The 179745-nt window shown below is 69.3% G+C and carries 139 protein-coding genes, 3 tRNA genes, 14 pseudogenes and 2 CRISPR repeat arrays (1 of these 158 only partly in view); of the genes and pseudogenes, 65 read left to right on the forward strand and 91 right to left on the reverse strand.

The window, feature by feature from the left end:
• Both ACIBK3_RS04520 and ACIBK3_RS04525 read right to left on the reverse strand, forming a co-directional pair.
• A protein-coding gene (locus ACIBK3_RS04520) for a beta-glucosidase (protein ID WP_399361772.1) crosses the window boundary here: on the reverse strand, positions 1-233 show its 5' portion. It extends 2221 nt beyond the left edge of the window; 233 of the gene's 2454 nt are visible here — the first part of the coding sequence; the start codon lies at positions 231-233; its stop codon lies off the left edge, out of view.
• 31 nt (positions 234-264) lie between these two features.
• Positions 265-414, reverse strand: coding sequence for a hypothetical protein (locus ACIBK3_RS04525; protein WP_399361774.1), 150 nt, complete (start codon positions 412-414; stop codon positions 265-267).
• 179 nt (positions 415-593) lie between these two features.
• On the opposite strand from ACIBK3_RS04525, the pseudogene ACIBK3_RS04530 reads away from it, so the two are divergent.
• Together ACIBK3_RS04530 and ACIBK3_RS04535 are read left to right on the forward strand one after the other, a co-directional pair.
• A pseudogene (locus tag ACIBK3_RS04530) lies at positions 594-728 on the forward strand (LysR family transcriptional regulator); the annotation flags it as partial.
• A 13-nt stretch (positions 729-741) separates the two neighbouring features.
• Positions 742-1113: pseudogene (locus tag ACIBK3_RS04535) on the forward strand (cation:dicarboxylate symporter family transporter); the annotation flags it as partial.
• A gap of 371 nt (positions 1114-1484) precedes the next feature.
• On the opposite strand, the gene ACIBK3_RS04540 reads toward ACIBK3_RS04535, so the two are convergent.
• Positions 1485-4187: an ABC transporter substrate-binding protein gene (locus tag ACIBK3_RS04540; protein WP_399361776.1), complete on the reverse strand. Its 2703-nt coding sequence runs from the start codon at positions 4185-4187 to the stop codon at positions 1485-1487.
• Positions 4188-4459: 272 nt separating this feature from the next.
• Between ACIBK3_RS04540 and ACIBK3_RS04545 the strand changes: the two genes are divergently transcribed.
• The 7 genes from ACIBK3_RS04545 to ACIBK3_RS04575 all read left to right on the forward strand — a co-directional run bounded on the left by ACIBK3_RS04545 (position 4460) and on the right by ACIBK3_RS04575 (position 11330).
• A complete protein-coding gene (locus ACIBK3_RS04545; protein ID WP_399361778.1) occupies positions 4460-5170 on the forward strand; it encodes a hypothetical protein in 711 nt (236 codons plus the stop codon).
• A 684-nt stretch (positions 5171-5854) separates the two neighbouring features.
• Positions 5855-6760: an NADP-dependent oxidoreductase gene (locus ACIBK3_RS04550; RefSeq protein WP_399361780.1), complete on the forward strand. Its 906-nt coding sequence runs from the start codon at positions 5855-5857 to the stop codon at positions 6758-6760.
• A gap of 63 nt (positions 6761-6823) precedes the next feature.
• Entirely contained in the window at positions 6824-7885 is a 1062-nt protein-coding gene (locus ACIBK3_RS04555; protein WP_399361782.1) for an alkene reductase, read from the forward strand.
• An 11-nt stretch (positions 7886-7896) separates the two neighbouring features.
• On the forward strand, positions 7897-8385 hold the full coding sequence (locus tag ACIBK3_RS04560) for a MarR family winged helix-turn-helix transcriptional regulator (protein WP_399361784.1): 489 nt from the start codon (positions 7897-7899) through the stop codon (positions 8383-8385).
• Between the two features lie 482 nt (positions 8386-8867).
• Positions 8868-10013, forward strand: coding sequence for an amidohydrolase family protein (locus tag ACIBK3_RS04565; RefSeq protein ID WP_399361786.1), 1146 nt, complete (start codon positions 8868-8870; stop codon positions 10011-10013).
• A gap of 29 nt (positions 10014-10042) precedes the next feature.
• Positions 10043-10750 (forward strand): LacI family DNA-binding transcriptional regulator, encoded by a 708-nt coding sequence (locus tag ACIBK3_RS04570; RefSeq protein ID WP_399361788.1) that lies wholly within the window; start codon positions 10043-10045, stop codon positions 10748-10750.
• Positions 10751-10799: 49 nt separating this feature from the next.
• Positions 10800-11330, forward strand: coding sequence for a DUF6584 family protein (locus ACIBK3_RS04575; RefSeq protein WP_399361789.1), 531 nt, complete (start codon positions 10800-10802; stop codon positions 11328-11330).
• Positions 11331-11476: 146 nt separating this feature from the next.
• Here the strand turns inward: ACIBK3_RS04575 and ACIBK3_RS04580 are convergent, their stop codons facing one another.
• Positions 11477-12271, reverse strand: coding sequence for a hypothetical protein (locus ACIBK3_RS04580; protein WP_399361791.1), 795 nt, complete (start codon positions 12269-12271; stop codon positions 11477-11479).
• A 286-nt stretch (positions 12272-12557) separates the two neighbouring features.
• Positions 12558-13307: an SDR family NAD(P)-dependent oxidoreductase gene (locus ACIBK3_RS04585; RefSeq protein WP_399361792.1), complete on the reverse strand. Its 750-nt coding sequence runs from the start codon at positions 13305-13307 to the stop codon at positions 12558-12560.
• Between the two features lie 128 nt (positions 13308-13435).
• Between ACIBK3_RS04585 and ACIBK3_RS04590 the strand changes: the two genes are divergently transcribed.
• On the forward strand, positions 13436-13870 hold the full coding sequence (locus ACIBK3_RS04590; protein ID WP_399361794.1) for an Rrf2 family transcriptional regulator: 435 nt from the start codon (positions 13436-13438) through the stop codon (positions 13868-13870).
• Between the two features lie 387 nt (positions 13871-14257).
• On the opposite strand, the gene dctA is transcribed toward ACIBK3_RS04590, so the two are convergent.
• Together dctA and ACIBK3_RS04600 are read right to left on the reverse strand one after the other, a co-directional pair.
• Complete coding sequence (gene dctA / locus ACIBK3_RS04595) at positions 14258-15697, reverse strand: C4-dicarboxylate transporter DctA (protein ID WP_399361796.1); 1440 nt, start codon at positions 15695-15697, stop codon at positions 14258-14260.
• Positions 15694-16812, reverse strand: coding sequence for a PrpF domain-containing protein (locus ACIBK3_RS04600; RefSeq protein WP_399361798.1), 1119 nt, complete (start codon positions 16810-16812; stop codon positions 15694-15696). Before ACIBK3_RS04600 ends, dctA begins: the two co-directional genes overlap by 4 nt.
• A 132-nt stretch (positions 16813-16944) precedes the next feature.
• On the opposite strand from ACIBK3_RS04600, the gene ACIBK3_RS04605 reads away from it, so the two are divergent.
• The gene (locus ACIBK3_RS04605) at positions 16945-17853 is read left to right on the forward strand and encodes a LysR family transcriptional regulator (RefSeq protein WP_399362123.1); all 909 of its coding nucleotides are present in this window, start codon (positions 16945-16947) and stop codon (positions 17851-17853) included.
• A gap of 254 nt (positions 17854-18107) precedes the next feature.
• Here ACIBK3_RS04605 and ACIBK3_RS04610 read toward each other — a convergent pair whose 3' ends face one another.
• The 4 genes from ACIBK3_RS04610 to ACIBK3_RS04625 form a co-directional block, all read right to left on the reverse strand.
• Entirely contained in the window at positions 18108-21059 is a 2952-nt protein-coding gene (locus tag ACIBK3_RS04610; protein WP_399361800.1) for an aminotransferase, read from the reverse strand.
• A gap of 174 nt (positions 21060-21233) precedes the next feature.
• The gene (locus ACIBK3_RS04615) at positions 21234-21674 is read right to left on the reverse strand and encodes an Lrp/AsnC family transcriptional regulator (protein WP_399361802.1); all 441 of its coding nucleotides are present in this window, start codon (positions 21672-21674) and stop codon (positions 21234-21236) included.
• A gap of 308 nt (positions 21675-21982) precedes the next feature.
• Entirely contained in the window at positions 21983-22753 is a 771-nt protein-coding gene (locus tag ACIBK3_RS04620; protein WP_399361804.1) for an SDR family NAD(P)-dependent oxidoreductase, read from the reverse strand.
• 414 nt (positions 22754-23167) lie between these two features.
• Positions 23168-24256, reverse strand: coding sequence for an amidohydrolase family protein (locus ACIBK3_RS04625; protein ID WP_399361806.1), 1089 nt, complete (start codon positions 24254-24256; stop codon positions 23168-23170).
• Positions 24257-24494: 238 nt separating this feature from the next.
• Between ACIBK3_RS04625 and ACIBK3_RS04630 the strand changes: the two genes are divergently transcribed.
• Positions 24495-25967 (forward strand): carotenoid oxygenase family protein, encoded by a 1473-nt coding sequence (locus ACIBK3_RS04630; protein WP_399361808.1) that lies wholly within the window; start codon positions 24495-24497, stop codon positions 25965-25967.
• A gap of 5 nt (positions 25968-25972) precedes the next feature.
• Positions 25973-27571, forward strand: coding sequence for an alpha/beta hydrolase domain-containing protein (locus ACIBK3_RS04635; RefSeq protein WP_399361810.1), 1599 nt, complete (start codon positions 25973-25975; stop codon positions 27569-27571).
• Between the two features lie 26 nt (positions 27572-27597).
• Here ACIBK3_RS04635 and ACIBK3_RS04640 read toward each other — a convergent pair whose 3' ends face one another.
• The 3 genes from ACIBK3_RS04640 to ACIBK3_RS04650 all read right to left on the reverse strand — a co-directional run bounded on the left by ACIBK3_RS04640 (position 27598) and on the right by ACIBK3_RS04650 (position 30680).
• Positions 27598-28446: an IclR family transcriptional regulator gene (locus ACIBK3_RS04640; RefSeq protein WP_399361812.1), complete on the reverse strand. Its 849-nt coding sequence runs from the start codon at positions 28444-28446 to the stop codon at positions 27598-27600.
• A 52-nt stretch (positions 28447-28498) separates the two neighbouring features.
• Positions 28499-29113 carry a nuclear transport factor 2 family protein gene (locus ACIBK3_RS04645; RefSeq protein WP_399361814.1) on the reverse strand — a complete coding sequence of 205 codons (615 nt, stop codon included), beginning with the start codon at positions 29111-29113 and terminating at the stop codon, positions 28499-28501.
• A 76-nt stretch (positions 29114-29189) separates the two neighbouring features.
• Positions 29190-30680, reverse strand: coding sequence for an aldehyde dehydrogenase family protein (locus ACIBK3_RS04650; protein WP_399361816.1), 1491 nt, complete (start codon positions 30678-30680; stop codon positions 29190-29192).
• 210 nt (positions 30681-30890) lie between these two features.
• On the opposite strand from ACIBK3_RS04650, the gene ACIBK3_RS04655 reads away from it, so the two are divergent.
• The 7 genes from ACIBK3_RS04655 to ACIBK3_RS04685 all read left to right on the forward strand — a co-directional run bounded on the left by ACIBK3_RS04655 (position 30891) and on the right by ACIBK3_RS04685 (position 39421).
• Positions 30891-32351: a benzaldehyde dehydrogenase gene (locus ACIBK3_RS04655; RefSeq protein ID WP_399361818.1), complete on the forward strand. Its 1461-nt coding sequence runs from the start codon at positions 30891-30893 to the stop codon at positions 32349-32351.
• A gap of 153 nt (positions 32352-32504) precedes the next feature.
• On the forward strand, positions 32505-33986 hold the full coding sequence (locus tag ACIBK3_RS04660) for an amidase family protein (protein ID WP_399361820.1): 1482 nt from the start codon (positions 32505-32507) through the stop codon (positions 33984-33986).
• A 40-nt stretch (positions 33987-34026) separates the two neighbouring features.
• Positions 34027-35697 (forward strand): amidohydrolase, encoded by a 1671-nt coding sequence (locus ACIBK3_RS04665; RefSeq protein WP_399361822.1) that lies wholly within the window; start codon positions 34027-34029, stop codon positions 35695-35697.
• A gap of 133 nt (positions 35698-35830) precedes the next feature.
• The gene (locus ACIBK3_RS04670; RefSeq protein WP_399361824.1) at positions 35831-36829 is read left to right on the forward strand and encodes an ABC transporter permease; all 999 of its coding nucleotides are present in this window, start codon (positions 35831-35833) and stop codon (positions 36827-36829) included.
• The gene (locus ACIBK3_RS04675; RefSeq protein ID WP_399361826.1) at positions 36826-37683 is read left to right on the forward strand and encodes an ABC transporter permease; all 858 of its coding nucleotides are present in this window, start codon (positions 36826-36828) and stop codon (positions 37681-37683) included. Before ACIBK3_RS04670 ends, ACIBK3_RS04675 begins: the two co-directional genes overlap by 4 nt.
• The gene (locus tag ACIBK3_RS04680; RefSeq protein WP_399361827.1) at positions 37680-38534 is read left to right on the forward strand and encodes an ABC transporter ATP-binding protein; all 855 of its coding nucleotides are present in this window, start codon (positions 37680-37682) and stop codon (positions 38532-38534) included. The genes ACIBK3_RS04675 and ACIBK3_RS04680 overlap by 4 nt, the downstream gene beginning before the upstream one ends.
• Positions 38531-39421 (forward strand): ABC transporter ATP-binding protein, encoded by an 891-nt coding sequence (locus ACIBK3_RS04685; RefSeq protein WP_399361829.1) that lies wholly within the window; start codon positions 38531-38533, stop codon positions 39419-39421. Before ACIBK3_RS04680 ends, ACIBK3_RS04685 begins: the two co-directional genes overlap by 4 nt.
• A gap of 52 nt (positions 39422-39473) precedes the next feature.
• Here ACIBK3_RS04685 and ACIBK3_RS04690 read toward each other — a convergent pair whose 3' ends face one another.
• A complete protein-coding gene (locus ACIBK3_RS04690) occupies positions 39474-39674 on the reverse strand; it encodes a hypothetical protein (protein ID WP_399361831.1) in 201 nt (66 codons plus the stop codon).
• Between the two features lie 32 nt (positions 39675-39706).
• On the opposite strand from ACIBK3_RS04690, the gene ACIBK3_RS04695 reads away from it, so the two are divergent.
• The 3 genes from ACIBK3_RS04695 (at position 39707) to ACIBK3_RS04705 (ending at position 43170) form a co-directional block, all read left to right on the forward strand.
• On the forward strand, positions 39707-41386 hold the full coding sequence (locus tag ACIBK3_RS04695) for an ABC transporter substrate-binding protein (protein ID WP_399361833.1): 1680 nt from the start codon (positions 39707-39709) through the stop codon (positions 41384-41386).
• Between the two features lie 297 nt (positions 41387-41683).
• On the forward strand, positions 41684-42433 hold the full coding sequence (locus ACIBK3_RS04700) for a FadR/GntR family transcriptional regulator (protein ID WP_399361834.1): 750 nt from the start codon (positions 41684-41686) through the stop codon (positions 42431-42433).
• Positions 42418-43170: a cache domain-containing protein gene (locus ACIBK3_RS04705; RefSeq protein ID WP_399361836.1), complete on the forward strand. Its 753-nt coding sequence runs from the start codon at positions 42418-42420 to the stop codon at positions 43168-43170. The genes ACIBK3_RS04700 and ACIBK3_RS04705 overlap by 16 nt, the downstream gene beginning before the upstream one ends.
• A gap of 134 nt (positions 43171-43304) precedes the next feature.
• Here ACIBK3_RS04705 and ACIBK3_RS04710 read toward each other — a convergent pair whose 3' ends face one another.
• From ACIBK3_RS04710 to ACIBK3_RS04725, 4 genes are all read right to left on the reverse strand, one after another.
• Positions 43305-44120, reverse strand: coding sequence for an ABC transporter permease (locus tag ACIBK3_RS04710; RefSeq protein WP_399361838.1), 816 nt, complete (start codon positions 44118-44120; stop codon positions 43305-43307).
• A 16-nt stretch (positions 44121-44136) separates the two neighbouring features.
• Positions 44137-45045 (reverse strand): ABC transporter permease, encoded by a 909-nt coding sequence (locus ACIBK3_RS04715; RefSeq protein WP_399361840.1) that lies wholly within the window; start codon positions 45043-45045, stop codon positions 44137-44139.
• Between the two features lie 8 nt (positions 45046-45053).
• The gene (locus tag ACIBK3_RS04720; RefSeq protein WP_399361842.1) at positions 45054-46250 is read right to left on the reverse strand and encodes an ABC transporter substrate-binding protein; all 1197 of its coding nucleotides are present in this window, start codon (positions 46248-46250) and stop codon (positions 45054-45056) included.
• A 61-nt stretch (positions 46251-46311) separates the two neighbouring features.
• Positions 46312-47361 (reverse strand): ABC transporter ATP-binding protein, encoded by a 1050-nt coding sequence (locus ACIBK3_RS04725; RefSeq protein WP_399361844.1) that lies wholly within the window; start codon positions 47359-47361, stop codon positions 46312-46314.
• 422 nt (positions 47362-47783) lie between these two features.
• Here ACIBK3_RS04725 and ACIBK3_RS04730 point away from each other — a divergent pair.
• Positions 47784-47986 (forward strand): annotated as a pseudogene (locus tag ACIBK3_RS04730) (carbohydrate kinase family protein); the annotation flags it as partial.
• A gap of 86 nt (positions 47987-48072) precedes the next feature.
• Here the strand turns inward: ACIBK3_RS04730 and ACIBK3_RS04735 are convergent.
• The 3 genes from ACIBK3_RS04735 to ACIBK3_RS04745 all read right to left on the reverse strand — a co-directional run bounded on the left by ACIBK3_RS04735 (position 48073) and on the right by ACIBK3_RS04745 (position 55791).
• The gene (locus ACIBK3_RS04735) at positions 48073-51288 is read right to left on the reverse strand and encodes a LamG-like jellyroll fold domain-containing protein (RefSeq protein ID WP_399361845.1); all 3216 of its coding nucleotides are present in this window, start codon (positions 51286-51288) and stop codon (positions 48073-48075) included.
• 306 nt (positions 51289-51594) lie between these two features.
• Complete coding sequence (locus tag ACIBK3_RS04740; RefSeq protein ID WP_399361847.1) at positions 51595-53862, reverse strand: family 43 glycosylhydrolase; 2268 nt, start codon at positions 53860-53862, stop codon at positions 51595-51597.
• Positions 53863-54207: 345 nt separating this feature from the next.
• A complete protein-coding gene (locus ACIBK3_RS04745; RefSeq protein ID WP_399361849.1) occupies positions 54208-55791 on the reverse strand; it encodes a sigma-70 family RNA polymerase sigma factor in 1584 nt (527 codons plus the stop codon).
• Positions 55792-56214: 423 nt separating this feature from the next.
• Here ACIBK3_RS04745 and ACIBK3_RS04750 point away from each other — a divergent pair, with 423 nt between their 5' ends.
• Positions 56215-57648 (forward strand): glycoside hydrolase family 43 protein, encoded by a 1434-nt coding sequence (locus tag ACIBK3_RS04750; protein ID WP_399361851.1) that lies wholly within the window; start codon positions 56215-56217, stop codon positions 57646-57648.
• Between the two features lie 311 nt (positions 57649-57959).
• Here the strand turns inward: ACIBK3_RS04750 and uidA are convergent, their stop codons facing one another.
• The 4 genes from uidA to ACIBK3_RS04770 all read right to left on the reverse strand — a co-directional run bounded on the left by uidA (position 57960) and on the right by ACIBK3_RS04770 (position 63028).
• Positions 57960-59753, reverse strand: coding sequence for a beta-glucuronidase (gene uidA / locus ACIBK3_RS04755; RefSeq protein ID WP_399361852.1), 1794 nt, complete (start codon positions 59751-59753; stop codon positions 57960-57962).
• 155 nt (positions 59754-59908) lie between these two features.
• Entirely contained in the window at positions 59909-60784 is an 876-nt protein-coding gene (locus ACIBK3_RS04760; RefSeq protein ID WP_399361854.1) for a carbohydrate ABC transporter permease, read from the reverse strand.
• 1 nt (position 60785) lies between these two features.
• Complete coding sequence (locus ACIBK3_RS04765; protein WP_399361856.1) at positions 60786-61739, reverse strand: carbohydrate ABC transporter permease; 954 nt, start codon at positions 61737-61739, stop codon at positions 60786-60788.
• Positions 61736-63028, reverse strand: a complete 1293-nt coding sequence (locus ACIBK3_RS04770) for a sugar ABC transporter substrate-binding protein (protein ID WP_399361858.1) — start codon at positions 63026-63028, stop codon at positions 61736-61738. The genes ACIBK3_RS04765 and ACIBK3_RS04770 overlap by 4 nt, the downstream gene beginning before the upstream one ends.
• A 175-nt stretch (positions 63029-63203) precedes the next feature.
• Between ACIBK3_RS04770 and ACIBK3_RS04775 the strand changes: the two genes are divergently transcribed.
• The 4 genes and pseudogenes from ACIBK3_RS04775 to ACIBK3_RS04790 form a co-directional block, all read left to right on the forward strand.
• A complete protein-coding gene (locus ACIBK3_RS04775) occupies positions 63204-63836 on the forward strand; it encodes a TetR/AcrR family transcriptional regulator (RefSeq protein ID WP_399361860.1) in 633 nt (210 codons plus the stop codon).
• Between the two features lie 269 nt (positions 63837-64105).
• A complete protein-coding gene (locus tag ACIBK3_RS04780; RefSeq protein WP_399361862.1) occupies positions 64106-64300 on the forward strand; it encodes an alpha/beta fold hydrolase in 195 nt (64 codons plus the stop codon).
• Between the two features lie 180 nt (positions 64301-64480).
• On the forward strand, positions 64481-65806 hold the full coding sequence (locus ACIBK3_RS04785; protein WP_399362125.1) for an MFS transporter: 1326 nt from the start codon (positions 64481-64483) through the stop codon (positions 65804-65806).
• A gap of 162 nt (positions 65807-65968) precedes the next feature.
• Positions 65969-66225, forward strand: a pseudogene (locus tag ACIBK3_RS04790) (SDR family NAD(P)-dependent oxidoreductase); the annotation flags it as partial.
• Positions 66226-66492: 267 nt separating this feature from the next.
• Here ACIBK3_RS04790 and ACIBK3_RS04795 read toward each other — a convergent pair.
• Complete coding sequence (locus ACIBK3_RS04795) at positions 66493-67923, reverse strand: non-reducing end alpha-L-arabinofuranosidase family hydrolase (protein ID WP_399361864.1); 1431 nt, start codon at positions 67921-67923, stop codon at positions 66493-66495.
• Between the two features lie 1478 nt (positions 67924-69401).
• Between ACIBK3_RS04795 and ACIBK3_RS04800 the strand changes: the two are divergent.
• Both ACIBK3_RS04800 and ACIBK3_RS04805 read left to right on the forward strand, forming a co-directional pair.
• Positions 69402-69845: pseudogene (locus ACIBK3_RS04800) on the forward strand (DsbA family protein); the annotation flags it as partial.
• 326 nt (positions 69846-70171) lie between these two features.
• Entirely contained in the window at positions 70172-70483 is a 312-nt protein-coding gene (locus ACIBK3_RS04805; protein ID WP_399361866.1) for an ArsR/SmtB family transcription factor, read from the forward strand.
• Positions 70484-70606: 123 nt separating this feature from the next.
• Here the strand turns inward: ACIBK3_RS04805 and ACIBK3_RS04810 are convergent, their stop codons facing one another.
• The gene (locus ACIBK3_RS04810) at positions 70607-71182 is read right to left on the reverse strand and encodes a histidine phosphatase family protein (RefSeq protein WP_399361868.1); all 576 of its coding nucleotides are present in this window, start codon (positions 71180-71182) and stop codon (positions 70607-70609) included.
• Positions 71183-71421: 239 nt separating this feature from the next.
• Between ACIBK3_RS04810 and ACIBK3_RS04815 the strand changes: the two genes are divergently transcribed.
• Both ACIBK3_RS04815 and ACIBK3_RS04820 read left to right on the forward strand, forming a co-directional pair.
• On the forward strand, positions 71422-71640 hold the full coding sequence (locus ACIBK3_RS04815) for a CbtB-domain containing protein (RefSeq protein WP_053753999.1): 219 nt from the start codon (positions 71422-71424) through the stop codon (positions 71638-71640).
• Positions 71641-71653: 13 nt separating this feature from the next.
• A complete protein-coding gene (locus ACIBK3_RS04820; protein WP_399361870.1) occupies positions 71654-72400 on the forward strand; it encodes a CbtA family protein in 747 nt (248 codons plus the stop codon).
• A 307-nt stretch (positions 72401-72707) separates the two neighbouring features.
• Here ACIBK3_RS04820 and ACIBK3_RS04825 read toward each other — a convergent pair whose 3' ends face one another.
• The 9 genes from ACIBK3_RS04825 to ACIBK3_RS04865 form a co-directional block, all read right to left on the reverse strand.
• The gene (locus tag ACIBK3_RS04825; RefSeq protein ID WP_399361871.1) at positions 72708-72995 is read right to left on the reverse strand and encodes a hypothetical protein; all 288 of its coding nucleotides are present in this window, start codon (positions 72993-72995) and stop codon (positions 72708-72710) included.
• Positions 72996-73038: 43 nt separating this feature from the next.
• The gene (locus ACIBK3_RS04830; RefSeq protein ID WP_399361873.1) at positions 73039-76611 is read right to left on the reverse strand and encodes a GH32 C-terminal domain-containing protein; all 3573 of its coding nucleotides are present in this window, start codon (positions 76609-76611) and stop codon (positions 73039-73041) included.
• Positions 76612-76708: 97 nt separating this feature from the next.
• Positions 76709-78253 (reverse strand): glycoside hydrolase family 32 protein, encoded by a 1545-nt coding sequence (locus tag ACIBK3_RS04835; RefSeq protein WP_399361875.1) that lies wholly within the window; start codon positions 78251-78253, stop codon positions 76709-76711.
• On the reverse strand, positions 78250-79341 hold the full coding sequence (locus tag ACIBK3_RS04840) for an ATP-binding cassette domain-containing protein (protein WP_399361877.1): 1092 nt from the start codon (positions 79339-79341) through the stop codon (positions 78250-78252). Before ACIBK3_RS04840 ends, ACIBK3_RS04835 begins: the two co-directional genes overlap by 4 nt.
• Positions 79338-80291, reverse strand: a complete 954-nt coding sequence (locus tag ACIBK3_RS04845) for an ABC transporter ATP-binding protein (RefSeq protein WP_399361879.1) — start codon at positions 80289-80291, stop codon at positions 79338-79340. Before ACIBK3_RS04845 ends, ACIBK3_RS04840 begins: the two co-directional genes overlap by 4 nt.
• A 3-nt stretch (positions 80292-80294) precedes the next feature.
• Complete coding sequence (locus ACIBK3_RS04850; protein WP_399361881.1) at positions 80295-81215, reverse strand: ABC transporter permease; 921 nt, start codon at positions 81213-81215, stop codon at positions 80295-80297.
• Between the two features lie 14 nt (positions 81216-81229).
• Positions 81230-82207 (reverse strand): ABC transporter permease, encoded by a 978-nt coding sequence (locus ACIBK3_RS04855; RefSeq protein ID WP_399361883.1) that lies wholly within the window; start codon positions 82205-82207, stop codon positions 81230-81232.
• 96 nt (positions 82208-82303) lie between these two features.
• Positions 82304-83986: an ABC transporter substrate-binding protein gene (locus tag ACIBK3_RS04860; RefSeq protein ID WP_399361885.1), complete on the reverse strand. Its 1683-nt coding sequence runs from the start codon at positions 83984-83986 to the stop codon at positions 82304-82306.
• Positions 83987-84061: 75 nt separating this feature from the next.
• Entirely contained in the window at positions 84062-85084 is a 1023-nt protein-coding gene (locus tag ACIBK3_RS04865) for a LacI family DNA-binding transcriptional regulator (RefSeq protein ID WP_399361887.1), read from the reverse strand.
• A 409-nt stretch (positions 85085-85493) separates the two neighbouring features.
• On the opposite strand from ACIBK3_RS04865, the pseudogene ACIBK3_RS04870 reads away from it, so the two are divergent.
• Positions 85494-86135, forward strand: a pseudogene (locus ACIBK3_RS04870) (PfkB family carbohydrate kinase); the annotation flags it as partial.
• Between the two features lie 273 nt (positions 86136-86408).
• Here ACIBK3_RS04870 and ACIBK3_RS04875 read toward each other — a convergent pair.
• The 9 genes from ACIBK3_RS04875 to ACIBK3_RS04915 all read right to left on the reverse strand — a co-directional run bounded on the left by ACIBK3_RS04875 (position 86409) and on the right by ACIBK3_RS04915 (position 99384).
• Complete coding sequence (locus ACIBK3_RS04875; protein ID WP_201049311.1) at positions 86409-86747, reverse strand: XRE family transcriptional regulator; 339 nt, start codon at positions 86745-86747, stop codon at positions 86409-86411.
• A complete protein-coding gene (locus ACIBK3_RS04880; protein ID WP_399361889.1) occupies positions 86744-87124 on the reverse strand; it encodes a type II toxin-antitoxin system RelE/ParE family toxin in 381 nt (126 codons plus the stop codon). Before ACIBK3_RS04880 ends, ACIBK3_RS04875 begins: the two co-directional genes overlap by 4 nt.
• A gap of 651 nt (positions 87125-87775) precedes the next feature.
• On the reverse strand, positions 87776-87937 hold the full coding sequence (locus ACIBK3_RS04885) for a hypothetical protein (protein WP_399361891.1): 162 nt from the start codon (positions 87935-87937) through the stop codon (positions 87776-87778).
• Between the two features lie 169 nt (positions 87938-88106).
• A complete protein-coding gene (locus tag ACIBK3_RS04890; RefSeq protein WP_399361893.1) occupies positions 88107-91055 on the reverse strand; it encodes a glycosyl hydrolase family 65 protein in 2949 nt (982 codons plus the stop codon).
• A gap of 129 nt (positions 91056-91184) precedes the next feature.
• Positions 91185-93446, reverse strand: a complete 2262-nt coding sequence (locus tag ACIBK3_RS04895) for a glycoside hydrolase family 30 beta sandwich domain-containing protein (RefSeq protein WP_399361895.1) — start codon at positions 93444-93446, stop codon at positions 91185-91187.
• Between the two features lie 87 nt (positions 93447-93533).
• The gene (locus ACIBK3_RS04900) at positions 93534-94421 is read right to left on the reverse strand and encodes a carbohydrate ABC transporter permease (RefSeq protein ID WP_399361897.1); all 888 of its coding nucleotides are present in this window, start codon (positions 94419-94421) and stop codon (positions 93534-93536) included.
• 5 nt (positions 94422-94426) lie between these two features.
• Positions 94427-95416 (reverse strand): carbohydrate ABC transporter permease, encoded by a 990-nt coding sequence (locus ACIBK3_RS04905; RefSeq protein WP_399361899.1) that lies wholly within the window; start codon positions 95414-95416, stop codon positions 94427-94429.
• A 27-nt stretch (positions 95417-95443) separates the two neighbouring features.
• A complete protein-coding gene (locus ACIBK3_RS04910; RefSeq protein WP_399361901.1) occupies positions 95444-96739 on the reverse strand; it encodes an extracellular solute-binding protein in 1296 nt (431 codons plus the stop codon).
• A gap of 71 nt (positions 96740-96810) precedes the next feature.
• On the reverse strand, positions 96811-99384 hold the full coding sequence (locus ACIBK3_RS04915) for a beta-glucosidase (RefSeq protein WP_399361903.1): 2574 nt from the start codon (positions 99382-99384) through the stop codon (positions 96811-96813).
• Positions 99385-99540: 156 nt separating this feature from the next.
• Between ACIBK3_RS04915 and ACIBK3_RS04920 the strand changes: the two genes are divergently transcribed.
• Complete coding sequence (locus tag ACIBK3_RS04920; RefSeq protein ID WP_399361905.1) at positions 99541-100176, forward strand: TetR family transcriptional regulator; 636 nt, start codon at positions 99541-99543, stop codon at positions 100174-100176.
• 269 nt (positions 100177-100445) lie between these two features.
• Here the strand turns inward: ACIBK3_RS04920 and ACIBK3_RS04925 are convergent, their stop codons facing one another.
• Complete coding sequence (locus ACIBK3_RS04925) at positions 100446-100721, reverse strand: hypothetical protein (RefSeq protein WP_399361907.1); 276 nt, start codon at positions 100719-100721, stop codon at positions 100446-100448.
• A 1176-nt stretch (positions 100722-101897) separates the two neighbouring features.
• Between ACIBK3_RS04925 and ACIBK3_RS04930 the strand changes: the two genes are divergently transcribed.
• Together ACIBK3_RS04930 and ACIBK3_RS04935 are read left to right on the forward strand one after the other, a co-directional pair.
• A complete protein-coding gene (locus ACIBK3_RS04930; protein ID WP_020115394.1) occupies positions 101898-102113 on the forward strand; it encodes a type II toxin-antitoxin system VapB family antitoxin in 216 nt (71 codons plus the stop codon).
• A complete protein-coding gene (locus ACIBK3_RS04935; protein WP_399361909.1) occupies positions 102110-102523 on the forward strand; it encodes a PIN domain nuclease in 414 nt (137 codons plus the stop codon). The genes ACIBK3_RS04930 and ACIBK3_RS04935 overlap by 4 nt, the downstream gene beginning before the upstream one ends.
• Before the next feature lie 103 nt (positions 102524-102626).
• Here the strand turns inward: ACIBK3_RS04935 and ACIBK3_RS04940 are convergent, their stop codons facing one another.
• The 3 genes from ACIBK3_RS04940 to ACIBK3_RS04950 all read right to left on the reverse strand — a co-directional run bounded on the left by ACIBK3_RS04940 (position 102627) and on the right by ACIBK3_RS04950 (position 104800).
• Positions 102627-103940 carry a replication-associated recombination protein A gene (locus tag ACIBK3_RS04940; RefSeq protein ID WP_399361911.1) on the reverse strand — a complete coding sequence of 438 codons (1314 nt, stop codon included), beginning with the start codon at positions 103938-103940 and terminating at the stop codon, positions 102627-102629.
• Positions 103941-104039: 99 nt separating this feature from the next.
• Complete coding sequence (locus ACIBK3_RS04945) at positions 104040-104408, reverse strand: MmcQ/YjbR family DNA-binding protein (RefSeq protein WP_399361913.1); 369 nt, start codon at positions 104406-104408, stop codon at positions 104040-104042.
• The gene (locus ACIBK3_RS04950; protein WP_399361914.1) at positions 104405-104800 is read right to left on the reverse strand and encodes an MmcQ/YjbR family DNA-binding protein; all 396 of its coding nucleotides are present in this window, start codon (positions 104798-104800) and stop codon (positions 104405-104407) included. Before ACIBK3_RS04950 ends, ACIBK3_RS04945 begins: the two co-directional genes overlap by 4 nt.
• Positions 104801-104927: 127 nt before the next feature.
• Here ACIBK3_RS04950 and ACIBK3_RS04955 point away from each other — a divergent pair, with 127 nt between their 5' ends.
• Positions 104928-105863 (forward strand): helix-turn-helix domain-containing protein, encoded by a 936-nt coding sequence (locus ACIBK3_RS04955; RefSeq protein WP_399361916.1) that lies wholly within the window; start codon positions 104928-104930, stop codon positions 105861-105863.
• 109 nt (positions 105864-105972) lie between these two features.
• On the opposite strand, the gene ACIBK3_RS04960 is transcribed toward ACIBK3_RS04955, so the two are convergent.
• From ACIBK3_RS04960 to ACIBK3_RS04995, 8 genes are all read right to left on the reverse strand, one after another.
• Complete coding sequence (locus ACIBK3_RS04960) at positions 105973-106401, reverse strand: VOC family protein (protein WP_399361918.1); 429 nt, start codon at positions 106399-106401, stop codon at positions 105973-105975.
• A gap of 147 nt (positions 106402-106548) precedes the next feature.
• A complete protein-coding gene (locus tag ACIBK3_RS04965) occupies positions 106549-107004 on the reverse strand; it encodes a YybH family protein (RefSeq protein ID WP_399361920.1) in 456 nt (151 codons plus the stop codon).
• Between the two features lie 43 nt (positions 107005-107047).
• Positions 107048-108070: an alcohol dehydrogenase catalytic domain-containing protein gene (locus ACIBK3_RS04970; protein WP_399361922.1), complete on the reverse strand. Its 1023-nt coding sequence runs from the start codon at positions 108068-108070 to the stop codon at positions 107048-107050.
• A 129-nt stretch (positions 108071-108199) separates the two neighbouring features.
• Positions 108200-109636 (reverse strand): carboxylesterase family protein, encoded by a 1437-nt coding sequence (locus tag ACIBK3_RS04975; RefSeq protein ID WP_399361924.1) that lies wholly within the window; start codon positions 109634-109636, stop codon positions 108200-108202.
• Positions 109637-109688: 52 nt separating this feature from the next.
• Entirely contained in the window at positions 109689-110123 is a 435-nt protein-coding gene (locus ACIBK3_RS04980) for a hypothetical protein (RefSeq protein ID WP_399361925.1), read from the reverse strand.
• A 41-nt stretch (positions 110124-110164) separates the two neighbouring features.
• Positions 110165-110497: a hypothetical protein gene (locus ACIBK3_RS04985; RefSeq protein ID WP_399361927.1), complete on the reverse strand. Its 333-nt coding sequence runs from the start codon at positions 110495-110497 to the stop codon at positions 110165-110167.
• A gap of 810 nt (positions 110498-111307) precedes the next feature.
• Positions 111308-112120 (reverse strand): LLM class flavin-dependent oxidoreductase, encoded by an 813-nt coding sequence (locus tag ACIBK3_RS04990; protein ID WP_399361929.1) that lies wholly within the window; start codon positions 112118-112120, stop codon positions 111308-111310.
• Positions 112117-112998, reverse strand: coding sequence for a polysaccharide deacetylase family protein (locus tag ACIBK3_RS04995; protein WP_399361931.1), 882 nt, complete (start codon positions 112996-112998; stop codon positions 112117-112119). The genes ACIBK3_RS04990 and ACIBK3_RS04995 overlap by 4 nt, the downstream gene beginning before the upstream one ends.
• Before the next feature lie 86 nt (positions 112999-113084).
• On the opposite strand from ACIBK3_RS04995, the gene ACIBK3_RS05000 reads away from it, so the two are divergent.
• From ACIBK3_RS05000 to ACIBK3_RS05015, 4 genes and pseudogenes are all read left to right on the forward strand, one after another.
• A complete protein-coding gene (locus ACIBK3_RS05000; protein ID WP_399361933.1) occupies positions 113085-114023 on the forward strand; it encodes a LysR family transcriptional regulator in 939 nt (312 codons plus the stop codon).
• 37 nt (positions 114024-114060) lie between these two features.
• A pseudogene (locus ACIBK3_RS05005) lies at positions 114061-114282 on the forward strand (transcriptional regulator); the annotation flags it as partial.
• 1551 nt (positions 114283-115833) lie between these two features.
• Positions 115834-116625 carry a hypothetical protein gene (locus ACIBK3_RS05010; RefSeq protein WP_399361935.1) on the forward strand — a complete coding sequence of 264 codons (792 nt, stop codon included), beginning with the start codon at positions 115834-115836 and terminating at the stop codon, positions 116623-116625.
• A gap of 46 nt (positions 116626-116671) precedes the next feature.
• Positions 116672-117475: an ABC transporter permease gene (locus ACIBK3_RS05015; protein ID WP_399361937.1), complete on the forward strand. Its 804-nt coding sequence runs from the start codon at positions 116672-116674 to the stop codon at positions 117473-117475.
• Between the two features lie 143 nt (positions 117476-117618).
• On the opposite strand, the gene ACIBK3_RS05020 is transcribed toward ACIBK3_RS05015, so the two are convergent.
• Positions 117619-118671 carry a sodium-dependent transporter gene (locus tag ACIBK3_RS05020; RefSeq protein WP_399361939.1) on the reverse strand — a complete coding sequence of 351 codons (1053 nt, stop codon included), beginning with the start codon at positions 118669-118671 and terminating at the stop codon, positions 117619-117621.
• Positions 118672-118841: 170 nt separating this feature from the next.
• On the opposite strand from ACIBK3_RS05020, the gene ACIBK3_RS05025 reads away from it, so the two are divergent.
• Both ACIBK3_RS05025 and ACIBK3_RS05030 read left to right on the forward strand, forming a co-directional pair.
• A complete protein-coding gene (locus ACIBK3_RS05025) occupies positions 118842-119681 on the forward strand; it encodes a hypothetical protein (protein WP_399361941.1) in 840 nt (279 codons plus the stop codon).
• A 155-nt stretch (positions 119682-119836) separates the two neighbouring features.
• Positions 119837-120727, forward strand: a complete 891-nt coding sequence (locus tag ACIBK3_RS05030; RefSeq protein WP_399361943.1) for a hypothetical protein — start codon at positions 119837-119839, stop codon at positions 120725-120727.
• 315 nt (positions 120728-121042) lie between these two features.
• On the opposite strand, the gene ACIBK3_RS05035 is transcribed toward ACIBK3_RS05030, so the two are convergent.
• From ACIBK3_RS05035 to ACIBK3_RS05055, 5 genes are read right to left on the reverse strand one after another with little or no spacing between them, the layout of a single operon-like run.
• Positions 121043-122419 carry a sensor histidine kinase gene (locus tag ACIBK3_RS05035; RefSeq protein ID WP_399361945.1) on the reverse strand — a complete coding sequence of 459 codons (1377 nt, stop codon included), beginning with the start codon at positions 122417-122419 and terminating at the stop codon, positions 121043-121045.
• A complete protein-coding gene (locus ACIBK3_RS05040) occupies positions 122416-123078 on the reverse strand; it encodes a response regulator transcription factor (RefSeq protein WP_399361947.1) in 663 nt (220 codons plus the stop codon). Before ACIBK3_RS05040 ends, ACIBK3_RS05035 begins: the two co-directional genes overlap by 4 nt.
• Positions 123032-123763, reverse strand: a complete 732-nt coding sequence (locus ACIBK3_RS05045; RefSeq protein ID WP_399361949.1) for a phosphatase PAP2 family protein — start codon at positions 123761-123763, stop codon at positions 123032-123034. Before ACIBK3_RS05045 ends, ACIBK3_RS05040 begins: the two co-directional genes overlap by 47 nt.
• On the reverse strand, positions 123760-124365 hold the full coding sequence (locus tag ACIBK3_RS05050; RefSeq protein ID WP_399361951.1) for a phosphatase PAP2 family protein: 606 nt from the start codon (positions 124363-124365) through the stop codon (positions 123760-123762). The genes ACIBK3_RS05045 and ACIBK3_RS05050 overlap by 4 nt, the downstream gene beginning before the upstream one ends.
• Complete coding sequence (locus tag ACIBK3_RS05055) at positions 124362-125030, reverse strand: DedA family protein (RefSeq protein ID WP_399361953.1); 669 nt, start codon at positions 125028-125030, stop codon at positions 124362-124364. The genes ACIBK3_RS05050 and ACIBK3_RS05055 overlap by 4 nt, the downstream gene beginning before the upstream one ends.
• A 117-nt stretch (positions 125031-125147) precedes the next feature.
• Between ACIBK3_RS05055 and ACIBK3_RS05060 the strand changes: the two genes are divergently transcribed.
• Positions 125148-125519, forward strand: coding sequence for a BlaI/MecI/CopY family transcriptional regulator (locus ACIBK3_RS05060; RefSeq protein WP_399361955.1), 372 nt, complete (start codon positions 125148-125150; stop codon positions 125517-125519).
• On the forward strand, positions 125516-126442 hold the full coding sequence (locus ACIBK3_RS05065) for a M56 family metallopeptidase (protein ID WP_399361957.1): 927 nt from the start codon (positions 125516-125518) through the stop codon (positions 126440-126442). The genes ACIBK3_RS05060 and ACIBK3_RS05065 overlap by 4 nt, the downstream gene beginning before the upstream one ends.
• 108 nt (positions 126443-126550) lie before the next feature.
• Here the strand turns inward: ACIBK3_RS05065 and ACIBK3_RS05070 are convergent.
• Positions 126551-126673 (reverse strand): annotated as a pseudogene (locus ACIBK3_RS05070) (BlaI/MecI/CopY family transcriptional regulator); the annotation flags it as partial.
• Between the two features lie 297 nt (positions 126674-126970).
• Here ACIBK3_RS05070 and ACIBK3_RS05075 point away from each other — a divergent pair.
• Positions 126971-127547, forward strand: a pseudogene (locus ACIBK3_RS05075) (ATP-binding cassette domain-containing protein); the annotation flags it as partial.
• A pseudogene (locus ACIBK3_RS05080) lies at positions 127546-127905 on the forward strand (response regulator transcription factor); the annotation flags it as partial. The pseudogenes ACIBK3_RS05075 and ACIBK3_RS05080, both read left to right, overlap by 2 nt.
• 3159 nt (positions 127906-131064) lie before the next feature.
• Positions 131065-131582: direct repeats of the CRISPR family, unit length 26 nt; unit sequence CGGTTCACCTCCGCTCGCGCGGAGAG.
• A 339-nt stretch (positions 131583-131921) separates the two neighbouring features.
• Here the strand turns inward: ACIBK3_RS05080 and cas6e are convergent.
• The 9 genes and pseudogenes from cas6e to ACIBK3_RS05125 all read right to left on the reverse strand — a co-directional run bounded on the left by cas6e (position 131922) and on the right by ACIBK3_RS05125 (position 142259).
• Positions 131922-132596 (reverse strand): type I-E CRISPR-associated protein Cas6/Cse3/CasE, encoded by a 675-nt coding sequence (cas6e, locus tag ACIBK3_RS05085; protein WP_399361959.1) that lies wholly within the window; start codon positions 132594-132596, stop codon positions 131922-131924.
• Between the two features lie 130 nt (positions 132597-132726).
• Positions 132727-133467, reverse strand: coding sequence for a type I-E CRISPR-associated protein Cas5/CasD (gene cas5e / locus ACIBK3_RS05090; RefSeq protein WP_399361961.1), 741 nt, complete (start codon positions 133465-133467; stop codon positions 132727-132729).
• 7 nt (positions 133468-133474) lie between these two features.
• Positions 133475-134641 carry a type I-E CRISPR-associated protein Cas7/Cse4/CasC gene (gene cas7e, locus ACIBK3_RS05095; RefSeq protein WP_399361963.1) on the reverse strand — a complete coding sequence of 389 codons (1167 nt, stop codon included), beginning with the start codon at positions 134639-134641 and terminating at the stop codon, positions 133475-133477.
• A 13-nt stretch (positions 134642-134654) separates the two neighbouring features.
• On the reverse strand, positions 134655-135293 hold the full coding sequence (gene casB / locus ACIBK3_RS05100) for a type I-E CRISPR-associated protein Cse2/CasB (RefSeq protein WP_399361964.1): 639 nt from the start codon (positions 135291-135293) through the stop codon (positions 134655-134657).
• Positions 135290-136945 (reverse strand): type I-E CRISPR-associated protein Cse1/CasA, encoded by a 1656-nt coding sequence (gene casA / locus ACIBK3_RS05105; protein WP_388318246.1) that lies wholly within the window; start codon positions 136943-136945, stop codon positions 135290-135292. The genes casB and casA overlap by 4 nt, the downstream gene beginning before the upstream one ends.
• Positions 136946-137031: 86 nt before the next feature.
• Positions 137032-137460 (reverse strand): hypothetical protein, encoded by a 429-nt coding sequence (locus ACIBK3_RS05110; RefSeq protein ID WP_399361966.1) that lies wholly within the window; start codon positions 137458-137460, stop codon positions 137032-137034.
• Complete coding sequence (gene cas3 / locus ACIBK3_RS05115; protein WP_399361968.1) at positions 137444-139906, reverse strand: CRISPR-associated helicase Cas3'; 2463 nt, start codon at positions 139904-139906, stop codon at positions 137444-137446. The genes ACIBK3_RS05110 and cas3 overlap by 17 nt, the downstream gene beginning before the upstream one ends.
• A 42-nt stretch (positions 139907-139948) precedes the next feature.
• A pseudogene (locus tag ACIBK3_RS05120) lies at positions 139949-141183 on the reverse strand (IS701 family transposase).
• Positions 141184-141326: 143 nt separating this feature from the next.
• The gene (locus ACIBK3_RS05125; RefSeq protein ID WP_399361970.1) at positions 141327-142259 is read right to left on the reverse strand and encodes an aminoglycoside phosphotransferase family protein; all 933 of its coding nucleotides are present in this window, start codon (positions 142257-142259) and stop codon (positions 141327-141329) included.
• Between the two features lie 197 nt (positions 142260-142456).
• Positions 142457-142788: a CRISPR direct-repeat array (repeat unit 29 nt; unit sequence GTCCTCTCCGCGCGAGCGGAGGTGAACCG).
• A gap of 127 nt (positions 142789-142915) precedes the next feature.
• Between ACIBK3_RS05125 and ACIBK3_RS05130 the strand changes: the two genes are divergently transcribed.
• Complete coding sequence (locus ACIBK3_RS05130) at positions 142916-143443, forward strand: tyrosine-type recombinase/integrase (protein ID WP_399361972.1); 528 nt, start codon at positions 142916-142918, stop codon at positions 143441-143443.
• A gap of 188 nt (positions 143444-143631) precedes the next feature.
• Here ACIBK3_RS05130 and ACIBK3_RS05135 read toward each other — a convergent pair whose 3' ends face one another.
• The 3 genes and pseudogenes from ACIBK3_RS05135 to ACIBK3_RS05145 form a co-directional block, all read right to left on the reverse strand.
• The gene (locus tag ACIBK3_RS05135) at positions 143632-144477 is read right to left on the reverse strand and encodes a hypothetical protein (protein WP_399361974.1); all 846 of its coding nucleotides are present in this window, start codon (positions 144475-144477) and stop codon (positions 143632-143634) included.
• Positions 144470-147808 carry a hypothetical protein gene (locus ACIBK3_RS05140; protein WP_399361976.1) on the reverse strand — a complete coding sequence of 1113 codons (3339 nt, stop codon included), beginning with the start codon at positions 147806-147808 and terminating at the stop codon, positions 144470-144472. Before ACIBK3_RS05140 ends, ACIBK3_RS05135 begins: the two co-directional genes overlap by 8 nt.
• A 156-nt stretch (positions 147809-147964) precedes the next feature.
• A pseudogene (locus ACIBK3_RS05145) lies at positions 147965-148060 on the reverse strand (alpha/beta hydrolase); the annotation flags it as partial.
• A 46-nt stretch (positions 148061-148106) separates the two neighbouring features.
• Between ACIBK3_RS05145 and ACIBK3_RS05150 the strand changes: the two are divergent.
• Positions 148107-148889, forward strand: a complete 783-nt coding sequence (locus ACIBK3_RS05150; RefSeq protein ID WP_399361978.1) for a phosphotransferase enzyme family protein — start codon at positions 148107-148109, stop codon at positions 148887-148889.
• 1042 nt (positions 148890-149931) lie between these two features.
• Here the strand turns inward: ACIBK3_RS05150 and ACIBK3_RS05155 are convergent.
• Positions 149932-150627 carry a TetR/AcrR family transcriptional regulator gene (locus ACIBK3_RS05155; protein ID WP_399361980.1) on the reverse strand — a complete coding sequence of 232 codons (696 nt, stop codon included), beginning with the start codon at positions 150625-150627 and terminating at the stop codon, positions 149932-149934.
• Between the two features lie 143 nt (positions 150628-150770).
• Between ACIBK3_RS05155 and ACIBK3_RS05160 the strand changes: the two genes are divergently transcribed.
• On the forward strand, positions 150771-151472 hold the full coding sequence (locus ACIBK3_RS05160) for an SDR family NAD(P)-dependent oxidoreductase (RefSeq protein ID WP_399361982.1): 702 nt from the start codon (positions 150771-150773) through the stop codon (positions 151470-151472).
• A 160-nt stretch (positions 151473-151632) separates the two neighbouring features.
• A pseudogene (locus ACIBK3_RS05165) lies at positions 151633-151839 on the forward strand (hypothetical protein); the annotation flags it as partial.
• Here ACIBK3_RS05165 and ACIBK3_RS05170 read toward each other — a convergent pair.
• Positions 151817-152410 (reverse strand): TetR/AcrR family transcriptional regulator, encoded by a 594-nt coding sequence (locus ACIBK3_RS05170; RefSeq protein ID WP_399361984.1) that lies wholly within the window; start codon positions 152408-152410, stop codon positions 151817-151819. The pseudogene ACIBK3_RS05165 and the gene ACIBK3_RS05170 sit on opposite strands and share 23 nt — an antisense overlap.
• A gap of 139 nt (positions 152411-152549) precedes the next feature.
• Here ACIBK3_RS05170 and ACIBK3_RS05175 point away from each other — a divergent pair, with 139 nt between their 5' ends.
• The 3 genes from ACIBK3_RS05175 (at position 152550) to ACIBK3_RS05185 (ending at position 154826) form a co-directional block, all read left to right on the forward strand.
• On the forward strand, positions 152550-153314 hold the full coding sequence (locus tag ACIBK3_RS05175; RefSeq protein WP_399361986.1) for a 3-oxoacyl-ACP reductase family protein: 765 nt from the start codon (positions 152550-152552) through the stop codon (positions 153312-153314).
• 98 nt (positions 153315-153412) lie between these two features.
• Positions 153413-154363 carry an alpha/beta fold hydrolase gene (locus ACIBK3_RS05180; protein WP_399361988.1) on the forward strand — a complete coding sequence of 317 codons (951 nt, stop codon included), beginning with the start codon at positions 153413-153415 and terminating at the stop codon, positions 154361-154363.
• A gap of 43 nt (positions 154364-154406) precedes the next feature.
• The gene (locus tag ACIBK3_RS05185; RefSeq protein WP_399361990.1) at positions 154407-154826 is read left to right on the forward strand and encodes an ester cyclase; all 420 of its coding nucleotides are present in this window, start codon (positions 154407-154409) and stop codon (positions 154824-154826) included.
• A gap of 864 nt (positions 154827-155690) precedes the next feature.
• Here the strand turns inward: ACIBK3_RS05185 and ACIBK3_RS05190 are convergent.
• From ACIBK3_RS05190 to ACIBK3_RS05200, 3 genes are all read right to left on the reverse strand, one after another.
• Positions 155691-155764 (reverse strand) — tRNA-Ile (locus ACIBK3_RS05190).
• 177 nt (positions 155765-155941) lie between these two features.
• Positions 155942-156014 (reverse strand) — tRNA-Asn (locus ACIBK3_RS05195).
• A gap of 5 nt (positions 156015-156019) precedes the next feature.
• Positions 156020-156092, reverse strand: a tRNA-Asn gene (locus ACIBK3_RS05200).
• A 158-nt stretch (positions 156093-156250) separates the two neighbouring features.
• On the opposite strand from ACIBK3_RS05200, the gene ACIBK3_RS05205 reads away from it, so the two are divergent.
• From ACIBK3_RS05205 to ACIBK3_RS05220, 4 genes are all read left to right on the forward strand, one after another.
• Positions 156251-156556 carry a hypothetical protein gene (locus tag ACIBK3_RS05205; RefSeq protein ID WP_030936809.1) on the forward strand — a complete coding sequence of 102 codons (306 nt, stop codon included), beginning with the start codon at positions 156251-156253 and terminating at the stop codon, positions 156554-156556.
• Between the two features lie 72 nt (positions 156557-156628).
• On the forward strand, positions 156629-158080 hold the full coding sequence (locus ACIBK3_RS05210; protein ID WP_399361992.1) for an FGGY-family carbohydrate kinase: 1452 nt from the start codon (positions 156629-156631) through the stop codon (positions 158078-158080).
• 394 nt (positions 158081-158474) lie between these two features.
• Positions 158475-160208 (forward strand): ABC transporter ATP-binding protein, encoded by a 1734-nt coding sequence (locus tag ACIBK3_RS05215; protein ID WP_399361994.1) that lies wholly within the window; start codon positions 158475-158477, stop codon positions 160206-160208.
• Entirely contained in the window at positions 160208-162136 is a 1929-nt protein-coding gene (locus tag ACIBK3_RS05220) for an ABC transporter ATP-binding protein (RefSeq protein WP_399361996.1), read from the forward strand. The genes ACIBK3_RS05215 and ACIBK3_RS05220 overlap by 1 nt, the downstream gene beginning before the upstream one ends.
• Positions 162137-162356: 220 nt before the next feature.
• Here ACIBK3_RS05220 and ACIBK3_RS05225 read toward each other — a convergent pair.
• The 5 genes and pseudogenes from ACIBK3_RS05225 to ACIBK3_RS05245 all read right to left on the reverse strand — a co-directional run bounded on the left by ACIBK3_RS05225 (position 162357) and on the right by ACIBK3_RS05245 (position 169595).
• A pseudogene (locus tag ACIBK3_RS05225) lies at positions 162357-163691 on the reverse strand (RNA polymerase sigma factor).
• Between the two features lie 101 nt (positions 163692-163792).
• The gene (gene dnaG / locus ACIBK3_RS05230; protein ID WP_399361998.1) at positions 163793-165697 is read right to left on the reverse strand and encodes a DNA primase; all 1905 of its coding nucleotides are present in this window, start codon (positions 165695-165697) and stop codon (positions 163793-163795) included.
• A 47-nt stretch (positions 165698-165744) separates the two neighbouring features.
• Positions 165745-167010, reverse strand: coding sequence for an NAD(P)/FAD-dependent oxidoreductase (locus tag ACIBK3_RS05235; protein WP_399362000.1), 1266 nt, complete (start codon positions 167008-167010; stop codon positions 165745-165747).
• Positions 167011-167146: 136 nt separating this feature from the next.
• Complete coding sequence (locus tag ACIBK3_RS05240; protein ID WP_399362001.1) at positions 167147-168442, reverse strand: deoxyguanosinetriphosphate triphosphohydrolase; 1296 nt, start codon at positions 168440-168442, stop codon at positions 167147-167149.
• 346 nt (positions 168443-168788) lie between these two features.
• Positions 168789-169595, reverse strand: coding sequence for a sirohydrochlorin chelatase (locus ACIBK3_RS05245; RefSeq protein WP_399362127.1), 807 nt, complete (start codon positions 169593-169595; stop codon positions 168789-168791).
• 339 nt (positions 169596-169934) lie between these two features.
• Here ACIBK3_RS05245 and ACIBK3_RS05250 point away from each other — a divergent pair, with 339 nt between their 5' ends.
• Together ACIBK3_RS05250 and ACIBK3_RS05255 are read left to right on the forward strand one after the other, a co-directional pair.
• Positions 169935-170621, forward strand: coding sequence for a vancomycin high temperature exclusion protein (locus ACIBK3_RS05250; protein WP_399362003.1), 687 nt, complete (start codon positions 169935-169937; stop codon positions 170619-170621).
• Positions 170622-170728: 107 nt separating this feature from the next.
• Positions 170729-173050, forward strand: coding sequence for a molybdopterin oxidoreductase family protein (locus ACIBK3_RS05255; RefSeq protein ID WP_399362005.1), 2322 nt, complete (start codon positions 170729-170731; stop codon positions 173048-173050).
• Between the two features lie 35 nt (positions 173051-173085).
• Here the strand turns inward: ACIBK3_RS05255 and ACIBK3_RS05260 are convergent, their stop codons facing one another.
• Positions 173086-173535, reverse strand: a complete 450-nt coding sequence (locus ACIBK3_RS05260) for a gamma-glutamylcyclotransferase family protein (RefSeq protein WP_399362007.1) — start codon at positions 173533-173535, stop codon at positions 173086-173088.
• 138 nt (positions 173536-173673) lie between these two features.
• On the opposite strand from ACIBK3_RS05260, the gene ACIBK3_RS05265 reads away from it, so the two are divergent.
• Positions 173674-175332 carry a M4 family metallopeptidase gene (locus ACIBK3_RS05265; protein WP_399362009.1) on the forward strand — a complete coding sequence of 553 codons (1659 nt, stop codon included), beginning with the start codon at positions 173674-173676 and terminating at the stop codon, positions 175330-175332.
• Between the two features lie 181 nt (positions 175333-175513).
• On the opposite strand, the gene ACIBK3_RS05270 is transcribed toward ACIBK3_RS05265, so the two are convergent.
• Positions 175514-175948: a VOC family protein gene (locus ACIBK3_RS05270; RefSeq protein ID WP_399362011.1), complete on the reverse strand. Its 435-nt coding sequence runs from the start codon at positions 175946-175948 to the stop codon at positions 175514-175516.
• Between the two features lie 243 nt (positions 175949-176191).
• On the opposite strand from ACIBK3_RS05270, the gene ACIBK3_RS05275 reads away from it, so the two are divergent.
• Positions 176192-176707, forward strand: a complete 516-nt coding sequence (locus ACIBK3_RS05275; protein WP_399362013.1) for a hypothetical protein — start codon at positions 176192-176194, stop codon at positions 176705-176707.
• A gap of 176 nt (positions 176708-176883) precedes the next feature.
• Positions 176884-177591: a class F sortase gene (locus ACIBK3_RS05280; RefSeq protein ID WP_399362015.1), complete on the forward strand. Its 708-nt coding sequence runs from the start codon at positions 176884-176886 to the stop codon at positions 177589-177591.
• On the opposite strand, the gene ACIBK3_RS05285 is transcribed toward ACIBK3_RS05280, so the two are convergent.
• Positions 177529-177918: a winged helix-turn-helix transcriptional regulator gene (locus tag ACIBK3_RS05285; protein ID WP_399362129.1), complete on the reverse strand. Its 390-nt coding sequence runs from the start codon at positions 177916-177918 to the stop codon at positions 177529-177531. The genes ACIBK3_RS05280 and ACIBK3_RS05285 overlap by 63 nt on opposite strands.
• Positions 177919-178037: 119 nt before the next feature.
• On the opposite strand from ACIBK3_RS05285, the gene ACIBK3_RS05290 reads away from it, so the two are divergent.
• Complete coding sequence (locus tag ACIBK3_RS05290; protein ID WP_399362017.1) at positions 178038-178982, forward strand: NAD(P)-dependent oxidoreductase; 945 nt, start codon at positions 178038-178040, stop codon at positions 178980-178982.
• Here ACIBK3_RS05290 and ACIBK3_RS05295 read toward each other — a convergent pair.
• The gene (locus ACIBK3_RS05295) at positions 178950-179579 is read right to left on the reverse strand and encodes a YdcF family protein (protein ID WP_399362019.1); all 630 of its coding nucleotides are present in this window, start codon (positions 179577-179579) and stop codon (positions 178950-178952) included. The two genes, ACIBK3_RS05290 and ACIBK3_RS05295, sit on opposite strands and share 33 nt — an antisense overlap.
• Positions 179580-179745: the final 166 nt, after the last annotated feature.

Here is a 179745-nt window from a genome sequence, read left to right on the forward strand (position 1 = left end):
GGATCGGTGCCTCCATGGACGAAGGACAACTTCTCGTCCAGCGACATCCTCGCGATGAGGGCGGCGACGCGGGGAGACACGCTGCCGGTGCCCCGGGCGTCGCCCGCGCCCGAGGCGCCGGGGGCCACGGCCGTGCCTGCGGCAAGGAGCATCGCGCTCGCTCCCGCGATCAGCCCGGTGCGGCGCAACCGGCCTTTCCTGCGACGCCGTAACGATGTCCGAGTGAACTCCATGCGGGCTCCTCTTCAACGAATACTCGACGATTCACATGTACTCGCCCAGATCGTCCGCGAAGCCGCCGATGAGCGCCGCCGGCACCGGAAACAGGATCAGAGCGACCAGTGCCGAGACCCGTTTGGTCATGGTGACCAGCAGGAGTACGGCGATCGTGGCGAAGCCCAGGGCTGCCGGCAAGGTGGCGCTCGCTTTCTCGGGGACGGCCCTCGGCGGCGGTGGGCGGGGCTGGGCGGGGGCAAAGCCGAGGTGTTACGCGAGAGTTTCGGAGCACCACCGGATCGGTGTCCAGCATCAAACCGAGATCTGTCCATGCGATGAACGCATCAATCAACGCAGGCGCCCTGCACTCGTCGGCCATGGAGGCCACCACCCTGCGACAACTGACGGCATACGCGGCCGTCGCCCGGGCCGCGAGCTTCACCGCGGCCGCTGCGGAGATGCACGTCTCCCAGTCCTCGCTCAGCCGCGCCGTCGCGGACCTGGAACGGCTGCTCGGCGTCCAACACCAAGGGCGCCGCCGGAGTCACCGGCTCCGGCTTCATCGCCCTGGCCGCCACCCTCAGCGCCGTTCCGCACGTCCCCGTCGCCGCACTGGCCCTCATCTTCGGCATCGACCGCTTCATGTCCGAGGCCCGGGCACTGACCAGCGTGGTCGGCAACGGCGTCGCCACCCTGGCGGTGGCCAAGTGGGAAGGGGAACTGGACGAGGACCGCGCCAGGGCCGTCCTCCGCGGCGAGATCCCGTACACCTCCGCCCCCGAGGCCGATCACACCCCCGAGCCGCACGCCGATCCCGCACCGGGTGAGAAGGCCGGGGCCGCCGACGTCAAGGAAGCGGCCGGAACGGACCGTGCTCCCGTGCCGGCTGACGGCTGACGTATCCACACAGCCGGTCCGGAGCTCGGGCTCCGGACCGGCTCTTCTCGTGACCAGGAACACAGCGCTCATTCCTCCAGGTCAACGGCGGTGCAGAGCGGGGACGTCGAGCGCCGCGACCCCGGATGCCGTCCGTACGGCACCAACCGGCGGCCTTCTGGAAGACGCCGGGGGGCCGCCCGGCCTCCCCTGCCGAGGCCGCGCCTCGACCCCGGCAAGCAGACCGCTGGACGCACACGGCCACCACATCAACGCTTCTACCGCCCGCCTTCGCACACCAGCCGACGTCGCGACGTTCCCCGCTCCCGACTCCACCCGGACCAAGGTCAAGAAGACAAGTCGAAGATCTGCACGCCGCCAGGCCTCCCGCGTCAACGCTTCCGCGTCGTGCCGGTCTCGGGCTCCGGACACCAAGTGCCCTGACGGAGGCTGCCCCAACGTCCGCAGAAAGCCACCTGCTTGGGCCGCTTGGTCCCTTCCACGCGCTGGATGGAGATGAGCTTGTCGAGCGGGATCTGCTGGTCCACGACACCGCCGAAGTCGATGCGGCCGCTCTCCCCGTCGAGAGCGGCATCGCCGTGGATGCGGCTGAGAGCCTGCCATACGGCGGATGCGGTGATCGGCATGCGGGGTGCTGTGTCCTGGAGGCGGCCGACGGCCTTGAGGTAGAGGTTCACCGCGTCGAACGCGAGCGCCGCATGACCGTCGAGGGAGGTGTTCTCGACCTGCTCGCACTCTTCGGGGAAGAGCTTCTTCATGGTGCCGTAGAGGTCGCTGGGACCGTTGCAGGAGGCGGAGCCGAGGGTGAAGTCCAGGAACTCGTAAGGGATCCGCGGGTAGTTCCCGCGCCGGGACGGGTCGGCGCCGAGGCGCGCCACGTCGTCCCCGCCGAGGAAGACGGGCGGGCTGGAACCGCAGGTGTCGTTGGCCGCGTTCAGGATCGTCTCGAAGTCCTCGGACCGGCCGGCGAAGAAGACCAGCCCTTTGTAGTGACAGGCCTGCTCGCCGACGCTCCGCGCGCCGGGCTGGCCCGAGGCTGTCACGTCGGACGAAGGCGAGGGCGTGTAGGGCTGCTCCTCGACGGCGAAGTCCGCACCGGAGAAGGACGCGACAGCGTCGTCCCGCAGGTTCCTGCTGTACTCGTCGGTCGGATCCGCGGAGTACACGACCCGCACCCTGCGCGCCTTCAGCCCGCCCTCGTGCGCGAGGCTCCCGGCGTACGCGGCGGCGACCTCGGCCTCGCGCCGGTTCTGCGGTGAGACCTGGTAGTAGAGGGGCGAGTGGTCGTCGAGGGAGTCGGCCGAGAGGGTGGTGGCGACCATCGGGAGCCCGACACGGGTGAGTTCGCCGATCGTCGTGATCGTGGCCTTGCGGCTCTGGTCCAGGCCGGTGATGCCGACGATGGTCGGATCGGTGCGCATCATCCGCTCTATGATCCGCGCGACCACGTCCCCGTAGCGCATGCCGGAACCCGCGGCGGCCGGGAAGATCCGCAGCACGGGATCGTTCTCCCCGCGCCGGTCGAGCTGCCGCCGCTGTGCGCTGGCCGCGCCCTGCAACTGCTCGCGCGCGTACGACTGAGCACCGGACGCCTCTCCGTTGGGGCTGAGGAGGGCCGACAGGTGGACAAGGGTCACGAGCGGCCGGCCGGGGACCTCCCGGTGGATGCGCTCGGCCTCGGTGTTCTGCTCCGCGATGGTGGCGAGCGTCTTCTTCACCGACCCGTCGTCGGAACCGAAGGCGTACCCGTGCGGGGCGACCCCGACGCACTCCCCCGTGGACTCCCGCACCAGGGTGTCGGCGTCCTGGTGGGAGCGGCTCAGCCCGCAGTGCTGCTCCTGCCAGTCCCGCTCGCCGGCGATGGCGTAGCCGATTCCGGCGGCGACCAGGAGGAGGGCGGTGAGGGCGGCGCCGACGATCGGCAGGGGGCCCGTGCCGCGCGGCGGGCGCGGCACGGAGATCCGGGCCGCCGCGGAGTTGCGCACCCGCTGCCGGGCCAGGCCGTAGTGGCTTTCCGGCAGCGGCGCGGACACTTTGACCGGCAGGTACCAGAAGTCGACGGTTCGGCTGCGTCCCTGTGTCCGCAGCGACTCGCACCACGTCTCGTACGGGCCGAGCTCGTCGTCGAGCTCCACCACGTCTGCGTGGTCGTGGTCGTTCTCGCCGCAGCTCGTCACGATCAGCAGCGGATCGAACGCCCCGGTCTCGTTGCGCACCTGAGCGACCGTACGCACCAGTGCCCGTCCGTCGTTGGACTCGCTCACCCCCTTCAGGTACGCCACGCAGTAGGCCGTACGCCGGTAGGCGCGGCGCCGCCAGGGACGGCGCCGGTAGGCCACGCGCAGGTCCTCCAGAAAGGCGTTGATCATCAGCTTGGTGATCTGCACCGGGTCTTCGCGCCCCCAGCGGGGCTGGGTGAGCCGTAGCGCGAACCCGTCGAAGGTCCCCGGGTCGCCGGGCGCCATGTACGGCTGCCGCAGCAGCCACCGGTACTCGCTGCCCAGCACCCGCCATGCCCGGAACCACACCAGCGGCAGCACGTGCAGCCCGAGGAGGTACGCCCACCACGGCACGCTTCCCTGCAACGCCACCTCGGTGCTGGGGCTGCGGGCGAACCCGAGCAGCGGCCGGCGCTGGATCTCGCGGTCCCGCAGTCGGCGCAACATGTCCTGGGCGTGCTGGGAGTTCGGTTCCTCCGCCGTGTAGGTCATCTCCAGCAGCCAGTTGACGAGGCCGAACCGCCGGAAGCGTACGCGCTGGTCCCGCCCGTTGCGCGCGGAGGAGTACTCGGCCGCGAGCCTGACGAGCATCCGCCGGCACAGCTCGGACCGCTGCCAGGGCGGCGGGAGGTGGTCGGGGGCGGACTCGTCACTGCCCCGTTCGTCGCGGACCTCCCGCCGCATGGTGTCCACGTCGACGAACTCGTGCGGCACGCGCCGGGGTTCCGCCGCGCCGAGCGCCCGTGCGATCTGTTCGGCGAGCCCCTCCTGGTCGTCACCGATCAGACTGAGCACGGGCAGGCCGTCCCGCCCGGGTACCTCGGCCGGTAACTCGCCTCGTCCGGGACGGCGCACGAGTCTGTTGATAAGCATGAACAGCCGGTCTGCGGACGCGAAGACAGGTTCCACGGCTCCCCCGTGCGCCTGGTGTTCCAGCAAGTGACCCATCACGCTAGACGACCGGGGCGCACCCCCCACAGGTGCGTTACCAAGCCTTAACCTGTGCTTTCACCTGCTGCTGTGTCCGGATCTCGGGCGAAAGCAGGAAGTGTCGTCGAAGCCGGTGGAACCTGGAGCCGATACGCCCGGGTGATCACCGAAGGTGAGCCCCCCGCTACCTTCCTCACATGGAACGGGCCATCATTCTGGGCAGCCTCGCCGCGAGAAGAACTGAAACCGCCCCGCAGCGACTCATCGGACTTGCCGCCGAACTCGACATACCGGCCGCCGACCTTCTCGTTGTCGCAGGCCACCCCGTACCGGCGGAACTACTTCCCCCGGACCGCGACGCCAGGGTCATGGGGCGGTTCGCATACTGCGTCAGCTACTGCGACCACCTGCAGCTCGCCGCGCTGGAGGCTTTCGTCCGCTCGTTGCCTCGCGTCGCCACTCCAGAACCCTCCGTGCAGCCGGCGTGGCCGGGCCGCCGTCCCGCCGAGACCAGGTTCGCCGCGGTGCTCGGCGCGCTGATCCGCAATCGCGGCTTCGGCATCCGCGAACTGCCGTTCATGGGACTGTCCCTCAGCACCCTGCACGGGATGGTGTGGCGCTGGGACGCGAGTCCGCACCGCCGGCAGCAGCTGTCTGCCGTGGCAGGTCCGCTGGGCTGGACCCTCCCCGATCTCTTCGCGGTCGCCGATGAGCCGTATGCGGAGGAGCTCCGCCCGATGCTGCACTGCCACCACCTGGGGCGGGTTTTCGCGGCGACCGTCCCCTTGACCACCGCTCAGCTGATCGAGGCCGCGAAGGAAGCGGACCGACTCAGCGGGCGTGAGGACCACGGCGCATGGCAGCCCGTCTCGCAGGGCTTTGCCGAGGAGTGCCCGGACCTCCCCTGACAGCAAGGACTGCCTTGGTGCCCTCAGGCATGGTCGGACGCGTTCGCACGTTGTCCGCGCCAGGCTGCGGTAGCCCGTGGCGATCGACGTCCGCCAAGCTCGCCCTGATCACTCAGCGCGAGCCCCCATGTGGACTCGGCCGCGAAAACGAGCCCCCATGTGGACTCGGTCGCGAACAGGCGACACGGAACATGCGGGCTTACCGGTCCCGAGGGCCTGCCTCCAAACGGCCGTCGGAGTGGGCGGTTCTCACTCCGGGCGAGCAATGGGCGAGCTGACGATCTTGGCGGATGCGCAGCGCCCCGGTCTCAGTGCTGGAGGTCGCCCGGGCGGCCGACCGCGAGCCGCCCCGGGCCCGAACCAGGCGGCCGACCGCGAGCCGCCCCGGGCCGGAACCAGGCGGCCGACCGCGAGCCGACCCGGGCCCCCCAGAAGGAGCCGCGCACCGCCAGGGTCTGACCGGCCCGCTCGTCCAGCTCCCGGCAGAGGCGGCCGTTGGCCGCGGAAGGCGTGCTCAGGCGAGGCGCCTCCCGCTTCGTCCGCCGCCCCGAGGGGGCCGGTGCGCGACCGCGACCGATCCTGCGCGGCCCGAGCGGAGGCAAATACTTGGCTAGCCACATGTTTGCTGTTACGTTGATTATGTGTCCAGCCACCTAAATGGGTGGCGACACGAGAGGAGTCGTCATGAAAGCCATCCTGTTCGACCGTTTCGGAGGCGCGGAAGTGCTGCGCGAGGCGGACGTCGAGGTCCCGCAGCCCGGCCCCGGGCAGATCCGCGTCCGCGTCAAGACGGCCGGCCTGAACGCGCTGGACGGCAAGATCCGTTCCGGGGCAATGGAGGCCGCGTTCCCCACGCAGCTCCCTGCCGTCCCTGGTGCCGAGCTCGCCGGCGTGGTGGACGCCCTGGGTGAGGGCGTGCCCGACGTACAGGTGGGCGATGAGGTGCTGGGCTGGTCGGACACCGGCTCGTACGCCCAGTACGCTCTGGCCACCACAGTGGCCCCCAAGCCCGCCGGCCTCGACTGGCAGCACGCGGTCGCGCTGCCGGTGGCGGGCGAGACGGCCGAGCGGGTCCTGGACCTGCTGGGCGTCGCCGCCGGGGAGACCGTACTGATGCACGGCGCGGCCGGAGCGGTCGGCACCCTGGCGGTCCAGCTCGCCACGGCCCGCGGAGCGCGTGTCATCGCCACCGCCGGCCCCGCCAACCAGGACTACCTCACCTCGCTCGGCGCCACCGCGACCCTCTACGGCGAGGGCCTGGTCGAGCGGGTCCGAGCACTCGCCCCCGACGGCGTGGACGCGGTGTTCGACCTGGCCGGGAAGGGAGCCCTGGAGGACTCCATCGCCCTGCGGGGCGGCACCGAGCGCATCGTCACCATCGCCGACTTCCGCGCGCACCAACTCGGCATCACCTTCTCCAGCGGTGGCCAGGAACGCTCGGCCGCCCGCCTGGCCGCGCTGGCGCAGGACGCCGCGACCGGCAAGGTCGTCACCACCGTCACCGCCTACCCGCTCGCCCAGGCCGCCACGGCCCAGCAGGTCAGCGATGCCGGGCATGTCCGGGGCAAGCTCGTCCTCACCCTCGACTGATCACGCCCGCTTTCCCTCTTGTTCCGATCATCACCTGGCCATCACCGAACCGAAGGACCACTCGTGCTGAACGCCCTGTGGACACCGACCACCGTCGGCGACATCTCCCTCCCGCACCGCCTGGTCATGGCCCCCATGACCCGGGACCGCTCCACACCCGAAGGCGTACCGACCGAGCTGAACGCCGAGTACTACGCCCAGCGTGCCTCGCACGCGCTCATCATCACCGAGGGGACCCAGCCCTCCGCCGACGGTCAGGGCTACCTCCTCACCCCCGGCATCCACAATGACGATCAGATCGCCGGGTGGCGCAAGGTCACCGACGCCGTGCACGCGGCCGACGGCCGGATCGTCATCCAGCTGATGCACACCGGACGCATCTCCCACCCCGACAACACCCCTCACGGCCGCCAGCCGGTCGCCCCTTCGGCGATCCGGCCGCAGGGCGCGATGTTCACCGCGTCCGGGCCCCAGGAGATGCCGACGCCCCGTGCGCTGTCGACGCAGGAGGTCGTGGCGACCGTCGACGACTTCCGCCGCGCCGCGGCGGCCGCCGTCGCGGCAGGCGCCGACGGCGTGGAGATCCACGGCGCCAACGGCTACCTCGTGCACCAGTTCCTCGCCGACAACACCAACCAGCGCACCGACCAGTACGGCGGCTCCATCGACAACCGCATCCGCTTCGCCGTCGAGGTCGTCGCTGCCGTCGCCGACGAGATCGGCGCCGACCGCACCGGCCTGCGCATCTCCCCCGGCAACCCCTACAACGACATCGCCGAGTCCGACACCGCCGAGCTGTATCCGGCGCTCCTGCGCGCCCTCAGACCGCTCGGCCTCGCCTACCTCCACGTGATGCACGCGGGCGACGACGCGCTGCTGGCCACCCTGCGCGCACTGTGGCCGACCACACTGATCCTCAACCGGGCCGGCACCGACCTGCCCACCCGCGCGAAGGACGTCGACAACGGCACGGCCGACCTCGTCTCCGTCGGCGCCCTCGCGCTGGCCAACCCGGACCTGGTCGAGCGGCTACGCTCTGATGCGCCGCTGAACACCCCCGACCCGGCGACCTTCTACGGCGGCGGAGTGGCCGGCTACACCGACTACCCCACCCACACCGTCTGAGGAACCGAACCATGGCCGTCCCGACACCACGCACTCCCACGACGGCCAGCGAGGGGCCGATGAGCTACGCGATCTTCCAGCTCGCCCGCGCTCACCGAGCCCGCGCCGCCGCCATGCTCCGCGAGATGGACCTGCATCCCGGACAGGAACTGCTGCTGATGCAACTCCTCGACCGGGACGGCCAGACCCAGTCCGAGCTGCTCGAAAGCGTCGGCCTGGACCACTCCACCGTCTCCAAGTCCCTGCGCCGCATGCAGGACGCCGGCCTGCTCGTGCGCGAGCCGGCCGCACATGACCGGCGTGTCATGGTGGTCCACCTCACGGACAAGGGCCGTGCCATGCGCGAGCCCCTGGCAGCCATGTGGCGGGCCTTGGAGGAAACCTCCGCGCTGAACCTGTCGGCGCAACAGGCAGAGTCCTTCGTCCGCACCGCCTACGCCATCGCCGACGCGATCAACGGCCGCGCCCTTCCCCGGGAAGAGCGGGAAGAGTCCGAGTAACTCCCCCGCCTCGCACCCCGGTTCCGGCCTGGGGTGCGGATCGGTTCCGGCGTTCCTGGGAACGGGACAGTGCGGCAGCGCACGTGGCTCACGAGACCCGTGCCGAACGGCGCCCGGCTCCCGACTGTCGCAAGCAGCCCGGTGAGCCGAGCCGGCTGATGTGGCGGACCCCGCCCGCCCAACCCCGTACGTCCGAGAGGACGGGGGTGAGCGGGGCCCCAGCGTCCGGGACAAGCGCGAGCTGTCACCGTGCAGGCGGGAAGGAACTCATTCGGGAGATCAGGGCAACACGCCACGGGGCCGGCGACCCCTTCCCTGTCGCCAGTCGGCCGACCGCACATCGAGGACGGACGCATCACCCGCGTCCGGTTCACCGTCGGCCTCCGCAAGCTCCCGCAGGCCGACGGTGAACGCGCGGCATGACCAGGGGTTGTGCAAAACGTTTTGGGTCCTTGACGTCCGGTTCGGACGGAAGGATCAGCATGATGCGCCGACTGATCGTGACGTCCTGCTCGGTGCTTCTGGTGCCCGAGCAGGGCTCCTGCCGAGTGGGGACCGACCAGGACATCCTGGTCGAGGACGGTGTGATCGCCTGGCTGGGCCCGGCGGGCTCAGGGCCGGAGGCAGCCGGGGCGGAGGTCGTGGACGGCACGGGACTGATCGCCGTACCCGGGCTGGTGAACGCCCACACGCACGGACCGATGACGCTGATGCGCGGCGCCGCCGAGGACGTGAGTGTCGATGCCTGGTTCAACGAGCGGGTGTGGCCCATGGAGGTCAACCTCACCCCCGCCGACATCGGCCTCGGCGCGGAGCTGGCCTGTGCGGAGATGCTGCTCAGTGGGGTGACCACGTTCGCCGACCACTACTTCCACGCCGAGCGGATCGCCGATGTCGTCGTGCGCACCGGAATCCGGGCCGACATCGCGCCGACCTACTTCAGCAGTCAGGGCCGCGCGGCCCTTGAGGAGAGCGCCGGGACCGCCGCCGCCCTGCACGGCACGGGCGACGGGCGGGTCACCGCGTCGCTGGGCCCGCACGCGCCGTACACCGTCGCGGACGCGGATCTCGTCCGGGTCGCGGAGCTGGCCCGGGACCTGGGCCTGCGGATCCACATCCACGCCGCCGAGCACCTGGAGCAGACCGAGTCGAGCCTGGCGAGGCGTGGCATCACGCCCATCACGGTGCTGGAGCGGACCGGTGTGCTGGACGCGGGCGCGCTGATCGCGCACGGGTGCGGCATCGTCCCGGACGACCTGCCGACGCTGGCGGCGCACCGGGACCGTACGGGCGTGGCCTGCTGCCCGAAGGTATATCTGAAGCACGCCCTGCATCCGCTCACGCCGGTGCGGAGCCTGCTGGACGCCGGGGTCGCCGTCGGGGCCGGGACGGACGGGGCGGCCGGGCACAACACACTGGACGTGTGGGAGGCGATGCGGCTGGTCGCGCTGACCCAGAAGCAGGCCGAGCGGGACGCCACCTGGATGACGGTCTCCGACACGGTCCGGCTGGCCACGCGCGGCGGGGCCCGGGCGCTCGGGCTCGGGGAACGGATCGGCGCGCCTGCTGACCGTGGACCTGCCGGGGCTGCTGGCCGAGATCGAGGCGCGCGTGCCCGCCCTCCTTGACACCTCGCACGGCAGGGCGGTGCAGCACTATGACCCGTGAGCAGGACGAGGACGGGGGGCGCCGCCGATTGCGGCGACCCGCGTCGATCAAGGACGTGGCCGCCGCCGCCCGGGTGAGCCCGACCACGGTGTCGCATGTGCTGAGCGGCAACCGGCCGGTCGCGGAGGAGACGGCCGACCGGGTCCGCGCGGTCGTGAGCCGGCTCGGCTACGTACCGGCCTCGACGGCCCGCAATCTCCAGGCCGGTTCGACCAACGTCATAGGGCTGCTGGTGCCCGACATCACCAACCAGTTCTTCGCCGAACTCGCCAAGGGGGTCGAGGACGCCGCTCACGACCTGGGCTACGGGGTCATCCTGTGCAACACCGAGTTCGACCCCGACCGTGAGGACCGCTATCTGGAACTGCTGCGCGGCCGGTTCATCGACGGCATGGTGTACGCCTCGGGATCGCCGCCCTCCCATGGCCGGCTCGCGTCGCTGCTCGGGCGGTTCCCCATCGCCCTGGCCGACGAGGTCGTCCCCGGTCTGCTGGAGCAGACCATCCTGGTCACCGCCGACCACCGCGCGGGAGGCCGGCTGATCGGGCAGCACCTGAGGGAGCTGGGCCACCGCCGGGTGCTGGCGATCAGCGGCCCGGTGGACCTGGTCAGCAGTCTGGAACGGATCGCCGGTTTCCGGGAGGCGTTCGGTGACGCGGGGGTCACCGAAGTCCCCCCATCGGCATGTGAGTACTGAGCGACAAACCAGGTCGACGTGGACCCGTGCGGTAACCAATCATGTGTTCATGCCTCTGAGGGAGACCCTTGCCCGAGTCGATGCTGACCTGGCAGCCGGCCGGGTTCCCGTCGCGCGCCAGCGTTTGCGCGGTCTCGTCTCGTCCTTTCCATACGACCTGACGCTCCGTCGGCGTCTGGCCGAGGTGTACCGGCGCTACGGCGACTCCGCCGAGGCCGGACGCTGGATGTACCTCGAAGAGGACCGCAATGCCGACGAGACCGTCGCCTTCGAGGCGCGGTACGGGTCTCCCGGGTGGCGCATGAAGGCCCTCGCCTGGAGCGGCCCCGAGGCGTTGGCTGCCACCTCCTTCGCGGAGGGGCAGCTGGTCGCGGTGCGGACCGCCTGCGCCGAGGAGCTGGGGCACCCCGTCGACTGGGACGACCCCGCCTCCTACCGGGACGCCCTTGAGGAGAAGTACGAGGAAGCGCCCTCCGAGCCGTGGACGCTCGGCGGTGTGCTGGCGGGCGTCGGCTTCCTGGTTGGGGTTCTCGCGTTCCTCGCGATCTGGGTGAATGGAGTCGTTGCCCTCTTTGACTGACCCAGTCGCCGGGGCCGGTCAGGAGGGCCGCCCAAGTGCTCGCGCGCAAGCCCCGCAGACGGTCGAGAAGTGTGTCGCCGCGCATCGCGACTACCTGCGCGCGGTCAACCCGCAGACGGACAACGGTAACCAAGCAGCCGCAGGGATCAGCCGCGGTCGAGCCGCGGCAGCGACGCACAGAGGTGCTCGGGCAATTCCGGCAGGACTTTGTGGATCCCGGCGCACCCCGCGTCGCCGTTCGTGGCGACCGGCCGCCAGCCCGAGGACTCGGCCCGGTAGAACCAGCGCTGGGAGACAGCAGAGGAGGAGCATCCGTCGCCGGCGTCACCGCACGCCGCCGGCCCCATCCGGGTCGACAGGTCCAGCGTCAGCCATGTGCCGTCGCAGCCGCGTTCCTCCCAGCTCGTGTGCTTGGGGATGTCCGTGTCGTTGACCGCCTGCCGGTACGAGGACGAGGTGCAACGCGGCGGCGTGGGGTCGCAGCCGTTCTCACCGCACTGCCGCAGGGCGGGTGGTGTGGCACCGACGGGGGTGTACACGTCCATGCTGTTCACCATGACCCTGCGGGAGCCCAGTGGCTCGCCCAGCTTCACCGTCGCTTTGACCCGCCGCGTGCCGGTGCAGCCGGAGTCCTGGTCCCAGGAACGGGTCTCGTACGTGACCTTCACGTATACCGTGCCGTGCTCGGCGGTCTCGAGCTCACCGCGCAGGCTGCGCACGCAGTCGCGTGCCCCGTCGGGCACTTCGGAATCGACCACCAGAGACCGGCCGCCGTCGGCGGTACGGACGCCGTCGATGCGAATCGGAGCGGCGAGCGTCCAGGCGGAGGCCGTGGCCGCGCCGGTCGCCCTCTCATCGGTCTCGGCGATCTTGGAACCGCAGCCGGTGATGACCACCAGGGCCGCGCCGAGCACGGCCGCCCATATCCCCCGCCGCCACATGCCATGCCCCCATCCGCCGAAGAACCGCAGCCTAGCCTGCGCCCGGGCGTCCTCGCCGTCCTCCTCCCGGACCGCCTGCAGGGCAGATCCAGGCCGAGCAAGGTCTGCTCGGCGACTGGCGGAGTTTGCCCAGGCCCTATGTTCGGGGAGTCCTTGCGGGAGATCAGCGCCTGGATGCAGCGGCGTCGCAGCTCACCGCGAAGAGTCGTACGCGTTGTCGCGGGTCGTTGGCGGTGCGCGCCCCGAAGGCGCGATGTCCTTCGGGGCGTGCGGCAGGGGTTCGGGTTCAGGCGTTGTAGCCGCCGTGGGCGTCCAGCACCGCGCCCGTGACGTACGACGCGGCGGGGCTCGCCAGGAAGGCGATCGCCGCGGCGATTTCGTCGGGGTGCCCCATGCGTTGCAGCGACAGCGAGCTGACCAGGACCTTGAGGGTCTCGGGGTCCGGCGGCTGCATGCCGCCCTCCATCAGTCCGGCTTCCACGACGTTGGCCGTGATGTTCCGGGGCCCGAGGTCGCGTGCGACGCCCATGGTGTACCTCTCGATCCCGGACTTGGTCGCCGCGTAGTCGGCGAGGCCGGGGGCGCCGACCCGGGAGCCCAGTCCCGAGCTCACCGTGATGATGCGGCCACCCGTGCGCAGCACTCGGGAGGCGGCCCGGATGACGGCGATCACGCCGAGGTAGTTGGTGGCGTGCATCCGGTCCAGTGCGGCGGTGTCGGCGTCCGGGTCGTCCACCATGCCGGCCGCGGGAATCGCCGCGTTGTTGACGAGGATGTCCAGGCCGCCGAAGTGCGCGACCACGTCGTCGATCAGCGCCGGCGCCCGGCTCGTGTCCGCCTGGTCGGACTGGAAGGCGACGGCCTTGGCTCCCTTGCCGTGCACCTCGTCGACGACCGCCTGCGCCTTTTTCTCGGAGCTGACGTAAGTGAAGGCGACGTCGGCGCCCTGCTCGGCCAGCAGTCGTACGGTCGCGGCTCCCAGTCCGCGCGACCCCCCGGTGACCAGGGCGACCTTGCCCGTGAGTGGCTTGCTCATTCTTCTCACCTCGTTGATTGACCCTTCCTGGCAGTCGCAACGCTAATTGTTACGACAGGCTGTTGCAACCTTTGCTGTTACGACTGAGCTGTCGTAACATGAAGCGTTGCGGCCGGGAGGAGGTGTCCATGAGTGCCAACAGCAGGCTGACCATCGCCGCCCACGCGCTGGCCTGGATCGGGCTCTACCAGCGCCAGGGCCATGAGGTCGCCACCTCCGAGCAGATCGCGGCCAGCGCGAACACCAACCCCGTGGTGATCAGACGGCTGCTCGGCGAGCTGCGCAGGGCCGGGCTCGTGGAGTCCCGGCGGGGCGTGGGCGCGGGCTGGTCGCTGGCACGCGAGCTGGAGTCGATGACCCTGCTCGACGTGTACGAGGCAGTGGAACCCGGCCCGCTGTTCGCGATGCACCGCACCACCCCGGACCAGGAATGCGTGGTGGGTTACGGCATCCAGCCGGCGATGCAGGGCATTTACGAGGGCATCGAGGAGACCCTGAGACGCGAGCTGGCCCGCGTCACGCTCGAGAACGTACTCCGGGACGTACTCGCGGCACCTCGCTAGTGCCGTGGCAGGCAACGTTTGCCCGTGAAGGAGCGGCGTCCGGTGCGTGGTCTGGGGCCCCGGCCGAAGGCTGGGGAAGTGCCGGCCGGAAGCCCTCGTACTGGACGTACTTGGGCTTTCGGCCGGTGCGGCGAGTGGGGGCACCTCCCACGCCCTCAAGGCAGTGGGGGAGCGTGCCGGGCGTCGCGACGGGGCGCACGTTGCCTGCCACGGCACCAGTTGTGGACCTGGGCTCCCTCCTGCCGGGCGGACTGTGCGGCCCAGAGGCCGGCGTTTCCGCCGCCGACCAGGATGACGTCCCAGGGTGCTGCCATGAGTCGGGGTGCTCCTGATCACGAGAAGAGGCCGGTCCGGAGGCCAGGCTCCGGACCGGCGGTGAGGGGTGTGTCAGCCGCCGGCGGGCACCGGCTCACGGTCCGCCCCGGTCGCAGCCTTCGGGGCGGCCTCCTCGACCGCCTCGGTTGCGTCGGGCGTCGGTTCTGCCTGCGGCTCGGGGGTGTGATCGGTCTCGGGAGCGCAGGTGTACGGGATCTCGCCACGCAGGACGGCCTTGGCACGGTCCTCGTCGAGTTGCCCCTCCCACTTGGCCACCGCCAGGGTGGCGACGCCGTTGCCCACGACGCTGGTCAGAGCACGGGCCTCGGACATGAAGCGGTCGATGCCGAAGATGAGGGCCAGTGCGGCGACGGGGACGTGCGGAACGGCGCTGAGAGTGGCGGCCAGGGCGATGAAGCCGGAGCCGGTGACGCCGGCGGCACCCTTGGAGGTGAGCAGCATGACGGCGAGCATCGACAGTTGCTGGGTGAGACTGAGGTCGATACCGAGGGCCTGGGCGAGGAAGACCGAGCCCATGGTCAGGTAGATCGCCGTGCCGTCGAGGTTGAAGGAGTATCCGGCGGGCAGCGTGATGCCCACGACCGGCTTCGAGGCTCCCGCGTGCTGCAGTTTGGCCATCATGCGCGGCAGCACCGGCTCGGAGGACGAGGTGCCCAGGACGATCAGCAGCTCTTCCTTGATGTAGCGGAGGAAGGGAAGCAGACGCAGGCCGTTGATGCGCATGACCGTGCCGAGGACGACCAGGACGAAGAACAGGGCGGTGAGCCAGAAGGAGCCGACCAGCAGGAAGAGGTGACGCAGGGTGTCCAGACCGTAGTTGCCGATGGTGAAGGCCATGGAGCCGAAGGCGCCGACCGGGGCCAGCCGCATGATCCAGCGGATGAGCGTGAACAGGACCTTGGACAGCTTCTCGACGCCCTGGGTGATCCCCGCACCCGCCTCTCCGGCGGCGTTCAGGCCGAAGCCGAACAGCACGGAGACCAGAAGCACCGGCAGGATCTCGTGGCCGGTCAGCGCGCCGGGCAGGGTATCCGGAATGTTGGAGAGGACGAACGCGGAGACGCTCTCGTGGCTCTGGGTCGCCTCCGGCGGCAGGCCCTCGGCGGAGAGGGTGGAGGGATCGACGTGCAGTCCGCTGCCGGGCTTGACGATGTTGACGACGACCAGGCCGATCACCATGGCGACGGTCGTCAGCACCTCGAAGTAGATCAGCGCCTTGAGGCTGACCCGGCCGACGGCGCGCGCGTTGCCCATGGAGGCGATGCCGTGGACGACGGTACAGAAGATGACGGGTGCGATCATCATGCGTACGAGCGCGATGAACCCGTCGCCCAGGGGTTTCAGGTCGGCTCCGAACGACGGCCACAGCCAGCCGACGGCGGCCCCGGCCAGGACGCCGACCAGGCACTGGACGTAGAGCAGGGACAGCAGCCTGCGCAAGCGGCTCGGGGGAGCGTTGACGGTACCCGGGGCGGCGTCGTTGCGGCTCATGCGGGGCGTCCTTCCAGGACGGGAACGAGGAGTTCGGCTCGGGCGATGCGGCGGGCGGCGCGGTGCAGCAGCACCGTGGGGGACGCGCCCTCCGTTGCGGGGACGGCTCGGGCGGTGATGACACCGGCCGGGGTGCCCAGGCGCAGCGTGCCGTCGGCGGTCTGCCGGGCGACGCGGTGGGCGAGGGTGCCGTGGATGGCGGCTGCGGTGGCCAGGGCGACGGCCGAGGTGAGACCGATCGCCGGGTGGGGTGCGTGCATGGACACCATGCGGACGGCCAGGTCGTACTCGTCCTGTTGGACGAGGGTGCCATCGGTGGTGCGGTAGGCGACAGGGCGGGCGACCACGCCGACCTTCGGGACGGCGTGGCTGACGGGATCGGTCTCCTCGGCCAGTCCCATGGCCAGGGCGGCCTGCCGGCGCAGCACGGTGAGGGCGGGCACCGCCGTGGCGAAGTCGGCGAGGGACTCGGTGCCGTCGAGTCCGAACGCCTTGGCCTCGAACAGCGCCGCCGGGGCGCCGGCGTCGACCAGGGACGCCTCGACGGTGCCGGTGGGCCCGGTCAGCGTGTCCAGGGCGTGGCCGGTCGGCAGGACCCGGCCGGTCGACGTACCCGCGGGGTCCTCGAAGCCGAGGAGCACCGGCACGCCGAGCGCGGCGGTGCCCGGCACCCGGGCCGTCCCCGCATCGGGGGCGGCCCGCCCCGGGGTGGGGATGGTGCCGCTGAGCCGGGCTCCGGTGTTGACGTTGAGCATCCGCACCGTTGTCGAGTCCGACGTGACCGACACCAGGCCGTTGTGGACGGCGTACAGGGCGACGGCGGTGGCGCAGTTGCCGCAGTTGCTGGCCCACTCCACCTTCTCGTCGCCGATGCCGACCTGCGCGAAGGCGTATTCGACGTCGACGTCCGGCTTCGTCGAGGTCCGGACGATCGCCGCCTTGGAGGTGGTGGAGGAGGCACCGCCGACGCCGTCGATCTGGCGGGGGTCGGCGGCGTTGTAAGCGGCGAGCAGCAAGGTGTCGGCGTCCACGCCGGTCGCCACCACGTCGTGGTGGTCGAAGATCCAGCACTTGCTGGTTCCTCCGCGGATCATCTCGCCCTGCAGACGCAACACAGCGGTCTCCTCGTGGAAACCCCGACGGCACTTCCGTGCGGGATGCGATCCACAGTGGGCGCCGACAGCGTGAAGTACAATCTCGGAAATCTGCATGGGTATTAAGTTGAAGTGAATGCTGGAGGTGGCGAGATGCTCGACGTCCGGCGCATCCTGCTCTTCACCGAGGTCGCCCGCCGAGGCTCGGTCACGGCGACCGCACGAGCCCTCAACTACACTCCGTCAGCGGTGTCGCAGCAGGTCAGCCGCCTGGAGGCGGAGGCCGGGCAGCCGCTCCTGGAGCGTCATGCGCGGGGCGTCACGCTCACCGACGCGGGGCGCGCGCTGGCCGAACGGGGAGAGCGGATCGAGCGCGAACTGATGGCCGCGGAGAACGAACTCGCCGACTTCGCGGGATTGCGAGCGGGCACGCTCCGTGTCGGAACCTTCCCCACCGTCGGTGCCTCCCTCCTACCCCGGGCCGTGATCGCCTTCCGGGAGACGCACCCCGACGTGCGGCTGACGGTGCGCAGCGCCCGTATCGCAGGACTGTGGGCATTGCTGGAGAACCGCGAGATCGAGATGTCCCTGATGTGGGATTACGACTGGAACCGCATCGACCGCGAGGACATCGTCGTCACCTCGCTCGTCGACGACCCTCCGGCACTCCTCGTCGGCAAGGACCACCCCCTCGCCAGCCGCTCTTCGGCCGCTCTCGCCGACTTCGCCGACGACGCCTGGATCACCCGTGCCGACCACCACCCGGTGGCCGAGGCCCTCGCCCGCAGCTGCCGCGCGGCCGGTTTCGAGCCGCAGATCGCCTACGAGGCCCACGACTACCAGGAGGCCCAGGCCATGGTCGCCGCCGGCATCGGTGTCGCCCTCGCCCCCACCCTGGCCCTGGAGGGCATCCGAGGAGGCGTCAGCGTCCTGCCGCTGCTACCGCCCGCCCCGGTGCGCCGCATCCTCCTGGTACGCATGAGCGACCATGCCCTGACTCCGGCCGCCGAGGCGTTCGCGGGCTTCCTGCGTGACAGCGCGGCGGCTGCCGGGGTTCGATGAAACGTGAGGTAGGCCGACGCCGGTCAGACGAGAAGAACCAGGCGGTTCACGCCTTCCTGGATCGCAGTCCGTCCTCGCCGTACCTCACCACTTTCCTTGGCGCGAGATCTGCGGGCCTCACCGGAGCACAGGGTGTGCCACAGCGTGGCACCCGATAGCACGCGAGGGCTACCTCCAACGCACGGGGGCTCCGTTCCCCGGATGAGGGGAACGGAGCCATCGGTGACCGGGCATGCCGCGCCGGGGACCGTGTGTCACCATCCGTGAGTGAGTACGTCGTCGAGGGCGTCGACGAAGACGTCGGCGCTCGTCGTGGTCAGGCACAGCGGCGGCTTGATCTTCAGGACGCACATCCGGTCCGAAGTCGGCTGCATCAGCACGCCCAGCTCTCGTAGCCGTTCGCAGATGGCGGCTGTCTCCTCGGTCGCCGGCTCCCGTGTCTCGTGGTCTCTGACGAACTCGACGCCCAGATACAGGCCACTGCCGTGGACGGCGCCGATCAGCGGGTGCTTGTCGGCGAGTCGCAGCAGCCGGGTACGCAGGTGTGCGCCGACCGTGCGGGCGTTGTCCTGGAGACGTTCGTCGCGGAGCACGTCGAGCACGGTCAGCCCGACCACCGAACTGACCGGGCTGCCGCCGGCCGATGAGAAGAAGTAGCCCTGCGAACGGTAAGCGTCGGCGATCTCGCGTCGGGTGATCACCGCCCCCAAGGGGTGACCGTTGCCCATCGCCTTGGCGACAGCGACGATGTCCGGTTCGACGCCCTGCTGCTCGAAGCCCCAGAAGTGGGAGCCCAGCCGACCGTAGCCGACCTGCACCTCGTCGGCGATGCAGAGACCGCCCGCTTCCCGGGTGGCGGCGTAGACCTGCTCGAGGTAGCCGTCGGGCAGAGCCATTCCGCCGGCGTTGCCGTAGTAGGGCTCGCACACGAACGCCGCCGGCGGGCGTCCGGATCTGACCAGGTCGGCGATCACGGCCGCGGCCTCGGGACCGTAGAGGTGCGCCTCAGGGCCGCGGTGCGGGCCGCGGTAGCTGTTCGGTGTGGGGACTGTGTGCACCCACGCGGGGCGGGTGGCCAAGGCGTTCGGGTTGTCGGCCGTCGAGGTGGAGATGGCGTCACTGGCGTAGGTCCAGCCGTGGTACGCCTCCTCCACCGCGACGACATCGCGCCTCCCGGTAGCGGCCCAGGCCAGCCGCAGTGCCAGATCCACGGCCTCGGAACCGCTGTTGACGAGGAAGACGGTGTCGAGTCCGTCCGGCAGGAGCGCGCTCAGCCGCTCCGACAGCTCCACCACCGAGGCGTAGTGGAAACGGGAGTTGGTGTTGAGCCGCTGCCACTGCCGGTGCACTGCTTCAACCAGTCGCGGGTGACCGTGGCCCAGGACGGTCACGTTGTTGAGCATGTCCAGGTAGCCGCGGCCACGGGTGTCCACCAGGTGGTGCCGCCAGCCTCGCTCGATCTGCGGAGGGGTTTCGAAGTAGTGCTCCTGCACGGTGGCGAAAGACCTCACTCGACGCTCCAGCAGGACGCTCTCCGGCTCCATGGGCGTGTCCGCCACGGGGCGGTCCGCCCGGGGGAGGATCAGGCCGGTGGGATCAGGGCACATCGTCAGCCAGCCCGCGTCCAGCCCTGGCGGAGTGAAACGTGGCGCGATTCCCGTGCCCAGCCGGGACAGTTGCACATCCAACCGATACCAGCTGCCCTGTGCGGCGACGGTGCCCAACTGCTGACCGGACACGGCCTCTCCCCCGTCGATGACCGCGACATCCGGGTCGATGCCGTCGAGCACCAGGTGCAGCCCCCCGGCGGTCAGGGTCACCGCGTGCTCGGCGTGCCGGGTGACCGTGCCGGCCCAGGGCGCATGGACCGCCAGCGGGCTGGTGAGGTGCACCTCCACGCCCAGCGCGAGCGTGGCGCTCTGGTCTGTGTTGTCGACCCGTGTGCGGGTGAGACGGCACTCTCCGTGCCGGGTCAGCACTGCCGTGCCGCCCGAGGCGAGTGCCCGTGCGACCACAGCGGACTCCGCGTCGGGTTCGAGCCAGCCGCCGCCGTGCAGCGCGTCGCTGGTGACGGACAGGTCGAGCAGCGTTGCTTCGGAGGGAAGTTCGGGGAGAAGAGGGTGGCTCGAGGTCGGCGGATCGCTGTGCGGGGCGGGTTCGCCGATCACCTGCCGGAAGTGGGCCGCCATCACCTCGGCCGGTACCGAGGCACCGGCCTCGAACATGGCCCACTCCCGGTCAAGGGCCGCCGTGGCGTAGCCGTTGCCGGGGTCCTGCAGTGCGACGTGCTGCCCGCATACCACCAGCACGCAGCCGCGCAGCACGACAAGGGGCCACAGCACGTCCAGCTCGTCTCCGCCGAGCGGCCGTACGGCGTGGAAAGCGCGGACCGCGGGCAGTACCGAAGCCGGTGTGGCTCCGTGATGATGCAGGACGGAAGTGCAGGCGACCGCCAGCTCGGCCACGGCCCAGCTGTGTGTGAGATCTCCGAAGTCGATCAGCCCGACCGGTATGGGGCGGCCGTCCGGGTCCGTCCGGCACACCACGTTGTTGTCGGCCACATCGCCGTGAATGACCTGTACGGGAAGCCGCGCGGCGCGCCGCTCCACCAGTTGTTGTGCCGCGCGGGCGGCTCGCAGCACACGCTCGGCCCTTCGCTGGTCGACCATGTGCGGGGCCAGGGCCTCGACGACTTCGAGGGCGTTGCGCAGGTCCCACAGCATCGGCCTGTCCGGAGTCGGTATGTCGAGGCCTTCCAGGGCCGCGGTGATGCGTCCGGCCAGCTCTCCCAGCCGCGCCACCACCCGCGGAGCCAGATAGCGGCTGTCCATGATGGGTTCACCGGGAACATAGTCGAGCAATTGGCAGTCGTAGTCCCGGCCGTCCACGGAGACGGTCTGGATGTGCTCCCCGTCGACTCCGACCCGGGCCCGCGGTAGCCGCAGCTCCGGCAGCGCCCGGGCGAGGTGCTCGGTGGCCTCGGACTGCGCCCTCAGTACCGCGCGGTCGATGACCGGGTTGAAGACCTTGAAGACGTACCCGTGCTCGTCCGGACCGGTGCGCACCCGGAAGTTGCGGTCGTGGTTGCTGCCCAGATCCTCGAGTGTTCCCTCGATGCCGAATCGCTCCGTGAGGAGGGCTGCGGCCCGCTCCTGCTCGATGGCGACCATCGGCGCCACCAGCCACTCGGCAGGGGAGATGCCCATCGAATTCTCCGTTCATCAGTTGGTTGACCCGCGACAGCCCGGCACCGCGGTACTCCTGTCCGTCGGCGAGACCGCGGCGGTCGGTCTCCTGGTGACCATCGGAGTTTCGGCGGCCCGGTACGGTTCGGCGGCGACGTCAAAGGCTGCGCCGCATGGCCGCAGTTGGGGCGCTGCTCAGCCGACGTTCCAGAAGAACCGGTGCGTGTGAATCCCGAAGTAGGGGAAGCTCTCCACCTTTGTCACGCCCTCGATGGGACGCACGACGTCGTTGACGAAGTCCAGCAGGTCACGCGGATGGCGACAGACGGCCTCAGCGAACAAGTCGAAGGTGCCGGCGGTCAGGACGGCGTAGACGACCTCGTCGTGGCGTGAGAGTTCGTCGGCCACCGCTCGCGGATCGCCGTCGACGCGGAGCCCGAGCAGGGCCATGGCCTGCCCGCCCATCGCCATCGGGTCGGTGACGCCGACGACCTGCACCGCCTTGGTGTCGATCAGCCGCTGCAGCCGTTGCCGGGCGGCCGACGCCGACAGGCCGACTTTCGGGCCGAGATCGGCGTAGGGGATGCGACCGTCGCTCTGCAGTTCGCGCAGGATGGCCCGATCGATGTCGTCCATGAGGACACCTCCTAGGTGCGCGAGCAGCTAAGCATGCAATCGATTCACGCGCAATATGTCCAGTACACCGTCGATTCCTCTGCCGGGGAAATCGAATCAGTCGTTCGGATCTCGGAAGCCACGTGGCACCGGACATGGAACCTGCCTCGCCGGCAGCCCTTCCGAAGCCCCGGCCAGGAGGCGCTGTCAAGGCCCAGTGACCGACTGGCCACTCACGCTCGGCGCACGACCTGGCGGCTCCGGGCGGGATCGTCATGTCCCGACAAAGGCCGCGCGATGGCCGGGCGGCAGGTGCCGTGACACGAGACTCACGGTCGCGGCCACGTCTCTGGAAGACCGTGCCCGCCATCGGCCACGAGAGCCGATCCGGTGACGAACGACGCCGATTCGTGCGCCAGAAACATGACGCAAGCCGCGATCTCGTCCGGTGTGGCACTGCGTCCGATCGGGCCCGCCGCGGCGGCCGCTGCCTCGAACTCCAGCTGGGAGCCTGTCGCGACATAGCCGGGGGCCACGACGTTCACGGTGACGCCGTACGACACCACCTCAAGGGCGAGCGCCCGGGACAACCCCAGCAGTCCTGCCTTCGCGGCCGTGTACGTGGCCTGCCCCGGCATCGCGCTGACCGCGCCGGTGGTGGAGCCGACCGAAACGATACGGCCGTACCGGGCAGCCCGCATGATCGGCACCACGGCCCTGCACATCAGGAATGCGGTGGTCAGGTTGCGGGACAGCGCCGTTTCCCAGTCGGCCAGAGACAGATCGGCGACGTCGTCGCCTGCGTCCCAGCCCGATGCCACGGACGTCATGCCGGCGTTGTTCACCAGCACGTCGACGCGGCCCCAGCGGTCCATCGCGGCCTGCACCAGGGCGTCCGAGGCCCCGTCGATGGTGAGGTCGGCGATCACACCGACGGCGGCGGGCCCCAGCTCCGCCGCTCGCTGGTGCACCCGCTCGGACGTCGCGCCCAACACGACGCGCGCACCCTCCGCGACCAGCCCCCTGGCGACCGCGGCACCGATTCCGTCAGGGGCACCGGCCCCGGTCACGATGACCACTCGATCTGCGAAACGTGCCATGAAAGACAGCCTTTACGGATGAGGCCACTGCGCAGTTGCCAGTGGAAGCTTGGCGGACGGTCCAGCTCGTCTTCGGTGGCGAGCGCGCGACAGTCGGGGATCTTGGCACCGCTCGCTGCGCTTCGTCCAGGACGGGGCAGTAGACCTCACGGCCGGCCAGCACCACGCCGACGGCTGCGCACCCACGCCGAACGCCTCGTGCAGACACAACCCGCCGGTCGCCCCTCTCCCCAGGCCGACACCCTGACAGCAACAGCCTTCGCGCCCAGCCGCATCGGCCGAGATCGACGTCCTGGTCCAACGCATCCAACCAACAGCACGGCCCCCCTCCTCGGCCGCACCCTCGGCCGCACCCTCGGCCGCACCCTCACCCGCCTCGGCGACGGCAGCACGTGACGAGCCGGTCGGGGCTCATCACGAACGACGCAGATCCGGCCGCAGCCCGAACACGCTACGCGCGGCCGTCTCGAACAGGGTCTGCTTCTCGTGGTCCGCGATGGGCAGGCGCTCGTGCACCTCGACCTCGGAAAGTGCGGCCTGGAAGGGGTAGTCCATGGCGTAGAGGACCCGGTCGGCTCCGACCACCTGGCGGGCGAACATGATCGCCGGTTCCCAGGCCATGCCGCTCGTGGTCAGCCAGATGTTGGTCTTCAGGTAGTGACTCGGCGGCTGCTTCAGAGACGGACGCCAGGGGTAACGTCCGGTCTTATCCTGAATGTGGTGGAAGTGGTCGACCCGGAACGCCCAGAACGGAAGCGCCTCGCCGAGATGGCCCACCACCAGGCGGAGGCCAGGATGGCGGTCGAACACCCCGGAGAAGATGATGCGGATCAGGTGCATGCCGGTCTCGACTCCGAAGCCGAAGATCGCCCCGTCGAGTCCGGAGTCCAGCAGCGGCCCGATCAGCCCGTCGCTCGGCGTGTTGGGGTGCAGATACACCGGCACGTCGAGTTCCGCGGCGGTCGCCCAGAACTCCTCGAACTTCGGCGCGTCCAGGTACTCGCCCCGCGTGTGCGAGTTGACGATCACGCCGTTCAGCCCGAGCTCCTGGACTGCTCGGCGGAGCTCTCCGACCGAGAACTCGACATCCTGCAGGGCGACGGCGGCGAGACCGCTGAAGTGTGCCGGGTGCTGTCGGCATGCCTGCGCGATGTACTCGTTGGTCATGGCGGCGAGTTCCCGCGCCAACGGAAGCTCGAACAGTTCCACGCCCGGGGTGGCGAGCGAGAGCACCTGGTGATCGATCCCCAGGTCCGCCATGTCGGAGAGCCGGCGATCCCCGAGGTCGGTGATGCGCGAGCGGAAGAGATCGGTGTGTGCCGTCCGGTTGAGCAGGTAGTAGCTCCACAGGCTGCGGAAACCGGCGTCGCCTCCCTGGGTGTCGAGCAGCCGACGGTACTCGTCGATCACCGCTTGGGGCGCGTACGCCTCCTCCGTCGCGATCCGCAGACAGCGGCCGTCGTCCGAGGGCTGTGAGGGTGCCGAGGGCGAGGAACTGGACACGTCTCTCCTGTCGGTGATGGTCCGATGTGCCGTCATGCCAGGCGGTCTCCGGCTCGTGAGGCGGCCGGTGACGAACGCCGCGCCTGTTTCGGCGCTGCCGCGTATCCAGCCACAGGCCGCGATTCCCGCAGCCACGGCTCGCGCGGCTTTCTGGCCTGCGGAACGGCGGCGGGAGACCGGCGGGGGCCCTCCGCGGTGTGCCTAGGGTGCGGTCGCAGTCACCCGAAGGACGGAGACGATGAAATTCCCCGACGTGCCCACGTTCCGTGGCTTCCAGGCCCCCGGGCGGTTCGAAGCCGACATCCGCGACCTGGAGGTGGTGCAGGGCGAGGTTCCTGCCGACCTCTACGGCGCCTACTACCGCGTCGGGCCCGACCCGCAGTTCCCCCCGTTGCTCGGTGACGACATCTTCCTCAACGGCGACGGCATGATCAGCATGTTCCGCTTCGAGGACGGCCGGGTGGACTTCACGTGCCGGTGGGTTCGCACGCCGAAGTTCCTGGCCGAGCGCGAGGCGGGGCGCGCGCTGTTCGGGGCGTACCGGAATCCCTATACGGACGATCCGAGTGTCCGCGGACTCAGCCGCGGTACGGCGAACACCAACCTCCTCTGGCACGCGGGCCGCATGCTGGCGTTGAAGGAGGACAGCCACCCCGTCGAGATCGACCCGCTGACCCTTCGGACCATCGGTCCCTGGGACTACGACGGCGCGTTGACGAGCGCCACGGCGACGGCGCACCCGAAGGTCGACGCCGACACCGGCACCCTGGTCTTCTTCGGCTACGCGGCCAAGGGGGAGACGACCCCGGACATCGCGTACTACGAGGCCGACGCGGACGGAACGATCGTCTTCGAGCGGTGGCTGACCGCGCCCTACGCCAGCATGGTCCACGACTTCGCGGTCACCGAGAACCACGTGGTGTTCCCCGTCGTGCCGCTCGTCAGTGACCTCCAGCGACTCAAGGACGGCCTCCCTCACTTCGCGTGGGACCCGTCGAATCCGGTCTGCCTGGGGGTGCTGCCGCGCCGGGATCCCGCCGCGGACGTGCGGTGGTTCGTGGGGGATCCGCGTTTCGCCTCGCACACCATGAACGCCTTCGAGGAGGACGGCCGCATCCACATCGACATGTCGGTCGGCGACAGCGTCGTCTTCCCGTTCTTCCCCGAGATCAACGGAGCCCCGTTCGACCCCGAGGCCGCGACGCCGTACATCTCCCGGTGGACGCTCGACCTGCGGCGCGCGACCGACGACTTCACCCAGACACGGCTGTCGGACGTGCCGGGAGAGTTCCCCCGCATCAACGAGAGACGCGCGATCCGTTCGTACCGGTACGGCTACATGAGCATGCAGAGCGGTGTTCCGGACCCCACCATGCCGTCGAGCGCCAGCGGCATGCGGTTCGATCTGATCGGCAGGGTGGACCTCGCCACCGGGACGACGACCACCCACTACGTGGGCGACACGTCCGCCACCCAGGAACCGCTGTTCGTCCCGCGCCGGGGTGCCACATCTGAGGGCGAGGGATACATCATGGCCGTGATCAGCCGGTACGCGGAGATGCGCTCGGACCTGCTGATCCTGGACGCCGAGAATGTGGACGGCGAGCCTCTCGCCACCGTCCGGCTGCCCCTGCGGCTGCGGAACGGCCTGCACGGCACCTGGCTGCACAGCGAGGACATCGCCGGCCACCACACCGGCCGGGAGGAGTGACACCCATGTCACTGAGCACGCTGCGGGCGGTCGCGCTGGACGGGGCCCGCGACGCCGCCTACCTGTCCCCGGCGCGCTGGCCCGCTGAACCGCACGACCGGCTCGGCGACCACGGATACGACGTGTTCGAGTACGCGGTCTCCGGCGTGGCCCGCCTGTACACCGACGGAGCGGCCCGGCCTCCGGCGACGACCGGCACGGTCTCCTGCACGACGCGGGTGCTGGTGGTCCGGCCGGTGACCGACGAGGCCTTCAGCGGTCGCGTGCACGTCGAGCTGCTCAATCCGTCGACCGGCTACGACTTCCCGATGTACTGGCCGGACCTGGCCGGCCACCTGATCCGACGCGGCGACGCATACGTCGGCATGACGTGCAAGAACGTCACGGTGGAGGCGCTGCGCCGTATGGCACCCGAGCGGTACGGCGATCTCTCGTTCCCGCACGACGGGGCCGTGTGGGACCTGCTCGGCTCCCTCGCGGCGACGCTGCGGTCACCGCACGGCGGTGGCGTACTGCCCGGCCTGCGCGAGCCGGCCCGGATCCTGGCGACCGGCTGGTCGCAGTCCGGATCCTTCCTGCGGACCTACCTGTCCGAGGGGCTGCACGAGCAGCACTGCGGCGAGACGGGCCGCACCGTCGTGGACGCCTTCCTCATCGGGGTCTCCAGCGGCGGCTTCGGGCCGATGGGCTACGTCAACGTGGACCGGCACGGCGAGATGGCCTTCGACGCCGATCTGCGGCCGGTCGGAGGGCGCCTCGTACAGCTGCCGATGGACGACGCCCGCAGGACCGTACGCGGTTCTCGTGTACCGGTCATGGAGCTGATGAGCGAGGACGAAACGCTCCATCACCTGTGGCATCAGCGCCCCGACAGTGACGTCCCCGGCGACCTCTACCGCTGCTACCAGCTGCCGGGGCGCGGTCACGAGTCCGGACTGCTCGACGACTCGGTCCGTTCCTCCGATCATGCACAGGCTCGCTCGCACGGGCACCAAGGCGCCGAACCGTCCGGTGGCGCCGACCCGTCCGGTGGTGCCGACCCGTCCGGTGGTGCCGACCCGTCCGGTGGCGCCGACCCGTCCGGTGGCGCCGAACCGTCCGGTGGCAGCGACGCGCCCGGTGGCGTCGAGGTACCCGAGGGCATCGAGACGGCGCCTCCGCTCCGTCATCAAGCCTCCCGTTACCTTCTCGCGGCCGCCGTGGAGAACCTGCTGCGCTGGGCGGACGGTGTGGCGGCGCCCCGGATCGATCCGATCGCCGTCATGGCCCGGCCCGGCAGTCGACTCGATGCCGACGGCCTCGACTACGGCGGAACGTACGTTCTGAGCGACGCGGACGGGCATGCCCTGGGCGGCATGCGCCATCTGGAGGTCGACCTGCCCGTCGCCCGGTCCTTGCGCGCGCCCGACGGGCCGATGACCATCGGGACCTGGCACCGCGAGCCCTTCGAACCCGCGGAACTGACACGGCGCTATACCAGCCCGCAACGGCTGCGGCAGCTGGCGAGCGAGCGGGCGTGGCGGCTGGCCGACCGGGGCTGTTACCTGCCTGAGGACGTAGCCGACGCGGTCGAGGATTTCTGCCGCTGCGCCGGGCCCTTCTGACAGCTGCCGAAAAGAGGACGCCGAGCTCAGCACTGCGGGTCGGACGGGTCTCCCTGCCGGGACCCGCCGCCCCACTGGGCGAGCTCAAGACAGATTTTGTGGACGGCTGCCTGCAGGGCCTCCACGACGTGGTGCTCCTGTCTGTTGGGGAACCGTGTGTCGGACCAGGCGACCGACAGGGCCATGGGCCTCGTGCCCGGCGGCAGATGCAGCGCGACGCCGATGGCGGTGACGTTCTCGTGGGCTTCCCGGCTGCGGGCGTATCCCCGTGATCGGACGTCCGCCAGCTCGGCCTGGAGCTGGGCCAGCGTCCGGACCCGTGCGTAGCGGGTGACGGGCAGACCGTCCGGGAAGAGCGACTCGATCTGGGCACGGCTCAGCTTCGCGAGCATGGCCTTGCCGCCGGCGAGGGTGTGCGCGGGCAACAGCCAGCCCACCCGTGAGACCGCGATCCGGGTCTCGTCGCGCCACTCGACCCCCGTCACGAAACGTGCGCCGTTCCCTTCCAGCGCCAGCAGATGAGCGGTGCCCCGCAGTTCGTCCCTGATGCGCTGCAGGTGGGGCAGCGCGACGGACTCGACGTCGGGCACTCGCTCGGCGGTCTCGGTCAGCGACACCAGGGCGGGCCCCCGCACGTACACCCGTCGCTCGCCCTGCTCCACGAAGCGGTGGTGCAGCAGCATCTGCAGCAACCGGTGGGCGGTCGAGGGGGCCACGCACAGGAGGTCGGCCGCCTCCGACACGGTCAGCTGGGGGCGCGCGATGAACGCGGTGAGCAGAGTGAGCGCGCGCCCCACCGACGCTATGTGGTAGGCGGGCAGTTCACCGCCGTCCGGCTCTGGCTGCCCCCCGACACCAGCTTGCTGGGCGGTCATGGTCACCTCCGCGCTGCTCGCGCCGCTGTCCAAGGCTACGTCGCCCCTGGTCTCATGCTTCACCCTTGTCACGCCGGATGAGGCCGGCGCCGGTCCGGTGCGGCTGCGTCCCACTCGCGGCGATACGTTCCTGCATCTCGTCGTGGTCCGGGTCCGCGTCCGGCAGCACGACACGGAACCACATGTCCTTGAACTTCCACTGGCCGTCCACCCGCTCGTAGTGGCACTTGTACCTGCCCTCCAGCCAGGGGCCCCACACACGCATCAGACCGCCCGTGGTGCGGAACTCGCAGATGTGACGGTGCCAGGTCCACTCGCCGTACGCCCGGTCCGCCCCCGCGGCGAGCTCGATGACCGGTGACGACAGGACGTACCCGTCCGCGCTCTTCACCAGGCTGTGCAGCTCGTCGAAGACCTCCTCGACCAGCTGCTTCTTTCCCTCGGTGCGCCCGTGCCACCGGATGTCCGTGACTGCGTCCTCGGTGAAGAAGTCGGCCATGCCCTCCCAGTCGCGGTCCGCGAGTTTGCGGATGTAGCGCCGGTGCAGGTTCTTGATCTCCTCGATGTCCTCCAGCCGCTGGATCCGGCTCTCCAGGAGGGCGTTCCGGCGGGTCAGGGCCTCCAGGGCGGCGCTGTCGGGCTGCTGGTGCGGGTCGGTGTGGGACATGTGTCTCTCCTGGTCTCCGGGTGGTCAGGTTCGCCGATGGGTGACGGCCGGGCGCGGTCCCGGTCCGGTACGGGCCTCACTGAATCAGAGGCCCGGGAAAGGCCGACGTGTCGGGCCGGTGACTCAGTGCCTGAAGCTCACTGCACTCGTCGATCGCCCACATCCCATGGTTGCGGCCCAGGCCACTGCGCTTCATCCCGCCGAAGGGCATCGTCATGTCCGAGCTGCCGACGCGGTGGGAGTTCACGAACACCGAACCCGCGGCGATACGGCGGCCCACGGCCAGGGCGTGCTCGGCGTCCTCGCTCCACACGGACGCCGCGAGGCCGTACTCGGTGTCGTTGGCCATCCGCACCGCGTCCTCGACGTCGTCGAACGCGACGACCGGCACGGTCGGCCCGAACTGCTCGCGGGAGACGAGGGGCGAGTCGTGGGGGACGCCGGTGACGACGCTCGGGAGCATGAAGTAGCCGTTGTCCCAGTCGGCGTCGTCCAGGGGGCGCCCGAGTACGTCGACCCGGGCGCCGGCCCTGCGGGTGGACTCCAGGAGAGCCGTCACCGACGTGAACTGCCGCTCGTTGTTCAGCGGCCCGATCGTGCTGGCCGGGTCGAGGCCGTCGCCGACGACGATCTCGTCGACAGCCTGCCGGAACTTGTCGACGAACTCGTCGTACACACCGCGCTGGACGTACAGCCGTTTGATGTTGAAGCAGACCTGGCCCGTGCAGGTGTACACCGAGCGGCGGATCTCCCGTATCAGCCGGTCGTCGAGTCCGGCGGTGTCGAGGACGATCGCGGGGTCGTTGCCGCCGAGTTCGAGGCTCACGCTCGTGATGTTCTCGGCGGCGCCGCGCAGTACGGCCCGACCGGTCTCGGTGCCGCCGGTGAACAGGACCTTGCGCACTCCGGGGTGGGAGACCAGGGCGGCTCCGGCCTCGCTGCCCAGGCCGGGCACCACGTTCACGACACCGGCCGGGAGCGCCGAGGCGAGCATCGCCAGAGTCTCCGTCAGCGCGAGCGGGGCGAACTCGGACGGCTTGACGATCACCGGATTGCCGGCCGCCAGGGCCGGCGCCAGCGCCATCATGCACAGGTAGACGGGGTAGTTCCAGGGCACGATCACCACCGTGGGCCCCATGGGCAGGCGCCGGATCACCGTGGTGCCGCGTTCGTCCCGTACGACGGTCTCCTCGTCCGCGGCCGGTGCGATGTCGGCGTAGTAGCGCAGCAGCCTGGGTGCCCCGCCGACGTCGAGTTGCGATTCCCAGAGCACCTTGCCCTGCTCGCGGGTGAGCAGCTCGGCCCGGGACGCCGTGTTCTGCTCCAGCGCGTCGGCGGCGGCGTGCAGGAGCCGTCCGCGCTCGGCGCCGCTCGAGGAGCCCCAGGTGGCCGCTGCGGCCACGGCGTTGTGGACGACCTCGTTCACGATCCGCGGGCCGGCCAGCGCGTACGTCCCGACGATCTCGCCGGTCCGCGCCGGGTTCACGACCGGGGCGGTCTCGGCCTCGTACGTCCGGCCGGCGCTGACGACCTGAGCCGTCCATGTCGTATCTGCCGCACTGCGCACCGCTGCCTCCGAAGGGATCGGTGTTGGGGACCGGCGTCAGTCAACGGTGGTGAGGCGGTGCCCGGTGCCGGGCGAGGCACGGATTTCTGCCGGGCAGAACTTACCGGGCACGCCCACCGGAACCGCCCGGCCACCGGCACAGGATGCCTTCCGTACGACTGGCCCGGTCCAACCGCTCCCCAGGGGCGGTATCCCCCACGAGGAGCATGCATGGCATCACTACTCAAGGACGGCGAGTGGTCCACGCGCATCCGACTGGACACCTGGTGCGAGGGCCGGGGAGGCAAGGCCGCCGTCATCGAGCCCGCCACGGGAGAGAGTCTCGGCACCGTGGGACTCGCCGCACCGGAGGACGTGCACCGTGGCGCCGGCATCGCTGCGGCGGCGCAGCGGGACTGGGCGGCGACGCCGCCCGAAGAGCGGGCCGCACTCCTGCGCCGGGCCGGAGACCTGTGGACCGTACACGCCGCCGAGGTGGCCGAGTGGCTGGTCCGCGAAGCCGGCTCGGTACGTCTCAAGGCCGACCTCGAGGTGCATACGGCAGCGCAGGAGTGCTACGAGGCGGCGGCACTGCCCACGCATCCCGCAGGGGAGGTGCTGGCGTCCGCGTCCGGCCGGTGGAGCCTCGCCCGTCGTCGGCCGGCGGGCGTCGTGTCCGTGATCTCCCCCTTCAACTTCCCCCTCGTCCTCTCGATCCGCTCGGTCGCACCCGCCCTCGCCCTGGGCAACGCGGTGCTCCTCAAGCCGGATCCCCGGACCGCCGTCTGCGGCGGTGTGGTCCTGGCGCGGATCTTCGAGGAGGCGGGCCTCCCGGCGGGTGTGCTCCAGGTCCTGCCGGGCGGCGTGGATGTCGGTGAGGCGGCGGTGACCGCCGCGCCGGTACGTGTGGTCTCCTTCACCGGATCCACCGCTGCCGGGCGGCGCGTGGGGGCGCTGGGCGCCCAGCACCTCAAGAGGACCCATCTCGAACTGGGTGGGAACAACGCGCTCATCGTGCTCCCGGGTGCGGACGTGGAGCGCGCGGCCTCGGCGGGAGCGTTCGGCTCGTTCCTGCACCAGGGACAGATCTGCATGACCACGGGGCGGCACCTCGTCCACGAGTCGTTGTACGAGCAGTACCTCGCGCTGCTCGCCGACAAGGCGTCGCGGCTGCCGGTGGGAGATCCCCACACGGCCGAGGTGGCCCTCGGCCCCCTCATCGACGCGGCACAGCGTGCCCACGTGCACGCGGTGGTGCAGGACAGCGTCTGCGCCGGGGCCGAGCTGCTCACCGGCGGCCAGTACGAGGACCTGTTCTACCGCCCGACCGTGCTGGCGGACGTCCAGGACGGCCACCGTGCCTGGTCGGAGGAGATCTTCGGTCCGGTGGCCCCGGTGCGTTCCTTCTCCGACATCGACGAGGCCGTCACCGCCGCCGCCGCGACGGAGTACGGACTGTCGCTGGGGATCCTCGGCGAGACCGGGGCGGCGATGCGGGTGGCGGACGCCGTACCCAGCGGAATCGTCCACATCAACGAGCAGACGGTCGCGGACGAGGCCCATGTGCCCTTCGGAGGCGTCGCGGCCTCGGGAACCGGTGCCCGGTTCGGTGGTGCGGCCGCCAACATCGAGGCGTTCACGGAGACACAGTGGCTCACCGCCCGGGCCGACATCGCTCCCTATCCGTTCTGAGACATCCACTGATACGTCCGTCTGATACATCCACTCTGATACCTCCACTCTGAGATATCCGTCGCAGGCGCGTCCGTTTCTGCGGCATACCGTTCCCAGACATCCGACACGGGGGCACCCCCGAAGACCATCAGCAGGCAGGCGACGCCATCCATGGACACAGGACCGATCGAGTTCGCGACCGCGACACAGACCCTTGCAGGCCTGCGACGCGGTGAGTTCTCCAGCGTCGAACTGGTCCGGGCGTATCTGGACCGGATCGCGGCCCATCCCTGGGTCAACGCGATCGTGACCCTCGACGCGGACCGGGCACTGGCCGAAGCCCGCCTGGCCGACGAGATGCGCCGCGCGGGCGGCCCGACGGGCCCTCTGCACGGTTTGCCGATCACCGTCAAGCACGACCAGAAGGTCCGGGGCGTCCCCTCGACCTACGGATCCGAGAGCCTGCGGGACTTCATACCCGAGGATGACGCCGAGGCGGTCGCCCGGTTGCGAAGCGCGGGCGCCATCGTCTTCGGCCGCTCGAACCTGCCCGAGTTCGCCGCCGACGGGCAGGCCTACAACGCGCTGCACGGCACCACCCGTAACCCCTGGGACCGCGAGCGCACCTCCGGCGGCTCGTCGGGCGGCTCGGCGGCGGCGGTGGCGGCCGGGATGACCGCGCTCGACCTCGGCAGCGACATGGGCGGCTCCATCCGCATCCCGGCCGCCTGGTGCGGCGTTCACGGCCTGAAGCCCACCTGGGGCGTCGTGCCGACGCAAGGAGGTGTTCCGCATCCGGACGACGCCGAAGGGGCGGACCTGACCGTGCCGGACGTCGCCGTGTGCGGTCCGCTGGCCCGGGGCGCCGATGATCTGGACCTCGCCCTGACCGTGCTCACCACGCCCCGGGACGATCGCGGCGGTCTCAGACCGTACCTGCCGAACGCGCCGTTCACGGCACACCGGGAACTGCGCGTGCTCGCCTGGTTCGACGACCCCGTGACAGCAGTCGACCCGGCGACACTCGAGGTACTGCACACGGCCTGTCGCGCTCTCGAGGGCGACGGCGCCCATGTCAGGTACGGCGTACTGCCGCCGGGCGGCCTCGATCAACTCGGGGAGCTTTTCGAACTGCTCTTCATGGCGGACGTCGGTGGCGGCACCGGCGACGCGGGCTTCGAGGAGCTGCGCCGCGGAATACGGCAGCTGCGCACGGAGTCGCCCATGGCCGGGCTGCACCACCGCGCGCTGGGCCTCACACACCGGGAATGGCTGTCCCTGCACCGACAGCGCCTGATGCTGCTTCAGGGATGGCAGGAGCTGTTCGACGAGTACGACGTCGTCGTCACCCCCACGGTCATGACGACCGCTCTCCCGCACGACCACAGCGAGCCGGTCTGGGCCAGGCACTTCGAGCTGAACGGCGAACACCATCCGTGGCGCCCGGCACTGACGCGCTGGTGCGGCGCGGTGGGAGTGCTCGGCCTTCCGGCCGTCTCGACGCCCATCGGGCTCGACCGGCACGGGCTGCCGGTCGGCATGCAGGTCGTCGCCGCCGGGTGCCACGACCGCAGCGCCATCGCCGCGGCCCGCCTGATCTCCGAGAGCGTCGGCGGCTTCACCGTGCCGCCGCTCGGCGGGACACCCGCATGAACGCAACGCCAGGCACCCGCTGCCGGCCCGAGGAGAGCCCATGAGCATCGCCTTCGTCAACGGTCGCCGCTACGTCACCGGAGTCGGCACCCGGCCCGGTGGGGTGGCCGTGCGGAACGGGCGCATCGTCGCCGTCGGGCCCGACAGCGACGTCGTCGACGCGGCGGGCCCGGCCGCCGAGATCGTGGACGCCGGCGGCGGCCTCATCAGCCCGGCCTTCGGCGACGCGCATCTGCACCCGATCGTGGGGGGAATGGAGCTCGGGCAGTGCCACCTGGACCACTGCACGTCCGCCGAGGAGTGCCTGGAGGCCATCGCGGCCTATGCCGCGGACCATCCGGACGAGGCCTGGATCCTCGGCGGCGGGTGGTCCATGGGGCACTTCCCCGGGGGCACCCCCCACAAGAGTCTCCTCGACCGCCTCGTGCCCGACCGCCCCGTGTTCCTGCGCAACCGTGACCACCACGGCGCCTGGGCCAACTCCCGCGCGCTCGAAATCGCCGGCATCGACGCGAACACGGCCGATCCGCGGGACGGCCGTATCGAGAGGGACCCGGACGGCAGCCCCGCGGGCACGCTGCACGAAGGCGCGGCACACCTGGTGACGAAGGTGGCGCCACCGCCCACACGCCACGGCCTGCGCCAGGGCCTGCTGCGCGGCCAGGAGCACTGCCTGGCACAGGGGATCACACAATGGCAGGACGCCCTCCTGCGCGTGATGGGCCCCGGCCTCGACGCGATGGACGTCTACGTGGACGCGCTGGCCGACGGCGGGTTGAAGGCGCGGGTCACCGGTGCCCTGTGGTGGGACCGCGACCGCGGCCCCGACCAGATCGCCGACCTCGTGGCCCGCCGGGAACGTGCGCGGGGCCACGACGACCGGGGCGATGACGACCGAGGCCAGGACGACCTCTTCCGGGCCGACGCGGTCAAGATCATGCTTGACGGGGTCGCGGAGAACTTCACCGCCTCGCTGAGCCGGCCGTACCGGGATCGCTGCGGGCATGAGACCGGCAACCGCGGACTCAGCTTCATCGACCGTGGCGTGCTGGGGGACGTCGTCGCGACCGTGGACGCCCACGGCTTCCAGGCGCACTTCCACGCGATCGGGGACCAGGCGGTGACGGACGCCCTGGACGCGGTGGCCCACGCTCGGCGGGTCAACGGCAGCTCGGGCATCCGCCACCACGTGGCCCATCTGCAGATCGTGCGGCCCGAGGACGTGCCGCGTTTCGCCCGGCTCGGGGCGGTCGCCAACATCCAGCCACTCTGGGCCCGTTACGACCCGCAGATGACGGAGCTGACCATCCCGTTCCTGGACCCGGCCCTCGTGGACCGCCAGTACCCGTTCCTGGACCTGCACCGCGCCGGCGCCGTGCTGGCGGGCGGCAGCGACTGGCCGGTCAGCAGCGCCAGTCCCCTGGAAGGCATGCACGTCGCCGTCAACCGCACGGCCGAGCACGCGCCGTCCGACACCGAGCCGTTCATCCCACGGCAGCGCCTCCCCCTGGTCGTGGCGTGGGACGCCTACACCCACGGGGTCGCCCACCTCAACAGCCGCGAGCGGCAGACCGGCCGGCTCGAGCCGGGGTACCTGGCCGACCTGGTGCTCCTCGACCGTGATCCGTTCCTGGGACCACGGCACGAGATCGCGGAGACGGTGGTCGTCAGCACCTGGCTCGGCGGCCGGTGTGTGTACCGGCGTGAGTGACGCCCGGGGGTGCCGCCGGTGCGCGGCGACGCCGCTTTCCACGCCGCAGAATCCGAGGCCTTCGCATCGGTCCGATGTCTGAAAAACGCCTATGGTGCAGCAACCGCTCACGGGTCGACTCAGAGGAGGAGTCTTGGCGATCGTCGAACACAGCCTGCCGCGCTCCGCCGGCAGGCAGTGGACCGGGGTGCTCGTGACAGTGGCGAGCCGCCTCGCCCAGATGGCGCTCACGCTTCTCGCGGCGAGTTTCCTGATCTTCACAGCGCTGCAGCTCGCACCGGGCAACCCGGTCGAGATCATGCTCGGCAGCAAAGCCGGAGACCCGGAGGCGGTCCGGCGCCTGAACGCGCAGTACCACTTCGACCAGCCGCTCCTCGTCCAGTACGGGCACTGGCTCACCGGACTCCTACACGGGAACCTCGGCACCTCGTTCGTCTTCCGGGAGAACGTCTCGTCGCTGATCGCCGCACGGATCCCCACCACCGCCCTGCTGGTGGTCTACGGAGGTCTCCTGGTCCTCGTCATCGGATTCGCGCTGGGGCTTGTCTCGGCCCGCGCGGGCCGAACGGCCGACACCGGCATCTCCGTCCTGCTGTCCGCGGCCCTGGCCGCACCGACCTACGTGATCGCGATCGTCCTCATCACGTTCTTCTCGCTCTACCTCAACTGGTTCCCCGTCTTCGGCAGCGGGGACGGCCTGCTCGGACGCCTTCACCACCTGACCCTGCCCGCCGTCACGCTCGCCCTGTCGAGCAGCGCCGCGATCGCCCGGGTGACCCGGGCCGCCGTCAAGGACGAGGAACGCCGGGACCACGTGACCACCGCCCTCGCGCGAGGACTGGACCCGCGAACCGTTCTGCGCCGGCACGTCATACGCAACGCGCTGCTGCCGATCACGACGATCGCCGGCATCGTCACCGCCGGCCTCATCGGCGGGACGGTGATCGTCGAGAACGCCTTCGGCCTTGACGGGGTGGGCTCGCTACTCGTCCAGGCCATCACCCGGAAGGACTACGCCGTCGTGCAGAGCACGAGCATCCTGGTCATCACCGCGTTCCTCCTGGTGAACGCCTTCGTCGATCTCCTGTACGGCGTCATCGACCCGCGCACGCGCAAGGGCGGAACCCCGTGAGCGCGCTCGTGCCGGCCCGGTCCCGGCTCCTGCGCGGCTCGGGCGGCGGCGCGACGACGGCGATCCGGTGCTTCGGCGCGTTCGCCGTGCTGCTGGTTCTTCTCGCCGTGTGCGCGCCACTGATCGCCCCCCAGGATCCGAACACGGGAGACGTCCTCTCGGTCCTGCAGCCCTCGTCGTCGGAGCACTGGCTCGGCACCGACGCATCCGGCCGCGACCTGTTCTCGCGTCTGGTGTTCGGCTCACGGACCGCGCTGCTCGGCCCGCTCGTGGTCGTCCTGGTCGCCACGTCCGCGGGAACGGCTCTCGGCATCCTCGCCGCCTGGAACCGGGGATGGGCCGATTCCCTGATCGGCCGCCTCTTCGACCTGGTGTTCTCCTTCCCTTCGATGCTGCTGGCCCTGCTGTTCGTCACGGTCATGTCCCCGGGTCTGTTCTCGGCCGCGCTCGCGGTCTCCATCGCCTTCGTCCCGGCCATTGGACGGCTGGTCCGCTCCACCGCGCTGCGTGAGGTGAACGAGCCGTACGTACAAGCCCTGTACACCCAGGGATTCGGGACGGTCAGACTGTGTGTCCGTCATGTCCTGCCCAATCTGTGGCCGGTGATCGTCGCGCAGGTGACCATGTCCTTCGGCTACGCGATGGTCGAGTTGGCGGGCATATCGTTCCTCGGTCTCGGTGTGCAGGACCCCACCGCCGACTGGGGCGAGATGATCAACACGGGGCAGGGCAGCATCGTCCGCGGCTTCCCCCAGGAATCCCTCTACGCCGGGATCGTCCTCGTCCTGGCCGTCGTGTGCTTCCTCAGCCTCGGTGACCTCCTGTCCGAACGAATCAACGGAGGCCGCCGATGACTCCGCTGCTCGAAGTGGACGACCTCCGCCTGACCGTCGGCGGCCGGGGTGCACAGGAACAGGAAATCCTGCATGGCGTCTCGTTCGCCGTGGGCGCCGGGGAAGCAGTCGGAATCGTCGGTGAGTCGGGCTCGGGCAAGACCCTGACGATCCGGGCGGTCGCCGCACTGCACCCTCCGGGCGCGAAGATCGACGGCGACATACGGTTCGACGGACAGTCCGTCCCCGCGATGACGCCTCGCGAGCTGATGCGACTGCGCCGCGACCACGTCGGCATGGTGTTCCAGGATCCGCACGCGGCGGTCAACCCGGTCCACCGCATCGGCGACTTCCTCACCGAGACCTACCGGAAGGACAGCCGCAAGCAACGGCGGGACGCGACCGCCCGCGCCCTGGAACTGCTCCACCAGGTGCGCATCAAGGATCCGGCGCGAATCCTCGGCTGTTTCCCGCACGAACTCTCCGGCGGCATGCTGCAGCGCGTGATGATCGCGGCGGCTCTCCTGCGCGATCCGCGCCTGCTGCTCGCGGACGAGCCCACGACAGCACTCGACGTCACGACGCAGGCCGAGGTCGTCGCCCTGATCACCGATCTGCGGCGCGAACGCGACGCGGCGCTCGTCTTCATCACTCACGACATCGAGCTCGTCGGGGCCCTCTGCGACCGCATCCTGGTGATGTACAAGGGCCGGATCGTCGAGGAGCTGACGCCGGCGCAACTGCACGGCGGCAAGATCTCACACCCGTACACCGAAGCGTTGCTCGCCTGCCGCCCGGACATCACGCGCCGCCGCCACCGGCTGCCGGCGGTCCCGGCCGGCGCGTTCGAGGAAGGCTGGGCTGCCCAGTGATCGGTCAGGAATCGCAGGGATCACAGGAACCAGTCGCCGACCCGGGGAACGCGACCACTCCCGTCGTACGGGTCCGGGACCTCCGCAAGACCTTCCAGCCCCGTGGTCTCCTGAACGCCGGGCAGCCGGTCGTCGCGGTGGACGGGGTCTCGTTCGCCCTGGTGGCCGGTTCGACGCTCGCCGTCGTCGGTGAGTCGGGGTCCGGCAAGACCACCCTGGCCAGGATGATCATGGGGCTCGAGACACCGACGAGCGGTTCCGTCGAGTTCTTCGGCAGGACGCAGCCGCAGCGGATGCGGACACGCGACCGGCGAGCCCACGCCCGGGTGATCCAGATGGTCTTCCAGAATCCCTACCGCTCTCTCGATCCCCGTCAGAGCGTGGGCGCCGCCGTCGACGAGGTCCTGCGCCTCCACTTCGGCCTCAGCCACCAGGACGCCAGAGCCCGGACGGCCGAGCTGTTCGAGCTGGTGCGGCTGGCCCCCGCCCTGCTCGACGCCCTGCCCCGCGAACTGTCGGGCGGCCAGCGACAGCGCGTGTGCATCGCCCGCGCGCTCGCCACGAACCCGCGCGCGATCGTCCTGGACGAGGCCGTCGCCGCGCTGGACGTGCTCGTCCAGGCGCAGGTCCTCAACCTGCTGGCGGACGTCCAGGAGCAGACGAACGTCAGCTACCTGTTCGTCACCCACGACCTGGCGGTCGTGCGGCAGGTCGCCGACGACGTGCTGGTCATGAGGTCCGGCCGCGTGGTGGAGCACGGGCGTGCCGAGGAGGTCCTGGACCACCCGGAGCACCCCTACACCCGTCTCCTGCGCGACTCCGTCCCCCGGCCGGGCTGGAAACCGGTCCGACGTCCCACGGATGACAGCCCGCCGATCCCGGCCTGACGCCGCCGGACCGTCCGCCACCGCGCCCCTCACCGTCGTCCGACGTCCTCTCTCACACCGTCCGCTCCCGTACCGGTTGCCCGGTGATGCCCCCCACCGCGCCGACCACCCGCAGCACACGCTGCGCCCTGCTCTTCGGACGCATCTTCCACACCGCAGAATCGTCCCCCTTGCCGCCTATGACCATGAACGCGGGGTGGCTGAATATGACGCCTCGGCGACCGCGTCCGGGCCGGAAGCCACGCGCCACCATCGTCGGCCCGATCTCCTCGAAAGGGATCTTTCATGTCGCTACCGTTCCGTCCATCACGCCGCGACCGCCACCGCACGCCGTCCGACGCACAGCGGCGGCGGACCGTCCAGGTGGCGACTGTGGCGGCCGCCCTGGCCCTCGTCACCGCCTGCGGTGGCGGGACCGCCTCCCCGGAGAAGGCCGCCGGCAGCCGGGGCTGGACCACCACCACCCCCCGGGCGGCCGGAAACCTCGACACCGTGAACTGGAACCTCATCCTGGAGCCCACGACGCTGGACCCCCAGCAGGCGGGCAACTACGGGGTCAACGAGGTGCTGTCCAACATGTGCGAGAGCCTGCAGACGCTGAACCCCGACTTCTCGATCAGTGACGGCCTCGCGTCGCTGAAGGTCGAGAACGGCGGGAAGCGGCTGGTGTACTCCATCGACGCCAAGGCACGCTTCTGGGACGGACAACCGGTCACCGGCGCAGACGCGGCCTTCAGCCTGACCCGGGCCTGGCACCCGCCGTCCCAGCAGGCGCCCGTCTACAGCCAGTACTTCGCCGCCGTCACCGGCATCAAGGCGACCGGGCCCCGTGGGGTCGCCGTCGACCTGAAGCACCCCGATCTCCTCTTCCAGAAGATGATGGCGACCTTCGCCGGCTCCGTGGTCGAGGCGCGGTACTCCAAGGCTCATCCCGACTACGGGAAGCCGAGCGTTCCGCCGATGTGCTCCGGGCCGTACACGTTCAAGTCCTGGCAGACGGGGTCCAAACTGACGCTCGAGCGCAACGAGAACTACTGGCGCGGCCTCACGGCCAAGACCCGTCAGGTGGTGTTCAGCTTCCTGCAGGGCGACAGCTCGCAGACCCGGGCGCTCACCGGCGGTGCGATCCAGGGCATGTACCAGCCGCCGGCCTCCGCCCTTGGCCGGCTCGGCGATCACGGCAAGGTGTACTACGGCAAGTCCCTGCTCTCGTTCTACCTCGTCCCCACCACGAAGGCCGGCCCGCTGCGGGACCCGCGTATCCGGCAGGCCCTGTTCCTGGCGCTGAACAGGAGCGCGGTCGCCCGCACCGCCTTCGGCGGCGGCGCGGTCGCCTCCCGCGGCATGCTTCCCGCCGACGCGTACGGGCCGGTCAAGGCGACGAAGAGCGACGGCACCGGAGGAAGCGCGGACGAGATCGCGCAGGCCAAGAAGCTCGTGAAGGAAGCCGGATCCCCCAAGGGGAAGATCGTCCTCGCGGGAGCTCCCGCCATCAGCGACTCCCTCACCCAGACCCTGCAGGCCATCGCTGAGGCGGCGCGGAAGATCGGCCTCGACGCGACCTACAAGCCCGTGACCGTCGGGCAGTTCTACGACCTCTTCTCCGGCCCGCAGGGCTGGCGCAGCACCGGCGCCGACGCCTTCGGCTCGCAGTGGAACCTTCCCGTCGCCGACCCACAGGCACAGTTCTCGGTGTGGGCGAGCCCCGAGGACCCCTCGAACTACTCGCAGTTCGCGGACGGCGGGGCGAGCAAGCTGATCCAGCAGGCGGGCGCGGAAGGGAACGTGGGCAAGCGCGATGAGCTTCTCACCCAAGCCGACAAGCGGCTGTTCGACCGGCTGCCGTGGATTCCCGTGGTGGACGTGGCCAATGTCCTGTACTTGGACGACAGCGTGACGGGCCCGCCGGCTTCCTTCGTGAACTGGTACTACCCCTGGGCGCAGCAGCTGGGGGCAACCAAATGACGCAGGTGCGACGCGATGCCCCTCCTCGCCGGGCGCCTGACAGGCTGCGGGCGACCTGGACCAGGTACTCCACGACGCCGCCCGGCGCGACAGTCCGCTGACCGCCGCCCCGGGTGGCACAACGGGGGCCTCCCGCAGGGCTCAGGGGAACGTGGGCGCGGGTTGGCGTAGAAATGTGAATCCATAGGTCATAGCAATGCTCGGCGATCTGTGAAACCGTTCTGTGATGAGATGAGCCCCCGAACGAGCCCCCAGATGAGCCCCCGCGGCACCGATCGGAAGGACGACGGAACAGCCGTGAACCGACTCTCCAGTGCTGCCCGCCGTGCGATCTTCGCTCCGCTTGACACGGAAGCGAGGGTCGAGGCCGTCGTCAGGCGCCTGGGCGACGCGATCGCCTTGGGGCTGCTGACGGACGGCGAGCAGCTGCCCGGTGAGAGCGACCTCGCCGAGCGGCTCGGCGTCTCCACCGTGAGTCTGCGCGAGGCATTGATGGCCCTGCGGCAGCAGGGCCTCGTCACCACAAGGCGTGGCCGGGGCGGCGGGACCTTCGTCCGCGCGTCTGTCGACGATCTGCACGACCGCCTGCGGCAGCGGCTGCAAGCCCACACCACGGAGGAGCTGCGCGACCTCAGTGACCACTATGCCGCCGTCGCCGGAGGCACCGCCCGGCTCGCCGCCGAGCGCGCGGACAAGCACGACCTGGAAGCCCCCAACCGTTCCCTGCGGGAATTCGCCGACGCCGTCGACTCCGCCGCGCGAGGCCGCATCGACGGCCGCTTCCATGTGGAGATCGCCGCCGCCGCCCAGTCCTCCCGGCTGACCCGCGAGGAGATCCGTTTCCAGACCGAAATCGGCCCACTACTGTGTCTGCCATTCAGCCAAGCGACATTCCACCGGACCGCCGACGCGCAGCACCGGGCCCTTTTCGACGCCATCAGGGCCGGTGACGGACTACAGGCTCGTACGCTGGCCGAGGAGCACGTTCGCGACGCGGTGCGGCACCTCATAGAACTGCGACTGGACGAGACATGGCAAGCACACTGAGCACCGACGGCGACACCGTCGCCGAGGCGGTCGTCCGGGTCAGCGGCCTGCTGGAGCGTGTCTTCACCACCGTCCAGCAGACCTGCGAACAGACCGCCACCCTGCTGGCGCACATCAATCGGCGGGGACGGCGCCCCACCTCGGCCGACCTGGCCCGGCTCCAGCCGCTGCTGCGCGAACAGCTCGTCCGCGAGGCCAAGCTGATCTCCGGCACCGGCTTCATCGCCGAACCAGGCCTGCTCGGCGACGTGCCCGCCTGGCTGGAATGGTGGCAGACGAGGGCCGATGGCGAGGTCCAGCCCATGCTGCTGGAGCTGGACCCGGACACCTCCGCGTTCTCGGACTACACCGCCTGGGACTGGTTCGCCCTGCCCCGGACCACCGGGCAGCGCGCCGTGTCCGGGCCGTACGTCGACTATCTGTGCTCCGACGAGTACAGCCTCACCCTTGCGGCACCGGTGGTCGTGGACGGCGCGTTCGCGGGTGTGGCCGCCGCCGACGTGTACCTGCGCCACTTCGAGGCCGCTGTCGGCCCCGCGCTGCGCCGCATCGAGGGCCCCGCGTTCCTGGTCAATCCGCGCGGCCGGGTCACCGCGTCCAATACCGCGACTCAGCTTGCGGGCTCCCTGGTCAGGGACCTCGACACGGCTGCCGCGCGGGGCGAGGTGGTACTGCACCCGTGCGGGGCGATCCCCCTGGTGCTCGTAACGGCGGCGCGAGCGTCACGCGCCCGGTGACGTCACGACATGCCTGATGCGGGTGCGGTCCTCGAAGTCGTACGCGGACGGATCCTTGCCATGGCCGGATCCTTGCCATGGCCGGACTTCTTGAAGCCGCCGTGCGGCATCTCCGCGGTTCCTCGCCCATTGCTTCAGATCCTGCCGCCGGAGGCCGCGTCGGACGACAGCCGCTGGGCCAGGTAGACGGGGATGACGGACAGCAGCACCAGCACGGCGGCGACGACGTTGACCACCGGCGCCTGCTGCGGCCGGGCCATGTTGGAGAAGATCCAGACCGGGAGGGTCTGGACGCCGGGCCCGGCGGTGAACGTGGTGACCACGATCTCGTCGAAGGAGAGTGCGAAGGCGAGTAGCCCGCCCGCCACCAGAGCGGAGCGCACCAAGGGGAAGGTGATGTCGCGGAACGTCTGGAAGGTGTCCGCGCCCAGGTCGGCGGCGGCTTCCTCGTACGAGCCGGACATCCGGCGCAGCCGCGCGACGACGTTGTTGAAGACCACGACGACGCAGAAGGTGGCATGGCCGACGATGACGGTGAAGAGGCCGAGGCCCACGCCGAGCGGTTCGAGGACCGCACGGAAGGCGGTGTTGAGGGCCACGCCGGTGACGATGCCGGGCAGCGCGATCGGCAGCACCACCAGGAAGGAGATGCTGTCCCGGCCGAAGAACCTGTAACGCTGTACGGCGAACGCGATCAGCGTGCCCAGCACCAGCGCGATCGCCGTGGCGCCGAGGCCGGCCTTGACCGAAGTCCACAGGGCGTCCCGTGCGCCGGAACTGTGCCAGGCGTTGCCCCACCAGCGCAGGGTGAAGCCGGAAGGCGGCCAGCCGAACGTCTTGTCGATGTTGAATGAGTTGGCCAGGACCAGCAGCAGCGGTAGGTAGATGATCGCGAAGCCGATGGCCGCGGTCGCACGCAGGGCCGTGCGTGCGAGACGGGAGAGTTGCATGCTTTCCTCAGGGTCCTCACAGCGCGGCCAGTGCGCCGCTGCGGCGCACTGCGAGCAGGTAGAGCACGATGACGACCACGGGTACGGTGCCGAGCGCGGCGGCCAGGGGCAGGTCGAGCGTGATGTTGGAGTAGACCAGGTTGCCGATGAGCTGGGTCTTGCCGCCGACGATCTGCACGGCGATGTAGTCGCCGAGGCTGAGCGAGAAGGTGAAGACGGACCCCGCGGCGATCGACGGGAACACCATCGGTACCACTACCGACAGGAAGGTCCGCCAGGTGCGGGCACCCAGGTCCGCGGAGGCGTCCAGGAGGTTGGCGGGAAGCTGTTCCAGCCCGGCATGGATCGGCAGGATCATGTAGGGCAGCCAGAGGTAGGACAGCACCATGATGACCGCGGGCAGCCCGTATCCCGGCCCGTCGGCGCCCAAGGGCCCGAGCGCCCAGTCCAGCAGCCCGCCCTCGGACAGGATGATCCGCCAGGCGTACGCCTTGACCAGGTAGCTCGCCCACAGCGGGGTGAGCACGGCGACCACCAGCAGGGGGCGGTACCTGGGCTTGGCGACCCGGGCGGTGTAGAAGGCGACGGGGAAGGCGATCAGAACGTCGATGACGGTGACAGCGAGGGCGACGCCGATGCTGCGCAGCGCCACGTCGCGGTAGACGTCGGTGGTGAAGAGCGCCTTGAAGTTGTCCGGCGTCCAGGTCTTGACCACATCCGAGGTGAACGGGTCGGTGGTCCAGAAGGCGGACATGAACAGGGCTGCCAGCGATCCCAGGTAGGCGACGACGAGCCAGGTCATCGGCGCGGCCAGCAGCAGGGACAGCCGCAGGCGCGGGTGGCGGTGCAGGGTCCCGGCGAGCCGTCGGCCCGGACCCGGTTCGATGCCGTGGTCCGGAGCGGCCGCGGGCGCGGTGTCGGTCATGGGATCTTTCAGCCCTTGATCTGGGTCCAGGCCTGGACCCACTTGGCGTAGGGCACGCACTTGACGTCTGTGCGGCCGTCGAGGCACTGCTGGATCGGGGTGGTCCAGAAGTGGACCTGCTTCCAGTACGTCTCGTCGGCGGCGTGGTACGTGGTGCAGAAGCTCTTGTCCGATGTCAGGGCGCAGGACTTGGAGTTGGCGGGAGCTTCGCCGAACCACTCGGCGACCTCGGCGTTGACCTTCGGGGAGACGATCCAGTTCATCCACTGGTAGGCGCAGTTGGGGTGCTTGGCCTTGGCGGAGATCATCCAGGTGTCGGACCAGCCGGTCGCGCCCTCGCTCGGCAGGATGGCCTTGACCTTCGCCTTCTCCCCCTGGGCAAGGTTGGCGATGACCTGCCAGGTGGTGCCGACCACCGAGTCGCCGCTCTTGAAGGCGGAGATCTCCTTGAGGTAGTCGCTCCAGTACTCGCTGACGTTGGCGTTCTGCTCCTTCAGCAGGGCCACGGCCGCGTCGAACTGCTTCTGGTCGAGCGCGTACGGGTTCTTGATCCCCAGCGAGGGCTTGGTCTTGCTCAGGTACAGGGCGGCGTCGGCGATGTAGATGGCCGAGTCGTACGCGGTGACGTGGCCCTTGTACGCGGAGGACTTGTCGAACACGGCGGACCAGGAGGTGGGGGCCGGGGACACCTTGTCGGTGCGGTACATCAGCAGGTTGGCGCCCCGGCCGTGCGGGATGCCGTAGGCGACCGGTCCCACGGAGTTCCACTTCTGCATCTTCAGGCTGGCGAAGACGTTCTTGTAGTTGGGAACGAGTCCGGTGTTGACGGGAGCGGCGTCACCGGAGGCGATCAGGCGCAGCGAGGCGTCGCCGGAGGCGGAGACGGCGTCGTACTGGCCGGTCTTCATCAGGCTGACCATCTCGTCGGAGGTTCCGGCCGTCTTGGTGTTGACCTTGCAGCCGGTCTGCTTCTCGAAGGGGTGGACCCAGTCGACGGACTTGTCGTTGGATCCGTCCTCGGCATAGCCGGCCCAGGCGATCAGGTTGACCTCGCCCTCGCCCTTGCCGAGCGTCTTCTGGGCATTCAGTCGGGGCGGCGTGAAGGTGCCGTCGCTGTTGGTGGACGTCGAGGAGCCGCCGCAGGCAGTGGCCAGGGCAAGGGCACCGAGGGCGGCGGTACAGCCGAGGGTACGTGTCAGTCGCACGATGTCTCCGTGGTGGGCGCGGGAACGAGGGAAGGCGTACGGAAGTGCCGGGACCGGTAGTTCACTGCGGGTCGGCAACGCGGAAGTTGTGACGCTCCTGCCACTGCAGGCGGACCCGGGTGCCTCGGTAGGCGGCGACCTCGTCGGACGAGGTCTCCTTGTTCTGCTGCAGGGCGGTGAGCCGGCCACCGACGTCGAGGTCGACGATGAAACGGGTCGCGTCGCCGAGATAGACAACCTCGGCGACCGAGCCGACGGCACTGGTGTGCCCGTCCTCGGCCGCGCCCAGGGCGTCCGGGCTGTGCAGGAGGTGGATCTTCTCGGGGCGGACGCTGTAGGTGCCGACCGCGCCGACCACCTTCTGCGCCGCCTCGCCGGTCAGCAGGTTCGACGTGCCGACAAAGCCCGCGACGAAGGCTGTGGCGGGGCGTTCGTACACCTCGGCCGGGGTGCCGACCTGCTCGATCCGGCCCTGGTTGAACACCGCGATCCGGTCGCTCATGGTCAGCGCCTCGTCCTGGTCGTGGGTGACGAAGACGAAGGTGATGCCGACTTCCCGCTGCAACGCCTTGAGCTCGACCTGCATCTCCTCGCGGAGTTTGAGGTCCAGGGCACCCAGCGGCTCGTCGAGCAGCAGCACCTTGGGGCGGTTGACCAGCGCGCGGGCGAGCGCGACGCGCTGCCGCTGGCCGCCTGACAGCTGGGACGGGCGGCGCTTGCCGAAGCCTTCGAGGCGTACGTTCGCCAGGGCCTCACGGGCGCGTTCCAGGCGTTGCGCCTTGGGTACCTTGCGAATTTTGAGCCCGTACGCGACGTTCTGTTCCAGCGTCATGTGCGGGAACAGGGCGTAGTCCTGGAAAACGGTGTTGACGTCCCGCTCGAACGGCGCGAGGCGGGTGACGTCCCTGCCCGCCAGCTCGACGGTTCCGCTGGTGCTGGGCTCGAATCCGGCGATCATACGCAGGACGGTGGTCTTGCCGGAGCCCGAGGGACCCAGCATGGAGAAGAACTCTCCGTCGCGGATCTCCAGATCCACCCCGGAGACCGCTTCCACCTGGCCGAAAGACTTGCTCAAGCTCTGCAGCCGGATGGCCGTTCCTTCCCCGGGCATGGGCGGAACCTTTCTGGTTTTACGGGCGCTGGGAGGTATCCAGGAAACATATGAACTTATATTTCAACGGTCAAGGCCTGGTCGTGGTAAAGACTTCACCAACGACAAGAACCCCGGGAAAGCCTGCCGGTGGAGGCCGAGCTTCCGGTGATCACGCTGGCAATCCTCTTCAGCCTGTCCATTCCTGCCCAGCCGGATGCAACGAGAAGTGAGAACACACCCGCGACGCTACGAGCGGCCGATCGACCGCGTTGCGCTACGGCCACAGCGGCGCACGCACCAGATGGAAGAAGCGGCGCCGCACGGAGATTGCCGAGCTTCGGAAAGGAACAGGCGCGCGGCGAGAACCTGGCCCTGCGGCGTGAGGTGGACCGGCGCCAGACGATCAGGCTCGTACGTCTCGCTGCTGAACTTCCATCGGGGAGGGGTGCGACATCTGGCACGCCGCCGGCGCGCGCCTCGTCGTCATCACCTTCGGCGGGCGCGGCGCCCCGCCTCCCCCGACGGCCTCCGCGTCACCGTCCCAGCCCCGGCCGTGGACGTTGTGGACACCGTCGGCGCCGGGGACTCCTTCACCGCGGGCCTGCTCCACCGCCTCGCCGCCCTCGGACACCTTGGCGGGCGCAGCCAGGACTGCGGCCGCGATCGGCGGGGACGGCTCGTCCCGCCGCGAGCCGGTGCCCGCGGCGGGACGAGTGGGACCTCAGCGGATCAGCCGAGGGCGAGGACGGTGACGGAGTAGGCCGGCACCGAGCGGGCGAACGTCGAGCTGACGCCGCTGATGGACGTGGTGCTCGGGGTGATCTTGTTGGGGTTGGAGATGGTGTTGGTGTCGGTCGCGCTCCCGGAGGACAGGGTGGTGGCGGTGCCGGCGGACGGCAGGGCGCCGGCACCGGAGAGGTTGATGTTGACGGTCTGGGCCGTGGAGGACGGGTTGACCAGCGTGATGTAGATCTTGCCGGTGGTGGAGTCCTGGGTCACCACGGTGTTGACGGTGCTGGTGCCCGCGAAGGAGGCGGGCAGCACCCGGTCGCCCTGGTTGTCGGCCAGCATCTGCTGCACGTAGTAGGACGGCGAGGCGTAACTGGTCAGCGCGTTGAAGCCGATGAGGTTGGTGTTCCACTGGACGCTGTTGACGTTGGCCAGCAGTGGCGCGTAGGCCTCCATGGTGACCTGGTCGGAGTTGCGGAGCATGCCCGCCAGCCAGGAGGCGTCACCGAGGGCGGCGTTCATGTTCGGGGTGGGCTTGCCTTCCTGTGTGGCCCACTCGCCGACGAACGTCTTGGTCGTGGTGGACCGGGTGGCGTTGTCGTAGAAGCCCGAGTGGTCGTTGAACCAGGCGGCCGACTTGTAGTAGTGGTCGTCCTGGATGTCCGGGGTGCGGGCGGTGACCTTCATCGTGGAGATGAACTTCATCGACGGGTACTTGGCCTTGATGGCGTCGTAGAACTGGGCGAAGCGCCCGTTGTCGCCGTCGTAGCTGCCGGACTTGTCGAACCAGTCCTCGTTGCCGATCTCGACGTAGTGGATGGTGAACGGGTCGGGGTGGCCGTCGGCGGCACGGCGGGCGCCCCAGGTGGTGCTGGTGGAGCCGGTGGCGTACTCGATCTCGTCCAGGGCTTCCTGGACGTAGGGGCCGAGCTGGTCGAGGGGCACGTGGGTGCCGTCGAGGTTGTAGCCCGCGTACACGGCCAGGAGGGGCTCGGAGCCCATGTCCTCGGCCCATTCGAGGTATTCGAGCAGGCCGAGACCGTCGGTGGACCAGTAGCCCCAGGCGTCGTCCTGGTGGCCGGGGCGCTGTTCGACCGGGCCGACGGTGTTCTTCCAGGCGAAGCGGGTGGGGACGGTGTTGCCTTCGAGGTAGTTGCCGCCGGGCTCTCGGAGGAACGCGGGCTTCAGACCCGTGATCTTCTGCATGAGGTCGGTGCGCAGTCCGTTGGGACGGTTGTTGTAGGTGGGCGGGAAGAGGGAGACCTGGTCCAGCCAGACGGTGGAGCCGGAGCCGCTGGTGGCCGAGACCACGAACCGGTTGGCCGCCGAGGTGGGGGCGGTGCTGGAGGCGGTGAGGCCGACGGTGAACTTCCGCCAGGAGGTGGTCAGTCCGGTGATGGTGCCCGAGGCGTAGACGGTGCCGCCGGTGGACTCCACGTCGACGGTGAGCGGGCCGGTGAAGGTGCCGTCGCTCTTGGCGTACAGGGAGGCGGTGTAGGTCTGCCCCGGCTTGACCGGGATGCCCCAGAAGCCGCTGTTGGCCACCCCGGCCCGCGCGCTGCTGGAGGCGGTGTTGACGGACACCTTCAGCGACCGGGTGAGGGCGCTGTTGAGCGGGTTGGTGGTGTCCAGGGCGATGGTGGAGTCGCCGATGGCGGACCAGGCGGTGGGGGTGGTGGAGCTGGCCATCATCGAGCGGTTCTGGATCAGCTCGGCGTACAGGCCGCCCTCGCCCGAGTGGTTGATGTCCTCGGTCATCACGCCGAAGAAGTCCGACGGGACGCTGTGCGCGGGGTTGGCAACGTCCACGTTCAGCTGCCCGCCGCTCAGGCCGGCGACCGCGGCGACCTCCGGGCCGGTCAGAGCGTGGTCGAACATCTGCACGTCGTCAACGGCGCCGTTGAGGAAGTCGACCGCGGCGCCGTTCCACCTGCCGCGGCCGATGGCGGTGTTGCCGGTGGCCTTCCAGGGGGTGGTGTAGGACACGGTGCTCTGCAGCTGTCCGTTGACGTACAGCCGGAGCTGCTTGGCCGCCACGTCGTCCACACCGGTCAGCTGGTACCAGGTACCGGTGGACGGGACGGAGCCGGCGTCGGCGCGCACCTCCGTGGCCGTGGTGCTGTCCGAACCACGGCGGGTGAAGGCGAACTTGTGCGTCGTGCCGCTCAGTTGCAGGTAGAAGCCGCTGATGCTGCTGCCGTCGATGCTCAGGGCGGTCTGGTAGCCCGTGGTGGTGTTGAGCTTGACCCACGCGGAGGCCGAGAAGCCCCGCGAGGTGTCCACGGCCGGACCGGAGGCCACGGCCGTCGCGGCCGAAGTGCCGTTCAGAGCCAGGGCGCCGGAGCCGACCTGGCCGGTGGTCCACGTGGCGGCCGAGCCCAGGGTGGCGGTGCGGCCGGCGCCGGAGGAGTCAGCGGCGGTGGTGCCGCTGCCCTCGTCGAACGCCCAGTGCGCGGTGTGGTCCAGCTCCGTGACCTGAGAGGTGGTCATCGCCCCGGAGTAGACCTGGACGTCGTCCACGGCGCCGTTGACGAAGTCGGTGGCCTTGCCGCCCCACAGGCCCTGGCCGATCCGCGTGTGACCGCCCGCCTGCCAGGCACTGGTGTACGCGCTCGTGCTCTGGGCCTGTCCGTCGACGTAGAGGCTCAGCGTGCCGGCCGTGGTGTCGTCCACGCCCACCAGGTGGTACCACGTGTTCGCGGTCACGACGGCCTTGCCGTCGGCGCGGGTCTCGGCGGCCGAAGTGCTGTCCGAGGCGCGGCGCGTGAAAGCCCACTTGCCGGTCGAGCCGTTCAGCTGGAGGAAGTAGCCGCTGATGGCGGTGCCGTCGACGCTGACGGCGGTCTGGTTGGTGGCGGTGTTGTTCAGCTTCACCCAGGCGGAGACGGTGAAACTGCCGGAGGTGTCGACCACGGGGGAAGGAATGTCGACGACCCCGTTCGAGGTGCCGTTGACGGTCACGGCGCCCGAGCCGACCTGCCCGGCGGTCCAGCCGGCGCCCGAGCCGAGGGCGCCGCCGTGGCCCGCGCCGGAGGAGTCCGCGGTCGTGGTGCCGCTGCCCTCGTCCAGCGCCCAGTGCCCGGCCAGGGTCGGGGCGGCCGAGGCCGGGGTCGCCGTCGCGGCCACCAGACCGCCGGCGAACAGCGCGGCGCAGGCGACGACCGTCGTGATCCTTGCTCTCAGCCGCGATCTGAGACGGTGAAGATGTTGATTCATGCGGTGATACCCCTGTTCTGCAGGGCGGACGTCCCGGTCCGCTCCGGCCCCCGTGAGGCGGATCCCCCTTGGGTCATGCAGCCCGCTGCCACATGGCTCCGCGTCGAGGGCGGGGGCCGGTGGTCGGGACGACCCCACGCCGGTCGGTGCTGCCTGTGGCCGCCCGTGAGAGCTGACGACCGGGCGGTCCGTGCCTCCGGCAGCCGCCGCGATCGGCGGCGGCTGTCGTCGGGGCGGCCGGGTGGTCCGGTCAGCTCACCGCACGGCCCTGGCCATGCGGGTCACCTGTGCGAGCGAGGAACGCGGTCAGGCCCAGGGGCCGACCGCCTTGAAGGAACTGTCGGCGCGGAAGGTGGCGTTGTCCTGGTAGAGGTCGACGCGCAGCTCGTAGTTGTAGTGGCGGATGTAGCGGCCGGGGTAGTTGTACGACTCCAGACTGACCGAGCCGGTGACGGAACCCGGCCGGGCGCAGAAGGTGGCGTCTTTGTTGAAGAGCGTCGTGCCGTTGCTCGCGTCGAGGCGGATCCGCAAGTCCTTGTGGCGCAGGTAGCGACCGGAGGAGTCACGGAAGGAGTAGCAGCCGCCGTCCGCCAGGCCGGGGACGATGGTGAACGTGGCGCTCTGCTTGACCGCCGTGGTGCTGGAGGACGTCACCGGGTCGAGGTAGCCGAGGCTGTCGGAGCGTACGACGCCGTAGCGGCCGGGGAAGTTGACCGACTGCAGCGAGCGGGTGGTGTTCGTCGGCAGGGCGGTGCCGCCGGAGACCGGGTCGACGCTGCTCAGGGTGGGGACGACCTTCTTGATCAGGCCGCCTGCGTCGAACTCCAGCTTGTCGATGGTCGTTTCGCGGTGGGTGCCGTCACCGCCGGGGATGGCGAACCGGTGGTAGGCGATGTACCAGTCGTCGGTGCCCGGCACCTGCACCACGGAGTGGTGGCCGGTCCCCCTGATGCCGAGGGCGAGGTCCTTCTCCAGGATCACGCCCCGCTTGGTCCACGGGCCGGTCGGGGACGGGCCGGTGGCGTAGGCGACGCGGTAGTTCTCGTCCCGGGTGTCGTTCTCCGACCACATGAGGTAGTAGGTGCCCTGGCGCTTGATGACGAAGGAGCCCTCGTTGTAGCCGCTCGGGGTGATCTCGGTGACCTTCGAGGGGTCAAAGGAGACCATCTCGTCGTTCAGCGGGACCACATAGGCGTGACCGTTGCCCCAGTAGAGATACGACTGACCGTCGTCGTCGGTGAAGACGTCCGGGTCGATCATCTGGCCGGCATAGGCGCCGCGGGCGATCAGCGGCTTGCCCAGGGGATCCGTGAAAGGGCCGGTGGGTGAGTCGGAGACCGCGACACCGATGTTCGTGTCGGCGGAGTAGTAGAAGTAGTACTTCCCGTTCTTCGCGGTCGCCGTCGGGGCCCAGGCGCGGCTGTCGGCCCAGCCGATGTCAGGACCGAGGTCCAGGACGACGCCGTGGTCCTGCCAGTGGATCAGGTCCTTGGAGGAGTACGCCTTGAACTGCGTACCGCTCCATCCCGCGAAGCCGTCGGTGGTCGGGTAGATGTAGTAGGTGTCGCCGAAGCGGACGATGTTCGGGTCGGCGGTCAGCCCGGGCAGGACCGGACTCTTCATGATCAGCGCCGACACCGTCCAGGTGCGCTTCGCGCCGTCGGAGCCGGTCACCTCGTACGTCACGGGCGCGGTGAAGTCGCGCGGGGTGCCGGAGGCCGGGCTGATGGACGCGCCCTGCGCGAGGGTGAACTGCGGGGCGAGCGCGGTGAGGTCCGTGCCCTCCTTCATCGGCAGCGTGATCCTGCTGTTGGCGTCGTCGACGATGGCGGCGATCTTCAGCGAGGGGTGGGTGACCGCGGCGATGCCCGTGGTGTTCCCGGTGACTGCGAGGACCTCACCGGGCGACAGCGCGCGGTTGTAGACCCGGAAGTCGCGCATCTTGCCCTTGAAGAGCTTGTCACTGCTGTAGAGCGACTTGCCGATGTAGTTGGCCGTGGTGATGCCGGACCCGATGGAACCGGGTGTGATGGTGACCGACGTGTTGCGGGCCACCTCCACGCCGTCCTGGTAGAGGACGCCCGTGGTGCCGGTCTGCGTGTAGGTGACGTGCTTCCAGACCGAGCGCGGCAGCGCGGCGGACGTCCGGGTGTTCTGCTCGCTGGAGAATCCCCCGGAGGCGATGGCGGTCCGGAAGGTGTTGCCGGTGGTGAACAGGTACCCGTTCCCGGCGCCGTTGCTGGTGTTGCCGAAGCCGTAGAGGAAGTACGGCGTGGCCTGGGCGGCGTCGATCTGCACATCCATCGAGACGGTGATCGAGTTCATCCCGCTCATGATGTTGTCCGGCACCTTGACGTAGGTGTCGGAGCCGTTGAACGTCAGTCCTTCCGTCCCCGACCAGCCGGCGGTTCCGTTGACGGTTCCGTTGCGGCCGTTGCCCGAGGAGTCCACCGCCACGGTGCCCGAGGTGGCGTCGAGTTTGTACCAGAGGGCCAGGCCGTCGGTGATTTCCGCCGCGTGGGCTGGGGCTGACAGGCCGGCGACGCCCACCAGGAGCGAAGCAGCGGCCACCATGGCCAGAGCGCCGGTCCGGACTCTCGGGCGGCCCTGAGGTCTCACGCTGTGCATCGGTTCACATCCCGTGATGAAGACATGCCTGAGGAGGGGCCCCGAGACCTCGGCCGAGGTGCTGACGTGCCGCCCGTATGACATCGCGCTGCGTGAGTGTGAAGTGAGCCACGAGCCGACGTCAATACTTTACGAACAATGTCCGATAGGTCGAACAATTTCCTTCCGGCTCGGCCGCTCGTCCCATTTCGCGCACTGCGGCAGGGCTACGGCATGACCGAGAGGACACCCGGCGCGTTCTCGTCGGCCTGGCCCGACGTCACGCGAGTTTCAGACCAAGGCCGTTCAGTGTCAGGTCCAGGGCGCCACGAGGACGAAGGAGCGGCTGGCCCGGTGGGCGGCCGTGTTCTCGGAAGGGTCGAGCCACAGCTGGAGGTTGTCCCGGTGGCGGAGGTAGCGGCCGGGGTAGTTGTACGACTCCAGGGAGACCGAACCGGCCGTGGAACCGGAACGGGGGCAGAAGGTTGTGTCCTTCTGGAAGATGGCGGATCCGTCGTCGGTGTCCAGCCGGATGCGGAAGGCGTAGTGGCGCAGATACCTGCCGGTGGCGTCCCTGAGTGAGTAGCAGCGGGGGTCGGCCAGGCCGGGAACGAAGGTGAAGGTGGCCGACTGCCGGGTGGCCGCGGAACTGGTGGCGCCGACCGGGGCCAGGACGCCGAGTCGGCCGGACTGGCTCACGTAGTCGCCGGGGTTGTCGACCGACCGTAGGGCATGCCGCCCCGAAAACCGCGCCTCAGCCGTCGTCGCCGGGGCTGCTGTCGGCGTCGATGTCGGTGTTCGTGTCGGTGTCCGTGTCCGTGTCGGTGTCCGTGACGTGGACGTTCTCGGGGACGGCGGCACGGACGAGGAGGCGGGCGACAGCGGGGCCGCGACGGCGGGCCGCGGGGCCGGCTCGTGCGATCCCGTGGCGGTGTACCAGGCCACTCCTGCAGCGGCGAGCGTGACGGCACCTGCGGCTGCCGTCGCCGCGGGCTTGGCGGCCAGCCTGCCGATCGTCCGCGCCGTACGGCTCGCTCCGCTCGCCGTACGCGTGCCCGCGCCGACGGTCGCTCCGGCCGAGCCCACCCCCAGCGCCCTGGCCAGTACCAGGCCGGCCAGGCCGACCGGCACCGGCACCAGCGCGAGGCCGGCCAGCAGCCCCTCCGCCGGTATCAGGTCGGACGAGTTCAACAGGCACTGCGGACAGTCGCGGACATGGCGTGCCAGCCGCTTGCGCCACAGCCCGGACGGCCGCCCGTCCCACGAGGCAAGCACGACGGCCAGGTCCGGGCAGCGCGGCGAGGCCGTCACGGCTCGTACGACGGTGCGCGCCGTCTCCAGCCGTTCCTTGACCCGCTGGATTCGGACCGCGGCATGCTGCGGTGTGAGGCCGCAGGCCGCCGAGAGCTCGCCGCGGGTCAGTTCACCGGCGCTCTCCATCCACCACAGCGCGAGTACCTCGCGTTCCTCGTCCTCCAGCCAGCGGGTCGCCTCCACCGCTTCACGCCGCTGGCCCGACAGCGCAAGCCGAAGAATCGCCAGGTCGGAGAAGTCGGCCTGCGCCTCTGTTTCGTGGGCGTTCTCCGCCAGCGGTTCCGCAGTGAGCCAGGTGCGCCCTCTGCGCCACCGGTCATGGATCTGTCGCACGGTGATGGCGACGAGCCAGGACCGGAACCGATCCGGTTGCTCCAGCCCGGGCAACCCGTCCAGGACCCGCATCATCGTCTCCTGGACCACGTCGTCGACGTCGCTGTGCCCGTCCAGCGCCCGCCCGACGATGTTGTAGACCAACGGCAGACAGTCCCGTATCAGCTGTTCCGAGGCCTGCCGGTCCCCGGCTCGCGCTGCCATGACGACGGCGACGTCCGGCCGTTCTGGCGTGTCCTGCGAGCGCACCCCGCCCCACCTGTCCCGTCGCCTTGCCGATGTATCGAGGGCGACAGTGTGTCAGGAGCGAATCCGGAGGATTTGCGTGGGTCGTTTCTCAGGTGCCGCCCCACGCCCGTCGTCCGTTCCGTGTTTTCCGTTATGCGCGGCGCGGCGGTGCGTCTCCCGTGTGTACGACTCCTGCGTACGACTCCTGCGGACGACCCCATCGGTGAGGACAGACGGAGGCAACGCTGCTCCTCTTGGCTCCTCCCTCTTGACACCCACTCTTACTCACCTCTAACTTTTCGCTGATTTTCACGAACAATGTCCGGTATTTCGAACCAGGCATGTATTCGCCGGAACTTTCAGCTCGCCTCCGCTCCCTCTCCCGGAGCGAAACAAGGATGTCTTTCACCTCACCCCGGCACCCGCAGAAAGACAGGAATGTACATGTCCGTGCTTCTCAACCGGCTGGCGGCGATATTCGTCGCTGTCGGCCTGCTCTTCACAGCACAAACCCTGACCGCTCCTCAGCGGGCCGCCGCCGCCGACCCGGGCTACCTGATGGTGCACTTCACCGGGGAGGGGTCGACCAATCAGCAGATGTACCTCTCGCACAGCACGGACGGCCTGCACTGGAACGACCTCAACGGCGGAGGCATGGTCCTGCGCTCCCCGATCGGCACGAAGGGTGTGCGCGACCCCGCATTCGTGAGATCCCCTGATGGCAGCAAGTACTGGATCATCGCGACCGACCTGTGCATCGACTGCGGGCAGACGTGGAGTCAGTCCATCAACGACGGCAGCCGCAGTCTTGTGGTGTGGGAGTCGACAGACCTGGTCACCTGGTCGCAGCCGTGGCTGCTGAACGTCGCCGGCGCCATCCCCGACGGGCGCAACGCGTGGGCGCCGGAGGCGATCTGGGACCCGGCCGGCAACGACTACGTGCTGTACTGGGCGACGAACGTGCCCCTCAACGGCGCGACGAAGCACCGCATCTTCTACGCCCGCACCAGCGACTTCCGCACCATCACCACGCCGCAGAGCTACATCGAGCGCCCCGGCACCCAGGAAATCATCGACACCCAGATCATCGAGATGCCGGCCGGCGTCGGCAACTACCGCTACGTGCGGGCCTCCGGCGACGGCCAGATCACGCTCGAGGGCAGCAACTCGATCCTGGGGACCTGGACCAGGCTCGGCGACCTCTCCGGCATCGGCCTGCCCGGCTCCCAGGTCGAGGGCCCGATGTGGATGAAGTTCAACGGCACCAACAAGTGGGCCCTCTACCTGGACCAGTACGCCACCAGCGGCGGCTACATGCCGGTCCTGACGACCGACCCGTCGAACCCCGCCGCCTACCAGAAGCAGGCGTCGACGAGCTACAACATGGGCGGCACCAAGAAGCGCCACGGCTGGATCATGAACCTGACCGCCGCCGAGGAGGCCCGCGTGCTCGCACGCTGGCCCAACACTCCGGCCAAACGGCTCCAGTCGTACAACTTCCAGGACCGCTACGTGCGCCACACCAACTTCGACGTGCGCATCGACCAGAACGTCAGCACCAGCCCGGACTCCCAGTTCCGGATCAGGACCGGCCTCGCGGGCTCGGGCACAGTCTCCTTCGAGTCGGTGAACTTCCCCGGCTACTTCCTGCGGCACTCCAACTACGACTTCCAGCTCGCCTACAACGACGGCACCAGCCAGTTCGCCGCCGACGCCACCTTCCGCCAGGTCGCCGGGCTCGCCGACTCCACCTGGTCGTCCTTCCAGTCCTACAACTTCCCCGACCGCTACATCCGCCACTACGCCTACGAACTCCGGCTCGACCCGATCACCACCGCGACAGCACGCGGCGACGCCACGTTCCGCGTGACGAACTGACCTGAAACCGGGATGCCGGCGCCTCCATGGGAGAGCGCCGGCACCATGGGGCTGGACCCCGCCCGGCGCCGCCACCAACGACCCGCACACCGGCTCCGTCGGCGGCGGTGCGCTGGTGTTCCGCGACACGTCCGGCACCGCGGTCGTCGGGTCGTCCGCCAAGCCCGGGGCACAGACCCTCGGCCCGGACCACCGGGGACCACAGGGGACCACAGGATCCCGCCGTGGTCTGCCTCGCTGAACACGGCCGTGATGGCGGTGGCCGAGGGCAACTTCGGCCGGCTGGGTCCCCAGCGCCGCCACACCACTGGCTAGTCGGCCTTCCGCCAGCGGGCCCGCAGACTGAACGCCGCGCCCTTCGGCCGACGTTCGCGGGTGAACACTCCCTTCTTGTTGCCGTCGACACGGAAGACACCGGGCGCCGTGGCGAAGTCGGCGAAGTTCCAGACCTGCTCGCCGACGACCGCGTCGACACGGTCGAACACCCGGTGATACACGTCGAGCAGTTCGGTCTGGTACTCCTCGGTCCACGGGCTGGGTACGACGCTGCGCAGTCCGGGGTAGGTGTCCGCTCCGTACTCGGTGATGACGATGGGCTTGTCGTGGGCGGCGGCCCACTGCCGCAGTTCCGCCTCCAACTCCGTCTCGGCCGCCGCCAGGTCGTCGGGGCCGAAGTACCAGCCGTAGTAACGGTTGAGGAGCACGACATCGAACAGGTCGGTGACCACGCACTCGTCCGGTTTCCCCATGAGCGCGTTGACGTAGGCGACGGGCCGTGAGGGATCCAGTCGGCGTGCCTCGGCAGCCAGTGGAGCGAAGTAGTCGCGCGCCTCCGGTTGGACGTTGTCCGGCTCGTTGGCGATGGACCACAGCACGACACTCGGATGGTTCTTGTCGCGCGCCACGAGCTCCCTCACCGCCTGCAGGTGCGTGCGAAGTGTGCTCTCACCCACGGTGTCGGGCGAGAACGTAGACGCCTTCCGGCCGGAGCCGAAGACACCTCCCGCGATGTTCAGGTTCAGGCCGACGGCCGCCGTCTCGTCGATGACCACCACACCTTGTCGGTCCGCGTAGTCCAGCACCTCCTCGGCATAGGGGTAGTGCGAGGTGCGGATCGAGTTCGCGCCGGTCCACTCCAGCAGGGCGAAGTCATGCACCATCAGGGTGTCGTCGTGAGCCCTGCCGCGCACGGCGGCGTCCTCGTGCTTGCCGAAACCCTTGAAATAGAACGGGACTCCGTTGATCAGGAATTCCTTGCCCCGTACCTCTACGGTGCGCACCCCCACGGACTGCCGGTAACTGTCGACGAGGTCGCCGGAGGTGCTCCACAGCGTGGCCTCGAGTTCGTAGAGATAGCCGTCTCCGGGCGCCCAGGGATGCACGTCCTCGATCCTGAGGGTCCCCACCGCCCCGGTGGCGGCATGGACCTCGGCCCCGGAGGCATCGCGCAGCGAGACACGCACCACGTGCTCATCGGCTTGAGCGGTGCTGTCCACGCGGTAGGCGACGAAGCCGGTCGTGTCCTTCAGGCTGGTGGTCACGGTGATGTCGGTGATGTGGACGGGGGGCGTGGTGTACAGCCACACGGGTCGGTGCAGGCCCGCGTAGTTGAAGAAGTCGAAGAAGTAGTGCTGCACCCGGCGGCCGTCCTCGCGTTCCTCCACTCGGCCGGGTGGTATCGACTCCCAGGTCAGTTCGTTGTTGACCACGACGGTGACACGGTTCTCGGCACCCGGCCGCAAGTGCGCCGTGACGTCGGCCTCGAAGGGGGTGTAACCGCCTTCGTGCCGGGCGACCTCGACATCGTTGACCCAGGCGGTGGCGCGATGCGTCGCGGCGTCGAAGCGGAGTACCGTCCGTTCCCCCGCCCACCCGGCAGGAACCCATACCCGCGTCTGATACCAGACGTCGCCGACATGGTCACGGACGGTCGTGTCCGGGAAGATGTCGTTGTAACTGGCCGGCACAGGGATGTCCACGGCGCCCGCGAGCTGCGAGCGCCACCAGCCCTCGGCACGGCCGGCCCCCTCCGCGTCCAGGCGGAAGCTCCACAGGCCGCCGAGAGAGCGGCGTTCACGAGTGGGGCCGTCCTGGGGACGAAGCATGGCTGGTTCTCCTGTTCTGTTTGCGCCTGTCGACGCGGCGGTCGAATAGGCCGAATAGGTCGAATAGGCGGGGATGAAGGGCGCCCAGGGGACGGTCAGCACCCCGGGGGCCGGTCGGGGCGGGTGGCGGTCCTGTCGGGGCGGGCGGCGGTGGTCTATTTGATGCCGGTGTTGGCGATGCCCTGGATGAAGTGTCGTTGCAGGGCGAGGAAGAGCAGGATGATCGGTGTGACGACCGTGACCGCCCCGGCCAGCAGCAGGCCGTAGTTGGTGCCGTTGGCTCCCGTGGAGAAGAGGGCGAGGGCGACGGGCAGCGTGTAGTGGTCCTCGGTCTGCGCGATGACGAGCGGCCACAGGAAGTTGTTCCACTGCGCGAGGAAGGTGAGGATCGCCAGTGTCGCCAGCGCCGGCCGTGTCAACGGCAGGATCACCCTGAGGAAGATCCGGGATTCGCCCGCACCGTCGAGGCGCGCCGCCTCGACGAGGGCGTCCGGGATGTCCCGGATGAACTGCCGCATGATGAACACGCCGAACGGTGTCACGAGGAAGGGCAGGATGAGGCCGAGATAGGAGTTGCCCAGGCCCATGTTGCTGACGAGCACGAACAGTGGGACGAAGGTGGTGACGCCGGGGATGATCAGCATGGTGAGGACGAGGCCGAACAGCAGACGCTTCCCCGCGAACTCGATCTTCGCGAAGGCATATCCGGCCATCGAGCAGAACAGCAGGTTTCCCAGCACACAAGCCACCGCGACGAGTGTGCTGTTCAGGAAGTACAGTCCGAAGTTCTGCTTCGACAGCAGTTGTTCGAAATTGGCGAAGGTCGGTGACCGGGGGAGCCAGGAACTCGGGTGGGCGACGATCTCACCCGTCGGTTTCACCGAACCGAGGAACATCCAGGCAAAGGGCGCCAGGGTCGCGAGGAGTCCGAGCACGAGGGCGCCGTAGAGAACGAGACGAGCCGTGGGGACTCGCCGGGACGGACGCCGGTCCTGGAAGGCTGGTCCTGTCGTTGTGGTGGTGGCGGTCATGTCAGGCCTTCGCTCGGAAGATGCGGAACTGAAGAAGGCTCAGTAGGGCGATCGCGGTGACCAGCACATAGGACGCGGCCGATGCCAGTCCGTAGTTCCCGAAGCCGAATTGCTGGTAGGCGTAGTAGCTGATCGACGTCGTGCTGTCCAAGGGGCCGCCGCTCGTCATGACGAACGGTTCCTCGAAGAACTGGAGGTAGCTGATGCTGAGCAGGATGGCGACCACCAGCGTGGTGGGCCGGAGCAGCGGCAAGGTCACGCTGCGGAAGGCCCGCCAGCGGGACGCGCCGTCCACAACGGCCGCCTCGTGCAGTTCGGGCGGTATCGACTGCAGTCCCGCCAGGAAGATCACCATGGGGATTCCGAAGTGCCGCCAGACCGCCATCAGTATGAGGGCGGGCATGGACCAGTTGGGATCGTTCAGCCAGTCCGGCCCGGAGATTCCCACTACGGACAGGACCGAGTTGATCATCCCGTCGGGCTTGTAGAGGTACCTCCACACGACCGCCACCGCCACAATGCTCGTCACGACCGGGGCGAAGTAGGCGACCCGGAAGAAGCCCTTCGCACGCTGGATGCCGGAGTTGAGTGCGACGGCTACGGCGAGAGAGAGCACCATCGTCAGTGGTATGCCCACGGCGACGAAATAGAGCGTGTTCAAAGCGGAGCGGACGAAGGTGGGATCGTCGAAGAGCGCGGTGTAGTTCTCCAGGCCGACGAAGTTGACGCTGAAGGGCGTCTGCACGTCCCTGCTGGTGATGTCGGTGACGCTCATCGACAGTGACGAGAAGACCGGCCAGATGCCGAACGTGGCGAACAGCAGGACGAAGGGTGAGCAGAAGGCCCAGGCGATCAGTGTGCGCCGCAGGTGTCCGGAATCGCGCCTCGACCGTTGAGCCGGCTGCCTGGCGGAAGACCTCTCGCGTACGGGTTTCAGGGAGGTCGCCGTGGTCATCGAGCCGGCCCCGTTCCGATCGCGGACGCTTTCGCCTGAATCCGTTCCAGGGCAGCCTTCGGTGACGAGACCCCCTTGGCCACCTTCTCGATCTCGGCATCGAGGACCGCTGCGATCGGCTTCCAGGTGGTGACGGCCGGGCCGGGCAGCGCGGTCCGGAGCTGGGATCGGAAGACGGTCAGCGTCGGGTCCGACTTGAGCTTCCCCTCATCCCAGGCCGCCTGGACGGCGGGCAGGTCTCCGGACAGTTCGTACCAGTCCTGCTGGACGTCGGGCCGGGAGAGCCACCGGATGAACTTCCAGGCACCGTCGCGGTTCTTCGCGTTCTTGAAGACCGTCCAGTGCCCTCCCCCGATGAAGCTGGCGTTGGACGTCGCTCCCTTCGGGAGCGTGGCGACCCCCACCTTGTCCTTGACGAAGTCCGCTCCGCCCGCCCCCTTCAGCAGTGCCGTTTCCCAGGGGCCCGAGACGAGTGCGGCCGTGGAACCGGCGACGAACTGCGGCTCGATCTCCCCGAGACTCACCGCCCCGTTGCGGGTCGAGGTCTTCGACGTGAAGAACGACTGGTAGAACTCCAGCCCCTTGAGCGCCTCGGGTGTGTCGAAGGTGAACTCGGTGCCGTTGTCGTTCATGAGACGCGCACCGGCCTGCCACATGAAGGGCAGGACGCCCTGCCAGCTCGCCGCCACGCCGGTGGGCAGCGCCAGGCCCCACTTCGCTCCCTGCTTCTGGAGGGCCTTGAGGAACGGGCCGTACTCCTTCCAGGTCTTCGGCGCGGAGACTCCGGCGGCCTGGGCCAGGTCCTTGCGGTAGAACAGGACGCGGGTGTCCGCATACCAGGGGACGCCGTACGTGCCCCCGTCGTAAGTGGTGCTCCGAGCGGCACCTCGGTAGAAGGACGAGGTGTCGACGAGGCCGGCCGGCACCTGCTCGAGTCCGCCCGTCGAGGCGAAGTTCGTCAGGTCGGCGGATCCGACGAGCGTGGCGTCCGGTGTGTCCTGGGAGGCGATGGCCGTTTCGACCTTCTTGGCGTAGTCCTGCCACGGGATGGCCGTGACCTTCACCTTCGCGTCCGGGTTGGCCTTCCGGAAGCGCGCGGCCAACTCGGGCAGGCGCTCGCCCTCGGTGCCCATGGCCCAGACGTTGATCTCGCCCTTGGCAGGTGAGTCGCCGATGGGAGCACCCTTGGCGCCCCCACTGCCTTGTGTGTCGGACCGGCCGCAACCGGCCAGAACCAGTGTGGCGGCCAGACCGCCGATGATCGCTTTCGACAAATGCGAGGTGGACATCCTTGTCCGTCTCCTCTCCACCCGGTGGATGCGTGAGCGGCTCTACCGCACGTCGTGGTGTGGGTCAGCGAGACCGTACAGCGAAAACCGAACAGGTGCCATACTTTCAGCGTGGGTGATGTTGGCGGATTATCGGCCGGACACTGCCCCGCACCGCCCGCTTAGGGTTGGGGGTATGACCGAGAAGACGGCGGCCCGTCCGGCCACTCGCCGGGGCCCGTATGCCAAGAGCGCACAGCGCAGGGCCGAGATCGTCGCCTCAGCGACCGCCGTGTTCGCGGCTCGCGGTTACCGTGGAGGGTCCCTGAGGGAGATCGCCAAGCAGCTCGACCTCAGCCTGACCAGCGTCGTGCACCACTTTCCCAGCAAGAGCGCGCTGCTCGTGGCCGTCCTCGAGAACGCCGATTACGCGAGCATCGACTCCTTCGAGTCGGACAGCCGGGGAAAGGGTGTGGCCTACGCGGTCCTGCGGTACGTCCGCCGCAACCTGGAAAGACAGGAGATGCTGCGGCTCCTCGCCCTGATGGCCGCGGAGGCCTCGGCTCCCGACCACCCGGCGCACGAGTGGTTCCGAGACAGGTACGAGCGGGTCGTCACCGCTTTCACGACCGCGGTACGCAGAGACCAGGAACTGGGTCGTATCTCGAACCGGAGGGACCCCGAGCTGATCGCGGCGGCCCTTGTCGCGATGTGGGACGGCCTCCAGCTCCAGTGGCTCATCGACCCGCGGCGTGATCTCTTGGCCGGGATATCGGCCGGCTTGGAGGATCTGCTGGGCGATCCTGCCGTCGGCGATCGGCACCCGTAGCAACCATCCGTGCGGCCGGGTCAGCAGCCTGTGGATGATCCAGGCGAGCTGCTGCTCGGCGGACAGACTCCCGCACTACGTCCGCGTGATCGTCCGGGCCGAGCAGTGCCACCGGGTACGAGTGCCGCCGGCATGCTTCGGCGACGGCAGCCGATCGGTGGATGCTCTGCCGAGCAGTTGCGGCTCAGCCGCGTGGTCCTGCGCCGTGCAAGAGGCCGCTCACCGCGTGGCCCGACTGGGGCATTCCCGACAAGTCCAAGCTGGTGCGCTTGAACGCCCTCTTCCAGCCCGTCCTGGTCGCCGACGGTGAGAGCGACATCCTCATGCCCGCCAAGAACTCCCGCCTGCCGGCCAAGTACCTCCCCAACGCCCGGCTGAGCGTCTACTCGAACGCCGGCCACGGGTTCCTCTTCCAGTACTCCGCCGAGTTCGGCAAGCAAGTGAACGTCTTCCTCGACCGCTGACAGCCCTTCCGTCGCGAGACGGTCACCGACGACACGCGTCGTGACGGCTGATCAGCGGCCCTGCCCCGTCGGAGCCGCCCTCGGCGGGGTAGGGAGAGCGCGAACGGCGGCCCCGGAGCCCGCCGGCCGTACGCCCGCTCTTGCCGATCGCTTGCCGAGTGTGCGGATACTCGGCAAGCGATCCGCCGTTTCGGATCGCCTTGCGAACCCTTCCTCCGAACCCCGCGGAGCTCCCCCTTGGCAGATCGCGCCGTACGCCGACGCCGTCAAGCTTTGTTCCTCTTGTTCTTTCTTCCGGGCATCGCCATGTCGTCCTGGGTCACGCGCACCCCGGATGTCCGGGATCGGCTTGACCTGTCCACCGGGCAGATGGGGCTGGTCCTGTTCGGGCTGTCCGTCGGTTCCATGATCGGGATCCTGTGTTCCGGCCGCTTCGTATCCCGGTTCGGCACCCGGCCGGTCATCGCGCTCGGCACTCTCCTGATCATCGCGGGCACGGTCGTCATCGGTGTGGGCAGCGCCGTGCCGTCGGCGCCCCTGGTCACCGCGGGACTGTGCCTGTTCGGCGCGGGCATGGGCGGGGGCGAAGTGGCGGTGAACGTGGACGGCGCCGACGTGGAGCGCATCACCGGAACCACGGTGCTGCCCACGCTGCACGGCTGCTTCAGCCTGGGCACGGTCATCGGGGGTTCGGCCGGGATGGCGGCCACCGCCGTCGCGTTCCCCGTCCCATGGCATCTGGCCGTCGTCGCCCTGGCCGCCACGGGGATTCTGGTCCACGCCCTGCGTGCCGTTCCGCCCGGCATCGGCATCAGCGCCGCGCCCCCGTCGACGCGGGGGCCTGAGCCGGGGCCGGGGCGAGGATCCAAGCCGCAGGTGTGGAAGGACCGGAAGCTGCTGCTGATCGGCGCCATCGTGCTGGCCATGGCGCTGGCCGAGGGCGCCGCCAACGACTGGCTGCCGCTGCTCATGGTCGACGGCCACGGCCTTGACGCCGCGATGGGCTCGCTCGTCTTTGTGGGGTTCGCGGCGGCGATGACCCTGGGACGCTTCAGCGGCGGGTTCTTCCTCGGTCGTTTCGGGCGAGCCGCTGTCGTGCGCGCGAGCGCCGTCTCCGGTGCCGTCGGACTCCTCCTGGTCATCTTCTCCGACAACACTGTCGTGGCCGCAACAGCCGTACTCTTCTGGGGACTTGGAGCTTCTCTCGGTTTCCCGGTGGCCCTGTCGGCGGCGGGCGACTCGGGCCCCGACCAGACCGCCCGCGTCTCACTGGTCGCCATCATCGGCTACGTCGCCTTCCTCGTCGGGCCGCCCGCCCTCGGCTTCCTGGGCGACCACTACGGGCTGCGCTCGGCAATGGTGGCGGTTCTGGTGTTCGTCGCCTCCGCCATCCTCATCGCTCCGGCCGCCGACACCCGCGACCGCACCGCCACCGCAGCGGACGTGGCCCAGCGCACGCAACCCAGCCCAAATGCCGCGGGGCAACAGCAAGGAGACCGCTCATGAGCCCTGCTGGGCGAGTACATCCACACGGCAGATATCGCTCGCCCTTTCCGGTGAGGTGACCGACGGAACCCTGCTCGCCGAGCCGGTATCACCCGCATACGTCCGCCAATTCCTCACCGGCATCAACCCGCAGCGCCCGCACCGGCTCGCCGCCTGCGACATCGGTCGGCGAATGCCGTCCTGCCGTACATGCGTGTCCAGCGCGGCGGGCGCGTCATCAACATCTCGTCCATCGTCGGGTTCATGCCGCAGCCCTACATGGCGGTCTACGTCGCCTCAAGCACGCCGTCGAGGGCCACTCGGAGTCCGTCGACCACGAGGTCCGCGAGTACGGCGTACGCGTCCTGCTCGTCGAACCGGCCTGGACCAGCACCGCGTTCGACGCGGCCGGCGTGCGGCTCCCAGCCGCCCCCCAACCCCACAAAGGTCGGGCGCGGCGGTGGTGTGGGGTTTGCGGTTGTCACAGCACTGCGCGAGAACCCGGGATCGGGGGTGACCGAGGCCGGTGCCGCGAAGGTCCGCGAAGGTCCGCGAAGGTCCGCGAAAGAAAGGAACCCCAGCCGACGCACGGCTGGGGTTCCTCGAGGCGGTGAGTGTCGGTCAGCGGGTGGGGTTGCCCACGCCGTAAACAGCTCGTCTACGCGTCGGCGGACCGCACCACATCGCGATCACTGTGGATAGGCGGGTCAGCGCTGCAGGGTGAGCAGGCCCGGCCGGTACGGCAGTTTCAGGTAGTTGGGTTCCTGTGTGTTGTTGGGGAGGCCCTGGTAGAGGAACTGCAGGTTGCAGGGATCGATGGTCATGGTCTGGTCGGGGTTGTTGCGGACCAGGTCACCGTGGCTGACGCCTTGGGCCCAGGTGGAACCGCTGTTGAACTGGCCCGCGAAGGGGCTGCTCTCGCTGCCGGCCTGGACGGTCCACGGACCGTTCAGGCTGGAGGCGGTGAACGAGCGGAAGTAGCGGTTCGTCCCCTGCGCCTCAACGATCATGAGGTACTGGTTCTGGCCCTGGACCTTGTAGACCTGCGGCGCCTCGAACAGAAGGTCCCTTGCGTCGCTCATGACCGTCGTGTACGAGGAGCCGAAGTTGCCCGGGAAGTTCCCGATCGGCATGCTCGCCCGGTAGATGTTGCCGTTGTCAGCGGCGAAGAACAGGTACATGTTCTGGTCGTCGGCGATCATGGTCGGGTCGATCGGGGCGTTCTTCTGGTTCGCCCCGGGGCCGTCGGGGAGGCTGCCGGTGAACAGCGGCTGCCGGGCGGACCAGCCGTTGGGGTTGGTGGGGTCGCTGGACGTGCGGTAGTAGAGCGGCCACTGACCCCACTGGTCCACCAGCACCCAGACGTTCTTGGGCGCGAAGTAGAACAGTTGGGGCGCCACCGCGGACTCGTTCATCTTGGTCTGGCCGGCCGTCGCCATGTCCGACCAGTTCGTGAAGGGACTGAACCCCGTCGAGCCCCACGACGTTCCGTCGGAGGTGGTCGCGTAGACCAGGTGCTTGCCGTTGTACGTGGTGGTGGTGAAGTCCTTCAGCGCGACCTGCCCGTTCGCCGGCTCCGCCAGCGGACCCGTCGAGGTCCACCGGTAGGTCGACGGAAGAGCACACGAGTTGCTCGCCCCGGCCAGACCGGTCCACTTCTGGTTGGCGCCGCCGGTGCACGACCAGATCTGCACGCCCGTGCCGTTGGCCTTGCCCCAGCCCGAGACGTCCAGGCACAGCCCGGACCGCACGCCGACGATCGTGCCGTCGGGGTTCACCCGCCACTGCTGGTTGTCACTGCCGGTGCACGTCCAGATCTGCACCGGGGTCCCTGACGTGGTGGCGCCGCCCCGGACATCCAGGCACTTGTTGCCGTACACGGTCAGCTGGTTGCTGGCCGTCAACGTCCACTGCTGGTTGATTCCACCGTGGCAGTCCCAGATGTGCACGTTCGCGCCGTCGGTCTGGCTGAAGCCCTCCACGTCGAGACAGCGGCCGGAATCAACACTGCGCACGTCGCTGGTGGTGGCCGCCTGAGCCGGGCCGGCGACGAGCAGCGCCGCCAACGTGACCAGGGCCGCGACCGCGGCGGCGAGCGCCGCAGACAGATGTCTGCGGGTGAAACGTGATCTGCGCATGGGGACCTCGTCGTCCTTGAGCGGTTCCGGGCCCCGTCAGAGGCTGCCCGGACTGTCGATGTGGTGCGGTTCGTGGCGGTGCGTGGGCACCGGGCTGACCTCTTGTGGCTTCCGGTCCTGCGAAAGCTTCCGAAAGACCGGTGGCGCCGGTGTCTTCGCGCTACTGCGAAACGCACCGGCCTGTGTCGGACGTTGATCGTCGTGGTGCAAGCCCGCCGCACGGTGACCCCCAGGTGCTGCGCGAGCCGTTCGAGCTCTGGCTTTGCTGTAAAGGCGCCGGCCGTGTTCGCCGTCCTGCCTGGGCCGCTTGGGCGCCCGGAGTGGAGGCTCGGACGGCGTCGGGTGAGCCCGTCACGGTCCCGACGTCATCAGACGGTGGCAGCCAGCAGGCCCTGGACCGAGACTCGGCGACGGCCGAAACGTTTGAGCGTTCACGCCTCTCCTCGTACGGTCGGGTGCGGGTGCGGGTGCGGGCGGGGGCGGTGGCCGGGATCGTCTCTGTTCAGGGCGTGGACAGCTCGAACCGCGTGACGCGGACCGAGCCACCGAGCGCCTGGGCGGCGTGGTTGAAGAGCGCACACCAGGAGCGGCCCCGGTGCGTTCGTCATGTCGAACAAGGGTCGAAGTGTCGAGCAACCTGGATCATAGAGAAGCTGTGAGCGGCGTCAATACGTCTCACAGGAATCGCGAGCAACACCGAAACAGTCACGGCCTCATGAATGGAACGCCGCAGGTCCTGGCGCCCCTTCAAGCCCGGATGCGGGAGCCGTCGACGGTCGCCCGGAAAAATCCAGGACGCTCGCGCTGCGGAGCTTGGTGAGGAGGACCTCGTGCAGCCGGGCCAGACTCCGGCCCCGGACCACTCGGCCAGGCGACGGCAGCAGGCCATGCCCGACCCGAAGCCGGGTTCCTGCGGCAGGTGTTCCCAGGCGATCCCGGCGTGCAGGACGAACATTGGCGGGCGACAGTCCGGCCCACAGAGTCCACACTTGCCACTGGGCGATATCGGCCTCCGCAAAGGCCGCCGCCCGCGCTCCTGGGCCCTGCCCGCCGCGCTCACCGGCACCGCCGCCGCACTCGCGCTGGCCGCCCTGCAACTCGGCGACGGCTCCCTCTTCTCCCTCACCGGCACCCGGCCCGGCGGCCTCTCCCTGATCGAGGTCGCGGGCTTCGCCCCCGCCGCCGTGGCCGTGCTGGTACGCCGCCGCGCCTGGGCGGCCCTCCCGCTGGCCGCCGTCCTGGTCGCCAAGGCGCTGCGCGCCCACCCGCAGGCCGAACAGGCCGCCGTAGGGCCGCTGCTCACGTTCGTGCACCTCACGGCCGCCGCGCTGTGGGCCGGAACCCTGCTGCACGTGCTGCGCACGCTGGCCGCCTGGCGCGGCGAACGCGTCCCCGTCCGCGCCCTGCTGCTCTCCTACGCCCGCCTCGCCGGGCCCTGCCCGCCGCCCCGAAGGGGGAGCCGGACGGGGCGCGCGAGAGCGTGCGGGGCGATGTACCCAGTCGTGGAGCAGCTGCGCGAGGAGTACGGCGACCGGGTCACCTTCGTCGCCCGCTACTTCCCCATGCCCGGCCACCGCAACGGCGAACTGGCCGCCCGCACCGCCGAAGCCGCCGCCCGACAGGGCAAGTTCGAGGAGATGTACACCAAGCTCTTCACCACCCAGAAGCAGTGGGGCGAGTCGCAGCAGTGGAAGCAGTCCGTCTTCCGCGGCTACGCGAAGGAACTCGGCTTGGACATGGCCCGTTTCGACGCCGACCTCGCCGACCCGGAGGTCGCCGGACGCGTCCAGGACGACCAGCGCGGCGGCCTCGGTCTGGGCGTTCAGGGCACCCCCACGTTCTTCCTCGACGGAGAACAGATCGCCATCCCCGGTTCGTACGAGGCGTTCAAGGCGCTCATCGATGCCCGGCTGTCCGACTGACGGCGCGGGCAGGCCACACCACGCGGTATCTGGTCGACGGGTGCGGACCTCCCTGGACCGTGACAAGAACGCCATCGACGACGAAGCCCTTCAAGTCATCAGCCCCTACGAGACGACTTTGTCGGCAGTCAGTCCGGTCAGAGGGTCATGAAAGGCGAGTGCTCGCTGAGCAGGAGCTCGCGCAGTACCAAGCGGATGCGCGACAGAACTCGGCGACGTGACGATGCAGGTGCAGACATGGATACCCCAGCAGCGGTAAGGTACGCCTGGTTGCGTACCTCTGCGTAAGGTACGCAACCAGGCGTACCTTGTCGAGAGGTGAAGTGATGGCGGCAGGCGAGTTGGCGCACCCTCGTGCCGAGGAGCTGGAGGTGGGAACCGTCCTTCTGGCGCTTGCTGATGGGAACCGGCGCCGGGTTGTGGCTGAACTGGCCGAACGGCCGGACGAAGAGCGGCTATGCGCTTCCTTCGACCTGCCGGTGAGCAAGTCCAGTCGCACCCGACACTGGCGGGTACTGCGCGAAGCAGGCCTGGTGTACCAGCGCGATGCCGGCAACGGGCTGTATATGCGTCTCCGCAAGGAGGACTTGGACCGCAGATTCCCGGGCCTGATCCAGGCAGTTGTAGCTGCGGACTAGGCGCTCCGCTGTGCATCGGCCGCCACAAGGCGGCGTTGGCTGGTGAGGCTCGCTGCTATGCCGGCGAAGGCAAGTAAGTGTTCGGCCTTGTGGTCGTGCCGCTGCTCCAGGTGTAGGAGGGGCTCACAGGGAGCCACCGGCGACGGCAGCCGTCCTCAGATTCCAGCGACCGTCCCGGCCGGTGAGCTGGACGGTGGACAGGGGCGGGACGTCGACGCGCCAGAATGACCGCTGCGGCGCGTCCAGCACGTGGACCACCGCGGCACGCGCCAAGGCCTGCTCGACCACGGCCAGTACCCGCCCTGCGTCGCCCGGCAGCCCGTCCAGCCAACTGGAGACCCGCTCGCACACCTCGGCCACGGACTCGCCGCCGTGCGGCGCTGCTCCCGGATCCGACATCCAGGCGACGAGGCCGGGCCCGTCACTCGCTGCGACTTCATCGAGTGTCCGGCCGTGCCACGAGCCCATGTCGATGTCACGCAGCGTCGGTTCCACGGTGACGGCGTCCCAGCCCAGGGCCTGGGCCGTCCGTGTGCACCGCTGCGAGGGTGCCGTATACAGGGTGGCCGTCGTGGGCAGGGTTCCGGCGACTGCCCTCGCCTGCCGCAGGGCACGCTCGTCGAGGGGTGTGTCCGCGCCGAAGCGCACGTCGTGTTCCGTGGGCGCCGCGGCGCACAGCAGCGTGAGCCGGACAGTCATGAAAGGCCCTTTCCCGGGGTCGGTTCATCGTAGATGGCGTACGCCATGTTGGCCGAAGCCCGTATTGCCCCTACGCTCTGGGACGACAAGGACGACGGCGCCACGGAAGCCGGTGCAAGCCCGGCACGGTCGCGCCACTGTGTGCCACCCCTCCCCGGAGGTGGTGGTGAGTCAGACCCAACGCCGTCGTCGCGTGCTCCACACGATGCGGGACGCGATGTTCCCGAGGAGGTCTCGCCATGGCGCAGTCCACTGCCGCCCCCACCCCCACCACCCAGACCCTCACGCCGCTGCCGCTGCGGACGATCGCCCCCTGGGCCGTCTTCTTCGGCGTCCTGATGCTGGTCCTCCTGTACTTCGTCGGCGCCGAGCAGGGCGCCACCGCACTGGTCTCCGGTGAGGGCGTGCACGAGTGGGTGCACGACGCCCGCCACCTCCTCGGCTTCCCCTGCCACTGACGGGTCCGCATCCATGAACTCCGTCACCGTACGCACCCTGCTGGTGCGCGGCATGCTCGCCGGCGTCGCCGCCGGCGTGCTCGCCTTCGTCTTCGCCTATCTGGTCGGGGAAGGCCCCGTGGACGCGGCCATCGCGTTCGAAGAGGCCAACTCCCACGAACACGGCGGCGAAGAACTGGTCAGCCGTTCGCTTCAGTCGACCGCCGGTCTCGCCACGGGCGTCCTCGTCTTCGGTGTCGCCATCGGCGGCATCGCGGCACTGGCGTTCTGCTTCGCGCTGGGCCGGATCGGCAGGTTCGGTGCCCGGGCGACGGCGGCACTCACCGGACTCGCCGGATTCCTCCTCGTCTACCTGGTGCCGATCCTGAAGTACCCGGCGAACCCGCCCGCCGTCGGCGACCCCGACACGCTCGACAAGCGCACCATCCTGTTCGTCCTGATGATCGCGCTGAGCGTTCTGCTGGGTATCGGCGCCATCCTGCTGGGCCGTCGCCTGGCCCCGGCGTGGGGCAACTGGAACGCCTCCACCGCCGCCGGCGGGGCCTTCGTCGCGGCAGTGGCTGTCGCCATGGTCGTCCTGCCGTCCGGCGGGAACACCCCGAAGGGCTTCCCCGCCACCGACCTGTGGGAGTTCCGCCTGGCCTCCATCGGTGTCCAGGCCGTGCTGTGGGCGACGTTCGGCCTCCTGTTCGGTTACCTGGCCGAACGTGTCCTCGACCCGAAGCCGACCCACGGCCGAGTCTCCACCCTGGCCGCCTGAACCATCGGGCACATGCGGCGGGATCTGCCGGGGGCGCGCCCGGCAGATCCCGCTGTGTTCTGCGTACTGTGTTGACGCACTGCTGCCCTCCGCGTCGCATGCGCCCTGGACCGATGGAGTACAAGGTCACAACGAGGGCGCAACGTATGGGTGGCGACGCTGCGGCTCGACGTGCATTGTCCTTACCATCCGAGGGACAAAAGGGCGCGACTGGGGCGCTCGACAGATCTGCACGTGGCGACCGGTGGCGGCGTCGATCGCGCGGCCGGGCAGGACCGGCGGGCTGGCCATCCGCAGGGCTTTCTGGTCATGGCCGGTCAGGAACCAGCCGAGCGTGACCGTCGCCCCGCAGCCGCAGGTCCGGGCCGCGTTGGGGGGAGTCGAAGTAGGTCACCGGATTGCGAGCTGCGGCGACCGGCTGAGGCTTGCCCACATAGGCGTCATGGACAGGGTGGCCCGCCTCCAGGAAGCGGCCTTCGATGGCGCGACGGCCGCCGGCGACCGACACCAGGCCGTCGATCTCCATGGCCTGGCGCACGATGCCCTGCGCCGACAACAGCGCGTACTGCTCCCGGTCGGCCCGCTCACCGAGCACCCAACACCGCGATTGGCGCGGAACAGGTCGGCTTGACCAGCGGTCACAGCTCCTGCGCGTAGGTGTCCTGGTACGCCGCCCTCCCGCCGAACACATTCAGGGCGATGTGGCCATCGGCGTACGTCGTGTCCGTCACGTCGATGATCCGTGTGCCGTTGAGGAACACCTGGATGCGGTCGCCCTCGGTGAGGATGCGGACGGGGTAGGTCGTGCCGCGGCGGAGCAGGGCCGGGACGCGGGCGAGGGCGGCGCCGTCGTCGAAGAAGCCGTTGGCCTTGGCGACCAGGCGGATCACGCGCAGGTCGGGGTCGATGTTGAGGCAGTAGGCGTCGGCGCCGTCGGAGGAGGCGCGCCAGAGTAGGGAGAGGGCACCGCCCGTGTCCGGGTCGGGGCCGCCGAGCCGGACCAGGGTGGTGAGGTCGAAGTCCGCCGCCGTGCGGGACGAGATCGCGTTGGAGTCCTTGTCGAAACTTCCGGCGCGGCCCGCGCTGTCCGTGGACCAGTGGCCGGCGGGGGTGATCGTCAAGTTGCCGAGGTCCGAGCGGAATTCACCGCCGGTCGGGGCGGCCACCAGCGGCTTCACCCGATCCACCAGGCGGAAGGTGCTGTCCAGCTTGTGCACCTTGAGCGAGTCGATGTGTGCGGTGCCGCCCTTGGCGTAGAAGGCCATGCCGTCGGCGTCCGGCGTGGGGAAGATGAGGCTGGTCACGGCGGCTCGGCCGTCTGCGCCGAATGCCTCGACCGAGGACGAGTCGACGTACACGCGCAGGGTCACGCGGCCGTCAGTCGTCTTCATCGGCGCGGTGGTGCGGCCCGTGAAGTACTGCGTGAAGTCGCTCAGGCCCGATGCCGAGCGGTCCACGAACAACTCCTGCGCCTCGGCGTCGTATCCGACTGTCGTGTGCTGGTCGTCGTCGGTCCGGAGCCGGAATCCGATCTCCTTGGCGGTGCCGAGGCTGATCTCGGCCTCGATCTCGTAGGCGATGCCCCGGACTCCCGCGAGCGGGTTCGCGGAGTCGGGGCCGACGGCGAGGTCCTTGCGGGTCGTGGTGGACGTGCGCAGCGTGACCAGCTCCGGCACCGGGCGCTGCGCCAGGCGTACGCCGTCGGCGGTGTCCGTGAGGGTCAGTTCGCGGGGGGTGCTCAGCTGGCCGTTCCAGCCGCCGGTCGGGGCGCTGAAGGGGTAGTCCCAGTTGCTCATCCAGCCGAGCCAGACGCGGCGGTCGCCGGGCAGGCCGTAGAAGGACATGGCGGCGTAGTGGTCACGGCCGGAGTCGGCGCGCAGGACCGTGCCGGCCTTCTGGTCGGGAGTGAAACCGGTGCCGTTCCACTCACCCGTGAAGTACTGGGCGGCCGAGCCGTTCGTGGCACGTACGGCACCGGTGCTCAGGGTGAGGACCCACTTCACCTTCTCCTTGTCGCCGTCGACCGGCAGCGGGAAGAAGTCGGGGCACTCCCAGACGCCGGGCGTGGCCCAGTCGCCGTAGCCGAAGGAGCTGACCTGGGTCCAGGTGAGGAGGTCGGCGGAGGTGAAGAAGCGGATGTGGTCGCCGCCGGAGACGACCATCAGCCACTGGTCGTGAGCCTCGTCGCGGATGACCTTCGGGTCGCGGAAGGTCCAGCCGGCGTCGGGGCCTCCCGGGTTCTGCACGGCCGGACTCGAGCCGCCGTGCAGCTGCCATGATCGGCCCTTGTCCTTGCTGTACGCGATGCGCACACTGGCGTTCCCGCCCGGCTTGTCCGGGTGGTAGCTCGTGTAATAGGCGATCAGGCCCGAGCCGCCGTCGAAGAGACCGGAGGTGTCGTCGGCGTCCACGACAGCGCAGCCGGTCCAGCAGTGCCCGTACGTGTTCCAGGGCAGGGCGATCGGCAGGGGCTGCCAGTGGACGAGGTCGGTGCTGACGGCGTGCGCCCAGCGGCCCTCGTCCTGGTGGAAGAGGTGGTACTCGCCGTCGTGGTACAGCAGGCCGCAGGGGTCGCTGGTGGAGCCGGTGAGCTGGGAGTAGTGGTACGTGGGGCGGTACGGCTCGGTGAAGTGGTCGGCGGTGCTTCGGACTTCGACGTTCTGGAAGTACGACGTCCCGTGCGCGGCCGCGGTGCCGAAGGCGGCGCCCCTGGTGCGGGACACGCGGGTCCTGAGCGCCCGTACGCCGTCCACGTACACCTCGATGGTTCTGCCCGTCGCGCGGGCCTCGACGCGGTACGTGCCTGCGGCCGTGATGCGCCGGACCGGGCCGGAGGCGGAGGCGAGGCGGGCGCCGGAGGAGCGGTCCAGCAGGACGACGGCGTTGCGGCCGGCTTCCAGGCGGGCTTCGTAGCCGCCGGAGCCGTTCGCGGACGCGCGCAGGACGAGGCCGGCCGAGGAGGAGCGGTCGCCGGGTGTGATGTCGGCCCTCGCCACCAGGTCACCGTCGGTGAAGGGGGCCGTGCGCAGGCCGTTCTCGCCGCGGATGCCGCGCAGGTCCGGGGTCCAGGTGCCGGAGCGGGCCCTCCAGCCCCGGAGGCCGGTGGCGAGGTCGGCCGCGGCGATGTTCTCGAAGGACACCTCGCCGACCGAAGCCGTGACGGCGAGTCGGCCCTTCGTGTGGGTGGAGTCCTGGGCGGTGATGACGGGGCTGTAGCCGTCGGGAGAGAGGAAGTTGGTCTGCCAGTGCACGCGCAGTTCGTCGCGTTCGGCTTCGACGCGCAGACGGTAGACCGTGTCGGCCTTGATGGTGGTCGCGTAGGTGCCGAGGGTGACGTTGCCGTCGATGCGGTAGAGCCTCAGCCTGCCCTGGTCCGCGTCGACTTGGACGCCGTAGCCGTGCGTGGCCTCGGCGTCGGTGCGCACCAGCAGTGAGGCGATGGCGGAGGCGTCGTGCAGGAGCAGGTCGGCCTGGAGCGCGGTGTCGTAGGTCTTGGTCGTGGTGACGGCGCGGGCGGTGGCTTTCTGGGTCGGGGCCGCGCGCCAGCCCAGCGGACTCGCCGTCCAGGTGCCGCCGCTCGTCGTCCAGCCGGTGAGGTTGGTGGTGACCGAGGAGAGGGAGGGCGGGCCGAAGGTGACCTTGCCGCCCTGGGCGAGCAGGCCCACCGAGCCGGTGTCATGGCGGTGGTCCTTGGTGTGGATGAGCCGCTTGCCGTCGATGTAGACCGACAACTCCGGTCCGTCGACGGCCACTTCGAGGTCGTACGACTTTCCGGCCCGTGCGCCGGGCAGCGGCGCGGTGGCGAGGGTGTCGCCGCCGGCCAGGTCGTAGAGCCGTATGCGGGCGCGGCCCAGGTCGAGGGCGACCGCGTATCCGGTCGAGCCGTCGAGGGCTGCCCGGAACACCAACGCGCCTACGGCGGAGGGCGATTGGGGCGTGACGCGGGCCGTGTACGTGCCCTTGGCCGCGAGTTGCTGCTCGGACAGGGCGAGGGCGGGCCCGCGACGGCCGGCGGTCGCCTTCTGGCCGCCGTCGGAGGTGCGGGTCCAGGTACCGGCGACGGGGACGGGGTCGGGAATCGGGGTGGCGGCGGGGGTCGCTCCGGCGGCGCTCGGGACGGCGGCCTGTGCTGCGGGGAGGATGCCTCCGAGAGGCAGCAGGGTGGCGGCGGTTCCTCCGGCGAGCAGGAGGGTACGGCGGGACACGCTCATGGCGGCTCCTGAGAGAGAACCTGAGAGAGAACAGGGGCGGGTGGGCCACGGCCCGCGGGGACGTCCACCCCGCGGGCCGTGGCCGTGTGTAAGACCGTCACGGCCACAACGGCCGGGGTACGTCGGTGAAGGCCGACGCCATCTGCCAGGCGTAGAACCGCTCCAGGGCCACGTCGCCGTCGGCACCGATACCGACGCCGACGGCCTCGTCCGGGCGGGTGGGGTAGATGCGGGCGGTCAGGGCACGCCCGTTGGCGAAGATCTCCAGTGCGGAGTGGTCGACGAGGATCCGCAGGTCGACCCGGCCGTCGGGGTCCAACGGCAGTTCCCCGTACCGGGGTTCGGTGTCGACCGTCGGGTCGAGGCTGCTGGTCTCGCGGTGCAGTCGGAGGGTGCCGCTCGCTCCGTCGTGCGACCGGCTCACCTCCACGACCGTGCGTTCCGCGCCGTCCGGTGTCTCGCGGAGCACGAGCCGGGCGGTCGCTCCGGGAGCGAGCCGCAGGGTCGTCTCGATGTCCAGCTGGTCCCCGCGCACGGCGGGCAGCGAGATGTACGGGTCGGCCAGCGGGCCCGCCGCCACCTCTACGCGTTCCCGCCGCAACTGGGTCAGCTCCGGCACCGGAGCCTGATGCAGGCCGCCGTCCGTGGCGAGCGTGACGACCCTCGGCAGGGACATCACACCGCACCAGCCGGCCTGCGCGTTCGCCTCGTCCGTCCGGCCCTCCTGGAGCCAGCCGAGCATGATGCGGCGGCCGTGCTCGTCACGGGTGGACTGGGGGGCGTAGAAGTAGCGGCCGCCGTAGTCGAGCCGGTGGAGGGCGGTGGTGGTGAAGGTGTCGCCCTGGTAGCGGCCGGTCCAGTACAGGGGGTGGTGGGTGGTGCCCTCGTCCCAGGCGGAGAAGACCAGCACGTCGGTACTGCCGGCCTCCTCGTCCTCGCCGAGCCGGAAGAGGTCGACGCACTCCCACATCGTGCCGGTCCAGTCGAGCTCGCCCTGGTTCTGCGAGGCGTCGCCGGTCAGCAGGGGGCCGACGTAGCGCCAGCTGCGCAGGTCGTCGGATTCGTACAGGAAGGCCGTTCCGCCGACGCCCCGGATTCCCGAGCCCACCAGCTGACGCCACACCGTGTTCTCGCCGGAGCCCTCCCGCCAGACGCAGTGGTCGCGGAAGGCCGTGATGTCGACGCCCTCCGGCGGGGCGGTGATGACGGGGTTGGCCCGGTCCTTGGTCCAGTACCTCAGATCCGCCGATCCCCTGGCCACGCACGGGAGTTCATGCTCGCCGTGCCTGCCCGAATAAACGAGCGTGGGCACTCCCCTGTCGTCCACCAGGACTCCGGACCAGCAGCCGTCGCGGTCCGGGCCGTCCGAGCCCGGCACCAGGGCGACCGGCTCGTCGGCCCAGTGCACGAGGTCGGTGCTGGTGGCGTGGCCCCAGTGGATGCGGTGGTGGGCGGCGGCGAGCGGGTTGTACTGGTAGAAGAGGTGGTAGACGCCGTTCCAGTGGCTCAGCCCGTTGGGGTCGTTGAGCCAGCCGCCGGGCGAGGTGAAGTGGAAGCGGGGGCGGTGGGGGTCGCGCGGGGCGCGCTCGGCCAGCCCCTCGGCGGTGGGACTGCCGGAGGGGAGGGTGAGGTCGTGGGTCATGCGGCGGTGGTCTCCGCTTTCTCGGTGTCGTCGGTTACGTCGGTGGCCTCGCCGTCCGGCCGGTCGGTGGCCTTCAGAACACGGCGGGCGACATCGGAAGCGGGTGCGCGCAGATGGCAGCGCACCCAGTGGGGCTGTCCTCCCCCAGCCTCCGGCCGGGGGGACCCCCATCTCGCTTCGCTCGTCTCGCCGACGATGTGGCGGACGGGCTCGGTGCGGCTACACGTGCCGTCGTCGCCGTAGGGGCAGGACGTGGGGTTGAGGATCGCCTCGCGCAGGCGGGCGCGCTCGACGGGGTCGTAGCTGCCGGCCCGTTCGGGGTCGGGCACGGCGGACAGCAGCAAGCGGGTGTAGGGGTGGGCGGGGGCGTCCATCACGGCCAACGCGTCGCCGCCCTCGACGAGTTCGCCGGCGAACATGACCATCGTGGTGTCGGCGAGATAGCGGGCGGAGCCCAGGTCGTGGGTGATGTAGAGCATGGCGATGTTCCGCTCGTCGCGCAGGCGCCGCATCAGGTTGAGCACGCCGACGCGCACGGAGACGTCCAGCATCGACGTCGGTTCGTCGGCCAGGATGAGGCGCGGTTCCACCGCCAAGGCGCGAGCGATGGAGACGCGCTGACGCTGGCCGCCGGAGAGTTCGTGCGGGTAGGACTGGAGCATGTCCTCGGTCAGGCCGACCGTTTTTATCAGCTCGCGCAGCGCCTCTGGTGTGGCGGAGTGGCCGTGCAGGACGAGGGCCCGGGTGAGGAAGTGCTCGATGCGGTGGACGGGGTTGAGTGAGCCGAAGGGGTCCTGGAACACCATCTGGACCTTGCGACGGTACGCCCGTGACGCCCGGCGCCGCTCGGTGCGCAGGACGTCCTCGCCGTCGAGCAGCACCTGTCCGGCGGAGGGCTGTTCGAGGCGGGCGAGACAGCGGGCGATGGTGGACTTGCCGCTGCCGGACTCGCCGACCAGGGCGGTGATCCGGCCGGCCGGGAGATCGAAGGAGACGTCGTTGACGGCTCGGACACGGCGCCGGGAGAAGACGGTGCCGACCTGGAAGTCCTTGGTCAGACCGCGTACGGTCAGCAGGGGTTCGGTCATCGGGGGGCTCCTTCGAGGCTGCGGGCCACCCAGCGGCCGGGGGCGATCTCGCGCAGGTCGGGGATGTTCATGGAGCAGTCCGAGCGGTCCTCGGGACAGCGGACGTGGAAGCCGCAGCTGTCGGCGGTGCGCGGGGCGTCGAAGAGGCCGGTGAGCTCTTGGCGCGGGCCTGTCAGCGGCGGGAAGGCGTTCATCAGCGCCTCGGTGTAGGGGTGGAGCGGCCCCGCGAACAGGTCCTTGGCGTCGGCGAGTTCGACGATCCGTCCGCCGTACATCACGCCCATGCGGTCCGACAGCTCGATCATCAGGGACATGTCGTGGGTGATGAAGAGGATGGAGAAGCCCAGCTCCCGCTGGAGGTCGCGGATCTGCGCCATGATCTCCTGCTGCACGACCACGTCGAGCGCGGTGGTCGGCTCGTCCATGATCAGCAGCCGGGGGTGGAGTGCGACGGCCATGGCGATGACCACGCGCTGGCGCATGCCGCCGGAAAGTTGGTGCGGGTACGCCTTCAGCCTTCCCGAGTCGATGCCGACCAGCTGAAGCAGCTCGCCGGCCCGCTCCGTCGCGAGCCGCTTCTTCAGCTTCTCGTGGGTGGTGAAGATGTCGACGATCTGCTCGCCGATGGTCAGGACGGGGTTGAGGGAGTTCATCGCCGACTGGAAGACCATGGCGATCTCCCGCCACCGGAAGGCGCGCAGCTCGCGTGCGTCGAGGGCGAGGACGTCCCTGCCCTGGAAGCGGATGCTGCCCGCGGTGATCTCCGCCGGGGGTTTCAGCAGCCGCATCACGGAGTTGGCGATGGTCGATTTGCCGCAGCCGGACTCACCGGCGAGGCCGAAGATCTCTCCGGCGCCGATGGAGAAGGAGACGTCGTCGGCGCCCACGACGGTGCGTCCGTCGCCGCGGTATTCGACGCGCAGGCCGTTCACCTCAAGTACGGGTTCCATGGCTCAGCCCCTCCTCTCACGTCGGGCACGGCGGTTGCGCAGCCTCGGGTTGGTGATCTCGTCGACCGCGTAGTTGACCAGCGCGAGCGCGAAGGCGACGAAGGCGATGCACAGTCCGGAGGGCACGAAGGCCCACCATGCGCCGGTCATCAGCGCGCCGTCGTTGCCGGCCCAGTACAGGTTGGTGCCCCAGCTGACGACGCTGCTGTCGCCGAGGCCGAGGAACTCCAGGCCGGCCTGGGCGCCGATGCCGAAGATCACGCAGCCGAGCAGCGTGGTCATCACCACGGACGCCATGTTGGGCAGGATCTCGCGGAACATGATCCGCAGCGGGCGCTCCCCGGTGACGACGGCCGCGGCCACGAAGTCCTTGCCCCGGATCGACTTGGCCTGCGCCCGCAGGACCCGGGCCGAGCCCGCCCAGCCGGTGACGACGAGCACCAGGATCACGGTGGAGGTCCCGGGCGGCAGGAACGCGGCCAGGATGATGAGCAGCGGCAGGCCGGGCAGCAGCAGGAAGATGTTGGTGACCAGGGTCAGCGCGTCGTCCACGATGCGGCCGAAGTACGCGGCGGCGAGGCCGACGACGATGGCGACGCCCGTCGCGACGAGCCCCACGGTGAACCCGACGAAGAGCGAACTGCGCGCACCCCACAGGGTGAGGGCGAGCACGTCCTGACCCTTGGCGGTCGTACCGAGCCAGTGTGCGTCCGAGGGGGCCTGGCTGCCCGTGGAGTTGATGAGCGACGGGTCGCCCGGTGCGAGGACGGGTGCGAGCAGGGCCAGCAGCGCGAAGACGGCGAGCAGGATCAGCCCGGTCAACGCCTTCTTGCTGTCGATGAGCTGGCGCACCAGTCCGCGTCGGCGGGAGGTGCGTGCGGGGGTGGTCGGCGTGGTGGCCGTCGCGATCTCGATGGCGGTCATGTCGGCAGCCCCCTTCAGCGGACGCGGACGCGCGGGTCGAGGCGGACGTAGACGAGGTCGACGAGGAAGTTCGCGATCAGCACCGCCGCCGTGATCGTCAGGAAGATGCCCTGCATCAGCGGGTAGTCCAGGCCCTGGACGGACATCAGCAGCTGGTAGCCGATGCCGGGGTAGGCGAACACGACCTCGGTGAGCAGCGCGCCGCCGACGACGAAGCCGAGCGCCATGCCGAAGTTGGTGACGGAGGGAAGCAGCGCGTTGCGGGCGGCGTATCGGAACATGATCCGTGAAGGGCTGAGCCCCTTCGCCTCGGCCATGGTGATGTAGTCCTCGGCCGCCGTGGCGATCATGGTGTTGCGCATGCCGAGCATCCAGCCGCCGATGGAGACCAGCACGATGGTCAGCGCGGGCAGCACCAGGTGGGTGGCGACGTTGGAGAGGAATTCGCCGTTGAAGCCGGGGGTCAGTCCGACGTCGTAGGCGTGCCGCATGGGGAACCAGCCGAGGCTCACCCCGAACAGGTACAGCGCGCCCATGGCCAGCCAGAAGTACGGGAACGAGCCGACGAAGATCAGCAGGGGCGGGAAGGCGGAGTCGAGGACGCCGCCGCGCCGCCAGGCGGCGACGATGCCGAGCAGGTTGCCGAGCACGGCCGCGATGACGAGCGCGACGCCACCGAGGAGCAGGGTCCAGCCGATCTGCGAGCCGATCACGTCGGTGACCGGGGTGGGGAAGCGGGTGATGGAGATGCCGAGGTCGCCGGTGAAGACGCTCTTGACGTAGGAGACGTACTGCTCCCAGAGGGGGCGGTTGTCGAGGCCGAAGAGTTTCCGCAGCTGGGCTATCTGGTCGGGCTGCATGGTGCCCTGGGCCTGCGCGAACATCCGGGAGACCGGGTCGCCCGGCATGAAGCGCGGGAGAACGAAGTTCAGGGTGACGGAGGCCCAGAAGGCGAGCAGATAGAACCCCAGGTTGCGCAGGATCAGACGCACGGGTCGTGCTCCCTGTCGGTGGGGGGTGAACGGTATGCGGATGCGCGGGGGCGGCCGTCCGGGGAGGAGGGCGGCCGCCGGTCCGTGCGGGCGGCGTCAGCCCTTGACGGGCTTCAGCGACGTGAGCACGAGGACCGTGCTGCCGTTGCGGTTGCCGAGGGTGGCGTACGGGTTCTTCTCGGTGGGCCAGCCGGTGAAGCGGGCGTCCGTGTACGCGCCCCACTCGGGGCCGGTGAACAGCGGGACGACGGGCGCGTCCTTGTTGTACAGCTCCTGCAGGCCGTTCGTCTGCTCGCGCTGCGTCTTCTCGTCCGTGGCGGCGGCGAAGGCGTCGATGAGCTTGTCGGCCTTCTTGTCGCCGAAGCGGTGGTAGTTCTCCGTGGCCTGCTTGCCGACCGGCTGCACCATCTTGGTCGACATCACGCCGCGGTAGTACTCGTACGGGGTGGCGCCGTTGTTGCTCCACACGATGCCGGTGTCGAAGGTGCCGGTGTTGTACGAGGAAGAGACCGCCGACCAGTCGGGCGTCTTCACGGTGGCGGTGATGCCGACCTTCGCCAGGTCCTGCTTGATGATGTTGGCGACCGAGATCCAGTCGGAGGAGGCGGAGCCAACGGAGATGTCGAGGGTGAAGTTCTTGCCGTTCTTCAGCTTCCGCTTGCCGCCGCTCTCCTTGTAGCCGGCCGCGTCGAGGGCCTTGGCTGCCGCGTCGGTGTCGTACTTCGTCCAGGTACAGGAGGCGGCCAGCGACGTGTCACGCCACTTGTCGTAGGTGTGGGCCAGGCCCGTGCAGTCGGCGGGTTCGGCGTAGCCGTTCATCGCGACCTTGGTGATCTGGTCGCGGTCGACCGCCATGCTGAGCGCCTTGCGCGCGGCCGGGTCGTTGAACGGCGCCTTGGTGGTGTTCAACTGCCAGTTGATCATGGCGCCGGTGGCCGGGAACCAGTAGTGGTTGTGCTTCTTGTCCTTGGCGACGAAGGACTTCTCGATGTCCGGGATGAACGACTGCGTCCAGTCCACCTCGCCGTTGGTGAAGGCGATGTTGGCGCTGTCGTTGCCGGAGAAGGCGAGCATCTGGATGCCGGCGATCTGCTGCTTGTCCGGCTGCCAGTAGTCGGGGTTCTTGCGCAGCTCGTACGACTGGCTCTGGAACTTCTCGATCTTGGTGTACGGGCCGGTGCCGACCGGGTTCGGGTTGGTGAACTTCGCCGGGTCCTTCACCTTGGACCAGATGTGCTTCGGCAGGATGTAGTGGCCGCTGATCTCGTAGAAGGCGGTCGAGAACGCCTTGTTGAAGGAGAACTTCACCGTGTGGGCGTCGACCGCGGTGACCTTGTCGAGGTAGTCGAAGCCACCGAGCACCTTCTTCTGGAGCTCGAAGGTGTAGACGACGTCGTCGGCGGTGAGCGCCTGGCCGTCCGACCACTTGACGCCGTCGCGCAGCGTGAAGGTGAGGGACTTGCCGTCCTTGGCCTGCTCCCAGTTGGTGGCCAGCCACGGCGTGTCCTTGGCATCCGCCATGCTGTGTACCGCCAGCGGCTCGTAGACCGCCTGGAGGGTCATGGGGGCGGCCTGCGGGGAGAGCGGGTTGAAATTGCGCGTGAACGTCGCCAGATCCTCACGCGGGATGGTGAGCAGCTGGTTGCCGGAGGTGTCACCGGCGCCGGAGGCGCCCGAGCCACCCGTACAGGCGGACAGGACCAGGGCCGCGGCGGCGGTCGCGGTGACCGCTCTCAGGACGGCTCGTGGCCGCCGTGAAGGTATGCGGGAGGGTGCCATAATGGAGACTCTTTTCCTCTCTTCAACACACAGGGCGAAGACGGGGACGGGATTCCTCGGCGGACTGATTAGCGGTCAGACCGACGAGCGTTCGAGCAGCGGGCAGTCGATCGTCACCCGATGGGTGTCGAGCGGCTGCCCCGCTGCGAGAGCGGCGAGCATGTCGATGCCCTTGGTGCCCATGGCCTCGAAGGGCAGGGCGAGCGTCGTCAGCTTCGGCCGCAGATAGGCGGCGATGAGTTCCTGGTTGTCGAACCCCACCACGGCCACGTCGTGCGGGATGCGCAGTCCACGTTCCTTGATCGCGTCGTACGCGCCCATCGCCATCCGGTCGTTTCCGCAGAACAGCGCGGTCGGCCGGTCGCCGGCCGGGCGGTCAAGGAGTTCGCAGGCGGCGTCATAGGCGCCGTCGGCGGTCGCCCAGCCGGGGACGACGAGGGAGGGGTCGGGGGTGATCCCGGCCTCGCGCAGGGCACGTTCGTACCCCTCGCGCCTGCCGATGGCGGCCGGGATCGCCGGGTCGAGGTTGATCAACCCGATGCGGGTGTGACCGGCGTCCAGGAGCCGGCGGGTCGCCTTGTATCCCCCCGACACCTCGTCGGGCAGGATGCACGGCAGCTCCCCTTCGGCGTCGTAGCAGTTGACGAGCACCGTCGGCACCTCCCGGGCGGCCTTGGGCAGCGTGACGGCGCGGTGCCAGGTCGTGGCGTACAGGAGCCCCTCCACGCGGTGCTCCAGCATCTGGTCGAGCGCGGCAGCCTCCTGGGCGGGGTCGCCCTCGCTCGCGGCGATCAGCAGGAACCTCCGCTCACCCCAGGCGCGGCTCTGCGCGCCCGTGATCACCTCCCCCGCGAAGGGACCGGTCACGATCTCGGTGATCAGCCCGAACCACCCGCTGCGGTTCGCGGCCAGCGCCCGCGCCCCGGCGTTGGGCCGGTAGCCGAGCTCGTCGATCGCCTCCAGGATCCGCCGACGGGTCTCCTCGGGGATGGCGGCGCCGGGCTTGTCGTTGAGGACGAAGGAGACGGTGGTCCGCGAGACACCCGCGTGGCGCGCCACATCGCTCATGGTCACGCGCTGCGTCTTGTTCGTGGCCACTTCCAGTCCCTTTCGGCCGCCGGAGGTGAGACAGCACCTCCGGTTACGCGCTTTAATAACGCGCGTTACTTCCGTGTGGCAGGGAAGTTACGTCCGTCTTGAGCGGCATGTCAATACCTACGCATGGGCCGCATCAGGTCACCGGCCCGGTGCCCTTCGCCCCCCGCGCTCCTCCCGAGAGAGGCAAACAACCACCATGGCCCGACCCCAGGCCCCCAGCAGCGTCACCGTCCTCGGCGAGTGCGTCGCCGACGCCTTCACCGACCCCCGCCCGGTCCAGCTCCGATGACCTCGCGCTGCGCGACCTGCCCGGTGGCGGTCCCGCCGACACCGCCGTCGCCCTCGCCCGCTCGGTACCCCCACCCGCTTCCTCGGGCGCTTCTCCACGGATGTCTTCGGCACCCTCTTCCGTGCCCGCCTCAGCGACTCCGGCGTCGACCTGACCGGCAGCGTGACCGCCCCCGAGCCCAGCACCCTCGCCGTCGCCGACCTCGACGAGACCGGCCAGGCCACCTACACCTTCTACGCCGACAGCGCGGCCGACTGGCAGTGGACCGACGACGAACTCGCCGGCGCCCGGCTGGACGATGCGGCCTGCCTGCACACCGGCTCCCTGGCGCTGATACAGCAGCCTGGCGGTACCCGTATCGAGGACCACCTCGCCAAGGCCCGCGAGCACGTCACCGTGTCCATCGACCCCAACGTCCGCCCCCTGCTCGTACCGCCCGCCGCCTACCGCGAACGGCTCCCCCACTGGTGCGCCCTCGCCGACGTCCTTCGCCTCAGCGAGGACGACCTCGCGCTGCTGCTTCCCGGTACCGACCCCGAGGAGGCGTGCGACACCTGGCACACCGCCGGCGCGCGCCTCGTCGTCATCACCTTGGGCGGACGGGGCGCCCTCGCCTCCCTCGACGGTCTCCGCGTCACCTTCGCGGCCCCGGCGATCGATGTCGTCGACACCGTCGGCGCCGGGGACTCCTCCTTCGGGGATCTTGGCGGTCCTTGCCGATCATTACCGATTCACGCCGTTCTTGCAGGTCAGACGTGCTGATCCGTGTCAGCCCTGTGCAGTGCCTGTCGGTCTGTTCCTGTCCTTGTGGCCCCTCAATGGCCCCTGGGGGTCGACGAGTTGGACACTTGCCACAGCAGCAGCCGCGTCCGCCCTGTTCAGCCGAGTGGCTGGAACCCTTCGCGCAGCGGAGTCCCTTACCGACGCGATGATGCTCCATCCCAGGCCACCGGGGTGGAGCATCATCCCTGACGTCACGAGGCGATCCCGCCCACCGGACTGTGCATCGACCTGGGTAGCGGCGCGTCGATCGGGTCAGCCGAGAACGTAGGTCTCATCACCGAAGTCAGCGACGATCTTCAGCTTGCCGCCGAGCGCCTTGACGTAGGCAGCGAGGGTGTCGACCTCGCTGCGCTCCAGTTGGCCCTTCTCGATGCGTGAGACGCGGGCCTGGGTGACACCCATGGCTTCGGCGACCTGGACCTGCGTGGTGTGCTGTCGCTTCCGCAACTCGGCGAGGCGGTGCACACGGGAGGCCAGGACCATCGCCTGCGCCCCCTTCCGGATCTGATCCTTTTCGGCATCAGTGAAGGCGAAATCCTCGGCCAGGTCCCCCCAGGAGACGGCCTGCGGGTCCTTGAGGTGATCAGTCATCGTGCCCCGTCCTCTCCATCGATTCGCTTCAGATGCTCCGCATATGCCTGCTCCGCCTGAGGCACCGCGACGCGGTACCAGCCGGACCAGTTGCCCGCCTTGTCACCGCCGACCAGGATCACGGCCTGGCGGTCAGGGTCGAACACGAACAACAACCGCACTTCCGTGGCCCCCGCCGAGCCGGGGCGGAGCTCCTTGAGGTTCGACAGCACCGAGCCTTTGATCGTGTCCACCAGAGGCCGGCCCAGCGCGGGCCCTTCCTCCTGAAGAGCGGTGACAGCCTGGCTGACCTGAATCAGGGTGTCGGGTCGGTACGGCGCAGGCCGTGAAGCCACGAAAGAGCTGGCTCGACCACGACAATCTTCCAAGCCATGCACGCATCCGTCATCTGCAATTTATTACACTGGCAGCATACACCACTGACGTCATAATGACAGATGTGGGACCAGGCCGGCCCGGTCAGGTTGGCCGGCTCTCGGGTCTTGCATCAGGAGGCGGCGCGGGTGCGATCGGCGGCGACGGGTTGGGGAAGCCGGAATGGTACGTACGACACCCAGCGCCGCGCCACCATGTGCATCGCAGCCGAATGGAGGCTGCTCGACGACCCGCGCGGCCAGGAGCGCCGGGCCTGGGCCCTCGGGGGCCGGCGAAGTCACGGTGACCGTGCAGCACCGGCTGCCATCGCGTCCGTGATGACATCGGACGGTACCTTGCAGCAGTTGCATGCCGCATCGTCCGGGCCGCCCGGCGCGACGGCTCACCACCGACCCGCCTCGCCTGAGGTTTCCCCGAGATCTTCAAGTGGTCGCTTCACCCACGTAGGCGTGGCCGCGGGCGCCGGCCTCCGTCCCCACCGGCCCCGGCGACAGTGCCCGCCTCGTCCACGTCCGCGGACACCGAACGCTGCGTGACCCGGTACACACACTGACCGTGTCCGTCGGGGTACAAGTCGGTCGCCCGATGCGATGCACTGTCGGGGCGCATCAGCCCGCGGCGGGCGACCGCTGTCGCGACGCTCGCTTGGGCCGTCAGGCGCAGGGGCACTGTCGGAGCGCCACGACGCGCAACTCGTGGAGGCCGTCCATGGCTGCCCGCCCATGCCTCGCCGCGCGGTCGGCGGCCCAGTGCAGGGACTCGCTCGCGGTCAGGAACACCACCGCGTCGGCGGTGGGCTGAAGATCTGCGGGCAATCCACGGGGCGGGCGCCTTGGTCAGGCACCGAGCCATTGGGTATCCCCCTCGGCCGGAGAGCCTCGATGCTTCCGGCCGAGGGGGGCGGCCGGACCGGTCTGCCCTGACTTACAGACCGGGCCGGCGGTTACGGCGATTGCGGGTCGGTTGGATCCGCGCTCGCCCTGTTTACGAGTCGCACTGCGTCGCGTCGCCTGCCGGGTGCCTGGTGGGCACCTGCAGTGACGTGCCGGGCTTGACCTTGCGCACGTCATCGCTGCCGATGCCGACCCGTACGGGAAGCGGCGTACCGGAGCGCAGGGTCAACTTCGTCGTCTTCTGACCGACAGACAGGTCGAACGTGCGCCCCTGCCATTTCACCCCGGTGATGTTGACGCCGGGCAGCTGCGGCGGCAGGAAGGGGTCGATGGTGATCGCGTCGGTTCCCCAGCGCATCCCCGTGAACCCGTAGAGGAACTCCTGAAGGTAGCCGCCCTGGCCGGTGGTGAAGTTGAACGCTCCTCCGTTGCGTGTCTCGTACCACTGGTTGAACGGTGCGGCCTGGTACGGCTCGGCGCTGTTGCGGAGGTAGTCGTAGACCTGGCAGCCCGGCGATCCGAGGGCCGCGCCGTTGATGGCGGCGATCGCGTCCGTCATGGACGGACCGCCCGGGTCGGTGTGCTCCTTGTAGTAGTCGAGGTCGTTCTGGGCCAGGCCGGCCGACATCGGCACACCCCACGGGTACTGCAGCAGGGTGATGTCGGCCTGCTTGACGGTCTGCCCGTCGTAGCCGTCGAACTCGGGATGGATGTTGTTCTTGGTGTCCACCGGAATCTTCAGGCCGTCGGCAACCTTTTTCCACGCCGGGTCGGCGGTCCGGCCCACGAGTTGGGCGGCGCGGGTCGCGATGCGCAGGGATTCCTGCGCGCCGGCGTTGGTGGTGGCGCTGTTGTCGACCGGGTAGTTGTACTCGTCCGGGCCCATGACGCCGTTGATGTCGTAGCCACCGGAGGAGTTGGGTACGGCGCGGGTGGCCCAGTAGTCGGCGATGCCCTTCAGCACCGGCCAGGCTTTGTCCCGCAGCCACACCTTGTCGCCGCTCGCCTGGTAGTACTGCCACTGCGCCAGGGCGATGTCGGAGTTGATGTGGATCTCGTACGTGCCCCACGGGTCGGGGGCCGTCTCCTTCCCGGTCAGCGCGCTCTCCCAGGCGAACTTGGCGCCCTTGATCGGCTGGCTGGGCGTGGACAGCTTGGCGGCGTTCGCCTCGGCCGCGGACAGCAGCTTCTGCCGGTAGGAGTTCGCCCCGTTGGCGATGTCGGGGTACTGGGCGAGCAGAGCCGGGTACATCCAGGTCTCCATGTCCCAGAACACGTGACCGCTGTAGCCGTCCGAGGACAGCCCGCCCGGGCTGGTGCTCCAGGTGACACCGGGGCGCATGCTCGCGAGGAGGTAGAACATCGACGCGTGGATCTGCGCGGTCATGGCGGTGTCACCGGGGATCGAGATGCCCGACTGCCACAGCCGTGACCACTCCTTGTCGTTGCGCGCGAGCAGCTGCTGGTAGCCGGCCTTGGCGGCGCGGGCCGCGGTACTCGCTGCGGCCTGCTGCGGGGTCGCGGCCTTCAGCGACCGGTCGGTGTCGATGCTGGAGGCGATGCCCACGTACTTCGTGATCCGGTACGTCTGACCGGCGCGGACCGGGAACACGGCGCTCTGCGCGGCGCTGCCGTCGTCGGGTACGGCCATCGCCTTCGTCGGCACGGCCTTGTCGTCGATGCGCAGTACCGAGTTGAGCCCGGCGGTGGCGAGTTTGCCATCGGTCACAACGGTCTGGGACAGCGTCGCTGCCTTGCCGTTCACGTGCGGGTCGGTGGTGGAGGCGCGGTGCAGGCCCCGGCCGTCGAACTCGTCCACGACGGTGGCCGTTCCGCTCCAGTGCGGTACGACGCGCACGTTCACCGTGCCCAGATGGCCCTCCGCGCGGTTGGCGTTGACCTCGTAGGCGAAGCTGGTTGTGTCCCCTTCGGGCGAGGTCCAGTCGAACGACGTGCTCAGCACCCCGGTGCGCAAGTCCAGGGACTGCCGGTACTTGCTGGTGGTGCCGACCGTGATGGGGGCGATGTCGGTGGGGGGCTGTGCGCCTTCCGGATACGCCGCGAGGTAGTCGACGTTCACCCGCGCCGTGTCACCGTCCTTGACGGTGATCTCGAGTGTGTTGTCACCGGCCGTCAGCGTCACCGGCACGGTCATCACCGCCCAGCTGTCCCAACTGCCGGTGCTGGGCACGGTGAGTTGCTGAAGGGTGCCGTTGACGCCGACGTGGATCGTCTGCGGGTCGCCGCTGCCGTTGGAGTACCGGATGGCCAGCGTGGCCTTGCCGGCCGGCGCGTCACGGATCGGGACGACGCCGGTGCCGCCGACCGTCGGCCCACCGGTGTTCAGGCCGGCCAGGTAGCCGCCCACGATCCCGCCCGGATGGGAGTTCTCGACGAACGCGCCGCCGGAGATCTTTCCGTACGCGGCCGGGCAGAGCTGGTTGAATCCGCAGGACCAGCTGCCGATGCCATAGACACCGCCGCTGCCGCTGCCGCCGAAGCCGAGCGTGGTCCAGGTTGGCAGGCTGGCCCGCTCCTCGGCCCCTTCCCAGGGAGCGCCGTAGAAGCCGGCCAGCTCGGACTGGGTGGCGATGGGCGTGCTGCCGTAGCCGTGGCCCGCCGCGGGCACCCGCGCGGCGAGGTAGCCGTTGCCGACGAACGTCGGGGCGTAGTTCTTCGAGGTGTCGGTCGTGCTCAGCACCCAGCCGTCGTCGCTGCCGGACTTACCCGGTTCGGGTGCGGACAAGGCGGGCACCGCCGCTGTACTCAGGAGCAGGCCGGCGAGGGCCAGCCCGATGGACGCCGTCCTCCTGGTCGTGCGTGCGCGGGCATGTGGGCGGACAGTCGCCGACGGCGTCACGGATTCTGTGGTCCGGAAGCGGACCTGGGCGTCGGCTCCGGCGCGGTCACCCGGACTGATCACCGCTGATACCGCGGTTGTCGCCGCGGCCGTGAAACGGGCCCAGGCCGACCTGCGGCGCGAGGCACCGAGCCTCATTCCTATGTCGCCTACGGCCTCGCCGTATTCCTTTTCCTTCATCGAAACGCCACCTCCTTGAGGGTGGTACGCGTGGCTGGGTCACGACGGCCTGCCGATGCGGCTCGCAGAGCGGCGTCGCGGTGTATGGCCCAGACCACGAGGGGAAGTTGTGGGGGGCGGGGTTCGGGTTCAGGCCGAACGTGTGGTGAAGATCGCTGCGGCGCCGGCGGGCAGGCGGTAGCTGTACGTCGTGTCGCCCCACGGGACGTCGAACGTGGCAGTGCTGCCGCCGGAGTTGTAGACGGCCGTCAGCCGGGTGCCGTCGGGCAGTACCGCGCTCCTTCGCTGAACACCCTTGGTCGCGCTCGCGCTTGAGGTGGTCTTGCCGTCGGGGGCGAGCACGGACAGGTCGTGGATGGACCACCAGCTTCCGGAGCTGGCCTTGTTGGTCACCCGGATGTAGCGGGCGGTTGTGGTGGGCAGCAGGATCCGGGCCACGGTGCTACCGGCACCGATGGCGATCGGCTTGCTCCACGTGGTGCCGTCGTCGGAGGTGGACACCTCGTACTGGCGGACGAAGTCGCCGGACGAGGCTGTGGTGTCCAGGACGACCTGGTTGAGGGTCTGGGTGGAGCCGAGGTCGACCTGGAACCAGTCGCCCGGCTGCATGCCGTGTCCCAGGCTCCAGCGGGTGGCGGGGTCGCCGTCGATGGCCTTGGACGGCGGGTCGTCCGAGCTGCTCGCGGAGGCTGTCGCCTGCCAGACGTCGCGGGACAGGGCCGTCTCGCCGGTGGGCGGGGTGAGGGAGGCGCCGGTGGGCAGGGTGTAGCCGAGCCACTGGTCGCCGAGGCGGAGCTGGGGCTGCTGGGCGAGGAGGCTGCTGTCGTAGCTGATCAGGGCCTTGCTGCCGTCAGGGTTTTGGAAGGGGACGTCGACGGAGCCGATGGCCGCGGGGTCGGTGCCGCCGCTCTGATTGCCCGTCCAGGTGAACGTCGCGGCCGCTCCCGCAGGCAGGGTGTAGCTGAAGTGGCGGTTGCCCCAGCCGACGGTGAAGGTGCGGGCGCCGGTGCCCGAGTTGTAAGTGACCAGGGCGGTGGAGCCGTCGGGGTTGGTGAAGGCGACGTCTTCGACGCTGCCCTTGCCGAAGGTGTTGGAGGCGACCCGGCGCGCGCCGGGCTGGACGAACTTGCTGGCCTGGGCGAGCCCCCAGTAGTCGGCCGTCGGCGTGTACGACCACGTGCCGTCGGCGTTCTGTGCGACCGTCACCACCGGGCGGCAGCCGTCACATCCGTTGTTCCGGGGGCCGCCTGCGCTGTCCAGGGCCATGTTCCAGCGGACGATGCTCTGGGCCCAGTTCCGGGGGCCGTTGATGACATTGTCCATCGTCCCGGCGAAGCCGCCCTGTTCGTCGCCCTCCCAGGTGCCGCCGGAGCACTCGGTCTGGAAGGCGGGCTTGTCGGGGTAGTCGTTGTGGGCGACGCTCTGCGCCGTCACGTCACCGGCGTAGCAGTGCCAGGCCGTGCCGGCGACGCTTTGGGCGGCAGCCGGGTCGGTGTACAGGGACTCGGGGTAGCTGGTGACATCCCAGTTGTGGTCGTAGCCCAGGATGCCGGTGGACAGGCCCTGCTTGCGCAGTGTCGGGGCGAGGTAGCCGGTGACGAACGTCTTTTCCTGGTCCGCGGGCAGGGACATGCCCGGGTAGGTGGAGGGCTCGTACAGCGGCTCGTTCTGCGGGCTGACGTAGCGCACCGGCACTCCGGCCGCCGCGTACGCCTTGAGGAACTTCGCGAAGTAGTCGGCGTACGCCTGGTAGGCGTCCGGCTTGAGCCGGCCCGTGACCATCGAGCCGCTGGTCTTCATCCAGCCCGGCGCGCTCCACGGGGTTGTCATGACGGTCAGCTGCGGGTTGATCCGGCCGGCCTGCTTGAGCAGGGGGATCGTGTAGGCCCGGTCGTGGTCGACGCTGAAGTGCGCGAGCGTGGGGTCGCTCTGGCCGGCGGGCAGGTCGTCGTAGGAGTAGTTGCCGCTCACGGAGAAGTCGCTGGCGCCCATCGGCTGGCGCAGGAAGCTCAGGCCGATGCCGTCGCGGCGGCTGAACAGGTCACGCATCAGGGCGTTGCGCTGTGCGTTGCCGAGCTTGGTGCCGACCAGCCAGGCGGAGGAGTCGGTGAACGAGGCCCCGAAGCCGGCCATCGGCTGGTACGCGCGCCTGGTGTCCACGGTGATCGCCGAGCCGGAGGAGCCGGCCGGTGCGGGGCCCGCCTTCCAGGTAACCGGCGCTTGCTTGGCCAGGCGGGTATCGGTGGACAGGTCGGTGAGCCAGACCTGGGCCTTGCCGAGTGCGGGGGCGGCGGAGGCGGGGGTGGCTGCCGGCAGGACGGAGAACGTGGCGAGCAGGGTCGTGGCGGCTGCGAGAGCGGCCCGGCGCCGTTGCCGGAGGGTGGGTCTCATGATGCGGCTCCTTGCGTGTGGTGCAGAGCTGAACTGCGGTGCTGCTGAACCGGCGCGTGGGGGGGCGGGAGGGCGCCGGAGCAGGGGTCACTTCAGTCCGGTGGTGGCGATGCCGGCGACGAAGTGGCGCTGGAAGAGCAGGAAGACGATCATCACCGGGAGCAGGACGACGACGCTGCCGGCGAGGAGGATGCCGAAGCGGGTGAAGTCCTGTCCGCTGCTGGCCAGGGCGAGGCCGACGGGGAGGGTGTACTGGTCCTCGTTCTGGGCCACGACCAGCGGCCACAGGAAGTTGTTCCAGGAGCCGAGGAAGGTGATGATCCCCAGCGTGGCGAGGGCCGGTCTGGTCAGCGGAAGGATGATCTTCCAGAAGGTGGCCAGTTCGCCGCAGCCGTCGACGCGGGCGGCGTCGATGAGTTCGTCGGGCAGGGTGGAGATGAACTGCCGCATCAGGAACACCCCGAACGGTGCGGCCAGGAACGGCAGGATCAGCCCGAGCAGTGAGCCGGTCAGCTTCATGTTGGCCACCAGCACGTACAGCGGTACGAACGTGACCAGGCCCGGCACCATCAGCGTCGCGATGACCAGGGTGAACACGGCACGCCGACCGCGGAATTCGAGCTTGGCCAGGGCGTAGCCGAGCATCGAGCAGAAGAGCAGATTGCCCGCGGTGACGGCCAGGGCCACGATCACCGAGTTGGCGAACATGGTCGTGAAGTCCAGGCTCTTGAACAGCTGCCGGTAGTTCGCGAACGTGGGCGCGGTGGGGATCAGCACGGGCGGGATCTTGCGGATGTCGGCCTCGGGCTTGACGGAGCCCGACAGCATCCACAAGAACGGTGTGATCATCAGCAGCAGGCAGCCGAAGAGCGGCAGGTACAGCCAGGGCTGGCCCCAGGTCTGCCGGATGCGGCGGCGGCGCAGTGCCCGGTCGGTGTCCGCTTGTCCGGTGCGAGGGTGGGTGAGGGTGCTCATGGCAGTCAGTCCTTGTCTCGCAGCACGCGGAACTGCAGCACGGTCAGCGCCACGATGAGGACGAACACGACGTAGCCGGCCGCGGTGGCCATGTCGTAGTTGCCGTTGCCGAACTGCTTGTAGGCGTACAACGTGGCCGACAAGGTCGAGTCCAGGGGTCCGCCGTCGGTCATCACGAACGGCTCGTCGAAGAACTGCAGATAGCCGATGCCGGTGGTCACCGCGGTCAGCAGCAGAGCGGGACGCAGCAGGGGGAAGGTGACCCGCCAGAAGCGTTGCCAGGCCCCGGCGCCGTCGAGTTCGGCCGCCTCCATCAAGGACTGCGGCACGGACTGCAGACCCGCCAGCATGATGATCATCACTGTGCCGAGGTTGCGCCACACGGCCATCACGATCATGACGGGCAGCGCGAAGCGGGTGTCCGCCAGCCAGGCCGGCCCGTCGATCCCGAACCAGGCCAGGACGGTGTTCACCAGCCCCGCCCGCGGTTCCAGAAGCGTCTTCCACACCACGGCCACGGCCACGACGCTGGTGATCACCGGCAGATAGAAGCCGACCCGGAACAGGGCCCGGAAACGGCGGATGCCGCTGTTCAGGACGACCGCCGCGGCCAGCCCGGTGGCCAACGTCAGCGGCAGACCCACCAGAACGAACACGGCCGTGTTACGCAGCGCATGAACGAACTGCTCGTCCTCAAACAGCCGGGTGTAGTTGTCGAAGCCGATGAACGACACGTTCAACGGGGTCCGCAGATCGGCGCTTTGCGTGTCGGTCAGGCTCATCAGCATCGACCAGACGACCGGCAGCAGCATGAAGGCGAGGAACAGGGCGAGGAACGGGGCCGCGAGGATCCACGCGGCCCGGGTCTGGCGACCCTGCGCGGTACGCCGCAACCGGGGTGAAACGGTTCGGCGGCGGGCCGCCGACTGCCGGCCGGCGGCGTCGCGCTCCTTGGTGCCCTGCCCGGAAACGGTGCTCGTGGGCATGGTTGTCATCCGTCCGTACGAGGGAGACGGCGGCGGTCAGCGGCCGGTGCCGATGCTGGTGGCCCTGGACTGCAGGGTCTTCCGCACCTGGGCGACGGTGGCCTTGCCGTAGGCGAGCTTCTCCAGCTCGGAGTCGATGACGTCGGCGATCTGCTGCCAGGTCGTGATGGCCGGCGGAGCCTTGGTGACCTTCAACTGGGTCTCGAAGGCCGCCATCTTGGTGTTCTGGCCCAGCTCGCCCTGCGACCAGGACTGGACGGCGGCGGGCAGGTTGCCGGAGGTGTCCGCGTATGCGGCCAGGTTCTTCGGCTCGGTGAGGAACTGGACGAACTTCCACGCCGCGTCGGAGTTCTTGGCGTCCTTGAAGACCGCCAGGTCACTGCCTCCGGCCAGCCCGGCGGACTGCGTGCCCTGCGGCAGCGGCATGGTCTTCCACTTGCTGTCCAGCTCGGGGGCGTTCTTGTGAAGGTCGCCGCCGGTGCTGGCGCCCTGCTGCACGGTGCCGATCAGCCCGTTCTGGATGTTCTGGCGGGCGTCGGTCTTGTCGTTGGGTGTCAGACCGTCCTCGAACATACCGCTGTAGTACTGAAGCGCCTTGGTGACCGCGGGTGAGTCGAACGTGAACTTCTTGGCGGTGGCGTCGTAGATGTCGCCGCCCTGCTGCCACACCATCGGCAGCCAGAACAGCCAGGAGTTGAAGCCGGTCTGCAGCTGGGTGGCGTGGCGCAGCTTGGGGTTCTGCTTGCCCGCGGTGGCCTGGATGGCCTTCAGGTCCTTCAGGTATCCGGCCCAGTCGTCGGCCGGGGCGCCCTTGATGCCGGCCTTCTCGGTGATGTCAGTGCGGTAGTAGATGACGGAGGTGTCGGCGATGAAGGGAACGCCGTAGGAGGTGTTCTTGTACTTTGTGGTGTCCCATTGTCCGGGGAAGAACGCGGACGCCTTGAACGAGGCCGGGGTTGCCTGGAAGCCCTTCATGGCGGCCATCTCGGCCATCCACGTGGAGCCGATCAGGGACATGTCCGGGGTGTTGCCGCCGACGATCGAGGTGGTGAGCTTCTCGTGGGCAGCGTCCCAGGGCACCGCAGTGATCTGCACCGTGACGCCGGGGTTCTGCTGCTCGAACTTCTTCGCCAGGCTCTGCAGGTCCTTGTCGGCCGTGTCGCCCATGGACCACATGACGAGCTTGCCCTTGGCCTTGCCGCTGCCGATCTTCGCCGGGGCGTTGGCGGCCGCGGAGTCGTCGCTGCGGCCGCAGCCGGTGGCCAGCAGGGCGGCCGCGACGGTGGCGCAGGCTATCTGGAGGGTTCGGGTGGTGGGACGGGGCGTGCTCATGGTGCGGCTCCTTGCTGACGGACGGGGCGAAGAAGGAGGGGCGGCGGGGGGCAAAGGGGACGGCGGGTGGGTCACGCTGCGGCGTGGAGACCGCCGTCGTCAACGACGAGTTCGGCCATGAGGCGCAGATCGCGGCTGGAGCGTCCGACGCGCAGCCGGTAGCGGCCCGGCGGAGTGCGCCAACGGCCCGTGTCGGTGTCCCAGACCTGGAAGGCGCGGGCGGGCACGTGCAGGTCGGCGGTGGCGCGGTCGCCTGCCGTCGCGCGGATGACCGTGAAGCCGGCGAGCAGGCGCACCGGCCGGTCGGGGCCGTCCTGCGGCGGCTCCAGGTAGGCCTGGACAACCTCACGACCGGCCCGGGGCCCGGTGTTGGTCAGATCTACTGTCAGCTTGAGCCCGTCTCCGCCCGCGGGGTCGGGCAGATTGGCGGAGACGGACGACTGTGGGACGGCCAGGGGCCCGTACGGCCCGCTGACTGTCAGGGACTCGTACGACCATCGGGTCCAGCCGAGGCCGTGGCCGAACGGGAAGGCCGGGACGAGGCCGCCCTTGTCCCAGGCCCGGTGGCCGACGTGGATGCCCTCGCCGTAGTGCACGATGCCGTCGCGGGGGCGGGCGTCGGGGACGGGGACGTCCTCCGCGCGGGCGGGCAGCGTCCAGGGCAGCCGGCCGGACGGCTCGATCCGGCCCAGCAGGACGTCGGCCAGGGCGTGCCCGGCCTCCTGGCCCGGCAGCCACGCCCACAGCAGGGCGGGTGCCTCGTCGGCCCAGGGCAGCAGCACGGGAGCGCCGGCGTTGACGACCACGATGGTGCGCGGGTTGGCGGCGAGCACCTTGCGGACCAGCTCGTTCTGGTGGGCGGGCAGGTCGAGGGCGGTGCGGTCCCAGCCCTCGGACTCGACCTCCTCGTTGGTGCCCACCACGACCACGGCCACATCGGCGGCCTGGGCCGCGGCGGCGGCTTCGGCGATCTCCTCGTACGGCGTCGGACCGGGCGGGGCGTGCCGCAGTTGGGCGGTGACGAAGCGGTCGTAACCGCCCGGTTCCACCACCGTGAGGTCGATGGCGAGGGTGATCCGACGCGGCTGCGGTCCTACCTCGAGGTCGATGCCCCGCAGTGGGGGGTTGCTGTGGGTCGAGTCGAGGATCAGTTCCACGCCCCGGTCGTCATCGCCGGAGAGGACCTCCTCGTCGTCGATGCTCACTTGGTAGCGGCCGACGCACCCGATCTCCAGGCGGTGCGTCCCCGGCTCGGTGAGGGTCAGCACGGTGTGCAGCACCACGCGGTGCGTTTCCGGCCCGAAGTCGCCGTATCCGCTCCAGTTGCCGCAGGGGCGTATCTCGCCTCCGACGCGGCCGCCGTCGGCGGTGAGGTGGTCGGCGCGCACGCCGGCGGTGCCGGTCTCGGGGTCGGTGAGCAGTGCGGCGGACAGGTACGGCGGGCGCAGGCGGGAGTCGCCGCCCCGATGCACGGACAGGTGCACGTCCTCGGGGAGTGCGGCGCGCAGCCCTTCTTCGAACGACACGGTGCGCACCGCCGGGACGTAGGCGCTGCCGCCGCCCTGGAGGTAGGGCGTCACGGCGTTGGGTCCGATGAGCGCGACGCTGCGGACGGCTTCTGGTGCCAGCGGCACCAGGTCGGACTGATTGCGCAGCAGCACCATGCCGCGGGCGGCGACCTCGCGCAGAAGACGGAACTCCTCCTCTGCGGGCCCTGCCGGGGCGGTGGGCGGCGGGGGGCTCTGCCCGGGTTCGGCGATTCGGCCGGTGTTCCGGGCCAGTCGCAGCAGCCTCAGCACCTTGTCGTCGATGAGCCGCTCGTCCACCTCGCCCGCCCGGACGGCCTCCACCAGGGGCACGCCCCACTGGGGGTCGGGTCCGGGCATCACCAGGTCGAGGCCGCCGACCGCCGAGGCGACGGTCGAGCGGGTGGCGGCCCAGTCACTGACCACCGGTCCGGCAAAACCCAACTCCCCCTTCAGCACCTCGCGCAGCAGGCGCGCGTTCTCGGTCATCGGCGCCGACGCGGTGCCGTCGTCGACGCCCGAGTAGGCGGCCATGACGCTCCACGGCTCGGCCTCGGCGAGGACCTGCTCGAACGGGGCCAGGTAGACCTCGCGCAGGGTCCGCTCGTCCAGCTGTGAGCGGTAGAGGGTGCGGTCGGTCTCGGAGTCGTTGGCCACGAAGTGCTTGAGGCAGGCGCCCACATCCCGGCTCTGCAGACCTCGAACCAGGGCGGCAGCGAGAGTGCCGGTGAGCAGCGGATCCTCGGAGAAGTACTCGAAGTGCCGCCCCGCGACGGGGGTGCGCTGCAGGTTGACCACCGGCGCGAGGACGACGTCGACGCCCTTACGGCGCGCCTCTGTGGCGAAAAGCGTGCCGAGCCGCTCGGCGAGCTCGGTGTCCCAGGCCGCCGCCAATGCGCTGGGCGCGGGGGCCAGCAGGCCGGTGGCGGCCGGGTCGCCACCGGTTCCGCGCACGCCCTGAGGGCCGTCGGACATGGTCACCGCCGACAGTCCGAGGCGCGGCTCGGCCGGGAGGCTCCACATGGTCGCGCCCGTCAACAGCCTGACTTTGGACTCGAGATCCAGGGCTCGGATGCGGTCGGCGAGCTCGGTGTCATCAGGGAGGGCAGGGCGGCTCATGCTCGTCCTTCCAGGCCGCGATGCGGCACGAAGCGGGCGGAACGGGAAGCAGGAAAGCACACTCACTAAGTACTTAGTAAGTCCTTGTGCGGAAGTTCTTTCAGCGGTTGGATAGGTGTCGTGACCACTGACCAACAGCGCCGTAGAGTCAGCCCGATGACCGAGAGCACGCCAGACGCAGGGAAGGAGCCCCGCACCGGGAAGAGCCTCAAAGCCCAGCAGCGGAGGCAGGAGATCCTGCAGATCGCCATGGACACCTTCGCCGCCCGCGGCTACAACAACGCCTCCCTGCAGGAGATCGCCGACCGCGCCGGAGTCACCCAGGCCGGCGTCCTGCACTACTTCCGCTCAAAGGCCCAACTGCTCACCAGCGTCCTCGACCTGCGCGACGCAACCGACATCGAGCAACTCGGCCCGGACCGCCCCCGCGGCATGGCATTCCTCCGCCACCTGGTCGACACCGTCCGCCGCAACGCCGAACGGGAGGGCATCGTCCGGCTGTACTCCGTTCTGTCGGCGGAGAGCGTCACCGAAGGTCACCCCGCACAGGACTTCTTCCGCGACCGCTACACGGGCCTACGTGCCATGGTCACCGAGGCCCTCGCCGAAGCAAGCGAACTCGGCGAGATCCGGGCGGACGCCAACCTCGAAGGCGCGGCCAACGCGATCATCGCCGTCATGGACGGCCTCCAGATCCAGTGGCTGCTCGCCCCCGGCTCCGTCGACATGGCTGCGTCCACGGACCGCGTGGTCACCGCACTCCTGGCTGACATCACCGGGAAGCGGGCCTGACAGCGGTCAAAGGACCGCGAGCGGGCACGGAGGCATTGCCGGTGCAGTCCGGTGACGCGCTGTGTCACGGTTTGGCTCGCTCCTCGGCGACATCCTGTCGGAGTCAGGGCGGAGGCTCCGACCGCCGGGTGGTCGGAGCGGAGCGTCCGCGTTCACGGTTGCGGGTCGGCTTACGGGCGGTCACAGGTCCTTTACGTACGTGTTCTGGTAGGCCGCCCTCCCTCCGAACACGTTCAGGCCGAGGTGTCCGTCGGTGTACGTCGTGTCCGTCACGTCGATGATCCGCCGGCTGTTGAGGAACACCTGGATGCGGTGGCCTCGGTGAGGATGCGGACGGGGTAGGTCGTGCCGCGGCGGACCAAGGCCGGAAGGTGGGCGAGGGCCGCGACGTCGTCGTCGAAGTAGCCGTTGGCCTTGGCGACCAGGCGGATCACGCGAAGGTCGGGGTCGATGTTGAGGCAGTAGGCGTTGTTGCCGTCGGAGGAGGCGCGCCAGAGGAGGGAGAGGGCGCCGCTCGTGTCCGGGAGAGGGTCGAGTAACTCCATCGGGGCCGTTTCCTCGTCGGGCCGTTTCCTTGCCCCTCGGCCGTCGCCGGGACACTTCCTCAGCAGCGACAGGCTCTCCACAGCGCAGACACCAGCCGACGTCGCCCTACCTGCGTCCGCGCACTGGCCGCGCCGGAATCAGCACTGCCTCCGCCACCGGCCCGGTGCTCAACCGGCCGCCCCGTGGATGGCTGCCACAGCAGCGCCACCATCAAATGGGACAACGGATCGCCCCCCGAGACACCGTCGGCCTGGACACGTCTGCGCCGTCCCGGCCCCTGTACGGCCCCTGGGTCTTGACATCGGCCCTCAGAGCAGTCATCCCGACCGCGAGCGACACCCTCGATCATCCACTCAGCCGCAGGTCAGAAGGGTGGGAGCTCCCCCGAGCACCGCCCGACCCCAAACCCACGAGCAGCGGATTCAGTCTGTTCAGGCGAAGTTGACGGTCCGACACCCAAAAATGAACGTTTCCGCAGGTCAGAGACCTGCACAGGTGGGCGGGTGGGGCTCGAACCCACGGCCGGCGGATTATGAATCCTTTGGGGATCTTGGCGGCCCTTGTCGATCAATGCCAATCTTGGCCGTTTTCCCAGGTCAGACGCGGTTTGACGCCTCAATCCCCCGCTCCCCGAATCGAACGCCCCAGCCACACGGTTGGCCACACTGGAACTCGGCCAGGCCGCGCGTAGACGTTTGACCCGTGACCACTGCCATAGAGGCTCAGCCTCAGCACCCGGGAGAGATCCTCCGCGCGTTGGAAAGGGAATCCGCTGCGCATGGTTTCGAGACCCTCTCCTCAGCTGGGGAGAGGGTCCGTGAACCGGGTGAGCGTGCCCATCCGGGACGCGTTCTGGACGCAGGTTGGACACAAGGATCGGAAAGGACTGACAAGGGCCGGTGCTCGGCCCGGGCGAGCTGGGCACGCACCCTGGCCTCCGGCACCGCCGTCGACATCCGGATCACCATGCTGAAAGTGACGACCTCCCGCCTCACCTGGAAGTTCGAACGCCGAAAGGAGCCCACCGGGAAGTACCTGGCGCACACCCCTCTCCTGACGCGCTCGCTGCAAGTCCACAGATCTGAGAAACAGACCACCCAGGGGTGCGCGAGCCCACCAATATACAATCGATCATGTATATTTATATACGCCACAGTGTGCATGAGGAGGCCATCTTGAGCCGCACCGTGATCGACCTCGACGACGAGGCACTGGAAGAAGCCGCCAAGGAACTCGGCACCACTACCAAGCGCGACACCATCAACACCGCCCTGCGCGAGGTCACCGCCCGCTACCGGCGCCTGCGCGCGCTCGAAGACGCCCGGCAACTGGTGACCGACGGAGCCCTGGACATCGACATTCTCCTGGACAAGAACCAGTACCGGCCGTGACCGTCGCCGACTACCTCATCGACACCTCCGCCCTCGCCCGCGTCCTGCTCCGCCAGACCACAACTGAGTGGGACGACAGGATCGGCGCCGGCCTCGTCGCGATCTGCGACATCACGGAACTCGAGGTCCTCTACTCCGCCCGCTCAGCCGCGGACCGCGCGCGACTGAAGGCCGCACTCGACGCCCACTACGTGTGGTGCCCCATGCCTGACGGCATCTACCGCCGCTCCCGCATCGTCCAGGAACAACTGACCGCCAAAGGGGAACACCGCAGTGCGGGCCCCGTCGATCTCCTGGTGGCCGCAGCCGCGGAAGAAGCAGGCCTCACCCTGCTCCACTTCGACCGCGACTTCGAAACCATTGCTCGCACGACGGGGCAGCCGGTCCGCATGATCGACCTCAGGCAGTAGAGTCCGCGCGGTCGCGGCGCAGGCTCGGGTGAGTGCACGTCACGGGCAACTCGGGCGCGCTGTCTTTACTCCTCCGGCGTGATTCTTCGTGGGCGTCGGTCGGTCAGCCGCGTTGCCGGCGGGCACGCAGAGCGGCCCAGTGGCGCAGGCGCTCGGTGATCTGGGCTTCGTAGCCGTTGCGGGTGGGCTGGTAGTACGTCTCGCGGCCCATGTCGTCGGGGAAGTAGTCGTCACCGGAGAAGCCGTCGGCTGTGTCCGGGTCGTACTGGTAGTCCTTGCCGTAGCCGAGGTTCTTCATCAGCCGGGTCGGGGCGTTGAGGATGTGGGCGGGTGGCATGAGTGAGCCGGTGTGCCGGGCGGATCGGTGTGCGGCGTTGAAGCCGCGGTAGACGGCGATGGACTTGGGGGCGGTGGCGAGGTAGACGACGGCCTGGGCGATCGCCAACTCGCCCTCGGGGGAGCCGAGTCGCTCGTACACGTCCCAGGCAGCGAGTGCCTGCTGGACGGCGTGCGGGTCGGCCATGCCGATGTCCTCGTTCGCGAAGCGGACCAGGCGGCGGGCGACGAACAGCGGGTCCTCGCCGCCGTCGAGCATGCGGGCGAGCCAGTACAGGGCCGCGTCCGGGTCGGAGCCGCGCATCGACTTGTGCAGCGCGGAGATCAGGTTGTAGTGGCCCTCCTGCGCCTTGTCGTACAGCGGGGCGCGCTGCTGGATGTGATGGGCGAGCCCGGCGGTGTCCAGGGTGGTTTCGGTGTCCGGGAGGGCTTGGAGCTGTTCGGCCATGTTGAGCAGGTAGCGGCCGTCGCCGTCCGCCATGGCGATCAGGGCGCGGCGGGCGTCGTCGTCCAGGGGCAGATGGTGGCCGGTGAGCTGCTCGGCGCGGTCGAGGAGCGTGGACAGCGCTGCCTCGTCGAGGCGTTTGAGGACGAGGACCTGGGTGCGGGAGAGGAGGGCGCCGTTGAGTTCGAAGCTCGGGTTCTCCGTGGTGGCGCCGATCAGAGTGACGGTGCCGTCCTCGACGTAGGGCAGGAAGCTGTCCTGCTGGGCGCGGTTGAAGCGGTGGATCTCGTCGACGAACAGCAGGGTGCCCTGGCCGATGCCGCGCCGGCTCCGCGCGGCGGCGAAGACCTTGCGCAGATCGGCCACGCCGGAGAAGGTGGCCGACACCGGTTCGAAGTCCAGGTTGCCGGCGTCCGCGAGGAGCCGGGCGATGGTCGTCTTCCCGACGCCGGGCGGGCCCCACAGGATGGCGGAGCTGAGGCGCTGCTGGGCGACCATGCGGCCCAGCGGGGCGTCCCGGGCAAGGAGGTGGTCCTGCCCGACGACCTCGTCCAGCTGGGTGGGGCGCAGGCGGTCGGCGAGGGGTCGGGCGGGCTCCTCGTCGAAGAGCGGCAGGGTCGCTTCGGTCGGTTCCATCGGTCTCTCGGGTCGGAAGCGGACGTGTGCGGACGTGGCGAGCCGTGCACGGGCACTGACAGGCTTCGGTTCAGCCGCTCGTGGGGAAGCTCGCGGCGCTCATCGGGCACCGGGGCGGTCGCGTCGCGGCAGCCGCTCGGCGACCAGGTCGTAGGAATTTTCGACCGCGTCGGTGACCAATCGCTCGGTGATGCCGGGTCCTGGCCCGAGCGAGATCCAGTGGCGTTTGTCGAGGTAGCGGCCCGGTGTGATCGAGGCGTAGTCGCGTACGTGCGCGCGGGCGTGTTCGGGTTCGCACTTGACCGTGATGATCTGCTCGTCCGGGTCGTCGGTGACGATCAGGAAGACCTTGCCCGCGACCTTGTACACGTCGAGTCCCGGGGTGAAGGGGTAGCCGTGGCTGACGTCGGGGAGGGCCAGGGCCGCCTGGCGGGCGGTGTCCTGGAGCCGGTCACCGGCCGCGCTCATCGGGCCGCCCGTGCGCCGGCGCCGTAGGTGTGCGGGTCGACGGGCCGCTCGGCCTTGGGCAGGTGGGCGACGACGAGCCGGTAGGAGTCGGTGACGAGTTCCCTGATGAGCTCTTTGTGGACGCCTTCTCCGCTCTCCAGGGTGATCCAGTGCTTCTTGTTCATGTGGTAGCCGGGGGTGATGTGGCTGTACTGCTCCCGCAGGGCCTCGGCCTCGCCGGGGTCCGCCTTGAGGATCACGACGGGACGCCCCGGGACTTCGGTCATCAGCATGAACACCTTGCCGCGTACCTTGAAGACCTCCCAGTCGTCACCGAAGGGATGCTCCAGCCGAGCTCCGGGAAGCTCCTCGGCGCAGGCGGCGGCGGTCTTGTGCAGGGCCGGTCCGTTCATGAACGTTTCCTTCATCGGGTGAGCGCGGGCTGGGCACCCCATGACGCGAGTGGCGCGCCGCACGGTCGTGGCGGCACCTCCCACTCTCTCCCCGAAACCGGTATAAGGCGCAGTAAACTGCGGACACATGATGGTCGACAAGCGACACCCCGGCCTGAGCGGACGAGCTGAACCGGCCGCGGTTCCGCTGTACGGTTTCCAGCCCCCGGTCGGTACTCCGTACGGCCTGGAGGTGAACACCATCGAGGACTTCTTCGCCCAGCACGACGACTGGCCGTGGAACCCGCCTCGCCCGGTCCGCGCCACCTTCCACTACCTCATCGCGGTCACCGAGGGCGAGCTGCTGCACGACGTCGACCACGTCACGCGGACCGTCGCCCCCGGCCAGTGGCTGTGGGTGCGTCCCGGACACACGCTGTGCTTTCATCCGCCCGGCTCCGCCCGCGGCCCGTTCGTCCTGTTCGAACCGGATGTACTGCGGCCCGACATCGCCCGTCTCCTGGCCCCGCTCACCGCGCACGACGCCCCGACCGTGCTGAGCCCGCAAGCCGATGACGCCGCCTGGCTCCAGCAGACGGCGCTCCAGCTCCTGGACGAACACCGCGCACTCGGGCGCCGCCCCCTCGACATCCACCACGCCCTGCGCCGCAGCCTGCTCGAATCGCTGCTGCTGCGCCTGACCAACGTCCCGGGCATCACCCCCACCGGTACGGCCACGGCCGGCACGGGCCGCACCGACCGGTACGGACGCTTCCAAGACGCCCTGGAACTGCACTTCCGGGAGCTGCACCAAGCCGCTGACTACGCCGAGCTGCTCGACTGCTCGGTCCGCACCCTGAGCCGCGCCGCCCGGGACGCCACCGGCAAGGGGGTACGTGAACTCATCGATGAGCGGCGCCTCCTGGAAGCCCGGCGCCTGCTGGGAGCTGCCCGGTGGGACGCCCGGGCTGTGGCCGCCCACCTCGGCTTCACCGACCCCGCGAACTTCGGCCGCTTCTTCCGCGACCGCACCGGTCTCACCCCGGCCGCCTTCGCCACCCGCGAGGCGAGGACCGACGCGTGACGCAACGCGGCGGAGGTGCCGTGCCCGTCAGGAGGAGACGGCTGCCTTCGCGGTCTGCGTGAACGCCCAGTGGGAGTACCCGACGTGCCACTCACCGTCAATCACCCGATCAGCCGGTACGCCTCGCGCCGGCCGTGCGGAGGTCGCGTTCACAGACGGCAAGAACATTGCCGGAGGGGTCGGTGAACCAGGCGAACCAGGGGCCGTTGGCGCGGTAGATCCCGTCCGAGTCGATCTGCACTCCCTCATAGTGCTCGAAATCCACGCCGCGTCGGGCGAGGTCCGCGACAGTACGTGGGAGGTCAGGGACGACGATGTTGAGGATGGTGAAGCGTGCTGGTTGGTGGTTGCGGGATGCGTACGCGACGGTGCTCGCACCGCCAGGGAGGCGGATGGTGAGCATTGCGTCCCGGTCTTCGACTTGCAGCCCGAGTACGTCGTGGTAGAAGGTGCGGGTCGATTCCAGGTCGGTCACGGTGAAGGAGCTGTAGGCGTCGGTCGCGGTGCCGGTCATCATGGGATCCTGACGTTCGGTCATTCGGGTGCGCTGGTGTCGCGGGGCGTGTCTCGGAGCTGATCGGTGCGGCTGGGACGACCACTGGCCGGATGCCGGCGGCACAGGCGGGGCCCCGCTCGCCATGCCGGAGGAACCTGGTCAGGCTGGGGCCCACAGGCTCCGCCGCGGTCAGGAGGCGATCCTTTCGGTCACGGTCTGGGAGAACGCCCAGTTGGAGTGCACGATGAGCCACTGTCCGTCGACGAGCCGGTAGCCGTGCGTGGCGTTCCAGGCGCGCCGCTGCTTCTCGTTGCCGTCCTCGTCGAGCACGTAGGTCTTCAGGTTGTAAGCCAGGACGGCGAAGTCGCCGCTGTCGCCGACGTGGACCGTCGGGTTGAGGTACTCGCTGCGCACGATGTGCGGGTTGGAGTAGATGGACGACAGCCACGCGACGGTCTTCTCCTTGCCGACGACGATGTTCTCGAGGATCGGGTCGAAGTAGCTCACCTCGTCCGCGAAGCCGTCCAGGTAGCCGCCCGGGTCACCGACGCTGAAGCGTTCGTTGTACGACTTCTCCAGCTCGATGATGGCCTTGCTGACTTCTTCCTTGTTGACGCCCACGGCGTCCTCCCTTTCTTTGTGCATGCCCCAGCCGTTGCCTGTCGGCGAATCAGGGGACGTGTTTCTTTCAGTCGTCCAGGACGACGACGTGCTTGCCCGGCGTGGTGCCGGATTCGAGGTCGGCCTGGGCGTCTCGGACTTGTTCCAGGCCGTGGTAGACCTTCGCGACCGGGACGTTGAGGCGTCCGGCGGCGATGGCCTGGAGCTGGTGGGCGAGGACGTCGGCCGGGAGGTCGCTGGCCTGGCCGCCGTAGGAGGTCAGGCGTACCCCGAAGGGGATCATGAACGGGGTGAAGTCCGGGATGGACCACTGGCCTGCCAGTGCTCCGGTGAAGCAGACGGTGCCGTGCCGGCGGACGGTGCGGAGGGTGTCGGGGAGGACCGAGCAGCCGACCAGTTCCAGGGCGGCGTCGACGCCGTCCGGGATCAGCTCGCGCACCTGGTCGGCGAGGGTGCCGTTGTCGACGAGGGGATGGTCGACGCCCGCGGCCCGCAGTTCCCCGGCCCGGCCGGGGCTGCGGGTGGTGGAAATGACGGTGGCGCCGAGGTCCTTCGCGATGGTGGCCGCGCTCAGCCCGACCGTGGAGGTGCCGCCGCGGATCAGCAGCGTCTGCCCGGCTTTGAGGTCCAGGCCGCGGGTCAGGGATCCGTAGGCGGTCTGGAACATCTCGGGCAGCGCGCCGACGACGTCCCACGGCAGGCTGGTCTCGAACGGGATGACCTGCCCGGCGGGGACGGTCACGTACTGGGCGTACGCGCCGTCGTAGGAGCGGCCCATGCCGCCCATCATCGTGGCCACCTGCTGTCCTGGCCGCAGCCCGCTGTCCTCGTCGGCCTCATCGACCACGCCGACGCCCTCGATGCCGGGCACGCGCGGGTAGGTGACCACCGCGTCCGACTCGCCCTTGCGGGTGGTGACCTCGGACTCGTTGACGCCGAACGCCTTCACCTTGATCCGCACCCAGCCGGGCTTGCGGACGGGCAACGGCACATCCTTGATCTCCAGTGCCTCGAGGCCGCCGGGCCGGGTGACGACGACGGCCCGCATCATCGCCGGCGCGGCGCCGCCGGTTGCTGTCGATTGGCTCATGCCGAGCTCCTTGTTCTGTTCGTCCCCCGGAAATGTGAAGGCGGAGCCGGGGTTCCAGGCACAGGTGCCCGGGTGATCAGTCAGTGGTGACCCTGCGCTGTTCTGCGTCTCGGGATCGCGCGGTGACCGTCAGGGACGGTCGATGCCCTCCCACAGGTCAAGGGCCTGCTGGTAGTGGGCGGTGGCCTCGAAGGGCGGGTTGCCGACACTTCCCGAGATGGGCCGGTCCGTGACAGCGGGCCACAGCCGGGACTGCTCACCGGTGGCGAAGTCGAGCACGATGTCGCGGATATGCCTGTCACGCTCGGCCTGTTCGGCGCTGCGGCCCGGCTGTTCCTGGCCGACCAGGGCGTACATCTCGGTGCCGTGCACCGCGGGCGCGCCCTCGGCGGGCCCGATCATCAGGAGATGGGCGTTGCCGCCCGCGGCGGCGTGCGCCAGGGCGCCGCGGGCGGCGGGGAGCGCGAAGAGGTAGTCCGCCATGACCGCGGCGCGGACCTCGGCCGGGGTACGGCCGCCCTGGTCGTAGGCGTCGACGATCTTCTTCGCGCGGGAGCGGGAAATGCGCCACCCCGCGACCTCGTCGACGACGCGGTCGAGGGTGTGCGGGTCGAAGCGGTCGAGGTCGTTCGCCACCCACCAGCCCATGTCGTCGCTGGCCATGCTCAGCAGCACGTCGACATCGCGGTGCGCGCCCGAGGCGAGGACGTCCATGGGATGGGCGTGCACCACCGCTTCCGGCTGCCCGATGTCCAGGACGACGCCGGTGGCCTGGTTGTCCACCCCACCGCGGACTCCGAGGTCCGTCGGGGCGACCTTGCGCAGGGCGTCCCTCAGGGAGGCCGCGTCGAGGTCGAGCAGCTTCTCCGGGTTGTCCGCGACGCCGAGTTCGGTGACGAACAGGTGCGCGAGCTCCTCGGCCCACCAGGCCGGGACGCTACGAGCGGGCCCGCCGGAGAACCCGGCCAGTCGCCGGTACAGGCCATCGGCGGAGGAGGCGCCGAGCAGACCGAAGGTGGAGTAGGCGCCGGCGCTGTGGCCGTAGACGGTGACGTTGTCGGGGTCGCCGCCGAAGTGGGCGATGTTCCGCTTGACCCAGGTGAGCGCGGCGATGATGTCCTGCAGGAAAAGGTTGCTGGCCTCGGCGAGCTGCCCGCCGTACTGGGAGAGCGAGAGCGCGCCCAGGGCGCCGAGCCGGTAGTTGACCGACACGCTCACCACGCGCCCCGTCGCGGCAAGACCGGAGGCGTTGGAGGTGATCTGGGTGTTCGCGCCGTACTCGAATCCACCGCCGTGGATGTACACGGTCACCGGGAGCGCCTTGTCGGCCGGCTGCTCAGGGGCCCACACGTTCAGGTTCAGACAGTCCTCGCCCATCCCGCTGTCCGCTTCGAGCCAGTCGCCGCTGTCGGGCTGGACGGAGACGACGCCCTTGCGGTCATAGGGTCGGTCTGGATCGAAGTCCGCGACCACGGGGCGGCGATACCGCTCGGCGGTGGCGTATGGGATCCCCCACCAGGACCGCACCCCTGGTGCAGTCGGAGCCTTGGGAGCGGTAGCGGTCATGACATGTCCTTCCAGCGCGGTTCGGGCGTTCGCGCGGAGTGTCGGCAGCTGGTTACGAGCGGTGACGCCTCCCATCGTTTCCTGCGATCCGACAAAGCGCCCGACGGATGGCGGTCACCTGGTGGTCATCAGCTGACACTTCGGCAACAAGATCTCGGTGCAGGCCGTGAACTTCTCTTAGCAGGCTGACGGCCGGATCGTCGGCGAACGGCGCCAGCCAGACCTCGCACAAGAGGTCGGTCTCCTCTTCTTGATCCGGCGTCTTCGCGCGAACAGCGCCCGCTGCGGTGAGAGTTGTATTCCCTGTCACCGAGACTCGTAGGGGTGCGGTGTTGCGGTTGCTGAGGCGGTCGAGGGAGATGCGCAGGGGGCGGCGCCCCTGGCCCGGGTGGCTGTCGCCGGTCGTCAGGGCGGCCTGGCTCAGGGAGCCGCTGAACAGAACCAGATCCTCGGCGGTGAGATCGGGGCGCAGCAGGCCGTCGTTCACCACGAACCTCGCCCGGCTCGCGATCGCGGTCGGCCGATGTCCTACTGTCCAAATCCCGCGGTCCCCAGACCCTGGCAGGGACGGTGGCCGAACTCGGCCGGCGAGCCCGCGCCGCGACACCCGAGGAGGCGGCCCGCGCCGGTGACCGGGTCGTGGTGAGCATCCCGCAGGCTCCCTACCGGGAGCTTTCCCGCCGCCGCACTGTCCGGCAAGGTCGTGCTCGACATCGGAGCGTCCGTGACGCGCCGTACGACGAACCCGACGACGGCCGCGTCGGCCTTGTCGAGCCACGTCACGTCGTCGGCGATCACCAGCAGCACGCGCTCGGCGGCCCGGGGCAGCGGACCACGTCTCGCCTCAGCGGTAGGCGTCACTGCCCCGGGAGGAACGGGATGAGCAGGAAGACCGGCGGCTGTACGTGCGGGAGCCGCGCCCAGCCCGGCCGCTCCCGCCCCGCCTGTCGGTCCTCTCTGGGCCGTTTCCAGTACGGGCTGTTTCCGCGCCCCAACTCGGACCGCACGCCATTCGGGCTGCGTCTGTGCCCCGCCGGCCCGGCAGAGCCGCCCACTCGAAGGTCCCCGGGCAGCACTTCTGAATCCTCGTGTCCAGCCAGCGTCCAGAATCCGGCACCCGAGCCTCGTACACGCCACCCGCGGAAACCTGCCCCAGCACCGGAACGCAACATCTGCGCAGATGAGAGCGATGTGAACTCATACCGGCCATAACGGAGCCGAACTCACGAGCAGCGGATCCAGTCCGTTCAGGCGAAGTTGACGATCCGAGACCCAAACATGAACGTTTCCGCAGGTCAGAAGCCTGCGCAAGTGGGGCGGGTGGGACTCGAACCCACGGCCGACGGATTATGAGTCCTTTGGGGATCTTGGCGGTCCTTGCCGATCCGTGTCGATTCATGACGTTCCTGCAGGTCAGGAGCGCACATCTCTGTCGACCTTGTATGCCCCTTGTCGGCTGGTTCCAGTCCTTGCGGTCCCCGCGTGGTCCCTGGCGCTCCGTGAGAGGCCTGCCAGGCTACAGAATCCAGCGGATCGCTCCAGCTCAGCAGACGCGGCCCGCGTGCACAGCACCACACCGACAACCGAACGCCGGTCAAGCCGACTCCACACACTGTCCACCGCCCGCCGCATGACCCCGCCAACATCACCAACAGGGTCACGGCATTGACTCTAGTCCCCGAGGGCGGCTCGGACTGTGGCGGCGAACTCGTAGTCGTGCCGCCAGTCGGAGCCGGTCGGCGGGAGGACCACCCGCTCGGTCCCGGCGTCGGCGTAGGCGGCCAGTTGTGATGCGGCCTTTGCCGGGTCGGCGTCCACCGGTGGCCCAACCACTGTGGCACTCGGTCGCGGTCGCCCGTGCTGCTCTGCCAGTTGCTCCAGCGTTGCCAGGTGTGCGGCCACCTCCGCGGGAGAGATCCCGATGGCTGCCCAGCCGTCCCCGTGGACGGCCGCCCTCCGCAGGGCCTTGGTTCCGTTGCCGGCGATCAGGATCGGAGGCATGGCCGAGCCAGGGGCGAGCGTGACCTGCACGCCGTGGCTGAGGACGGTCGGCTGTCCGGTGACCAGGCCGGGCAGCACGCGCAGAGCTTCGTCGGTGCGGAGGCCTCTGCCCTGGTACGGCACCCCCGCCGCACGCCAGCCGATGTCGCCGTGCACCGGGTTGCCGGTGCCGACGCCGAGGACGAGACGGTGGCCGGACACGTGCTGCAGCGAGCTGATCTGCTTCGCTGCCCACGCGACGGGCCGCAACGCCAGCAGCATCACGCCGAAGCCCAACGTGATCCGCTCCGTCGCCCCGGCAGCGGCGGCGAGGACCACGGTTCCGTCGAGGATGGGGGCGCTGGCCACCAGATGGTCGGTGGACCAGACCGAGTCGAGCCCGGCTCGCTCGGCGAATCGGGCGCTCTCGCGGACGTCGCCGAGGATCGGCTGGGTGGGATCGGGTGTGGAGGTCGGCAGAATCACACCGATCTCGATGGTCATGAGTTCCGCTCCTCGGCGAGAACGGTACGGCGGTAGTGGTCGGCGATGTCGTCGCTGGTGGTGAGCCAGATGTCGGGTTGGGCGGCGAGGTACTCCAGCGTCTGGTCGAAGTACTTGGCGCGGAAAGCCTGGCCGGTGACGAACGGGTGAACGGCGATCGCCATGACACGGGCGCCGTGCCGGGCGTCGGCGAGCAGTTGCTCGTACTGGTCCCTGACGATCTGGACGAACTCGGTGCCGGTGATGCCTCTACTGAAGAGGCCGAGGTCGTTGAGTTCGACGGTGTAGGGGACCGAGAGCAGGCCGGGCACGTTCAGCGCATAGGGCTGGTCGTCATTCGTCCAGTCCAGTACGTACTGCAGGCCGAGGCCGGCGAGCAGCCTCGGAGTGTCGAAGGTCTCGGTCAGACCCGGGCCCATCCAGCCGCGCGGACGCTGTCCGACGGCACCGGCGATGGTGTCGATGACGGCGGTGAGGTAGTCGCGTTCCTCGTCAGCCGACATGCCTGCGGTCAGTTCGGAATTCGTCTTCCCATGCGCCAGCCACGCCCATCGACGCTCCAGGCCCGCTTTGATGATCTGTGGATTCCGTTCGACCACATCGGAGTTCAGCAGGGCGCTGGCGCGGACACCGTGCCGGTCCAGGCTCTCAATGAGGCGCCAGATGCCGACGCGTGGTCCGTAGTCGCGCCAGCCGTAGTTGAGAGCGTCCGGCACCAGATCGGCCGTGCCGGGCCAGATGCTTGTGGACGCACAATCGATGCGGAAGTGCTCGATGTTCAACCCGACATAGCAGGCGACCTTGGCGCCGCCGGGCCAGGTGAACGCGGGACGTTCGCTGATCGGACTGTAGTCGAAGAGGGTGTTCTCGATCGGCATGCGTCAACTCTCGGAGAAGCGGCCGAGCTGAACAAGGACACTGTCCACTACGATTGATGAGTCAAACTCACCGGCCGGGGGACGGTATGGAGCGGCATGAGATCGAGGCGTTCCTGACCCTTGCCGACGAACTGCATTTCCGGCGTACCTCCGAGCGCCTGGGGCTGGCCCAGGGCAGGGTCAGTCAGACGATCAAGAAAATCGAACGCCGCATCGGAGTGCCGCTTTTCGAACGCACCAGCCGCAGGGTGACCCTGACACCGGCCGGCCGACAGTTGCACGATGACCTGGCCCCTGCCTACCGGGCGGTGCAGGAGGCGATCGCGCGAGCCGTCGCAGCCGGGCGGGGCGTCACCGGGACGCTGCGCGTCGGCTTCTCCGCGCCATGGTCGAACGAACTGGTTGTCCTGGCTGCGGACCTGTTCCGCGCCCGGTACCCCGGTTGCGACGTCCGGATTCGGGAAGTACAACTGGCCGATCCGCTCGGCCCGCTGCGCGCCGAGCAGCTCGATGTACAGCTGACCGAATTCCCGGTCGACGAACCTGATCTGGTAACCGGCCCGACGGTCGTCAGCGAGCCGCGCGGACTCATGGTGCCCGCGAAGCACTCGCTGACACGGCAGGATTCTGTGTCAGTGGAGGACATGGCGCGTCTGCCGATGGTGGTGATGTCCGGCGAGATCCCTCAGTACTGGCTGGACCACCACTACCCGAGCCGCACGCCGCAGGGCAGACCCATCGCTCATGCCGCCGCCTGCACCTACTGGCAGGAGGTGCTCACCCTGGTCTCGATGGGCCGCGGGGCGTCCCCAGCCGCACTGCGCGCGGCCCAGTACCACATGCGCCCGGGTATCAGCTATATCCCGCTCCGGGACGCCAACCCGATCGAGTACGGGCTGCTGTGGCGCCGCACGGGCGCAACGGCCCGGGTGAAGGCTTTCGCTGAGACCGTGAGCGAGATCGCCGGCATCCCGGGCTCGCCGGACGCGCTGCGCACCGGGAGTTCCTCACCGGCCGGATCGTGATCTCAGCGCCCTCGACGAACGCCAGAGCCGCTGACCCGTGCAGTCTGGGCTACCCAAGCGCCCGGAGGGCCACAAGCAGCGCCGCTCCCTGCCGCCTGCCCGAGGATCACCCGGTGGTCAAGCAGGTCGGCCAGGGCGAAGCGGCAGCGCACTCAGCGCGGGTTCGGCCCGCGGGCACGGATCTACCGCAAGGCCGCCGGTAATCAGCGGCAGCGTACGGCTCGCGGTCCTGCCCTGGAACGCCCTTCATGAGCGGTCCTGACCCCGCGCTCAGTACCCGCTACGCCCGGCGCGCCCAATCCCGACAGGAGGCTCTGCGAACGACGGCTCACGGCCGGCGAATGAGCAGTGCCCGGACCTGGATCCCACACGACGCATCGGCGCCGTCTCGGTCCCTGCCTGGCCCCTGGACCTTGACTTCGAGCCCCAGGGCAGCGGACCCAGAGGCCGACGACAACCTTGATTACCTGTTCCGCCGCAGGTCAGAGCCATCAAGGGAGTTCCGAACAGCACGAGACCCACAGGATTCCAAACCCGCGAGCAGCGGATTCAGTCCGTTCAGCCCAGTTGACGCTCCAACACCCGAAAATGAACGTTTCCGCAGGTCACAGACCTGCACAGGTGGGGCGGGTGGGACTCGAACCCACGGCCGGCGGATTATGAGTCCTTTGAGGATCTTGGCGGTCCTTGCGTTTCTACGCTAATCCGTGACGTTCTTGCAGGTCAGATGGGGCGAACCGTGTCGGCGCTCCCCTACCTTTGTCGGTCTGTTCCTATCCTTGTGTCCCCAACGCGTCCCCAACGGGTCCCCAACGGGTCCCCAACGGGCCCAGAATGGACGGCTTCACGGGGCCTGAGGCCGATCCCGCCAGCTCGGAAACTGGTATTGAACCCACCCGCAGCGGATTACCCTTCCAACGCGCACAGGCTCCGCCCCAGCACTCGGGGCGACGCCTCTGTGGCCTCTTCCGCAAACCAGACGTCCGGCTGCGCGAAGGCGTGCTCGCAGACCGCCCCCGCTGCCCCTTTGGCACGGCATCGGTGTCGCCGTTCCATGCTGCCGGCGCCGTGTCGTCTGGGTCACTGTCGTCGAACGGGTGTCGCTCGACCACCAGGTTCTCCGGGATCTCGAAACCCTTGGCCTGAGCGGCTTTGGCGGAGGTGGTCTTGCCGGTGCCGCCCCTGAGCATGCCGACAACGACGACGAAGGCGTCCCAGGCTCGGGCGGTGGCCGCGGTCAGGGTCTTGGGACGGGTGTTCTCGTTCATGCTTGATCTCCTGAACGGGAAAGTGACCTGCGCGGGTTGTCGACGACCTCGACGCCCGCTTCGGAGCGCGGCTGCAAGCGGGCGAGCGGGCGAGCGGGCGAGCGGGGGTGCCCTTGCCGCGCAACTGCAGCCGCGTTGGTGCATGGGCGGGCCTCTGCGCCGAGTCCGAGGGGCACCGCAGGGAATCTCGGTGACCGCCGGGGCACTCATTGCGGCTTTCTCGCGCGGTCCACGGGTGCTCTCGCGGGGTCCGCGGGTGATGGGGCCGCATGGGGGACTCAGCCCGGTGCAGGAGTCGGCAGACCGTGGCTGACGAGGGGCACTCCTCCGCAGGCTCCGGCACGGTGGCGCCGGTGTCGTACCGCGCCCGCCCGGACGGGTAGTCCTACCAGCGTTCCAGCGCCGCCGACCAGCGGACGCGGACCGCTGTTCAGGTTGTTTTCAGGTTCCCGGGGCGCTGTGGCAACACCTGCACCAGAGCCGCCAAAACAATGGCAAAGGGGTCTGGGGGAACTGCGTTTCACCGTGCCATCGTGCGGGCCATGACGACAGAGCACCTCCTTGATCACCGGTCACTCGCTCCCGCCCGCCGGATGGCGAACAAAGTGCCGGAGGTGACCGTCTCCTTCTGGGTCGTCAAGGTGCTGACCACGGGTATGGGGGAGACCGCCTCCGACCTCCTGGCCCGGCTGCTCGGACCCGTCCCGGCAGTCGCTCTCGGCGGCCTCGCCCTGATGGCCGCGCTGGCTGTGCAGTTCACCGTGCGCCGCTACGTCACGTGGGTCTACTGGACGGCCGTCGTGATGGTCAGTGTGTTCGGCACGATGGCCGCCGACGTCCTGCACGTCGGCCTCGGCGTTCCCTACACGCTGTCGACGCCCGTCTTCCTCGTGGCGCTGGCCACCGTCTTCGCACTCTGGTTCGCGAGTGAGCGCACGCTGTCCATCCACAGCATCCACACCCGCAGCCGGGAGGCGTTCTACTGGGCCGCCGTCCTCGCCACCTTCGCCCTGGGCACCGCCGCGGGCGACCTCACGGCCACCGTCGGCCTCGGCTACATCGGCTCGGTCGTGCTGTTTGCCATCGCCATCTGCGTGCCCGCCCTCGCCCACCGCTTCGGCGGACTGAACGCGGTGGTCGCGTTCTGGGCTGCGTACGTCATCACCCGCCCCCTCGGTGCCTCCCTCGCCGACTGGATGGCGGTCGGCCGCACCCGCGGTGGACTCGAACTGGGGCTGGGGCCGGTCACCCTCGCGTGGACCGTGGGCATCGTAGGGTTCGTCGGATATCTGGCCGCGACGCAGCGCGAACGAGGCGGCGCAGTGACGGTGTGAAGTGCGGCCGCCGCCCGTCGATCACGGGAATCCAGGATGGTGTCGTGTGACGCTGAGTGCGAGATCCCTGTTGCCGGTCAACATCACCCTCGGCGTGCTGCTCGTGGTTCTGCTCACGGTGGCTGCGGGGGTCGCCTACTGGTTCCACCTGTCGCCGGACTCCTCGACCAATCGACCACGGGAGATCGTCGTGGCGGGTGTGCGTGCGGCAGTTCAGCTCGCCGTGGTGTCGTCGGTCATCACCTGGGCTGTCACCACGGTGGCGGGTCTGTTGGCGTTCCTGGTCGTGATGTTCGCCGTCGCCGTGCGCACGGCGGGGCGGCGGTTGACCAGTAACCGGACCTGGTGGCTGACGGCGGCACCGATCGCCGCCGGTGTCGTGCCCGCGGTGGCCGCGCTGCTGCTGACGGGGCTGGTGCCGCTGGAGGGCATCACGCTCGTTCCGATCACCGGGATCCTCATCGGCGGCACACTGACGGTGACGGTGCTCGCCGGGCGCCGCGCGCTGGACGAACTGGAGCAGCGCCGCGGCGAGGTCGAGGCCGCAATGGCCTTGGGGTTCCTGGACCGGGACGCGCGGATGGAGATCGCGCGCCCCGCGGCGTCCGACGCGCTGCTGCCGGGCCTGGACCAGACCCGAACCGTCGGACTTGTCACGCTCCCAGGCGCGTTCGTGGGCATGCTCCTGAGCGGGGCGAGTCCGGTGATGGCCGGAGCCGTTCAACTGTTCGTACTGATCGCGCTCATGGCCGTACAATCCATTGCCGTCGCCGTGACCGTCGAACTGGTCGCTCGGCGGCGCCTGTTCCGCCCTATGGCCGGCGACCACGTGAACGGCTCTGCTGCGTAGGGCACGAAGAGGGTTCCCATGATGCTGCCGGGACAGCTCGTCCATCCGGCCGGCTGCTCGCGCGGGGTCGTCTCCCACTGCCCGGCCAGTCGGCCACGGGCGCTGTCCCTCTACGCGCCCGACCCCGCCTGCGAATTGGTGGTTCACAGGCGTGAGGCCACGGCTAGGACCCTGCTCGCGGCCGTCTTCTGCAGCAGCCCGTAGGCAAGGACCGGCAGCAGGAGATGCGGCTTGTCGGGCAGTGCGGTGGTGATCAGGACCGCGCTCGCGCTGCTGTTGTTCATGCCGCAGGCGAGCGTCAACGAGGAGGTGGCGGGGGCGTCCAGGCGCAGCAGGCGCGCTGCGGCCCGGCCGAGCGCGAAGGAGAGCAGACAGACGAGCGCCGCCACGACCAGCGCCGCGCCGAACAGCAGCGGGCGTGGGGACGCGAGGAAGGAACCCAGGGCGCCGCTGGCGTTCACATACGTCAGGACGAGCGATCCGACCAGAGCCATGGGCACGACCACGCCCAGCACACGGTCCCGCCACGCCATCGGCAGCACAAGCCGGAACAGGATTCCGGCCGCACAGGGCAGGACCACGCCGACGAGGGCGAAGCCGCCGTGGGCCGTGCGGCCGGTCGCGGTGAGTGTGTTGGCGTAGTCGCCGCTGAGGAGCGGCGTCAGGGTGCTGATGACCAGCGGGATGGTGAGGGGGCTCAGGAGCGTGGAGGCGAGGACGAGTCCCACCATGGTGGGCTGGTCGCCGTCGCTCTTGCCAGCCCACACGGTGGCTCCGGCGGCGACGGGCATCGCCACGATCAGAATCATCGCCGTGACCAGGCCGCTACCGCCGTCCGTGTCGGGGGTCCGGCGCAGGAGAAACGCGACGGCGGGGATGACCAGCAGTGGGATCACCAGGTGCAGGACCAGCCCCGCCAGCAGTGCGGTCGGGCTGCGCAGCAGGCGGCCCAGGTCGCGGACGGGGACCTGGAGCCCGGCGGAGAGGATGACCAGGCAGAGCAGCAGCGGGGCGGTGCTCAGCGGCGGGCCGGTCATGGTGCCGAGCGGCAGGGTGTGTTCCCGGCGCAGCCACAGGCCGGGGCCGGGCACGAGGAGGGCGGCGACGTAGGACAGCGCGACGGCCCGGCCGAGCCGCCGGCGCAGCCAGAACGTCGCCCGGTCAGTGTCCGGGTGGGAGACAGTCGGAGGGTTCAAGGCGGCTTTCTTCCATGGCGGCGGAGGGGAAGTGGCGGGGCGCCGCTATGCGAGGGCCGTGGTCGTGAGTGGTCATGGTCCCCATGGTGCTCGGGTGAGGCGGGTGCGGCAGCCCATGCCGCACGGCCAGTCAGGATGCGTTCAGGTATCTCGTGGCACGGTCGGGCCTCATGAGATACGAGACGTCAGAGACCTCTGTGCCCTCGGCGGCCGGCACCCAGGCGGTGTCCTCCGGTCGCCGGACACACTGGAACAAGGTGCCCGAAGTCACCGTCTACTTCTGGGTCATCAAGGTGCTGTGCACGACGGTCGGCGAGACCGCGGCCGACCTGCTCAACGAGAAGGCCGGTCTCGGCCTGACCGGTGTGTCCGTGCTGATGAGCGCCTTCCTGGCCGTCGTCCTGGTCGTGCAGTTCCGCACGCGCGGCTACCGCGCCGGCGTGTACTGGACGGCCGTCGCCCTGATCAGCGTCGTGGGCACGCTGATCAGCGACAACCTCACCGACAACATGGGCATCCCGCTGGAGACCACCACCACCGTGTTCGCGATCGTCCTCGCGGTCGTCTTCGTGGTCTGGTACCGGCGTGAGCGCACGCTGTCCATCCACAGCATCGACACCACCAGCCGCGAGTCCTTCTACTGGCTCGCCGTCCTGTTCACCTTCGCCCTCGGCACCGCGGCCGGTGACCTGGTCTCCGAGCGCATGGACCTCGGCTACTGGCTCTCCGCGGTCCTGTTCGGCCTGGCCATCGCCGCGGTCGCCCTCGCGCACTTCAAGCTCGGTCTGGACGCGGTGTGGAGCTTCTGGATCGCGTACATCCTCACCCGCCCACTGGGCGCGTCCATAGGCGACTACCTCTCCCAGCCCACCGGTGACGGCGGCGTGGGCATGGGCACCGTCGTCACCAGCGCGTTGTTCCTCACCGTCATCCTCGGCCTGGTCGTGTATCTGTCGGTGACCCGCAAGGACGTGGCGCAAGCGCAGCAGACCGCACGACACGCGGCCTGAGCGGGCACGCGGCAGGCGTTCAGGATGTGTACAGGCTGACGCTGCCAAGATCGGTTCCGGTGATCGCCCCCTCGCGATCACCCCTTCTCACAGGGCGTCCGTCCCCTTCGCGGGGCGGGCGCCCTGCCGTGCGACCGGACAAGGAGCCCCCCACCTTGGAGCAACCGGAAGTCCTCACCGATCTCGACGTCGCGAGCATGACCACATCGGTCATGAAGAAGCTCCCGGAGGTGACACTGGCCTTCTGGATCATGAAGATCGCCGCGACCACCCTTGGCGAGACGGCCGGCGACCTCTTCGCGCAGACCCTCAAGCTCGGCTACTTCCTCACCACGATCGCGCTGTTCGTGGTCTTCGTGGTGACGTTGGCCGTCCAGCTCGGGGCCAGCCGCTACAACCCGTTCTTCTACTGGACCGTGATCCTGTCGACCAGCATGGCCGGCACCACGATGTCCGACTTCATGAACCGTGACGCCAGCGCCAAGTACCTGTCCGGCGGTGCCACTTCGCTCGGCTGGGGCCCTCAGGGACTTGGCCTCGGCTATCCGACCGGCGCCGCGATCCTCATCTCGATCCTGCTGGTCATCTTCGCGATCTGGAAGGCGAGCGGGATGACTTTCCAGATCCGCGACATCGTCACCTTCCGCGGCGAGGCGCTGTTCTGGTCGGCGATCCTCGTCTCCAACACCCTCGGCACCTCCATGGGCGACTTCCTGTCCGACAGCTCCGGCCTCGGCTACGCCGGCGGCGCGCTGCTCGTGACCGGTGTGCTCGCGGTCCTCGCCGCCCTCATGAAGGTGCCCGCGGTGCCGAACGTGCTGCTGTTCTGGATCGCCTTCGTGCTCACCCGCCCCCTCGGTGCGACCGCCGGTGACTTCCTGACCAAGCCGGTCGCCAAGGGCGGTCTGGACCTCGGCACCGCGGGTTCCTCGGCTGTCCTGCTGGCCGTCCTGCTGGGCCTGATGGCCTACGCACAGGTCCGGGAGCGCAGGACCAGCGCCGCGCCCGTGACGGTAGGGGAGCCGGTCACCCAGCAGGCCGACTGAGCCCGAACCGCGGCTTGGGGCGCTCGCCCGCGTGGGGAGCGCCCTTCCGTGTGACAGGGACCGCCGCACGGCATCGCGCGGGCCGGCGCGCGGTCGGGGTGCTCGTTCGTCCGGCGGGTGTGCTTCTGTGTGTGAGGGACTGGCTGGTTGGCATCGCGTCGGTCGGCACGTGTGATCGTCTCCTGGCGGGTGTCCTTCCGCGCTTGAAGAACCGGTCGGCCTGCACACGCGCGACGGCCGGCACACCGCCGAACGTGACGGCAGTCCCGTCGGCGACGTCCTCACGGGAGGCCGCCAGACGGCTTCGGCAGCCGGTCACCCCGCAGGCAGATCGGCCAGGAAACGCGCTCCGGTGGTGTGCCCGGGGGCGTGGGACACCTCGCCGCCGACGGCGCGGGCCAGGCGTCGTGCGAGCGGCAGTCCCAGGCCCGCGCCGTCGTGTCCGTCGTCGTGGTCGGCGCGGCGGCCGGGCTGGAAGAGGTCGTCGACGAATGTCTGCGGTACGCCGGGACCGTCGTCGGTGACGGTGATCCGCACGCCGCCGGGCAGCCGCCGAGCGGACACCGTCACCGTGGAGCATGCGTAGCGGACCGCATTGGTCAGCAGCGGGCTGACGATGCGTTCGAGGAGAGCCGGCGCGACCCCCGCCTCCAGATTCGGATCCGTCACGTCGACGACGGTCTTCACCTGCTCCCGTGCGCCGAGATTCTCTGCCAGTCGGCACAGGACGGGAACGACGGCCGTGGCGCCGGGGGGCGTTGAGGTGTTCTGCGCGCCTTCGCGGGCGTCGTTCAGCAGTGTGTCGCAGATGGTTCGCATGGACTGGGAGGCCTCGGCGATCACCTCGTGGGTGGCACGGGTTTCGGCGGCCGAGCGCGGCCGGGTCCGCCACCAGTCGAGCTCCATGACGATCCGGGTGAGCGGGGTGCGCAGTTCGTGGGACAGCTCACCGGTCAGCTGCTGCTCGTGGCGCAGTACGGTGCGTATGCGGTCCAGCAGCGCGTCCAACGAGGTGCCCAGGCGGGCAAGTTCGGCCGGCTGGTCATCGACGCCGAAGCGTTCGTCGGAGCCGACGGCGCTCCACTGGGTGGCCTGGTCGGTCATGGTGCGCACGGGGCGCAGCGCCCGTCCGACGGCCAGGCGGGTCAGCGCGTAGGTGCAGGCGAGCATGACGGCGTCCAGAATCAGCGAGCCCGTCAGCAAACTGTCCGCCGAGTTGCGGTACGGGGCGAGATCCGCGGCCGTGACGATGGTGGCGGTGCTGCGGTGACGGGGCAGGGGCCGGGAGCACAGGCGGACGAAACGGAGGCTCTCGGTCTCGGCGGTCGTGCAGAGCGATTTCGCCCGCGCGGCGAGCCTGCCGGCGGCGTTGGTCAGCGGGCTGTCGGCTGGGGCCGCCGGCGGCTTCTCCACCAGGCGGGTCCCGGTGTAGATCCACACGTTCGCGTCGAGGAGGCTGTCGTTGACGGTCTCCAGGACGCGCACCCGGGGACCGCTGGTATCGACGGTCGTGGCGACGGCGGCCGCACGGCTCAGCAGTTCGTCGTCCGCCTGGTGCTGCAGGTGCCGGTCCATCACGGTGTTGAACACCACGGTGAGGACGGTCATCAGGAGCGCGGCGGTGGTCAGCGCCACGAGCGAGAGCCTGCCGCGCAGCGTGTGGGGAGCCAGGCGACGCAGGAGACGGTTCATGACAGCCGGTGCCCGATTCCGCGCGACGTCCGGAGGATCAGGCCGCTGCCCGCCTCGCGCAGCTTGCGCCGCAGGCGGCTGAGGTACTGGTCCAACGTGTTGTCGCTGACCTGTGCCCCGTCCGGCCATGCCGCCCTGACCAGGTCCCGGCGGCGCAGGATTCCGCCGCCCGCGGCCACGAGCGTGGCCAGCAGACGGAACTCCGTAGGGGACAGGTCGACGTCGACTTCGCCGACCCTCGCGCTGTGCCGGGTCGCGTCGAGGACCAGATCTCCGGCCGTGGCGACGACCGAGGGTGCAGCGCGCTTGAGCGTGGCCCGCAGCCGGGCAACGAGTTCGGCGAGATGGAACGGCTTGGGCAGATAGTCGTCGGCCCCGGCGGAGAACCCGGCCAGCCGGTCAGTGAGGTGGTGACGGGCCGTCAGGAAGATGATCGGGGCGACGAACCCGTTGGCGCGCATCGCCTGGCACACGTCCCGGCCGTCAGCGTCGGGCAGCCCGATGTCCAGGACGACCGCGGCGATGTCGTCCGTGGCCAGCCGAAGGGCGGTGGCGCCGTCAGTGGCAAGCACGGGCTCGAAGTCCTCGTCGGACAGGCCGCGGCGCAGCACGTCACGAAGTGCGTGGTCGTCCTCGACGACCAGAATCTTGTGGCGCATGGTCCTCCGTCGGATCTTCGGCCGTACAGGTCGTGTCTGAGGCGCACGAAGTGGGCAGCCACCGGGCCACGGCGTACAGGTACAGTCCCAACCACCCGAGGGCGAACAGCCAGCCGCCGACGACGTCGGTGAACCAGTGCACCCCGAGGTAGGCGCGGGTCAGTCCGACCAGCGCGCCCCAAGCGCCGATGACCAGGGTGAGCGGGGTTCTGCCCCGCGGGCCGCGCACCTGGACGGCGATGATCAGCAGTCCCGCGGTGACGGCCGCCGTGGTGGTGTGGCCGGAGGGAAACGCCCATCCGGAGGCATGCGTGCCCCACTCCGACCGGGGCGGCCGGGGCCGGGCGACGAACTCCATCACCCCGTACCGCAGCGCCTGGCCCGCCGTCAGACAGACCAGGCAGAGTGCGACGGCGAGCGCGCGCTGCCTGGGAGTGCGTCCCGCGATGAGTCCGGCCAGCACCGCCAGCGCGAGCGGTACGACACCGGTCCCGGTGGCGGTCAGCCCACGGGCGAACGCCACCGCCACGTCCGGCCGGTGGCCGACGGACCACGAGAGGAGGCCGACGTCCGCGAACAGCGGTATGCCGTCGTGGCCCACCACGACCATGGTCAGCACGCCGAACGCCGTCCAGGCCCCGAGGCCGCAACTGCCGGCCAGATCGGCGACGTCGCTGCGCTTCATGACGCCGCCAGCAGCGGGCGCAGGCGGGTGGCGGTGAGCCGCACGGCTGTGGCCTCCGCCCGCCCGCGCAGCGCGGACATGGCGAACAGCGCAGCCAGGGCTCCCACCACGGCCCCTGCCAACACGTCGTGGGGGTAGTGCGCGCCGACCCAGACCCGGGATACGGCCATCGCGCAGGCCGCCACCATGGCGACCGCGCCGAGCCGGCGGGAGACGAACAGCAGCGCGACGGCAGCCGCGGCGGCGATCGCCGCGTGATTGCTGGGGAAAGACCAGTCGTCAGGCCCCGGACACGCCTCCAGCGGGGTCACGTGCAGGCTCTGGCAGGGCCGGTCCTCGCGCACCAGCAGCTTCAGTACCGCGTCCACCCCGTAGGCGACGACCACGACGAACGGCACGGCGAGCGCCGTCACCGACGCCGTGGCGCCCACCCGCCGGGCCCGCCACCAGCCGACGGCCATGAGCACCGCGAACAGGGCGAGCCCGTACGTCGAACACGCCGACACCGTGTCGTCCAGCCACGGAGGATCGTGCCGGGCGAGCTTCACCACCTCGGTGTATGCCGAGCCGTCGACCGACGAGCCGTCGAGGGCGACGATCATCCGTGCGCCTCCTTCGCCTTCGCGGCCCGGCGCGAGCGCCACACCTCGGACGCGACCGGGATCAAAGACACGGCGACGATCACCGCGACCATCGGCAGCAGATAGCGGTCCACGTTCGGCACGGAGGAGCCCAGCACGTACCCGGCCAGGGTGAGGCCCAGGCTCCACAGCATCCCGCCCGTCACCTGCCACACGGTGAATGTGCGCAACGGCACCCCCAGGGCACCCGCCATTGGGTTCAGCACCGTACGCACCACGGGAACGAACCGGGCCAGCACGATCGCCTTCGCGTACCCGTACCGCTCCAGCAGCTCCTCCGCGCGTTTCGCGCCCTCCTGCAGGCGGGCCGATCTGCTGCGGGCGAGCAGGGCGCCGCCCGCTCTTCGGCCGAGGAGATAGCCGCACTGCGAGCCCGCGAGCGCACCCACCGCCGCGGCGACCAGCAGCGGGGGAAGCGACAGCTTCAGGCCGCGACCGGTGGTGCCGGTGCACAGCAGCCCCGCCGTGAACAGCAGCGAGTCGCCCGGCAAGAAGAAACCGATCAGCAGGCCGGTCTCGGCGAACAGCACCACACCCACGCCCAGCACGCCGAACGCGGCCAGCAGCGACCGGGCATCCAGCACATTGACAGCGAGCTGCGACGATAGGTGCACGGCTGTGGTCATCGTCGGGAGCCCCTTCATCCGGATCGTCGGATGCACCGCAACGACACCCGACGAACGACTACAATTCTGTAGACCGTCTACTGCACTGTAGACGATGGCGGGGTGAGGATCGTTCCCATGACCAATCCGAAGGACGACAGGCGGCCGGCGGGCGAGCTCGAAGCCGCCGTCATGGCCGCCCTGTGGGCCGCCGGAGTACCGCTCACCGCCGGGCGAGTGCAGACGGAACTCGGCTCCGGGCTGGCCCGCACGACGGTGACGACGATCTTGACCAGGCTGCACGAAAAGGGTGTGGTCGACCGGGAACGACAAGGCCGTGGCTACGCCTACTTCCCCATACAGGACGCCCCCGGCCTGACCGCCCGGCGCATGCACTCCGAACTCGACCGGGACACCGACCGGGAGACGGTCCTGGCCCGCTTCGTCGCCCAGCTCAGCCCCGACGACGAGCAGCTTCTGCGCCAACTGCTGGAGGGCGACGGGCGATGACCGTTCTGCTGCTCGTGCCGATGATCCTGCCCTTCCTCGCGCCGACGCTGGCGCGCCGAGCCCTCGACCGTCTCGCCCCCGCCACCGCGCTGTGGGTGCTCACCGCCTCGGCCCTGGCGCTGGCGGGAGCCTGCGTCGCCGCCTTCGGAGCTCTGGTCCTGATCGGACTGCTCAAGGCCCCCGCCTTCGCCGCCCTGGGCAAGCTCGTGCACCCACTGCGCACCCCCTCGGACTATTTCGTCCTCCCCGCGGCCATGGCGGCCGCCGGAATCCTCACCCTCAGTGCCCTCACCCTCGCCCGCTCGGCGTTCCGGCAGGCCCGCGCTTTTCGTGCTGCCCGCACGCAGGCCGACCACCGCCCTGCCGCCGGCGACCTGTGCGTCATCGACTCGCCCCACCCCGACGCGTACGCCCTGCCAGGACGGCCCCACCGCATCGTCGTCACCACCGCGATGCTGCGCAGCCTCGGCCCCGCCGAGCGCGAGGCCCTCTTCGCGCATGAACGCGCCCACAACCGGGCCGGCCACCACTACTTCCTGGCCGCCGCCGAACTCGCCGCCCACTGCCACCCCGCCCTGCGCACCACCCGCGCCGCGATCCGGCTCGCCGCCGAGCGGGCCGCCGACGAGAGTGCCGCCGCAACTCTCGGCGACCGGCGCCTGATCGCCACCGCCATCGCCCGCGCCGCCCTCGCCGGCCACGCCTCCCCGTCCACCCGCCCGGACTTCGCACCCGCGGCGACGACCGGCCCCGTCCCGCAACGCGTCGCCGCCCTCCTCGAACCCCCGCAGCGCCCGCGCGCCGCGCGCCGGGCCGCGTTCCTCCTGGTGGTCTGCGCGGTTCTGTCCGTCGTCGCCGGAACCGCCGGTGTCGTGGATTTCCACCATGAGGTCGAGATCGCCCAGGGGGAGAACGGTCCGTGACCACTTCGCCCCCGGCGTCCGCGACGACCGGAGGAGCGGCCCCGACGAGGGTGCGGTCAGCTCGCCGGCGTTCTTGGCCGGGCGGTACGCACCACGCCGCCCGTCGGCGTCCCGCAGGACGAACCCCTTGCCGTACAGGCGTCTGAGGATCGTGCGCACCGTGTTGTAGGCGAGACCTCTGCCGATCTCGGCCTGGAGGATGTCCGCCGGAGTCAGCGGCCCCGTCCGCAGAGCAGCACTTCGCTCTCCAGCCCGCCTGCGTTACGCCGTTCGGCCCAATGCGCCGCGGACTCCGGAGCGGCGGGCGCGGGGTGGGCGGCCCACCCTTCGCAGCGGCCGGATGCCTGCTGCGACCACGGCGGAGCCGGCGAACACGTAGGCCACCGCAGGTAGGCGCGTAGTACCGCGGTACCACGCGTATGGCGCAGATCAGCCTGCCGGTACCACCGGATCGGAGTGATTCGGCACCTAGCGTTGCCGGTGCGGCGTCGAAGTGACGGACGCCGGAGGCCGACAGAAAGAACGCGCATGATCGACGCACGGCAGTTGACCAAGAGGTACGGGGAGAAGACGGCGGTCGACGGTCTGGACTTCGTCGTGAAGCCGGGCACGGTGACCGGCTTTCTGAGGCCCAAGGGCGCGGGCAAGTCCACGACCATGCGCATGATCGTCGGCCTCGACGCGCCGACGAGTGGCTCCGTCACCGTGAACGGCCACCGATACGCCTCGCACCGGGCACCGCTCCAGGAGGTTGGTGCGCTCCTGGAGGCGAAGTCGATCCACCCGGGCCGTTCGGCGTACAACCACCTCAGGGCCCTCGCACTGACTCACGGCATTCCGGGTCGACGAGGTCATCGATCTCGCCGGACTGGGCAGCGTGGCGAAGAAGCGGGCCGGTGCCTTCTCTCTCGGGATGGGCCAGCGGCTGGGCATCGCGGCGGCGCTGCTGGGCGATCCGCAGACGGTGATGCTGGACGAGCCGGTCAACGGGCTGGACCCGGAGGGTGTGCTCTGAATCCGCAACCTGCTCAAGGGGCTCGCCGACGAGGGCCGGACGGTGTTCGTGTCCTCGCACCTGATGAGCGAGATGGCCCTGGTGGCGGAAGGACGCCCGCCCCGAAGAACTCCTCGCGGGCATCCGCGCGGTCGCTGTCGGCGACGCCGTCATCGCACCCGCTCTCACCCGCCGCATCCTTGACGAGTTCGCCCGGTACGTCCCCTCCCACAGAACCGACCCCTCCGAGGACCCGAGACTCACCTCCCTGACCGACCGTGAGCGCGAGATCCTCGTGGCCGTCGGCAAGGGCTGGACCAACGGGGAGATCGCCGCGCGGTTCGTCCTGTCCGAGTCCACGGTCAAGACGCATGTCGGCCGTGTCCTGGCCAAGATCGGAGCCCGCGACCGCATCCAGGCCGTGATCTTCGCCTACGACCACGGCCTCGCCCGACCCACCGCGGACTGAACCGACGAGCGGCGGCCGGGCATGAGCGGTAAAGCTGGGCCTGACTGACCCGCGATCTCAACGTAGGAGCGGTACCGGGCGACCATCCCGTACCGCGGAACCGAATCCTGCGAAGCCCGTTAGTACTGCGGTACTACGCCCTGTCCTCCTCGAAGCACGCCGGTCGGCGACGCCCTCGCCGGCGGGAGACTTTCCGGACCCCGAGCCGAACCTGCCGACATCATCGGACTAGACCTCCGTGCCCATACCCCCGAGGAACAGCGACCTCCATGAAGCCATGGGCTGCGCGGGGTGACGGCGGCGCCCCACTCGAGCAGCTCATCGAACAGGCTGGGTCGTTTTCTGTTCGGGCAGTTTCCGCCCAGCGCGCACCAGGCCCTCGCGCCCCGGCGCGAGTCCCTCGAAGTCGCGGCCGAACCCTGTCGGCAGCCCCGCACGGAAGCTTCCCGGGCGGCCGGTAGATGGCCCGCGGACGATGGTCAGCAGACACCACCCAATCCCCGCGTCCCCAACGTGTCCCCAGGATCACGAAATGAAGCCGAGGAGACGCTGCCAGCTCGTCGACACAAGCCCTGATCATCAGCGTTTCCGCAGGTCAGCGCGACGACTGCTCGGCGAGGGGTAAGAGTCTCGGCCCGCTTCGAAGTCGCGAGCAGCGGATCCAGTCCGTTCAGGCGAAGTTGACGCCTCGACACCCAAACATGAACGTTTCCGCAGGTCACAGACCTGCACAGGTGGGGCGGGTGGGACTCGAACCCACGGCCGGCGGATTATGAGTCCTTTGAGGATCTTGGCGGTCCTTGCCGATCAACGCTCTTTCATGACGTTTTCGCAGGTCAGATGGGTTAACCTCTGTCGATGCTTCGGAAGCCTTGTCAGTCTGTTCCTGTCCTTGCGGCCTCAACGCGGCCTCAATGAGGCCACAAGGGGCCAGACGGAAGGCGTTCGAGACGATCTTGTGAGCTCGGGAAGGGGCCTCGAACCCGCCCGCAGCGGATTAACCTTCCACCGCCCAAAGACTCGGCCCCGGTCAAGCGAGCGCCGCTCGCGCGGCTTCTACAGTTCACCTCCGCTCACGCGGAGAGCACTCCTGCGCGTCCCGTACGGACTCCGCGCCGTCCGGTTCACCTCCGCTCGCGCGGAGAGCATGCCCACAGCTCCAGTGCGAAACCGGTGTCGCACGGTTCACCTCCGCTCACGCGGAGAGGACGTCCACAGCGTTTCCCACGCGGTGCCTTTAGCCGGTTCACCTCCGCTCGCGCGGAAAGCACATCCGGCGCAGTCCCTCCGTGTAGTTCGTCTGCGGTTCACCTCCGCTCGCGCGGAGAGCACGGCCCACACCTGCAGACGTACGTCCAGTCGAACGGTTCACCTCCGCTCACGCGGAGAGCACACCCACACGTCGGTGCCGGTGGGGTCCCACTGCGGTTCACCTCCGCTCGCGCGGAGAGCACGACCTTCCAGCGCCCACGGACTCGGCCCCGGTCAAGCGGGCGCCGCTCCCGCGGCTTCGGCAGTTCACCTCCGCTCACGCGGAGAGCACCTGAGGGTGGCCGGGTACCAGCGCCGCGACACGCGGTTCACCTCCGCTCGCGCGGAGAGCACCCGATGCACGTCCTACTGCCCACTGATCCCATCGGTTCACCTCCGCTCGCGCGGAGAGCACGAGACCAGCGCGTCGACGCTCGTGCTGTGCGCCTGTTCACCTCCGCTCGCGCGGAGAGCACGAAACACCGCGAACCGAGTACTCAGCGTCCTCCGGTTCACCTCCGCTCGCGCGGAGAGCACTTCTGCCCCGACTCCAGCTGCTTCTTCGTGTGCGGTTCACCTCCGCTCGCGCGGAGAGCACTCGGCCACGTCATCCTCTACTACTGCGTGGGCCGGTTCACCTCCGCTCGCGCGGAGATCACTCGGTGGCCGACAGTCCGGTCCGGCCGATGTACGGTCCACCTCCGCTCGAGCGAGGGCCTGCTGGATGATCGCCCGGACAGTGACCTTCTTCGGTTCACCTCCGCTCCCGCGGAGAGCACGACTCACCGGTGCCGGTACGTTCCATGAGCGTCGGTTCACCTCCGCTTGCGCGGAGAGCACAAGCGCCACCGCACGCTCATCACCGGCGCCGGCGGTTCACCTCCGCTCGCGCGGAGAGAGCACCCTCCTCCTCCCTTCGGGAACTTGGCGTGCACCGGTTCACCTCCGCTCGCGCGGAGAGCTCCGGCTGATGGGCATCGAGGTTGCGGCCGAGTTCGGTTCACCTCCGCTCGTGCGGAGAGCACGCCAGGATCGCGATGGGCTCGCGGCCGAAGATCGGTTCGCCTCCGCTCGCGCGGAGAGCACCTACCCAAGAGCGACCCCCGTTGGGGCTCGTGCGGTTCACCTCCGCTCGCGCGGAGAGCACGTCAAGGCCGGCTACACCCTGTCCGACCGCACCGGTTCACCTCCGCTCGCGCAGAGAGCACACCTGCTGGCCGCTGGTCAGATGCGTCTTCAGCGGTTCACCTCCACTCGCGCGGAGAGCACATCTGGCCGTCCGTACCGATCGGGATCGCGTATGGTTCACCTCCGCGCTCGCGCGGAGCGCACTTGACCTGTTCGAAGCTCGGCTCTTCGTTGAACGGTTCACCTCCGCTGGCGCGGAGAGCACACCATCCCGGTAGCCCCGATGATCACTGCGACCGGTTCACCTCCGCTCGCGCGGAGAGCACCTCATCCCGGCCGCCGACGGCATCACGGCTGACGGTTCACCTCCGCTCGCGCGGAGAGGACATCATGCGGGACGGCTGGTGCCGGGACGCCGTCGGTTCACCTCCGCTCGCGCGGAGAACACGCCCTGCACCGCCTCTACGACGAGGCGGGCGTCGGATCACCTCTGCTCGCGCGGAGAGTATTCCAGCGTGTCCGTCAGCCAGGACGCCCCCTCCGGTTCACCTCCGCTCACGCAGAGAGGCGGCCCTCACCCCGGAACCCCTGTCACCGTCACCGGTTCACCTCCACTCGCGCGGAGAGCACTTGTGCTTCTTCTGGCTGTCCTCCAGCTCGCCCGGTTCACCTCCGCTCGCGCGGAGAGCACACGCTGCCGATGTGGGCGAACGGGTCGCCCCACGGTTCACTCTCACGCAGAGAGGACGGCACGCACCCCGGAACCCCTGTCACCGTCACCGGTTCACCTCCCCTCGCGCGGAGGGGACCACACCCATGACCCCATCGGGCAGATCATCCGCGGTTCACCTCCGCTTGCGCGGAGAGCACAAGCGCCACCGCACGCTCATCACCGGCGCCGGCGGTTCACCTCCGCTCGCGCGGAGAGAGCACCCTCCTCCTCCCTTCGGGAACCTGGCGTGCACCGGTTCACCTCCGCTCGCGCGGAGAGCCAACGGCGTATACGTCGAGGACTACTGCCACGACGGTTCACCTCCGCTCACGCGGAGAGCACTACCCGAGGGACTTCTGGAAGTCCTGGTAGTTCGGTTCACCTCCGCTCGCGCGGAGAGCACGGCTACCGCGCGCTCATCGTGCGCCCGGCCATCGGTTCACCTCCGCTCGCGCGGAGAGCACTCGAGAAGTCCAAGAGCAGCGATAGTGACCTGCGGTTCACCTCCGCTCACGCGGAGAGCACGTAGACGGGCCGGTGCGGTAGTTCCAGCCGTTCGGTTCACCTCCGCTCGCGCGGAGAGCACACGCTGCCGATGTGGGCGAACGGGTCTCCCCACGGTTCACTCTCACGCAGAGAGGACGGCACGCACCCCAGAACCCCTGTCGCCGTCACCGGTTCACCTCAGCTCGCGCGGAGAGTGCAGGAGACCAAGATCGAAAAACCGATCTCTGGCACGGCCCACCTCCGCTCGCGCGAAAGCAGACCGTCAACCTGACGACCGACGGCACGGACTACGGTTCACCTCCGCTTATGCAGAGAGGGCAGGGGTCCTCGTGTAGCAACGTCAATGGGTCTGCGTTTCATAGCTTCGCCAGACGGGAATTGCCGAGCGTGCACCATGACTCCGACAATCCCCCCTATGTCACGGCGCGTTCCTTGCTGGGGCGACGCTGAGGAGGCCGCAGCCGTAGGCCTTGCCGCGGCCGATGCCTTCCGTGATTTTTTGGCGGAGGAGGTCGGGGTTGGTAATCGTGGCAGTGCCGTCGAAGCGGATCCGGTTATGGCGGATGTGCTGTTTGTCGTTTGCGCCGTTGAGGGTTCTTACCGCTCGCGCGGCTTCAACGGCGTGGGAGTGGCTCAAGAGGGGTTTGAGTCCCGCGGTATCGGCCTGCCGTGTCCACCATTCGTCAGCTTCCTCTCCGTTGAGCGGTATGACAGCTGGGAGGTTGTAGCGGGCGCGGGTGGTGGCGCCGGGTTTGCGGACGGGGCTGGCGGTGCACCGGTAGCGAACGGTCAGGCCCGTCTCTAGAGCTTCGAGGAGGGGGTCGAGGGGGCGCGTGAGAGCTGTGCCGTATCCGCTGGGCAGGCGGGTGAGGTCGGGTTCGTGGCTGCTCTGCAGGAGGATGTGTTGGCCGTTCGAGGTGTCCTCAACTCGAAAGAGCACGCCGAATTGGGCTCGTGGGTCGGGTCCTGCGTTGTCGGGATAGAGGGTCATCAGACGACGGTGCAGGCCCATCGCGGCGTTTGCTCCCTGGATGTCGCGCCGGGCCTCACGACTGTGCAGGTCGGGGACGATGCGGGTGAGCCAGAGTGTCATGCTGCCAGTCTTTCGATTTTGGTCGGCGCGTCGTGGGGATGCTGATCCGGGCCCGTTGCCGACTTGCTGAGGAATCTCGCCCGGTTGCGGTGGATCTGGTCGACTACCTCAAGGACCGAATATCTGGACGTCATGGAGCCAAGCTGTTGTGCTGGGCCAGCATTGCGCTGGTGAGAGGGACGTGGCTGATGTGTACCGCGCGGGGCGCGTACCGTCGGTCCTGCTCGCTAAAGGTGATCGGATGGTCGTGACGCAGTTCAACGTCCAGCATGCTGGGGTCGGCATCCACCACGGTGCGCAGCCACGTCACGGCCTCGTCCTCGGATTCTGCCTGCGCGCGGCGTCTGGCACGCGGTTGGTTTTCCAGCCAGGGGTAATGAGCGAGTGCGTCTTCGAGTGATTCATCGGTGATGGCTGGCGGCTCCCGGTCTCCGCTGCTGACGATCGGCCGAGCGGGTACGAATGCCTTGCGTCCGAAGTACAACGGCCAGCGCGGATGCAGCAGGGCATGGTGCAAGCGACGTAGGACTTCCACGTCGCGCGCTTCGAGGGCGCCGAGGAAGAGGGCGTCGGCCAGGTAGTACCGCTCGGTGACGACCGTCCGGTGGTTCTTCCCTTCAGTGTTGGGCACGTTCTGCACGGTGTGGAAGTCTTCTTCAACGATGCCTTCCCGGTCGACACGAACACCCATACGCAGCTGGGCGAGCTCGGAGATGGATCGTTTGTCGTCACGAGGCACTCCCAGGGCTGCCGCAAGGAGACCCACCACGCCCGACTTCGTGGGTTCGGTTCCCGTGTCGCGTCTGGCGAATTTTGACCGTGTTCCCCAGGACTGCATGGGTGCGTCGAAGCGCATGAGCAGGGTGGGCACGCTTATGTCAGCCCTTCGTCGCGGTGAGCAGCCGTGATACGAAGTCGTCGAGGTTTGAGGCGATCTCGTCGTCGGGGAAGTCGCCGGGGTTTTCGTCGATCGAGGCGAAGGCGGTGTGGCGGATCTGGCTGGCGCCGTAGAAGCTGCGGATCTGCTGGTAGTGGTTAGCCAGCCGTCGAGTTGATTCGGCCATCAGGTCCGGGACGTCCGTTACGGGGCTGAGGAATGCGTTGGCCAGGTTCCAGGCGCCGTCTTCTCTGACGATGCCGAGCAGGGTCTGCGGGGGTGTGCGGGCCGCCATGGAGTTCTGCTTTCCGGTGGGAACGGCGTTGATGAAGGACAGCAACCAGGCGCGGGCTGCGCGAGCGGCGAGGTCGGTATCGCCGGCCAAGTTCCTGTTCAACTGTTCCAGGTCGAGGTTTGCGTAGCGGTAGAAGCAGGCGGTGTTGAAGTCGACGGTGCCGATCATGTCCGCAGCGGGTTCCGCGTCCGGTCGCAGGTCGTCGAGCGCCGTGTAGTAGTCGAACTCGTTGACCACAGAGTGTGTGGACAGTGCGTGGGCGACTTGCGAGGCGGCGTTGACGTTGAAGTCGGTGTTGTCGGCGATCATGCGGCCGAATAGGGCAATGTCTGCGGCGCGGCTGCCATCCAGGATGAGCTGCGCGGCTTCCTGTGCCTCCTTGCTGAGCTTTGGCTTTGACGGTTTGGCTGCGCTTGCCTTGCGGGGTGTCTTCTCTTCCTTTTCTTTCTTCTTCTTGGCTGCGGCCACAGCTTCGGCCAGGGTGTCCCACCGCTGGTCGCTGTAGTCGGCGAGTCGATGCTGTGCCGTGTGGCCGACGAAGAGCAGGTATTCCGTCAGGCCTGTGCTGGCATGGGGCTTGAACCTCAGCTCTTCCAGGGCGGCTTGGCAGATCTCCAGAGCCTGGTCTGCCTCTCGGCCTCGCTCTGCCAGCAGAGCGGCGGCTCCGTCGCGCAGCCGTTTAGTGCGGATTCCCTTGTCGCTCTCTTCCAGACCGTGCTGGGTGAACAGGTTCCTGGCCGCCCGTTTGAGGGACTGGCTGGAGATGCGGGCCCTGGTGTAGCCGCCGAAGCGGGCTGTTTTGGGCTGTCCGAGGTCGTCGCGGTTGAGGTTGCTGACGGGGAAGGACTGCAGCAGGTGCAGTTCGATGAGCACGGCTGTCTCCAGGTCAGGTGGTTTCAGGGGCAGCACTGGTCGCGTCTGAGACGTCAGGCGCGGTGCCCGCAGACCTACTGCTGCGGTGGTAGTCACGAGCCCAGGTCAGACGAATCCGTTGGCGGCGGTCGGCGTTGAGACTGCGGGGGTCATCGGCGAGGAGCTCGGTCAGCTCGTCGAGGAGGCGGTAAAAGTCGATCGGCACGCTTCCGGTGCGTAGTAGTTGGAGCGCCTGGCGCAGGTAGTGGGGCATCGCCTGGGCTTCGACTGAGACCAGTTGGGTGAAGCGCCGTTTGACGGAGTCGCCGCGCTCTTTGGCGAGTCGCCCCATGGCCGCTCCGAGGGAGGTCTTGCGGTCGTGTTCTTGGGGCCGGCTCTGCGGGTGCAGGGCGAAGAGGCCGGCGGTCAAGAGCCAAATATGCTGCTCGGCCTCCGGTGGGTCGAAGTCGAACACGAGGTCGTAGGCGTCGGCCTCCTGGCGCTGTCCGGTGAAGCAGCGGCGCAGCAGGGCCATTGATCGTCGGGCTTGTGCCGCGGCGTGTTTGTTGTCCGACGACATGTCACGGTGCAGTCGGTACAGGTACGTCACGAAGTTGCTGCGCCGTTGGCGCACGGCAGCCCAGTTTTCGGAGGGTGCAGGACTCGCGTTCATTCGGTGACCTCCGGAGGTGCGGTGTACCGGGCCAGGCCACCGCGGAAGATCTTCTGCAGGTGTCTGCTCGCTTCTTGGAAGTCGTCGAAGTGGGCGCTGGCTGCCATAAGGGAGCGATCGCGTCGTGGAGTGCCTTGGAGCCACTGCCAGGCGGCTTGCTCGGCAAGTCGGGAAGCCGTCTCGCCCCATTTCTCGGCAGCTGTGGTTTCACTTCCGATGCCTCGGACTGCTTCGCCCAGTTCGCGGATGAATTGAGCGAAGGGCGCGTTCAGGCGGGGCCAGTACCAAATTTCCAGATCGCTTGGTAGCTGGTCTTGTTTCTTCGTCGGCTCGGATTTGAATTCGCTTCGGTAGCTGCGTTGCATGGTGTGCAGGGCTTCGCCGAGGTCGTTGGCCAGAGAGGCGGCGTAGCCGATGACGTGGCCAACACGGGCGTTCTCCGCGCGGAGCAGGGCGACTGGTGCGGGGATGGCTTCTTCGTTCCAGGCGTAGGTGTCGCCTCCCTGGTCGCCGAGCTGTTGTCCGAAGACGCGCAGGGTGTAGACGGTGTCCTCGGCGATGAGGCCGTCTTCGACGAGGTCGGCGATGTGTTCCAGCGCGGCTGGGCGTTGGCGTTCGGGTTCCTGGGCGGGGAGTGGTCCGTTCGCACGTCGCCGTGCCTTCCAGGTGTTCCACCAGCGTGGATCGGCGGCGAGGAGGAGTTCTTGGCTGTGTTGCCAGACGCCTCGCAGTTGATCCAGGCTCACGGGCCTCAGGTTGCCCTGCTTGTTCCCCTTCAGCCAGGGACGCCGACAGGCGGTCATGGCTTCGACCTCGGCCAGGTCGCCCTTGAAAATTGTGCCGGGTGTCAGAACAACACCGTTCACCATGGTGCGGCCGCGAACTTCTGTGCTGGACAGCAGAATGCGGCGAGATGGCCAAGTGAGCAGATCGGTCCATCCTCGAGGGGAGCGGATGTCCGGCTCCGGACCGGGAGGCAGGTGCTCCTCCCATACTGGCCGGTCTCCCGGCGTAGTGCGTGGCGGGAGTTCGGCGTCGGGGTTGTACAGCAGCAGGTTCAGGAGGAGCGTTTCATGGAGTGAGCGGCCTTCGACGAGCACGCAGGCGTAGCGGTTGCCGAGCCCGCCTTCCGAATGTCGCACCGTGCGGTAGGGCTGTTTGGTGCCGGAGGTGTCGTAGGCCTGCGTGGTGATCAGCCAGCGTGCGGCCTCGGCCGGCTCAAGCAGTGGGCGTTGGTCGGCTGTCGTCTGGTCGAACAGGGTTCGGTTGCTGCCAGTGGCGCGGTAGGCCACCAGCTTGGCTGTGGTACCGGGGGTGTTGTCCAGGGCCGGGCACTGGAAGAACGGCTCCTGCGGATGGAACAGGTCGAAGCGATGCCCGTATTCGTCCTGGTAGTCGATGAGCCGCTGCTCGGGCAAACCAGGTTCGGCGGTCCACAGCTCAACCCAGCGTTCGGCGTCGACCGGTTGGTAGGCGCGGTGGACGAGGGCCAGCAGCGTCCGGTGCAAGGCGGCGGTCATCGTCGGCGTGGTGCCTACCAGACGGCGATAGTTGCGGGCGTTGCGTATCGCGTCGAGGAGTCCAACGTCCTCCATGGTGCCGTCTAGCCGCAAGAGCGGAAGCCACGGCTCCGTCAGCAGGTTGAATCCCAACCCGACATCCCTCCCCAACACTCAGCGGGCGAGGATCGAGTCTTGCAGACGCCACTGACAGTCGGGCCGCTTTTCGTACAGGGAGATCAACTAGGCGTATTCTCTTCGGTTTCAACCCACAGTCCGGTGCCAGCCTGGTAGCCCAGACGTGTCCCGGCGATGCGAGTCACTCCGCTCTCCAGCGCCAAGGGCCGGGCATGTCGCAGCCACGGGAAAGCCTGGAACAGCGGCGGTACGGGTGAGCGGAGCAGGGCATCGATCACCGCGTAGGGGATGTCTTCAGCCGTGTCCAAACGCAGCATTGAGCCCCGTAGCCGGGCCACTGTCTGTTCGTCGACGGCGGATGAGTCGGCGAGGTCTAGCGGCTGTCCGCCTTCAAGAGCAGTGACCAGACCACCGCCCGGCACGCGGTGCAACAGAACAACGTCCACTTCGGCTCGCTGCCGTGGCGTGCCGGTCGACAGGTGCAATGCGGCTGACTCGTCATCCATGGTCATGTCATCCTCGGTCGTCATCGCGCTGGTAGTTCTGCTCGCGGGTTTGGCGTGCGCTAGTAGCCCGGGCTGTCAGCTCCCAGAGCTGGACGTCGTCGCGCGGCTGCGGAAGCCTCACCGCCCAGGCACCCTCCTCATGGCGCGCAATGCCCTTTGCCAGCTGCTCCGCGGCGTCAACCCACTGTTTGTGCCAGCCGTCCGGACATGCCAGTGCGTCATCGTCGCCGTATACGGCATCCACGAGTTCTTGCACCTCGTCCGGGCAGCGCACGTGTGTACGCGTACGGAGCAGTGCCCAGGTCCGCAACAAAACTGCCTCGGCATAGACCCGCGTCGTGTACGGCGGGAAGACGACCTTCGCTCGGCGCTCCTCCACCCCCGTCAAGGCCAACAGCAACGGCGGCCGGTCCGGTCCGCGCTGATGCCGCTGAATCCTGCCCATACGCTGAATCATGCTGTCCACTGGAGCCAGCGCAGAGACCATCACGTCGAAGTCCGCATCCAGTCCCTGCTCCAGCAACTGCGTGCCGACCACGATCGCGCGGGTAGGCCGCTCGGAAAGCCCCTCGCTGTGGGGGCGGCCGAACTTCGTACGGATCTCCGCCTCGACCCGTACCCGCTCGGCCTGGGCTAGGCGGCCGTGCAGCAGGAATACCTCCGGACGCTCGTCCTGGGGCAAATCCTTCACCTGCCTCAGGATCTGCTCGTGTGCGCTGACAGCGTGGCGTACGACATTGTGGACGACTGCCACGCATCGCCCCTGCCCGGCCTGCTTCAAGGCCCAGTCGGCGTGGTCGTCAAACTGGATGCGCTCCAGCTGAACGGTGCGCCCCTGGTTCAACTGCGAAGGCTCGACCACGATCTCCGCGGGGCCGCTGCCCGATGCGTCCGCCCACGTCACTCTCGGGTAGCCAGGAGCACAGGACACGGAAGGTGCCGCGTCGGGGCGTCGGCCCAGCGCACCCGCCTCCCAACTTTGGACCAGTTCCTGCTGCCGGCGCTCCGGCAAGGTCGCCGACAGCAGCACCACCGGAACCCCTAGCTTGCCCAGCCACCAAAGCAGACGGTCCATCAGCATCGACATGTGCACGTCGTAGCCGTGCACTTCGTCAAAGACCACCGCCTTCCCCGACAGGCCCACCAGCCGCACGAAGACATGACTGGAACGAAGTGCCGCCATCAGGACCTGGTCCACGGTGCCCACCCCGAGCGGTGCCAACAACCCTCTCTTGTGGGTGAACCATTCCCGGGCCTCCCCGTCTCCATCGCCTGGCCCGTCGACGTCGACACCCTGCGGCCGCAACGGCTCAGCTGGTTCCTGGAGGGGTCCACCCCGGCTCCGGAGGTAATCGGCCGCCGCCGAGTGCAGCAGCCGGATCCGGGAAGTGCTGTCCAGACGTTCGAGGAGCTGAGCGGCCACGTCGAATGCCTGATTGCTCGTGACACGGGACGGCATCGCTACGTAGAACCCGCTCAAACCGAGAGAACGCACCAGGGCCGCCGCAGCCTGCAGCGCGGCCTTGGTCTTACCCTCGCCTGTCGGGGCGGAGACCACGATGATCCCTGGACCCTGCATGCGAGACGTCACGGTCTCGACCGCTTCCTGAACCGGATGTGGCTCGCTCTCTTCCGGGAACAACGCGCGGAAACTCGTGTCCTGAGGCGGTTGCCACGCCGTCCACTGGAGACGGCCAACCCGCTCCGCTTCAGCCTTTCGCACACCTTTGACATACGTGTCGAGGTCAACGTCCACACCAGCGTAGGTACTCACTGGCCTGGACGAGGCGATCCAGTCACTGACCGACGTCAAGCCGGCGAGCGCCACCACCGCCTCCGGGCTCAATCGCACCTCGTGCCAGGGGAGTTCGTCGGGCTTCGGCAACCCCCAGAGTTGAAGTGTCCTCCGAACCAACGCTTCGCAGCCAGCCGCCCACCGGTCGCCACCGTGATCGCCCACCGCGCTGCGTGCCTGCCGCACTGAAGCGGCGAGCGGGATGACACCGTGATGTCCGCCGAGCGCCCACGCCACGATTCGTGCGGTGGCAGGGGCCGCACCCCAACTCCGAAGAATTCGCTGCCAGTGCACGGCAGTCAAGACACCGTGATGGCAATCGGTACGTGTCCCTCGGTACCGCCACTGTGCCAATCGCCGCATATCAGCCGCCGCAGCTGAATCCATGGCAACCGAGGCAATATCCTCACGCAACGCCTGAAACGTTGGCGAATACTTCCCCAGGTCATGCAGCCCACACAGCACCGCGATCCAGCGGCGCGGCTCACCAAGCGGAGCAAACGCTCTCTCCAACTCCTCACGGCAATGCGGGCCGACCAACACGTCCACCAGCGACTCGGCCACAGCAGCAGTGTCCAGCGCGTGACAGATCAACGGGTGTGGAACAGAACCACCTCCGGCCTTTCCCCACGGCGCCCGTACGCTAGAGCAATGGTCATCCTGAGTAGACGTCACATGGCCATTCAAGCCTAATACTCCAGCTGTAGATCGTGACCTTCATGTCTGGGTTGCGGCTTGCCGCCGGTAGTGACTGGTGCGTGATCGGGCTTGATGACGTCGTCTCCACTCGGACCAGCTGAGGCGGTGGGCCACGTTGGACAGGGGCTGGACGACGAGCGCGATGAACAGGTGCTGGATCTCGTTGCAAGTCAGCGGAACCAGGTTGTCGGGGGCAGGGCGGGTGTGTTCGTCGGCGCGGACAACGGCGAGAAAGGCGTGGGCGAGCATGGCGAGGGTGACCCAGCGGGCCCAGGAGGGGTAGCGGCGGAGCTGGTGCTCGTCCAGGCCAGCCAGCCCCTTCTCGGTCTGGAATGTTTCCTCCACGCGCCACCTTGAGCCGGCGACCCTTACCAGGGTGGTGAGCGGGGCGGGTCCGGTGGAGTAGCAGCGGTAGTAGGCGCGTTCACCGGTGCGGCGATTGCGGCGGATCAGCAGCTGCCGGTGGCCGGGGCCGGGTTCGACCATTTAATGACGGCCCAGTCGTAGAACCGCTCTCCCTTCGCGCCGCGTCCGGCCGAGAGCTTCTGCCAGGCCCGCTTGGGTACCTTCGCCGCCAGCGTGTCGGCAAGGAACTTGCCCGCAGCGGTGGTGACTTCGGCCGAGCAGGCCACCGCGAAGACATAGCCCAGGCCGCGTTCCTCCATGGCGGACCGCAACTTCGGGTTGCCGCCGTAGACCTCGTCCCCCGTGGCCCAGCTAACTTGGTGTCCGGCGTCCAGGAACCGTTCGATCATCGTGCGTGCCAGCTCAGGCTTGGTCGCGAAGACGATGTCCTCGCCGAGCCCCGCCGCCCGGCAGCGGTCCCGATCGCACGTCCAGGAACGCGGGACGTACAGTTCCCGGTCCACCGCTGCATGGCCGCGGGCGCCTGCATAGACGAGGTAGACGGCGACCTGGGAGTTCTCGATTCGCCCGGCCGTTCCGGTGTACTGGCGCTGGACGCCGACGGTATGGGTGCCCTTCTTCACGTCGCCGGTCTCGTCGACGACCAGCACCGCGGCCTCGTCGTGGAGGTGCTCGACGACGTATTCGCGCACGTCGTCGCGGACCGCGTCGGCGTCCCACTTGGCCCGGCCGAGCAGGTGCTGCAGACCGTGCGGGGTGGCCTCCCCGGCCCACTCCGCGATGGTCCAGCAGTTCTTCCGCGGCAGGTCTGACAGCAGGCCTAGCACCAACCGCCCTGCCCGCAGGCGGGGTTCGACCCGGGCGAACCGGGCGGCGATCCGGCCCATGGCCACCTCGAACGTCTCCCGCCAGCGGGCAGGATCTATGCTGTGACCTGCGGCCACCGTCTCTTCGTAAGTCCACACAACTCACGATGATCAACGGTGGCCGTACCTGTCTCCGCGCCAGCCCCGACCAGCAAGACTAGGAACTACGGGCGTTCGGTGAGCAACTCCGCCAAGCAGTCGGCGAATTCGGTGAGCCAGTCCAACTGTGGTCCGCTGCGGGCGGTGCGGAACCCATGGCGGCGCCCCAGCAACGCGTCCCGGACGGCATGGAAGTGAGCCCAGCGCTGGACGCGTTCGCGATCGACTTCCGCGGCCTCGGCGAAGACGTCCAGCGTGCGGTGGACAGCCTTGCACAGGTCGTCCGCCTCGAGGAGCGTCAGCGCGCGCGACTTGAGCAGCGTGCCAGCATCGCAAGCAGGATCGCCCGCATACCCCTTGGGATCGACGGCCAGCCATGGCTCACGGTCGGCGCGCAGGATGTTCCTGGCGTGGAGGTCACCGTGGACGAGCGTGTCCGGCTGGACGCGGCCCAGCTCGCGGACGGTCGCCACGGCGGCGTCCACCACGTAGCGCGACAGTGCATGCGTCACCTCCTCAGCGTCCTTGCACAGCTGCTCCTCCCAGACATCGGCCTGCTCCCGCAACCGGGGCAGGCCCGGCGGCGCGGGGATGGCCAGCCGGCGACTGATCCGCCCCGCGACCGTCACAACCTCGTCGGCGTCTTCGACTTCGGCGAGGGTTGACGTCCGAGCCCGTTCCAGCAGCATCGCGAACCGCTCATCGTCGCGCTCGTGCAGCAGGACCGCTCCGCGCCCGCCCCACGCCGCGAAGGCGTCCGGCTCGTGGACGTTGCCGGGGTGCGGAAATGACACCTTCAGCACAGCAGTACCCTCGGCCCTTTGCCGCACCGGGATGATGACCCCGACGCCCCCGTGCATGACCTTCCCGTCTGGCACGCACTCCCAGCGCCCCAGCAGCTCTTCCACGATCCTGGCCAGTTCGCCGAGCCACGCCGCTCCGGGCTCTCCTTCGCGCTCAATGGTGCTCTGCGCGAACGCCTCTGGTATCTCGATCACCCGGGCACCTTACGCGCCGGCCTGACGCCGCCACCAAGCCCGAGCCAGCCACTACCGCCGCCAGGCAGCCCTCCGACCATGAAGATCACGATCTACAGCTGGAGTACTAACCCCGAGTCGAGACCTCGTCGCAAGGCAAATGGGAATCCGTCTCCTCAGTGCCGGAGGTGCACGTACTGTCGTAATCACCTGCCAGCCCTGTCTCCGCGCAAGCCGAGGTGAACCGTTGAACTCTTCCTGCTCAGCGTTGTCAAAGGTGTGTTCTCCGCGCGAGCAGAGGTGATCCGGCGATGCAGAGCCGCAGGGTTTCGGCGGTGTGGTGCTTTCCCGAGCGGAGGTGAACCGTCAGCCACGTTGCCCTGGAGGTTCGACCTCCACGTCCTCTCCGTGTGAGCGGAGGTGAACCGTACATCGTCGGCGAGTTCGAGACCATCCTCGAGTCCTCTCCGCGCGAGCGGAGGTGAACCGCTGGTCCTGCCCATGGATGAGAGGTGGCGGGCGTCCTCTCCGCGCGAGCGGAGGTGAACCGACGCAGCAGCAGACGGGTGGTGGCTTCGTCCGGCTGGTGGTCACCGTGGATCTCTGAGGAAGGATCGTGCTCGACCTCCTGGTCAGCAACGGTGCCCTCGGCGCGCTCGGGCCCGAGGTCCTGGTCGGTGTTGACCGAGGCCGAGCGCCATGTGCACGCGTTCATCTTCCGTGGCCCTCGGCGCGGCGAGATGTGCGCTCTGGCCTGGCCGGAGGTGAGCCTGCCGAAATCGTGGTTCCGCATCTCCGCACAGATTGTCGAGATCGCGTACCGGCAGTACGACGAGGCCCCGAAGCAGGACAGTGTGCGCACCGTCACACTCGACTCCCAGACCCGCGAGCTGTGGCGGAAGTGGCAAACCACGCAGGACCAGGAGCGCCAGCAGTGGTCCGGGGAGGAAGCGCAGGTCGAGAGCGCCCGGGTCTGGACCCACGAAAACGGGCAGCCTCTGCACCCGGACTGGATCAGTCGCCGGTTCAACCGGCTCGTCGACCTGTCCGGGCTCCCACCGATCCGCCTGCACTACACACGGCACCTGTCGGCGACGCTGGCCCTGCTGGGCAAGGCGGAGATCAAGGTCGTCCAAGAGCGACTGGGCACAGCTCCCGCCAGATCACCTCAGACACGTATACGAGTGTCCTGCCTCAGCTCATGACGGCCGAGGCGGAATCCACGAGTGCGGTCGTACCCCCGGTCCCAGAAGAAGGATCTGGGACTCGGTGCGCCCTCCAAGCCGGCAGAGGATGCGGAAGCCCCAGAGACCGGCCCGGATGCCGACGGCGATGGTCCAGTCGAGGGATTGCAGCCCGCCGCATGACGTTCGGCCTCAACCCGGCCTCAACGTCATGAGTCCAGCCGCAGGGTTACCCAGGTTGATTTGACAAGTTCCAGGCATTTCTCGCCGGCAGTGCCCGAAATTTCTGCAACGGCGTGGGCCAAGCGAAGGGCGGGTACGGCGTCCGTCGTGCCCAGCACTCGCAGTTCGTCGAGGAGCCACTCGTAGTCGAAAGGCAGGGCGGCCAGCTGTGAGACGAGGCTGCGCTCGGCGAGCGACGCCAGTACGCCCGGGGCCGTGTCTCCCGGCCGCAAACGGTATTTACTCCAGCGTTGTTCCACAGTGCGCACGTGGTATTTGCGCTGCCCGTCATTCAAGTACAGGCCTAGGTCGGATGCCACACGGGAGACAGCGGCAGCCACACTTTCCGCTGTCTTCGCCTGCCAGGCCTGCCGGAAGGGTTGCCGTTGGCGCCCAGCGGCGGCCCGCCGACATAGGCCGTCAACAGCGTTGTTGATCTCGGTCATCAATGCTCGGCCGCAGGCGGACCAGTCGTCTGCGGTGACAGGAGCCTCTTTCGCGCAGGCGTTGCCTGTCCAAGTGTTCCATCGCGCTGTCGCGTCGGAGTTGTCCGTGTGCTGCTGAGCTGTGCGCAGGTGATAGATCAACTGGTCGAAGGCGTGTATCAGGCCATCGGCGCGAGGTTGACTGAGGAAGAAGCCGATGTCCAGTTTCCAGTTCTCGCGCCACAGCTTATAGGCCGCTGAGACGAGCGCAGTGAAGTCTGCCTCTGTCCTGACCCGCTGGGGCCATGTCCCGATGTCAGGAAGGGGGATTGCTTCGCCTGTGCAGAGCTTGCGGTGTTGAGAGAGCGTCTGACAGAGGCGCTTGAACTGGTCCAGTTCACTATGCACCGGGGCTCTGCCTCTCCGCTCGGTGTGTGGCGCGGATGGGATCGGCGAGTGGGCCGCGCATGTTGAAGGCGATGTGAAAGGACGGCAGGACGTCGCTCTTCCTACGGAATTCGGACACCGAGAAGCGTTGTGGGATGAAGGGGACTTCGATGCGAAGCTGGTCGACCCAGGCTCTGCCTCTGCGTCCGTCCGCAGTCGCCCAGGCGACACGGCCGGTAAACACTTGCGCCTGTCCGTCGGGGCTGGAGGCGAGGTAGGTAGAGAGGATGCGTGTGGATAGGTCCTGGGACTCTTGGTCAAGGCGGCGGAAGACCTCATCCGATGCGCGGTATCGGCCAAGATGGAACAGGCTGAGGCCGCGCAGGAAGTCCAGGCGGTAGCGGTCGAAATCGCCGGCGTCCGGGATGGCGTCCGCGATGTCGAGACACTCGAGCCAGTCAGCTTCGGTGAAGGCCGGGGTCTGCCTCTCGCCCCGCAGGAACTGCATACCGGTCTTCAGCTTCCAAAACAGGTCCAGCAGCAGCCGAGAGCAGCGCCAGTCGGAACGGACGTGGTCGGAGGCGTGCAGCAGTGTCTCAACGGCTACCTGTACCCCGTCGGTACCGTGGCGGGCGGCGGCCCGAGCGAGGAAGTAGTACGCGGCCGGGTGGTCGTTGCCGGTCAAGGATGCCAGGTGCTTAGCTTCCAGGGCTGGGTCATTAAGCATGCGTGACAGCTCGAGGTGACGCTGGTCGTAGGTGGCGCGTTGGTCGGGGCTGAGTGTGGACGGGTCGATCGAATCCAAGGACGCCTGGGCATTGGCAAGAAGGTCGATTTTGACGTCTTCAGTCAGCAGGCCGCTCTCGACGGCCCGGCGCGTGGTCCAGGCAACGACATCGACGGGATAGACGTTTTCGGGTTCCACGGAGCGCGCAGATAGGGCTACACGGGTTACCTCGCGCATGAGGGCCGAGATGTCCGTTGCGTCTTCGTCGTTGCCCAGTTTCGATAGCTCGAATACCTGCGCGCCGGTGGTGCTGGCGAGTTCGACCAGCATGTTGAGCCTGGAGCGGGGGGCGGCGTCGGCCTCCTCCAGGGTCGCTTCGAGCAGGTACTGCACCTCGCGCAGTATCTGGATGCGCTCTTGGGGACTGCTCGCACCGTTCTTCTGCGCCCATAGGACGTGTTCACGTGTCAGGTTGGCTTCCAACAGCACAAGCCGGTGGTGGGTCTGGCCTCGGTTCTCGCGGAGGCGGCGGAATGCCCCTGCGAGGGTGAGATAGTGCTCGGCGTACTGGCGCAGGTTCGACTGCGGTCCGATCCGCTCCAGCAGATCGACGATGAACTGGACTTCCTCCCCGCCCCCGCGGTTGAGGGCCGGCCGGATGTTCTCGATCATCTGAGTGGTGACCTCGACTTCCGTGCGGATGTTGAGGTCCTCTTTGGCCAGCAGTTCAGCCTCAAGCTGGGTGCGGGTGCCCAGGTACTGGCTTCCGTTCTCGCTTTCGGTCCAGCGGAAGATGTCGAAATTCTTCACCAGTTCGACGATGCGGTTGACCCCTTCGCGGCCGAGCACGCGCAGCAGCAGCTCCAAGGGGAGCAGGAGACCCCGGCGGGCGCCGATAAGGATCATCGAGGTCAGTTGCTCGGTCGAGCTTCTCTCGGCGAATGACAAGTCGATCAGTTCGGCGTGAGGGCGTTCGGAGGGGGTCAACTGCTCGATATCGAACCCAGCGTCAGCCAAGGCCTGCGCCACTACTCCGAGGCGGGAAGTACTGGGCTGACTGACCGTCCTGGACAGCTTCTCCAGGCCTGTCTCGGCAGCCCTCATCTCTCTGGACAGGCCACTCCGCAAACCCCGTTCAGTGTCGGGAAGGCTGCGGTAGAGCAGGGCGAGGAACGATGAGTCGGCCGATGTACTCAGGCTGTTGGGCACATCGGTGCCGAACGAAGGCAGCCACTGCTTCACCCGGCTGATCTCGCGGTCACTCAGATGCGCGTCGACGCGGATGACGTTCTTGGAAGCCTTGGGCGACAGGTAGCTGCTTCCGACGATGAGAACACGACGCCCGCGAGAGCGCAGCTGTTTGTGCAGGGCGTAGTACTCGTCGCTCCTGGCCATGCCGTCCCAGATGAATAGGGTGGCTAGACCGTGGTGCTCGTCGGCCCAGGCCGCGAACGCATCGATGTCAGCGAGTGTGGGCCGGTCCCCGCGCCGCGACCGGTGCAGAACCGCTGCCTGGCCCGAGCGGGCTACTTCCACCGCCAAGGCGCACAGGGCCACCGATTTGCCGGTGGCTGTCTGCCCTGCAACCACGATGGGCCGGGGCAGCGACAGATCCTCCAGGCCCGCAGTCACCTCCTGCAGCAGGTCGTCCTCGAAATCCCGGGGCAGGTGGTAGCCGCTAGCGATGGCCTTCCATGGAGGGGCGCCCTCGCTAGCGCCCAGAAAGTTACGGAACCGCTGGTACCGAAGAGCAACGGATGCGGAGGTGAACGGCTCCAGCAGTTCGGTGTCGACCGGGCGTGCCGCGCCGATCACACGATTCCAGGTATCGATATCCACATCGGCGAAGCTGTCGCGAACCGGGATGACCCGGCCACTGGTGCCCGCCGGGGCTTCCCAGGAACGCTGAAGACGGCCTGCTTCCTCCAGGTCAGTGAGTACCGTGGCGAACGACTCGGCGTGTGGGACGAGTACACCCCGCTCGACGGCTGCCCGGATGAAAGGGTTGTCCGCTAGCGTGTCCGACATGGAGAACAGGTGGGCCTGTCCTGCCTGGAGCCGACTAGCGAAGGTAAACAGCTCCGACGGCGTCAGCCAGTCGTCAATGTCGTAGCCCTCGATGATAACGACGCCGCGCGGTGTGATGATGGTGTCGGCAAGCGTGTTTAGCATGCCCGTGGCCCGAGCTCGCGCCTCCGCTTCCTGGATAACGTCTAGCGGCGGCTTCTCGTCCTCTGGGAGCCCTACACCGCCGAACAGATACCGCAGATGAAGCTCCGTGGTGCTGCGCGGATTCCTACCAAGCAGGGCCTCCACAGACGGCACCACTCTGCGCCAATCGGTGCTAAAGGCGTCGGAGAGCGAGGAATCGATCCGCGAGGTGAACACACCATTCCAGGGATACTGCGCGATTCGAGCCAGCCATGGCGGGGGCGGCGCGACGCCAACGGTCCGATCGAACCTCTCGTACGACACAGCAATGTCATCGATTGCCGACCCTGCGGCAGTAGGGAGCACGGGGTGCTGACCCAGCGCATCACCTGTCGACTCCGCGGCCTGTCCGAGTAGCAAAACAGCAGGACCGGTCACGAGCCGGGCCAGTAGGGTCTGGATGGATGTATTCATCGTTCGTCAGGCTACTCAACTTGATCGATGCAAGAGAGGCAGTCACGCAGCCCGTCGGGCTCCCTCACGCCCTCGGCCGTCGCCAGCTCCGGGTCAAATCTGCTGACCAACATCACGATTCGTTTTACCGTCTGCTGCCCGCCAGACGGCCCGGCCTCACTTCAGGTGCCGGTCCAAGAACCGGCAACCGTCCTCCAGCTCGAACCACGGGGTGCCGGTGTGCCCTCCCAGATTGGCGTGCAGTGAGCGTTTTCAGCGTTGGGGTGAACGCGGCTGGCTGATCGGACATGCTGGCTCGGTGCAGCATGATGAGGAACAGCCGTTGTCCGGCGGGAACGTCAGCACTGGTGTCGTCCGGGTCGGAGATACCGTCCGCCGCCCGAGCGGACCGTGGACCCCCACTGTGCACGCCTTGCTGACCCACCTGTACGAAGTGGGGTACCGGGCGGCGCCCCGCCCGCTGGGCATCGACGACCAGGGGCGCGAAGTCCTGACCTTCGTGCCGGGAAACGTGGTCTGGCCCGACCGGTTCTCCCTGCTGGACGCCGAGCGGCACCTGGCCGACGTGGCGCGACTGATCCGGGACTTCCACGAGGCCGTGCAGGGCTTCACGCCACCGCCCGACGCGCACTGGCAGGTGCTGATCCCCGCCGAGGGCAGCGACATCATCGCCCATCAGGACCTGGCACCGTGGAACCTCGTGGCCGGCGACGAGGGGCAGTGGGCTTTCATCGACTGGGACACCGCCGGCCCCGGCTCCCGCCTGTGGGACGTCGCGTACGCCATGCACGGGTTCATTCCGCTGTCCGCGCATCCCGACTGGCAGCGCCCCGACGCCGCAGCCCGGCTGCGGGTCTTCGCCGACGCCTACGGCCTCGACGAGGCCGAACGCCGTCACACGGTCCCTCTGCTGGGGCGCCGAACGCGATCCATGCACGACTTCCTGCGCGACCAGGCCGCCCGGGGCGTCCAGCCCTGGGCGACACTGTGGGCCGAAGGCCACGGAAACGCCTGGCGCAGCGACGCCGAGTACATCGAGCAGCGCGAGGACCAGTGGATGCATGCCCTGCTCGCCGACTGATTACGGTCTCGGCTTACGGCCCGTACTAGTGATCTCTCGCCTGGTGCCGCTGGGCGAACGGAGCTGACCCAGCTCGCAGGCGGTTCTCGGTTGACGACATCACGCGCGGAAGCTCAGTAATACCGCAGTACTACGCCCTGTCCTCCTCGCAGCCCGCCGGTCGGCGACGCCCTGGCCGGCCGGGAGACTTCCCGGACCCCGAGCCGAACCGGCCGACATCATCGGACCAGACCTCGGCGCCCATGCCCCCGAGGAACAGCGATCTCCAGGAAGCCATGGGCTGCGCGGGGCGACGGCGACGGCCCACTCGAGCAGCACATCGAACTGACCGGGTCGTTTTCTGTTCGGGCAGTTTCCGCCCAACGCGCACCAGGCCCTCGCGCCCCGGTGCGAGTTCCTCGAAGTCGCGGCCGAACCCGGTCAGCAGTCCAACACGAAAGCTCCCCCAGGCGGCCGGTAGATGGCCCGCGGACGGTGGTCAGCAGACACCACCGAAACCCCGCGTCCCCAACGTGTCCCCAGGATCACGAAATGAAGCTGAGGAGACGCTGCCAGCTCGTCGGCACAAGCCCTGATCGTCAGCATTTCCGCAGGTCAGCGCGACGACTGCTCGGCGAGGGAGTAAGAGTCTCACCCCGCTCCGAAGTCGCGAGCAGCGGATTCAGTCCGATCAGGCAAAGTTGACGCCCCGGCACCCAGAAATGAACGTTTCCGCAGGTCACAGACCTGTACAGGTGGGGCGGGTGGGACTCGAACCCACGGCCGGCGGATTATGAGTCCTTCGAGGATCTTGGCGGTCCTTGCCGATCAGTGCCGATTCACGCCGTTCTTGCAGGTCAGGCGTGCTGATCCGGGTCAGCCCTGTGCAGTGCTTGTCGGTCTGTTCCTATCCTTGTGGCCCCTCAATGGCCCCTGGGGGGCGATGAGTTAGACGGCTTCTACAGCAACAGCCGCGTCAGCCCCGTCCCCCCAAGGGGATAGAACCCCCGCACAGCGGATTCCCCTTCCACCACGCAGAGACTCCGCACGCTCCAGTTCCAGGTCAGTTGTCACCCGCATCCGGCGCCGCATCAGCCGCCGGACCGGCACGGAGCATGGCCCTGTAGAGGGCGTCATGCTCGGGTGAGGGGGGCAGGATGCCGCGGGCGGGGGCCTCGAAGGACTGGACGAACAGGGCGACAACGCGGCGCCAGGCGTCGGGGGCGGCGTCGCCGGTGGCGTTGACGACACCGGCGTTGGCCATGTGCAGCAGCACCAGGTCCGAGGAGTCGAAGTCCTCGCGCAGCCGGCCCGTCGCCTTGGCCCGGCCGATGAGCTCCACCATGCCCTCATAGGCCTCGTTGCGGCGCCGCTCCAGCGCCTTGGCCGTGGGGAAGGTCGTGGTCAGGACGTCGGCGAAGCCGCTGTCGGCGGCCTGCATCGCGCAGGCGGTCTCGATGTAGCCGACGAACCCGTTCCAGGGGTCGGGGTCCTCCAGGGCGATCGCGACCGCGTCGGCGTAGGCGTCCATGCGGTCGATGAAGACGGCGTCGACCAGTTCCTCCTTCGTGGGGAAGCGGCGGAACATGGTGGCGATCCCCACCCCGGCCTCACGGGCCACGGAGGCCATCGAGGCGCCCAGCCCGTCACGCGCGAACACCTTGCGCGCGGCGACGGTGATCCGCTCCCGGTTGCGCTCGGCGTCGCTGCGCAGCGGCTGGGCGGCGGTGCCGTCGGGATGCTGGCTGGCAGGGGTCATACCGGGGATTCTAGCAATCGGATTGCCCTATCCATTTTTGGTGGTACGGTGGCAGCGAACCGGAACACCCTATCCGCATCTTGATGTGGATAGGACTATCCGGACGACTTTCTTCCTCCGACCAGCTTTTGGAAAGGATCGCTGTGACCAGCATCGCCATCGTTGGAGCCGGCCCCCAGCTGGGCCTGGCCATCGCCCGTACCTTCGGCTCCCAGGGCTTCGACGTCGCCCTGATCTCCCGTAGCCGCGAGAAGCTCGACGGCCTTGTCGGCGAGCTCGCCGCCGACGGCATCACCGCCGCCGCGTTCCCCGCGGACGTGCTCGACCGCGACGCACTCACCCAGGCGCTCAAGGACGCCGCCGCGCGGTTCGGCGGGATCGACGTCCTGGAGTACTCCCCGGTGGGGTCGTTCGGTGTCATCAAGCTGACCGCTCCGGCCGAGACAGAGCCGTCTGATGTGGAGTTCGAGATGAACTTCCAGCTCTACGGGGCCATCACTGCCACCCAGGCGGTACTGCCGGCGATGCGGGAGGCCGGCGCGGGGACCCTGCTCTACACCACCGGCGCCGGCTCGATCTGGCCCGACCCGCGGGTCGCCAACGTCAACGCCGCCGCTGCGGCGCTGCGCAACTGGGCAATGAACCTGCACAAGGAGCTGGACGGCACCGGCATCCAGGCCGCCCACGTCGGCATCGACTCGTCGATCGGCGTCTCCGTCATCCCCGGCGTCGAGGCGGCCAGGCCCGAGCAGATTGCCCCCCTCTACTGGGACCTGCACACCACCAAGCGCGACGAGGCCGAGCTCGTCTTCCGCCTCGACGCCGAGGGCTTCCCACGCGCCTGACATCGCCCCGGCTCTGCCGGCTCGGCCCCTCCCCCGAACCCCGATCGCGTCGCCGCGTCCCAGCGCCGCGACGCGACCCTGAAGCCACCTTCACGGGGGAAGGCCCGTACACCAAGCGTCGGCCGCCTGTCCCGGCCAGGGCAAGACGGCCGAGAAGGATGCGTTCGTCATCGCCGACCAGGCACGCATGCGCCAAGACCTTGGTCACCTGCGGCCTGGCGACGAGATAGCCGCCGGCCTGCCCACCCTGCCCGCAGCCTCGGCCAGGTCAACGGCCGGACCCGTCGGACCACTCAGATCCGTTCGCACCCGCCGACTGTCCGGCCGGTCGGCGCCGCGAGGGTTCAGCTACTCGGCCAGGTGCTGAGTGCCTGGTCGGCGACGCGGTGCATGTCTTCGCGGCTGGCCCCGCCGGCAGCCTGTACGGCGAGGCCCTGCCCGACGGTGTGCACATAGCGGGCGAGGGTGTCCGGGTCCGCGGTGAGTGGCAGGTCACCCTCGGCCTTGGCTTGTTCGAACCGTTTCCGCAGGGCGGCTACTCCGGCCTCGCGGCGTTCGGATAGGTCGCGGCGGACCGGTTCGCTTTCCGGGCCGGCGGCCAGCGCGGACTGCACCAGCAGGCAGCCGCGCGGGCAGCCGGGCGCGGTGTGGGCCTCCACGCCTCCGTGCAGCATCGCCTCGGCCACCTGCCGGGCGGTGGGCAGCTCAAGCGCCGGGCCTACGAAGGCTCCCGGGCCTTCCACATAACGGTCGACGGCCTTGCGGAACAGCTCCTCCTTGTTGCCGAAGGCTGCGTAGATGCTGCGCCGGTTGATCCCCATGGCCTCGGTCAGCGCGGCGAGCGACGCACCCTCGTAGCCCTCGGCCCAGAACACCCGCATCGCCACCTCCAGCGCCTCGTCGGTGTCGAAGGACCGGGGCCGACCCGTGCTGGGCATCGAAGCCTCCTTGAGAAAAGTTCGCCGCCACGGAAGGAATCCCGTGGTTGCTCAGGTTAGTGTCGTCATGGATATAGTAACCGAGCGGTTCGGTTCGTAAGTGGTCGTAAGTGATGTGCTGAAGAAATCGGAGACCCCTATGGGCACCCAGCTCGCCCCCGGCACCACCCGGTCCGGCGTACGGCCCCTCGACGGCAGGACGGCCCTGGTCACGGGCGGGTCCCGGGGAATCGGTTCCGCGATCGTGCACCGTCTGACCGCGGAGGGCGCCCAGGTCGCCTTCACCTACGCCAGCGCCAAGGAACAAGCCGATGCTGTGGCCGAGGCGACCGGCGCCCTGGCCGTGCAGGCGGACAACGCCGACCACGAAGCCGTCCGAGCCGCGGTCAGCCACACCACGGAGCACTTCGGCGGACTGGACATCCTCGTCAACAACGCCGGCGTCTTCCACGGCGCGCCGATCGAGGACTTCCCCCTGGAGGAGTTCGACCGCTTGATCGCGGTCAACGTCCGGGGCGTGTTCAGCGCCGTCCAGGCCGCCGCTCCCCACCTCCGCCAAGGCGGTCGCATCATCACCATCGGCAGTGTCATCGTCGACCGCGTCCCCTTCCCCGGCGCAACCGTCTACGCCCTGACCAAGGCCGCCGTCGCCGGTCTCACCCGGGGACTGGCCCGCGAACTCGGTCCGCACGGCATCACCGTCAACAACGTGCAGCCCGGCCCCACCGCCACGGACATGACCCCTGACTCCGGCCCGTACGCGGAATCCCTGAAGCAACTCATGCCGCTCGACCACTTCGCCGAGCCCGCCGACATCGCCAGCGCCGTCGCCTATCTCGCCGGCCCCGAAGCCCACTTCATCACCGGCACCAGCTGGAACGTCGACGGCGGCATCGCCGTCTGACCGCCCACCCCAGGCAGCCGCAAGCAGGCGCGATCCACCAGCCTCCCCGCACCGCCGTGCACGACGACACCCCCTGTCACAAAGGACGTACCACCGCCATGAACGCCTTCACCACAGCCCCCACGACCGCCGCAGCCGTCGAGCCGGAGGAGCCGCTCAGCCCCGGCTACGACGCGGCGACCAAGGACGACGCCGAGTTCAATCAGCTCTTCCGGCACGGCTTCACCACCATCGACGACGTACAGATGCACTACGTCATCGGCGGCGACGGCCCGCAGGTCATGGTGCTGCTGCACGGCTGGCCGCAGAGCTGGTACGAGTACCGCCAGGTCATGCCCTCGCTGCTGCCCGGCCGCACCGTCATCGCCATCGACCTGCCGGGCCTGGGTGACTCGACCGGGAACCCGCCCTCCAGGGCCAAGACGGTTCTGGCCACCTACGTCCACAAGCTGCTCGACCACCTCGGTCACCGCGAGAACGTGCAGGTCGTCGCCCACGACTTCGGCGTCAGCGTCGCCTACCCGCTGGCCGCCCAGTACCGCGAGCAGGTGTCGGGGCTGTTCCTCATGGACTACGGCCTGACCGGCAAGAACCTGAAGTTCGCCGCCATCGAGTCGATGTTCTGGCACTTCTCCTTCAACAAACAGCGTCCGCTCGCGGAGGAACTGGTCACCGGCCGGGTCGAGACCTTCCTCACCCACTTCTTCCAGGGGATGAAGACCGCCGGCGAGAACATCTCCGACGACGAACTGGCCGAGTTCGTCCGGCTGTTCTCCCGTCCCCAGGTCCTGCACGCCGGCTTCGAGCTCTACCGGACCGAGACCCAGGACGAGGCCGACAACACCAAACTCCAGGAGACCCCGCTGACCATCCCGGTCCGCATGATCACCCAGGCCGGCCTCGCCGAGATGGTCCTGGCGCCCCTCCAGGACGCCGCACCCCAGGCCACCTCCGCCGACGTCCCCGGCGCCGGACACTTCCTCCTCCACGAAGCACCCGACCGCGTCCTAGCCGAAATCAACGCCTTCTACCCCACCCCCACCCCCTGACCAACTTCGAAAGCCAGCACACCGAGGTGAGAGGAAAACCCTGATGAACAGCCAACCCACTTCCGCCCGCGATGTCCCTACTCGCCTATTCGCCGCCTTCGATGCGGGCGACATCGCTGCTCTGGACACCCTGGTCTCGCCCGATCTCATCGACCACAACCTGCCCGCAGGGGCTCCCTCGGCGATCGAGGGGATGAAGGGGATGGTCGCTGCCATGCGCGACGGGTTCACCAACGCTCACCACGAGATCGTCTACCAGGCCGAGACGGACGACGGCTGGGTCGTCTCCCAGTGGGTGGTCACGGCGACCCACACCGGTCCTTGGTTCGGACTGCCCGCGACCGGCCGTGACGTGACCTGCTCCGGCATCGACCTCGCGCGGGTGGTCGACGGCCGGATCGTCGAGGTCCGGCACGTCGAGGAGCTGCTGCAACTGCAGATGCAGATGCAGCTCACCGACTGAGCCAGCAGCAAGGATGCATCCGCGCGGCGTGAGCTGACCAGACAAGGACCCCCGGCGAGGAGTCGAAGTTGATCGCCCCATAGCCCCTTCGCCGGGGGTTCTCATGGCTCACGCTGTCGCCCCGTCGGCTCCTGAAGGCCGTCTGACGACATACCGGAGACGCCCGCTCCATTGACATGGTGCAGAGTAGGACGCCCCGCGCGACGAACTCTTCACGGCCGCCGCGCGGCGGCCGCCGGCCGCACCGTTAGCGCAGGACCGCGATCCACGGCGCACTACAGAACTGACTCACCCGTCTGCGCTGTCCTCACACGGGCATGATCGGCCCATGGACCGCCGAGGGCCATGTCCACGGAGAGAGGATGCCATTTCGCAGCGACAGCCGGTTCAGACCTCCTGTGCGGCCGCGGCCGGTTCACCGGGCGGGCACTTCGGATATGGGCCGCTGGCGACCCTGTAGGGCCGTTTCCCCTTCGGGCAGTTTCCTGGTCCCCCCGGCGAACCCAGACGTACCGGCGGCGGCGCCCTCCCTGCTGGTCCGGTATTCGACCGGCCGCGCCAAGAATGCTCACACAACAGGTAAATCGGACAACGAATCGCCCCGGAGACACCGGCGCCCCGGACACGCCCGCGCCGCCCCGGCCCCTGTACGGCCCCTGGGTCCTGACATCGGCCCTAAGGGCAGCCGCCCAGACCGCGAGCGAGACCCTCGATCATCTACTCAGCCGCAGGTCAGATGGGTTAGAGCTCCTCCGACCGCCGCCGGACTCCGAACCCACGAGCAGCGGATTCAGTCCGTTCAGGCGAAGTTGACGCTCCAACACCCGAAAATGAACGTTTCCGCAGGTCACAGACCTGCACAGGTGGGGCGGGTGGGACTCGAACCCACGGCCGGCGGATTATGAGTCCGCTGCTCTAACCGGCTGAGCTACCGCCCCATAGCGGCGTGTCGCGTACACGTGTGCGCGCCGTCTGCCGCAGCATAGCCGGTCATACGATCTCTTGCTTCGGATGGTCGACTACGCACGGCGTTCTCGATGTTGAGGACTGCGCCCCGTCGCGCCCGGTTCCCCAGGACATGAAAAAGGACCCCCAAGGGGCCCTCGTTCAGCATGCTCCCCCGACTGGACTCGAACCAGTAACCTGCCGGTTAACAGCCGGCTGCTCTGCCAATTGAGCTACGGAGGACCGAGCTCCCCCGACTGGACTCGAACCAGTAACCTGCCGGTTAACAGCCGGCTGCTCTGCCAATTGAGCTACGGAGGAATGCCTCGTTGCATCGAACGTGCCTGCCTGGGTAGTCGCCAGAAGGCGGGCGCTCGCTGCGACACATACATTAGCGCAAGCAGGGGGGTGCTCCGCCAATCGGTTCCCCCCGGCACCGACACCGCGCCTAGGACCTACGCAAGGGAAGGGTGGCCGCCATGCGCTACCGGCTCACGTTCGTTGTCGGGCTCGCTCTGGGTTACGTACTGGGCACGAAGGCCGGCCGCGAGCGCTACGAGCAGTTGAAGAAGTCCGCGCGCCAGGTGGCGCAGAACCCCGCCGTCCGCAACACCGCGGAGACGGCCGCCCAGCAGGGCCGCCAGTTCGCGGGCAAGGCGTACCACGTGGTCAGTGACAAGGTCGGCGACCGCGTCCCCGACTCGGTCGCCCAACGAGTCCGCTCCCTGCGCGACCACAACGTCAACGGGACGGGCGGCGACGACTGGGGTACGAGCAGCACCTGACGGCACCTTCTCGACGCCGGGGAACGTCGCCCACGGCCCGAGCAAGGGCGGCGGTGCGGCAGAATTTCAGCCATGGGGATAGTCGCCGGGTTGGACAGTTCGCCCGATTTCACTCGTATCGTCGTCTGCGACACGGACACAGGGGCCGTGCTCAGGCAGGGATACGCACCGCATCCGGTGGAGAACGCCGAGGGCGGTGCGCGGCCTGCCGATGTCGATCCGCAGGCCTGGCTGCTGTCCCTCGGCGAGGCCGCCGGCGGCGGGCTCCTCGAGGGTGTGCAGGCCATCGGGGTGTCCGCCCAGCAGAACGCGCTGGTCCCGCTCGACTCGCAGGGCACCACCGTGCGGCCGGCGATGGTCGGCGGGGACCGGCGGGCGCAGGTCGCGGCGGCCGATCTGGTGGACGCGCTCGGCGGGCGTGAGGCGTGGGCGCAGGCGGTGGGCTGTGTGCCGCAGGCCGCGCAGCCGGTGACCAAGCTGCGTTGGCTGGCGAAGACGGAACCCGAGTCCGCCCAGCGCACCGCCGTGCTGCTGCAGGCCCACGACTGGCTGGTGTGGCAGCTGCTGGGCCGGCCGGTGCGCAGGACCACCGACCGGGGCGGGGCCTCCGGGACCGGGTACTGGTCGGCGGCCACCGGCGGCTACCGGCCCGACCTGGTGGAACTGGCGCTCGGCCACCAGGCGATGCTGCCCGAGGTGATCGGTCCCGCCGACGCGGCCGGGACGACCCCGGAGGGACTGCTGATCTCCGCGGGGACCGGCGAGACGATGGCCGCCGCCTTCGGACTGGGGCTGGGGTTCGGGGACGCGGTGGTCTCGCTCGGCGCCTCCGGGTCGGTGATGGCGGTGCATCCCGAGGCGCTCGTCGACAACACCGGGATGATCACGTCCCTGGCCGACGCGACCGGTATGCATCTGCCCGTCGTCACCACGCTGAACGCCGTACGGACTCTGCGCGGGGCCGCCGAGATGCTCGGGCTGCCCGACCTGGAGAGCCTGTCCGAGCTGGCGATGAAGTCGACGCCGGGGGCCCACGGCCTCGTACTCCTCCCCTATCTGGAGGGTGAGCGGACGCCGAATCTGCCGCACGCCGCCGGGACGCTGTCCGGCCTCAGGCGGGAGTCGATGAAACCGGAGCACCTGGCGCGGGCCGCGTTCGAGGGGATGCTGTGCGGGCTGGCGGACGCGCTCGACGTGCTGCGCGGCCGGGGCGTGGAGGTGCGGCGGATCTTCCTGCTCGGGCAGGCCGCCGAGCTGCCCGCCGTACAGGCCGCGGCGCCCTCGCTGTTCGGGGCGCAGGTCGTCGTACCGCAGCCCGCGGACTACGCGGCGATCGGTGCCGCCCGGCAGGCGGCCTGGGCGCTCGCGGTGTCCCAGGGCACGCTCGACCCGCGCACCCCGCCGGCCTGGCAGGGCGCCGCCGCGCAGGTGCTGGATCCCGGCGAGGAGCTGGCGGTGGGGCAGGCGGTCCGGCAGCAGTTCGTGTCCGTACGGGAGCAGACGCATCCGGGGACGTTCCGGTGACAGCGGCCCGCGACGGACAGGACCATTCCGATGACCGCGACCCCCGGCGGACAGGACCGTTGCGGTGACCACCACCCCCGGCGGACAGGACCATTCCGATGACCGCGGCCCGCGGCGGACAGGACCGTTGCGGTGACCACCACCCCCGGCGGACAGGACCATTCCGATGACCGCAACCCCCGGCGGACAGGACCATTCCGGTGACCGCGCCCCGTGGCGGACGGGACCGTTCCGGGCATAGCGGAACGTAAGGGTCCGGTAGGAGCCGTACCCGTGCGGCCGTACGCGGCACTGCTGTCGGCTTAATCGGTTGAGGTAACGCGGGTGGAGTGTCCGACGATAGGGGCCAGGGGCAACCAACCCCGGCCCCACCGCCGACTCCGAGAGACAAAGCGTGCTCATACGACTTCTGCGGACCTATCTCAGGCCCTACCGGAAACCCATCACCGTGCTGGTGCTGCTGCAGTTCCTGCAGACCTGCGCCAGCCTCTACCTGCCCACGCTGAACGCGCACATCATCGACAACGGTGTCGTGACCGGGGACACCGGCTACATCCTGAGCTACGGCGCCCTCATGATCGGCATCTCGTTGGTGCAGGTCGTGTGCAACGTCGGTGCCGTGTACTACGGGGCCCGGACCGCCTCGGCGCTCGGCCGGGACGTACGCGGCGCCGTCTTCGACCGGGTGCAGTCCTTCTCGGCGCGCGAGGTCGGCCAGTTCGGCGCGCCCTCGCTGATCACCCGTACGACCAATGATGTGCAGCAGGTCCAGATGCTGGCCCTGATGACGTTCACGCTGATGGTGTCGGCGCCCATCATGTGCGTGGGCGGCATCGTGCTCGCCCTCGGGCTGGACGTGCCGCTGTCCGGGGTGCTGGTCGCCGTCGTACCGGTGATGGCCATCTGTGTGACATTGATCATCCGGCGGCTGCGTCCGCTGTTCCGGTCGATGCAGGTGCGGCTGGACACGGTGAACCGGGTGCTGCGCGAGCAGATCACCGGCAACCGGGTCATCCGGGCGTTCGTGCGCGACGAGTACGAGGAGCAGCGCTTCCGGAAGGCCAACACCGACCTGACCGCCATGGCCCTGGGCACCGGCAACCTGCTGGCGCTGATGTTCCCCATGGTGATGACGGTGGTGAACCTGTCGTCGATCGCCGTGGTGTGGTTCGGCGCGCACCGCATCGACAGCGGGCAGATGCAGATCGGCGACCTGACCGCTTTCCTCTCCTATCTGATGCAGATCGTGATGTCCGTGATGATGGCCACCTTCATGTTCATGATGGTGCCGCGCGCGGAGGTCTGCGCCGAGCGCATCGAGGAGGTGCTGGACACCTCGTCGAGCGTGGTGCCGCCGAAGGCCCCGGTCCTGGAACTGCGCCGGCACGGTCATCTGGAGATCCGCGGCGCCGGGTTCCGGTATCCGGGTGCCGAGGAGCCGGTGCTGAAGTCGATCGACCTGGTGGCCCGGCCGGGTGAGACGACCGCTGTGATCGGTTCGACCGGCAGCGGCAAGTCCACGCTGCTGGGGCTGGTGCCACGGCTGTTCGACGCGACCGAGGGCGAGGTGCTCGTCGACGGGGTCTCCGTGGCGGCCATCGAGCCGCGGCTGCTGGCCAGGACGGTCGGGCTGGTGCCGCAGAAGCCGTACCTGTTCGCGGGCACGGTCGCCACCAACCTGCGCTACGGCAACCCCGACGCGACGGACGAGGAGCTCTGGCACGCGCTGGAGGTGGCGCAGGCCAAGGGCTTCGTGGAGCGGCTGGAGGGCGGGCTCGACGCGCCGATCGCGCAGGGCGGCACCAATGTCTCCGGCGGTCAGCGGCAGCGGCTGGCGATCGCCCGTACGCTCGTGCAGCGGCCGGAGATCTACCTCTTCGACGACTCCTTCTCCGCGCTCGACTACGCCACCGACGCGGCCCTGCGGGCGGCGCTCTCGCAGGAGACGGCCGAGGCGACCGTGGTGATCGTCGCCCAGCGGGTGTCGACCATCCGGGACGCCGACCGGATCGTCGTCCTCGATGAGGGCCTGGTCGTCGGCACCGGCACCCACCACGAACTGATGGCGGACAACGAGACCTACCGGGAGATCGTGCTCTCCCAGCTCACGGAAGCGGAGGCTGCCTGATGGCGGGGCCGGCGGGGCGGATGATGGCCGGGGCGGGACCCGACCAGCGTTCGATGGATTTCAAGGGGTCGGGGAAACGGCTCATCGGGCAGTTCAAGCCCGAGCGGCTGACCATCTACGCGCTGCTGTTCTGCGTGGTGGTCAGCGTCGGGCTGTCGGTCGTGGGCCCGAAGATCCTCGGCAAGGCCACCGACCTGGTCTTCGCGGGGATCATCGGACGGCAGATGCCGGCCGGGGCCACCAAGGAGGAGGTGCTGCGGTCCATGCGGGAGCGGGGCGAGGGCTCCGTCGCCGACATGCTCCGCAGTACGGACTTCACCCCGGGCGAGGGCATCGACTTCGATGCCGTCGGCCGGGTGCTGCTGATCGCGCTGATCGTGTTCGTGATCGCCGGTCTGCTGATGGCCGGGGCCACCCGGCTGGTGAACCGGGCGGTCAACCGGACCATGTACCGGATGCGCGAGGACGTGCAGACGAAGCTGTCCCGGCTGCCGCTGTCGTACTTCGACAAGCGGCAGCGCGGCGAGGTGCTCAGCCGGGCCACCAACGACATCGACAACATCGGGCAGACGCTCCAGCAGTCCATGGGCCAGCTGATCAACTCGGTGCTCACCATCATCGGCGTGCTGGTGATGATGTTCTGGGTGTCGTGGATCCTGGCGCTGGTCGCCCTCGTCACCGTGCCGCTGTCGTTCTTCGTCGCCACCCGGGTCGGCAAGCGCTCGCAGCCGCACTTCGTACAGCAGTGGCGCACCACCGGCAAGCTCAACGCGCACATCGAGGAGATGTACACCGGGCACGCCCTGGTGAAGGTGTTCGGGCGGCAGGACGAGTCGGCGGAGCGGTTCGCCGAGCAGAACGAGGCGCTGTACGAGGCCGGGTTCAAGGCGCAGTTCAACAGCGGGGTCATGCAGCCGCTGATGATGTTCGTGTCCAACCTGAACTATGTGCTGGTCGCGGTCGTCGGCGGGCTGCGGGTGGCGTCGGGCTCGCTGTCCATCGGCGATGTGCAGGCCTTCATCCAGTACTCGCGGCAGTTCTCGATGCCGCTGACCCAGGTCGCCTCGATGGCGAACCTGGTGCAGTCGGGTGTCGCCTCGGCCGAGCGGATCTTCGAACTCCTGGACGCGGAGGAGCAGGAGGCGGACCCGGTGCCGAGCGCGAAGCCGGAGGAGCTGCGCGGACGGGTGGCGCTGGAACACGTGTCGTTCCGGTACGACCCGGAGAAGCCGCTCATCGAGGACCTGTCGCTGACGGTGGAGCCGGGGCACACGGTCGCGATCGTCGGCCCGACCGGAGCCGGCAAGACGACTCTGGTCAATCTCCTCATGCGCTTCTACGACGTCTCCGGCGGGCGCATCACCCTCGACGGCGTCGACATAGCGAGGATGTCCCGGGACGACCTGCGCGCCGGGATCGGCATGGTGCTCCAGGACACCTGGCTGTTCGGCGGCACGATCGCGGAGAACATCGCGTACGGCGCCTCGCGGGAGGTCACTCCGGGCGAGATCGAGGAGGCGGCGCGGGCGGCCCACGCGGACCGGTTCATCCGGACGCTGCCCGACGGCTACGACACCGTGATCGACGACGAGGGCAGCGGGGTCAGCGCCGGTGAGAAGCAGCTGATCACCATCGCGCGGGCGTTCCTGTCCGACCCGGTGATCCTGGTGCTGGACGAGGCGACGAGTTCCGTGGACACGCGGACCGAGGTGCTGATCCAGAAGGCGATGGCGAAACTCGCGCACGGGCGGACGTCGTTCGTGATCGCGCACCGGCTGTCGACGATCCGGGACGCGGACACGATCCTGGTGATGGAGAACGGGTCGATCGTCGAGCAGGGCACGCATACGGATCTGCTGGCGGCCGGCGGGGCGTACGCGCGGTTGTACAAGGCGCAGTTCGTGCAGGCGGTGGCTGAGGTGGACTAGCGTTTTCGCCCCCGCCGCCCCTTCCCGTCCCGACCTGGTTGCGCCCCCAGACCCCGCTTCGGCCCTGTACGGGCCTCGTCCTCAAACGCCGGACGGGCTGAAAGAGCAAACCCCGGTCGGCGGAATTCGGCCCCTACGGCGTTTGAGGAGCGGGGGGTCCGGGGCGGGCCCCCGGTTTGGGACGGGAAGGAAGGGGCGGCGGGGGCGAAGGAAGCGGTCCTCAGTCCAAGTAGCCCCTCAGCTGGTCCGCGAAGGCGTGGTCCCGGAGTTTGTTGAGGGTCTTCGACTCGATCTGGCGGATCCGTTCCCTCGTCACGCCGAAGATGCGGCCTATCTCCTCCAGCGTGCGGGGGCGGCCGTCGGCCAGTCCGTAGCGGAGTTGGACGACCTTGCGCTCGCGCTCGCCGAGGGTGGAGAGGACCGCCTCCAGGTGTTCCCTGAGCAGCATGAACGCGGCCGACTCGACGGGGCTGGCGGCGTCACCGTCCTCGATGAGGTCGCCGAGGGCCACGTCGTCCTCCTCCCCCACGGGCGCGTGCAGGGAGACGGGTTCCTGGGCCAGCCGCAGGACCTCGCTGACGCGCTCCGGCGCCAGGTCCAGGTGGGCGGCGACCTCTTCCGGGGTCGGTTCGTAGCCCCGTTCCTGGAGCATCCGGCGCTGGACGCGGACCACGCGGTTGATCAGCTCGACCACGTGGACCGGGACGCGGATGGTGCGAGCCTGGTCGGCGAGGGCGCGGGACATGGCCTGGCGGATCCACCAGGTGGCGTACGTGGAGAACTTGTAGCCGCGGGCGTAGTCGAACTTCTCGACCGCCCTGATCAGGCCCAGGTTGCCCTCCTGGACCAGGTCGAGCATCGTCAGGCCGCGGCCGACGTACCGCTTGGCCACCGACACGACGAGCCGCAGATTCGCCTCGATGAGGCGGCGCTTGGCCATGCGGCCCATGACGACCAGTTTGTCCAGGTCGAGGGCGAGCCGGCTGTCCAGGTCGGGGGCGGTACTGAGCCTCTCCTCGGCGAACAGGCCGGCCTCGACCCGGCGGGCGAGTTCGACCTCCTCGGCGGCGGTGAGCAGCGGGATGCGGCCGATCTCGCGCAGGTACTGGCGGAACAGGTCGGAGGAGGGTGCGCCGGTGTCGGCCTTGGCGCGGGCCGGCTCGGGGAGTTCGACGGGCTCGATGTGCTCGACGACCTCGGTGTGCTCGGCGATCTCGGGGTTCTCGACCTCGTCGGCGGGGGGTTCTGCCAGGTCGGCCGGGGCCGACGGCTCCGCCTCGGGGTGGTGCACGGCACGGCTCTGCGGGGGGACCGCGACGAGTACGTCGGTCTCCGTAGCCGGTTCCGTGTCGTCCGTACTGATGTCGGTCTGGGTCAGGGTCTGGGTCTGCACGGGGGGCGACCTCCAGGATGATCGCTGCTGAGGTGTGCGGCAGCGGTACTTCGCGGACGGAGTCGGCGGCCACGCCGCTGTCCGTCCCGTAGCGATGTGCGGAACCGCGGGGGTCTTGGACCCGTTGGGGACGGATCGGCCGCGCTCCGAGGACTCAGGCACCGGACCCAGTGTGGAGTACGACACATCGCCGCCACGAGGGGCGTGCGGCGACTTTTTGAGGCCGGTCCGTGACCGCGCGGTTACCCGGCAGGGGCCGGCCCTCAGAGCGCGGCGGCTCCGTGCGCGCGTAGTGCCTGGTCGTACTGCTGGAGGACCCACAACTCGTTCTGTACGGCGGCCGACTGGGCGGGGTCGCCGTGGCTGCCGAGACGGGTCAGGCTGGACTGGATGTCACGGATGCGGCGCTCGACCGCGCGGCGGCGGACCGTGACGAGCTGGTCGCCGGCGTAGTTCTCGTCGACCGTCTTGCGCATGATCGCCTCGACCGCGAGCTCCGTGACCATGGCGCGGACGGCGTTGTCGGGGGCCACGTCGCGGACCCGGACCAGGTACTCCTGCGGGTCCTGGACGCCGTACTCCGCGCCGCCCGCGTCCATGATCGCCTGGCGTACGGCGGCGTAGGGGGCGGCGGTGAACTCGTCGACGCCGTACGCGTCGAACGCCGGGGAGACCAACTCGGGCCGTTGGAGGGCGAGTTTGAGCAGCTCGCGTTCGGTGGCGTAGACCGGGTTGCGGAGGTTGAGCGCCGGGCCGGGGGCGTTGGGGCGGGGGGTGGCGTCGTACTGCCGCTGTCCGTTGCGGGGAGTCGGCGCCGGGCCCTTGCCGCCGCGGTCGCGGGCCCAGCGGGCCAGTTGGGCGACGCGTTTGACCACGAACTGGGTGTCGAGGATGCCGAGCATGCCGGCGAGCTGGACGGCGACCTCGTGCTGCGCGCCGGTGTTCTTGATGCGGGCGACGACGGGCGCCGCCTCGTCCAGCGCGGCGGCCCGGCCGCCTGGGGTGTCCAGGTCGTAGCGGAGGACGATCTGGCGCAGCGCGAACTCGAAGAGCGGGGTGCGGGGTTCGACCAGGTCGGCGACCGCGTCGTCGCCCTTGGCGAGGCGCAGGTCGCAGGGGTCCATGCCGTCGGGGGCGATCGCGATGTACGTCTCGGCGGCGAACTTCTGGTCGTCCTCGAAGGCCCGCAGGGCGGCCTTCTGCCCGGCCGCGTCGCCGTCGAAGGTGAAGATCACGCGGGCCGAGCCGTTGTCCATGAGCAGGCGGCGGAGGATCTTGATGTGGTCGGTGCCGAAGGCGGTGCCGCAGGTCGCGATGGCCGTCGTCACGCCGGCGAGGTGGCAGGCCATGACGTCCGTGTACCCCTCGACCACGACCGCGCGGCTGGCCTTGGCGATGTCCTTCTTCGCCAGGTCGATGCCGTAGAGCACCTGGGACTTGCGGTAGATCGCGGTGTCGGGCGTGTTGAGGTATTTGGGGCCGGTGTCCGCTTCGTAGAGCTTGCGGGCGCCGAAGCCGACGACCTCGCCGCCGATGTCGCGGATGGGCCACATCAGACGGCCGCGGAAGCGGTCGATGGGGCCGCGGCGGCCCTCCTGGGAGAGGCCGGAGAGGATCAGTTCCTTGTCGGCGAAGCCCTTGCCGCGCAGGTAGCGGGTGAGGTGGTCCCAGCCCTGGGGGCTGTAGCCGACGGAGAAGTGCTCGGCGGCGGCCTGGTCGAAGCCGCGCTCGGCGAGGAACGTGCGGCCGGCGTCGGCCTCCGGGCTGGTGGCCAGCTGCTCCATGTACCACTGCGCGGCGATCTTGTGGGCCTCGACCAGGCGGATCCGTTCGCCGCGCTGGTGGGAGGGGTTGTACCCGCCCTCCTCGTAGCGCAGGGTGATGCCGGCCTGGGCGGCGAGGCGCTCGACCGCCTCGGAGAAGGTGAGGTGGTCGATCTTCATCACGAACGTGATGGTGTCGCCGCCCTCTTGGCAGCCGAAGCAGTGGAAGAAACCCTTGCTGGGGCTGACCTGGAAGGACGGCGACTTCTCGTCGTGGAACGGGCACAGTCCCTTGAGGTTGCCGCCGCCCGCGTTGCGCAGCTGGAGGTACTCGGACACCACGGCGTCGATCGGGACCGCGTCCCGTACCGCCTTCACGTCCTCGTCGTTGATCCGTCCTGCCACGCGTGAATTCTACGGGGACGGTGTGACAGTGGATCGCCGTCGTCAGGTCACGGGACGAGGCTGTCCAGCGGAACGCGCGGGTTCGCGAGGGCCTCGGTGTCCACCTGGGCCTTGGTACGAATCAGCTGCTGGATGGGCTCTGTGACGTCCCACACGTTCACGTTCATCCCGGCCAGTACCCGCTTCTCCTTCACCCAGAACGCGATGAACTCACGCTTTCCCGCGTCCCCCCGGATCACCACTTCGTCGTACGTGCCCGGGGGCGCCCAGCCGGAGTACTCCATGCCCAGGTCGTACTGGTCGGAGAAGAAATAGGGCACGCGGTCGTAGGTGAGGTCCCGGCCGAGCATGGCGCGGGCCGCGGCGGGGCCGCCGTTGAGGGCGTTCGCCCAGTGTTCGACGCGCAGCCGGGTATCGAAGAGGGAGTGCTGGAAGGAGGCCACGTCGCCGGCCGCGTAGATGTCCGGGTCGGAGGTGCGCAGCCGGGCGTCGACCGCGATGCCGCCGCCGTGGGCGCGATCCGCCAGCTCCAGGCCCGCCGCCTCCGCGAGGGCGGTCCGCGGGGCCGCGCCGACCGCCGCGAGGACGTCGTGCGCGGGGTGTTCCTCACCGTCGTCGGTGCGGGCGGCGAGGACCATGCCGTCCTGGCCGACGATCTCGGTCAGTCGCGCGCCGAAGTGGAAGCGGACACCGTGCTCGCGGTGCAGCTCGGCGAAGATCTGCCCGAGCTCCGGGCCGAGGACCGTGTGCAGCGGGGTCGGCAGCGGCTCGACGACGGTGACCTCGGCGCCGTACTCGCGGGCCGCCGCCGCGACCTCCAGGCCGATCCAGCCCGCGCCCGCGATCACGATGTGGCCGTTGTCCCTGCCCAGGGCGGCGAGGACGCCCTTGAGACGTTCGGCGTGGGCGAGGCGGCGCAGGTGATGGACGCCGGCGAGGTCGGTGCCCGGGATGTCGAGGCGGCGGGGCTCGGCGCCGGTCGCGAGGAGCAGCTTGTCGTAGCGGACAAGGGTGCCGTCCTCGCCGAAGCGGACGGTCTTCGCCGTACGGTCGACGGCGTCGACGGTCTCGCCCAGGTGCAGTTCGATGTCGTTGCGGGCGTACCAGGCGGGTTCGTGGACGAAGACGCTGTCGCGCTCCTCCTTGCCGAGCAGATAGCCCTTGGACAGCGGAGGGCGCTCGTACGGGTGGTCGCGTTCGTCGCAGATCAGTATCACGCGGCCGGTGAAGCCCTCCGCTCGGAGCGTCTCGGCCGCCTTCGCGCCGGCGAGACCGCCTCCGACGATGACGAATGTCTGATCCGCGTCGACCACTTGATTGCCTCCTCGTGAACGTACCGCCACATGCGAGCGTCCCGCACGGAGCGTGATGCGGGAAGAGGGAGTGGCCCGATCAGGCCACGGAGGGTCACATTCGGGATCGTCCGGTGTCACTCCCGCCGCATCAGCATCACAGATGCCCCATCAGACGGGCGTGAAGCGAACGGGCCGACGCGTCGGTGAGCGAGGCGATCTGATCGACGATCACCCGCTTGCGGGCCCGGTCGTCGGGCGCCCGGTCGAACAGCGCCCGGAACTGCGGGTCGAGGCCGTCGGGGGCGCGGGCGGTGAGCGCCTCGGCCAGTTCCGCCACGACGATCCGCTGGTCGGCCCGCAACCGCTCCTGCTCGGCGCGCTGCATGACGTACCGGTCGGCGACCGCCTTGAGGACCGCGCACTCCAGCCGCGTCTCGTGCGGTACGACGAGTTCGGCGCCGTATCTGGTGAGCCGGCCGCCGCCGTACGCGCCGCGGGTGGCGGCCTCGGCGGCGAGGCAGAAGCGGCCGATGAGCTGACTGGTGGCGTCCTTGAGGCGGGCCTGGGCGACGGCCGAGCCGTCGTACCGGTGCGGCCACCACGGTTGGTCCTGCAGCCGGTCCAGGGCGGCGGAGAGTTCCGCCGGGTCGGTGTCCTCGGGCACATAGCGGCCCCGGGCGACCGCGAAGACCGCCTGGCGTTCCGGTTCGGCGCGCAGCGAGTTGGGGTCGATGTGACCGGCGTGCAGGCCGTCCTCCACGTCGTGCACGGAGTACGCCACGTCGTCGGACCAGTCCATGACCTGGGCCTCGAAGGTGGTGCGGGCCCCGGGGGCGTCCTCGCGGACCCAGTCGAAGACGGGGCGGTCGTCCTCGTAGACACCGAACTTCGGGGACTTCGGGTCGGTGGGGTGCGCTCCTCGGGGCCAGGGGTATTTGGTGGCCGCGTCCAGGGTCGCCCGGGTGAGGTTGAGGCCGACGGAACCCTCGGCGGTGAAGCGTTTGGGTTCGATGCGGGTGAGGAGCCTGAGGGACTGGGCGTTGCCCTCGAAACCTCCGCAGTCCTCGGCGAACTCGTTGAGCGCCTGTTCGCCGTTGTGGCCGAACGGGGGGTGGCCGAGGTCGTGGGAGAGGCAGGCGGCTTCGACGAGGTCCGGGTCACAGCCGAGGGCCGCGCCCAGCTCTCTGCCCACCTGGGCGCACTCCAGGGAGTGGGTGAGGCGGGTGCGGGGGCTGGCGTCCCAGGCCTGGCTCATCGTGCCGGGCGTGACCACCTGGGTCTTGCCGGCCAGTCTTCTGAGCGCGGAGGAGTGCAGGATGCGGGCCCGGTCGCGTTGGAAGGCGGTGCGGCCTGGGCGTTTGTCGGGTTCGGTGGCCCAGCGGGCCACTGACGTGGGGTCGTAGCCGGGGGGTGGGTTGTGGTGCTGGTGTGCGGGGTCGGTGCCTTCCATGTCTCGACAGTAAGGGGAGGTGCCGACAATCGGGGGATGCCGTGTGCCTACGCGTCTGCCGGGGTCTGTTGTGTGGCGGGTGCGGGTCGGATGTGGCTGGTCGCGCCCACGCGGCGGAGCCGCACATCGATACAGCCCCGCGCCCCTAGGGCCTGTTGCGAAAGTGGCCTCGTCGCCCGGAGGGCGGCCGCGCGGCGTCCGGTGCGTGCTCTCGGCGTGCCGCCCGGAAGCCCTCGTACTGGGCGTACTCGGGCTTTCGGGCGGTGCGGCGAGAGTGCGTGCCGGGCGTCGCGCGGCAGAGGCCACTTTCGCAACAGGCCCTAGGTGGGTCCCCCTGCTCCCGGTTTCAAGCCGAGGCCAGTGCCGGTTCCGATGTCGCCGGAGTCGCCAGCGACTGGTCGTAGCGGTGCAGGACCAGGCGGGCCATCGCGGGGTGGGTGCCGAGGGGAGCCGAGGCGATCCACGGGGCCTTCTGGGCGCTCTGGGTGGCGAAGAGGCCCGGGGCCGTGAAGTAGGAGGCGACGGCCACTCGGTGGCGGCCCCGGGCGGCGAGGGCGCGGACGGCTGTTTCCACCGTGGGGGTGGCCGCGGAGGCGTAGGCCGGGACGACCGGGACGCCGAGGCGTTCCGACAGGAGGTGGGCCGTGCGGCCGGTGTCGGCGGCCGAGTCCGGGTCGCGGGAGCCGGCCGCGGCGAGGACCACGGCGCTCGCGCGCCGCGCCGCCTCGTCCGTCGGGGTGCGCCAGCCGGCCTCGACGAGGCGGCCGTGGAGGGCCTCCACGAGGAGCGGGTGCGGGCCGAGGGGGGCGGCCACCCGGGTGCGGGCCCGGGAGGAGGCCGCCATCTCGGGGATGTCCCGCTTGACGTGGTAGCCGCGGCTGAGGAGGAGCGGGACGAGGACTGCCTCGCCGGTGCCGAGGGAGGCGAGCGTGTCCGGGAGCAGGGGCTCGTTCAGCTCGATGTGGCCGAGGTGCACCGGCAGGCCGGGGCGCAGTTCGCGGACCCGCTCGACGAGTGTGTGGACCGTGTTCAGCGTGCGCGGGTCCCGGCTGCCGTGCGCCACGAGGACGAGCGCGGGCGGCTCGGTGCGCCGCCTGCCGTCGAGCGAGACGAGGCTGAGCTGGGTGGCGAGCTGGCTGGTGATCCGGTTCATGATGTGCGCCGTACTGTCGAGATGGTTCCCCGGGATGGGGCCCATGGGGGTGGACTCGTCGCGAAGAGCTTCCGACTTGCGCGTCGCCGTCATGAACTGATGGTGACGGCGCGAGGTTGCTTTCCCATTGCACAGGAATGACGGGTGTTTTCCGGGGGTTCACGATGGGGGGCCGGGGGTGTGTGAGGTGGCGTGACCTGTGGATTCGCCGGTCGAAGTGAAGCTGGTCACGTGGTGGACGGCGAACCGTGCGGTCCGACGGGACGTCTCTGACTGCTGACAGGACGTCTCTGACTGTCGAATCCGACTGTCGAAAGCCGACCGGGGAGGGGCCGTCCGATGCGACTGCCGAAGCCGCCCAGACCTCGTCTGCCACGCACCCGGACCGGGCAGCGGCGCCTGGTGCAGGCCGTGATGGCGGGGTGCGTGCTGGCGCTGCTGCCGGCGACCTGGCTGTACGTGTCGACGGACGGCCTGCTGCGGACGCCGGCGGACGCGCCGCGCACCGAGGTGGCCGTCGTCTTCGGCGCCGGCCTGTGGGACGGCGAGCCCTCTCCGTATCTCGCCCACCGGCTGGACGCGGCGGCGACGCTGTACCGGGAGGGCCGCGTCGAGGTCGTCCTGGTCACCGGCGACAACAGCCGCGAGGACTACGACGAGCCCGACGCGATGCGCGCCTATCTGACGCGGCACGGGGTGCCGGACGGGCGGATCGTCAGCGACTACGCGGGCTTCGACACCTGGGACTCCTGCGTCCGCGCGAAGAAGATCTTCGGCGTCGACGAGGCCGTTCTGATCAGTCAGGACTTCCACATCCGGCGGGCTCTCGCACTGTGCCGGGCGGCGGGTGTCACGTCGTACGGCGTCGGGGTCGACGACAAGCACGACGTGACCTGGTACTACGGGGGCACCCGGGAGATCCTCGCGGCGGGGAAGGCGGCCCTGGACGCGGTGTTCGAGCCGGATCCGCGGTTCCTCGGGCCGAAGGAGCCCGGAGTGAGCAGGGCGCTGGTCAGTGACCGGTGAGGGGCGCGGCGCCTCACGGCGACGAGGCGGCCATCGGGAGGTCGCCGTCCCGGCCGCGTAACACGGAACCGTCCTGCCCGTAACACGCCCGAAGCACGCTGAGAAGCATGCCGAACTCCGTGACGCCCACGCACTGCCCGTACTGCGCTCTGCAGTGCGGGATGAATCTGACGCCCGCCGCGGACGGGACCGTCGAGGTGAGCGAGCGTACGGACTTCCCGGTGAACCGGGGCGCGCTGTGCGGCAAGGGCCGTACCGCGCCGGAGGTGCTTCGGTCGAGCGTTCGACTGACCTCCCCGCTGGTGCGTTCCGGGGGCACGCTCGTGCCCGCGTCCTGGGACGAGGCACTGGACCGGGTCGCCGAGGGGCTGTCCCGCACGCGTACGGAACATGGCCCGGACGCGTGCGGGGTGTTCGGCGGGGGCGGACTGACCAACGAGAAGGCGTACACGCTCGGCAAGTTCGCGCGGGTCGTGCTCGGCACCTCGCAGATCGACTACAACGGCCGTTTCTGCATGTCGTCGGCGGCGGCCGCGGGCATCAAGGCGTTCGGTCTCGACCGCGGGCTGCCGTTTCCGCTGGAGGACATCCCGAAGTCGGGCTGTGTGATCCTCGTCGGCTCCAACCTCGCCGAGACCATGCCGCCGTCGCTGCGCTTCTTCACCGAACTGCGGGAGAACGGCGGCACGTTGATCGTCATCGACCCGCGCCGCACGAAGACCGCGGAGCAGGCCGACCTGCACCTGGCACCCCGCCCCGGCACCGATCTGGCCCTGGCGCTCGGGATGCTGCACCTGATCGTCGCCGAGGGACGGGTCGACGAGGCGTACGTCGCCGAACGCACGGTCGGCTGGGAGGACGCCCGGGCGGTGGCGATGTCGCACTGGCCGGAGTACGTGGAACGGATCACGGGGGTGTCAGTTCCCCAGCTCCGGGAGGCCGTACGGCTGTTCTGCGAGCCGGAGCACGCGATGGTGCTCACCGCGCGCGGGCCCGAGCAGCAGTCCAAGGGCACCGACACCGTGGGCGCGTGGATCAACCTGTGCCTCGCGACCGGCCGCGCGGGACGCCCGCTGTCCGGGTACGGCTGCCTGACCGGGCAGGGCAACGGGCAGGGCGGACGCGAACACGGCCAGAAGGCCGACCAGTTGCCCGGCTACCGCAAGCTGGACGATCCGGCGGCGCGGCGGCATGTCGCCGAGGTGTGGGGCGTCGACCCCGATGCGCTGCCCGGGCCGGGACGCAGTGCGTACGAACTGCTGGACGCGCTGGGTACGGACATCAAGTCGCTGCTGCTGATGGGGTCCAACCCGGTGGTGTCGGCGCCGCGCGCGGCCCACGTCGAGGAACGCGTCAAGTCGCTGGACTTCCTGGCGGTGTGCGACGTCGTGCTGTCGGAGACGGCGGCGCTCGCGGACGTGGTGCTCCCGGTCACGCAGTGGGCGGAGGAGACCGGCACCACGACCAACCTGGAGGGGCGGGTGCTGCTGCGCCGGCAGGCGATCAGCCCGCCCGAGGGTGTCCGCAGCGATCTGGAGGTCCTGCACGAACTGGCCGACCGCCTCGGCGTGGAGAAGGGCTTCCCCACCGACCCCGAGGAGGTCTTCGAGGAACTGCGCCGCGCCAGCGCGGGCGGCCCCGCGGACTACTCCGGGATCACGTACCGGCGCCTGGCGGAGGAGAACGGGGTGTTCTGGCCGTGCCCGGCGGCGGAGACGGAGGCGGAGGCCGTGGCAGACGGGGAACCCGTGGACGCCCCGGACGCCGGGGAACCCGCGGAAGCCTCGGACGCCGGGCAACCCGCGGAAGCCTCGGACGCCTTCGAGGACGCGGCCGTCGCCCTCTCGTCGGCCGATCCTGCCGATCCTTCCGGGCGCACTGCGCCGGGCGGGACGGCGAGCCCTTCGAGCACGCGGGACGCGGACGCCACGGACACGCCGGTGTCCGGCACCGCCCCCGGTGTCCACCCCGGCACCCCCCGCCTCTTCCTGGACCGTTTCGCCACCCCCGACGGGCGGGCGCGGTTCGTGGCCGTGGCGCATCGGGCGATCGCCGAGGAGCCCGATGAGGAGTACCCGGTGCTGCTGACGACGGGGCGGGTCGTGGCGCAGTACCAGTCCGGTGCGCAGACCCGCCGGGTCGACGAGCTGAACGCCGCCGCGCCCGGCCCGTTCGTCGAGCTGCACCCGCGGCTCGCGGAGCGGCTCGGGGCGGCCGAGGGGGACGCGGTGGCCGTGGTGTCCCGGCGGGGGCGGGCCGTGGCGCCGGCCCGGATCACGACCACGATCCGCCCGGACACGGTCTTCATGCCCTTCCACTGGCCCGGCGAGGGCCGCGCCAACACCCTCACCAACCCGGCCCTGGACCCCACTTCACGGATGCCGGAGTTCAAGGCGTGCGCGGTGCGGCTGGAGACGGTGACGCCGTAGGGGCGTCGGATCAGGGGGACGACGGCGGTCATGGCTCACCTGAGCAGCCAGTCGCCCCCCTCGATCGGCTTGCCCCGTGACCGCAGCCGGGCGGTGACCGCGGGTGCGGCGACGTAGACCCAGGCGTGTACGGCGCTGCCGTCGGCGACGCGGACGACCCGGCGCTCGACGCGCTCGTACAGGTTGCGCGGGGAGCCGGGCACGTACTCCTCCAGGCGGTCGAGGCCGGCCAGCAGCTCCTGGTACGCCTCCGGATGCGCGGTGACGAGTTCGCCGCTCACCGTTCCCCCGGGCTCCTCCACGGCGTAGGGGTAGCCGGGGCCGTCGTACAGCACCGCGCCCGGCAGCCGTGCCGGTTCCTCGGACCGGGTGCGGCCGCGCAGGAAGAGGTCGTGGTTGATCTCGCCGGGGCGGAGGGTGCCGTAGACGAAGAAGGGGAGGCCTGCGGGTCGCCCCGGGTGTGCGGTGGGGTGTGCGGCGGTCACAGAAACGATTCTCTCTCCTCACATACCTCCGCGAACGCGCTATGGACATGACATGTCATGGACCTTTAAATCTTGTTCAACGCGGCGCGCGCCGCCCCGCGCACTCACGCGCCCACCGGCGCATTCACGAGGAGACCGATGAGTCGGATACGGCAGATACGGCAGCACGCACGAGGTCCCCGTCGTCTCGCCACCGCCGGAGTGGCCCTCACCACCGTCACCCTGCTGAGCGCCGCACTCTCCCCCACCGCCGACGCGGCCGCCCGGCCGACCCGGGCCACCGCGATCGAGAACGCGGCCTCGGTGCTCCTGGAGCGGGCCGCGGCACTGGGGCTGACCGGCCCCCAGGGGACCAAGGTGCGTGACGTCGTCGTCGACCGGGACGGCGCCCAGCACGTCCGCTACGACCGTACCTACCGCCAACTGCCCGTCCTGGGCGGTGACTTCGTCGTCCACCTCGCCTCGGACGGCAGCTACCGCGGCGCCGACCGCGCGACCAGGGGCGCGATCTCGCTCGCGAGCATCACGCCGAAGCTGTCCGCGCCGAAGGCCGCCGGCCTCGCGGTGACCGCGCTGCGGGCCGCGAACGCCGGTCAGACGCTGAAGAAGGTGACGGCCAAGCCACGGCTGGTCGTCGACGCCCTGCACGGCGCGCCGAAACTGGCCTGGCGGACCGACACCGTGGCGCAGGACTCCCTCGGCAATCCGGTCGCCCGCACCGTGCTGACCGACGCCCGCACCGGCGCCCGGATCGACGCCTGGGACTCCATCGAGACGGCGACGGGTGACGGCAGGTCGCTGTACGGCGGCACGGTGCCGCTTCAGACCACGCTGTCGGGATCGACGTACCAGCTCAAGGACCCGACGCGCGGGAACACGTACACCGGCGACGCGGCGAACAAGACCGACCTGTGCGTCCTCGGGGTCTGCGTCAACCGGGCACCGGCGACGGTCTTCACGGACGCCGACAACCACTGGGGCACGGGCACGGCGGCCGACCGGGCGAGCGCGGCGGTGGACGCGCAGTACGGCACGGACCAGACCTGGGACTACTACAAGGACGTCCACGGCCGTAACGGCATCGCGGGCGACGGCAAGGGCTCGTACAACCGGGTGCACTACGGCGCCGCCTACAACAACGCCTTCTGGGACGACAGTTGCTTCTGCATGACGTACGGCGACGGCGACGGGGCGACCTTCGGGCCGCTGGTGTCGCTGGACGTGGCCGGGCACGAGATGTCGCACGGCGTGACGTCGAAGACCGCGGCGCTGACGTACTCCGGTGAGTCGGGGGGCCTGAACGAGGCGACCTCCGACATCTTCGGCACGCTGGTGGAGTTCCACGCGGGCAACGCGCAGGACCCGGGCGACTATCTGATCGGTGAGAAGATCGTCCGCTCCGGCTTCGGCCGGGACGCCCTGCGCTACATGGACAAGCCTTCCAAGGACGGCAACTCGGCGGACTGCTGGAGCGGTTCGGTCGCCGACCTCGACGTCCACTACTCGTCGGGTGTCGCCAACCACTTCGCCTTCCTGCTGGCCGAGGGCAGCGGCGCGCGGACCGTCAACGGGGTCAGCTACAACTCGCCCACCTGCGACGGCTCCACGGTCTCGGGTATCGGCCGGGACAAGCTGGGCGCCATCTGGTACCGGGCGCTCACGGTCCACATGACCTCGTCGACGAACTACGCGGGCGCCCGCACGGCGACCCTGAACGCGGCGAAGGACCTGTACGGCGCCGGCAGCGCGGAGTACGACGCGGTGGCGGCGGCCTGGAGCGCGGTGGGCGTGGGCTGACGGCCCGAGCGCGGGTGAGCGCCGTCGCCCCCGGTCAGTGCTACCGCGGGCGACGGCGCTCGCCCCGGTCGGTGCTGCGGCGGGTGACGTCCGCTCGCCCCGGTCGGTGCGACTGCGAGTGACGGCGCTTCGCCCCGGTCGGTGCTACGGCCGGGGCGGCACCCGGTGCTTCATGTGCCGGTCAGTCACCGCCGAAGTCGGGGAGGGTGATCGTGCCGTCATCGGCCAGGGGGATTCCGGGGTTGTGGGCGACCTCCCACGCGTGGCCGTCCGGGTCGACGAAGGCGCTGGAGTAGAAGCCCACGGCGTTGACGGCCGCGGGCTTGGTGACGGTTCCGCCGGCCCGTTCCACGGCCGCGAGCAGGGCGTCGACCTCCGCCTCCGACCGGACGTTGTGCGCCAGGACGATCCCGCCGAAGCCGCCCGTCGCCGCGGGTTCCAGTCCGCAGTCCCGGGCGAGTTTCTCCCGGCTCCACAGGACCAGCCCCAGGCCGCCCGCCTGGAAGAAGACGGTCTCCTGGACTTCCTGCCCCCGCCACCCCAGGGCCTCGTAGAAGGCCTTGGCGCGCGCGAGGTCGGACACTCCCAGCGTGATCAGGGTGATGCGCTGTTCCATCCGGCCACGGTACTGCGCCGCCCGTCACCCGTTCACACCCTCGCCCTACGCCCTTCGGGGCCTCTTTCCGCACTGCGCCCCCAGACCCAGGTGACCTGGTGAAACATCGACGGATCAGCTCTCGGCGGCTCCCGTCTGACACCCGTTCACCCCAATTCTGACGCTCACTCAGGAAGCGCTCCGGGCCCGCTGCCACTTACCTCGGAAGGGCAGTACCCACCGAAGACGCTCGAGGGAGCACCGATGCGACGTACCGCCCGCCTGCTGACCGGTACCGCGCTCGCCGTGGCCGCCGCGGGGCTCGGCACCGCACCCGCGTACGGCGGCGACACCACCCGGCTGGAGCTGTACCCGTCCTCGGTCGTGCCGGGCCGGCAGGTCACCGTGAACAGCGCGGCCTGCGGGGACGGCGGGACCGCGGCGGGTGACGCCGGTGCGGTGGGCGCCGGTGCCTTCCCGCTGGGGCCCACGGAGGGTGCGGCGAGCGGGCGGTTCCGGGTGCCGCCGAGCGCGCAGCCGGGGACGTACGAGATCGTCGCGACCTGCGCGAAGAGCGGTCGGCGGGTGACCGGGGATCTGGTCGTCACGCTGACGGCCCCGCGCGAGCAGGTGTATCCACGAGGAAGTGTGAAGACGGGGGTCGGTGGCGCTCTGGGCCCCGACCCCGTGCAGACCGCGGCCGGTGTGGCGGCTCTCGCCGTCGCCGCCGCGGGCGGTACCTGGCTCCTGCATCGCCGGGCGAGAGGCGACGGGATCTGACGGACACCCTCCGCTGTCCGTCCGCCGGTACCGCATGTCCCCTCCCCCTCCGGGTCCGACGCCCCTCGCGGCCCGGAGGGGAAGGGGCCCAGCCTTCATGGCACAGGCCGGCCTTTGTGCGGAGGCCGGCTTTCAGGGGCCACAAAGGCCGGCTTTCAGGGAAGAGGCCGGCTTTCATGGAAAGGGGGTACGCCGTGCCCAGCGTCGGCAACGCCGCGATAGCGGCCGTCACCGTGGTCGCCCTGTGCACCGGGGCCTGGCTGCTGCGCAGCGGTACCGAGACACACCCTCCGCCGCAGCCGTCCGCAGCGCAGGCACGCACTCCCGACGACATCGCCCCTGACACCGCCCGTGACACCGGACAGGGCGCCGGGCGGCACGCCGGGCCGGGCGCCGCACATCCCGCGCGGCCGGTCGCTGCCGCGCTGCCGCCCTCCCCGCCCGACCGGATCCGCATCCCCTCGATCCAGGTGAACGCGCCCCTGGTGGGCCTGGGCCTCACCCCGGCCGGCAGCCTCGACGCGCCGCCCGCCGAGAGGAAGAACCTCGCCGGCTGGTACGAGGCCGGCACCACCCCCGGAGAGACGGGCACCGCGATCGTCGCCGGGCATGTCGACAACGCCGACGGCCCAGCCGTCTTCTACGACCTGGGCGCGCTGAAGAAGGGCGCCGCCATCGAGGTGGACCGGCGGGACGGCACGGTCGCCGTCTTCACCGTGGACGCCGTCGAGGTCTACCAGGCGAGGAACTTCCCCGACCGGAAGGTGTACGGCGCCGCCGAGCGCCCCGAGCTGCGCGTGATCACCTGCGGTGGCGGCTACTCACGGAGCACCGGATATGAGGGGAACGTCGTCGTCTTCGCGCACCTCATGGGCAGCCGCTGAGCCGCCCAGGATGTTCACCCGGCCCCACGCCCCCAGCGCCCCGAGCGCCTGGTTCAGCGAGGCTCCCCGCGGCGTGAGCGAGTACTCCACCCGGGGCGGGACCTCGTCGTACGCCTCCCGGTGGACGATGCCGTCCGCCTCCAGCTCCCGCAGCTGGGCCGCGAGGACCTTCTCCGTCACGCCGGGCAGCTCTCTGCGCAGCTCGCCGAAGCGGTGCGGCCGGACGTTCAGCGCCCACAGGATCAGCACCTTCCACTTGCCGCCGATCACGTCCATCGCCGCGTCGATCCCGCAGACATACGCCCCCGGCCGCCGTACGTTCGCCATGCCGTCCCTCCGTACGGTCGTCATGCCGCCCTCCCTGCCTGGACCCTTTCCCCGTGGTAACCACCCACTCCGAAGTGCGTACTTGAGCAGGCCGTTCCCCTGCGACGAGCCTAATCGCCATGACTGACAACGCACTTGCCCAGCCCGAGCGTTCCCCCCTCACTCCCCTCACCCCGCTCACTCTCCTCGGCACCGGCGCCATGGGCACCGCACTCGCCCGCGCCTGGCTCGCCGCCGGCCACCCCGTCACCGTCTGGAACCGCACCCCCGCCCGCGCCGCGGCCCTGGCCGGTGAGGGCGCGACGGTCGCCGTGAGCGCCGCCGACGCGGTGGCCGCGAACCGGCTCGTCGTCGCCTGCCTCCTCGACGACGCCTCCGTCGGGGAGGCCCTCGACGCGGCCGACCTCACCGGCCGGGACCTGGTGAACCTGACCACCGGGACGCCCGCGCAGGGACGGGAGCGGGCCGCGTGGGCCGAGGCGCGCGGGGCACGTTTCCTGGACGCCGGGATCATGGCCGTACCGCCGATGATCGGGGCCTCGGGCTCCGGGGCGTACGTCTTCTACAGCGGCTCCGCCGCGCTCTTCGAGGAGCACCGGGACACGCTCGCCGTCCCGGCCCGGGCCACGTACGTCGGCGCGGACGCCGGGTTCGCCGCGCTGCACGACGTGGCGCTGCTGAGCGCGATGAGCGGGATGTTCGCGGGCATCACACACGCCTTCGCCCTGATCCGCCGGGAGGACATCGCCCCGAAGGACTTCGCGCCGCTGCTCGTGTCGTGGCTCACCGCGATGGCCCCCATGGCTCACGGGGCCGCCGAGCGGCTGGACAGCGGCGACTACGGCAAGGGCGTCGTCTCCAACCTCGCCATGCAGGTCGCCGGCACCGCGACCCTGCTGCGCACGGCCGAGGAACAGGGGGTGAGCGCCGAGCTGCTGACGCCGTACCTGGCGCTGATGGAGCGTCGTCTGGCGGAGGGCCACGGGGACGAGGACACCACGGGGGCTGATCGACCTCCTCCTGAGCGGTCGTCAGAGCTCCTGACAGAGCTCCTGACGAAATGATTGCGAGACCTTCCGCTCTTCGGCCTTGAGGCCGCGGAGTGTCCAAAGGCCGTACAGAGCCAGCAGCGGTTTACCGACCATCCACTCGCCAGGGCGGTAGTCATCCGCTCGCACGAGCCTTTCAGCAAGATCAGGGCGCTGCCGCCGCAAGTACGCACGGGCCTTGAGCGCGTGAGCCGGCTGGGAGGCGATCTTGATGCGGTCGACATCCTCAAGGAGCGGGATCACGTTCGTGATGTTCTCCCATGTCGTCGCGCTCTGGTCTTCGAGAAGCACCGTGCCGTCGAACTCAAGAACCGACTTCGCATAGTCAGCCATCAACTGGGCCTCCGCAGCTTGGTTGCTGGTGGCACCACCGCTGAAGATCACGCGAGTGCCTCGCGCACCGCCGGCGGCAGTGGAGCGGATTCCGGCACGAACTCGCCAGCGGTTGACGAAGTTCGCCGTCGATTGCGGGTTTCGGTAGCCCAACACGACCACGGCTTCGGATGCGCCCCCGCTGCTTCCGACGAGGGCGCGAGACCAGCGCCAGTTCAACCACTCGCCCCAGGCCAGAATCACAGCCCCAGCTACCGCCAGTCCTGTCCTTCGTCGCATGCGGCGACACTAGGGCACCGCGGCTTCGGGCAGCGAAGGCACCGGCCGCCCTACTGAGTACGCGTTCTGTCAGACGCCATCCGCTTATCGATCACGGGGCTGGCCTGGTCGAACAGGGTTCCTGATCGGGTGATCGCGCGAGAGCCGGCGCATGACAGCAGGGCCT

The organism is Streptomyces sp. NPDC050287 (assembly GCF_044459385.1).
Lineage (GTDB): Bacteria > Actinomycetota > Actinomycetes > Streptomycetales > Streptomycetaceae > Streptomyces.

Excerpts from the sequence above, each read along its gene's own strand:
- ACIBK3_RS04545 (WP_399361778.1), top strand. The coding sequence starts at position 4,460 with ATGGAACGGGCCATCATTCTGGGCAGCCTCGCCGCGAGAAGAACTGAA.
- ACIBK3_RS04550 (WP_399361780.1), top strand. The coding sequence starts at position 5,855 with ATGAAAGCCATCCTGTTCGACCGTTTCGGAGGCGCGGAAGTGCTGCGC.
- ACIBK3_RS04560 (WP_399361784.1), top strand. The coding sequence starts at position 7,897 with ATGGCCGTCCCGACACCACGCACTCCCACGACGGCCAGCGAGGGGCCG.
- ACIBK3_RS04565 (WP_399361786.1), top strand. The coding sequence starts at position 8,868 with ATGATGCGCCGACTGATCGTGACGTCCTGCTCGGTGCTTCTGGTGCCC.
- ACIBK3_RS04570 (WP_399361788.1), top strand. The coding sequence starts at position 10,043 with ATGACCCGTGAGCAGGACGAGGACGGGGGGCGCCGCCGATTGCGGCGA.
- ACIBK3_RS04575 (WP_399361789.1), top strand. The coding sequence starts at position 10,800 with ATGCCTCTGAGGGAGACCCTTGCCCGAGTCGATGCTGACCTGGCAGCC.
- ACIBK3_RS04580 (WP_399361791.1), bottom strand. The coding sequence starts at position 12,271 with ATGTGGCGGCGGGGGATATGGGCGGCCGTGCTCGGCGCGGCCCTGGTG.
- ACIBK3_RS04585 (WP_399361792.1), bottom strand. The coding sequence starts at position 13,307 with ATGAGCAAGCCACTCACGGGCAAGGTCGCCCTGGTCACCGGGGGGTCG.
- ACIBK3_RS04590 (WP_399361794.1), top strand. The coding sequence starts at position 13,436 with ATGAGTGCCAACAGCAGGCTGACCATCGCCGCCCACGCGCTGGCCTGG.
- dctA (WP_399361796.1), bottom strand. The coding sequence starts at position 15,697 with ATGAGCCGCAACGACGCCGCCCCGGGTACCGTCAACGCTCCCCCGAGC.
- ACIBK3_RS04605 (WP_399362123.1), top strand. The coding sequence starts at position 16,945 with ATGCTCGACGTCCGGCGCATCCTGCTCTTCACCGAGGTCGCCCGCCGA.
- ACIBK3_RS04610 (WP_399361800.1), bottom strand. The coding sequence starts at position 21,059 with ATGGGCATCTCCCCTGCCGAGTGGCTGGTGGCGCCGATGGTCGCCATC.
- ACIBK3_RS04615 (WP_399361802.1), bottom strand. The coding sequence starts at position 21,674 with ATGGACGACATCGATCGGGCCATCCTGCGCGAACTGCAGAGCGACGGT.
- ACIBK3_RS04620 (WP_399361804.1), bottom strand. The coding sequence starts at position 22,753 with ATGGCACGTTTCGCAGATCGAGTGGTCATCGTGACCGGGGCCGGTGCC.
- ACIBK3_RS04630 (WP_399361808.1), top strand. The coding sequence starts at position 24,495 with ATGAAATTCCCCGACGTGCCCACGTTCCGTGGCTTCCAGGCCCCCGGG.
- ACIBK3_RS04635 (WP_399361810.1), top strand. The coding sequence starts at position 25,973 with ATGTCACTGAGCACGCTGCGGGCGGTCGCGCTGGACGGGGCCCGCGAC.
- ACIBK3_RS04640 (WP_399361812.1), bottom strand. The coding sequence starts at position 28,446 with ATGACCGCCCAGCAAGCTGGTGTCGGGGGGCAGCCAGAGCCGGACGGC.
- ACIBK3_RS04645 (WP_399361814.1), bottom strand. The coding sequence starts at position 29,113 with ATGTCCCACACCGACCCGCACCAGCAGCCCGACAGCGCCGCCCTGGAG.
- ACIBK3_RS04655 (WP_399361818.1), top strand. The coding sequence starts at position 30,891 with ATGGCATCACTACTCAAGGACGGCGAGTGGTCCACGCGCATCCGACTG.
- ACIBK3_RS04660 (WP_399361820.1), top strand. The coding sequence starts at position 32,505 with ATGGACACAGGACCGATCGAGTTCGCGACCGCGACACAGACCCTTGCA.
- ACIBK3_RS04665 (WP_399361822.1), top strand. The coding sequence starts at position 34,027 with ATGAGCATCGCCTTCGTCAACGGTCGCCGCTACGTCACCGGAGTCGGC.
- ACIBK3_RS04680 (WP_399361827.1), top strand. The coding sequence starts at position 37,680 with ATGACTCCGCTGCTCGAAGTGGACGACCTCCGCCTGACCGTCGGCGGC.
- ACIBK3_RS04690 (WP_399361831.1), bottom strand. The coding sequence starts at position 39,674 with ATGGTGGCGCGTGGCTTCCGGCCCGGACGCGGTCGCCGAGGCGTCATA.
- ACIBK3_RS04695 (WP_399361833.1), top strand. The coding sequence starts at position 39,707 with ATGTCGCTACCGTTCCGTCCATCACGCCGCGACCGCCACCGCACGCCG.
- ACIBK3_RS04705 (WP_399361836.1), top strand. The coding sequence starts at position 42,418 with ATGGCAAGCACACTGAGCACCGACGGCGACACCGTCGCCGAGGCGGTC.
- ACIBK3_RS04710 (WP_399361838.1), bottom strand. The coding sequence starts at position 44,120 with ATGCAACTCTCCCGTCTCGCACGCACGGCCCTGCGTGCGACCGCGGCC.
- ACIBK3_RS04715 (WP_399361840.1), bottom strand. The coding sequence starts at position 45,045 with ATGACCGACACCGCGCCCGCGGCCGCTCCGGACCACGGCATCGAACCG.
- ACIBK3_RS04725 (WP_399361844.1), bottom strand. The coding sequence starts at position 47,361 with ATGCCCGGGGAAGGAACGGCCATCCGGCTGCAGAGCTTGAGCAAGTCT.
- ACIBK3_RS04735 (WP_399361845.1), bottom strand. The coding sequence starts at position 51,288 with ATGAATCAACATCTTCACCGTCTCAGATCGCGGCTGAGAGCAAGGATC.
- ACIBK3_RS04740 (WP_399361847.1), bottom strand. The coding sequence starts at position 53,862 with ATGGTGGCCGCTGCTTCGCTCCTGGTGGGCGTCGCCGGCCTGTCAGCC.
- ACIBK3_RS04750 (WP_399361851.1), top strand. The coding sequence starts at position 56,215 with ATGTCCGTGCTTCTCAACCGGCTGGCGGCGATATTCGTCGCTGTCGGC.
- uidA (WP_399361852.1), bottom strand. The coding sequence starts at position 59,753 with ATGCTTCGTCCCCAGGACGGCCCCACTCGTGAACGCCGCTCTCTCGGC.
- ACIBK3_RS04760 (WP_399361854.1), bottom strand. The coding sequence starts at position 60,784 with ATGACCGCCACCACCACAACGACAGGACCAGCCTTCCAGGACCGGCGT.
- ACIBK3_RS04765 (WP_399361856.1), bottom strand. The coding sequence starts at position 61,739 with ATGACCACGGCGACCTCCCTGAAACCCGTACGCGAGAGGTCTTCCGCC.
- ACIBK3_RS04770 (WP_399361858.1), bottom strand. The coding sequence starts at position 63,028 with ATGTCCACCTCGCATTTGTCGAAAGCGATCATCGGCGGTCTGGCCGCC.
- ACIBK3_RS04775 (WP_399361860.1), top strand. The coding sequence starts at position 63,204 with ATGACCGAGAAGACGGCGGCCCGTCCGGCCACTCGCCGGGGCCCGTAT.
- ACIBK3_RS04795 (WP_399361864.1), bottom strand. The coding sequence starts at position 67,923 with ATGCGCAGATCACGTTTCACCCGCAGACATCTGTCTGCGGCGCTCGCC.
- ACIBK3_RS04805 (WP_399361866.1), top strand. The coding sequence starts at position 70,172 with ATGGCGGCAGGCGAGTTGGCGCACCCTCGTGCCGAGGAGCTGGAGGTG.
- ACIBK3_RS04810 (WP_399361868.1), bottom strand. The coding sequence starts at position 71,182 with ATGACTGTCCGGCTCACGCTGCTGTGCGCCGCGGCGCCCACGGAACAC.
- ACIBK3_RS04815 (WP_053753999.1), top strand. The coding sequence starts at position 71,422 with ATGGCGCAGTCCACTGCCGCCCCCACCCCCACCACCCAGACCCTCACG.
- ACIBK3_RS04820 (WP_399361870.1), top strand. The coding sequence starts at position 71,654 with ATGAACTCCGTCACCGTACGCACCCTGCTGGTGCGCGGCATGCTCGCC.
- ACIBK3_RS04830 (WP_399361873.1), bottom strand. The coding sequence starts at position 76,611 with ATGAGCGTGTCCCGCCGTACCCTCCTGCTCGCCGGAGGAACCGCCGCC.
- ACIBK3_RS04835 (WP_399361875.1), bottom strand. The coding sequence starts at position 78,253 with ATGACCCACGACCTCACCCTCCCCTCCGGCAGTCCCACCGCCGAGGGG.
- ACIBK3_RS04840 (WP_399361877.1), bottom strand. The coding sequence starts at position 79,341 with ATGACCGAACCCCTGCTGACCGTACGCGGTCTGACCAAGGACTTCCAG.
- ACIBK3_RS04845 (WP_399361879.1), bottom strand. The coding sequence starts at position 80,291 with ATGGAACCCGTACTTGAGGTGAACGGCCTGCGCGTCGAATACCGCGGC.
- ACIBK3_RS04850 (WP_399361881.1), bottom strand. The coding sequence starts at position 81,215 with ATGACCGCCATCGAGATCGCGACGGCCACCACGCCGACCACCCCCGCA.
- ACIBK3_RS04860 (WP_399361885.1), bottom strand. The coding sequence starts at position 83,986 with ATGGCACCCTCCCGCATACCTTCACGGCGGCCACGAGCCGTCCTGAGA.
- ACIBK3_RS04875 (WP_201049311.1), bottom strand. The coding sequence starts at position 86,747 with ATGACTGATCACCTCAAGGACCCGCAGGCCGTCTCCTGGGGGGACCTG.
- ACIBK3_RS04890 (WP_399361893.1), bottom strand. The coding sequence starts at position 91,055 with ATGAAGGAAAAGGAATACGGCGAGGCCGTAGGCGACATAGGAATGAGG.
- ACIBK3_RS04895 (WP_399361895.1), bottom strand. The coding sequence starts at position 93,446 with ATGAGACCCACCCTCCGGCAACGGCGCCGGGCCGCTCTCGCAGCCGCC.
- ACIBK3_RS04900 (WP_399361897.1), bottom strand. The coding sequence starts at position 94,421 with ATGAGCACCCTCACCCACCCTCGCACCGGACAAGCGGACACCGACCGG.
- ACIBK3_RS04905 (WP_399361899.1), bottom strand. The coding sequence starts at position 95,416 with ATGACAACCATGCCCACGAGCACCGTTTCCGGGCAGGGCACCAAGGAG.
- ACIBK3_RS04910 (WP_399361901.1), bottom strand. The coding sequence starts at position 96,739 with ATGAGCACGCCCCGTCCCACCACCCGAACCCTCCAGATAGCCTGCGCC.
- ACIBK3_RS04915 (WP_399361903.1), bottom strand. The coding sequence starts at position 99,384 with ATGAGCCGCCCTGCCCTCCCTGATGACACCGAGCTCGCCGACCGCATC.
- ACIBK3_RS04920 (WP_399361905.1), top strand. The coding sequence starts at position 99,541 with ATGACCGAGAGCACGCCAGACGCAGGGAAGGAGCCCCGCACCGGGAAG.
- ACIBK3_RS04925 (WP_399361907.1), bottom strand. The coding sequence starts at position 100,721 with ATGGAGTTACTCGACCCTCTCCCGGACACGAGCGGCGCCCTCTCCCTC.
- ACIBK3_RS04940 (WP_399361911.1), bottom strand. The coding sequence starts at position 103,940 with ATGGAACCGACCGAAGCGACCCTGCCGCTCTTCGACGAGGAGCCCGCC.
- ACIBK3_RS04945 (WP_399361913.1), bottom strand. The coding sequence starts at position 104,408 with ATGAGCGCGGCCGGTGACCGGCTCCAGGACACCGCCCGCCAGGCGGCC.
- ACIBK3_RS04950 (WP_399361914.1), bottom strand. The coding sequence starts at position 104,800 with ATGAACGGACCGGCCCTGCACAAGACCGCCGCCGCCTGCGCCGAGGAG.
- ACIBK3_RS04955 (WP_399361916.1), top strand. The coding sequence starts at position 104,928 with ATGATGGTCGACAAGCGACACCCCGGCCTGAGCGGACGAGCTGAACCG.
- ACIBK3_RS04960 (WP_399361918.1), bottom strand. The coding sequence starts at position 106,401 with ATGACCGAACGTCAGGATCCCATGATGACCGGCACCGCGACCGACGCC.
- ACIBK3_RS04965 (WP_399361920.1), bottom strand. The coding sequence starts at position 107,004 with ATGCACAAAGAAAGGGAGGACGCCGTGGGCGTCAACAAGGAAGAAGTC.
- ACIBK3_RS04970 (WP_399361922.1), bottom strand. The coding sequence starts at position 108,070 with ATGAGCCAATCGACAGCAACCGGCGGCGCCGCGCCGGCGATGATGCGG.
- ACIBK3_RS04975 (WP_399361924.1), bottom strand. The coding sequence starts at position 109,636 with ATGACCGCTACCGCTCCCAAGGCTCCGACTGCACCAGGGGTGCGGTCC.
- ACIBK3_RS04990 (WP_399361929.1), bottom strand. The coding sequence starts at position 112,120 with ATGACCATCGAGATCGGTGTGATTCTGCCGACCTCCACACCCGATCCC.
- ACIBK3_RS04995 (WP_399361931.1), bottom strand. The coding sequence starts at position 112,998 with ATGCCGATCGAGAACACCCTCTTCGACTACAGTCCGATCAGCGAACGT.
- ACIBK3_RS05000 (WP_399361933.1), top strand. The coding sequence starts at position 113,085 with ATGGAGCGGCATGAGATCGAGGCGTTCCTGACCCTTGCCGACGAACTG.
- ACIBK3_RS05010 (WP_399361935.1), top strand. The coding sequence starts at position 115,834 with ATGACGACAGAGCACCTCCTTGATCACCGGTCACTCGCTCCCGCCCGC.
- ACIBK3_RS05025 (WP_399361941.1), top strand. The coding sequence starts at position 118,842 with ATGAGATACGAGACGTCAGAGACCTCTGTGCCCTCGGCGGCCGGCACC.
- ACIBK3_RS05035 (WP_399361945.1), bottom strand. The coding sequence starts at position 122,419 with ATGAACCGTCTCCTGCGTCGCCTGGCTCCCCACACGCTGCGCGGCAGG.
- ACIBK3_RS05040 (WP_399361947.1), bottom strand. The coding sequence starts at position 123,078 with ATGCGCCACAAGATTCTGGTCGTCGAGGACGACCACGCACTTCGTGAC.
- ACIBK3_RS05045 (WP_399361949.1), bottom strand. The coding sequence starts at position 123,763 with ATGAAGCGCAGCGACGTCGCCGATCTGGCCGGCAGTTGCGGCCTCGGG.
- ACIBK3_RS05050 (WP_399361951.1), bottom strand. The coding sequence starts at position 124,365 with ATGATCGTCGCCCTCGACGGCTCGTCGGTCGACGGCTCGGCATACACC.
- ACIBK3_RS05055 (WP_399361953.1), bottom strand. The coding sequence starts at position 125,030 with ATGACCACAGCCGTGCACCTATCGTCGCAGCTCGCTGTCAATGTGCTG.
- ACIBK3_RS05060 (WP_399361955.1), top strand. The coding sequence starts at position 125,148 with ATGACCAATCCGAAGGACGACAGGCGGCCGGCGGGCGAGCTCGAAGCC.
- ACIBK3_RS05065 (WP_399361957.1), top strand. The coding sequence starts at position 125,516 with ATGACCGTTCTGCTGCTCGTGCCGATGATCCTGCCCTTCCTCGCGCCG.
- cas6e (WP_399361959.1), bottom strand. The coding sequence starts at position 132,596 with ATGACACTCTGGCTCACCCGCATCGTCCCCGACCTGCACAGTCGTGAG.
- casB (WP_399361964.1), bottom strand. The coding sequence starts at position 135,293 with ATGAACGCGAGTCCTGCACCCTCCGAAAACTGGGCTGCCGTGCGCCAA.
- ACIBK3_RS05110 (WP_399361966.1), bottom strand. The coding sequence starts at position 137,460 with ATGACGACCGAGGATGACATGACCATGGATGACGAGTCAGCCGCATTG.
- ACIBK3_RS05140 (WP_399361976.1), bottom strand. The coding sequence starts at position 147,808 with ATGAATACATCCATCCAGACCCTACTGGCCCGGCTCGTGACCGGTCCT.
- ACIBK3_RS05155 (WP_399361980.1), bottom strand. The coding sequence starts at position 150,627 with ATGACCCCTGCCAGCCAGCATCCCGACGGCACCGCCGCCCAGCCGCTG.
- ACIBK3_RS05170 (WP_399361984.1), bottom strand. The coding sequence starts at position 152,410 with ATGCCCAGCACGGGTCGGCCCCGGTCCTTCGACACCGACGAGGCGCTG.
- ACIBK3_RS05175 (WP_399361986.1), top strand. The coding sequence starts at position 152,550 with ATGGGCACCCAGCTCGCCCCCGGCACCACCCGGTCCGGCGTACGGCCC.
- ACIBK3_RS05180 (WP_399361988.1), top strand. The coding sequence starts at position 153,413 with ATGAACGCCTTCACCACAGCCCCCACGACCGCCGCAGCCGTCGAGCCG.
- ACIBK3_RS05185 (WP_399361990.1), top strand. The coding sequence starts at position 154,407 with ATGAACAGCCAACCCACTTCCGCCCGCGATGTCCCTACTCGCCTATTC.
- ACIBK3_RS05205 (WP_030936809.1), top strand. The coding sequence starts at position 156,251 with ATGCGCTACCGGCTCACGTTCGTTGTCGGGCTCGCTCTGGGTTACGTA.
- ACIBK3_RS05210 (WP_399361992.1), top strand. The coding sequence starts at position 156,629 with ATGGGGATAGTCGCCGGGTTGGACAGTTCGCCCGATTTCACTCGTATC.
- ACIBK3_RS05220 (WP_399361996.1), top strand. The coding sequence starts at position 160,208 with ATGGCGGGGCCGGCGGGGCGGATGATGGCCGGGGCGGGACCCGACCAG.
- ACIBK3_RS05240 (WP_399362001.1), bottom strand. The coding sequence starts at position 168,442 with ATGGAAGGCACCGACCCCGCACACCAGCACCACAACCCACCCCCCGGC.
- ACIBK3_RS05245 (WP_399362127.1), bottom strand. The coding sequence starts at position 169,595 with ATGAACCGGATCACCAGCCAGCTCGCCACCCAGCTCAGCCTCGTCTCG.
- ACIBK3_RS05250 (WP_399362003.1), top strand. The coding sequence starts at position 169,935 with ATGCGACTGCCGAAGCCGCCCAGACCTCGTCTGCCACGCACCCGGACC.
- ACIBK3_RS05255 (WP_399362005.1), top strand. The coding sequence starts at position 170,729 with ATGCCGAACTCCGTGACGCCCACGCACTGCCCGTACTGCGCTCTGCAG.
- ACIBK3_RS05265 (WP_399362009.1), top strand. The coding sequence starts at position 173,674 with ATGAGTCGGATACGGCAGATACGGCAGCACGCACGAGGTCCCCGTCGT.
- ACIBK3_RS05270 (WP_399362011.1), bottom strand. The coding sequence starts at position 175,948 with ATGGAACAGCGCATCACCCTGATCACGCTGGGAGTGTCCGACCTCGCG.
- ACIBK3_RS05275 (WP_399362013.1), top strand. The coding sequence starts at position 176,192 with ATGCGACGTACCGCCCGCCTGCTGACCGGTACCGCGCTCGCCGTGGCC.
- ACIBK3_RS05280 (WP_399362015.1), top strand. The coding sequence starts at position 176,884 with ATGGAAAGGGGGTACGCCGTGCCCAGCGTCGGCAACGCCGCGATAGCG.
- ACIBK3_RS05285 (WP_399362129.1), bottom strand. The coding sequence starts at position 177,918 with ATGGCGAACGTACGGCGGCCGGGGGCGTATGTCTGCGGGATCGACGCG.
- ACIBK3_RS05290 (WP_399362017.1), top strand. The coding sequence starts at position 178,038 with ATGACTGACAACGCACTTGCCCAGCCCGAGCGTTCCCCCCTCACTCCC.
- ACIBK3_RS05295 (WP_399362019.1), bottom strand. The coding sequence starts at position 179,579 with ATGCGACGAAGGACAGGACTGGCGGTAGCTGGGGCTGTGATTCTGGCC.